The organism is Inquilinus sp. NPDC058860, assembly GCF_042743185.1.
Classification (GTDB): Bacteria; Pseudomonadota; Alphaproteobacteria; order DSM-16000; family Inquilinaceae; genus Inquilinus.
Map to the genome: position 1 here is coordinate 1 of NZ_JBHYMS010000003.1, position 218,641 is coordinate 218,641.

Sequence of the window (218,641 nt, forward strand, 5' to 3'; positions counted from 1 at the left end):
ACAAGCTCAAGCACTTCCGCCGCTTCGCCACACGATACGACCGACGCGCCGCTCACTACATGGCCTTCATCCATCTCGCCGCCGTCATCCTCTGGCTGCGCTGAATGTCGATTCGTCCTAGCCCGCCGCCTCGACATAGGCCCTGGAGATCTCGGCGATGCGGCGGTCGGCCGCCTCGGCGATCAGCACCGGGCCGCGGCTGCGGCCGACCTCCGGCATCGCATGGCTCAGCGCGCGCTTGACCATCGCCGGCGGGAAGCCCAGCGCGTAGAGATCCTTGCGCAGGGCGCTGAACCGGGCCTGGTGGGCCTCCGCCGCCGCCAGGTCGCCGCGGACGAAGGCGGCGTGGATGCCGTTGAGGGTCACCGGGCAGACATTGCCGAGGCCGGAGATGCAGCCCGCAGCACCGTGGCGCAGCCCGTGCAGCACCAGGGAATCCGGCCCGACCAGCACGTCGAAATCCGGCCGGTCGCGGGCGATCGCCAGGAAGGCGTCGAGGCTCTCCTGCGACCCGGCGCTGTCCTTGATGCCGATGATGTTGGGATGGTCGGCCAGCGCCCGCACGGTGTCCGGCTCCAGCGTGTTCCCGGTGCGCGCCGGGATGTTGTAGAGGTAGAGCGGCACCGACAGCGCATCGGCCACGCGCCGGTAATGGTCGGTCAGCTCGGCCTGCGAGCAGGCGATGAAGGACGGCGTGATCGCCGAGACCGCCTTGACCCCCAGCCGCTCGACCATCTTGCCGAGGGCGATGGTCTGGCCGGTGGCGATCTCGCCGATATGGGCCAGCACCGGCACCCGGCCGGACGCGGCCTCGACGCAGGTCTCGGCCAGCCGCACCTTCTCCTCGAAGGACAGCGCGTAGAACTCGCCGTTGGTGCCGGCGCAGAACACGCCGTTGCCGGCCGCGGCCTGGCGGTCGACCTGGCGGCGCAGCGCCGCGAGATCGATCGCCTCGTCCCGGTCGAACGGGGTGACGATGGCGACGAAAGGACCGGTGATCATGTTTCCTCCGTGTCTGGCGCGCCCGGCTCAATAGGCCGCGCGGTAGATCGCCAGGATGTCGTCGCGCGTCAGGTCGCGCGGGTTGTTGTCGAGCAGCCGGCGGATCGCATGCGCCTCCTCCGCCATGCGCGGCAGGTCGTCCTGCGGCACGCCATAGGCCGACAGCCGCATCTCGCAGCCGAGGCCGGCGCACCAGCGATGGGCGGCGTCGAACACCGCGGCGGGGTCGGTCGCGGCCCGCAGCCCCAGCGCGGCCAGCACGGCGGCGGTGCGCTGCGGCACCGCCGGGGCGTTGAAGGCCAGCACATGCGGGAAGATCAGGGCGTTGGCCGCGCCGTGCGCCACGTGATGGCGGGTTCCCAGCGGATAGGCGACGGCATGGCCGCCGGCGGTATTGACCGGGCCGAGGCAGAGGCCGCCGTAGAAGGAGGCCAGGGCCAGGCCGGCACGCGCCGCCCGGTCGCCGCCATCCGCGATCGCCCGCGGCAGCCAGCGGCCGACCAGCCTGGCGCCTTCGAGGGCGTAGAGGTCGGTCGCCGGATGCGCCTTGCGGTTGGTATAGGCCTCGACGCAATGCGCCAGGGCGTCGACGCCGGTGGCGGCGGTGACCGCGGGCGGGACGCTCAGCGTCAGGTCCGGGTCGATGACGGCGAGATCGGCCAGCATGTGCCGGCTCTGCACCGCCAGCTTGCTGCGCGTCGCCGGGTCGGTGACCAGAGCGCGGGTCCCGGCCTCGCTGCCGGTGCCGGCGGTGGTCGGCACCTGCACCAGGGCCGCGCGCTTGCCGGCCACCTTCTCGACGCCGACGACATCGGCCGGCGACTGGCCGCTGCCGGGCAGGACCGCGGCCAGCTTGGCCAGGTCCATGGCGCTGCCGCCGCCGAAGCCGATTACCGCCTGCGCCCCTGCCCGTTCGGCCACGGCCAGCAGCGCCTCCAGGTTCGGCAGGTCGGGCTCCGGCTTGATCTCGGCGAACACCGTCACCGCGGCGCCGGCGAGCCCCAGCAGGTCCACCCGGGCGGCGTTGAAGGCGTCGGCCACCACCAGCACGCGTGTGAAATTGTTCTCCCGGATCCAGCGCCCCGCGGCCGGGGCGGTGCCCGACCCGAACTCGACGCGGCGCGGGCGGGTCAGGTCGATCGGGCGGGTCAGGTCGCCAGTGGTCGTATCGTCGGGGGTCATGGCGGGGTCCGTCAGGCTGTGGCGCCGGCGGCGGCCAGCGCCTCGGCATATTCGATCGCCTCGATCAGGCTCAGCTCGTTGGCGATGCCCTTGCCGGCGATGTCGAAGGCGGTGCCGTGGTCGACCGAGGTGCGGATGATCGGCAGGCCCAGCGTGATGTTGACGCCGCTCAGCGCATCCCAGGTCCCGGTCTCCGGATTGACGTTGAAGCCCAGCAGCTTCACCGGGATGTGGCCCTGGTCGTGATACATGGCGACGACCGCGTCGTACTGGCCGGCACGCAGCTTGACGAAGACGGTGTCGCCCGGCACCGGGCCGACGACGTCCAGCCCGTCGGCCACGCAGCGGGCGATCACCGGCTCGCTGATGTCGATGTCCTGCCGGCCGAACAGCCCGCCTTCCCCGGCATGCGGGTTCAGGGCGGCGACCGCGATGCGGCGGCGCGGCAGCGCCAGCCCGGCCAGCGCCCGGTCGGTCAGGTCGATGACGGTGCGCAGCCGCTCCGGCGTCAGCCGGGCCGGCACGTCCTGCAGCGCGATATGGGTGGTGACGTGGCTGACCCGCATGTTGCCATGCGCCAGCATCATCACCGAGCCGCGGACGCCGGTCAGCGCGGCCAGCATCTCGGTGTGGCCGGCGAAGTGATAGCCGGCCTTGTTCAGCGCTTCCTTGTTCAAGGGGCCGGTGACCATGCCCTGGATGCGCCCGGCCTGGGCCAGCCGCACCGCCCGCTCCACCGCCAGATAGGCGAAGCGCCCGCCATCCGCCGACAGCACGCCCGGGCGGATCGGCTCGCCCTCCGGCCCGGCCTGCAGGCAGGCCAGCGCCGGCCAGGACGCGTCGCCCTCCTGCACCTCGGGGAACTCCAGCCCGCTGCCCAGCGCCGTCCGCGCCGCCTCCAGCGACACCCGGCTGCCGATCACCAGCAGGCGCAGGTCACCGGCCGCCAGCCTGTCCTGCAGCCGCGCGCAGGCCTTGACGATGATCTCGGGGCCGACGCCGGCCGGGTCCCCCATGGTGATGGCGAGGTGAGGTGTCATGCGTGCGCTCCTTGCAGGTCCGCCCGTTCGAGGCCGAGCAGCCGTCGCAGCAGCCCGGGGTCGCCGAACGCGCCCGATTTCGAGATGACGCGGACGCCGTCGAACCGCCCGCCGCGCAGCGTCGAATGGGGCACGCCGGGCTGCAGATGGCCATCGAGATCCAGCCGCTCCGCCTCCAGAGCCATGCACAGCGTCCGCAGGGTCTCGCCGCCCGCGACGAGCAGCGTGCCGGGCGGGTCGATCCGCCGGACCAGGGCGCCGAGTTCCTCCGCGATGCGCCGGGCGGCCTCGTCGCGCGCCAGCCCTTCCGGAAGCGCCACGGCGGCCAGGGCGACGCCTTGGTCACTCAGCTGCCGCCCCAGACGGGCGGCGGCACCGTTTCCGCCAGGGGGCAGGACGGTGACGAGCGGCGCGCAGGCGGCCAGTTGCGCCGCGGTGGCGGGATGGTCAGTGCCGAACAGCCCCAGCACCGGGCCGGCCGGTTCGACGGGAGGCGCGACGGGGCGGCGGAGCGGCCCCGCCAGGGCGCCGGCCAGCCCACCGCTGCCGCACCACAGGACCGGCGCTTCGAGCGCGCGGCCGGCCGCCGCGATGGCGGCGAGGTCGGCATCGGTCTCGGCGTCCCACAGGCTGACGCCGGGCGGCACCGGATCGCCGGGGCGGCGGCGCTGCACCGCCAGCCCTTCCCGCCGCAGCTCGGCCCCCAGATCGGCTGCGACCGGCCACCAGCCATCCGCCTTGCGCGCCAGCTGCACGCCGTGGCGGGTGACGCGGCCCTGGGCGGGAAAGGCCGGCGCGATGATGCAATGGGCCGGCGCAAGGGCCTGAAGCCAGGCGGCGACCTCCGCCCCGGCATGGCCGCGCAGCAGGCTGTCCAGCTTGGCGTAGAAGATCGCGCCCGGCGCCTTCGGCAGCCCGGCGACCAGCCTCGCGAGGATGGTCCGTGCCTCGTCCCGCCCGGCCTCTCGGGTGCCGCTGTCGAGGGCGATGCCGGCCGCCGGCGAGACGTGCGGCGCGTCCGTCCAGTAGACCGGGATCGGTCCGGCCGCGCCGGCAAACGGTGCCGCCGTGTCGAGCGCGCCGGTCAGGTCGTCTGCGATCAGCTGCAGCCGCGTCATCGCCCTCCCCCGGCATTCGCGTGAAGTCTCTCGCCCGGGCGATGCCCGTCGGATTCGGATGCCGCATTGAACCGTCGGCTGATCTTGTTGTCAACATGTTGTAAAAACAAATAGGGAGAAACAGCCCGGCCGGACACGGGATCGGGATCACAGGTTAACAACATTCGGCTGCGCCGACGCCCGTCGGACAGGGAGAACGGTTGATCTGGGCGGCCGGAAACCGCAGATAATAGGATGATCCGCGCCCGACGAGACCTGGGCAATCACGTGCGAGACGATGTCATGGCCGAACAGGGCGCCCTTGAAGACAACTCCGTCCTGGCCGCGGCCGACGCGGCGGGGCGCGGGCGCCAGACACCCCTGGTCCAGAAGGTCTACCAGCATCTGCTGACCCAGATCGGCGGCGGCCAGTTCCAGCCCGACCAGAAGCTGCCGGGGGAGCATGAGCTGGCGGCGCAGTTCCAGGTGTCGCGCCCGATCGTGCGGGAGGCGCTGGGCCGGCTGCGCGAGGACGGGCTGATCTATTCGCGGCGCGGGGCCGGCAGCTTCGTCAAGCCGCAGGCCGTGCAGGCGGAACGGCTTGCGCTGGGCTATTCACCGGTCGAGACGATCGCCGACATCCAGCGCTGCTACGAGTTCCGCCTGACGATCGAGCCCGACCACGCCCACTACGCCGCCCTGCGCTGGAACGATCCGGCGCTGGCGGCGATCGCCGCGGCCCTCGACCTGATGCGTGACGCCACGCGGGCGCACCGGCACCGCGAGGACGCCGATTTCGCCTTCCACCTCGCCGTCGCGAAGGCGGCGAACAACCACTACTACGTGTCGTCCCTGCAGGCGCTGCGCGAGCACATCGCCGTCGGCATGAAGTTCCACGGCGTGTCGCTGATGGGGCCGCGATCGGGCCTCGCCGGCGTGCTGGAGGAGCACCGGACGATCTTCGAGGCGATCCGCAGCCGGGACGCCGAGCTGGCCCGGACGGCCATGCGACGGCACCTGGAGGGATCGCGCGACCGGATCTTCGAGGGCCGCGTGCTGGACCTTGCCCTGTGATGCGCCGGGCCGGACGCGATCCATAGTTCCTTCTTACGCGACGCCAGCGGGCTGCCTTGCGCGGCTGGCCAGGAAGCGCCGCAGGCGCTCGTGCCGCGGCGCCTCCAGGACCACGCCCGGCGGGCCGCTTTCGAGCACCTCGCCGTGATCGAGGAACCAGACCGAATCCGCCACCTCGCGGGCGAAGCCGAGCTCATGCGTGACCACGATCATGGTCATGCCGCCGCGGGCCAGCGCCTTCATCACCTGCAGCACCTCGCCGACCATCTCCGGGTCGAGCGCGCTGGTCGGCTCGTCGAACAGCATGATCTCGGGATCCATCGCCAGCGCCCGGGCGATGGCGACGCGCTGGCGCTGGCCGCCCGACAGCCTTGCCGGCAGGGCGTCGGCCTTGTCGGCCAAGCCGACCTGGGCGAGCTCGGCCATCGCCCGGTCCCGCGCCTCGGCCTTCGGCATCCGGCGCAGGCGCCTGAGGCCGAGCTCGACATTGCCGCGCGCGGTCAGGTGCGGGAACAGGTTGAAGGCCTGGAACACGAAGCCGATCCGCTGGCGCAGCCGGTTGATGTCGACGGTGCGCGACGCCACGTCGATGCCGCCGACCAGGACCCGGCCCCGCTGGATCTCCTCCAGCCGCGTCACCGTCCGGATCAGCGTCGACTTGCCCGAGCCGGAGGGGCCGAGCAGCACCAGCACCTCGCCCCGGCGCGCCTCGCCGGACACGCCGTTCAGGATCTGCAGGGGTCCGAACGACTTGCGCACCTCCTCGAACCGGATCATGCCGCCGCCCCGACCGCCTGCCCGACCCGCAGTCCCGTGCGTCGCGCGGCGACGCGGCGCTCGAGCCGGCGCGCCACCGAGGTCAGGGCGAAGCAGAGCGTGAAATAGGTCAGCGCCAGCAGGCCGTAGACCTCGAACGGCCTGGTCATCAGCTGGTTGTTCACCTGGCTGGCCGCGAAGGTCACCTCATGGGCGCTGATGACATAGCCGAGCGAGGTCTCCTTGATGGTCGAGACGAACTGGCTGACCATGCTGGGCAGCATGTTGTGCAGCGCCTGCGGCAGCACCACCCGGAAGGTCGTCGGGATGTAGCCCAGGCCGAGGGACCGCGCCGCCTCGACCTGCCCCCGCGGCAACGCCTCGATGCCGGCCCGGATGATCTCGGACAGATAGCTGGCCTCGTAGATCACGAGCGTGATGACCAGCGTCTCGACCCCGCCGATCGGGCGGCCGATGACCAGCGGCGCGACGAAGTAGGTCCAGAAGATGAACATGATCAGCGGCAGGCCGCGGACGACATGCACCACCGCCTTGGCCGGCACGCGCAGCCAGCGATGGGGGCTGAGCCCGGCCAGCGCCAGGCCGACGGCGAAGGGGAAGCTCAGCAGCAGGCCGAGCGCCGCCATGAACAGCGTCATCGCCAGGCCGCCGACCGGGCCGTGGGGGTACTGGCCGATCAGGAACAGGAGCCAGTTGTCCTCGAGGATCTGGAGCATCAGCGGATCTCCAGCCTGAGCCGGCGGTCGGCATAGCTGCCCAGCGCCATGATCGCGAAGGAGATGGCGAGGTAGAGGGCGGTGGCGACGGCGAAGGCCTCGAAGGTCTTGAAGGTGTAGGTGTCGACCTCGCGGGTCCTGTAGGTCAGCTCGCCGACGCCGATCGCCATGGCCAGGCTGGTGTTCTTGAACAGCAGCAGCGTCTGGTTGATCAGCGGCGGGATCACCAGGCGGACCGCCTGGGGCAGGATCACCCAGCCCATGGCCTGCAGATAGGTGAAGCCGATCGACCGGGCGGCCTCGTATTGCGTCTTCGGGATCGAGCGGATGCCGCTGCGCAGATCCTCCGAGACATAGGCCGCGGCGGCCAGGCCCAGCGCCACCGCCGCCAGCATGAACTCGCTGCCATGGCCGTTGATCCAGACCCGTGCGGATCGCGGCAGCAGCTGCGGGATGCCGAAGTACCAGACGAAGATCTGCACCAGCAGCGGCACGTTGCGGTGGTATTCGACATAGACCGACACCAGCCATTCGCACGGCCGGAACGGGACCATGCGGATCAGCGTCAGCAGGATGCCCACTGTCATCGCCAGCAGCCAGGCGGCGGCGGTCAGCGCGATCGTGGTGGCGATGCCCCAGAGGAACCAGTCCAGGTATTCGCCGGTCAGGACCGCGGCAGGATCGAAGATCGTGCCCATGGCGTCGACCCTCGGCCGGTCAGCCCTTGATCTCTTCGATCCTGAAGTCCCGCTTCAGGCCGTAGACGGTGTCCGGCCCGAACCATCTGGTGAAGATGCGGTCGGCCTCGCCCGAGGCTTCGAGCGCCGTCAGAGCCTTGTCGACCTCGCCCTTGAACGCCGCCTCGCCCTTGCGGATGCCGAGGCCCCAGGGCTCGACGAAGACCGACTTGTCGATGATGGCCAGGGGATCCTCCGCCTGCTTGCGCAGCTTCACCAGGATCAGCTCGGAGGCGCAGAAGCCGTCGACCTTGCCCTGCACCAGGGCGAGGAAGGCAGAGGACGAGTCCTGGAACGTCACCGTCTCGGCCGAGGGGATCTCGCGCCGGACGCCCTGCTCCGAGGACGAGCCCTTCAGCGCGCTGACCTTGCGGCCGGCCAGCTGGTCCAGGCTTTCGATCCCGGAGTCCTCGGCCACCAGCATCTTCTGCTGGCTGACGAAATAGGAGTAGCTGTAGTCGATCTGCTGCGCCCGCTCCTTCGACCAGCCGAGATTGGCGGCCAGGATGTCGACCCGGCCCTGCAGCAGCTCCGGGATCCGTGCCTCGACCGCGATCGGCTTCAGCTCCAGCTTGACGCCCAGCGCCTCCGCCACCTTGCCGCACATGTCGACGTCGTAGCCGACGATCTCCCGCGTCTTCGGGTCCTGGAAGCTGAAGGGCTCGGCCGTGCCCAGCGTGCCGCAGACCAGGGTGCCGCGGGCCTTGACGTCGGCCAGCTCATCGGCCCGGGCGGCGGCGGACACCCCGGCGGCCAGGGCCACGCCCAGAAGCAGGATGCGAAGCGACGACATGACGGAAACCTCCATGCTTGGTCTTGCTTTGTTGTCAGGCCAGGGCGGCGCAGGCGCGGGCCAGCCGCGCGCAGGCCTCCTCGATCTGCGGCAGCGACGCGGCGATCGACAGGCGCAGATAGGGCGACAGGCCATAGGCCGTGCCGTCGACCACGGCAACCCCGGCGGCGTCGAGGAAATACATCACCACGTCGCCGTCGGTCTCCAGCACCCGGCCGTCCGGCGTCGCCCGGCCGATCAGGCCGGCGCAGGAGGGATAGACGTAGAAGGCGCCGTCCGGGGCGCTGCAGCTCAGCCCGCGGCACTCGTTCAGCAGCGCGACGGCGCGGTCGCGCCGGGCGCGGTAGGCCGCGCGCATCTCGGCCACGACGCCCTGGTCGCCGGTCAGCGCCGCCGCCGCCGCGGCCTGGCTGACCGAGCAGGCGGCGGAGGTCGACTGCGACTGCACCGTGTTGATGGCGGCGATCAGCGGCGCCGGGCCGGCGCCGTAGCCGATGCGGAACCCGGTCATGGCATAGGTCTTGGAGACGCCGTTCACCAGCAGCGTGCGGTCGAGGAGATCCGGCTCGACCGCCACCGGGCAGACCGCGGCGCCGCCGTCGAAGCGGATATGCTCGTAGATGTCGTCGGTCATCAGCGCCACATGCGGATGGCGCAGCAGCACATCGGCCAGGGCGCGCATCTCGCCTTCGGCATAGAAGGCGCCGGTCGGGTTGCAGGGCGAGTTCAGGATCACCCAGCGCGTCCGCGGCGTGATCGCCCGCTCCAGCGCCCCGGCCGACAGCTTGAAGCCCGAATCCTCGCCGCAGGCGACGACGACCGGCGTGGCGTCGCAGGCCAGCACCATGTCGGGGTAGGACACCCAGTAGGGCGCCGGGACGATGACCTCGTCCCCTTCGCCGATGGTGGCGGACAGGGCGTTGTAGATGACCTGCTTGGCGCCGCCGCCGACGCTGATCTGGTCGGCCCCGTAGCGGACGCCGTTCTCGCGCTCCAGCTTGGCGATGATGGCCTGCCGCAGCGCCGGCGTCCCGTTCACCGGCGTGTACCGGGTCTCTCCGGCCTCCATCGCCGCCGTCGCCGCGGCCCGGATATGGGCCGGCGTGTCGAAGTCCGGCTCGCCGGCGGTCAGGTCGATGATGTCGCGGCCCTGCGCCTGCAGCTGCCGGGCGCGGGCCCGGGCCACCATGCTGGGCGACGGCTTGATCCGCCGCACCCGGGCGGACAGGGGGATGGCGCTCATCGCCCGGCCTCCCGGGAGCTCGATGCAGCCGGCAGGCCGACATAGCCGTCGGGCCGGCCGTCGCGGATCGCCTGCAGCGCCTCGGCCTCGCGCGCCTCCTGCCGGCGCACCAGCGCCAGCAGCTCGCCGGCGACGGCGCGGTCGAAGCAGACGACCCCGTCCTCGTCGCCGAGCACGACGTCGCCCGGCATCACCACCATGCCGTCGACCGCCACCGGGACGTTGATCTCGCCGGGGCCGGTCTTGTATGGGCCGCGATGCGTCACGCCGCGGGCGAAGCAGGGGAAATCCGCGGCTGCGAAGGCGGCGACGTCGCGGATCGCGCCGTCGATCACGAAGCCGGCGACGCCGATGGCCCGGGCCCGGCTCAGCATGATCTCCCCGACCAGCGCCTGGCCGAGGTCCCCGCCGCCGTCGACCACCAGCACGTCGCCCGGCCGCAGCAGCTCATAGGCCTTGTGCAGGGTGACGTTGTCGCCGCCGCGGGTCTTGACCGTGACCGCAGTCCCGACCAGCCGCGCGCCGCGGTGATAGGGCCGGAGCATTCGGGTGCCGTGCAGGCGGTTCATGTTGTCGGACACGACGGCCACGGCGGCGTGGCGGAACCCGTCCAGGATCTCGGACGGGACGGAGGACGGGGAGGGAAGCTGGCGGTGGCCGGGGATGTCCATGGGCAAAAGCACGAAAGGGAGCGCGCCGGGGCGCCGATGCGAAAGATCATTCCGCTTGGCTGGCGCGACGAAAAGCGAATATTTTCGCTATGAACCGATCGCTTTTTCTCATCTGTCGCGAGGACCCGTGACCATCACGCTGAAGCAGGCGGAGGCCTTCCACTGGATCGCGCGGCTCGGCAGCCTGGTGGATGCGGCCGGGCGCCTGAACCTGGCCCAATCGACGATCTCGAAGCGGATCCAGGAGCTGGAGGCGATCCTCGGCAAGCCGCTGTTCGACCGCAGCAGCCGCGCGGTGCGCCTCACCCGCACCGGCGAGGCGCTCGTCCCGCTCGCCGCCGACCTGCTGCAGTCGGCCGCCCGGTTCCGCGGGGCCGCCGCCGGCCCCATGGCCTTCAGCGGGCCGTTCCGCTTCGGCGTGACCGAGCTGATCGCCGTCACCTGGCTGCCGAAGCTGATCGTGGCGATGAAGGCCGCCTATCCGCAGGTGATCCCGGAGCCGGAGGTCGATTCCAGCGTGCCCCTGTTCGAGCGGCTGGCCGAGCGGAGGATCGACATGGTGATCGGCCTCGACCCGCCGGCCAATCCGGAGTTCAAGGCGGTGCCGCTCGACAGCGTCAACCTGCAATGGATGTGCGCACCCGGCGTCGGGCCGGCCGAGGAGGTCGTGCCGCTGTCGCGGATGGCGGACTACCCGATCCTGACGCAGTCCTCCGGCTCGGGCCTGCAGCGCCTGGTGCTGGACTGGCTGGCGGCCAACGGCCTGACCGTCGACCGCATCGTCCGCTGCAACAGCCTGCATGTCCTGGCCGAGCTTGCCGCCGCCGGCCTCGGCATCGCCTTCCTCAGCGAGGTCTACAGCCGGCCCGAGGTCGCCAGGGGCCGGCTGCGGGTCGTCAGGACCGAGCCAGCCATCCCGCCGATCCAGTATTTCGCCGTGCACCGCACCGGCGACCTGGACGCGCTGGGGGCGCTGACCGCGCAGATCGCCAAGTCGTGCTGCGACTTCTCGGGGCGCCAGTTACGTTAGGCCACGCCCTCCTCCTCGTGCATGTCCGCCCGCCGGTCGCCGGAGGAGAAGGCAATGATCGCCTGCAGCGGCTCGTCGCCGACGCAGCGCGCCCAGTGCGGCACGCCGCGCGGGATGCGGATGGCGGAGCCGGGTTCCAGCGCCAGGATCTCGTCGCCCAGCCGGTGCTCGCAGCGGCCGGAGACGACGTACAGCACCTCCTCGCAATTCGGGTGGGAGTGCAGAGGGTTGCGCTCGCCCGGCTTGATCGTCACCAGGCCGAAGGTCAGCTCGGCGCCGGGCATGGCGGCGCCGGTCACCAGCCAGTCGAGCCGGCCCCAGTCGAGGATCGCGGTCTCGCGGCGGGCGGCATCGGCCACGCAGGGATGGGTGGTCATGGGGTCGTACTCCGGGATCGGGATCAGAGGCTGACGGTCACGCCCGCCGGCGTGCGCTGGAAGGCCTCGAACAGGGCCATGATCCGGGCGGCGTCCTGCAGCGTGCCCTTGGTGGGCGGCGTGCCGGCCAGGGCGCTGTCGCAGAAATGCAGGATCTCCGGCACATAGCCGAGAGTGAACAGGTTGTTGTTGTAGAGTTGGCCGAGCGAGCATTCCGGCTCCCACAGGATCGGAGCCTCGTGGTCGCCCTGGATGAAGGACGCGGCGCGGCCATAGGCGGGCAGCGCCGCCCGCCGGTAATAGGTCAGCCGGACGCCGTTCTCGACCACCGCATTGGCGCGGTTGCCGATCACCTCGACCCGCTCCAGCGGGCTGGTGCCGGACTGGCCGGCGGCGAAATGCAGGCTGCCGATGGCGCCGCTCTTGAACCGCAGCGACACCACCGCGGCGCCGTTCTCCGGCTCCCATTCGTAGCTCATCCGGTCGACCGGCCCCATCAGGTGCAAGAGGATCGCGGCCGGGTGGTAGATGTGGTCGAGGAAGCTCTGCATCGCCACCAGGTCGCCCCGGCGCTCCAGCGGCGGCAGCGCCTGCGGGTAGCGGACGGCGATCGAGGAGACGCGGCCGAACTCCGGGCTGTCGATGATCGATTTCAGCTTCTCGATGGTCGGGAAGAACATCTTCTTTAGCCCGGTCATGACGAAGCGGCCGTGCCGGCTGCTGGCCGCCTCAAGGTCGCGGATCTCGGCCAGGCTGGCGGCCGTGGGCTTCTCCATCCAGACATGGGCGCCGGCGGCCAGCACGTCCTGGGCCAGGCCGGTCGCCTGCACCCGCCCGTCCGGATGGTAGGCGGTGACGATGAACACCACCTCCGGCCGCTCGGCCGCGAGCATCTCGCGATGGTCGGTGTAGCTGCGGCCGGCACCGAACAACCGGGCGTAGTCGGCCGCCCGGCCGCCATCGACGTCGCAGATTGCGGCGAGATCGACCGGGGCGTAGCGCAGCGACGGGTAGATGTTGCGGTAGGAATGGCCGCCGGCGCCGATGAAGCAGGCCTTCAGGCGCCGCTCGTACTCGAAATTGTAGGTGATGTCGGTCATGCGGTCATCCCTTGAGGGCACCCTGGGTCAGGCCTTCGGTGAAGCGGCGCTGGGTGGCGATGTAGAGGAGTACGATCGGCAGGAAGGAGATCACCGTGCCGGCGAAGACCAGGCGGTGATCGGTCGAATAGGTGCCGGCGAAGCGGACCAGGCCGAGCGGCAGGGTCTGCACCTCGGGCGAGATCAGCACCACCAGCGGCAGGAAGAAGTCGTTCCAGGTGCCCAGCGCGCTGATCACCACCAGGGCCAGCACCGCGGGGGCCGAGATCGGCAGGAAGATCCGCAGCAGGATGCGGCCATGGCCGCAGCCGTCGACCCGCGCCGCCTCCAGCAGCTCATGCGGCACGTTGCGGAAGAAGTTGCGCATCAGGAAGACGCCGAACGGGATGCCGTTGCCGACCTGCGCCAGGGTGATGCCGGCCAGGCTGTCGAGCAGCCCGAGGCCGGAGAGCAGCTGGTACAGCGGGATGACGATCGCCTGGATCGGCACGGTCAGGCCGAGGACCAGCAGGTAGAACAGCGCCTCGCTGCCGCGGAACCGCATCTTGGCGAAGGCATAGCCGGCGGGAGCGCAGACCAGGATCATCAGCACCACGACCGCAGCGACATTGGCCAGGCTGTTCAGGATCAGCTCGCCGAACGACCCGATCCGCCAGGCGTCGACATAGTTGACCCACATCAGCCGGTCCGGCGCGGCGAAGGGATCGGCGGTGGCGATCTCGGCCTCGGTCTTCAGGCTGGAGGCGAGCAGCCACAGGAACGGCCCCAGCAGGAAGGCGAGCGGCGGCAGCAGGCCCAGCGCCCGCCAGCGGTCGGAGCGGCGGCTCATCGCACCCGCTCCCGCCAGCGGTTGAAGCCGACGGTGATGGCGATCGCCATCAGGCTCAGCACGACGCACAGCGCCGCGGCGCGGCCGTGGTCCTGCAGCTGGAAGGCCAGCTTGTAGATGTAGGTGGTCAGGAGCTCGCTGCGGTAGAACGGCCCGCCCTGGGTCATCACCCAGATCGTGGCGAAGCCCTTCAAGCCGTTGATCAGGGCCAGCGAGGCGACGAAGGTCATGACCTCGCGCAGCCCCGGGATGGTGACGTGGCGCAGCTTCTGGAAGGCGGTGGCGCCATCCACCTCCGCCGCGTCGTACAGGGTGCGGTCGACGCCCTGCAGCCCGGCGATGAACAGCAGCATGTACAGGCCGAAACCCTGCCAGCTGCTGGCGATGTTGATCGAGAACAGCACCAGGAACGGCTCCGACAGCCAGCCCCGGGCCAGGCTGTCCAGGCCGAGGGTGTAGAAGGCGCCATTGATCAGGCCGAAATAGGGGTCGTAGATCTTGCTCCAGATCACGCCGACCACCGCCAGCGACACCACATGCGGCAGGAAGAAGGCGCAGCGGTAGAAGATCCGCCCGGCCTTGAGCCCGGAGATCGCCAGCGCCAGGGCGAAGCCCGAGCCCCCGGCGAAGACCAGATGCAGCACCAGCCAGACGATGGTCTGGCGCAGCGCCTGCCAGAAGATCGGGTCGCCCGCCAGCCGGGCGTAGTTCTGCAGGCCGGCGCCCGCCGCCGCGCCGGCGCCGGTGTCCCACGCGGTGACGCTGAGGCGCAGCGTGTCGGCGATCGGCAGCAGGGTGAACAGGGCGTAGAGGCCAACCGCCGGCAGCAGGAACGGGATGGCGGCCCGCAGCCCCTCCCCGCCCGGCCGGGCGGTGCCGGCCAGAAGCCGGCCCCCGCGCCGCGCCCGCCGCGCCGCGCTGTCGGGCAGCACCGTCACTTCGCCGCCTGCCGCATCTGGCCGTCGATCTGCGCCATGCCCGCCTCGGCCCCGATCTGGCCGCCGATCAGGCCCTGGATGACCTGCATGTAGGCCTCCAGGACATTGCCCGGCATGTAGACGCTGGGGTTGAAGCCGACGCCCTTGTCGGCCGCGGCGAAGACGCCGGCCAGCACCGGCTGGGTCGGCTTCAGGCCGGCCAGGGCCCGCGGATAGACCATCCAGCTGCTGGCATGCGAGGCCCGCCGGGTCATCACCGCATCCGACAGGATGTAGTCGAGCCATTTCAGGGCGAGGTCGGGATGGCGCGAGGTCTTCGGCAGCATCCAGCTCCAGCCCACGCCGCCGGTGGCCAGGGATTCGCCGGCGATGTCCGACGGCATCGTCGCATAGCCGGCATTGGCCATGTCGAAGCCGGCCTTGCGGGCGTTGTTGGTGAACCAGGGGCCGGCCACCATCATCGCCGCGCGTTTGGTGAACCAGAGCCGGGCGGCGGCGTCGAGGTCCAGCCCGACCATCTGCGGCTGGACGTAGTCGGCGGCGACCAGGTCGACCAGGCGCTGCGCCCCCTTGACCATGGCCGGGTCGGTCCAGGGCCGCTTGCCGGACAGCACCTCGCCGACGACCTGCCGGCCCGCCGTCACCTGCAGCAGGTTGCCGAACAGGTGGCCGCCATTGGCGTTGTTGCGCGGACCGACGGTCAGCGGCTGGATGCCCGCCTGCTTGATCTCGCCGAGCAGCTTGAGGAAGCCTTCGTAGCTGTCCGGCATGGTCCAGCCATGCTCGGCGAACATGTCCTTGTGGTAGAAGACGCCGATGACGTCGAGCCCGTCCGGGATCTCGTAGATCTCGCCGCCGAACTGGCCCTTCAGCGTGTCGTACAGCCAGGGGTAGAGCTGCGCCTTCCAGCCGCGCTCGTCGTAATAGCGGGTCAGCGGCACCACCAGCCCGGCCTTGGCGACGATGCCGACCCGGCCGACGCCGGAATTGGTCAGCACCAGGTCGGGCCCGGCATCGGACTGGATCGCCGCCTGCACGGCACCGTTGGAGATGGTGCCGGTCGGCACCATGAACTCCACCGTCACGCCGGGATTGGCCGTCTCGAAATCGGCCTTCAGGCCGTTCCAGAGATCGCCGATCAGCGGATCCGTGATCTGCTCCGGCCCCCAGATCTTGAGGATTTCCGCCCTGGCCGGCGCGGGGCCCGTGGCGATGCCGGCGGCGGCGACAGCCAGCCACAGGCCGAGACGTCTCAGCATTCCCAGATCCTCCCTTGTTGATCGGGCCGCGCCTCTTGACGGGCCGGCCCGACACGGTCAGCCGGCTTCGGCCATCAGCTGCGCCATCACCGACTGGCGGACATCGGCGATGTGCTCCGCCATCAGCCGGGCGGCGAGGCCGGCGTCGCGCTGGCGGAAGGCGCCGAGGATGCGGTCGCGCTCCGCCGCCGCGCGTTCGGCGAAGTCCCGGCTGCGGTTGGCGATCACCCGGCACATCTGGATCTGCAGCGCCAGGCGCGACAGCGTGTCGACCAGGGCGTGATTATCCGACAGCTCGGCGATGAATTCGTGGAAGCGCCGGTCCTCCGCGGCATAGGCGGCCATGTCGTCCGACCGCAGCGCCTGGACGGCGCGGTCGAGCATCGCGGACAGCCGGTCGATGTCGCCGTCCGTCGCGCGCTCGACCGCCCGCCGCGCGGCCATCGCCTCCAGCGTCTCGCGCAGGTCGTACAGGTCCTCGACATCCTTGCGCGACAGCTGGCGCACGAAGAAGCCGCGATAGGGGCGGATCTCGATCAGCCCTTCCCGCTCCAGCGTGCCGATCGCCTCGCGGAACGGGGTGCGGCTGGTCGACAGCCGCTCGACCAGCTTCTTCTCGTCGATCGCCGCCCCGGCGGGCAGCTCGCCACTGACGATCATCCGGACCAGCTCGTCGCGGATCCGCTCGCGGAGGGTGAGATGTTTTTCAGCGCTCATGAGGGCAACCCTATCCGGCTTGTGAATAATACACAATATGCAATATGCTTTTGGCAATCGAAGAACAGGGAGGCAAGACATGGCCGTGCTGGTGATCGGGACCTGCGACACGAAGGCGGCGGAGCTGGCCTATGCCCGGGACTGCATCCGGGCGGCCGGCGCGGCGGCGCAGCTGGTCGATGTCGGCACCCGCGGCGGCGGGGACGAGGCCGATGTGACCGCCGCCGAGGTCGCCGGCCACCACCCGGACGGAGTGGCCGCGGTGCTCGGCGCCACCGACCGCGGCGTGGCGGTATCGGCGATGGCGGCCGCGCTGACGCGCTATCTGGCGACGCGCGACGACATCGACGCCGTGCTGGGGCTGGGCGGCACCGGCAACACCGCGCTGGTCACGGCGGCGCTGCGCGCCCTGCCGGTCGGGCTGCCGAAGCTGATGGTGTCGACCGTCGCCTCCGGCAATGTCGCGCCCTATGTCGGGGCGACGGACATCACAATGATGCATTCGGTGGTCGACATCGCCGGGCTGAACGCCATCAGCCGGCGGGTGATCGCCAACGCCGCCCATGCGGTGGCCGGCATGGCGACATGGCGGGCCGCTCCCGGCGCGGCCGACCGGCCGGCGATCGGCATGACCATGTTCGGCGTCACCACGCCCTGCGTGACCGAGGCCCGGCGCTTATTGGAGCAGGATCATGACTGCCTGGTGTTCCACGCCACCGGCACCGGCGGCCAATCGATGGAGAAGCTGGCCGATGGCGGCTTCCTGCGCGGCGTGATCGACGCCACCACCACCGAGGTCGCGGATTTCCTGGTCGGCGGCGTCTTCGCCTGCAGCGAGGACCGGTTCGGCGCGATCGCCCGCACCGGCCTGCCCTATGTCGGGTCGACCGGCGCCGCCGACATGGTGAATTTCGGCGCGATGGAGACGGTGCCGGAAAAATTCCGCGGCCGGCGCCTGCATGTCCACAACGCCCAGGTGACGCTGATGCGGACGACGCCGGAGGAGAATGCGGCGATCGGCGCCTGGATCGCCGCGCGGCTCAACCTCTGTCCCGGGCCGGTCCGCTTCCTGCTGCCGCTCGGCGGCGTCTCGGCCATCGACGCACCTGGCCAGCCCTTCCATGACCCCGCCGCCGACGAGGCCCTGTTCCAGGCCCTGCGCCGCGACCTGCGGCAGACCGCCGACCGGCGGCTGATCGAGCTGCCGCTGCACATCAACGACCCGGAGTTCGCGGCCGCGCTGGTGCGCGAGTTCCGGGCGATCGTCACCCCGTGATCCGAAGGACCGATAGGATGACCCGTTTCGCCCGCGCCGACCTCCTGGCCCGGTTCCGCCGCATGGTCGAACGGCGGGAGCCGATCGTCGGCGGCGGCGCCGGCACCGGCCTGTCCGCCAAATGCGAGGAGGCCGGCGGCATCGACCTGATCGTCATCTACAACTCCGGCCGCTACCGCATGGCCGGCCGCGGCTCGCTGGCCGGGCTGCTGGCCTATGGCAACGCCAACGAGATCGTGGTCGAGATGGCCCGCGAGGTGCTGCCGGTGGTGAAGCACACGCCAGTCATCGCCGGGGTCAACGGCACCGACCCGTTCCTGCTGACCGATCATTTCCTGGCCGGGCTCAAGGCCATGGGCTTCGCCGGGGTGCAGAACTTCCCGACCGTCGGCCTGATCGACGGCACCTTCCGCCAGAACCTGGAGGAGACCGGGATGGGCTATGGGCTGGAGGTCGAGATGATCGCCCGCGCCCACGCCCTCGATCTCCTGACCACGCCCTATGTGTTCTCGGCCGCGGAGGCGGTGGCGATGGCCGAGGCCGGGGCCGACATCATCGTGCCGCATATGGGCCTGACCACCGGCGGCGCGATCGGTGCCGAGACGGCCAAGACCTTGGACGACTGCGTCGCCCTGGTCGACGACTGGGCCGCGGCGGCGCTGGCGGTCCGCCCGGACATCATCGTGCTGTGCCATGGCGGGCCGATCGCGACGCCGGAGGACGCCGCCTACGTCCTGCAGCGCTGCCGCCATTGCCATGGCTTCTACGGCGCCAGCTCGATGGAGCGGCTGCCGACCGAGCAGGCCCTCACCGCCCAGACCCGCGCCTTCAAGCAGGTGACGTTCTGACGGGGCCGGGGCTCCGGCTCAGGCCCCGCATCCGTCGATCCAGCCGGGGGCGAGGCGCACATACTTGATCGCCCGCCGGTGCCAGGTGAAGGCCAGGTGGAGCGCCCCGTCCGGCCCCTCCAGCAGGGCCGGATAGGACAGCTCGCTGTTGCGGCCGTCGAGCGAGTTGTTGGTCAGGCAGGTTCCCGGGCCGTCCTCGACGATCCGGCGCAGGGGGAAGCTGCGGCCCTCATCCTCCGAGACGCAGAGGGCCAGCGGCGCGCGCGGCACGCCCCAGACCGGCGAGCACCCACCCTCGGCGTCGGGGCGCGAATCGCCTTCGCCGATCTCGTCGTAGAGCGACCGGCGCCGGTCCTGCGAGGTGGCGGCCGAGGACGGGTTGCACAGCAGCGCGACACGGCCGTCGGACAGGCGGATGGCGACGATCGAGGAGTTGTTGTTCGGCACGTCGGTGGGCTGAGGCACCGACCATGCGCGCCCGCCATCCAGGCTGTCCGACCGGTGCACGAAATCTGCCTGTCGGCGGCGGTAAAAGGCCACGACGCGCCCGCCCCCGAGCGGCACCAGCGTCATGTGCACCGAGCCGACCGAGCCGGATATTTCGGTGAGATCCCAGCTCTCGCCGCGGTCGCGGCTGACGGCGAGCGCGGAGGTGTCGTGGCTGCCGGTCCAGCGCCGGCCGGGCAGCCCGACGCAGCGGAACACCGGCATCACCCAGGCGCCGTCGTCGCGCACCACGATCGGCGCCCGCACGAAGCTGCCGCGCGGCAGGTCGAGCTCGCGCGCCGGCCCGGCGGAGAGCCGCCCGTCGGCGAGGTCGAGCGCCCGCCAGCGCAGCAGGCATTCGTCCTGGTTGCCCGCGGGCTGCGCGGTGTGGACCAGGGCCACGCCTCCGTCCGGATCGGTGAAGATCACCGGGTTCTGCTCGGACCGCGCGGGATCGCCGCTCGCCTGAAGCGGGGCGGTCCATTGCGCGGCGCCAGGCGCCAGGGCCGAGACGCGGATGGAGATGTCCGACGCCCCTTCGATGGTGCCGCCGAACCAGGCGCAGGCGAGCGAACCATCCGGCAGGAAAGCGAGGAAGGCGGCGTGGTTCTGCGCCACGGGCGACGGCAGGAAGGCCTCGAGCCGCCCCGCCGGACCGGGGGCGACGACACCCGTCATGCGCGCGGCAATCTCATCGGGGCTCAACGGTCCCTCCCAGATCGTGAATGGGCCGCACGATGCTGGCCGGGCAATCGGTTGTCAAGTTGTATCGCCGACTTCCCGAGACATCGGATCCAATAAATTATCTTCTATTTCAAATCGTTAAATACACTCTCCACCATGTGATGAACCTCACTGGCGCAACCAAAAAACCACAAGTTGACAACACGCAGCCGGAAACCTCATAGTCCGGGCAACAGGAAGGCGGGCATGCGGGAATCCTCGGCGGCATCGCCGCGCCCGGATGCCGGAACGACCATCGTCAGGGAGGCCAAGGGTGTTGCCCAGATTTCCGCTGATCGGCGCCGCGCTGGCGGTGCTGTCCTTCGGCCCGGCCTTCGCGCAGGCGAAGTCCGACGTCACCATCGTGCTGGGCGAGGACGTCGACCTGGTCGAGCCCTGCATGGCGACGCGCTCCAACATCGGCCGCATCATCCTGGAGAATGTCTCGGAGACGTTGACCGAGCTGGATGTGAGCGGCGGCAAGGGCCTGGCGCCGCGGCTGGCGGAGAGCTGGGAGGCGGTCAACGACAAGACCTGGCGCTTCCATCTGCGCCAGGGCGTCACCTTCTCCGACGGCACGGCCTTCGATGCCAATGACGTCAAGCACTCGCTCGAGCGCGCCCTGAGCGACAAGATCAGCTGCGAGGCGGCGCGCTATTTCGGCGGCATGACGATCTCGGCCCAGGTGGTGGACGATCACACCGTCGACATCACCACCGACCCCGCCCAGCCGATCCTGCCGCTGCTGATGTCGCTCTTGACCATCGTGCCGTCCGAGACGCCGGTCGAGTTCACGCGCAAGCCGGTCGGCACCGGCCCCTATGCGCTGTCGGAATGGACGCCCGGGCAGCGGATCGTCCTCGAACGCCGCGACGGCTACTGGGGCAAGCCGCCGGCCGTGACCAGGGCGACCTACGTGTTCCGCCCGGACTCCGCCGTCCGCGCGGCGATGGTGGAGACGGGCGAGGCCGACATCGCGCCGTCGATCTCGGAGCAGGACGCCACCAACGCCGCGACCGACTTCTCCTATCTGAACTCCGAGACCTTCTACCTGCGGCTCGACCATTCGATGCCGCCGCTGAATGACAAGCGTGTGCGCCAGGCGCTGAACATGGCGGTCGACCGCGAGGCCTTCATCGGCACGATCCTGCCGAAGGGGACGGAGCTGGCGACCGCCATCGTCCCGCCGACCACGCTGGGCTGGAACAAGGACGTCAAGGCACCGGCCTATGACCTGGACGGGGCGAAGGCCCTGCTGGCCCAGGCGAAGGCCGACGGCGTGCCGGTCGACACCAGGCTGGAGCTGGTCGGCCGCACCAACACCTTCCCGAACGTCACCGAGGTGATGGAGGCGCTGCTCGGCATGCTCCAGGAAGCCGGCTTCAACGTCGACCTGAAGATGCACGAGGTGGCGGAGTTCGAGGGCCTCTACTCCAAGCCCTACCCGGCAGGCCGCGCGCCGCAGCTGGTCGCGGCGCAGCACGACAACGCCAAGGGCGATCCGGTCTTCTCGATGTACTTCAAGTACCATTCGCAAGGCCGGCAGTCGGGCATCAGCGACCCGAAGGCCGACGAGCTGATCGCGAAGGCCAGCGCCGCCTCCGGCGACGAGCGCGCCAGGCTGTGGTCCCAGCTGTTCGCCTATCTCCACGACGACGTGGTGGCGGACGTGCTGCTGTTCCACATGGTCAGCTTCGCCCGGGTGAACGAGCGGATCGACTTCAAGCCGACCATCGCCACCAACTCGCAGCTCCAGCTCGCCGAGATCGGCTTCAAATAGGCGATCCCAGCAGAAGGCGGACCGGGAATGCTGAAACTCCTGAGGCAGCGCACGCTGGCCAGCCTGGCTTCCCTGGTCGGCCTGATCGTGCTGGTGTTCTTCCTGTCGCGGCTGACCGGCGACCCGACGTCGCTGTTCCTGCCGATCGACGCCTCCCAGGAGATGCGCGACCAGTTCCGCCGGATCCATGGCCTGGACGACCCGCTGCTGCTGCAGTTCGGCCGCTATCTCTGGGACCTGCTGCACCTCGATTTCGGCGAATCGATCCGCAAGGCGCGGCCGGCGATCGACGTGGTGCTCGAAGGCTTCGCCTGGACCCTGCAGCTGGCACTGATCACCATGGCGCTGGTGATGGCGGCGGCGGTGGCGGTCGGGTCGCTGGCCGCCTTCCGCATCGGCGGCGCCTTCGACCGCCTGGCCTCCACCGTCTCCCTGGTCGCCGCGGCCGCGCCGGATTTCTGGATCGCGATCGTCGCCATCGTCCTGTTCTCGATCAATCTCGGCTGGCTGCCCACCTCCGGCACCGGCACGCCGTGGCACTGGATCCTGCCGATCGCCGTGCTGTTCATCCGGCCCTTCGGCCTCCTGGTGCAGGTGGTGCGCGGGTCGATGCTGTCCGCGTTCGGCTCGGCCTATGTGAAGACGGCGCGCGCCAAGGGCGTCAGGAACACCTCCATCATCTTCGTCCACACGCTGCGCAACGCCGTGCTGCCGGTGATCACGGTGATGGGCGACCAGGCGGCGGCCCTGCTGAACGGCGCGGTGGTGGTCGAGACCATCTTCGGCTTCCCCGGCGTCGGCAAGCTGATGATCGACGCCATCCTGCAGCGCGACTTCAACGTCATCCTGGCCGCCATCACGGTGACCGCGGTCGCCATCTTCGTCATGAATCTGCTGATCGACCTCGCCTATGCCGTCCTCGATCCCCGCATCCGGCAGTAGTCCCGTGGCCGACGCGCCGCCCGCGACGGCTCCCGCTCCGGACGCCTGGTCGCCCGGTCGCGTCCTGCGCATGCTGTGGCGGGACAAGCTCGCCTTCGCCGCTGCGATCGTCCTGGTCGTGGTCGTGCTGTGCGCGATCCTGGGGCCGCATTTCCTGACCGAAGCCGCGTCGGCGCAGAATCTGCGCGGCCGCAACGCGCCGCCCTTCTCGCTCGGCCGCGGCTGGCTGTTCGTGCTCGGCGCCGACGCGCTGGGCCGGCCGCTGCTCGCGCGCATCGTCGTGGCGGCGCAGAACACGCTGGCGGTGGCGGCGGGCGCGGTGCTGTGCTCGGCCGTCCTGGGCGCGGCCCTGGGCCTGGTCGCCGGATATGGCGGCCGGCGCACCAGCCAGGCGATCATGCGGCTGGCCGACGTGATCATGTCCTTCCCGTCGCTGCTGCTGGCCGTGGTCGTGCTCTATGTGCTGGCGCCCTCGGTCGCCAACCTCGTGATCGTGCTCGCGATCACCCGCATCCCGGTCTATCTGCGCACCACCCGGGCCGAGGTGCTGGAGATCCGCGAGCGCATGTTCGTGCAGGCGGCGAAGGTGATGGGCGCCTCGCACCGGCGCATCGTCCTGCGCCACATCCTGCCGATCGTGCTGCCGACCCTCCTGACCATCGCCACGCTCGACTTCGCCTTCGTCATGCTGGCGGAATCCTCGCTGTCCTTCCTCGGCATCGGCATCCAGCCGCCGGAGATCACCTGGGGGCTGATGGTCAGCCAGGGGCGGGAGTACCTGCGCAACGCGTGGTGGCTCGCCTTCTGGCCGGGCTTGGCCATCATCCTGACCACCCTGTCCCTGAACCTGCTGTCGAACTGGCTGCGCGTCGCCCTCGACCCGGTGCAGCGCTGGCGGCTCGAGACGAGGGCGAAGACGAATGGCTGAGCACCTGCTCGAGATCCGCGACCTCGCCGTCCGCTTCCACACCGCGGGCGGCGTCGTCGATGCCGTCAAGGGCATCAGCTGGCATCTCGACCGCGGCGAGACCCTGGCCATCCTCGGCGAGAGCGGCTCGGGGAAATCGGTTTCGGCCTCGGCGATCCTGGACCTGATCGACCGGCCGCCGGGCGAGATCACCGGCGGCGAGATCCTGTTCGAGGGCCGGAACCTGTTCGAGCTTCCGGCCGAGGAGCGGCGCCGGATCAACGGCCGGCGCATCGCCATGATCTTCCAGGACCCGCTGAGCCATCTCAACCCGGTCTACAGCGTCGGCTGGCAGATCGTGGAGGCGATGACCGCCCATGGCGAGGCAAAGGACGCGGCATCCCGCCGGGCGCTGGCGCTGGTCCGCCGGGTCGGCATCCCCGATCCGGAGGCGGCGCTGCGCAAATACCCGCACCAGTTCTCCGGCGGCCAGCGCCAGCGGCTGATGATCGCCATGGCGCTGGCGCTGAAGCCCGACGTGCTGATCGCCGACGAGCCGACGACGGCGCTCGACGTCACTGTGCAGGCGGAGGTGCTGGCGCTGCTGGAGGAGCTGCAGCAGGAGACCGGAATGGGCCTGCTGCTGATCACCCACGACCTGGGCGTGGTGGCCGAGGTCGCCGACCGCGTCGTGGTGATGAATGCGGGCGAGATCGTCGAGACCGGCAGCGCCGCGGAGGTCTATCACCACCCGCGCCACCCCTACACCCGGCGCCTGATCGGGGCCGCGCGCGGCAAGGGCCGGATGCATGACCAGCCGGCGGCCGGCGCGCCGCTGCTGGCGGTGGACGGCGTCGCCAAGGCCTATGGCAGCTATCGGGCGCTCGACGGCGTCTCCTTCGCCCTGCATCGCGGCGAGACGCTGGCGATCGTCGGCGAGAGCGGCTCCGGCAAATCGACGCTGGCCCGGGTGCTGCTGCAGCTCGACACGCCGAGCGGCGGGCGGGCCCTGTGGCAGGGCCGCGACCTCTTCGCCATGCCGCCGAAGGAGCTGTTCGGCCTGCGGCGGCAGATGCAGATGGTGTTCCAGGACCCGACCCAGTCGCTCAACCCGCGCATGAATGTGCACGACCTGATCGCCGAGGCCTGGGCGATCCATCCCGGGATCCTGCCGAAAGCCCGGTGGCGCAACCGGGTGGCGGAGCTGCTGGCGCAGGTCGGGCTGTCTCCGGACTGCGCCCGGCGCTATCCGCACCAGTTCTCCGGCGGCCAGCGCCAGCGCATCGCCATCGCCCGCGCTTTGGCGCTGGAGCCGGAGCTGATCGTCTGCGACGAGGCGGTCTCGGCGCTCGACGTCTCGGTCCAGGCGCAGGTCATCGCGCTGCTCGACCGGCTGCGGCGGGAGCTCGGCATCGCTTTCATCTTCATCGCCCACGACCTGCCCGTGGTGCGGGACTTCGCCGACCGCGTCATCGTCATGCGCGCCGGCCGCATCGTCGAAAGCGGCACCGTGCGCGAGATCTTCGAGGCGCCGCGCGAGCCCTATACAAGGGCGCTGCTGGCGGCGGGGCTCGACCCCGACCCGCAGGTGCAGGCCGCCCGGCGCGAGGCGCGGCGCCTCGCGTCATAGAGCCGCCTGCGGCCCCTAGCCCGGCTTCGGCAGGCCGGCCAGGCTTTCCACCGGCACCACCGGCAGCACGATCCTGGACGGATGCGCGCGGTCGAGATGGATCCGGTTGGTCGCCACCCGCTTCAGCCGCCCCGTGCCCTCCGGCTCGCCGCTGTTCGGGTTGACGTCGTATTTCGGGAAGTTGCTGGAGGAGATGTCGAGCCGGATGCGGTGGCCGGCCTTGAACAGGTTGGCGGTGGCGAAGGGCTCGATGGTGATGGCGTAGACCCGCCCCGGCTCCAGCGGCGATGGGCTTTCCCAGCTGTCGCGGTAGCGGCAGCGCAGGATGCCATCGGTCAGGTTCAGGGCGAAGCCCTTCGGGTCGTCGGCGGTCGGCGGATGCACGTCGATCAGCTTGGCGGTGAAGTCCGTGTCCGGCGCGTCGGAGGAGACGAAGAGCCGGACCTCGATCGGCCCGACCACCGCCATGTCCCCGGCCAGCGGCTCGGTCTCGAACACCACCACGTCGGGGCGGGCGGACAGCGGCAGGCCGGGCCGGCGGCTGCCGAAGAAGCGCTCGCCCTCGGTCTGGTCGAAGCCGCCGCCCTCGAACACCGGCTGGCCGGAGGTCAGGGCGCCGCCGATGGTCGGCACCGGGTTCGCCGGGTCGAACTGGTAGGCGATCGACGCCTCCGCCGCCTCCGGCACCGCCGGGTCCAACCGGCCGTCGGCATGCAAATGGTAGTCGGTGAAGACGGTGCCGGGCAGCGGCCAGTCCGCCGCCGCGATCCAGCGCCCGCCATGGTCCAGCCGGCCCTCCGCCGTGCGCCGGCCGCTGCCGCCGCCCATCAGGAACAGCCGCGCCGCCGGCTCCGCCTCCGCGCCGTTGCCGACGCCCTTCAGCCAGCGGTCGAACCAGCGGCGGCGGAAGTCGAGCCAGCTGGTGGTGACGTTGCCGTCGATCGTCGCCGCCGGCCCGAACTCGGTGTCGCCCGAGAAGGTGGTGTTGCGGTTGCCGTGCAGCCACGGGCCCATGATCAGCTTGACCGGCGCCGACCGGCCGCTGAGGGCGGCAAAATTCTCCATCGTGGTGCGGACATAGGCGTCGTACCAGCTGGACATCAGCACCATGGGCACGTCCGGGAAGCGGTCGTACCAGCCCTCGGCATAGATGCCGAGCTGCTTCCAGTAGTCGCCGAACGACCCCTGGGTCCATTGCTCGAACAGATAGGCCTCGTAGTCCGGCACCGCGCGCACCGGCGAATGGGCCGGCCGCCAGGGCATGGCGGCGAACCAGGCGCGCAGATCCTCGGCCTCCAGCGCCGCCATCACCTTGGGATCGGCCAGCGCCGCCGGGCTCTCCTTGGCCTGGTTGAAGGCCCAGGTCGCCTGCTTCAGCTCGAAGGCGCCGCCCTGGCGGATGCCGCAATGGTAGGCGTTCGAGAAGCCGCCCGAATCCACCACCATGCAGGCCAGGCCCGGCGGGTTCAGGCAGGCCAGCGCGAACTGGGTGTGGGCGGCGTAGGACAGGCCCATGGTGCCGACCTTGCCGTTCGACCAGGGCTGGGCCGTGATCCATTCGACCGTGTCGTAACCGTCCGGCCCTTCGGAGGTGTACTTCGTGAACACTCCCGCGGAGCCGTGGCGGCCGCGGCAATCCTGGTAGACCACGGCATAGCCGGCGCGGACGAAATGCGCCGCCACCTGCGGCCGGGTCATCGGCCCGTCCATCCCGACCCCGATCTCGGAGCGCGACAGCTCGGCCTTGCCGTAGGGCGTGCGCTCCAGGATCGCCGGCAGCGGGGCGTCGACGCCGATGCGGTGGCCGGCCGGCAGGTACACGTCGGTCGCCAGCCGCACGCCGTCGCGCACGGTGACCATCCGGTCGCGCAGCACCTGGATCTCGCTCACTTGGCCGCCTCCGCATAGGTGGCGAGGGTCCATTCGTTCTTGTTGGCGCGGTAGGTGATGCCGTTCCGCGCCGCCCAGTGCACGGTCGGGAAGTACAGCGGCACGATGCCGACATCGCCGAAGCCGATCCGCGCCGCCTGCTCCAGCAGCTGGTTGCGCTTGGCCTCGTCGAACTCCGCCAGCGCCTGCTTCAGCACCGCGTCGAATTCCGGGTTCGAGTAGCGGGCGCGGTTGAAGGCGCCTTTGCCGGCCTCCTTGTCATAGGTCGCCAGCACATTGGTCAGGGCGTTGGCCGAGTTGCTGTTGCTGTTGCCGAAGCTGAAGATGAAGGCGCTGTATTCCTGCTTCGAGGCGGCGCCGGCATAGACGTTGTAGGGCTGGGTGACCACGCCGTTGATCTTCAGCCCGCCGCGCGCCAGCATCTGGCCGATCGCCTGGGCGATGTCGGCGTCGCCGGCGAAGCGGTCGTTCGAGGAATGCACCGTCAGCCCGAAGCCGTCGCCATAGCCGGCCTCGGCCAGCAGGTTTTTCGCGCCGGCCGCGTCATAGGCCTCGGGCTTCACATCGGCCGCATAGCCGCCCAGCCCTTCCGGCACGATCTGCCCGGCCGGCGTGCCGGAGCCGTTCAGCAGGCGCTGGATGATCAGGTCGCGGTTGATCAGCTTCGAGACGGCGAGCCGCACCCGCTTGTCCTTCAGCGGGTTGGCCGCCAGCGGCTGGCCATCCTTGCCGGTGACGAACGGGCTCTGGTCCCGCGCCGAATCCAGCGCCAGGTAGATCAGCCGGCCGGAGGTGGTGGAGTAGACCTTGGCCTTGCCGCTGCTCTCGACCGTGGCCACGTCGTTCGGCGGCACGCCGTCGATCAGGTCGACCGACCCGGACAGCAGCGCCGCCATCCGCGCCGCGTCGTTCGAGATGAACTTGATGGTGACGTTCTCGAAGGCCGGCTTGTCGCCCCAGTAATGCGGGTTCGGCGCCAGCACCAGCCGGTCGCCCGGCACCCATTGCTTGAACACGTACGGCCCGGTGCCGACCGCGGCGGCGCCGGAGTTGAAGTCGCTGGTCGCCTTCCCCTCCGATGCCTTCTTCGAGACGATGTAGACGAGGCCGACCTGCTCGATGAATTGCGGCGTCGGCGCCTTGGTCTTGAAGCGGACCGTCAGCGGGTCGACCGCGGTCATCTCCGCGATGCTGCCGACCGCGCCGGTGAAGGGGGCCGGGCTGTTCGGCACCGATTTGGCGCGGTCGAGCGAGAAGATCACGTCATCGGCCGTCAGCTCCGAGCCGTCGCTGAACTTGACGCCGGGCCGCAGCTTGACCTCCCAGGTCGTCGGGTCGACCGAGGTCCAGGACAGGGCCAGCGCCGGCTGCACCTGCAGGTTCTCGTCGGTCTGCACCAGCCGGTCGAACATGTGCTGCGAGATCGACTGGTTGTTGCCGGTGCGCGAGAATTGCGGGTCGATGGCGGAAGGCTCGGTCGCCGTGCCGATGGTCAGCTCGGCGGCCTGGGCGCTGCCGAGGCTCGCGGCGCTCAGCGCCAGGGCCAGGGCGACGCCGCCCAAGGTCTTCCGCATCATCGACATCGTGCTCTCCTCTGTTGGTATCGGGCGCGTTCCGCGCCTCAGATCAGGTGGCAGGCGGCCTGGTGGCCGGGCGCGACCGGGCGCAGCGCCGGCCGCTCCGCGCGGCAGCGGTCGGTCGCCATCGGGCAGCGCGGGTGGAAATGGCAGCCGCCGGGCGGGTGCAGCGGCGACGGGATCTCGCCCCTGATCGTCTCGAACTTCCGCTTGCGGTTGCTCAGCCGCGGCACCTCGTTCAGCAGGGCCACGGTGTAGGGATGCAGCGGCCGGTCGAACAGCTCGGCGGTCGCCGCGGTCTCGACCACCCGGCCGAGATACATGATGACCACCCGGTCGCTGATATGCTCGACCACGCCGAGGTCGTGGCTGATGAACAGGTAGGTCAGGCCGAGATCCTGCCGCAGCTCCAGGAACAGGTTCAGGATCTGCGCCTGGATCGAGACGTCGAGCGCGGCGATGGATTCGTCGCAGACCAGGAAGTCCGGCTTCACCGCCAGGGCCCGGGCGATGCCGATGCGCTGGCGCTGGCCGCCGGAGAACTGGTGCGGGAAGCGGTCGCGATAGGCGGGGTCCAGCCCGACCCGGCGCATCACCTCCTGGACGTAGCCGTCGGCCTCGCGCCGGCGCACCAGCCCGTGCACCCGCGGCGCCTCGCCGATGATGTCGCGCACCCGCTTGCGCGGGTTCAGCGAGGCGAAGGGGTCCTGGAAGATCATCTGCGCCTTCAGCCGGGCGTCATGCGCCGCCTCGCCGGCCAGCCCGTCAATGTCCCGGCCGCGCCAGCGGAGGGCGCCGTCGCTCTTCGGCAGGATGCCGGCCATCATCCGGCCCAGCGTGGACTTGCCGCAGCCGGATTCGCCGACCAGCCCGACCACCTCGCCCGGCGCCACCGCCAGGTCGACGCCGTCGACGGCATGCACCGTCCGCTCCTCGACCTTGGCGCCCAGGAAGCGCGCCGCCTTCTCGGCATAGTCCAGCCGCCTGGTGAAGCGCTTGCCCAGGCCGGCGGCCTCGATCAGGGGCGGGGTCATGCGCGCGCCTCCAGCTGCGGGTGGAAGCAGCGGAAGGCGCGGTCGCCCCGCCAACTGGTCTCCGGCGCCGCCATGCAGGCGCCCGTGGCGCGGCCGCAACGCGGCCGGAAGGCGCAGCCCTCGGGCAGCGACAGCGGCGACGGCGCCATGCCGGGGATCTGGAACAGGTTCGCGCCGCGCGGCCGGTCGCCGGGCACCGAGCCGATCAGCCCGATGGTGTAGGGATGCGCCGGCCGGTCGATCACCTCGTCGACCGTTCCGGTCTCGACCACCTTCCCGGCATACATGACGCAGATCCGGTCGGCCAGGGCGGCGACCACCGCCAGGTCGTGGCTGACCCAGATCAGCGCCGTGCCGGTCTCGCGGCACAGTGTCTGCACCTGGGCCAGGATCTGCGCCTGGATGGTGACGTCCAGCGCCGTGGTCGGCTCGTCGGCGATGATCAGGTCGGGCTTGTGCAGCAGGGCGATGGCGATCGCCACGCGCTGGCGCATGCCGCCTGAGAACTGGTGCGGATAGGCGCGCAGCCGCTCCTCCGGCGACGGGATGCCGACCCGGCCCAGCGCGTCGCGGCAGCGGGCCACGGCCTCGGCCCGCGACACCCGCTCATGCGCCTGGATGGTCTCGACCATCTGGGTCTCGACCCTGAGGACCGGGTTCAGGGTCATCATCGGGTCCTGGAAGATCATGGCGATGCGGTTGCCGCGCAGCTGCCGCAGCCGCTCCGCCGGCAGCGCCGCCAGATCCTCGCCCTTGAACAGAATCCGGCCGCCGACCACCCGGCCCGGCGGGTCGACCAGGCCGAGGATGGAGAAGCCGGTGATCGACTTGCCGGAGCCGGATTCGCCGACCAGCCCCAGCACCTCGCCGCGGTCGACCCGGAAGCTGACGCCGTCGACGGCGCGCACGACGCCCGCCTTGGTGAAGAAATGCGTCTGCAGATTCTCGACGCTGAGCGTGGGGGCGGTCATGTGCGGGCCCTCACCTCTGCAGCCGGGGATTCAGCGCCTCGCGCAGACGGTCGCCGACGATGTTGATCGAGAAGATCAAGGCCAGCAGCAGCAGGCCCGGGAACACGCTGATCCAGTACAGCCCGGCCAGCAGCACCTGGTAGCCGTTGGCGATCAAGAGGCCGAGCGACGGCTCGGTGATCGGCAGGCCGATGCCGAGGAAGCTCAAGGTCGCCTCGGCCGCGATCGCATGCGCCACCTGGATGGTGCCGATCACGATCACTGGCGGCAGGCAGTTCGGCAGCAGGTGGCTGAACAGGATGCGCGCGCGGCTCAATCCCAGGCACTGCGCCGCCTCGACATACTCCTTGCCGCGCTCGACCAGCGCCGCGGCGCGGACGGCGCGGGCGAAATAGGCCCACTGCACGACCACCAGGGCCAGGATGACCTTGCCCACCCCCTGCCCCAGCACCGCCAGCATCATCAGCGCGACCAGGATGGTGGGAAAGCCCAGCATCAGGTCGACGACGCGCATGACCAGCGTGTCGATCCTGCCGCCGACATAGGCGGCGACGAGGCCGAGCGTGGTGCCGACGGCCAGGGCGAAGACGCCGGACAGCACGCCGACGCCCAGGCTGGTGCGCAGCCCGTACAGCATCGCCGAGAGCATGTCGCGGCCCTGGGCGTCGGTGCCGAGCCAGTAGGTCCAGCCGTCCATGCTCTCGCTGCCCGGCGGCAGGCGGCCGTCCATGATGCTGAGCGAGGCCAGGTCGTAGGGATCCTGCGGCGCGATCCGGGGCGCGAACAGGGCGACCAGGATCAGCGCCAGGCAGGCGATGGCGGCGAGCGTCGCGGCCTTGCTGTCCAGGATGCCGCGCAGCGCCTGGGCCAGGATGCCGTCGCCGAGCAGCGGCTTGCGGGCGGTCACGGCGTCGCTCATGCGTCGGACAGCCGGACGCGGGGGTCGAGCACGGAGTAGAGGATGTCGACCACCAGGTTGATGACGATGAACATGGCGACGACGATCAGCAGGTAGGCGACGATCACCGGCCGGTCGAGCCGCATGATGCTGTCGATGATCAGCTTGCCGACGCCGGGCCAGGCGAAGATGGTCTCGGTCACCGTGGCGAAGGCGATCAGCGACCCGAACTCCATCCCGACCACGGTGACGATCGGGATCAGGATGGTCTTCAGCACATGCACGAAGATCACCCGCCGCTCGGTCAGCCCCTTGGCGCGGGCGAACTTCACGAAGTCCAGCGGCAGGGTCTCGCGCATGCCGCTGCGGGTCAGGCGGATGATCAGCGAGACGTTGAACAGCGACAGGTTGATCGCCGGCAGGATCAGATGGGTCAGGCCGTCCCAGGTGGCGAGGCTGGTGTGCAGGCCCAGCACCTCCCCGGTGGCGCCGCGGCCGGTGGAGGGCAGCCAGCCGAGCATGACCGAGAAGATCATGATCAGCATCATGCCCTGCCAGAAATTCGGCAGGCTGAAGCCGAGGATCGACCCGGTCATCACCGTGCGATCGAAGCGGCTGCCGGCCTTCAGCCCCGACAGCACGCCGAGCGGGATGCCGATGACCAGCGACAGCAGCAGGGCGATGAAGGCCAGCTCCAGCGTCGCCGGCAGCCGCTCGAAGATCAGGCTGATCGAGGGCTGGTTGAAGACGAAGGACCGGCCCAGGTCGCCATGCAGCGCATTGCCGAGGAAGGTCAGGTACTGCCGCCACAGCGGCTGGTCGAGGCCGAGCGACTGGACCGCCTGGGCGATCTCGGCCTGCGAGGCGTCGGCCGGCACCAGGATCTCGATCGGGTTGCCGATGGCGTAGACGCCGAGGAAGACGAGGACCGAGGTGATCAGCAGCACGAAGCCGCTCTGCACCAGCCGGCGGATGATGAAGACGGTCATGGGCTATCCGCCAGCCCCTCGCGAGTCCCGCATCTGCGTCCCTGTTCGCTTATGATGGGCCCGCCGGGCGGTCCGGCGTGGCGAGGGGGACGTTAGTCGTGGGAGAGAACAGCCCGCAACATCATGCGGAATCCGCATCGGGCTATGCGCTTTTCATGCGCACGCGCGGCCCGGTCCGGTGCTTCGTGTCGCGGATATCGGCGCGCCGGCCGTGAACGTCAAGCAGCTCGAGGCCTTCAAGGCGATCATGCGCAGCGGCTCCACCACCGCCGCGGCGGCCCGGCTGGACCTGTCGCAATCGGCGGTCAGCCGCCTCCTGACCCAGCTGGAGGCCGAGCTGGGGCTGGAGCTGTTCGCCCGCGAGAAGGGCCGGCTGATCCCGACGCCGGAGGCGATCGGCCTGCTCGATTCGGTCGAGGACGCGGTCGACGGGGTGCAGCGGGTGCAGCATGTGGCGGAGGCGCTGCGGACCGGCAATTCCGACCAGATCCTGCTGCGCATCGGCGTGCCGCACAGCATGTCGCAGACCATCTTGCCGCTGATCGTCGAGGAGTTCCTGGCCGACCACGGCAATGTCGCGCTGGAGATCCTGTCCGGCGCCTATCACGAGACCGAGCGCGCGGTGCTGACCCGCCAGGCCGATCTCGGCTTCGTCCGGCTGCCGACCGGCGAGGCCGGGATGGACACGATCGCCATCGCCCGCACCACCAGCGTCTGCGTCATGCCGGAGGGGCATCGGCTGGCGGAGAAGGCGGTGGTGTCGGTCGAGGATCTGGAGGGCGAGCCGCTGGTGCTGCTGGGCCGGCAGCGCCCGGCGCGGGCGGAGATCGACCAGATGTTCCGCCGCGTGCATTTCCGGCCGCAGGTGCGGGTGGAGACCCATTCGGTCGGGTCGGCCTGCGCCTTCGCCGCGCAGGGGCTGGGCGTGACCATCGTCAACGCGCTGATGGCCAGCCATTTCCGGCAGCTGCCGATCGCCATCCGGCCGTTCCGGCCGCGTCTGTGGAATCAGTTCGGGCTGGCTTTCGCCGCCGGCCAGCCCCGCTCCCGCGCCGCCGACCGCTTCGCCGAGCATTTCCGCCGCCGCCTGCTCGACCTGCTGCGCGGGCTGGAGAGCGAGTTCCGGCCGGAGGCGGGCCAGTAGGGCGGCGGCCCTCTCCTACTGGGCGGCGGCGGGCGCCACGCTGCGGATCGCGTAGACCTCGGGGAACAGGCGGTCCTTGAGGTGGGGACCGGCCGGGGCCGTCTCCTCCAGCAGCTTGTCCACGGTCGCGTAGTTCTTGTCATAGACCCAGGGCCGGCGCGGCAACTCGCGGTCGTTCAGCCAATAGGGGCTCCAATCCGAGGTCGTCTCGATCAGCTCGCGCGCGAAGTCGGGACCGTATTCCAGCGCCCCGTCGATCACGACATCGACATAGGATTGCAGCAGCGGATAATCGGCCGAGGGCGGCTGCAGCCCCTCGCCCGGCGTGCCGTCCTTGCCGACCGAGACATAGACCCAGATCTTCCCCTCGGTGGGCACCTGCTCCCAGGACACGCTCTCGATCGCGTCGCGCGGCACCTCCATGCGCTTGTAGCCGGCCTCGCGCTGGTCGAAGAGGCCCATGTCGTTGCCTTCGACCGGATAGAGCACGCCGTTGATTGTCATCGCCTGCTCACCGGCGCCGGGCTTGCGCAACCCGAGGGCGGTGAAGCCCGACTTGGCGCGGTCGACCCAGGCCCTGACATAGCCGAAGGAGGCGGAGACCCGCACCGGGATGGCATCGATCGGCTTGGTCGCGGTGGAGTTGCGGGACGCCGTGTTGATCAGCGACCCATAGCCGAAGATGAAGTTCTGCGGCTGGCCGGGCACCTTCTTGCCCCACCAGTCGGCGGCGCCGGCTCCAGGTACCGCCGCGGCCAGCATGAGCAGGGCAAGCCCGGAGATCATCAGGTCTCTGCGGTCCATGGTGAGCGTCCTCCACTTAAGTTGAATTCCGTCGCGATCGATCTGCGCTTGGAGATGACAAATCTTCCAAATCAAACAGAATAACCAATCCTGTTATCAAACGAAACGAACCGGCTCAAGTCGGCATTATTTAAATAAAAAAGAAAACCATTCGCCTATAAATCGACAAAATATTATATCAATCGCGATCATCATGATTTCGGCAGAATACAGCCGACCGACAGGATCACCGTCGGGTCATGAGAAGCCGGGCCAGATCGACCGCAGCGCCGGCCAGCGCCTCGGCGGCACCCGGGGCGAAGGCGGCCGGCAGGCCGTAGTAGCGGTGCGCCTCCTCCACCTCGTAGCCGCCGTGCCGGTACTCGCCGGCCGGCGGGATGTAGCCGGGGCAGCCATCGGCGAAGCCGAAGGTCAGGGTGCGGCCGGCGAGCGGATCGCCGTCCAGCGCGCCACGCAGGTCGAGCGCCGTCCGGGCGAAGATCTCGCCCGGCAGGCCGACCAGCCAGGCGCCGCCCCAGTCGAACAGGGTGACCCGCGCCGGCCATGGGGCCGGCGGCCGAGGCGCCACCCGTTCGGCCCAGTCGATCCAGCAGCGCAGCAGCTCGGCCCGGGCCGGGCTCGCCGTTGCGGCCTCCCGGCGCCAGGCCTCCGCCAGGACGCTCGGCGCCTCGGTCTCGGTCCGCGCCAGGGGCAGCATCAGCTCGGCGCAGGCGGCGCGGATATCGCTGCCGAGCGGCCGCTCCGGCGCCTGCAGCGCCGATTGCGCGATCGCGGCGCCGATGCGCTCGGCCTCGGCGAAGGTCCGGTCCGGCCGCGGAGCGGTCGAGATCGAGGCATGCGCCGGATGGCCGGTGTTGATGTCGCCGGTGCAGCCGGTCAGGAAGATCGCGACGGCGCCCGGATGCGCCGCCTCCAGGTGGCGGCGGACGGCGCCCGGATAATCGGCGGTGAACAGCGTGTTGTCGGCGCCCAGCACCACCGGGTGCAGGGCGTGGCAGGCCAGCACCGTGATCGCCGCCCCGCCCGGCTCCCGGATGCGCAGCACCGGCAGGGCCGGGTCGACCGGGCCGCCGGCATGGCGGCGGTTGCGGGCGATGCCCGGGTCCGCGCCCATGCCGAAGCCCAGCCGGGCCGGCCGTCGCGCGGCGCGGGCCTTGGCGACGGCCTGGACGCAGGCATCCTCCAGCCGCTGCGGCCAGGCCGGGTCCAGCCCCGGGCCGAGCCGCCCCGGCATGGCGACGGGCCCGCCATGGGTGTGGGTGGCGGCGACGATCAGATGGCCGTCCGCGAGCCCGGCACGGTCGCGGATCCGGCGGCAGCTGTCCTCGTGCAGGCCGATGGCGTCGGCGACCACCAGCGCCGTCTCGCCGACCGCCACGGCCCGGACGGTCAGCGGATCATGCACGCCGATGGCGGGGCTGGTGCGGGCGGCGAAGCCGGACATCGCCAGCCCGGCCGGGGGCGTCACGTCGATCGCAGCCGCGCCGGCCGGCACCAGGCCGCTCACGGCCGCTCCTCGCCCAGCACCAGGACCGTATCGATGGTGAGATCCCGGTCGCCGGGCGCCCAGCGGAAGCGGATCAGGTCGGCCGGCGCGCCCACGGCCAGAACGCCGCGCCCGCCGGCGAAGCGCCCGGGATTGGCGGTGGCGAGGCGCAGGGCGTCGGCCAGCGGGATCCCGGCCATCTCGACGGCGAGGGCGACATCCTGCTTCAGTGGCCGGGCGGCGCCGGCCAGGAGGGGCGTGCCGGCGAGGCCGAGCCGCCCGTCGGCCGTCAGCTCGACCCGCCCGCCGATCGGCTGGTCGTACAGGCCGGGCGCCAGCCCGCCCGGCGCCGCCGCGTCGGACACCAGCACGGCGCGGTCCAACCCCTTGGCCCGCAGCATCGCCCTGAGCACCTCGGCCGGCAGGTGGTGGCCGTCGGCGATGAAGCTGGCGGTCAGCCGGTCCTCGGCCAGCTGCGACCAGATCGGGTTCGGATGGCGCGGCAGCGTCGCGGCGATGCCGTTGCCGAGATGGGTCGACAGCGCTGCCCCGGCCTCGACCGCCGCCGCGATCTGCGCCGGCGAGGCGTCGGTGTGGCCGATCGCGGCATGGACGCCACGCGCCGCCAGGCCGCGGATGTAGTCCGGCGCGCCGACATGGTGCGGCGACAGCGTGACCAGGCCGACGAGGCCGCCGCACGCCGCCTGCCAGCGGTCGAGCTCGGCGAGGTCCGGCGGCCGCACCTGGTCGCGCGGATGCGCCCCGCGCGGCCCGTCCTCCGGCGAGACGTGCGGGCCTTCGACATGCACCGCCGGGATGGCATGGGCCACCAGCGGGTCGGCCGCCCGGGCCGCGGCGATGGCGGACAGCGCCGCGGTGATCGAAGCCTCGGCGGCGGTGATCAGCGTCGGCAGGAAGCTGGTGACGCCGTCCTCCCGCAGCACCGCCGCCAGCCGCGCCACCGTCTCCGGCACCAGGCCGCCGCCGTTCAGATCGTGCCCGGCGAAGCCGTTGACCTGCAGGTCGACCAGCCCGGCCGACAGCCACGCCGTCTCGCCCGCCGGACCGTCCTCGATCGCGGCCACCCGGCCATCCGCGACCGTGACTGCGAGGCTGCGGCCGGTGGCCGGGTCTCGGCCGGTGATCACAGCGACCGGACCCGGCCGCGGAACCGGCCGATGAATCGTCCATTGGCCTCGTCGCCGCCGGGGGCGTTGCCGCTGCGCCAGACCGGCGGCTCGATGCCGCGCTCGGCCAGCCTGGCGATGGTGCGGATGACCAGGCAGTTCAGCGCAAAGGCGTTGGCGAAGGTGGACACGGCCGCCACCGGCTCGCCCACCCTCGGGATCCGCACCACCGCATCGCCGACCGGCACCTTGGTGTCGATGGCGATGTCGGCCAGATCGTGCAGGTTCTGCTTGGTCGGGTGGCGGGCGGGATGGTCGGGCGCCGTCTGGTCGGCATGGCCGCGCGAGCTGACGCCGATGACGAAGGCGCCGCGGCGCTTGGCCTCGATCGCCGCATCGATCAGCGCGGCGTTGATGCCGTAGGCGTTGACCAGGATCAGCAGGTCGTCCGGCCCCAGGCCGCGGTCGGCGATCACCACCCTTCCATAGCCCGGCGTCCGCTCGATCGCCATCGACCGCAGCGCGCCGTTCGACAGCAGCGTGCCCTCGTCGAGGATGGCCGAGACATGCATCAGCCCGCCGGCGCGGAAGAAGATCTCCTGCGCCGCCAGGTTGGAATGGCCGCCGGGCCCGAAGACATGGACCAGCCGGTCGGCCGCGATCTGGTCGGCCAGCCGGTCGGCGGCGCGGTCCAGGCTGTCGCGCTCCGCCTCCAGGATCGCGCGCATCAGGTCCTGGGTGCGGTCGAGATAGGCGGCGCAGAGGGCGTCGGCGTCGATGTCAGCCATGGGGGTTCGACTCCGGGTCCAGGAACAGGGTCACGGCGGGGTGCCAGCGCAGCGCGGTCGCCGGGCAGGCGGCGCCGACCGGGTCGTGCAGGGCGCGGCGCACCGCCTCGCGCTTCGCCGCGCCCGGCACCACGCAGACCAGCCGGTCGGCGCGCAGCAGCCGCGGCACCGTCAGGGTGATCGCGTGGGTGGGCACGTCGGCGAGCCGCGGGAAGCCGCCGTCGTCGACCTGCTGCCGGCGGCAGACGGCGTCGAGCTCCACCACCTTCACGTCCAGCGGGTCGGCCAGGTCGGCCACCGGCGGGTCGTTGAAGGCGAGGTGGCCGTTCACGCCGATGCCGAGGCAGACGATGTCGATCGGGGCTGCCGACAGGAGTCGGGCATACTCCGCGGCGGCCGCGGCCGGATCGCGGCCGGGATCGATCGTATGGACGGCGCCGAAGGACAGCCGGTCGAACAGGTGGCGGCGCAGCCACAGGGCGAAGCGCGCCGGCGCGTCCGGCGCCAGGCCGATATACTCGTCCATGTGGAAGGCGGTGACGCGGCCCCAGTCGATGCCGGGCTCCGCCACCAAAGCGTCGAGCATCTCGGCCTGGCTCGGCGCCGCGGCGAAGATCATGCGGGCGGCCCCGCCGTCCTGCAGTCGGCGGCGGAGGTCGCCGGCGACCGCGGCCGCGGCGGCCCGGCCCATCGCGGCGCGGCTGGGATGGACCTGGACATCGATGCCGCCCACCGTGGCGGATGCGGGTAGGGTCATGCACAACTCCGTTGGGCCGGCAGTGCCTCCGCCAGCCTTTCGATCATCAGCAGCAGGGCCCGGGCGATATGGAACGGGTCCTTGACCGGCAGCGCCACCGTCTTGTCGAGCGGCGCCCCGGCGCGGTTGCGGATCTGCACCCATTCGGCGCCCGGGCCGGCGGGAAAGACGCGCCAGGTATAGGCCGCCAGCCGGTCGTGCCAGGCGGCGAGATCGTCCCGCCCGGTCTCGAGATGCAGCAGCGCCAGCGTGTACAGCGCCTCGGCATGCGGCCACCACAGCTTGGTGTCCCAGGTGTCGACGACCAGGTCCTCGTAGCGGTCGCCGGTGCGCCGCCCGCGCGGCGCGCCGCCGTCGCGGTCGGCGTAGCGGAACAGCCCGCCACGGTCCTCGTCCCAGCCCAGCGCCGCGGCGCGGACGGCGATATCCGCAAGGACGCAGGCGTCGAACAGCCGGGAGTCCACCGCGACGACCCGGCGCCGCAGGGACTGCCCCGCCTGCAGCAGGAACCAGCAGGCCTCCAGCACATGGCCCGGGGTGCGGTGGCGGGCCAGCAGCGTGTCGGCGTCGCCGGTCGCCGCGGGCGCCATCTCGGCGATGTCGTCGCCGGCCAGGAACACGGTTTCGATCTCGCGCACCGCGCGCAGCACCGTGTCGGCTGCGGCCTCGGAGCCGGTCGCATCCAGCACCTCCGCCCCGACGCCGACCAGGATCATCGGCAGCGAGAAGCCGCGGAAGCCGGTGCGGATCGGGTAGGGCTCGGTGCGCGCGGTGCCGGCGGCGATGCGGCCGGCGGCATTCGCCAACAGCCGCTCCGCCAGATCGCCCCATTCCCCCTCCCCGCTCTCCGCCGCCAGCGCGGCGAAGCCGAGCGCGACGAACAGGTCGGCGAAGACGCTGGTGTGCAGGTCCTGCCCCGGCGCCGGCGGCTTCGGGGTGCCGTCCTGCGCCAGCAGATAGGCGGTGCTGCCGTCCGGCAGCAGCGCGTGATCGCGCAGCAGGACGGCGGTGCGGCGGGCCCGGTCGAGGCAGGCGGCCCGGTCGATGTCGACCAGGCCGAGCCGCCCGGCGCGGGCCAGCCGCGCCATCAGCCAGACCCACCGCCCCTGCGACCAGGTGTATTTGTCGCGCGACAGCATCCGGCCGCCGTCGTTCGACCAGCAGGTGAAGACCCCGCCATGGCGGTCGTCCGGGCCGTTGGCCAGCCACCAGGCCAGGACGTCGTCGGCCAGGTGGCGGGCGGTGGCCCGGCGCAGCGCCGCCGGATCGGCGATCGAGACCGCCTCAGGCACGGCTGGCGCTCTCGCCGCGGACGGGGATGCCGGCCACCGCCGTCTCGTCGCTTTCCAGCGCATCGATCAGGGCGTCGGCCTCGGCGTTCCGCCACGGCGCCACCAGGCCGATCACGACGAACACGGCCAGCGAGCACAGCACCGGCCCGGCCACGGTGATCGAGGTGGTCCAGTCCGGGTTCAGCGCCTTGATCTGGTCGGCGAAGACGTATTTCACCAGGACGAAGACGACCAGCCCGGTGGCCCAGGACGCCAGCGCCGCGGTCGGGCCGCAGCGCCGGAAGGCCGGCAGCATGCCCAGCAGCATCGGGATCGCGATCGGCCCGACCAGCGCACCGAACCACAGGATGATCAGGCCAAGGACGCCGCCGAAGCTGTCCGCCGTCAGCGCGATGCCCATCGACAGCGCGATGAACAGGAAGGTGCTGAGCCGGCCGACGAACAGCTCGGTCCGGCCCGACATCTGCCGGGCGCCCTTCCAGATCACCGGCAGGATGTCGCGGGTGACGACGGCCGAGACGGCGTTGGCGTCGGAGGAGGTCATGGCCATGGTGTGCGCGAACATCCCGGCCAGCACCAGCCCGACCAGGCCGGTCGGCAGCAGGCTCTGGGTCAGAAGCGCATAGGATTGCTGCGGCTGGTCCAGATTCGGCAGCAGGATCGGCGCCGCCCACATCGGGAAGAACAGGATCAGCGGCCACACCAGGTACAGCGCGGCGGACAGCAGCGCCGCCTTGCGCGCATCGCCGCCGGTTGGCGCGGCGATGAAACGCTGCGCCAGGTTCCAGGTGCCGCCGTTGTAGGACAGGGTGTTGATCAGCAGATAGACCAGCACGAAGACGATGGTGTATTGGCCGTTGAAGGGCTGGGAATGGCCGGGCGGCAGCTGGTCCCAGATGCCCCACAGCGCCGAGACGCCGCCCAGCTTGGCCAGGACGGCGACGAACAGGACGATGCCGGCCAGGAGCTGGATGACGAACTGGCTGAAATCGGTCAGCGCATCCGCCCAGAGCCCGCCGATGGTGGAGTAGATCAGGGTCACGCCGCCGGTCAGCAGCACGCCCCAGACCAGCGGCACGTCGGCGAAGACCTTCAGCAGCAGGGCCGTCGCGGTCCATTTCGCGCCGACGTCGAAGATCTTCAGCGCCCCGCCGCTCCAGGCCAGGACCTGCTGGGTCGGGACGTTGTAGCGGGTCGACAGGTATTCCAGCGGCGAGATGATCGCCAGCCGCTGCCGCAGCCGCGACCAGCGCGGCGCGAACAGCACCGACCCGACCACCATGGCGAAGGCGATGCCGATCGCCCACCAGACATAGAGGGTGAAGCCCGCCGTATAGGCGATCGCGGCATAGCCGACGAAGACCGCGGCGCTGTAGCCGGACATGTGGTGCGACACGCCGGACAGCCACCAGGGCATCCGGCCGCCGGCAGTGAAGAAATCCGCCGCCGTCTTGATCTGGCTGCGGGCCCAGACGCCGATGCCGACCATCAGCAGGAAATAGGCCCACAGCACCACCCAGTCGAACGTCCCCATGAAGTCCCCCTCGCTGCCGGCCCGGTCGTTGCGGGCCTTCTGGCGCAAGGGTGTTGTGCAACCGGTTGCATGTCAAGCCGCAACCGGTTGCACCGCCGGATTTTGGAAGCGATGTACCATTTCGCTCCGCCGCGCTAAGAGTGGGGCAGCCGAACCAGCGGGCACCCATGGACCAGCCGCCGAAACCCATCCCGACGATCCAGCAGGTGGCGCGCGCCGCAGGCGTGGCGCGGTCGACCGTGTCCCGCGCCTTCAGCCGGCCGGGGATGCTGAGCCCGGCGACCGTGGCCCATATCATGGCCGTGGCGGCGCGGCTGGGCTATGCCCCGAACCAGGTGGCCCGGGCGCTGTCGACCGGCCGCTACGGCAACATCGCGCTGATCGTGCCGGACGTCGCCAATCCGTTCTTCCCGCCGCTGATCCGCGCCGCGGAGGCGCGGGCGGACGCCGCCGGCCTCTGCGTCTTCCTCGGCGATTCGGACGAGGACCCGGCGCGGGAGGAGCGGCTGACCGGCAAGATGGCGGCGCAGGTCGACGGCTTCGTCCTGGCCTCGTCGCGCCTGGCGGACGACGCCGTCCAGGCCCTGCGCGGCCGCCGGCCGGTGGTGCTGGTCAACCGCGACATCGAAGGGCTGGACCGGGTGCTGATCGACAGCGGCCCCGGCGCGGCGGCGGCGGTGCGCCACCTGCAGGCGCTCGGGCACCGGCGCATCGCCTATGTCGGCGGCCCGCCCTTCTCCTGGTCCAACCAGCAGCGGCGATCGGCGGTGCTGCGGACGGCGGAGGACCTCGGGATCGAGGCCGTCGAGGTCGCCGCCGAGCGGCCATCCTATGAGGGCGGGATGTCGGCCGCCTCGGCCGTGCTGACCGCCCGGACGACCGCGGCGATCGCCTTCGACGACCTGGTCGCGCAGGGCCTGCTGGCCGGCCTGGCCGGGCTGGGGGTCGAGGTGCCGGCCGCGTTCAGCGTGATCGGCTGCGACGACGTGCTCGGCGCCCGCACCTACCCGCCCTTGACGACGATCTCCTCCCGCTCGAACGACGCGGGCCGGGCGGCGATCGAGATGCTGCTCGCCCAGATCGAATCCGGCCCCTCCGCCGGCAGCGCGCAGCGGCTCGGCACGGAGCTGATCGTCCGGGCGACGACGGCGGAGCCCCGTCGCTGAACGGGTGCGCTAAGGCAGCGACGGCCTGCAGGCATAGCTCGCCGCCGAACGCGGATCGCCGCCGATATGGTGCGGATAGCCCGGATAGCGGCACATCGGCCGCTGGGCCTTGACCGCATATGGCGGTACCGTGTCCGTGAGCGACTGGATCAGCGGGTCGGCCGGCGGCTCGCCGCCGGTGACCCAGCGGTCCAGCGGGTCGAGCAGATCGACCATGGTCGGCACCGGCGCCCCGTCGGTGACGCTGGCGGCCGGGCCGCTGTGCGTCGAGGCCGGGGAGATGTAGAGGCGCGCCGAGCGTTCGACCGCCTCGGGGCCGAGCCTGGCGATGACGGCGTCGAAGTAGGCGATGCCGGCCAGCGGGCTCTGCGCCAGGTCGCCCATGTTCTCGCGCAGGATCAGCTTGCCGCCGCGCGCGAAGAACGCCGACAGGTCGGGGTTGGTGGAATCGATGATCTCCGAGACCTGCTGCAGCCGGGCCTGGAAGTCCTTCGGATCGAAGCGGCCCGGGTCGAAGCCCGGGTCCTTCGCCACGAAGAAGCGCACGAAGTTGGCACCGTACAGCCATTGCTGCGCGGCGGTCGACGGATCGACCGCGAGGGTCGGCGGCGCCGTCCCCGTGACCCATCGCGTCATGGTGGCGTTCTTCGGATCGGGGGTGGTCTCGTTGCCGTAGAGCCACTCCGGATAGATGGTCAGGCCGTTCGCGACAGGGAACGGCAGGCGATGGGGCGAATGCACCGCCGACACGGTCTCGATCTGCGCGTCGGAGAGGCAATGGCTGCCGGCGTCCGCGCCGCCCGGACAGCGCAGCCTCTGCAGGTCGATCCGGGCCGGGCAGGCGAGGGCGTTGCCGACCACCCCGTCGGCCAGCCCGTCGAGCGCGTCGCAGGCATCCGAGACGAATCTCGCGAGGGTCGCGACCTTGTCCGGCCCCATCCACCCGCCGCGAAGCTGCGGGCGCTGGTGCGGGATGTAGGACTGGAACAGCATCGACAGTTGGACCACCGGGACGACGCTGACCACGCCGTCATAGTCGGCGGGGAAGCGCTGCGCCATGGTCAGCCCCTCGCGTCCGCCCTCGGACCCGCCAAAATAGTAGATCCGGGACGGAGCGTGCCGGTAGAACGAGCCCATCACGGCGACGGCCACGTCCCTGACCTTCTTGTAGGACGCGTAGCCGTAGTTGATCAGCATCTCGTCGTTGAGCCCGAACCGGCCGATGCTGTCGGGCGCGAAGGCGGCGGCCTGGTGCCCCGAATCCGTGCCGAAGGTGGCATAGCCGCGGGTCAGCGGCAGCGGGTCGCCGGGAGCGGCATCGCGCAGCGGCAGCAGCCCGGTGATCAGCGTGCCGTTGTATCCGCCGCCGCCGTATTGCAGCGCCTTGCCGTTCCAGGACGCCGGCAGGTTGAGCTGGAAGTTGATCGGCTGCGCCGCCGGATCGACGGGGGCGATGGCGCCGAGCACCTTGCAGTGGTCCGCCGTGGCCGGGACCGTCACGTTCCCGGAGATCGATTGCGGCACGGCCGGAACGAAGGTCGCGGAGGCGATGGTCGCCGCGCCGCTGGGCAGCCCGATGGCCGAAGGCTCGATGGTCTGCCCGGCGAGGCGGGGGCAGGCAGCTTTCAACTCGTCGGCGCTCGGCTTGGCGGGCTGCGCCTGGGCAGCGCCTCCTGCGAGCACGATCGCCGCGACGATCCGGAGGCATGTTCGACAGGTTGCGATTCTCATCCGGCTCACCCCGCGCTGACTCGGAAGCCCCCCATTCATGCCGTCGTCTCGGACAAGGCGGCGACGCCAGCCGCGGCGGCCGGGGATCGGCCCCGCAGCCGGCCCTTAACGAACATGCCGGCGGCGGCGGCCAGCGCCGGGACCGCGGCGACGCTGAAGACGGTGGCGAGATCCCAGCCGAGGGACAGCAGCACGCCGCCGACCATCGAGCCCAGGATCGAGCCGGTGCGGCCGACACCGTTGGCCCAGCTGACGCCGGTGGCGCGGCTGGCGGTCGGGTAGGTGGCGGCGGCCAGGGCGTTGATGCCGACCTGCGACCCGGCGACGCCGAAGCCGGCGCCGAAGATGCCCAGCATCAGCAGCCAGGGCGAGGCCGCGGCACTGCCCAGCAGCAGGATGAAGGCCGCGGCGGCGAGGTAAGAGGCGGCGAGCACGCGGTGCGGCTCGAACCGGTCCATCAGCCGGCCGATGACGACGGCGCCGATGGTGCCGCCGGTCGCCAGCAGCGCCGCCATCAGCGAAGCCTGGCCGAGCGACCAGCCGGCGCTGGTGATCAGCAGCGGCAGCCAGCTGGAGAGCAGGTAGAAGACCAGCAGGCTCATGAAGAAGGTCAGCCACAGCAGCAGCGTGCCGGCGCCGCGGCCTTCGGCGAAGAGCTGGAGGATCGGCAGGCCCTTGGCCTTGGCGGCCCGGACGAACTCGACCCCGGCGAAATCCTCGGCCGGCGCGATCCGGCGCAGCACCGCCGCGATCCGGTCGGCGCGGCCTTCGCGCAGCGTCAGATAGCGGGCCGATTCCGGCAGCGCCAGCCACAGCACCGGCACCAGGGCGATCGGCAGCACGCCGCCCAGCACCAGCAACCCCTGCCAGCCATAGGCCGCGACGATCTGCGAGGCGGCCAGGCCGGCGACCGCCGAGCCGATGGTGAAGCCGCAGAACATCAGGGTGACCAGCGAGGAGCGCCGCCGTTCCGGGCAGTATTCCGCGGTCAGGGTGATGGCGCTGGGCATGGCGCCGCCGAGGCCGAGGCCGGTGACGAAGCGCCACAGCGTCAGCTCCTCGATCGATCCGGCCGTGGCCGAGGCCAGGCTGGCGGCGCCGAAGCCCAGGGTGGTCAGCACCAGCACCGATCTGCGGCCGATCCGGTCGGCCAACGGCCCGAACAGGAAGGCCCCGAGCATCAGCCCGAACAGCCCGGCGCCGAACAGCGGCGCCAGCTGCGCCGGCGTCACGCCCCAGCCGGCCTTCAGCGCCGGGGCGATGAAGCCGATCGCCGCGGTGTCGAAGCCGTCGATCGCCACCACCAGGAAGCACAGGGCGACGACCGAGACCTGGAACCGCGACAGCGGGTGCGAATTGATGACGTCCTGGACGTCGACGAGACGCGCCTGTCCCATGACGAATTTCCTCCCTTGCTGATTATGGTTGGTTTCGGCGGGCGGCCGCGGGTCAGCCGATCGCCGAAGGGTGTCGGGCGAGCGGGGTGACCTCGATGGCCATGAAGGGGAACAGCGGCAGGGTCGACAGGATCGCGTGCAGCTCGTCGTGATCCTCGACCTCGAAGATGCTGACATTGGCGTAGCGCCCGGCGACCCGCCACAGATGGCGCCACTTGCCGGCGCGCTGCAGCTCTTGCGCCCGCGCCTTCTCCTCGGCCTTCAGCCGCTCGAACCGGGCCGGGTCGAGATCGTGCGGCACTCGCACATCCATCTGCACGTGATAGAGCATGGGTCCTCCGTCAGCCGCGGGCGTAGCGGCGCAGCCTGTCGCGGTCGAGCGTGACGCCGATGCCAGGGCCGGCCGGCAGCAGCAGGTGGAAATCCTCGAAACGGAGCGGCTCGGCCACCAGGTCGTCGGTCAGGATCTGCGGCCCGAAATGCTCGCAGCCCCAGCCCAGCTCGCGCAGCGTGGCGAAGACCTGCAGATGCGCCGCCGCGCCGATCGAGCTTTCCAGCAGGCAGCCGCCATAGAGGCCGATCCCCGCCGCCTCGGCCACGGCCGCGACCTTGCGCGTGTTCAGGAGCCCGCCATGCTTGACCAGCTTGAGCGACACCACGTCGGCGGCGGCGGCCTGGGCGACGGCCAGCATGTCATGGGCCGAGAACACGCATTCATCGGCCATCAGCGGCACGTCGCTGCGGGCGCGCAGCCGGGCCATGCCGGCGACGTTCCAGGCCGGCAGCGGCTGCTCCACCAGGCGGATGCCGAGCTCGGCCATCGCCGGCAGGCAGCGCGAAGCGGTGGTCTCGTCCCACGCCTGGTTGGCGTCGACGATCAGCGCCGCCCGGTCGCCCAGCGCGCCGGCCAGGCGGCGCAGCCGGGCCAGGTCCGCCGCCGGGTCCTGGGCCCCGACCTTGACCTTGAAGGTCCGGTGCAGCCGGGCCGCGAGCTTGCCCTCCGCCTCCTCGATCTCCTGCCCCGGATCGCCCGAGGCCAGGGTCCACAGCACCGGGATGCGGTCGCGCACCACGCCGCCGAGCAGCAGGCTGGCCGGCACGCCCAGGCTGCGGCCAACGGCGTCGTAAAGGGCGGTCTCGATCGCCGCCTTGGCGGCGGTGTTGCGCTTGGCCGCCGCATCCATGCGCGTCCCCGCCGCCTCGAACCGGTCGGCGCGCTGGCCGATCAGCGCCGGGGCCAGGTAGTGGTCGATCGCGGCCTTGATGCTCTCGACGCTCTCCTCGCTCCAGCGCGGGCCGCCCAGCGTCGCCGCCTCGCCGATGCCCTCCGCGCCATTGGCCAGGCGCAGCTCGACCACGACGTAGCTCTGCGCCGTCACCGACAGCGACGACAGCTTGTGCCGCCGCCGCGTCGGCACGTCGACGATGGTGCTGCGGATCTCGGCGACGGCGAGGTCGCAGGCGAGATCGCCGGCGGGCAGCGCCAGGGTATCGGGCATGATCGGGGCCTCGATGGAACGATGGGAAGGTCAGGCCGCCTCGGCGTGGGCGCGGTGCACGACCGTGTCCGGCGCACTGTCCACCGCCCGGTGCAGGACGAAGTCGAAGGTGATCCGGGCGAAGGCCGCGTTCAGGCCGCGGGCATGGATCTCGGCCGGGTCGTCGATGCGGTGCACCGCAGGGATCAGCCCGTCGCGGGTGGCGAAGGCGAAGTCGTCGTGCAGATACGCGTCGCCGTCGATGTTGATCTGGGTGGTGAGCTTGCGATGGCCCGGCGCCGAGACGAAGAAATGGATATGGGCCGGGCGGCGACCGTGGCGGCCGAGCCGGTCGAGCAGCGCCTGGGTCGGCCCGTCCGGCGGGCAGGCATAGCCCGAGGGCAGGATCGAGCGGAAGCGGTACCGCCCCTCCCCATCCGTCTCGATGCGCCGGCGCAGGTTGTACTTCGCCTGCGACGGGTCGAAGAAGGAATAGCCGCCGAGGGTGTTGGCATGCCAGACGTCGACGATCGCACCGGGGATTGGCCTGCCGTCGGCGTCGCGCACCTGGCCGTCCATGAACAGCACCTCGCCCGTCTCGCTGCCGTCGTCGAGCCGGGCCTCGCCCTGCGACAGGGGCGCGCCGGCGACGTAGAGCGGGCCTTCGATCGTCCGCGGCGTGCCGCCCTCGATGCCGGCCTTCCGCTCCGCCTCGTCGAGACGCAGGTCCAGGAAGGTCTCGACGCCGAGGCCCGGGACCAGCAGCCCGACCTCGTTGGCCTGGCCGAGCCGGGTCAGATAGGCCATGGCCGACCAGAACTCGTCCGGCTGGACGTCGAATTCCTCGATGGTGCGGAACAGATCCGACACGACGCGGTGCACGATGCGCTTCAACCGGTCGTCGCCCGCGTCGTGGCCGAGGCCGCTGACCTTGTCGAGCAGCGACCGGACCTCCGGGGTGTTCAGCAGGCTGTCAGTCATGGCGTTCTCCTCCGTGTGGCCGCTCGCGGCGGCTTCGTGCTGTCTCGTGGCGGGCCGTCAGCCGAGATCCCCGCCGGCCACCGGCAGGGTGACGCCGGTGATGTAGGAGGCCTCGTCCGAAGCCAGGAACAGGATCGCCGCCGCCTGCTCCTCCACCGTGCCGTAGCGCTTCATCGGGCTGGAGGAGACGGTCTGGTCGACCACCTCGCGCCACCACCCGGCCTCGCGCTCGTCCGGCGGCGCCGGGTTGCGCGGGATGCGCCGCGGCGGGGCCTCGGTGCCGCCGGGGGCGACGCCGCAGACGCGGATGCCATGCCCGGCGTACTCGAAGGCGAGACAGGCGGTGATCGCGTTCACCCCGCCCTTGGCCGCGGCATAGGGCACGCGGTTGACGCCGCGGGTGGCGACCGAGGAGACGTTGACGATCACGCCCCCGCCCTGCTGCAGCATTGCCGGCAGAACGGCGCGGCAGCCCCAGAGCGTCGGGAACAGCGAGCGGCGGATCTCCGCCTCGATCTGCGCCTCCTGGTATTCGGCATAGGGCCTGGCCCAGATCGTGCCGCCGACATTGTTGACCAGGATGTCGACCCGGCCGAAGCGCGCCCGCGCCCGCTCCATGGCGGTGGTCGCGCCCCCGAAAGTCTCCAGATCGCCGATCACGGCCAGCGCCTCGGCGCCTTCGGCCTCCGCCTCCTGCCGCACCTCATCGACCAGATCGGAACGGTCGACCAGGGCGACGCGCCCGCCCTCCCGGGCCAGCCGAAGGGCGACGGCGCGGCCGATGCCCTGCGCCGCCCCGGTCACCACGGCCACCTTGTCGGCGAAACGGGTCATCTCACGCCGCCTGCCGACGGGATGCATCCGCCGGCGCGCTGGGCGAGAACTTCTCGGTGTAGAAGCCGGCGGGCGTGACGCCCTGTTCGCCCAGCCAGCCGCGGACCGCATCCACCATCGGCGGCGGGCCGCAGAGATAGATGTCGACCTCGCCGCCGTTCAGCCGGCCGGCCTCGATGTGATGGGTGACATAGCCCTTGCGCGGATGTGCGCTGCCCTCCGCCGCCACGGTCGTGGCGAAGGTGAAGCCGGGAATGCGGGCTGCGAACTCCTCCAGCCGGTCGACCGCGACCAAGTCGGCATCGCTGGTGACGCCATAGACCAGATGGGCCGGGTGCCCGCCCGCGCCCATGTCGGCCAGCCGCCCGAGCATCGACAGGAACGGCGCCAGCCCGGTGCCGCCGGCCAGGAACAGCAGCGGCCGCCTGACCTCGCGCAGGTAGAAGCTGCCTTCCGGCCCGCTGAATCCGATCGCCATGCCGGACTCGGCGCGGTCGCGCAGGAAGCCGCTCATCAGCCCGCCCGGGATGTCGCGGACCAGGAAGGACAGCCGGTCCGACCCCGGCGCCGAGCTGAAGGAATAGGCGCGCCGCTGATCGGTGCCCGGCACCTGGACGTTGACGTACTGCCCGGGCAGGAAGCCGAAGCCCTCCACCCCCTCGAGCGAGACGGCGACGGTGGTGTCGGACAGCCTGTCGACCGAGGCGAGACGGGTCTCGACCGACTGCCGCCCGGTCTTGCACAGCTGCGAGGAGGCGGCGACGGCCACCACCAGGTCGCTCTGCGGCCGCGCCTGGCAGGCCAGCGCCAGCCCCTCGGCTGCTTCGTCCTCGGTCAGCGCGTCGTCGATGTAGCTGCCGCCGTCATAAGCGCCGGCTTCGATCCGGCACTTGCAGGTGCCGCAGGCGCCGTCGCGGCAGTCCAGCGGGATGTTGATGCCGGCGCGGTACGAGGCATCGGCGACCGTCTCGCCGGGACGCGCCTCGACGAAGCGGGTCACGCCGTCCTCGAAGTTCAGCGCGATGGTGTGGCTCATGGCTCCAATCCTCCGGTCGCGCTCGGGTCAGACGTGGTAGATGTCGATGACGTGGTGGATGTAGTCGTTCTTCAGCACGACCTTCTTGCGCGTGATCCGCGGCTCCGGGCCGGTGGTGTCGAGCGTGTAGAACGAGGTGCCGAAATAGCTGTCGACCGTCTTGTAGCGGTAGCTGAGGGTGACCCAGTTGAACCGCAGCCGGCAGGCGCCGCCGCCCTGCTCCAGGATCTCGACATTGCTGATGCTGTGCCCGGTCCGCGGCTCCGGCAGGCTGGTGGCGCTAGACCGCTCGGTGCGGATGCGGAAGACCCGGTCCTCGAGCCCGTCCTTGTTGCCGTACCAGATCAGCGAGATCTCGGATTGCGGGTCGGTGACCAGCCGGTCGTCATCGTCCCAGGACGGCATCCAGAACTCGACCTCCGGCGCGTAGAGCGCCAGCCAGGCGTCCCAGTCCCGGTCGTCCAGATAACGGGCCTCGCGGTACAGGAATCGCTGCACCTCCTCCACCGACAGCCTCTCGATCACGGCGATCATCGCCCGGCCTCCGCCGCGACGGCCCGCTGCATCGTCTCCAGCCAGTGCCGGTGCTGCAGGACGAACAGCCCCTCGTCCTCGGTGCGCACGCCGCTCATCAGCGGCGTCATGCCGATGGCCTCGGCGGCGGGGTCGGCGCCGGTGATCCAGTGCGAGGCGCCGCGGCTGAGGTCGTTCCAGCGCGCCGCCCGGCCCAGATAGGACATCTGGCAGGCCCGGAACTCCTCCAGGTCGTCCGGCGTCGCCATGCCGCTGGCGTTGAAGAAATCCTCGTATTGCCGGATGCGGTGGGCGCGCGCCTTGGGGTCCTCGCCCTTCGGCGCGATGCAGTGGATCGTGACCTCCGTCTTGTCGACCGCAATCGGCCGGTAATGCCGGATCTGCGAGCTGAACTGGTCCATCAGGTAGACGTTCGGATACAGGCACAGGTTGCGCGACCGCCGCACCATCCATTCCGCCCGCGCCTCGCCGAACCGGGCCGCCAGCTCGCCGCGCCGCTCCCAGTTCGGGCGGTCCTCGGGGTTGGCCCAGTTGGTCCACAGCAGCAGGTGGCCGTTCTCGAAGGAGTAGAAGCCGCCGCCCTGCTTGGCCCAGCCGCCCGCATCCATGGCGCGGACGCAGTCGACCTTCTCGGCCTCCTTGCGCCGGCTGGTGGTGGCGGCGTAGTTCCAGTGCACCGCCGTGACGTGGTAGCCGTCGGCGCCGTTCTCGGTCTGCAGCTTCCAGTTGCCGTCATAGACATAGGTCGAGGACCCGCGCAGCACCTCCAGCCCGTCCGGCGACTGGTCGACGATCATGTCGATGATCTTCGCCGCCTCGCCCAGATGCTCGGCCAGCGGCGCGACGTCGGGGTTCAGGCTGCCGAACAGGAAGCCGCGATAGGAGTCGAAGCGCGCCACCCGCGTCAGATCGTGCGAGCCGTCGCAGTTGAAACCCTCGGGATAGCCGGCGCCGTCCGGGTCCTTCACCTTCAGGAGCTTGCCCCCATTGCTGAAGGTCCAGCCGTGGAACGGGCAGGTGAAGGTGGATCTGGTGCCGCGCTTGAACCGGCACAGCATGGCGCCGCGGTGGCTGCAGGCGTTGATGAAGGCGTTCAGCTCGCCGCCGCGGCTGCGGGTGATGACGACCGGCTGCCGGCCGATCGTGGTGGTGAGATAGTCGTTCGGATTCGGGATCTGGCTTTCATGCGCCAGATAGATCCAGTTGCCCTCGAAGATGTGCTTCATCTCGAGCTCGAACAGCTCCGGATCCGTGAAGATGTCCCGGGCGCAGCGATAGAGGCCGGCGGCCGCATCCTCGACGAGCGCGGTGTCGAGAATCTGGCGGGCGGTGTCGAGCATGCGCGTCTCTCCCCTGGTCTCCGCCCGGGTCCGCGGCGGACCGGTTCGATCGGTCCCGTGCGATACCCTGGCTGTTCGTTCTTCTGGCCCCGGAACGATCCTCCCTTCTGCGGCGCAGGGTCCAAGACTAAATTGGTCGAATCCATACCCTGGAGGTATCGACTTGGATCTGCGGCAGCTCCGCTACTTCGTCGCCGTGGCCCGCGAGCGGAACTTCACCCGGGCGGCGGAGACCCTGCACATCGCCCAGCCGCCGCTGAGCCGGCAGATCCGGCAGCTGGAGGACGAGCTGGGCGTCACCCTGATCGAGCGCGGCAGCCGGCCGGTGCGGCTGACCGAGGGCGGCCGCCTTCTCTATGAACAGGCGGTGCGGGCGCTGGACCATATGGAGGAGATCCAGGCGATCATGCGCCGGCTGCGGGAGGCGGAGATTCCGCGCTTCAGCATCGGCTTCGTGGCCTCGACCCTCTACGGCAAGCTGCCGGAGGTGATCCGCCGCTACCGGGCCGCCCGGCCGCGGGTCGAGCTGACCCTCCTGGAGCTGACGACGCTGGAACAGATCGCGGCGCTGAAGGAGGGGCGGATCGATGTCGGCTTCGGCCGCATCCCGTTCGACGACCCGCTGATCGAGCGCGTGCTGCTGCGCAACGAGAAGATCATCGTGGCGCTGCCGGAGACGCATCCGCTGCAGCACCATGCCGGCCCGCTGCACCTCGACGACCTGGCCGGCCAGCCGCTGATCATCTATCCCAAGGCGCCGCGGCCGAGCTATGCCGACCAGGTGCTGGCGCTGTTCCGCGACTGCGGCCTGAAGCCGATGGTGGTGCACGAGGTGCGCGAGCTGCAGACGGCGCTCGGCCTGGTGGCCGCGGAGACCGGGATCTGCCTGGTGTCGGCGGGGGTGGGCCGGCTGCAGCGCGAGGGCGTGATCTACCGGCCGCTGGACGAGGCGCAGGCGCTGACGCCGATCATCATGAGCCACCGCAAGGACGACCGCTCATCCGAGATCGCGCTGATGCTGAAGATCATCCGCGAGATGTACCGCAAGAGCGGCATCGCCTTCGGCGTCTAGCCGCGGCGGATTCGCGAGCGCGGCCGATCCACGCCTGCATCTTCGAGACCACGGGATGGCGGGACGAGGGCGCCGGCACAATCCCGCGCCCAAGTCTCCTCCGCCATCCCCTGTCCCGCGGCCGACCGGGCGGCTACCCCGCCGGCTTGCGCGGAGCGGCGTCCGCCGGCGCCGCCCGGCGCCGCGCGGCCCGGCGGGAGAGCATGTTCAGCCCCTCGACCAGGGCCGAGAACGCCATGGCGGCGTAGATGTAGCCCTTCGGAACATGGGCGCCGAAGCCCTCCGCGATCAGCGTCATCCCGATCATCATCAGGAAGCCGAGCGCCAGCATCACCACGGTCGGGTTGGCGTGGATGAAGCGGGACAGCGGATCGGCGGCGGCGAGCATCACCGCCACGGCGACGACCACGGCGATCACCATGATCGCCACGTGATCGGTCATGCCGACCGCCGTGATGATGCTGTCGAGCGAGAAGACGAGGTCGAGCAGGAGGATCTGCCCGATGGCCGCGCCGAAGCCCAGCGTCGCCTTGGCGGTGCCGAAGACGTCGTCGGCCGGGGCCGGGTCGACGCTGTGATGGATCTCCTTCGTCGCCTTCCACACCAGGAACAGGCCGCCGCCGATCAGGATCAGGTCGCGCCAGGAGAAGGGGTGGCCGAGGACCTCGAACACCGGCTCGGTGAGCTGGACGATGATCGAGACCGTGCCCAAGAGGGCGAGCCGCAGGAACAGCGCCAGCCCGATGCCGATCCGGCGCGCCTTGCTGCGCTGATGCTCCGGCAGCTTGTTGGTCAGGATCGAGATGAAGATCAGGTTGTCGATGCCGAGCACCACCTCCATGACGACCAGGGTCGCCAGGGCAATCAGGGCTGTCGGGTCGGAGATCCAGGAGAAGTCCACGGGCGGTCCCTCGGAGTGGTGGGGGATGGATGGTGACGAGGCTTCAGCCCCGTGTCACTCGAACAGCGGCCGCTCGGTTTCCGGCCGCGCCAGGCCGTGCCGGGCGAGCTCGAGCGTCAGGAGCCGCGTCTCGAGCAGGTTGAAGATCCGCAGCACCGCCTCGACCGCGTCGAAGGGCTTGGTCAGGAAGTCCCGGGCGCCGAGCGAGAGGGCACGGCGGCGCGCGGCCAGGGTGACGTCCGCGGTCAGCACCAGGATCGGCAGGTAGGCCCGGGCCGGGATCAGGCGGGAGAAGGCCTCCAGCAGGGCGTAGCCGTCGAGCTCGGGCATCATCAGGTCGAGCAGGACGAGATCGACCGGATGCTCCTGGAACAGCGGCAAGGCGCGGCGCGGATCGGTGGTGGTCAGCAGCCGGGTGAAGCCCTCGCGCTTCAGGAGGCGTTCCAGCAGCACGACATTGGCCGGCTCGTCGTCGACGATCAGGATCGTCGACCGGCGCATCAGGTCGGTGGATGGCATCGCCCCCTCGTCATCGGCCCCGGGCCTCATCGGCACCGTCGTCCAACTGGCCGCGCGGCCGCGGCAATTCAAGATGGAAGGCCGAACCGCCTTCCGCCAGGTTCTCGTGGAGCAGCCGGCCGCCCATCGCCTCGGCGAGCTGCCGCGACACGGCGAGGCCGAGCCCCGAGCCTTCCGCCGCGGAACGATCGGCGCCGAGCCGGTCGAAGGCCGCGAACAGCCGCGCCGCCCGGTCCGGCGGAATGCCGGGCCCGGTGTCGCGGATGGTGATGCGGACGCGTCCCGGATCGGACGGGCGGTGGTCGAGGGCGACGCGCCCGCCGTCGCGGTTGTACTTGACCGCATTCGACAGGAGGTTGAGCAGCACCTGCAGCAGCCGGCGCCGGTCGGCCAGCACCGAGAGGCCGGCGCCGCCGGGTGCCGCCACCGCCAGCGCGATGCCGCGCGGCTGCCCCAGCGGCGCGGCCAGCGTCGCCGCCTCGGCCAGGATCCCGGCGACCGCCAGCGGCTCGATCGCCAGGTCCATCCCCCCGGCCTCGATCCGGGCCAGGTCCAGCACCTCGCCGACCAGGCTCAGCAGGTGCCGCCCGGCGCGCAGGATCTGCGCCACGCTCTCGCGCGCCTCCTCGTCCTTCAGGTCCAGCTCCAGCAGTTGCGCGAAGCCGAGGATCGAGTTGAGCGGCGTGCGCAGCTCGTGGCTCATGCGCGACAGGAACTCGCTCTTGGCCCGGCTGGCCTGCAGCGCCTCCTCCCGCGCGGCGACCAGGTTGCGCTCGCTCTCGCGCAGCTCGGCCTCGCGCCGGCGGAGCAGGATGCTGGCCTGGTGCAGCGCCTGTTCGAGATGCCCGATCTCGTCCCCCGCGGGATTCGGCGCCGCGACGTCCTCGCCGCGTGCCAGGCGGTGCGCCGTGCCTTCCAGGGCGTGGACGCGGCGGACGATGCCGGTTGAGAACAGGATGACGGCGGCGAGCGCGCCGCCGAGGCCGAGCACCCCGGCGGCGACCAGCCGGGCGCGGGACCGCCAGCGGGCGTCCTCCGCCACCGCGGTGCGGGCGGCCAGCAGCTCCGCCTCGCGCCGCGTCATCGCGTCGATCTCCGTCCGGAGGATGTCGAGATCCGCCTTGCTCTCGGTCAGCGCCACGGTCAGCGCCTGCCGGTCCGCGGGGCCGGAGGCCGCAGCCTGGCGCAGCGCCGCGAGGCTGGACAGCTTGGCCGCCACCATCGCCCGGATGCGCTGCAGCCGCTCCTGCTGCTCGGGGTCGACGAGGCGGCGGCCCATCCGCTCGATCACCACCGGCAGCCCGGCCTCCGCCCGATCATAGGGGGCCAGGAACGAGTCCTGCCCGGTCAGCAGATAGCCTCGCACGCCGGTCGCCGCCTCGGCGATCTGGGCATGGATCTCCTGGATGTCGGACTGGATCGCCAGGGTCAGGCGGATCCGGTCCTCGGCGGCGGTGCTCCGCCGCTCGGCCAGGAAGGCGAAGACCAGGGCGCCGAGCAGCAGGGCCAGCGGCACGGCGACGACGATGAGGCCCTTCGTCTTCAGCGGCAGGTCGGCGAAGCGCCCGAACCGGCGGCGGGTCTGGGTCATGGCGGCGCGGCCATCCCCGGCAGCAGCCCGCCGCGCGCGGCCAGGACCGCCGCCTGGGTCCGGTCGCCGACGCCGAGCTTGGCGATGATCCGCTCGACATGGATCTTCACCGTGCCGGGGGCGATGGCCAGGCCGCGCGCGATCTCCTTGTTGGTCAAGCCTTCCGCGACCTTGGCCAGCACCTCGCGCTCGCGCCCGGTCAGGCTGTCGAGCACGCTCGCCGGCGGCGCCGGGCGGATGGCGACGCGGCGCAGCAGCCGGGCCACCAGATCGGCATTGAAGAAGGCCTCGCCCTCCAGCACCCGCCGCATCGTCGCCAGGATGTCGGTGCGGCTGGCGTCCTTCAGCAGATAGCCCGATGCGCCGGCCTCGATCGCGGCCTCGAGATAGTCGAGGCTGTCGTGCATGGTCAGGATCAGCACACGGGTCTGCGGCGCCACGCGCCGGATCTCCCGGGTCGCGGCCAGTCCGTCGAGCTCCGGCATGCGGATGTCGAGGATGGCGAGGTCGGGCGGCCGGTCCCGGCAGGCGGCGACGGCCTCGGCTCCGGTCCGCGCCTCGGCGACGATGCGGAACCCCTCCTCGCGGCCGATCATGGCGGCGAGGCCGGCCCGGGCCAGGTCGTGATCGTCGGCGATCAGCACCGATGCGGTCATGAGCGCCCCGTCTCGGCCGGCAAAGGCACGGCGGCGCGCATGGTCGTGCCCCGCCCCGCCGCGCCGTCCAGGTCGAGGCGGCCGCCGATCAGCGCCAGCCGCTCGCGCATCCCCACGATGCCGAGCCGCTCGCCGCCGGCACCGGGCATTCCGGCGGCGGCCAGGCCCCGGCCGTCATCGGCGATGTGGAGATGGGCCTGCCGCTCCTCCTCGAACAGCCGTACGGAGACGCGCCCGGCTTCGGCGTGCCTGACCACATTGGCCAGCGCCTCCTGGGCGACGCGGTAGAGCACGAGGCCGACCGCCGCCGGCCAGCGGTCCGCCGCCGCGGACAGCTCGGCCGACACGGCGAGGCCGCCGAGCGTGTCCAGCCGCGCCCGCAGCGCCGCGGCGAGGCCCAGGCCGTCGAGCTCCGGCGGGCGCAGATCGGCGATGGCGGCGCGGATCTCGGCCACCGACCGGCGCGCCAGATCGGCGATCTCCTCCAGCTCCCGCCGCAGGGGCGCGTCGTCCGGCAGTCCGGCGGTCACGGTCTGCAGCCGGTAGCCGAGCGCCGCCAGGGTCTGGGCCGAGCCGTCGTGCAGGTCATGCGCCACCCGGCGCCGCTCCTGCTCCTGCGCCTCGATCAGGCGGGCGACCAGCGCCGCCAGCTCGGCCCGCCTGCCGGCGATGTCGTCGAGCAGCCGCTGCCGCTCCGCCGCCTGGCGCTGCAGGCCCACGGCAGCGGCGATGCCGCGGAGGGCGACGTCCAGCGCGTCCCGATCCTCCGCCGCCGGGCCGCGCCGCCCCGGCAGCAGGCGCAGCGCCAGCCGGACCGACACCCCGCTGTCGTCCGAAGCGAGATCGACGGCTTCGCTGGCATCGTCGGCCCGCCCGACGCCGACCCGCCAGGCGGGCTGCCCGTGCGAGGCCTCGATCTCCAGCACGGCCGATCCGGCCCCGGCGAAGGCCGAGACCTGCGCCATCACCGTCCCGGCCACATCCTCGAGCCGGCCGCGCTCCAGCCCGGCATGGATCTCGACGATGAAGCGAAGCCGCGCCGCGCGCGCCTCGGCATCCCGGTACAGCCGGCGCAGTTCGTCGACGGTGGAGGCTTCGGCGGCCTCCGACGGCAGGGGCATGATCCGACTTTCGCTCCGTTCCGGGCGGGTGGCGCCGCGCAGCATACCGCAGCGCCCGGCCCGGCGCCCTATGCCGTTCGGCAGATCCGTCCGGCAGACGCGCGGCCCTGCTTGCCGGACCAGATATCCGGCCATCGGGAGCCGGACATCCCCGGCGCCCATCGACACAGGAGCCCATGATGCGTTTCGCCCTGGCCGGTGCCCTGGCCCTTTCCCTCCTCTCGCTGCAGTCCGCTTTCGCCGCCCAGCCGGCGGCCGCCGCGCAGTCCGCTGCCGAGGCGACCCGTTGCGAGCCGATCACCGAGGCGGAGGTGGCCGGCCTGTTCGATCGCTGGAATGCCTCCCTCGCCACGCTCAAGGCCGAGGCGGTGGCGGCCAACTACGCCGAGGACGCGATCCTGCTGCCGACGCTGTCGAACACGCCGCGCCTGACCCGGGAGCAGCGGATCGAGTACTTCAAGCACTTCCTGGAGCAGCGGCCGCAGGGCGTGGTCGACAGCCGGGTGATCAGGATCGGCTGCAACAAGGTGACCGACGCCGGCACCTACACCTTCACGCTGGCCGACGGCAGCAAGGTCCCGGCGCGCTACACCTACACCTATGAGTTCGCCGACGGTGCCTGGCTGATCGCCTCGCACCATTCCTCGATCATGCCGGAAAAGTGACCGGCCGAGCGCGGGCGGGCCGATCTCACCGGCGCGCCCGCGACGATACGGCGTCCTGCCGCGGGACGCCTATCTCCGATCCGGTTCGACCCGGCCGATCCGGACCCCGTGAGTCCGGGCCGGGTCGAGATCGCCCGTCGCACTGCCGGGGGCGACGCGCAGCGTCAGCGAGAGCGGCCCCTCCCCGCGCGCCGCCAGCGCCGCCCCGGCGCGGTCCGGGCCGAGCAGGCGGACGGACTGGCCGTCGCCGAGCGCGACCGGCGCGCCGGGATCGACGGCGGTGCCGAGCAGGGCGCCGTAGCGCCGGGCGCTAACCCCGGCGTCCGCCACCGCGATCTCGATGCCGGCGACGCCGATCGCGCCGTTGGCGTGGCGGCGGATGTCGCCCTCCGGCACCCGCAGATGCCGCGGCGTGACGTCGCCGCACAGGAAGGGCAGGTCCGAGGTCGCGGCCCGCGCCGTGCGCCATTCCAGCCGCTGCCCGTCGGGCCGCAGCCGGCCGCCGTCGGTCGGCCCCTCGATCTCGAGGCCGCGCGCCTTCGCCGCCGCCACATCGGCCGCGATGTCGCCGGGCAGCAGGGCGAAGTCGACCAGCCCGTCGCCGGCCTCGCTCAGCACCCGCCACCAGCGGAACTCCGGGTTCGGCCGCCGGAAGGCGATCAGCTCGATATAGGCGCCGTCGGCGAAGACGATCAGCGCGTTGTGGCTGGCGCCGTGGGTGTGCTCCCCGCCCGGCACCACGGTGAAGCCGAGCGCCTGGTAATCCGCGATGGTCCGCTCCAGGTCGCGGACGGCGATCACCACGTGATCCAGCGACAGGCTCATGGTCGTCTCCCGTTCCGATGGGGCTGCGGTCAGGCCTGGACCTGCGGCTCGCCGAGCGACAGCATCAGGCGGTTGGCCCAGTTGAAGAAGGCGGCGCCCTGGATCAAATCGGCGACCGCCGCGTCGTCCAGCCCGGCCGCGCGCAGCCGCCGGACGTGCTCCGTGCCGAACGACCCCGGCGTCTCCGTCAGCGCCACTGCGGCGGCGACGATGGCGTTCCAGCGCTCGCCGAGATCGGCGCCGACGCCCTCGTCCAGCAGGCGCTGCACGTCGTCGCCGCGCTTGGAATGGACGGTGGCGAAGCGGGAATGGACCGAGGCGCAGTAGATGCAGCCGTTCAGGCGCGAGGTCGCGGTGGCGGCCAGCTCGCGCTCCGCCCGCGGCAGGCCGCCCTCGGGGTTGTAGAAGATGTCCTTGTCGGTCCTGGTCCGGGCCTGCAGCACGTCCGGGTCGCGCACCAGCAGCCGGAAATAGTCGGATTTGGCGCGCGCCGCGTCGACCAGCCCGGCCAGGTGCCGTTCCGTAAGCTGGTCGGCGGGATACGGCTCCAGCCAGGGCAGCCAGCCGAGCTCGTCCTGGGTGAAGACGGTCGGCTCGTGGTTGTCGGGATGAGTGAGAACGGTCTCGGTCATGGCGGGCCTCAGGCGGCGGCCAGGGCACGCAGCCCGGCGACGACACGGATCTGGAAGGACAGGAAGGCGACCAGCTGCGACAGGGTGACGATGCCGGTGGTCGACCAGCCGGCATCGAGCAGCGCCTGCAGCGCCGCGGCGCTGGCGTCGCGCGGACGGAACACCAGCAGATGCGTGTGCGCCAGAGCCGCCGCGATGCGGGGGCCGAGCACCGCACGGCCCTCGCCCGAGACGTGGTAGATCGGGCCGCGCCTGTCCTCGGCGCTGAGCGGCCCGGCCGGGTAATGGCCATAGGGCCCTTCCGCCGCGGCCCGCTCCGCCTCCACGGCCACGGCGGCGGCGAGGCCGGAATCCCTCCCGGCCAGGGCCTCGGCATAGAAGCGGGCGGTCGCCGGCTCGCGATGCAGCGCCGCGACAAAGGCGGCGACCGCATAGCGCTCCAGCGCCGACACGGTGCCGGGCTCCTCCGGCTCGAACAGCACCAGCCAGCTTTTCTGCGCATTCTCCCGGGCGGCGGGGCGCTGCGCCCGGATCCGGTCGAGGGCAGAGCCGCGCTCGACCCCGGCCAGGAGGTCGATCACATCGGCCGTCGGTTCGCTCATCGTCTGGTCCTTCTCACGAATGTCTGGGCGGCGTCAGCAGGACGCGGCGGCGAGGCGGATGTCATCGCCCCGTTCCTGGCGGGCCCAGCCGAAGGCCGGCGCCACCTCCCGCGCCACCAGCTCGATCGAGCGCAGGATGAAGGGGTGCGGCGGGTCGACCGAATGCACCTGGACCACCAGGTCGGTGGCGCGGCGCAGCGTGCCGTCGGCGCGCAGCGAGGCGATCACCTCCTCCGGCGTGCCGAGATGCACGTCGAAGGCGGCGATCAGCTGGTCCAGCGTGTCGTCCGGGGCGCCGCGGCCGGCGGCGGCGAAGCGGTCGGCCTGGCGGCGCAGGCCGGGCTCGGCGAAGCGCCGCGCCGTCTCGCGGTCGTCGGCGACGAAGACGCTGCGCGACGCCAGGATGCGCGGTTCCTTCCCCGCCGGCAGCGCCGCCAGATAGGCGTCGATGATCGGGTCCTGGATCTCGGCCAGCGTGGCGTCGGGCGCGTCGGCCGGGCGCGGCTGGGTGCGCGACAGCATCAGCCCGTCGCCGGCCGCCCCGGCCCGGGCGCCGCCGGCGACCGAGAAGGTGGCCTGCCAGATCCGGTCCAAAAGCTGCGGCGCCGCCGGGTACAGCCGGGTGTCGGCGCCGTCGAGCGGCCGGCCGCCCCAGGCGTCGAGCAGCACCTGCAGGTGCCGGGCGAAGATCGCCGACCGCTCGGCGCTGTCGAGGCCGAAGGCGGCGAAGGCCGAGGGCGTGCCGCCGGTGCCGAGCCCGAGCTCGAGCCGCCCGTCGGACAGGAGGTCCAGCACCGCCGCATCCTCCGCCACCCGCACCGGGTTCTCCAGCGGCAGGGTGATGATGCCGGTGCCGAGGCGGATGCGCGAGGTGCGCGCCGCGACCTGGGCCAGGAACACCAGCGGCGCCGGCAGCCCGCCCTCCGGCTCGTGGAAATGGTGCTGGGCGACCCAGGCGCTGTCGAAGCCGTGCCGCTCCGCCGTCGTGATCTGCTCCGTCGCCAGGCGGTAGCGCTCCTGCGCGCTCGCCTCGTCGAGAAGCCGGGTGAAGAAGCCGAGCCGCTGGATGGTCACGGGAGAACGCCTTTCATGCGGAGACGGCGAGCCGGCGCCCGGGGATGGCGTCGATCAGCTCGCGCGTGTAGTCGCTGCGCGGATTGCGGAACACCGCCTCCACCGGCCCGGCATCGACCTGCCGGCCGTTGTGCAGCACCGAGACGGTGTCGGCGATCTGCCGGACCACGGCAAGGTCGTGCGACACGAACAGGTAGGTCAGGCCGAGGTCGCGCTGCAGCGTGTCGAGCAGGCCCAGGATCTGGGCCTGGACGGTGACGTCGAGCGCCGACACCGCCTCGTCCAGCACCAGCACCTGCGGGTCCAGCACCAGGGCCCGGGCGATGGCGACGCGCTGCCGCTGGCCGCCCGAGAGCGCCCGCGGCCGCCGGTCCAACACCGCCTGCGGCAGGCCGACCCGGTCGAGCATGTCGCGCACCTTGTGGGCGCGGTCGGGCTTCGGCAGGCGCTCGAAGTTCAGCAGCGGCTCCTCGATGATCTCGAAGATGCTCTGCCGCGGATCGAGCGATCCGAACGGGTTCTGGTAGACCAGCTGGATGGTGCGGCGGAACTGCCGCAGCGCCTCACCCTTCAGCGCCGCCGGGTCGGCGCCGCCGATCCGGATGCGGCCGGCGGTCGGCTTCTGGAACCCAACCACGATGCGCACAGTTGTGGTCTTGCCGGAGCCGGATTCGCCGACCAGGGCATGGGTGGTGCCGCGTCGCACGGCGAAGGACAGGCCGTCGACCGCGCGGAAGGTGCCGCCCCGGCCGGGCAGGTCGAAATCCTGCACCAGCCCGTCGACCAGGATGGCGTCGTCGCCCTCGCCCACCGGGCGCGGGGAACGGCGCTCCGCCTTCGCCAGCGACGGCGCGTCGGACAGCAACTGCCGGGTATAAGCGCTCCTGGGTGCGGCGAGGATCTCCGCCGCCGCCCCCTGCTCCTGGATCCGGCCGCCCTGCAGCACGATCAGCCGGTCGGCCCGGTCGGCGGCGACGCCGAGGTCGTGGGTCACCAGCAGCACCGCGGTGCCGAATTCCCGGCGCAGCTCGTCGATCAGGTCGAGAATCCGGCGCTGCACGGTGACATCGAGCGCGCTGGTCGGCTCGTCGGCGATGATCAGGGCGGGCTGCAGCGCGATGGCGATGGCGATCAGCACGCGCTGCTTCATGCCGCCCGACAGCTCATGCGGGTATTGCCGCGCCCGCAGCTCCGGCCGCGACAGGCCGACCCGGGCCAGCAGCTCGACCACCCGGGCGCGGTTCGCTGCCTTGCCGCCGCGGCGGTGGATGCTCAGGATCTCCTCGACCTGGGCGCCGATGGTCTTGACCGGGTTCAGCGAGCTGCCGGGATCCTGCGGGATCAGGCTGATGCGGGCGCCGCGGATGGCGTCGAGCCGCTTCTGCGACCAGCCGGAGATGTCGGTGCCGGCGAGGCGGATGGCGCCGCCGTCGACCCGGCCGTTCTCGGCCAGGAGGCCGATCACCGCCTGGGCCGTGGTGGTCTTGCCGGAGCCGGATTCGCCGACCAGCGCCACCACCTCGCCCGGCCGGACACGGAAGGAGACGCCGTCGACGACGCGCTGCGCCCCGCCGCGGTCGCCCACATAAGAGACACTGAGGCTCTCGACCTCCAGCACCGGCACGGTCATATCGTCCTCCGCCCGATCGACCGGCCGATGCGGTTGGCGGCCAGCACCACCAGCACCACGACCAGGCCGGGCACGGTGGTCAGCCACCAGGATGTGGCGATGTAGTTGCGGCCCTCGGCGATCAGCAGTCCCCATTCCGGCGTCGGCGGCGGTGCGCCGTAGCCGAGGAAGCCGAGGGTCGAGATCTGCAGGATCGCGGTGCCGAACTGCACCGCGGCCAGGGCGATCACCGAGGTCACGGAGTTCGGCAGGATGTGCCGCCACAGCACGGCGCCGAAGCGGCCGCCGCTGCCGAAGGCGGCTTCGACATAGTCGGAGCGGCGGACCAGGATCACTTCGGACCGGGACAGCCGGGCGAAGCGGCCGATCGAGGTGACGCCGACGGCGATCGCGGCATTCACCGTGCCGAAGCCGAGCAGGATGATGATGGCCAGCGACAGCAGCAGCGACGGCACCGACAGCAGCACGTCGACGATCCGCATCAGCACGGCGTCGGTCCGCCGGCCGGTCGATCCGGCGAGGAGGCCGATGGCGGTGCCGACCAAGAGGCCGACGGCGACCGCGACGAAGGCGCCGGACAGCGAGTTCACCGCGCCGTGGACGATGCGGGCGAACAGGTCGCGGCCCAGCGCGTCGGTGCCGAGGAGGTGCTCGGCGTCGGGCGCCCGCAGCTTCTCCCGCGGCACGCCGGCGACCGGGTTGTGGCCGGTGAACAGGCCGGGGGCGACGGCCCAGGCGGTGACGATGGCGATCACCGCCCAGGACAAGAGCAGGCTGGGCTGCGCCCGGCCGAACGAAGAGAAGACGGGGCGGCGGGGCGGCCGGGCCGGCACGGTCCGATCGGTGGTCTGCAGCGAGGTCATGCGGCGGCTCCCCGGAGTCTCAGGCGCGGATCGAGCACCGGGGCCAGCAGGTCCACGGCCAGGTTGACCAGGACGAAGCCGGCGGCGGACAGTACGACGACGGCCTGGATCACGGCCGTGTCCTGGTTGCGCACCGCCCGCTCGGTCAGCGTGCCCAGGCCGTTCAGCCCGAACACGGTCTCGGTGATGACGGCGCCGGCCAGGATCTCGCCGAACAGCACGCCGGCGATGGTCAGGGTCGGCAGCAGGGCGTTGCGCGCCACGTGCCGCCACAGCACCCCGGCGCGCGAGGCGCCCTTGGCCCGGGCCACGGCGACGAAGGGATGGGTCGAGATCTCGTCGATGCTGCGCACCAGGATCTGGGCCAGCGGCGCCGAGATCGGCACCGCCAGGGTCAGCACCGGCAGGACCAGCCCTTCCCAGGGCCCGGGATTGATCACCGGGATCAGCTTCAGCCGGAAGGAAAAGACCTGGATCAGCATGATGCCGAGCCAGAAGGTCGGCACCGAGACGAAGAGCGACGGCAGGGACTGGATCGCCGAGCGCAGCCAGGAAAAGGCAGCGAGGCTGGACAGGGCGGCGATCGCCACCGCCAGCAGCACCGCCAGGGCGAAGCCGAGGCCGGCCAGCCACAGGGTCGGCGGCAGGTTGGCCAAGAGCGACTGCCCGACCGGCACGCCGGCCTGGACCGAAGTGCCGAAATCGCCGGTCAGGAAGTCGCCCAGCGTGTGCAGGTACTGCGACCAGAGCGGACTGTCGGCGCCGTAGGACTGGCGGATCTCGGCGATCTGGTCGGGGCTCAGCCCCAGCTCCGGGTTCTGGAACTTGATCAGGATCGCATCGCCCGGCAGGGCCTGCAGCAGGATGAAGGCAGCCGTGAAGGCGGCCCACAGCACCAGCACCGCCTGCCCGACCCGGCCGAGGAGATATCTGGACATCAACCGTCCTTGTCCTCTGCGGAAGCCCCGGCCTCAGCGCTCGTCCAGCCAGGTGTCGTAGAAGTACGGCCGGCCGACCGCCTCGAAGGCGATGCCCTTGACATAGGGGGCGCCGGCATAGGCCTGCGGCTCCTCGAAGATCGGGATGGCATAGGCCTGGTCCAGCACATAGGCCTGGACCTCGCCCGCGATCTGCAGCCGCTTGGCCGCGTCCGGCTCGGAGGACAGCGCCACCAGCAGGCCGTTGAGCTTGTCGTCGACGAAGCTCTTCACCTTGCTGCTGGCGCCGCCCTTCTGGCGCAGCACGTCGCGGTTCGACGGATAGAACTGGCTCTTGATCACATCCGGATCGGCGCGGCCGACCATGGCCGGCGACACCGGGGTCTTCTCCGGGTCGAGATTGTCGACCGTGGCGCTGCCGGAATCGCCGGCCAGCACGTTCAGCCTGACGCCGACCCGGGCCCATTGCTGGGCGACCAGCTGCAGCGTCTCCTTGTTCTGCGGCTGCGGCAGGGATTCGTAGGCGGTCAGCTGCAGCGTCTTCCCGTCCTTGTGGCGCAGCCCGTCGGCGCCGAGGGTCCAGCCGGCCTCGTCGAGCAGCCGCTTCGCCAGCGCCTCGTCATGAGTCAGCTTGGCCGACAGGTCGACATAGCCCAGCGCGGTCGAGGCGATGACCGAGGTCGCCTTCGGGTAGTTCTCGGAGAACAGCGTGCCGACGATCTCGTCGCTGTCGGTCGCGTGCAGCAGCGCCTGCCGCACCCGGAGATCGGCCACCAGCGGGTTGTCCGGGCGGAACACCACGCTGTTGTTCACGCCGCGGGTCGGCGCGGCGTAGACGGTGTAGCCCTGGTCCTTCACCTGCGGCTCGTCATAGGCCTGGACCTGGCGGATGAAATCGGCCTGGCTGGCCAGGAGCGCGCCGATGCGGACGCTGTCCTCCGGCGTCACGATGTAGCGGATGCCGTCGAGCCAGGCGCGGCCCTGATGCGCCAGCGGCGCCGGGCCCCAGGCATAGTCTGCGCGCGCCTTCAGCACCAGCTCCTTGCCCAGCGTCTCGCTCTCGACCACGAAGGGGCCGGAGCCGATGATCCTGGTGGCGTCGCCCAGCTCGTCGAACGGCCGCGCCAGGGTGGCGGGCGAGACCAGGCCGGAGCCGATCACCGAGGTGCCCTGCAGGAACCCGGGCGACGGCTTCTTGAAGAAGAAGCGCACCGTCTGCGGGTCGACCACCTCGCTGCGGTCGTAGTTGTTGATGACCTCGGAGACCGGCAGCTTCAGCGCCGGGTTGCCCTTGCCATAGGTATCGTAATTCTTCGCCACCGCATCGGCGTCCAGCGGCGTGCCGTCGGAGAAGGTGACGCCGCGGCGCAGCTTGAAGGTGTATTCCGTGGCGTCGGCGTTGACGGTCCAGGACTCGGCGATCCAGGGCTTGATCTCGAGCGTCTTGGGGTCCTGCCAGGTCAGCTTGTCGGTGATCTGGTTCAGGATGCCGCCATTCGGGTAGAAGCCGCCCGCCGGGGGATACAGGTTGGTATGCGCCTGCTGCTCCAGATAGATCAGCGTGCCGCCGGTGACCGGCGCCCCGTCGGCTGCGAAGGATGGCGCCGCCAGGAAGGGGCTTGCGGCCAGCGCCGCGACCGCCAGGGCCAGCAATCGTCCCAGATGAGTGTTGATCGACACGATTATCCCTTCCACGGATGCAAGAACGACAGATTTTCTGATTTCTGACGTACTTCGCGCACGCACAAGCGCCGCACAGCCACGCCTTCCGGCGCCTCGCTTGTCCGGCATAATTTACCGTACGCTTTGTCTTTTTTACGTAAAATTACAAATTTTATATGATAAATTGAATCCGCGACCGCCTCCGCGCGCCTCAAGATCGAAAGATTCATGTTGTATGAATCATAATTACCAAATCATACTGATCTTGTAGATAATTTTACACATGAATTCAGCGCATATCTCGGAAGACGCTCCGGGACGCTGATGCCCGCCCTGACGCCGCCGAGAGGGCCCCTGCCGTGAGGACCAGAGGATGACCACGCTCAACGAGTATCTCGGCCAGAAGCGCGAGGCGATCGACGCCCGCAAGGCCCGTGTCGCCGCCGGCGAATCAGGCCCCAAGACGCTGACGGCGCGGGTGCGGGCCGAAGGACGCAGCGGCGTCCGCCGCATCCGCATCCGCGACTTCCAGGTGATCAGCGACAGCGAGGCGGATTTCGCCGGCTACGACCTGGGCCCCAGCTCGCCCGAGCTGCAGCTGGGCGTGCTCGGCAGCTGCCTGACCCACACCTTCCTGATCCAGGCCGCGGCGCTGGGCGTGCCGCTCGATTCCCTGGATCTCGAGGTCACCGGCACGATCGACCCGCGCGCCGGCTCCCCCGGCTTCGAGGCGGTGCCGATCTATCCGCACGGCATCCGCTACGCGGTGTCGATCGCCTCTCCCGCCGCGCCGTCCGAGATCGAGGCGCTGCGGCAGGCGGTGGAGCGCAACTGCCCGATCCTGAACCTGCTGCGCCAGCCGCAGGCGATCGCCGGCGAGATCCGGCTGACCCAGGCCCCGACCGCCGTGGCGGCGGAATGACGGCGCGAACAGGAGGACATCCCATGGCACGAACAGATCTGTCCCGGCGCGACCTGCTGCGCGCCGCCGGCCTGGCCGGGGCCGCGGCGCCGGTGGCGGCGCTCGGCACCCGGGTGTGGGCGCAGGGCGCCTCGGCCCAGCCGGTGCCGGTCAAGCTGGCCTGGAACGCCACTGCGATCTGCCTGTCGCCGATCCCGGTGGCGGTGACCCAGGGCATCTTCCAGAAGCACAACCTGGACGTGGAGCTGATCAACTTCGCCGGCTCGACCGACCAGCTGCTGGAGGCGATCGCCACCGGCAAGGCCGATGCCGGCATCGGCATGGTGCATCGCTGGCTGAAGGCGCTGGAGCAGGGCTTCGACGTCAAGCTGACCGCCAGCTCGCATGGCGGCTGCTCGCGCCTCGTCGGCTCCCACGCGGCTGGGGTGACGACGCTGGAGAGCCTGCGCGGCAAGACCGTCGGGGTCAGCGACCTGGCCAGCCCGGGCAAGAACTTCTTCGCCATCTACCTGACCAAGCACGGCATCGACCCGGAGCGCGAGATCACCTGGCGCCAGTACCCCGCCAACCTGCTGGGGCTGGCGGTGCAGAAGGGCGAGATCCAGGCGATCGCCGACGGCGACCCGAACCTCTACCTGCTGCAGAAGACCCAGCCCGACCTGGTCGAGATCGCCACCAACCTGTCCGGCGAGTATCGCGAGAAGGTGTGCTGCGTGCTGGGCATCCGCGGCAGCCTGATCCAGGACGACAAGCCGACCGCGGCGGCGCTGAGCCGCGCCATCCTCGAGGCGTCGGACTGGGTGGTGCAGCACCCGGAGGCGACGGCCGAGATCTGCACCTCGATGTCGACCGCGAGCGCGGCCGATCTGACCGCGGTGCTGCGCACCCTGACCCACGGCCATCACCCGGCCGGGCTGGAACTGAGGAACGAGATCAAGGCCTATGCCGAGGATCTCAAGCTGGTGAACGTGCTGCGCTCCAGCACCGACCCCGCGCTGTTCGCCGAGACCGTCACCGAGGACGTGCTGTCATGACCGATCACCGGACACCCTCGACCGCGCCTGCCGTCCCGGTGGCCGGCTGCGGCACCGTCTCCCGCCGGAAGCTGCTGCGCGCGGCCGCCGCGGCCGGCATCGTCGCCCCCTTCGCGCTGCCGGGCGGCCGGACCCTGGCCCAGAGTGCCGCGCCACGCAAGCTGAAGCTGGCCTGGAGCCAGACCGCGGTCTGCCAGTCGCCGATCTCGGTGGCGCTGAAGCGCGACTTCTTCGGCAGATACGGGCTGGAGGTCGAGCACATCCAGTACAGCGGCCCGACCGACCAGCTGCTGGAAGCGATCGCCACCGGCCATGCCGATGGCGGCATCGGCATGGCGCTGCGCTGGCTGAAGCCGCTGGAGCAGGGCTTCGACGTGCGCCTGGCCGTCGGCACCCATGGCGGCTGCATGCGCCTCCTGGCCCCCGCCTCCTCCGGCATCACCAAGGTCGCCGACCTGCGCGGCAAGGCCGTCGCCGTCACCGACCAGGCCAGCCCGGTGAAGAACTTCTTCGCCATCCGCCTGGCCAAGGAGGGGATCGACCCGGACCAGGTCGACTGGCGGCAGTATCCGGGCGACCTGTTCGCCGAGGTGGTGAAGAAGGGCGAGGTCCAGGCCGTCGCCATCGAGGACCCGCACGCCTGGTTCCTGCGCGAGCGGGACGGGCTGGCCGAGATCGCCACCAACCTGGACGGCGACTACGCCAGCAAGACCTGCTGCGTGCTGGGCATCCGCGGCAGCCTGCTGCGCGACGAGCCCGAGGTCGCGGCGTCGCTGGCCCGCGCCTTCATCGACGCCCAGCACTGGACCGCGGCCAACCCGGCCGAGACGGCACAGATCTTCGCCCCCTTCGTCCCCGGCAACGTCAAGCCGGAGGATGTCGAGGCGATCCTGCGCAGCCACACCCACCAGCACGCCTCGACCGGCGCCCATCTGCGCGGCGAGCTGGCCGCCTTCACCGAGGATCTGAAGCTGATCCGCGTGATCCGGCCCGGCACCGACGCCACCGAATTCGCCAAGGTGATCGCCCCCGATGTCCTCGCTTGATCAAAGCCTGGCCGGCGCACCGCCGGCCACCGCCGCCGAACGCCCGGCGCAACCCGCCCGTCTCTGGACCACCGGGCTCGTCGCTGCCCTGGCCTGGCTGGTGCTGGCGGCGCTGACCTGGCAGTGGCCGAACCGCAAGGTCGGCTTCGCCGACTGGGCCTACACCACCGAGTTCGCGATCGGCGTCGCCGTGCTCGCCGCTTTCCTGGCCCTCGTCGCGGTGCTGAGACGGCGGTCGGTCTTCGCCTGGCTGCGGCCCGCCGGGCCCTGGCTGGTGGCGTTGCCGGTGCTGTTCGCCGTGTGGGAGGTGGTGACGGCCAAGCTGGCCCTCCTCCCCGTCCCGTTCTTCGCCCCGCCGCAGGCGCTGATCGAGGTCTATGCCGACGACTGGCCACGGCTCGGCGACAGCCTGGTCAACTCGCTCTGGCTGCTCGCCAACGGCTATGTCCTCGGCGCCGTCTCCGGCTTCCTGACCGGCGTCGCGGTCGGCTGGTCGCGGGCGTTGGGCTACTGGGTGCATCCGGTGCTGCGGCTGCTCGGGCCGATCCCGTCGACGGCGCTGCTGCCGCTGGCCTTCTTCTTCTTTCCGTCGAGCTGGGCGGCGGCGGTGTTCCTGATCGCGCTGGCCACCTGGTTCCCGGTCACCGTCCTGACCTGGTCCGGCGTCGCCAGCGTCGACCGCGCCTATTACGACGTCGCCCGCACCCTCGGCGCCGGCGAGCGCTTCCTGGTGCTGCGCGTCGCCATCCCGGCCGCCCTGCCGCATGTCTTCGTCGGCCTGTTCATGGGCCTGGGCGCCTCGTTCTCCGTGCTGGTGGCGGCCGAGATGATGGGCGTGAAGTCCGGCCTGGGCTGGTACCTGCAATGGGCCCAGGGCTGGGCCTCCTACTCCAACATGTATGCGGCGCTGATCGTGATGGCGCTGGTGTTCTCCGGCCTGATCACGCTGCTGTTCCGGCTGCGCGACCGGCTGCTGGCCTGGCAGAAGGGGGTGGTGCGATGGTAGCGCTGATGCACGAGGCGGCGGCAGAACCCCGGGCCGCGGGCGCGGGGATCGAGATCCGCGACGTCAGCCACCAGTTCGAGCTGGAGGGCGCGGCCCTGCCGGTGCTGGACCGGATCAGCCTGACCATCGAGCCGGGCGAGTTCGTCGCCCTGCTCGGCCCTTCCGGCTGCGGCAAGTCCACCCTGCTGCGGCTGGTGGCGGGGCTGGAGCCGCCGACGGCCGGCGCAATCTTCGCCGACGGCGCCGAGATCCGCTCGACCTCGCCGTCGCGCGTCGTGGTGTTCCAGGATCCGACGCTGTTCCCGTGGCGCACGGTCTGGGACAATGTCGCGCTGGGCCCCCAGGCCCAGGGTCTGCTGCGCAGCCGGCGCGGCCGGGTGGACGAGGCGCTGCGGCTGGTCGGCCTCTCCGGCTTCGACCGCGCCTGGCCACGCCAGCTGTCCGGCGGCATGGCCCAGCGCGTCGCCCTGGCCCGCGCCCTGGTCAACGACCCCAGCCTGCTGATCCTGGACGAACCGCTGGGCAAGCTCGATTCCCTCACCCGCCTGACCATGCAGGGCGAGCTGGTCGATCTCTGGCAGCGCCGGGGCTTCAGCGCCCTCCTGGTCACGCATGACGTCGAGGAGGCGCTGATCCTGGCCAGCCGGGTGATCGTGCTGAGCGACCGCCCGGCCCGGATCCTGGCCGAGATCGTCAACGACCGCCCCTACCCGCGCCACCGCGGCGACCCGCATCTGGCGGCGCTGCGGCACGAGGCGCTGCGGCTGCTCGGCCTCGACGCCGGCTGGTGAGGCCGGCGGGACAGGCCTACTTGCCTTGCGCGCCCCAGCTCTCGGACACGTGCTGGGGCGCCGGCCGGCGCTCCGCCGCCGGTTCCCAGCCGAGCTGCGGCAGGATGTGGCCCACCGCGTCGCCCAGGATCTGCTCGTATTCGAAGGGCCGGAACTCGTAGGGCAGCTCCAGCCGCAGCTCCGACACCTCCGCCAGAACCGGGTCCCGGTCCAGGGCCTCGAGGATCTGATCGGAGGTCCCGACAAGGTCCGGCGCGAACAGCGTCCGTCGTTCGCCCTGCGGCGCCAGCGTGCGTTCGCGGCGGCCGGCGGCATATTCGGCGTAGCGGGCCCGGGTCCAGTCGTCGGCACTGTCGAAGGGCACGATCACCCGGCCCAGGGCCACGCGGGCCGGACGAGATCCGCGATAGGCCGCGCGATAGGCATCCAGCTGCCGAAGCTGGGCGGTGAAGAAGTCGTCGGTGCCCTCGCCCGAGGTGACGTTGCCGATCAGCAGGTTCAGCCCGGCGCGCCCGGCCCATTCGGCCGAGCGCAGCGACCCGCCGCCGTACCAGATGCGGTCGGCCAGCCCTTCGGCCACGGGCTGCAGCCGGGGCCGGTGGCGGCCGGCGGCGTTGACCACGACCCGGTCCGGGTCGCCGAGATAGTGGCCGCGGAGATTGTCCAGCAGCCGCTCCACCCGGCCGTAGGACAGGTCGTAGCCGGTCCAGTCGCCGTCGAAGACAAGCGGCCCCAGCAGGTCGGCATGCGGCGGCACGCCGGCGCTGAGCCCGACATTCAGCCGGCCGCCCGACAGCACGTCGGCGGTGGAGAGATCCTCGGCCAGGCGGTACGGGCTTTCATAGCCGATCTGGATCACGGCGCTGCCGAGCTGGATGCGGCGGGTGCGCTGGCTGGCCGCGGCCAGGAACACCGCGGCGGAGGAGACGCCGGGCTCGAGATGACGCTGCCGGATCCAGGCGCTGTCGAAGCCCAGCCGCTCGCCGACGGCGAAGAGGCGCAGCGCCTTCTCCAGCCCGTCTTGCGGATCGGCCTCCGGGAAGCTGCCCGGGGTCAGGAACCCCGCATGGTCGATCGATGCCATGATCCGGTCCTCGTCAGAATTCGGGCAGGCCGGGCGGGTTGGTGCGCGATCGGTCGATCGCCTCGGCCGACAGGCTCCAGCGCGCCAGCAGGCCGCCATATTTGCCGTCCGAGATCAGTTCGTTGATCGCGGCGGTGAAGGCGTCGGCCAAGCCGCTGCCGCGGCGGGTGGTGATGCCGGTCTCGGCATCCAGCGGCCAGCCGGAGCTGATCGTGCCAACGGGTTTGAGGCTGCCGTCGCGAGCCTGATAGGCCAGGGCAGCGTTGACGCTGAACAGGGCGTCGGCCCGCCCGGACCGGATCGCCAGCCCCCAGGCCGCCTGGTCGTCATAATATTGCAGCTCGGCCGGGGCCAGGCCCTGGGCCGCGTTCAGCCGGTTCCACTCCAGCAGGATCCGCTCCTGGTTGGTGCCCGACGCGGTGATGATCCGCAGGCCGGCGATGTCCTTCGGCTCGCGGATCGCCGTAATCGGGCTGTCTGATTTCACATAGAAGCCGTGCAGGCCCTTGCGGTAGCTCAAGAAGTCGAAGCGCTGCTTGCGCTCCTCGGTCACGCCGACATTGGAGATGACGGCATCGTACTTGCCCGAGGCCAGGCCTAGCGGCCAGTCGGCCCAGGCCACGGCCACCAGCTTCAGCCTCAGGCCCAGCAGGTCGGCGACCAGCTGGGCCAGGTCCGGGTCGGCGCCGACGACGGTCCGCGCGTCGGTCGCATAGGTGGCGATCGGCGGCTGGCTCGGCGCCACCGCCACGGTCAGCACGCCATCCTCGGCGAATCGGAAATCCTTCGGCAGCACGGCGGCGATCGCCTCGTCCTTCTGCGCCCGCAGGCGGCCCGGCTGCTCCGGGCTGAGGTCGAGGGACTGGGCCGGTGCCGGCCCCGCGCCGGCCGCCAGGGCCAGGACCAAGGCGGCGGCCGCCCGTCTGGAGACCAATCCGAACATTCCTTCCCTCCTGAGGCCACGGCCTGTGGCCGATCGCGCCGATCGATATACAGACTCAGTTGACAGTAAGAAATCATATATGCGCAATAGATATGTTCAAACTGCAAATTATGCAGATCTTGAAAGTAATTTATGATCGGCGGACCGGCGAGCGGCCCGGCGGCACCACGCAGCGACAGCCGATTGCGAGACCGCATGACCAGTCCAGACATCGACCTGCAGGACCGCCCCCGCCTTCTGCCCCGCCTGTCGGAGGACGCGGTTGTCCGCCGCCGCGACCTGACAGAGGCGCGCGATTATTCCCGCCACCGGGTCGTGGGCGCCCGTCATCCCGGCCGCACCGCCGGCACCCTGGCCGCGGCAGTCGTCATCGTCGCGGTGCTGCACTCGATCCTGACCAACCCGCGCTGGGAATGGGGTGTCTTCGCCGAATGGTTCTTCGCCGAGCCGGTGATGGACGGGCTGGGCCGCACCATCCTGCTGACCGCCGCCGGCTCCGCCCTCGGCTTCCTGCTGGGCACCGGGCTGGCCCTGGCGCGGGTGTCGAAGTCGCCGCTGCTGTCCGGCCTGGCCTGGGGCTACATCTGGCTGCTGCGGTCGATCCCGCTGATCGTGCTGCTGCTGATCCTGTTCAACCTGGGCTACCTGTACGAGTCGGTCCGGCTGGGCATTCCCTTCACCGATATCGTCTTCGAATACCCGACGGTCTCGCTGCTCGGCCCCTACGCCGCGGCGATCCTGGGTTTGAGTCTGAATCAGGCCGCCTTCTCGGCCGAGATCATCCGCGGCGGCATCCTGTCGGTCGACCAGGGCCAGCTGGAGGCCGCGGCGGCGCTGGGCCTGCCGCGCCGCCGCCAGGCCTTCCGCATCGTCCTGCCGCAGGCGATGCGGGCGATCCTGCCGACGGCCTTCAACGAGCTGATCGGTCTGGCCAAGGGCACGTCCATGGTCTACGTGCTGGCGCTGCCGGAGCTGTTCTACACAGTGCAGGTGATCTACCGCCGCAACCTGGCGGTGATCCCGCTGCTGATGGTCGCGACCGTCTGGTACCTGATCATCATGATCGTGCTGTCGGTCATCCAGTTCTACATCGAGCGGCACTTCGCCCGCGGCGCGCTGCGCACCCTGCCGCCGACGCCGATCCAGCGGCTGAAGGCGTGGCGCGCCGGGCGTGGGGCCGAGCCGGTCGCGGCCGAGCCCCCGCCGGTCGCGGCGAGGCCGGTCCCGCCACAATCTGGCTGGCAACCGCTGTCCAACGCCAGGGGCGAGGTCAGGATCCAGGGCGTGTCGAAGAGCTTCGGGTCGCTGAAGGTGCTGGACGAGGTCGGCCTGACCATCCCGTCCGGCGACGTCACCGTGATCCTCGGCCCCTCCGGCTCCGGCAAGTCGACGCTGCTGCGCAGCATCAACCATCTGGAGAAGGTCGATGCCGGCTTCATCACCGTCGACGGCGCGCTGCTGGGCTACCGCGAGCGCGGCGACATCCTGTACGAGCTGAAGGAAGCCGAGATCCTGAAGCGCCGGGTCGATGTCGGCATGGTGTTCCAGACCTTCAACCTGTTCCCGCATCTGACGGTGCTGGAGAACGTGATCGAGGCGCCGGTCGCGCTGCGCCGGAAGTCGAAGGCGGAGGCGACGGAGGAAGCCCTCGCCCTGCTGGCCCGGGTGGGGCTGAGCGACAAGGCCGAGGCCTATCCGCGCCAGCTGTCCGGCGGCCAGCAGCAGCGCGTCGCCATCGCCCGCGCCCTGGCGCTGAAGCCCAAGGTGCTGCTGTTCGACGAGCCGACCTCGGCCCTCGACCCCGAGCTGGTCGGCGAGGTGCTGGACGTGATCCGCGCTCTCGCCCGGTCCGGCACCACGCTGGTGATCGTCACCCACGAGATCGGCTTCGCCCGCGAGGTCGCCGACAGCGTCGTGTTCATGGATGGCGGCCGGATCCTGGAGCAGGGCCCGCCATCCCAGGTCTTCGCAGCGCCGAGGCACCCCAGGACCGCCGAGTTCCTGGCCAAGGTGCTGTAACCCCTTCCCGGCCCGTGGCCGGGTTCCCCACGCCGCCGCTGCCCGCCGGCCGTCCCATGGCCGGTCCCACCAGACCAGAGATCAGGAGCCCACCCATGTCCATCCGCCGGAACGCGGCCGCCGCGGCCATCGGCATCGCCGCCCTCCTCACCGCCCCCCTCCTCACCACAACGGGCGCCGCCGCGCAGACCAAGGCCTTCGACCTCACCCCGGACCAGGCCGGCCGGGTGCATGCGGAGACCGTCGATGCGGCAGTCGCCGCCGTCTCGCCCGACTTCAACTTCGTCAAGGACGGGGTGTTCACCGTCGGCGTCAGCGTCGGCGACCCGCCGCTGAACACCTATGCCTCGGACGCCAAGACCGTGGTCGGCACCGATGCCGACCTGGCCTCCCTGGTCGCCGAAGCCCTGGGGCGGAAGGTCGAGTTCGTGCCGGTGGCCTGGGCCGACTGGCCGCTGGGCCTGGTCTCGGGCCGGTTCGACGCCGTGATCAGCAACGTCACGGTGACGGAGGAGCGGAAGGAGCGCTTCGACTTCTCCTCCTACCGCCAGGACGTGCTCGGCGCCTATGTCGCGCTGAACAGCCCGATCCAGTCGATCAAGGAACCGAAGGACATCGCCGGGCTCAAGGTCATCGTCGGCGCCGGCACCAACCAGGAGAAGATCGTGGTCGAGTGGGACCGCCAGAACGTGGCGGCGGGCCTGAAGCCGGCGGAGTTCCTCTACTTCGATGACAATGGCGCGTCCCAGCTGGCACTGACCTCTGGCCGCGCCGATGTCGAGATCAACCCGAACTCCCGCCTGGCCTACGCCGCGGCGGTCGGCGGCAAGACCCGCCCGGTCGGCATCATCAACGGCGGCTGGCCGCTGACGGCGGAGATCGCGATCACCACGCGCAAGGGCAGCGGCCTGGCCGACGCCCTGACCCTGGCGATCAACGCGCTGATCGCGAACGGCAAGTACCGCGCGGCGCTGGAACGCTGGAACCTGGGTGCCGAGGCGATCGAGCAGTCGCGCACCAACCCTCCCGGCCTGCCGAAGGTCTGAGAGACCGTCCGTAAATGCTACTGGCGTGGCCGTCTGATGGCGGTTTCTGCGCTTCCGGTGCTCACGGACCCAAACGTCCGCTGCGCGCCGGTTCTCGAAACCACCGCCAGCCGACTCACACCAGCGCATTTCCAAACGGTCTCTAAGCCATGACATGGCCGCGCCCATCGGGGTCGCGGCCGCCCTTCCCCGCCCCGAACAGGCAACACCGCGATGACCGACAGCTTCCTCTACACCACGCCGCTGGATCCGCTGGCGCAGCCGCTGATCCAGGCCCTGACCTGGGAATACGAGACGCGCTACGGCGACTATTGGGGCGCGGGGGATGGCGTCAAGGAAATGAACCGCTATCCGGCCGAGCTGTTCGCCCCGCCGGACGGCGCCTTCCTGCTACTGCTGCGCGACGGCGCCGCCATCGCCGGCGGGGCCTTCAAGCGCCTGGACGAGCATACCGCCGAGATGAAGCGGGTCTGGACCCATGCCGACCTGCGCCGGCAGGGCCTGGCGCGCCGGGTGCTGCAGGAGTTGGAGGCGCAGGCGGCGCGGCAGGGCTACAGCCGGATCTACCTGACCACCGGCTTCCGCCAGCCGGAGGCCGCGAACCTCTATCTCCGCTCCGGCTACACCGCCCTGTTCGACACCGCGGTCGACCCCGAGATCCACGGCAAGCTGCCGTTCGAGAAGGACATCAACGCCTTGGCGCCGGTGGTACGCCGGAGGGCGTGATCCCCGCCTTGCCAATCATTTGATGTAAGGTTCACGAATTCCGCAAAAGATCTCGCAAGCTGGAGAGGCAATGCGAGAGGGCAGCCCGCATCTTCTCAGCGACCGACCACGGTCTCCAGCACCTGCCCGCCGCGCTGGACGGCGATGCGCCAGGGGCCGCGCGAGCCGCGCAGCGCCGAATCCAGCGCCTCGGTGCTCTCGACCGCCTCGCCGTCGAGCCGCAGCAGCACGTCGCCCGGCTGCAGCCCCAGCCGCGCCGCCGGGCTGCGGGCGGCGATCGCGGTCACCACCACGCCCTTGCCCGCATTGCCGAGCCGCATCTCCTCCACCACGGCGGGCGAGACATTGATCACGGTGGCGCCGGCCAGGGGCGAGCGGCCGCCGAGCACCCGCTCGTCGCGCGGCGGGTCCTCCGGCGGCGCCTCGACCGGCAGCGCCAGCTCGGCCGTGTCCTTGCCGCGCCGCACTGTCAGCGTCGCCGTGGCGCCGAGGTCGAGCGTGGCCAGCCGGAAGCGCAGCGATTCCGGATCGTCGACCGCATGGCCGTCGACCGCCGCGACCACGTCGCCGACCTTGAGGCCGGCCCGCGCCGCCGGGCCGCCCGCGGCGATGCCGTTGACCAGCACGCCGGCCGGCCGGTCCAGGCCATAGGCCTCGGCCAGGCTGCGGTCGATCGCCTGGCCGTCGGCGCCGAGCCAGGGCCGCACCATCTTCTGCCCGGTCTCCGCCGCCCGCATCATGCTGCGCAGCATGTTGGCCGGGATGGCGAAGCCGATGCCGAGCGACCCGCCGGTGCGGCTGTAGATCGCCGTGTTGATGCCGACCAGCCGGCCCTTCATGTCGATCAGCGCGCCGCCGGAATTGCCGGGGTTCACCGCCGCGTCGGTCTGGATGAAGAAGTCGTAGTCGGAGATGCCCACGGCCGTGCGGGCGATGGCGGAGACGATGCCCATGGTCACGGTCTGGCCGACGCCGAAGGGATTGCCGATCGCCAGCACCAAGTCGCCAACCTCGAGCGCGTCGCTGTCGCCGAGCGGCAGCGACGGCAGCGACCGGCCGCCGAGGTCCTTGAGCCTGAGGAAGGCGAGGTCGGTGCGTTCGTCCGACAGCACCAGCTCGGCCTCGTATTCGGTGCGGTCGGCCAGCACCACGGTGATCTGGTCCGCGTCCTTGATCACATGGTGGTTGGTCACGACCAGCCCGTCCGCCGCCACCAGCACGCCGGAGCCGAGCGAGTTCTCGACCCGCTGCCGCGGCCGGCCGCCCGGCAGGTCGTTGCCGAAGAAGCGGCGGAAGAACGGATCGTCGAACAGCGGGTTCTGGCGCTCGACCACCATATGGCGGGCATAGATGTTGACCACGGCCGGCGCCGCGCTGCGCACCAGCGGCGCGAAGCTGAGGTCGATCTCGGCCCGGCTGGTCGGCACCACCGGCTCCGCCACGGCCGGCCCGGCCAGCAGGAGCAGCACCGCCGCCGCGGCGCCTGCGAAACGGAACATCCTTCCTCCATCCGCGGTCACGGGCGTGGGTCTAGCCGAGGCCCCCGCCGCCGTCCATGGGCCGGCATGCCGCGGAGGCAAGCGGGCTCGAACGGCGGCCCGTCACGGAGATGGGCCGATGGCGGCCTGGAACGGCGCCCGTCCTGATCTCGTTGCCATGGCATTCCCGCCCCAGCCAGGGAGATTGGTCATGAGGACCGCCCTTGCGCTGTCCCTCGTGGCGATCGCCGGTTCGATTCTGCTCGGGGCCTGCAGCAACGGCGAGAGCGAGCCCGCGGCGATGCCGGCATCGCCGGCCGCGGCGCCGCGGATCGATCCGGCCGACTATGTCCGGAGCACAGGCATGAGCGGCCTGTTCGAAGTCGAGTCCAGCCGGGTCGCGACCTCGCGGGCCCGCAGCGCGGATGTCGGGCGCTTCGCCCGGATGATGGTCCGGGACCACATCGTGGCCAATGCCAGGATCCGCCGCGCCGCGGCGGCGTCGGACCCGGCTTTGCAGCCGCCGACCGCGCTCGACCCGGAGCGCCGGGAGGAGCTGGCCGCGCTGAGATCGGCCGCGCGCCCGGACTTCGATCGCCTCTACATGCATGGCCAGATCGACGGGCATCAGAAGGCCCTGGAACTGCAGCAGAGCTACCGCGTGTCCGGCAGCGATCCCGGGCTGAAGGCGTTGGCGTCCGAGCTGAGCCCGATGGTCCAGCGCCATCTCGAAGAAGCGCTGACCATCCTGGTCGACCTCCGCTGAGCGGCCGTTCCGGAACGCCATAGGCCGATCCATGTCGCCCGGACTACGGTTCCGTGACCTCCCGCAGCAGGGCCAGCGCCTGCAGCAGGGCCGGCGACCGGTCGCCGCGGCGCCAGGCGGCGGCGATCCGGGCCTGGGGGGCGCGGCCGGCGAGGGGCAGGTAGCGCACGCCGTACGGCCGCAGCCGGCGCAGCGACGCCGGCACCAGCGACACGCCGAAGCCGGCCGCGACCAGCGACACGATCGCATGCATCTGGTGCGCCGATTGGGCGATCCGCGGCACGAAGCCGGCGGCGGCACAGGCCTCGAGGATCGCGGCGTGGAAGCCCGGCCCCTCGCCCTGCGGGAACATGACGAAGGGCTCGGCGGCGAGGTCGGAGAGGTCGATCCGGCCGACACCCGCCAGCCGATGGTCGGCCGGCACCACCGCGACCATCGGCTCGGCCCAGGCCGGGCGCTGGTCCAGCCCCTCGCCGTCCGGCAGCGGCGGGATGACGAAGCCGAGGTCGCCGCGGCCGCCGCGCAGCTCGTCGAGCTGCCGCATCGTCGTCGCCTCGCGCAGGTCCAGCGCCAGACCGGGATGACGCTCCCGCAGCGCCTTCAGCACCGGCGGCAGGCGCTCGAACATGGCGCTGCCGACGAAGGTGATGCGGAGCAGGCCGGTCAGCCCCTGCCCCGCCTGGCGCGCCACCGCCACCGCATGCTCGGCCTGGGCCAGGGTGCGGCGCGCCTCCTCCAGCAGCGCCGTGCCGGCCGGGGTCAGCGCCACCCGGCGGCGGCTGCGGTCGAACAGCGCCGCGCCGATCACATCCTCGAGCCGCCGCATCGCGGTGCTGAGCGGCGGCTGGGCCATGCCCAGGCGTTCGGCGGCACGGCGGACATGGCGCTCCTCGGCCACGGCGATGAACTGGCGCAGGAGGCAAAGCTCGATCATCGGCTGATACTCTTCAGATATCAGATGCTCATGATCTCATATTTGAAGTATGCGAAACACCGTCCCACCTTCCGTTCGTCGCAACGGGAGAACGGATCGATGGCACGAGTGGTGGTGGTCAGCGGCGGCGGCACGGGCATCGGCCTGGCGGTCGCCGGGCACTTCGCCGGGCAGGGCGAACAGGTGGTGATCCTGGGCCGCCGCGCCAGCGTGCTGGCGGCGGCGGTGGAGGCGATCGGGCGGCAGCATCCAAAGGCGCCGCCGGTGCTGCCGCTGGCGGGCGACCTGTCGCAGCCAGACCGGGTCGAGGCGCTGTGCCGGGAGATCGGCGAGCGCTTTCCCGCGGTCGACGTGCTGGTCCATGCCGCCGGCGGCAACGCCGTCCTGCAGGCGCCGCCGGGCCATTACGACGACGGTCTGGCCGGGGTGGCGCGGCGCTGGACCGACAACTTCGCCGGCAACGTGCTGTCCGCCGTGCTGCTGACCGAGGGGCTGCGCGACCGGCTGCGGGCGCCGGGCGGCCGGGTGGTGCTGATCGGCTCGATCGCCGCCTATCGCGGCTCCGGCGCCGGCTGCTACGGCGCCGCCAAGGCCGCGCTGCATCCCTATGGCTACGACCTGGCCGCAGCTCTCGGCCCGCGCGGCATCACCGTCAACATCGTCGCGCCCGGCTACATCCGCGACACCGGGTTCTTCGCCGACCGGCTGTCACCGGAACGGCAGGCGGCGCTGATCGCCGAGACCTCGACCCGCCGCGCCGGGGTGCCGGCCGACATCGCCGACGCCGTGGCCTGGCTGGCCTCGCCCGGCGCGGCCCACGTCACCGCCCAGGTGATCCAGGTCAATGGCGGCGCCGAACGCGGCCATTGATCCGGCACGTCCCAAGAAAAAGGCCCGGCTGAAGCCGGGCCTTGATCCATTCGTCGGTGCTTCGGCCGATCAGCCCTCGGCGCCCTCGGCCTCGGCCACGGCGGCCTTCAGCTCGGCGTCGCGCGCCTTGTCGGCCGCGCCCTTGGCGTCGCGGTCGCGGTCGACCAGCTCGATCACCGCCATCGGGGCGGCGTCGCCGTAGCGGAAGCCGGCCTTGAGCACGCGGGAGTAGCCGCCGCTGCGGGTCTTGTAGCGCTCGGCGATCACCGAGAACAGCTTGGTCACCACGTCGTCGTCGCGCAGCTGGGCATAGGCCAGGCGGCGATTGGCGAGGCCGCCCTTCTTGCCGAGGGTGATCAGCTTCTCGACGATCGGGCGCAGATCCTTCGCCTTCGGCAGGGTGGTCTTGATCTGCTCATGAGTGATCAACGCCGCCGCCATGTTGGCGAACATCGCCTTGCGATGGCTGCTGGTGCGGCTGAACTTACGTCCGGAAACGCCGTGACGCATGGCGATATCTCCTCATGGCTTGGCCCCCGCGGGGGTCCGATGGCGGAACCCGCCGCCTCTCCTTGCGGGAGAGAACGGCGGGGGTATCTCTCGATCAACCGTAGATCGGGCAGCCGATCAGAACGGCTCTTCGAGCTTCTTGGCGAGATCCTCGATGTTCTCCGGCGGCCAGTTCGGGATCTCCATGCCGAGATGGAGGCCCATGGTCGAGAGAACTTCCTTGATCTCGTTCAGCGACTTGCGGCCGAAGTTCGGGGTGCGGAGCATCTCCGCCTCGGTCTTCTGCACCAGGTCGCCGATATAGACGATGTTGTCGTTCTTCAGGCAGTTGGCCGAGCGCACCGACAGCTCGAGCTCGTCCACCTTCCGCAGCAGGTTGCGGTTGAACGGCATGTCCTCCGAGGTCTCCTCGCGGTGGTCGCGCGACGGCTCCTCGAAGTTGATGAACAGCTGCAGCTGGTCCTGCAGGATGCGGGCGGCGAGCGCCACCGAATCCTCCGGCGTCACCGCGCCGTTGGTCTCGATCGTCAGCGACAGCTTGTCGTAGTCGGTGACCTGGCCGACGCGGGTGTTCTCGACCTTGTACGAGACCTTGCGGATCGGGCTGTACAGGGCGTCGACCGGGATCAGGCCGATCGGCGCGTCCTCCGGCCGGTTCATGCTGGCCGGGACGTAGCCCTTGCCGGAATTGACCGTGAACTCCATCGCCAGCTTGGCGCCGTCGTCGAGGGTGCACAGCACCAGCTCGGGGTCCATGATCTCGATGTCCGGCCCGGTGACGATGTCGCCGGCCTTGACCACCTTCGGGCCCTCGGCGTTCAGCCGCATCTTCTTCGGGCCCTCGGCGTGCATGCGCAGCGACAGCGCCTTGACGTTGAGGACGATGTCGGTGACGTCCTCGCGGACGCCCGGGATCGACGAGAATTCGTGCAGCACGCCGTCGATGTGGATCGCGGTGACCGCGGCCCCCTGCAGCGAGGACAGCAGCACGCGGCGGACGGCGTTGCCGAGGGTCAGGCCGAAGCCGCGCTCGAGCGGGTCGGCGACCAGCGTCGCCTTGCGCTGCGGATCGTCGCCCGGCTGGACGTCGAGAGCGTTGGGCTTGATCAGTTCCTGCCAGTTGCGCTGAAGCACTGTGGTCTCAATCCTGTTCTGCCACGGAAGGCCGGATACGGCCGAAACGCCGGCGGGGTGAGCCCCCTTCCGATCCCATGCTTGGACCCTGTGGCACCTGGTCCTGTCCCGGATCGGCCGGCGGTACTGCGAAAAAGGCGGCGGCCCGCGCCGCCTCCATCCCGGCAAGGGGACGGGGCGGCGCGGGCCGGGCCGGCCTCAGACGCGACGCTTCTTGCGCGGACGGACGCCGTTGTGCGGGATCGGCGTGACGTCGCGGATCGAGGTGATCTGGAAGCCGACCGACTGCAGGGCGCGCAGGGCGCTCTCGCGGCCGGAACCGGGCCCCTTCACGTTGATCTCGAGCACGCGCATGCCGTGCTCCTGCGCCTTGCGGCCGGCATCCTCGGCGGCCATCTGGGCGGCATAGGGAGTCGACTTGCGGCTGCCCTTGAAGCCCATGCCACCGGCCGACGACCAGGCAATGGCGTTGCCCTGGGCGTCGGTGATGGTGATCACCGTGTTGTTGAAGGACGAGTTCACGTGGGCGACGCCCGAGGTGATGTTCTTGCGCTCGCGACGACGCAGACGGGCGTTCGCGGCGGCAGCTGCTGGCTTGGCCATGGTTCGCTCGCCTTCCGATTACTTCTTCTTGCCCGCGATGGGCTTCGCCGGACCCTTGCGGGTGCGGGCGTTGGTGTGGGTGCGCTGGCCGCGGACCGGCAGGCCCTTGCGGTGACGCAGGCCGCGATAGCAGCCGAGATCCATCAGGCGCTTGATGTTCATCGCGATCTCGCGACGCAGGTCGCCCTCGACCGTGAAGTCGGCGTCGATGGTCTCGCGGATGCGCAGGATCTCATCTTCGGTCAGCTCGTTGACGCGCCGGTCGGCCGGGATGCCGAGCTTGTCGATGATCGACTGGGCGGTGTGACGGCCGATCCCATGGATGTAGGTGAGCGCGATCAGGACGCGCTTCTGGGTCGGGATATTGACGCCGGCAATACGTGCCACGTCGCTCTCCTTGCGGTTGCCACCTTCGGCGCCGCCGCTGCCCTGCCCCACCGGGGCCTGGCCTGCAACGCCGGGTCTGCTGGTTCATGTCTGCCCGCGGGCCGGAGCGGCCACGCGAACGCCTTGTGCTTCGGGGCCCTCGGGCTCCGAAGCGCGCGGAGTATAGTGATGATTGGAGCAGAGTCAACCGCCGGGATTCGCGATCGGAATCCGCGCGGTCAGGGTCGACAGCGACCGAACCATAGCCGGGACCGGTCCGGCTTGTCACCTGCGCAATTGTGATCATTTTCTTGAGCATGGCCGATGCGCCGGCCGATCGCCTGAGGGAGACGGACGATGCAGAACATGCCGGTCCTTCGCGCCCTTGCCGCCAACTGGGGCGCCATCGCGCTGCGCGGCATCCTGGCCATCCTGTTCGGGGTCCTGGCCTGGCTGTGGCCGGGCATCACCCTGGCCGTGCTGATCATCCTCTACGCCGCCTATGCGCTGGTCGACGGGGTGATGGGCATCGTCGTCGGCATCCGCGGCCGGAACTGGGGCTACGCCCTGCTCGGGGTCGCCGGCGTCGCCGCCGGGATCATCGCCGCGGTCTGGCCGCTGCTGACCGCGATCGTGCTGGTCATCATCATCGCCGTCTGGGCGATCGTGATCGGGGTGATGGAGATCGTCACCGCCATCCGCCTGCGCAACGAGATCGAGGGCGAGTGGCTGCTGGCGCTGACCGGCGCGCTGTGGGTGCTGTTCGGCGCCTACGCCCTGTTCTTCCCGGGTGCCGGGGCGCTGTCGCTGGTCTGGCTGATCGGCACCTGGGCCATCGTCATCGGGGTGCTGGAACTGACCCTGGCCTTCCGCCTGCGCCGCCTGGCCCGGCACCACGGCGGCACCGCCGCGCCGGCGTGACGTCCCGACCGCGTGACGCCGCCCGGGCCCCGTGCCACCCTGCCCGCATCGGAATCGCGAGGAGCGTCGCCATGGCATCGGGGCTGATCGAATACGAGGAAGCGTCGCCGGAGGTCCGCGCCGTCTATGACGACATCATGACCGTCCGCCGGATCGACAGGGTCAACAACTTCTGGAAGGCGCTGGCGATGCATCCGCCGACGCTGAAGCGGACCTGGGAGAGCCTGAAGGAGGTGATGGCGCCCGGCGCGCTCGACCCGCTGGTGAAGGAGATGGTGTATCTCGCGGTCAGCGCCACCAATGGCTGCGGCTACTGCATCGCCTCGCACAGCGCGGCGGCGCGCAAGGCCGGGATGACCGACGAGATGCTGGGCGAGCTCCTCGCCGTGGTCGGCATGGCGAACGAGACCAACCGCCTGGCGAACGGCCTGCAGGTGCCGATCGACGAGGCGTTCCGGCGAGCGGAGTGATGGCACGGCCGGACGGCCTGCCTTGCCTGGACGGGCAGCCATGCAGGATGGAAATTTTATTCCGATAATTCGGAAGATAATTTTCCTCTGCCGAAATATTATAATGACTCGAGATAATCCTGGAAGCGGAGTTCTTTCATAAAGATTTATATATTCTGGCTTACAAAAAAGTAAATATTTCGGCTTGCCCGGCCGGATATATGGTTTTTCGAACCAATATTTCTCACCAGATCTGTTTTAGAGGGCACCGCCATGAAGTTATGGCTTCCTTTGGCCTGCGCCGCTTTCGCCTCGACTGCGGCGCAGGCGAATTCCAACCTGTTTGAACTCTGCAACGAATCGTTCCGCGAGCTCTCGCCGGCAGAGCAGCAACTGGTCGTCAGCAAAGGCTGCGCTCTCGAGCCGGCCGGCCAGGCCATCAATGTCGCGTCCTTGCCCGACGGCAGCGGGACTGGGACTGGGACTGGGACTGGGACGGGAACCGGCAGCGGCACCGGTTCCACCGGTGGATCGAGCGCGGCCGGCGGCAGCAACGGCGGCGGTTCGTCGGGTGGCGGCAGCGGCGGCTCGCAGGGCGGAGGGGGCGGCGGCGGCTCGGGTAGCGGCGGGTCCGGAGGTGGCGGGTCCGGTGGAGGCTCCGGAGGCGGAGGTGGGTCCGGCGGCGGGTCCGGCGGTGGCGGGTCCGGCGGTGGCTCCGGCAGCGGCAATGGTGGCGGCATCAATGTCGGGGTCGGCGGCGGCGCCACCGGCAACGGCGGCGGCATCAATGTCGGCGTCGGCAGCGGATCCGGCAGCAACAACAGCGGCGGCGTCAATGTCGGCGCAGGCGGCGGCGCCTCGCACAACTCCGGGGGCGTCAATGTCGGCGTCGGCAGCGGCGCCGCCTCGACCAACAGCGGCGGCATCAATGCCGGTGTCGGGACCGGCGCCGCGTCGAGCAACAGCGGCGGGGTGAATGTCGGCCTCGGCGGCAAGGCCGCGTCCGGCAATTCCTCCGGCATCAACGCCGGTGTCGGCAGCACCGCCGCTTCCGGCAACACCGGCGGCGTCAATGTCGGCCTCGGCGGCAAGACGGCGTCCGGCAATTCCTCCGGCGTCAATGCCGGCCTCGGAACCGGTGCCGCCTCGACCAACGCCGGCAGCGTGAATGTCGGCGTCGGCGGCAAGGCGTCCTCCGGCAACACCGGCGGCATCAATGCCGGGCTCGGCACCAGCGCGGCCTCGACCAACAGCGGCGGCCTGAATGTCGGCCTCGGCGGCAAGGCGGCCTCGGGCAACACGGGCGGCATCAATGTCGGCATCGGCGACGACGGCACCGGTGCCGCCAGCACCAACAAGGGCGGCATCAGTATCGGCCTGGGCGGCAGGAACGGCATCGGCGTGAGCCTGGGCGGGCACGAGAGCGGCATCAGCATCGGCGGCGCCAGGCTCGGCGGCGCCCGCCACTGATATCGAGACTCCGGAGAAGGCGGGGCCGGCGTCGAGACGCCGGCCCTTCGCCGTCGGCCGGTGCGGCTTGACAGCTCGCCCCTCGCCGCGAACCATCCGGGCCCGCCTCCGGAGTGAACCATGCCCCCCTATGCCGGCATCGCCACCTTCCTCAACGCCCCGCATCGCCGCCGGCCCGAGGGCGGCCGTCCCGCCGCCGCGGTGCTGGGCCTGCCCTTCGATTTCGGCACCACCAACCGGCCCGGGTCGCGCTTCGGCCCGAACGCGATCCGCGCCGCGAGCCGGACGCTGACCGGCGACGACCACCCCGACCTGGAGCTGAGCCCGGAGGAGCGGCTGGACCTTTACGACGCCGGCGACGCCGCGCCGATCACCGCCGACATCGCCGGCAGCCTGGAGGCGATCCGGACCGCGGCGGCGGAGCAGATCGGCGCCGGCGCCCGCCTCCTGGCCCTCGGCGGCGACCATACCGTCACCCTCCCGCTCCTAGAGGCGACGGCGGCGAAGCACGGCCCGCTGGCGCTGATGCAGTTCGACGCGCATGTCGACACCTGGGCCGGCACGCCCTCAGCCCGGATCTATCACGGCTCGTGGCTGCGCCATGCGATCGAGCGCGGCCTGGTCGACCCGCGGGCCACGGTTCAGGTCGGGCTGCACAGCCCGGTCGACCGCGCCACCGCCGCCTGGACCCGGGACCAGGGCGTCACCGGCCTGTCCGCCGAGAGCGTCCATCTCGACGGCATCGACCGGACCGTGGAGCGGATCCGCGCCGTGCTCGGCGACCGGCCGGCCTATCTGACCTTCGACATCGACGGCATCGACCCCGGCCTGGCGCCCGGCGTCGCCTGCCCGGAGGCCGGCGGCCTGTTCCCGTGGCAGGCGCTGGCGCTGCTGCGCCGCCTGGGCGATATCGGCTGGGTCGGGGCGGACGTGGTCGAGACCTGCCCGCCCTACGACCAGGGCGACGTCACCGCCGTGCTGGCCGCCACCATCGGCTGGACCTGGCTGTGCCTGCTGGCGGCGCGGACGCCGCTCGCCTAAGCCCGAACGCCTCGGAGACCGTTTGGAAATGCGCTGGCGTGAGTCGGCTGGCGGTGATTTCGAGAACCGGCGCGCAGCGGACGTTTGAGTCCGTGAGCACCGGAAGCGCTCGAGTCCGCCGTCAGACGGCCGCGCCAGTGCGTTTCCAAACGGTCTCTCAGTCCAGCACGGCGTAGCCGCGGCGAATCATGCAGTTCCGCACCACGTCGCGGGTGCTGGTGGCGGCGGAGGCGCCGCCGCCGACCGCGCCGCTGAGGCCGCCGACCCCGGCGCCGATCGCCGCGCCGCGTCCGACATTGCCGGTGAAGGCGCCGATGATCGCACCGCCCGCCGCGCCGACCGCACCGCCGACCAGCGCCCCGCCGACGGTGCGGCCGCCGGCATCGACCTGCTTGGCGAGCTGCTGGCACTGGCCCAGGTCGTATTCGTAGTTGCGTCCGCCGGCGACCGAGGTCGCGGGGTCGATGATCGGCCGCACCTGGTCGGCGCAGCCGGCGAGGCCCAGAGCCACGACGGCGAAAACGGCTGCCCTGTTCAAGCCCATATCACTCTCTCCCTCGATCGAAACGGCGCTTCGACAATATCATAACCAAATGGGACCATAGTCGGGCCGGGACCACATGCCCCGGCACCGTCCGCAAAGCATAACATAACCGTAACATCCGGCTTGTAGGGTCGGCGGCATCGCACCCATCGCAGCCGGCGAGGCCCGCATGACCAGTTCCGTGCTCGACACCAGGCCGTCAGGAGGGCTCAGCCGGCTGACGCCGCTGGCCGTCGTCGCCCTGCTCGTCATCGGCGTCATCTATGCCGGCTGGAGCCTGGTCAACGACCTGGGCGAGGTGCATTCGCCGAGCCTGCTGCCCTTCATCCTGCTCGGCATCGCCCTGCTGATCGCGCTCGGCTTCGAGTTCGTCAACGGCTTCCACGACACCGCCAATGCGGTGGCGACGGTGATCTACACCAACTCGCTGCCGCCGACGGTGGCGGTGATCTGGTCCGGCTTCTTCAACTTCCTGGGCGTGCTGACCTCCACCGGCATCGTCGCCTTCGGCATCATCTCGCTGCTGCCGGTGGAGCTGATCCTTCAGGTCGGCAGCAACGCCGGCTTCGCCATGGTGTTCGCCCTGCTGATCGCCGCGATCATCTGGAATGTCGGCACCTGGTATTTCGGCCTGCCCTCCTCCTCCTCGCACACGCTGATCGGCTCGATCATCGGCGTCGGGGTGATGAACCAGCTGATGGCCATCCCCGGCACCGGCACCAGCGGCGTGGACTGGTCGCAGGCGACGACCATCGGCAAGTCCCTGCTGCTGTCGCCGCTGGTCGGCTTCGCCGCCGCGGCGCTGCTGCTGCTGGCCGCCAAGGCGCTGATCAAGCGGCCGGAGCTGTACCGCGCGCCGGAGGGCAGCAAGCCGCCGCCGCTGTGGATCCGCGGTCTCCTGGTCCTGACCTGCACCGGCGTCAGCTTCGCCCATGGCTCGAATGACGGGCAGAAGGGCATGGGGCTGATCATGCTGATCCTGATCGGCACCGTACCCACCGCCTACGCCCTGAACCGGGCGATGCCGGAGGCGCAGATCGCCGCCTTCGCCCAGGTGTCGGACCAGGCGGCCGGGGTGCTGGCCCGCTATGCCGGCGACGCGGCTGCGCCGGCCGATGCGCGGGCCGCGGTGACCGCCTATGTCCGCGACCGGGCCCTGGCGCCCGAGACCGTGCCGGCGCTGGTCGCCCTGACGCAGGAGATCGACCGCAGCGTCGCCGGCCGCAGCTCGCTGGCCGCGGTGCCGAACGAGCAGGTCGGCAATATCCGCAACGACATGTACCTGGCCTCGGAGGCGCTGAAGCTGATGGCGAAGGCCGGCGCCCCCGCCTTCGCCGCCGAGGACGGCAAGGTGCTGACCCAGTATCGCGGCTATCTCGACCAGGCCACGAAGTTCATTCCGGACTGGGTCAAGGTCGCGGTGGCCATCGCTTTGGGCCTCGGCACCATGGTCGGCTGGAAGCGCATCGTCGTCACCGTCGGCGAGAAGATCGGCAAGGAGCACCTGACCTACGCCCAGGGCGGCTCGGCCGAGCTGGTGGCGATGGCGACGATCGGCGCCGCCGACATGTACGGTCTGCCGGTCAGCACCACCCATGTGCTGTCCTCCGGCGTCGCCGGCACCATGGCGGCGAACCGCTCCGGCCTGCAATGGGGCACCATCCGCAACCTGATCATGGCCTGGGTGATGACCCTGCCGGCCTCGATCGCCCTGGCCGCCGCCCTCTACTGGCTGCTGCGGCACCTGTTCTGATCCGGGACCGGGAGGACCGGGATTTGCACGGGACGCGTCCGCCCGTCACCTTCCGGTTCGGCGACGCCATCGCCGCCGCTTACCGCTTCGACCCCGAGTCGGGCGCCTGCCGCCAGACCGGGGTCGATCCGCTGCCGGAGGCGGGCGAGGGCTGGGTCTGGCTGCATCTGAAGCTGACCGACGCCCGCGCCCGGCATTGGCTGGCCCGCCACGGCGCCCTGCCCCCGGCCGTGGCGCAATGGCTGCTGGAGGGGCCCGACCGGGTGCAGATGCAGCAGCTGGACGGCTGGCTGGTCGGCGCCGCCAACGGGCTGCACCACGACTTCGCCTTCGAGCCGGACCAGATCAGCCGCCTTCGCTTCTGCGTCGGGCCGACCCTTCTGGTCACCGGCCGGCGCCATCCGCTGCGGGTCGTCGACGAGATCCGGCGCAGCCTGGATGCCGGCAGCGCGCCGGAGACGGCGCTCGGCATGCTGGCCCTGATCGCCGGGCAACTGGCGGCGGAGGCCGAGACGACGGTCGAGAAGCTGATGGACGAGGTCGACGGCATCGAGGACCGGGTGCTGGACGACCGGTCGACCAGCCATACGATCGAGGATCGCCAGGCCCTGGGCCGCATCCGCCGCCGCGCCGCGACCCTGCGCCGCCATCTGCTGCCCGAGGGCACCGTGGTCGCCGCAGGCCTGGACGACCTGCCGGGCTGGGCCGATCCGGCCGGCCGCGCCGGGCTGGCCGCCGCCGCCGAACGCTTCCGCCGCGTCGCCCGCAGCATCGACGAGGTGATCGACCGCACCCGGCTGATGCAGGAGGAGCTCGCGGCGCAGCGGGCGGAGGCGATGAACCGCAGCCTGCTGGTCATGGCGGTGCTGACCGCGATCTTCCTGCCCATGACTCTGATCACCGGCATCTTCGGCATGAACGTCGCCGGCCTGCCGGGCCTCGAGGATGCCTCGGCTTTCCTGTGGGTGATGCTGCTGATCCTGGCCGCCGGCGTGGCGACGTTGGCGCTGATGTTCTGGCGAAGGATGTTTTAGGACCGCGCCTTATTCCGCCGCGGTGCGGTTTCCGATCGCCGGCAGGTTGCGCAGCAGCAGGCGCACCAGCTCCGACTGCCGGTTGGTGCGGGTCTTGATGAAGATCTTCTTGAGATGGTTGCGGATGGTCTCGTAGCTGACGTCGAGGCGGGTCGCGATCTCCTTCAGCGACAGGCCGGCCGCCAGCTCTCCGGCGATCCGCGCCTCGGTCGCGGTCAGGCCGTACAGCCGCCTAAGCTCCGGCTGCGACAGCTGGTTGGCCGGCGTCGGCGCGGCGATGAAGATCGCCGCCTTGGGCGCGGTCAGGCTGAGCAGCGGCCGGTTGCGGCTGACCGGCGAGACCAGCACCGCAAGCTGGTCGCCGCCCGCAGAGTCCGACAGGGTCAGCCCGCCGCCCGGTTCGAGCCGCGGGTCGTCGAGGATGATCGAGGCCGAGGCGATCAGCTGGCGCAGCTTCGCGGTCTCGCCGGGCTGGGTGGCGCAGATCAGGCCGCGCTGGTCGATCCGCAGCGCGGTGCCGGCCCGCAGCAGCACCTCGGCCGCCCGGTTTGAGAAGGAGACCCGGCCGGTGGGGTCGGTCAGGATCACGCCGATCGAGAGGCGGTCGAGGCCGGTCTCGAGCGCGTCGCGCTGGGTGACCACGTCGCCGAGCCGCTGGTGGATCTGGGCGGCGCGGGCGAAATGCGGCAGCAGCCGCCGCATCACCCCCGCCAGACGCTCCGTCTCCTCGGCCGCCATCGGCTCGGCATGCAGCACGCTGATATGGGCCGAGACCCCGCCGCGGCGCAGGAAGGTGCCGCCGACGCCTGACAGCAGTTGCTGCGGCCGCAGCCAGTCGGAATAGAATTCGGTCCGCTCCAGCGTGCCGCGCGGCACCAGCATGTCGCTGACCGTGACCTCGCCGACGGCACGGTTCAGGACCCGCTCGCTCCAGGGGTTCAGACGCCAGAAATGCTGGGCATAGCTGTCGAGGAAGGCCGCATCCCAGTGGCTGGTCGCGGCCAGCGCCTCGAAGGCCGCGGTCTCGGCGTCGTCGGATTCGTGCAGCAGGTACAGGCTGGCATGGCCGTCGGCGAACATGCCGGCGAGATCGTTGAGAACCGAGTCCCACAGGCCGTGGTCGAGCGCCGCGTCGTAGATTCTCGCGATGAGGTCCGGGAGATCATCCGCCATTTCGGGAACGATCCTCGACTGGACACCGAACGAACCGGCCTTGCGCCGCGGCATCTGGCCGGTTTCACCGGCCCGTCGAGGAACATAGTCCATTTGGGTCAGGTTGCCACCCTCAATTTGCAGATAGGACTGGAATGGGTTTTCAGTCATCCTGTGGGTGTTTCAAGAGCATAGAGATTACAGACACCCACGAAGATTGATACAATTTTTATTCAATCCGAGGAATTTCGTTCAGAAATCAGAAGGCCGAGCGGCTCGTCCGGGGAGGTTCAACCGAGGGCGACGTGCAGACCGACGGCATTCAGGGACAGGCCACACCCGTTCGGTGTGGCCTGTCTCGCGTCCGGGCCCCGCCTCCTATTCCGGCACCGTCACCGAGAACCTGATGCCGGCGTACCAGGCGGCGAGATCGGCGATGTCCTGGTCGCTCAGCGGCTTGGCGATGACCGACATCTGCGGATCGGTGCGCTCGCCGCTGCGGAAGGCCCTCAACTGCTTTTCGAGATAGATCGGGCTCTCGCCGGCGATGTTCGGCACGTTCGGCATCTTCGCCAGGCCATTGAGCCCGTGGCAGGCCGTGCATTGCCGCGCCTTGGCCCGGCCGGCGGCGCTGTCGCCGGCCGCCCAGGCCGCGTCAGGCGCCGCCGTCCCGGCAACCGCCAGCAGGGCCAGCCCCGCCTGCATTCCCTTGAGCATGACCCTGCCTCCCGTCGGCCTCGTCTCAGCCTTCATGCCAGATGCGGTAGATCGCGCCGGCGAAGTCGTCGGAGACCAGCAGCGAACCGTCCGGCAGCTGGGCGACGTCGACCGGCCGGCCGAAATACTCGCCGGTGTCGGCCAGCCAGCCCTCGGCGAACACCTCGGTCGCGCCGGCGCTGCCGTCCGGCTTCACCGGGGTGAACATGATCCGCGCCCCGACCGGCGTCGTGCGGTTCCAGGAGCCGTGCTGGGCCGAGAACACGCCGCCGCGATACTGCTCCGGGAATGTCTTGCCGGTGTAGAACACCATGCCGAGATCGGCCGCATGCGCGTCCGTCTCGACCACCGGCGGCACCGCATCGGCCGGCGGATCGCTGTCCTTGTACTCGGTGGTGCGGACGGTGCCGCCGCCATACCAGGGGAAGCCGAAATGCTGGCCGGCGGCGGTGATGCGGTTCAGCTCGCCCGGCGGGGTGTCGTCGCCCATGCCGTCGACCTGGTTGTCCGTGAACCACAGCTCGCCATTGGCCGGGTTGAAGTCCATGCCGACCGAGTTGCGGATGCCGCGCGCGAACACCTCGCGCCCGGTGCCGTCCCGCGCCATTCGGATGATGCCGCCGATGCCAGCCTCGCCGTACAGCGCGGCCTTTTCCGGCGGCGGCACGTTGAAGGGCTGGCCGAGCGTAACGTACAGCTTGTTGTCCGGGCCCACCCGGCAGGCCCGCGCGCCGTGGTTGAAGGACTCCTCGGCGGCCGGGATCAGCGTCTCCGCCACCACGCCGATCGCCGTGTCCGGCCCCTCGTAGAAGAACTCGGCCGCCGGGAAGACCAGCAGGCGGTTGTGCTCGACGACGTGCAGGAAGCCGTCCTTGGAGAAGCAGACCCCGTTCGGCACCTTGAGGTCGACCGAGGGCGCGAACACCTTCACCTCGTCCGCCACCCGGTCCTTGTTGCGGTCGGTCACGGCCCAGACCTGGGTCTTGCGGGTGCCGACGAAGACCATGCCGGTGCTGGGGCCGACCGCCATGTGCCGTGCGTCCGGCACCACGGCGTACAGCCCGATCCTGAAGCCCGGCGGCAGCTTCACCTGCTGCAGGTTGGTCCGGATCTGGTCGGCGTAGTCGCCGCCCTGCGGCACCGTCTCCAGCTGCAGCGAGGTGCCGGTGACCTTGAAGTCCTGCAGCTTCTTGATGTTGTCGGCTTGGCCGAAGGCGCCGCCCGAGACCGCGACCATGACGCTTGCCAGCAGAACCGCACGAATCCCTTTCATGGCGTCTCCCCCTTCTTTGATGCCGGGCGATGCTGCCGAAATGGAATTTCTGTTTATGACGGTCATTCGCCCGACGATTGCGCAGCCTCAGGGTAGATCGGCTCGCCGTTCCGGAGAAGGCCCGACACATCAGACCGCGAAGAAAGCGAAGCCGGCCGCGCCGGCTGCCAGCATCGCGACCGTCGCCGGCAGGATGCGCAGCGCCATCGCCCGGCCGCCGAGGACGACGGCGAGCCCGGCCTTGACCAGGGTGTTCACCCCGGCCGCGATCAGCACCACCGTGGCGCCGGCGGCGATATCGAGCCCGCCCTGGGTCAGCCGCGCCGCCGACAGGGTGATCGCGTCGACATCGGCCAGGCCGGAGACGGCGGCGAGCAGGTAGAGGCCGGCGACGCCGAGGGTGTCGTCCAGGACCTTCGACAGCAGCAGCACCGCCGTGATCAGCGCCACGATCTTCAAGGCCGACCAGAGGTCCAGCGGGTTGCCGAGCGGCGGCGCCTCGCTGGTCCGGTCGGAAGCGGCGCGCCACAGCCACAGGCCGCAGCCGATCGCCACCGCCGCGGCGCCGGCCAAGGACGCCGCCAGGGCCAGGGCCAGCGGCGGGTGCAGGACCAGGACCAGCACGCCGATGCGGATGACCATCACCGCCCAGGCGGCGACGATCCCGGCCGCCAGCGCCGGCGCCGCCTGCGGCGCGGTCTGCGCCTGGCGGGCGAAGACCAGGGTCAGCGCGGTGGAAGACACCAGCCCGCCGAGCAGCCCGGTCAGCAGGGTCCCGACCCGGGCGCCGGCGATCCGCACCGCGGCGTAGCCGGCGAAGGACAGGCCGGCGACCAGCACCACCAGCCACCAGATCCTCGCCGGGTTGATCGCCTCCCACGGGTCGAGCGTCCGGTCCGGCAGGAACGGCGGCACCACCACGGCGATCAGCAGGAACTGCAACGCCGCCGCCGTCTCGGCAGGGGTGAAGCGCTCCAGCCAGCCGTGCAGCCGGGCCTTCTCGCGCAGCAGCAGGGCCACGACCACGGCACCGCCGACGCCGGCCAGGTCGTGCCCGATCCCGGCGGCGGCGCCGAGCAGGGCCGTGACCAGCAGCGCGACCTCGGTGGTCAAGCCCAGGCTGCCCTGCTCGCGCCAATAGGCCGCCAGCATGTAGGCCCCGATCCCCGCCAGGAACAGCAGCAGCGGGCCGGGCCCGAGATCGGTCGCCAGGAAGGCGGCCAAGCCGCCGCCGAAGCCGGTGATGGCGAAGGTGCGCAGGCCGGCGGCGCGGCGGCCCTCGGGCCGGTCCCGGTCGGTCCAGCCGCGCTCCAGCCCGATGATCAGGCCGACGGCGAGGGCGGCGCCGAGGCGAAGGGCGACGCCGAGATCGTCCATCGCCGCCCTCCCCCGGTCAGCCGTTCAGCTTGGCTTTCAGGAGCTCGTTCAGCAGCGCCGGGTTGGCCTTGCCGCCGGAGGCCTTCATCACCTGGCCGACGAAGAAGCCGAACAGCTTGTCCTTGCCCGAGCGGTACTCGGCCACCTTGTCGGCCTGCGCCGCCATCACCTGGTCGATCACCGCCTCGATCGCGCCGGTGTCGGTGACCTGCTTCAGCCCCTTGGCCTCGACGATGGCGTCGGCGTCCTGCCCGGTCTCCATCATCTCGGCGAAGACGTCCTTGGCGATGCGGCCGGAGATGGTGTTGTCGGCGATCAGGTCGACCAGCCCGCCCAGCTGCTCGGCCGAGACCGGGCTGTCCTCGATCTCGCGGCCGGCCTTGGCCAGGCCGCCGAACAGCTCGTTGATCACCCAGTTGGCCGCCAGCTTCGGGTCGCGCCCCTTGGCCGCCCGCTCGTAGAAGAAGGCCTTGGCCTGCTCCGCCACCAGCACCCCGGCATCATAGGCCGACAGGCCGTATTCGCTGATGAAGCGGGCCTTCTTCTCGTCCGGCAGCTCCGGCAGGGTCGCGGCGATGCGCTCGACGAAGCCGTCCTCCAGCACCAGCGGCAGCAGGTCCGGGTCCGGGAAGTAGCGGTAGTCGTGCGCCTCCTCCTTGCTGCGCAGCGACCGCGTCTCGCCCTTGTTCGGGTCCCACAGCCGGGTCTCCTGGTCGATCGACCCGCCGCCCTCCAGGATCTCGACCTGGCGCCGCGCCTCGTGCTCGATCGCCGCCATGACGTGGCGGATCGAGTTGACGTTCTTGACCTCGCAGCGCGTGCCGAAGGCGGTGTCGCCGACCTTGCGCACCGACACGTTGACGTCACAGCGCATGGAGCCTTCCTCCATGTTGCCATCGCAGGTGCCGAGATAGCGCAGGATCGAGCGCATCTTGCGCAGATACGCCGCGGCGTCGTCCGGGCTGCGCAGGTCCGGCTCGGACACGATCTCCATCAGCGCGACGCCGGAGCGGTTGAGGTCGACGAAGGTCTCGCGCGGCGACTGGTCGTGCAGGCTCTTGCCCGCATCCTGCTCGAGATGCAGCCGGGTGATGCCGACGGTGCGCGCCGACCCGTCCGGCAGGTCGAGCACGATCTCGCCGGTGCCGACGATCGGGTCCTTGTACTGGCTGATCTGATAGCCCTGCGGCAGGTCGGCGTAGAAGTAGTTCTTGCGGTCGAACACCGAGCGGCGGTTGATCTGCGCCTTCAGGCCGAGGCCGGTCTTGACCGCCTGCTCGACGCAATAGCCGTTGATCACCGGCAGCATGCCGGGCATGGCGGCGTCGACCAGGCTGACCTGGCTGTTCGGGGCTGCGCCGAAATCGGCCGCGGCGCCGGAGAACAGCTTGGCCTTGGAGATGACCTGGGCATGGACCTCGAGCCCGATCACCGTCTCCCAGGTGCCCGTCTCGCCCTCGATCGTGTACATGGAACCGCTCGCACTCATACCGTCCGGAAGCGAGACAGGGAGCGCGGAAGGGGTCCGTCTGTCAACCTTATGTTGAACAGCCACCCTAGGGTTGAATGGCGACCTCCGCCTCGATCTCGACCGCCAGGCCGAAGGGCAGCCCGGCCATGCCGACGGCGGAGCGGGAATGCGCGCCACGCTCGGGGCCGAACACCTCGAGGATCAGGTCGGTGAAGCCGTTGATCACGAGGGGATAGCGGTCGAAGCCGGGCGCCGCATTGACCATGCCGAAGGCGCGCAGCCAGGCGGTGATGCGGTCGAGATCGCCGAGCGCATCCTTCAGGCTGGCCAGGATGGCGAGGCCGGTCAGCCGCGCGGCCTGGGCGCCCTGCTCCTGCGTCAGCTCCTGCCCGACCTTGCCGAGCAGCGGCGCCAGCGACCCGTCCGGCGCCAGGGCGCCGTGACCGGAGACATAGGCCCGGTCGCCATGGACCCGGACCCACGGAAAGCTCAAGCTCACACCGGGCGGCAGCTTGATCGGCGCCGGCAGCTGCAGCCCCAGCGCCTCAAGCCTGGCTTCGATCTCGGCCATCGGTGAGTCCTCCGCATCGGTTCCGGCCCGATGCTACAGGGCAGCCGCCTGTCAGACCACGTTGAGCTCGACGATCGGCCGGTTCTCCAGGATCCGGGTGAAGGCGAAGGGCGACAGGTCGAGGCTGCGGAAGCCGCCATGGGTGATCAGCTCGGCCACGCCGCGGCCGGCGGCCGGCGACTGCTGCAGCCCGTGGCCGGAGAAGCCGTTGGCGAAGATCAGGTTCGGCAGGTCGGGATGCGGGCCGATGACGGCGTTGTGGTCGACCGTGTTCATCTCGTAGTGGCCGGCCCAGGAATTGACCACCTTCAGGCTCTCGAAGGCCGGCACCCGCTCGGCCAGGGCCGGCCACATCGTCTCGTCGAACAGGCCGTGATCGACCGTCAGGTCCTCGGTGTCCGGGTCCTCGCCCACCGGCGGGGCGCCGCAGATGAACAGGTTGCCCTCGGGCCGGAACCAGACGCCCGAGGGGTCGATCACCAGCGGGCAGCCCTCCAGCGTCCGGCGGCAGTCGAACACGAAGACGCAGCGCTTGCGCCCCTCGACCGGCAGGTCGATCCCGGCCAGCGCCGCGACCTTGCCGGCCTGCGGCCCGGCGGCGTTGACCAGCGTGCCGCAGCCGATGCGGCCGCCCTGCGCCAGGGTCACGCCAGAGACCCGGCCGCCGGCCCGGTCGATGCCGGTGACCGTGTCGGTGAGATAGGTGGCGCCGAGCGACCGGGCCTTGCGCTTGAACGCCTGCAGCAGGCTGTAGCCGTCGAACCAGCCCTCGCCGGCAAGACCGAGCGAGCCGGCCGACAGCCCGTCGATGTTCAGCCAGGGAAAGCGGTCGGCCAGCCGGTCCGGCGCCATCAGGTCGACGGCGACGCCCTCCCCCACCTGCATCTCGTGGTTGGCCTGCAGCACCGGCAGCCCGGCCGGGGTGGCGAGGAACAGGTAGCCCTTCTCGTGGAAGCCGAAATCCGGCACCTCGCCCTCGACCTCGAGCCAGCGCTCGGGGTGCTTCAGCACCTCCAGCCCGAAGCGCGAGACCGCGACGTTGAACGGGGTGGAGAATTGCTGCCGGATCGAGGAGGCGGAGAGCGCCGAGGAGGCGGTGCGGTAGGTCGGGTCGCGCTCGACCACCGCCACCGTGCCGTCGAAGCCCGGCTCCAGCATCAGGAAGCAGGCGATGGCGCTGCCGATGGCGCCGCCGCCGATGATGACCACGTCGAAGCTGTCCGCCATGCCCGCACCCATCCGGAGTTTCCCGACTCCTACGCCGCCGCCCACGGCTCCGCAATCTCGATTTTTCCGATCGGAAACAGATGCGGGGCGCGGCGGCGCATGCTTAGCTGCGGCGCATGGACAATGACGCGCCCCAGAGCCTCGGCCCGCGGCTGAAGGCGCTGCGCCGGACCCGCGGCTGGACGCTGGAGGCGGCGTCCGAGCGCACTGGCCTGGCCAAGTCGACCCTGTCGAAGATCGAGAACGGCCGGATGTCGCCGACGGTCGAGGTGCTGCTGAAGCTGTCGCAGGGCTTCGGCGTCGACCTGGCGGGGCTGTTCGGCGAGGCCCGGCCGGACCCGGCGGCGCGCAGCCTGACCCGGGCCGGCACCGGGCCGCGGCACGAGACCCGCAGCTACAGCCATGAGCTCTTGGGCGCCGACCTGGCGGACAAGCGCATCACCCCTGTGCGCGCCCGCGTCAAGGCCCGGACCCTGCTGGATTACGGGCCGCTCGACCAACATGAGGGCCAGCAGTTCCTCCTGGTCCTGACCGGCGCGGTGACGATGCATTTCGCCGGCGAGGCGCCGCTCCGCCTGGCCGCCGGCGACAGCCTCTATTTCGACACCCGCACGCCGCACGCCGTCCTTTCCGACGGGCCGGAGGAGGCGGAGATCCTGTGGGTCCATGCGGGGTAACGGACGCCGCTGGCGTAGGTTGGGTTCGCCTTTGCGAACCCAACACGGGGCCGACGCAATGCTGTTGGGTTCGCGTCCGCGAACCCAACCTACGATCGCAGCGGCTTCAGCGCCTCGGCCCAGCGGGCCAGCTCGTCCAGCATCGCTGTCGCGGCCTTGGCCTGGGTCTCCGGCACGGTGAGCTTGCCGTCAGCCACCGCGTTCCAGGCCATCGGGATCGCCACCGCCTCGGTCAGCGGCACCACCTTCAGCGTGGTCAGGGTCAGCTTCTCGACCTGGACCGAGCGCATGCCGCCCGAGGCGCCGCCATAGCTGACGAAGCCGGCCGGCTTGTAGTTCCACTCCAGGTACAGGTAGTTCAGCGCGTTCAGCAGCGACGGCGGCGGGCCGAAATTGTATTCCGGCGTGACGAAGACGAAGGCGTCGGCGGCACTGACGCTGGCGGCCCAGCGCTTGGTGTGCTCGTGCACATAGTGCTGCAGCCGCGGATGCTCCGGCTCGTCGAACACCGGCAGGTCGAAATCCTTGAGGTCGACCAGCGTGGCGTCGAATTGGCCGTGGCCGGCGGCGATCTCCTGGAACCAGGAGGCGACCACCGGGCCGATCCGGGTCGGCCGGGTGCTGCAGATCACGGTGTGGAGCTTCAGGGGCACGGCACTCTCCGGTTGCGGCGCGGTTGAAAGGTGAGCCGCGATCTTTGCGGTGGCCGCGCGACGGCGCAAGCCTGCCAGCGCTATTCGGCCTCGCCCGGCCGGCGGGCGATCAGGGCCGAGGAGGTGACGACCTCGGTCACCAAGCCGTCGCTCTCATACTCCGCCATCAGCCCCTCGATCTCGGCGATCAGCGCCGTGACCCGGTCGCCGATCCGCTCCGGCGCGGTGCCGGACATCGACAGAGCACGGTCGATCAGGGTCTCGGTCGGGATCCGCCGCCGCTCGATCACCGACGCCTCCTCAAGCCGGCCGAAGGGCGAGTCGAGCAGCACCGCGGTGTGGTTCAGCCAGTCCGGCGACCGCAGCATCGCCCGGGCGCTGTCGCCTCCGGCATAGCCCTCGATCAGATCGCGGAACGGCTTCACCCAGCGATTGTCTGGCACCTTCGGGTGGTCGTCATGGACCAGCACCACGGCGCCGCCGGGATCGATCATGGCGTCGAGCCGGCGCAGCGTCTCGGCCCGGTCCATCCAGTGGAAGGAGCGGCCCATCGTCACCAGCCGGAAGCGGCCGAGTTGCGGCCCGAGATCGTAGGAGCTGCCCTGATGCCAAGTGACCCGGACGCCGGCCCGCTCCGCCGTCTCCGCCGCCACCGCGAGCATCTCCGGCTCCGGGTCGATGCCGATCACCTCGCCAGCCAGGGGCGCCAGGGCGATGGCGATCTGCCCCGGCCCGCAGCCGAGATCCATCACCCGATGGTCGGGACCGAGGCCGCAGATCCGGGCGATACGCGGGAACAGGCCGGCGGCATAGGCCGCCCGGCCCTGCAGGTAATGGGCGGCCGCGGTGCGGAACCGCCGCGGCGTGAAGGGAATCGTGGTCATGGACCGGCCTCCTGGGCTGTGCCGACGCCCCCTTCCCCGCGCCTCGCCTCGGCATAGCAGGATTCGATGACGGTCCGAAGACGACCCGGGGACGCAGCTCAGAGGAAGCGGATGCGCAACTCGTCGTCATAGGCGCGGTCGCCGATGCGCAGCGCGCCCGGCTCGACGCCATAGGCCTTGAAACCGTGCCGCTCATAGAGGCGGCGGGCCGGCTCGGCCTCGGTGATCACCGCCAGCAGCACCGCATCCAGGCCCTCCGCCCGGGCGTGGTCCAGCACCGCCTCGACCAGCGCGTCCGCGGCGCCGGTGCCGTGCGCCTCGGGCCGGACATACATCCGCACCAGCGTCCCCCGGTGGCGGCGCTTGACCGTCTTCTCCAAGGCCAGCCCGGCGAGGCCGAGCAGCCGGCCGTCCCGCTCCGCCGCGAAGGTCGGCACCTCGGCGACGCGCCGGGCGAAGTCCTCCAGCGACAGCGCGGCTTCGGTCTCGTAGGTCGAGCCGAACGCCTCGGGATGGCGCTCCAGCCCCTCCAGCCGGATCTCGCGATAGGCCGCGGCATCCGCAGCCTCGAGCCGGCGGATGACGAAGCCGGTCACGATTACGAGATGGTCTGCGGCAGGGCGGTGAAGCCGGCCGCCTGTTCCATCACCTCGGCGACGCGCAGCAGCGTCTCCTCGTCGAACGGCCGGCCGAGCAGCTGCAGCCCGAGCGGCAGCCCGTCATCACCGAGGCCGGCCGGCACCGACAGGCCGGGCAGCCCGGCCAGCGATGCCGGCACGGTGAACACGTCGTTGAGATACATCGCGATCGGGTCGTCCTGCTTCTCGCCGATGGCGAAGGCGGTGCTTGGCGCCGTCGGCGTCAGGATCACGTCGCAGCGCTTGTACGCCTCGGTGAAGTCGCGGGCGATCAGCGTCCGCAGCTTCTGCGCCTTGGTGTAGTAGGCGTCGTAATAGCCGGCCGACAGCACATAGGTGCCGATCATCACCCGGCGCTTGACCTCGCGGCCGAAGCCGGCGGCGCGGGTGTTCTCGTACAGCTCGTTCAGGCTGCCGCCGGTCTCGCGCAGGCCGTAGCGCACGCCGTCATAGCGCGCCAGGTTGGACGAGGCCTCGGCCGGGGCGACGATATAGTATGTCGGCAGCGCGTATTTGGTGTGCGGCAGCGAGACCTCGACGATCTCCGCCCCCGCCGCGCGCAGCCACTCGGCGCCCTGATGCCAGACGCGCTCGATCTCCGCCGGCATGCCGTCGACCCGGTACTCCTTCGGAATGCCGACCTTCAGGCCGCGGATGTCGCCGGTCAGCGCCGCCTCGAAATCCGGCACGCCCAAGTCGACGCTGGTCGAATCCTTCGGGTCGAAGCCGGCCATCGAGCGCAGCATGATCGCCGCGTCCCGCACATTCCGCGCCATCGGCCCGGCCTGGTCGAGCGACGAGGCGAAGGCGACCACGCCCCAGCGCGAGCAGCGGCCATAGGTCGGCTTGATGCCGACGATGCCGGTGAAGGCGGCCGGCTGGCGGATCGACCCGCCGGTGTCGGTGCCGGTCGCCGCCAGCGTCATGCGCGCCGCGACCGAGGCCGCCGAGCCGCCGGAGGACCCGCCCGGCACCAGCTTGGCGTTGCTGCCGTCCTGCCGCCGCCACGGGTTCTCGACGTTGCCGTAAGCGGAGGTGATGTTGGCCGAGCCCATGGCGAACTCGTCCATGTTCAGCTTGCCCAGCATCACCGCGCCGTCGCGCCACAGATGGCTGGTGACGGTCGATTCATAGGGCGGCACGAAGTTGCCGAGGATGGCGCTGCCGGCCGTGGTGCGCACGCCCTCGGTGCAGAACAGGTCTTTAATCGCGATCGGCAGGCCCTCCAGCGGGCCGCCCTCGCCGCGAGCGAGCTTGGCGTCGGAGGCCTTGGCCATCTCGATCGCCTTGTCCGGCGTCTCGGTGACGAAGGCGTTGAGCCCGCGCAGGCTCTCCACCGCGGCCACATGCGCCGTGGTCAGCTCGACCGAGGAGATCTCGCGCTTCTTCAGCGCGTCGCGCGCGTCGGCGAGGGTCAGATGCGTCGGCTTCGACATCACTCGACCACCTTCGGCACGGTGAAGAACCCGGCCTTGGCCGAGGGCGCGTTGGCCAGCACCTTCTCGGGATAGCCGCCGTCGGTCACCTCGTCCGGCCGGCGCCGCAGCCCCTGCTGCGCCACGCTGGTCATCGGCTCGACCCCGTCGGTGTTCACCTCGGCCAGTTGCTCCACGAAATCCAGGATGCCGGACAATTCGCCGGTCATGGAATCGAGCTCCGCCTCGTCGAGGCGGATACGGGCCAGATGCGCGATCTTCGCGACGGTGGCTCTGTCGAGCGACATGTCGTAGTCATCTCCGGGGATCGGAGGCCGACCGGGGCCGGCATGGGGCCGGAACCGCGGGGGACGGCCGACGGGAAAACGGCGCGGAAGGTATCACCCGATATGGCGGTCTGCAATCTTCGCGACCTGAAGCCGCGGCTGGCCCCCGGCGGGCGGCTGATCGGCCTGGATCTCGGGGAAAAGACCATCGGCATGGCGGTGTCCGACCCCGGCCTGTCGCTGGCCTCGCCGATCGGCACCATCCGCCGCACCAAGTTCACGCCGGATGCGCAGGAGCTGCTGCGCATCGTCGACGACCGCGGCGTCGCCGGGCTGGTGATCGGCCTGCCGGTCAACATGGACGGCAGCGAGGGGCCGCGCTGCCAATCGGTGCGCGCCTTCGCCAAGGACCTCTTGAAGCTGCGCGACCTGCCGATCGCCTTCTGGGACGAGCGGCTGTCGACCATGGCTGTGCAGCGCCAGATGATCGAGTTCGACGTCACCCGGAAGAAGCGGGCCAAGGCGGTGGACACCGCCGCCGCCGCCTGGATCCTGCAGGGCGCGCTGGACGCGCTGCGGTTCGAGGCGGGGTAACGGTCAATCGCCCTTGCGCAACTGGCCGTTCAGCAGCATCAGCATGCAAATGGCCCGCTTGAAGTCCCGATCAGCTTGGCCAGTCGCCATACGCCATTCAGCAATGGCCTGGCTGACGCGCCGACGCAAGGTTCTGGCATCGTCGCGGCCAAGAGGCATGTTCAGGTCATAATCCGCGGCTTCCCGCTTCGCCTGGGCCAGGAGAAATGTCCGGGCCATCTCTCGGGCGAAGTGCGGCGCCTGATCATCGACACCGACAGCATCCCCTCGCAGAAAGTCGACGATGGACTTGTCGATCGCTTTGCCCTCGATTTTGATGAAGGCGAGTCTGATCCCCTTGTGACCGAAAGCGCGGGCAAAGATCCGCCGGCGACGAAGCGAGGCGCCGCCGCTTCCGAAGACAAGCTTCCCCGCCTCCTCGGTCAGGAAGTGAAAAAGGGCGTAGTATGAGGTCGAAATGCTTCTGGCAGCTCGCGCCCTCGGCAATTTTCCCGGTCGCCCCCCGCGGCTTTCGAGCCGAAGGGCAGCCGCCAGAATCTGCCCGTCATAGGCGCGCTCATCACGCTGCATCGGCAAAATAAACGATCGGAAAACGATTATCCTTTTCGGCCACGGCATCCTCAATCTGCCGGATCAGGTCAACTAGATCGTCATCGGACACGTCATCCAGCGGACCGGCATCGATCGAGACACGCAGCAGCCCCTCACCGTCATCCCCGGCATCCTGCTCGACATGAACGTCATGCAAAGAGCGGCCGAGGATCGTCCGCTTCGTGACGTCGGTGACGATCTGCTCAATTTCCGTGAGGTCGGCCTGCATCGGCAAACGTCCTTCAAAACCGGAGAGAACAATATCGCGCTTGGGTCTTGAGCGCGAGGTCGGATCAATCCACCGCGATCTGGTCCGGCTCGGTCCGCGCCAGCCGGGCCAGCGTCTCCAGCGCCTCGCGCAGCACCGCCGGCGCCGGCGACGCCAGGGCCAGCCGCACCGCGGCCGGCGCGTGGCCCGGGCCGGTGGCGTAGGCCGGACCGGGGGTCAGGGCGATGCCCTTGCGCGCGGCCGCGGCGGCGAAAGCCTCCGCCCGCCAGCCCTCCGGCAGCTCGAGCCAGAGATGGTAGGCGCGCGGATCGCCCCGGATCTCCAGCCCCTCCAGCGCCGCCCGGGCGATCGCCTGGCGGGCGCGGGCGTCCTGCCGCTTCTCCGCCACCAGCGCCGCCACCGTGCCGTCGGCCATCCAGCGCGATGCCGCCTCGAGCGCCAGGCCGCCCGGGCTCCAGGGGCCGGAGCGGATCGCCGCCACCATGCGCTCGACCAGGGCGCTCGGCGCCACCGCAAAGCCCAGGGTCAGCCCGGGCGCGAGGCGCTTGGACAGGCTGTCGATCACGATCGCATGGTCCGGCGCCAGCGCCGCCAGCGGCACCTCGTCGGCCAGGAAGCTGAACACCCGGTCCTCGACCGCGATCAGGTCGAGCCGCTGCAGCAGCGCCGCCAGATCCGCCCGCCGGCCGGGCGGCATCGACAGGCCGAGCGGGTTGTGCAGCACCGGCTGCAGATAGACCCCACGCAGCGGCGCGGCGTGATGTGCCGCCTCCAGCGCGTCCGGCCGCAGCCCTTCGGCGTCCATCGCGATCGGCACCAGCGCGATGCCGAGCCGCGCGGCAATGCCCTTGATCACCGGATAGGTCAGCGCCTCGACCCCGACCCGGCCGCCGACCGGCGCCAGGGCCGACAGCGCCGCCGCGATCGCCTGCCGGCCGTTGCCGGCGAACAGCACCCGCGCCGGCTCCGGCGACCAGCCGGGCTGCGCCAGGAACGACGCCGCCACCGCCCGCGCCGCCTGGGTGCCGGCCGCCGGCACCGCCCGCAGCGCCAGGCCCAGCGCATCCGGCCGCATCAGTGCCTGCAGCCCCTGGGCCAGGGCGGCCGGCTGGCCGGGCAGGATCGGGAAGCTGGATTCGAGGTTGATCGGCGCCTGCCAGGGCTCGGCCAGCACCGAGGCCGGCACTGTCGCCGCGGCGCGGACGAAGGTGCCGCGCCCGACCTCGCCCAACACCAGCCCGCGCCGCGTCAGCTCGGCATAGACCCGGGCGGCGGTGGAGGCGGCGATGCCGCGGCGATAGGCGAAGTCGCGCTGCGGCGGCAGCCGGTCGCCGGGGCGCAATTGCCCCGAGGCGATCTCGCCGGCGACGGCGTCGGCAATGCTGCGGAAATCGTCCAGCATCCTAAATTGCTCCGAGAGCAATACTGTGATTGCACCGACATGATGCTCGGATCAATCTCGGAATGCAATCCCGCAATTGCGGCCCGGGCGTCGTGCCCCGCCGGCTGCGGGCCAACAGGAGACCTTCCATGTCGACGCGCGTTGTCGAGCGCCGCGTTCCCCGCTCTGCCCTGCCCGGCCCCGTGACCTTCGCCGGATGGCGGCAGGTTTTCGGGCTCTGGCTGCGGCGCGCGCGAACCCGACGCCAGCTCGACTCGCTGAGCGACCACGAGCTGCGGGACCTCGGCCTCGACCGCGGCGACGCCATGCGTGAGGCGGCGAAGCCGTTCTGGCGAGGCTGAGCCTCGCCAGATGCCGGTCCGGCAGGGTATGGTGGGCGACGAGCCCCTGCCCTGCCGGAGGCGGCGCCCCGCCGCGGCCCGATGAGCGACATTTCGGCCGAAACCCTGCTGCGGACGGAGATCGTCGCCATCCGCGACGTCGTCTGCGGCGGCGCATGCCGGCATCGCAGCGCCGAGGAATGCGCGGCGGCCACCCATCTGGTGTTCCCCTATCGCGGCGTCTTCGTCCGCCATCTCGGCACCGACGACGCCGTGGCCGAAGCCAACCAGGTTCTGTTCTTCAACCCGGGAGAGGGCTACCGGGTCAGCCACCCGATCGCGGGCGGCGATTCCTGCCTGGACCTCGTCATCGACGACGCGCTGCTGCGCGAGCTGGCGCCGACCGAGCTGCTGCACGACGGCGCGGCGGCGGCCTTCCGCCCGCAGCGGCTGCGCATCGACGCGCGCAGCCAGGCCCTGGTGGCGCTGCTGCGGCACAGCCTGAGACGCCAGGCGGCCGAGACGCTGGAGGCGGAGACCCTGGCGCTGACGCTGGTGCGGCGCGCCATCGGCGAGCGCACCTCGCACCAGGCCGGCGCCAGCCGCGGCCTGCAGAAGCTGGTCGACCGGGCCAAGCTGGCGCTGTCCGCGGACCTGGCGCGGCGCTGGACGCTGGCCGAGATCGCGGCCGAGGTCGGTGTCTCGCCGGTCTACCTGACCCAGGTGTTCCGGCAGGTCGAGGGCATGCCGCTGTACCGCTACCAGTTGCGCCTGCGGCTGGCGCGGGCGCTGGACCTGCTGGGCGGGTACGACGACCTGACCGCGCTCGGCCTCGATCTCGGCTTCTCCAGCCACAGCCATTTCAGCGCCGCCTTCCGCCAGGCCTATGGCCGCACCCCGGCGGAGTTCCAGCGCTCGGTCCGCCTGCGCTGACCGGCGGCTGGGCCGCAAGTCCCTAAAGAATCCGACAGCGGGCTTCCCCTCCGGAATGCTCCTCTGTCCTTGCCCGGATGTCGGGCGGAGAAGGAGAGCCCAGATGAGCGAGAGAACCTGCGCGGCCTGCGACTGCGAGCTCGACGCCGAGGCGATCAAGGTGACGATCGGCGGCCAGACGGTGGAGGTGTGCTGCGAGGATTGCGCCCGGGCGTTGCGCGAGGCCGACGCCTCGACCGCGGGCGGGGAGTGAGCGATGCACGCCCTGCCGACGACCATCGCGAGGCCGCATGGGAGCCACGGCTTCGTCCGCCCGCTCCTGAGTCTGGTGGCGCTGTGGCTGCGCCGGGCCCGCACCCGCCCCCGGCTGTGGACGCTGAGCGACCACGAGCTGCGCGATCTCGGTCTGGAGCGCAGCGCCGCCGACCGCGAAGCGCTGCGGCCGTTCTGGAGAGGCTGACGCAGGCCCGGCGTAGGTTGGGTTCGCCTCGGCGAACCCAACATCGTGCCGCACGAACAAAAGGTTGGGTTCGCATTCGCGAACCCAACCTACAAAACCAAGACCTACCGTTCGACCGTCAGCCAGCGGCTGAGATGGTTGTCCAGGACGTTGTCCTGCCAGCCCTTAACCTTGGTCGAGAGCATCCGCTTGCTGGTGTAGTAGTAGATCGGGATGATCGCCTGCTCGGCCATGAACAGCTGCTCGGCCTGGGCCAGGATCTGGCCGCGCTTGGCCAGGTCGGCCTCGGCCACCGCCGCATCCATCAGCCTGTCGTAGTCCGGGCTGGCATAGCCCGGATAGTTCTGCTCGCCGCTGGTGCTGCGGAACAGGTCGAGGAAGTTGCTGGGGTCGTCGAAATCGCCGATCCAGGAGGTGCGGGCGACGTCCTTGTACTCCTTCTTGCGCAGCGCGCTCTGCATCGTGCCCCATTCGAGATTGGTCAAGGTGGTGTCGACGCCGAGCTTCTGCTTCCACATGGCACCGATGGCGACGGCGATCCTCTTGTGGTTCTCGGAGGTGTTGTAGGAGATCTCCACCTGCAGCGGCTTGTCCGGGCCGTAGCCGGCCTTGGCGAACAGCTCCTTGGCCTCGGCGTCGCGCTGGGCCTGCGTCTCGCCGGCCTCCTTCGGCGTCCAGGCCGCGTAGTTGCTCATCCCCGGCGGCACGAAGGCATAGGCCGGCAGCTCGCCGCCCTGGATGATCTTGCCGACCATCACGTCGCGGTCGATCGCCAGCGACAGGGCGTGGCGCAGCTCCGGATGGCTCTTCCACGGCTCGTGGGTCAGGTTGACCGTGTAGTAGTAGGTGCCGATATAGGGGACGATCCGCACCTCGTCCGCCATGGTCTGCTTCAGCTCGGGGATCTGCTGGTTCGGCAGGGTGTAGGTGTAGTCGAGCTCGCCGGCCTTGAAGCGCGCCAGCTCGGCGTCGACATCCTCGGTCACGAAGTAGTTGACGGTGTCGATCTTGACGTCGGCGGAGGCGTGGAACTCGGGGTTCTTGATCAGCTTCACATGGGATTGCGGCACCGCCTCGGCCAGCTTGTAGGCGCCGTTCGACACCAGGCTGCCCGGCTTGATGTAGTCGTCGCCGAACTTCTCGATATTGGCGCGGCTGAGCGGGAAGGTCGCGTGATGGGTCAGGGTCGACAGGAAGTACGGCGTCGGCCCCACCAGCGTGACCTCGAAGGTGCGGTCGTCGACCGCCTTGACCCCGAGCGTGTCGGCCGGCTTGTTGCCGAGGCGGATGTCCTTGGCGTTGACCACCTGGTCGATGAAATAGCCGTAGGGGCTGGCCGTCTTCTGGTCCAGCAGGCGCTTCCAGGCGAAGACGAAGTCGCCGGCCGTCACCGGCGTGCCGTCCGACCATTTGCCGTCGGCGCGCAGCTTGAAGGTGTAGGTCTTGCCGTCGTCGGAGACGGTCCAGCTCTCGGCCGCGCCGGGGATCGGCTGCGCCTTGGCGTCCTGGGTCAGCAGGCCCTCGAACAGGTCGTTCTGGATGTTCGCCTCGCTGATGCCCGAGGATTTGTGGATGTCGAGCGATTCCGGCTCCTGGCTGTTGCCGGCGTTCAGCACCATCTCGGCTACGGCGATCTGCGACATCCCGCCCAGCAGCGCCGCCGCCAGCAGGCCGCGGACGAGAACCCTGGAGAAGCCTTGCATCGTTTTACCCCCTGTTGGGCTGGCCTTTTCTTCGAGGCCCAAGGCTATGGCCTATACCACCGGCGCGCCCGTGCCAAAAAGGAGGAAGGTCTTAACCTGGGGTCATGATCCGCCCGGACCTGCGCCGATTGCGGCCCCGCCCCGCCTGGGCTAACCAGGACGTCCCCAGGAGGAAGGTTCAAGAGAATGATCGACAGCCCCGCCGGCGCCCTGGCCGGCCTCAAGGTGCTCGACCTGACCCGCGTGCTGGCCGGCCCCAGCGCAACCCAGATCCTGGGCGACCTCGGCGCCGACGTGGTCAAGGTCGAGCGGCCGGGCGTCGGCGACGACACGCGGAAATGGGGCCCGCCCTTCCTGCAGGATGCCGACGGCGCCGACACGACCGAGAGCGCCTACTACCTCAGCGCCAACCGCAACAAGCGGTCGATCGCCATCGACTTCACCAAGGACGAGGGCCGCGCCCTGCTGCGCCGGCTGGTGGCCAGGGCCGACGTGCTGGTCGAGAACTACAAGCTCGGCGACCTCGCCCGCTACGGCCTCGGCTATGACGACCTGAAGGACGAGTTCCCGGCGCTGATCTACTGCTCGATCACCGGCTTCGGCCAGACCGGCCCCTATGCCGCGCGCGCCGGCTACGACTACCTGATCCAGGCCATGGGCGGGATCATGAGCCTGACCGGACCTGTCGACGGCGAGCCGATGAAGGTCGGCGTCGCCATCGCCGACCTGATGACCGGCACCTATGCCACGATCGGCATCCTCGCCGCGCTCGACCACCGCCGCCGCACCGGGCGCGGCCAGCTGGTCGACATGGCGCTCCTGGACACCCAGGTGGCCTGGCTGTCCAACGCCGGCCAGTACTACCTGACCTCCGGCGTGCCGACGCCGCGCACCGGCAACGGCCATCCGACCATCGTGCCCTACCAGGCGTTCCGGGCGGCGGACGAGTACCTGATCCTGGCGATCGGCAACGATTCGCAATTCGCCAAGTTCTGCGCCGTCGCCGGCCGGCCGGATCTGGCGGCCGACCCACGCTTCGCCACCAACCAGGCGCGGGTGCGCAACCGCGAGGTGCTGGTGCCGATCGTCGCCGGGCTGATCGCGGAGAAGCCGCGCGGCCATTGGCTCGAGGCGCTGGAGGCCCGGCAGGTGCCCTGCGGGCCGATCAACACCATCGACCAGGTCTTCGCCGACCCGCAGGTCGCGGCCCGGGGAATGCGGATCGAGATGGCGCATCCGCTGGCGCCGGAACCGGTCGCCCTGATCGGCAGCCCGATCAGGCTGTCCGAGACGCCGGTCAGCTATCGCCACGCCCCGCCGGTGTGCGGCGCGGACGGCGAAGAGGTGCTGCAGGACTGGCTCGGCGAACCGAAAGCCGCTTCCGGGCGTTATTAAGGGGAACTGAGGCTGGCGTCATGCGCCGGCGAGGCGCGCGCACCCGTGACGGGCGCGCCACAGCTTGGTTGTGCCTGGCGCCGAGAAGGAGAGCAGAGACATGGCCAAGACCGTGCATGCGGCGTCCGCCGCCGCCCTGGCCGCGTTGCTGGTTGCAGCGCCGGCCATGGCCCAGACCGTCGTCGTGCCGCAGCCGACCCCGACGGTGATCACCCCCGCGCCGGCGCCGACGGTCGTCGCACCGGCGCCGGCCCCGACCATCGTGCAACCGGCCCCGACGGCGATCGTGCGGCCCGCGCCCGCGGTCGTCGCCCCGCCGCCGCCACCCGTGATGGCCGAGCCGGTGACGACCTATCCGACCGACCCCAACCTCCGGATCCAGCAGCCCTATCTGGTGCATGGCGGCATGCAGCCGCGGCACCCGCCGGTCACGGCGATGCCGAGCGGGCCGGCGCCAGCCGATCCGCGCGAATACGCCACCGACATGCCGATCACCGTGACCGGCCATGTCGACGGCGTCACCCATCTGGGCGGCGTCACCTCGTTCCGCCTGCAGACCCCGACCGAGGCCTGGACCGTCGTGGTCCCGGGCGACGCCGGCCGTATCGGGCGCTCCGCCACCGTGACCGGCTATCCGCATGTCGAGGTGCGCAACCAGCTGCTGGCCCAGAGCGTCCGCTGAGGCGGGCCTGTCATCGGCTGAACAAAAAAGAACCCCGGCGCCGAGGCCCGACGCCGGGGTTTCGTGAATGATCGCTGGAAGGGGGAGAGAAGCGATCAGTCCACTGGATTGGACGACAGCGTCGCCGTCGTCGATCTCGCCTTGTCTGAAAAGAACCCCGGCGCCGAGGCCCGACGCCGGGGTTTCATGAACGATCGCTGGAAGGGGGAGAGAAGCGATCAGTTCACGGGGGTGGACGACGGCGCCGCCGTCGTCGAGCTGGTCTTCTTGTGGGTCCGGGCATGCTTCCTGGCATGCTTGGTGGTGTGCGCACGGCGATGCGCCGTGTGATGGGTCGTCTTGTGGGCGGTCGCCGCCGGCGCGGCGGTCGTGTCCGTCGCGCCCGAAGTCTGGGCGAAGGCGGCGACCGGCAGAGCCAACGTCATGATGCCGGCGAGGATAAGTTTCCGCATAGTCTAGCGCTCCCGGGAGCCGTGTCGAAACGGCACATCCGACAGTGCCGCGCAGCAAGAGAACGCCATGAGTCGCCCCTCCAAAGCATGTTAACTCTTAGTAAGGCGCCTAAACTCTTCGTAAACTTGCAGCCCCGGCTGACTCGGGGCCCGTTCCTCAGGCGACGGGCCCGCCATATCGGCTGCGGCGATGCAGCGGTCGACAGGCGCCTCGGCGCTTCCCTATCGTTCGCAAACGGGCCGCAGCGCATTTCCGGCTGCCGCCGTCGACCACGAAGGGGCCTTCCATGACCAGCTTCGCTTCCGACATTTCGAGCCTCCGTCATTCCGCCGACCTGACCCGCCGGGGCTTCGCCATGACCTCGCTGATCGCGGGCTTCGCGCTCGCCACCCGGCCGGTCTCGGCGGCCGCCATCACCACCGACACCGAGGGGCTGGACGCCGGCGAGGTGCAGGTGCCGGTCCAGGACGGCAAGATCCCGGCCTATCGGGCCAAGCCCAAGGCCGGCGGCCCGGCGCCGGTGATCCTGGTGGTGCAGGAGATCTTCGGCGTGCACGAGCACATCAAGGACATCTGCCGCCGCCTGGCCAAGATCGGCTACTACGCGATCGCGACCGAGCTCTATGCCCGGCAGGGCGACGCCGGCAAGATCAGCGACATCCAGCAGCTGATCTCGACCATCGTGGCCAAGGTGCCGGACGAACAGGTGCTGTCCGACCTCGACGCCACCGCCGCCTTCGCCGCCACCGACGGGGGCGACGCCGCCCGGCTGGGCATCACCGGCTTCTGCTGGGGCGGCCGGATCGTCTGGCTCTATGCCGAGCACAACCCGAAGCTCACGGCCGGAGTCGCCTGGTACGGCAAGCTGGTCGGCGATCCCACCCCGCTGCAGCCGAAGAACCCGATCGACCTGGTGGCCGATCTGCACGCCCCGGTGCTGGGCCTCTATGGCGGCGCCGACACCGGCATCCCGGTCGACACCGTGCGGCAGATGGAGGCCGCGGCGAAAAAGGCCGGCAAGACCGTCGAGCTCGTGGTCTATCCGGACACGCCGCACGCCTTCAACGCCGACTACCGGCCGAGCTATCGCCAGGGCCCGGCCGAGGATGGCTGGAAGCGGCTGCAGGCCTGGTTCCGGGCGCACGGGCTCTGACCCGGCCGGGCGACCGGCCCCATCCCGGCGGCGGGAGTGTTATGATGCAGGCACCGACGCCGTTCCATTCCCGGAAGCAGACGAAGGACGAGAGATGATGACCCGCGCTCACCACCGACAGTCCCGCTGGCTGGTCCTGGCCGCCGCGGCCGTCGCCCTGGCCGGCTGCGGCGTCGTCGCCGCGCCGTTCCGCGTCACCGGCGCCGTGGTCAAGGCCGTGCCGGTGGTCGGCCATCCCGTCGCCGCCCCGCTGGACGCCACCGGCGACGCCATCGACTGATCGCGGGCCGGCGGGCCCGGGCGGATCGCCGGGCAGCCATCCCGGCGATCCGGGTTCCGCCGATCACCGCGCTTCGCTATGGTCGGCGCCCCTGTCCGCCGGGCCGCCGATGACCGCCGATCCCTCCGCCGCCGATTCCGGAAGCGTCTTCCGCCATCGCGGCTTCGCCTACTACTGGACCGCCAAGCTGATCGCGACCTTCGCGGTGCAGTTCGTCAGCGTCGCGGTCGGCTGGCAGGTCTACGACCTGACCCGCGACCCGTTCGACCTCGGCCTGGTCGGGCTGGTGCAGTTCCTGCCGTCGCTGCTGCTGGTGCTGATCACCGGCGCCGCCGCCGACCGCTACAACCGGCGGATGATCATGGCGGTCTGCATCGCAGGAGAGATCCTGTGCGCCCTGGCGCTGCTGGCCATCACCATCGGCGGCGACCATCGGGTCTGGCCGATCTTCGTGATCCTCGCGGCCCTCGGCATCGCCCGCGCCTTCCTCAACCCGGCGGCGCAGTCGCTGCTGCCCAACCTGGTGCCGACGGCGGACCTGTCGACCGCGATCGCCTGGAACTCCTCCTCCTGGCAGATCGGCACCATCACCGGCCCGGTGATCGGCGGCCTGCTCTACGGCCTGGCGCCGGAGGTGCCCTACGCCAGCGCCGCGGCGCTGATGGCGGTCTCGGTCGTCCTGGTGGCGCTGGTCCCGAAGCCGGCGCAGAAGACCGTGCCGGAGCCGGCGAGCTGGCACAGCCTGGGCGCCGGCTTCCGCTACATCTGGGGCGAGAAGGTGGTGCTGGGCGCGATATCGCTCGACCTCTTCGCCGTGCTCTTGGGCGGCGCGACGGCGCTGCTGCCGGTCTATGCCCGCGACATTCTCGACGTCGGCCCCTGGGGGCTCGGCCTGCTGCGGGCCGGCCCCGGCATCGGCGCGCTGGTCACCGCGATCTGGCTGGCCCGCCGGCCGATCGAGGACCGCGCCGGGCTGATCATGTTCATCTGCGTCGCCGGCTTCGGCGCCTTCACCTGCGTCTTCGGCGCCTCCACCCTGCCCTGGCTGTCGATCGTGGCGCTGATCCTGATGGGCGCCTTCGACATGGTCAGCGTCTATGTCCGCGAGATCCTGATCCAGCTGTGGACGCCGGATCCGCTGCGCGGCCGGGTCAATGCCGTGAACGTGGTGTTCGTCGGCGCCTCGAACGAGGTCGGCGAGTTCCGCGCCGGCCTCTCGGCGGCGCTGATCGGCGTGGTGCCGGCGGTGGTGATCGGCGGCCTCGGCACCATGGCCGTGGCCACGCTGTGGTCGGCCTGGTTCCCGCAGCTGCGCCGGATCCGCCACCTGAACCACGCCGCCTGACGCAGAGATCGCCGTTCCCACGGCCGGGAAAATCGCCATGATGGTCGCGGCGCAGGAACGGATTCGCTCATGTCCTCATTCGACCCGACCTCGATCTGGGCGCTCGCCGCCGCGGCGGTGCTCGGCTACCTGCTCGGCTCGATCCCGTTCGGCCTGGTGCTGACCCGCGCGGCGGGGCTGGGCGACATCCGCGCCATCGGCTCCGGCAACATCGGCGCCACCAACGTGCTGCGCACCGGCCACAAGGGCCTGGCCCTGGCGACGCTGCTGCTGGACGGCGGCAAGGGCGCCGTCGCCGTGCTGGTCGCCGGCCTGTTCGACCCGCTGCTGGCGGTGCTGGCCGGCGGCGGCGCCATGCTGGGCCACAACTACCCGGTCTGGCTCGGTTTCAAGGGCGGCAAGGGCGTGGCCACGGCGCTGGGCACGCTGCTGGCGATCGCCTGGCCGGTCGGCGTGCTGTGCTGCCTGATCTGGCTCGTGACGGCCGTCCTGTTCCGCTACTCCTCGCTGGCATCGCTGACCGCGGTCGCCGCGGCGCCGGTGCTGGCCTTGGCCCTGTCCGGCGTGACCATCTTCGGTGCGGTCTGGACCGACCTGCCCCGCGCGGCCCTGGCCCTGTTCATCGCCGTGCTGGTGTTCATCCGTCATGACGGCAACATCCGCCGGCTGCTGCGGGGCGAGGAGCCGAAGATCGGCCAGAAGAAAACACCGGCAACGGGTTGAGCTTCAGCGTTACACGCCATCCAGTCCGATGAATTTAAGCATCATTCATCGACAATCCGATATTTCTATTTCATTACGATCTGCATGATTGATTAATTCCTGCTTTTTGCCTTGTATGGCCTTGCGCAAGATTGGCGACATCAAGGACGGACCATGCGGCGCATTCCGGAGCCTTTCCGAATCAAGATGGTCGAGCCGATCCGGGCGATCACGGCCGACGCGCGGCAGGCCGCCCTCGAAGCGGCGGGCAACAACCCCTTCCTGCTGAAGGGCGAGGACGTCTACATCGACCTCCTGACCGATTCCGGGACCGGGGCGATGAGCGACCGGCAATGGGCCGGGCTGGTCACCGGCGACGAATCGTATGCCGGCAGCCGCAGCTTCTATCTCCTGCAGGAGACCGTCCGGGACCTGTTCGGCTATCCGCTCTTCGTGCCGACCCATCAGGGCCGGGGCGCCGAGCACATCCTGTTCCCTTGCCTGGTGCAGCGGATGCGGGGTGGGGACCGGCAGCCCGTCTTCATCTCGAACTACCACTTCGACACAACGGCCGCGCATGTCGAGCTGAGTGGCGCGCGGGCCGTCAACGTCGTCACGGAAAAGGCCTTCGACACCGCCTCCGACTACGGCTGGAAGGGTGACTTCGACCTAGACCGGCTCGAAACCGCCATCGCCGAGCACGGCCCGGCCAACATCGCCGCCATCATCGTCACGGTCACCTGCAACAGCACCGGCGGCCAGCCCGTCTCGATGGCGAACATGCGCGCCGTCCATGCGATCGCCCGGCGCCACGGCATCCCGGTGGTGATCGATGCGGCCCGCTTCGCCGAGAACGCCTGGTTCATCCAGCAGCGCGAACCGGGCTATGCCGAGACGGGCATCGCCGACATCGTCCGCGAGATGTTCCGGTACGGCGACGCGATGACGATGTCCGCCAAGAAGGACGGGCTGGTGAACATCGGCGGCCTCTGCTGCATCCGGGACGACGAAGCGCTGTTCGACGCCGTGCGCATCCGCTGCGTGCCGTTCGAGGGCTTCGTCACCTATGGCGGCCTCGCCGGGCGCGACATGGAGGCGCTGGCGATCGGGCTGCGCGAGGGCATCGACGAGACCTTCCTGTCCTACCGTATGGCCCAGGTCGCCTATCTCGGCGAGCGCCTCCGGCGCGGCGGCATCCCGATCCAGACACCGGTCGGCGGCCACGCCGTCTTCATCGACGCGAAGAAGCTGGCACCGCACATCCCGCCGTCGCAGTTTCCGGCGCAGGCGGTGACGAATGCGCTGTATCTCGAAGGGGGAATCCGCGCCGTCGAGATCGGCTCGCTGCTGCTCGGCCGGGATCCCGCGACGGGGCACCAGAAGCCGTCGCCGCTGGAGCTGGTCCGGCTGGCCATTCCGCGCCGCGTCTATACCAACGACCATATGGACTATATCGCCGATTGCCTGATCGCCGTGGCGGGCCGCGTCCGTCAGCTCCGCGGGCTGGAATTCGCCTACGAACCGCCCATGCTGCGGCATTTCCTGGCGCGGCTGCGGGTGGCGGCCGATCCTGAGGTGGCGGCCGCCTGACGCTGAGCTTCCGCGAGATCCCGATTGACCCGACCGCCACCCTGCCGCGAAGCTGACCGGATGACGACGCCCCGGCGCCCCTTGAGCGAAGCCGAACGGTTGGACTGGCTTCGCCTGGCCCGGGCCGACGCCGTCGGGCCCATCACCTTCCATCACCTGATCGCCCGCTACGGTTCCGCCGGCGCCGCGATCGAGGCGCTGCCGGAACTGTCGCGGCGCGGCGGCCGGCGGATCGAGCTGAAGCCGCCCTCCCCCGCCGAGGCCCGGCGCGAGCTGGAGTCGCTGGCGCGGATCGGCGGCCGCATCGTCGCCGCCTGCGAGCCGGACTACCCCGAAGCCCTGGCGGCGATCGAGGACGCACCGCCGGTGCTGTCGCTGCTGGGCCGCGGCGACCTGCCGGCGCGGCCGATGGTCGGCATGGTCGGGGCCCGCAACGCCTCGCTGAACGGCCGCCGTTTCGCCCACGACATGGCGCGGCAGCTGGGCGAGGCCGGCTTCACCGTGGTCTCCGGCTTCGCCCGCGGCATCGACACCGCGGCGCATCAGGGCGCCCTCGCCACCGGCACGCTGGCGGTGCTGGCCGGCGGGCTGGACATCGTCTACCCGCCGGAGAATGCCGGGCTGTACGATCGCCTCGCCGAATCCGGGCTCGTGGTGGCGGAATGCGCCCTCGGCACCCAGCCGACAGCGCGCCATTTCCCGCGCCGCAACCGGCTGATCTCCGGCCTCTCGCTCGGCGTGGTGGTGATCGAGGCGGCGCTGCGCTCCGGCTCGCTGATCACCGCGCGCATGGCCGCCGAGCAGGGGCGGCAGGTGCTGGCGGTGCCGGGATCGCCGCTCGACCCCCGCGCCCAAGGCTGCAACCGGCTGATCCGCGGCGGCGCCACCCTGGTCGAATCGGCCGAGCATGTGCTGGAGGCGCTGGCGCCGCAGATCTCCGCCCCGCTGCTGCGGGAGGTGTCGCCCCCGGCGTCCCGCCCCCACCCCGCAACCCTCCCGGAGGGCGGCGACGGGGCCGAGACCGACCGGACCCGGGCGACGGCCCAGGTGCTGGAACGGCTGTCGCCGACGCCGACGGCGGTTGACGAACTGTTGCGCGATTGCCAATTGTCTCCGCCGGTGGTGCTGACCGTGCTGCTGGAGCTCGAACTCGCCGGCCGGATCGAGCGCCAGCCCGGCAACCGGATCAGCCTGCTCTGACTCGCCGCCGTTGGTGAGCCTCTATTCCTGGTGCCGCCCCCTGGCGACGCCGCTGTTTTGATTGAGTGTGGCGCTTTGGCAGACCAGACCCTCGTCATCGTCGAGTCGCCCGCGAAGGCCAAGACGATCAACAAATATCTCGGCCGCGACTATACGGTGCTGGCCAGCTTCGGCCATGTCCGCGACCTGCCGGCCAAGGACGGCTCGGTCCGGCCGGAGGAAGACTTCGCCATGGACTGGGAGCTGGCCGACCGCGGCAAGTCCCGCATGGACGAGATCGCCCGCGCCGCCAAGGACGTCACCCGCGTGCTGCTGGCCACCGACCCGGATCGCGAGGGCGAGGCCATCTCCTGGCATGTGCAGCAGTTGCTGCGCGATCGCCGCGGGCTGAAGGACCTGGACATCCGCCGGGTGACCTTCAACGAGATCACCAAATCCGCCATCCTCGAGGCCGTCGCCCATCCGCGCGACCTGGACCGCGAGCTGATCGAAGCCTATCTGGCCCGCCGCGCGCTGGATTATCTGGTCGGCTTCACCCTGTCGCCGGTGCTGTGGCGCAAGCTGCCGGGGTCGCGCTCCGCCGGCCGCGTCCAGTCGGTGGCGCTGCGGCTGATCTGCGAGCGCGAGCTGGAGATCGAGCGGTTCCGGGCGCGCGAGTTCTGGAGCGTCGAGGCGGTGTTCCGGACGCCGAAGGGCGACGAGTTCACCGCCCGGCTGACCCATCTGAACGGCCGCAAGCTCGACAAGTTCGACCTGCCCGACGAGGCCTCGGCCCGGGCCGCGGTGGCGGCGATCGACCCGCTCGCCTTCGCCGTGGTCTCGGTCGAGACCAAGCAGGTGCGGCGCCACCCGGCCCCGCCCTTCACCACCTCGACCCTGCAGCAGGAGGCGTCGCGCAAGCTGGGCATGAGCGCGACCCAGACCATGCGCACCGCCCAACGCCTGTACGAGGGCGTCGACATCGGCGGCGAGACGGTCGGCCTGATCACCTATATGCGGACCGACGGCCTGACCCTGGCCGGCGAGGCCATCGCCCAGGCCCGCCAGGCGATCGGCAGCCTGTACGGCCCGACCTACGTCCCGCCCCAGCCGCGGGTCTACAAATCGACCGCCAAGAACGCCCAGGAGGCGCATGAGGCGATCCGCCCGACCGACCTGCGCCGCCGGCCGGAGGACGTATCCCGCTATCTGTCGCGCGAGGAGCTGCGGCTGTATGAGCTGGTCTGGAAGCGCACCATGGCCTGCCAGATGGAATCGGCGGTGCTGGACCAGGCCATCGTCGACGTCGCCGACGCCCGCCAGACCGCGGCGTTCCGGGCCGTCGGCACGGTTGTCCGCTTTGACGGCTTCCTCAAGGTCTACCAGGAGGACCGCGACGACCCGGTGGCCCCGGGCGAGGATGCGGATGAGAGCCAGCGCCGCCTGCCGGCCATGGCCAAGGGCGATGCGGTCGACCGCCGCAAGACCATCCCCGAGCAGCACTTCACCCAGCCGCCGCCGCGCTTCACCGAGGCCAGCCTGGTCAAGCGGATGGAGGAGCTGGGCATCGGCCGGCCCTCCACCTACGCCTCGATCCTGCAGGTGCTGCAGGACCGCGAATATGTCCGGCTGGAGAAGAAGCGCTTCTTCCCGGAGGATCGCGGTCGCATCGTCACCGCCTTCCTCGAGAACTTCTTCCGCCGCTACGTCGAGTACGACTTCACCGCCAAGCTGGAGGAGCAGCTCGACGACATCTCCGGCGGCAAGCTCGACTGGAAGCAGGTGCTGCGCGACTTCTGGGCCGCGTTCCATGCCGCGGTCGAGGAGACCAAGGATCTCAAGATCGGCGACGTGATCTCGGCCCTGGACGTGGCGCTTTCGGACCATCTGTTCCCGCCGAAGGGCGACGGCACCGACCCGCGGCTGTGCCCGTCCTGCGCCAAGGGCCGGCTGGGGCTGAAGCTGGGCCGCACCGGTGCCTTCGTCGGCTGCTCGAACTATCCGGACTGCCGCTACACCCGGCCGCTCGGCGCCCCGGGCGAGGAGAATGGCGGCGAGGAATCGGCCTTCCCGCGCCTCCTCGGCAACGACCCCGAGACCGGCCTGCCGGTATCGATCCGCAAGGGCCCCTACGGCATCTACGCCCAGCTCGGCCCCAAGGACGAGGCCGAGAAAGGCGAAAAGCCGAAGCGCGCCTCGCTGACCAAGGCCCAGGACCCGATGGCGATGACGCTGGACGAGGCGCTCGCCCTGCTGTCGCTGCCGCGCGAGATCGGCCGGCATCCCGAGTCAGGCGAGCCGATCCTGGCTGGCATCGGCCGCTACGGGCCCTATCTGAAACATGGCGACAGGTACAAGAACCTGCCGCCGGAAGAGGACGTGCTGAAGATCGGCATGAACCGGGCCGTCGACCTGCTGGCCGCCGACAACGCCAAGGCGCGGCCCAGCGCCGAGCCGCTGCGCGAGGTCGGCGCGCATCCCGACGGCGGTGAGCCGATCAAGGTGTTCGCCGGCCGCTACGGTCCCTATGTCCGCCACGGCAAGGTCATGGCCTCGCTGCCCCGCGGCGTGGAGCCGGAGGCGGTGACGGTGGAGAAGGCGGTCGAATGGCTGGCCGCCAAGGCGGCGAAGGGCCCGGCCAAGGGCGGCCGCGGCCGCTCGGCGCCGAAATCGTCGGCCGCGAAGAAGGCGCCGGCCAAGAAGACTGCGCGCAGGAGCAAGGCCGCCGAGTGAACGAACCGCCCAACCGCAAGCCCCCGGTCCGGAGGCCGATCAAGCGGAAGAAGGTCGTCAAGACCGTCGTTCCGGCCAAGACGCCGCTCGGCAAGGGCAAGAAGGCGGCCAAGCCGTTCCCGACGCGCGAGCAGATCGCCGAGTTCCTGAAGTCGCGCGACGACACGGTCGGCAAGCGCGAGATCGCCCGGGCCTTCCACATCACCGGCGACGACCGGGTGCGGCTGAAGCAGCTGCTGCAGGAGATGGCCGAGGACGGCCAGCTGGAGAAGCGCCGCGGCCGCCGCATGCGGGCGCCGGGCGCGGTTCTGCCGAACGTCGCCGTGCTGCGTATCGTCGCCATCGATGCCGACGGCGAGGCCCTGGCCCAGCCGGTGCGCTGGGAGGAAGAGGAGCCGCCCCCGCGCATCGTTATGGCCGCCGAGGGCCGCGGCCAGGGCGCGCTGGCGGTCGGCGACCGGGTGCTGGCGCGGCTGCAGCAGGACGAGGACGGCGGCTGGACCGGCCGCACCATGCGCCGGCTGGAGACCCAGGCCGACGTGCGCGTCGTCGGCGTGTTCCGCCGCGGCCGCGACGGCCAGGCCCGCATCGTGCCGGCCGACAAGCGCGCCCGCGACACCTGGCCGGTGCGCGAGGGCGACACCGGCGGCGCCAGGGACGGCGACCTGGTGGAGGCGCTGGTCGAGGCGTCCGACCGCCTGGGGCCGCGCCGCACCGTGGTCACCGCCCGCTACGGCGACGCCGAGGATCCGCGGTCGATCAGCCTGATCGCCATTCATACCGCCGGCATCCCGACCGAGTTCCGGCCCAAGGCCCTGGCCCAGGCGGAGGCCGCCGAACCGGCCGCGCTGGGCAGCCGGGTCGACCTGCGCCAGGTGCCGCTGGTCACCATCGACGGCGCCGACGCGCGCGACTTCGACGACGCGGTCTGGGCCGAGCCCGACCCCGACCACCCGGGCGGCTGGCACCTGATCGTCGCCATCGCCGACGTCGCCCATTACGTGCCGCCGGGGTCGCCGCTCGACCGCGACGCCTTCGAGCGCGGCAATTCCTGCTACTTCCCCGACCGCGTCGTGCCGATGCTGCCGGAGACGCTGTCGAACGGGCTGTGCTCGCTGCGGCCGGACGAGGACCGCGCCTGCCTGGCCGCCGACCTGTGGATCGATGCGCAGGGCCGCCTCAAGCGCCACCGCTTCCGCCGCGGGCTGATGCGCTCATCCGCCCGGCTGACCTATGAGCAGGTCCAGGCCGCCCGCAACGGCCAGCCGGACGAGACCACCGGCCCGCTCTTGGAGCCGGTGATCGCCCCGCTGTACGGCGCCTACGAAGCCCTGCTGGCGGCGCGGGAGAAGCGCGGCACGCTGGAGCTGGACCTGCCGGAGCGCAAGGTCCAGCTGGGCGAGGACGGCCGCGTCGCCTCGATCGGCGTCCGGCCGCGGCTCGACAGCCACAAGCTGATCGAGGAGTTCATGATCGCCGCCAATGTCGCGGCGGCCGAGACGCTGAGCGACAGGAGCCTGCCGGCGCTGTACCGGGTGCACGACCAGCCCGACCGCGCCCGGGTCGAGTCGCTGAAGGAGTTCCTGGCCCCGCTCGGCTACACCCTGTCGCTCGGCCAGGTGATGCGGCCGCGGGTGTTCGGCCAGATCCTGGAGCGGGCCCAGGGCCGGCCGGAAGAGCCGATGGTCAACGAGATGGTGCTGCGGGCCCAGGCCCAGGCGGTGTACAGCCCGGACAATCTCGGCCATTTCGGCCTGGCCCTGCCGCGCTACGCCCATTTCACCTCGCCGATCCGGCGCTACGCCGACCTGACCGTGCATCGCGGGCTGATCCGGCTGCTCGGCCTCGGCAAGGACGGCGCCACCGAGGAGGAGCTGTCGCGGCTGGAGGAGATCGGCACCCACATCTCGGTCACCGAGCGCCGCGCCGCCCAGGCCGAGCGGGACGCGGTCGACCGCTACCTGGCCAGCTGGCTGTCCGACCGGATCGGCGCCATCCTGCCCGGCCGGATCGGCGGCGTCGCCAAGTTCGGCCTGTTCGTGAAGCTGGACGAATCGGGCGCCGACGGGCTGGTGCCGATCTCGACCCTGCCCGACGACTATTACGACCATGACGAGGCGGCGCACGCCCTGGTCGGCCGGCGCTGGAACCGCGTGTTCCGGCTGGGCGCCCGGGTGCGGGTGCGGGTCACCGAGGCCGATCCGCTGACCGGCAGCACCGTCTTCGCCCTGGTCGATGCCGGCCACGGCGCCGATGTCGAGGGCCTGCCCCCCCTCGCCGAACCGGGCCGCCGCGGCCGCCCCCGGCCCGGCTCCAGGCCAGGGTTCGGGCCGCGTCGCGGCCCCCGGCGCTGAACGCAGCCCTGCTGCGCTGCAATAACGCCTTTTTCCTGTCAAGTACCTGGCCTAGAGTGCAGCGTGAAAAAGTTGGGGCGGAGTTCCATTAAGTGTTTCGTCAGAAGCGGTTGGCGGCGGTTGTTGCGGCGCTGCTGGTGCTTTCGGGCTGTCTCTCCTCCGCCCCGGATTCCCCGGCGCCCCAGGCCGAAGCGCAGGCCCGCGAGGGCGGGCATTTCGCCGATCCGTCGGTGTTCACCGTCGGCTTCGACCGCATCCAGGAAGTCTATCTGGTCAAGGAAGACTTCGGAAAGCTGGCCCTGGACGGGCTGAACGGCCTGTCCAAGCTCGACGACGGGCTCAGCGCCCGCCGCGACGGCGGCCGGGTGCAGTTGATCCGCGCCGGCCACGTGGTCGGCGATTTCGACTCGCCGGCGCCCGACGCCTCCTACGACTGGGGCACGCTGGTGGCCTCGACGCTCGATGCCGCCTCGCTGGCCTCGCCGAAGATCGCCACCGCCGGCAGCGAGGCCGCCTACCAGGCGGTCTATGAGGCGCTGCTGTCCGACCTCGACCCCTATTCCCGCTACGTCAACCCGGACCGCGCCCGCGACGACCGCGCCCAGCGCGACGGCTACACCGGCGTCGGCATCGCGCTGAGCCAGGACGACAAGGGCCGGCCGGTGATCGGCGACGTGTTCCCGGACACGCCGGCCGCCCGCGCCAACCTGCTGAAGGGCTCGCTGATCGTCGCGGTCGACGGCGTGTCGGTGGAGGACGCCAAGGTCGACGAGATCGCCGACCTGATGCGCGGCCCGGTCGACACCAAGGTCGGCCTGACCGTGCGCGAGCCCAAGGGCACCAGCCGCACCGTCACCATGACCCGCGAGAAGGTGATCGAGAACATGGTGCGCAGCGAGGTGCGCAACAACGTCGTCATCGTCAAGCTGCTCCGATACAACACCACCGCCGCCTCCGCCGTGCGCAATTCCGTGACCGGCCTGCTGCGCGGCCTGAACGGCCGGGCCCGCGGCATCGTCCTCGACCTGCGCGGCAACCCGGGCGGCCTGCTCGACCAGTCGGTGGCGCTGGCCGACATGTTCATGGACCACGGCCAGATCGTCTCGACCCGCGGCCGCAACCCGGACAGCGACCAGAGCTTCTCCGCACGCAACGGCGATATTTCGAGCCATCTGCCGCTCGCCGTCCTGGTGGACGGCCACTCCGCCTCGGCGGCCGAGGTCACCGCCGCGGCGCTGCAGGATGCCGACCGGGCGATCCTGATCGGCTCGACCTCCTTCGGCAAGGGCAGCGTCCAGACCGTGACCCGGCTGCCGAATGACGGCGAGCTGTTCCTGACCTGGAGCCGGATCTACGCGCCGTCGGGATACACCTGGCACCGCCAGGGCATCCTGCCGACCGTCTGCACCAGCGGCAACGGGACCGACGCCAGGGCGATGATCCAGGCCTTCCGCGCCGGCCAGATGCCGAGCCTGGCCGATGCGGCGGCGGAGCGCTTCCGGGCACCGGACGACGACGCGGCGCTGCGCCGCGTGCGCGCCGCCTGCCCCTGGCAGGTGCACGACGCCGATCTCGACGTCGAGGTGGCGATCGGCGTGCTGAGCGACCCGGCCCTGTATGCCCAGGCCCTGGGCTCGCAGGACCGCGGCACCGTCGCCGTCCACGCGCAGTAGCGGCCGGCCATCGCCGCACTTGACTCGCGCGCCGCGGACGCTATGGTGCGCGCTTCCCGGCCCGTGATGCGGCGCCGAGCAGAGTCATATTGGGACCAGCATCATGGCCAAGCCGAGCACCATCAAGATCCGCCTGAACAGCACCGCGGACACCGGTTTCTTCTACGTCACCAAGAAGAACCCGAAGACCAAGACCGAGAAGCTGACGCTGCGCAAGTACGACCCGGTCGCGCGCAAGCACGTCGAGTTCAAGGAAGGCAAGATCAAGTAAGCGGCGCCGCCCGGTCGACCGACCGGGCGAAGCTTCCCTGCTTGCCAGACCAGGCCCCGCCGGCGGCGGGGCTTTTTGCTTGCCTGCGTGTCAGTCCAAGTGCCGGCGCACCGTGGCGATGAAGCCGGCGACGCTGATCGGCTTCGAGATGTAGTCGTCGCAGCCGCCGGCGCGCACCATCGCCTCGTCGCCCTTCATCGCCAGCGCCGTCACCGCGATCACCGGGATCGCCGCCAGCTCCTGGTCGGCCTTGAGCCACTTCGTCACCTCCAACCCCGAGATCTCGGGCAGCTGGATGTCGAGCAGGATCAGGTCCGGCCGGTGCGCCCGGGCCAGCGCCATCACCTCCGAGGCGCTGTCGGTGCCGACCGTGGCGTAGCCATTGGCCTCGAGCACGTCGACGAACAGCTTCCGGTTGAGGTCGTTGTCCTCGACGATCAGCACGGTCTTCGGCATGCCCGGGTTCCCAGCGCACGGACCAAAGCGCCCGGCCAGCCAAGATCGATCCGGCCTTCCGCGTTGTAAAGCGGCGATCTGAACCGGATGCGGATCGGGTACAAAACGGGTACGATCCCGCCATGTCCGATCCTCGGAGCCCCGCGCCCCAGAAACCCGACCGGGCCGGCCTGCTGCCCGGCCTGTGCCGGGACTGCGGTGCGCATCCGCCGCCGGGCGCGCGGCGTTGCGCCCGCTGCGGGTCGCCGCGCCTGGTCCGGCATGCCGAGCTGCACGCGCTGAGCATCGCCCATCTCGACTGCGACGCCTTCTACGCCACGGTGGAGAAGCGCGACCGGCCGGAGCTGGCGGACCGGCCGGTGATCGTCGGTGGCGGGGTGCGCGGCGTGGTTTCCGCCGCCTGCTATGTCGCGCGGCTGTACGGCGTCCGCTCGGCCATGCCGATGTTCAAGGCGCTGGAGGCCTGCCCGGATGCCGTGGTGCTGCGCCCGGACATGGCGAAATACGCCGCGGTCAGCCGGCAGATCCGCGCCCTGTTCCTGGCCGCGACGCCGAAGGTCGAGCCGCTGTCGCTGGACGAGGCCTTCCTCGACCTCTCCGGCACCCAGGCGCTGCACGGCCGCAGCCCGGCCGAGACCTGTGCCGCCATCGCCCGCCAGGTCGAGCGCGAGATCGGCGTCACACTGTCGATCGGCCTGGCGCCGAACAAGATGCTGGCCAAGATCGCGTCCGATCTCGACAAGCCGCGCGGCTTCGCCGTGATCGGCCGGGCCGACGCCATGGCCTTCCTGGCCGACAAGCCGGCCGGCATCATCCCCGGCGTCGGCAAGGTGATGCGCGAGAAGCTGTTCAGCGACGGCATCCGCACCGTCGGCGACCTGCGCCGGCTGGACGAGGGCGCCCTGGTCCGCCGCTTCGGCGTGTTCGGCCGGCGCCTCTACCGCTATGCCCGCGGCGAGGACCAGCGGCCGGTCGACCCCGACGGCGAGACCAAGAGCGTCTCGGCCGAGACCACTTTCAACACCGACATCCAGCATCCGCAGGCGCTGCTGCGCGAGCTGTGGCCCTTGTGCGAGACCGTGGCCGCCCGGCTGAAGAAGCACGACCTGGCCGGCGGCACGGTGGTGCTGAAGCTGAAGACCGCGCGCTTCCGGCAGCTGACCCGCAGCCATCGCCTGGCCGACCCGACCCAGCTGGCCGAGACCATCTGGCGCGTCGCCGTGCCGATGGTCGAGCAGGCGGCGAATGGCGAGGCCTTCCGGCTGATCGGCGTCGGCTGCACCGACCTGGTCGAGGGCCGCCTGGCCGACCCGCCGGACCTGCTGGACCCCGCCCCGGCCCGGCGCCGCGCGGTCGAGGAGGCGATGGACGAGATGCGCCGCAAGCTGGGCCCGGACGCCATCGCCAAGGGCCGATCCGGCCTGCCGCGCCGCCCCGGATAGACGGCCGTAGCGTCCTTCGGTCGCGGCAGATACCCCTGGGCGCCGGCCCCTGGTCAGGACGAGACTCCGCCCCACCTGCTTTCCCAATTGCTTTCGGCACGATCCGCCGGCGCGGCCGGCGCCCAACCGAGGAAGCCCGCGATGAACCGACGTGAAGCCCTGACGCTCGGCGGCGCCGCCGCCCTCGCCGCCACCGCCGTCCGGATCGGCGGCCCGCGCCCGGCCATGGCCCAGGCCACGGCGGCAGCGCCGTCCGGCCCGTTCAAGCAGCCGCCGCTGCCGTTCAAGGAGGACGCGCTGGCTCCGGCCATCAGCGCCGAGACGGTGGGTCTCCACTACGGCAAGCATCACAAGGCCTATTTCGACGCGCTGAACAAGCTCGCCGCCGGCACGCCCTACGAATCGATGACCCTGGCCGAAGTGGTGGCGAAGTCTGCCGCGGCCAAGGATGTCCCGGTGTTCAACCAGGCCGGCCAGGCCTGGAACCACAATTTGTACTGGGAGCAGTTCACCCCCGGCGGCCCGAAGGCGCCGCAGGGCCGGCTGGCCGACGCGATCGGCGAGGCCTTCGGCGACCAGGCCGGCCTGGTCAAGGCCACCACCGAGGCCGCGGGCAAGGTGTTCGGCAGCGGCTGGGTCTGGCTGGTGGCCGATGCCGGCAGGCTGACCCTGGTCGGCACCTCGAACGCCGACTCGCCCTTCGCCCATGGCGGCCAGCCGCTGTTCGGCATCGACGTCTGGGAGCACGCCTACTATCTGGACTACCAGAACCGCCGCGCGGACCACGTCCAGGCGGTGATGGAAAGCCTGGTCAACTGGTCGGTGGTCTCGGACCGGCTGGGGGCGTGAGCACCCAGTAGGTTGGGTTCGCGTCGCGAACCCAACATCCAACCGCCCGCGCGTTGGGTTCGCCAGGGCGAACCCAACCTACATCCTAAGGCCCCTCAGTCGCAGCGCGGCGCGGCGATCGGCTCCAGCGTGTCCAGCTTCGCCGCCATGGCGAAGTCGCCGTAGTCGATGACGATGCGGTCGGCGATGCCGTTCTCGAACAGGCGCTGGCGCAGCTCGTATTCGGGCAGCTCCGCGCCCGCTTCCTTGTCCTTCTCGGCCTTGCCGACGGTGAAGAAGGCCATGACGATCGAATGCGACGGCCCCTGCCGCAGGGCGTCGGCCGAAGGGTCCCCCGGCTGCGCCCGGCCGACCGCGACGCTGACATATTGCGGCCCGTCGGTGGAGCTGCCGTCGAAGAAGCCGGCGGTGAACATCGGCCGGCCCTGCCGCATCGCCTCGACCAGCTGCTGCATATGCGTGGTCGGGAACAGGCTGCCGGCCGGCAGCGCCTGCTTCAGATCGGCCGGCGACTTGAACACCGCGTCGCCCCCCGCGGCGCCGTCCAGCCGCGCCGTGCCGCGGATGTCCTCCTTGTCCTCGCCGTTGGTCGAGGAGCTGAGATTGTAGGTCAGCTCGTGCCCGTCGGCGGATTCCCAGCCGGCGTAGCGGGTCTTGCGGGTCAGCGTGTCGCCCGAGGCGTAGACCATCGCCACCTGGTAGTTCTGCTCGAAGCTGGAGCCGTCGCAGGCCGCGGCCCAGCGATACTCCATCTGCCCTTCGATCGAGATCACGCTGCGCTGCCCGCGCGTCATGTCGAGGGTCAGGGAATAGACCGCCCGATGCGGCTGCAGCGCCGCCGCCGGGGCGGCCTGGGCCGCGCCGGACAGGAGCAGGAGGGCGAGGGCGGCGGATGGTGCGATGCGGGACATGCGCCATCTGAGCCCGAAGCCGCGGGTCGACGCAAGCGCGACGGCGCCGCGCCTCGCAGCGGGCCGCCTCAGCCGGCCGGCGCGATCTTCACGCCTTGCAGGCGGATGAGGCTGTCCGGATAGGCGACGAAGCCCTCGACCGCCCGGCGCATCCCCCAGATCGAGCGGTAGTGGTACAGCACGATCTGCGGCAGGTCCGTGAGGTAGATGCCCGCGGCCTGGCGGTACAGCTCGGCGCGCTTGGCGTCGTCGGTGCTGCCGCGGGCCTGGGTCAGGATGGCGTCGAACTCCGGGTTGCAGTAGCGCCCCCAGTTCAGGAAGCCCTCGCAGGAGGCCCAGGTGCCGATATTGGCGTCGGGGTCGAGCCGGCCGCTCCAGATCGCGATCGAGGCCTGGTAGTTGCCGTCGTTGGAGCTGGCGGCGAGGGTCGCCGCCTCCAGCGCCTGCAGCTTGATGTCGAAGCCGGCCTCGCCCGCCATCGCCTGGATCATCTGCCCGACCTGCTGGGTGACGGGATTGTTGGTCACCAGGAGGGTGAAGGACGGGTTCGGCACCCCCGCCTCCGCCAGCAGGGCCTTCGCCTTCGCAAGGTCGCGCGCGGGCATCGGGCGACCGGGATCCTCGAACCTGGTGCCCGGCACCTCCGGCTGGTTGCCCGGGATGAACAGCCCGTCATAGGCGGCGGCGTTGATGGCGTCGCGATCGAGCGACAGCTCCAGCGCCTGGCGCACCTTGGCGCTCCGGCCGATCGGGCTGTTCGCCTGGTCGCCATGGCCGATGTTGAACGAGATCAGGTCGTAGGCCAGCGACGGCGCCTCGACCAGGGTCACGGCCGGATCGTCGCGCAGCCCGGGGACCTCGACCGTCGGCACATGCTCGATCAGGTCGAGGTCGCCGGAGCGCAGGTTGAGCAGCCGCACGGTCTCGTCCGGCATCGGCCGGTAGTCGATCGAGTCGAGGAAGATGGCGTCCTTGTTCCAGTACCGGTCGAAGCGCTTCAGCCGGATATGGTCGCCCTGGACCCGCTCGACGAACTCGAACGGCCCGGCGCAGACCGGGTGCAGGCCGATGGCATCGCCCGCCTGCGCCAGCGCCTTCGGCGACAGCATCATCCCGGCCCGGTCGGACAGCACCGCGACCAGCGGCGCATAGGGCTGCGACAGGGTGAGCCGCACGGTCAGCCGGTCGACCGCCGTGACCTCCGCCACCGGCTTCAGCTCCGCCTTGCGGCGCGAGATCGGGGCGGTGCGGAAGCGGTCGAGATTGACCTTCACCGCCGCCGCGTCGAACGGCTCGCCGTCCTGGAACACCACGCCGTCGCGTAGCGTCAGGGTCAGGGCCTCGTTGTCCTCGGACCAGCTCCAGGCGGTGGCGAGCTCCGGCTGGAAGCCGCCGCCGGGGGCGACGCCGATCAGCTTGTCGCACAGCGCGGCGAAGATCTGGCGCCCCGAGACCGACCCGCCCTGGGCGGGATCCAGCACGTCCGGGTCGGCGTCGATGCCGATCCGGATGCCGGCGGCCAGGGCCGGCGACGAGGCGACATGAAGCACCAGCGCCGCGCCGAGCGCGGCCATCCTTCCAGGCCATCCCAACATCGGTTGCGTCCCTGCAGGTTGGATCCGTCGGGCCTTGAGGCGGCGCGACGTCGCCAGACAGGGTAGCGCGGCGACGCGGCCGCGACGACGCCGAAATGTCCGATCAATGAGGGTCCGCCCGCGACCGAAGCCGCGGGCGGGGGATCAACCAGCCTTCTTGGGCAGGTCCAGCTTGATCGACAGCTCCTTCAGCCGGGCCGGGTCGACCTCGGCCGGGGCGCCCATCAAGAGGTCCTCGGCGCGCTGGTTCATCGGGAAGGCGATGACCTCGCGGATGTTCGGCTCGTCCGCCAGCAGCATCACGATGCGGTCGATGCCGGGGGCCGAGCCGCCATGCGGCGGGGCGCCGAAGCGGAAGGCCGACAGCATGCCGCCGAACTTCGCCTCCAGCACGTCCTGGCTGTAGCCGGCGATGGCGAACGCCTTGATCATGATCTCCGGCTTGTGGTTCCGGATCGCGCCCGAGGACAGCTCGACGCCGTTGCAGACGATGTCGTACTGGAACGCCTTGATGGTCAGCGGGTCCTGCGTCTCCAGCGCCTCCAGCCCGCCCTGCGGCATCGAGAACGGGTTGTGGCTGAAGTCGACCTGCCCGGTCTCCTCGTTCAGCTCGTACATCGGGAAGTCGACGATCCAGCACAGCTCGTAGCGGTCCGGGTCGATCAGCTCCAGCTCCTGCCCGATCTTCGTGCGGGCGAAGCCGGCCAGTTTGGCGGCCGCGGCCTCCAGGTCGGCGACGAAGAACACCGCGTCGCCGTCCTCGGCGCCGGTGGCGGCGCGCAGGGCGTCCTGGGCGCCCGCCTCCAGGAACTTGGCGATCGGGCCCTTGCCCGCACCGGCCTCGAACACGACGTAGCCGAGGCCAGGGGCCCCCTGCTCCTGCGCCCAGCCGTTCAGCTTGTCGAAGAAGCTGCGCGGCCGGTCCGCCACCTTCGGCGCGCGGATGGCGCGGACCACGCCGCCCTTCTCGATCACGCCCTTGAAGGCGCGGAAGGTCACGTCCTCGCGGGCGAAGACCTCGGTGACGTCGCAGATCACCAGCGGGTTGCGCAGGTCCGGCTTGTCGTTGCCGTATTTCAGCATCGACTCGGCATAGGGGATGCGCGGGAAGGCGCCGGCGGTGACCGCCCGCTTGGTGCCGGTGAAGTCCGAGAACTCCTCGAACACGCCGCGCAGCACCGGCTCGATCGCCTGGAACACGTCCTCCTGGGTGACGTAGCTCATCTCGAAGTCGAGCTGGTAGAACTCGCCCGGGCTGCGGTCGGCGCGGCTGTCCTCGTCGCGGAAGCAGGGCGCGATCTGGAAGTAGCGGTCGAAGCCGGCCACCATCAGCAGCTGCTTGAACTGCTGCGGCGCCTGCGGCAGGGCGTAGAACTTGCCGGGGTGCTGGCGCGCCGGCACCAGGAAGTCGCGCGCGCCCTCCGGGCTCGACGCCGTCAGGATCGGCGTCTGGAACTCGCGGAAGCCCTGGTCGATCATGCGGCGGCGGATCGAGGAGATGACCTCGCTGCGCAGCACGATGTTGCGCTGCATCTTCTGCCGGCGCAGGTCCAGGAAGCGGTTGCGCAGGCGGATGTCCTCGCCGGCGTCCTCGTCCGACGCCACCTGCAGCGGGATCACCTGGGCGGCCGACTGCAGCACGAAGTCGTCGATCCGCACCTCGATGCCGCCGGTCGGCAGCTTGTCGTTGGCGGTCTCGGCGCTGCGCCGGACCACGGTGCCGGTGATGGTGACGACGCTCTCGACGCGCACCGCCTCCGCCGCCTTGAAATGCGGGCTGTCGGTGTCGACCACGCATTGCGTCAGGCCGTAATGGTCGCGCAGGTCGAGGAACAGCAGATTGCCATGGTCGCGCTTGCGATGGACCCAGCCCGACAGGCGGACGGTCTCGCCGGCCTGTTCGGGACGGAGCTGGCCGCAGGTGTGGGTGCGGTAGGCGTGCATGCGATCGCTCTCGGACCTTGGCGTGGAAAACGCGGGCGTGAAACGCCGGTCAGTGACACTGCGCGCGCCGGCCTGTCAAGCCGCGGCTCGACGCCCCTGCCCTGTCTCCGGCAGAATGGCTGCCGCTCCGCCTCGTTTCAGGCCCCGATAGCATGCGCTGGATTTTCGCTCTCATCCTTTTTCTCGCCGCGGGCACCGCCCTCGCGGAAGATCCGAAACCTCCCGTCTTCATCCCCGACGACTGTCCCTCGGGCATGGTCCTGCCGGCGGGGATCGCCGCCGAATGCGGAGCGGTCTCGGTGCGGGAGGACCGCAGCCGGCCGAACGGCCCGCGCATCCTGCTGCGGGTGGCGACGCTGTGGCGAACCGACCGCGAGCTGCGCCCGGATCCGCTGCTGTTCATCCAGGGCGGGCCGGGAGGCCCGGCAGGGCTCGACGCCGCGGGGCTGTCGAACTGGGCAAACGCAGTCCGCATCTCGGACTGGCTCGGAGCACGACGCCTGGTGGTGTTCGATCAGAGAGGGGTGGGGGAATCGAGGTTGCTGCCGACCGGCTGCGGAGCCCTCGATCAATATACGCGGCAGAGGATCCTGGACCACACGCAGCCTCTGCAGGAGATCTGGGAGGCGGCTGTCAGGAAAGGCGCGAAGAATTGCTGGGCGAAGTTCCGGCGGGCCGGGCACGACCCCGGCCTGATCACCACGGCCGCCAGCGCCGCCGACGTCTCGGATCTGCGCCGGGCGCTCGGTCACGCCACATGGAACCTGTGGGGAATGTCCTACGGATCCCGGATCGCGATGATCGTCATGCGCGACCATCCGCAGGGCGTGCGCTCCGTCATTCTCGAGGGCGTCGTGCCGCCCGAAACGAATGTCTACGACGATGCCGCAAAGAACGGAGAGGCCTTCGACGCCCTGGTCCGGGCCTGCCGGGCCAGCACCGCCTGCAATGAAAACTATCCCGATCTCGAGCGGCGTTTTCTGGCCCTGGCCGAACGGCTCGACGCGGAACCGCTGATCGTTCCCGTCTCCGCTGGTTCGGAAGCCCGGATCGACGGCTGGATGTTTCGCGACTTCACGATCCAGATGCTGCGATCTCCCGCCGATGCCATGTTCGTGCCGTTTCTCGTCGACGAGCTGGAATCGAAACAGACCCGCGTGATCACGGCGGGGAAACGGCAGGAGATGCAGCGCTACGAGACGATGGGCACCGTCGTCGAGCAGTCCGTCTATGCTTCGATCTCCTGTGCCGATCTGGTGCCGTCCGATCCTGGCTGGCTCGAGAAGGCCCGCGCCCGCGACCCTCGCTTCGCGCCACAGATGCAGGACGCGACGACCGACGGGGATTGCCCGATCTGGCCGGTGCCGCGCAGCCCGGCGAGCGACGCCGCGCCGGTGACCAGCGACATTCCGGCGCTGCTGATCTCGGGAGCGTTCGACCCCCAGACCCCGCCATCCTGGGCCGGGGCCGCGGCGAAGCGGCTCGCCAACAGCTACAGCTATGTCTTTCCCGCCCATGGTCATGGGGTGCTGTACTATGGCGAATCCTGCGCCAGCCGGATCGCCGGCGGGTTCCTCGACGACCCGTCGCAGCGGCCCGATGACAGCTGCCTGGCCAAAGTCCCGCAGCTGATCTTCGCGCCGCCCCCGCCATGACAACCCGCCTCGTTCCAGGTCCCTGACGCATGCGCTGGATCCTCGTCCTCCTGCTCTCCCTCGCCGCCGGTGTCGCCGCCGGGGAGGAGCCGCAGCCGCCCTACCTCACCCCGGATGATTGCCCCGCCGGGACCGTTCTCCCGGAGGGGATCGCCGCCGAATGCGGCACCGTCACGGTTCTGGAAGATCGTGCCAGGCCGGACGGCCCGCGCATCCGCCTGCGGGTGGTGACGCTGTGGCGGACCGACCGCGAGCTGCGGCCGGACCCGGTGCTGTACATCAACGGCGGTCCGGGATTGTGGACCGGCCTGGATGCGGAAGGGCTCGCGAGCTGGGCGCGCGCGGTCAAAGAGCAGGACTGGCCTGGTAACCGTCGCCTCGTGCTGTTCGACCAGCGCGGAGTCGGCGCGTCTCAGATTCTGCCGACATCCTGCGGACGGCTGAACCAGTTCCTGATGCTGGAAATCCTGGACCATACCTCGCGGTCCGAAGAGAGGTGGCGAGCTTCTTTTCGGGAGAGAGCCGAGACCTGCTGGTCCCGTTTCCGGCAGGCCGGATACGATCCCGGCCGGATCACGACGAAGGACATCGCGGCGGATGTTGCTGATCTCCGCAAGGCATTTGGCTATGCCGCCTGGGATCTATGGGGCGTTTCGTTCGGATCGCGCGTCGCGCTGACCGTGATGCGCGATCATCCGCAGGGCATCCGCGCGGCCATCCTCGAGGGCGTGTGGCCCCCGGACGCGAATTTCTACGACTATGCCAGGAACACCGGCGAGGCCTTCGATGCCCTGATGGAGGCGTGTCGAACCGACACCATCTGCAACGCGGACTATCCCGACCTCGAACAGCGTTTCCTGTCGCTCGCCGAGCGGCTCGATACCCAACCTTTGACCGTCACGATCTTCGGCGATGCGACGGCCCGGATCGACGGCTGGATGTTGCTGGACATGGCCGATCAGATGCTCCAATCCGGCGACAAGGCGCTGTCCCTGCCGAGGCTGATCGCGGAGTTGGAGGCCGGGGAGACCCGTCAGATCGTCGACGGCAAGCTGATCGAGGTCACCGACTTCGTCCGCAACGAAGACCGCTACGATCAGGCGGCCTATGCCTCGGTTGCCTGTGCCGACACCCTTCCTGCCGACGTCGATTGGGTGGCCAAGGCCAGGTCTGCCGATCTCCGCTTCGGCGATCTGGTCTGGGATCCGGCCGCCGATGGATACTGTACGGCTTGGCCGGTCCCTCGAAGCCCTGCAGCCGATGCCGCGCCGGTGGCCAGCGACATTCCGGCGCTGCTGATCTCGGGGGTCTTCGATCCGCGCACCCCGCCGTCCTGGGCCGAGGCGGCGGTCAGGCGGCTGGCCCATGGCTACAGCTTCGTCTTCCCAGGCCAGGGGCATGGCGTCCTCGATCGCGGCCAGCCCTGCGCTCAGTGGATTGCCGGCCGGTTTCTCGATGACCCGTCCCGTCGGCCGGACCACGGCTGCTTCGCTCGCCTGGAGCCGCCGGTGTTCGAACCGCTCCCTCCTGGTTAACCCTCCGCGACGCGTCATCGAGCCGACGCCTGCCCATGCTATCCTGGCGGCATGCGAGTCGAGACTTCGGATCCACAATGGCCGGCGTGACGGCCAAGGCGCAAAGGTCGCCGAATTCACCCCAGAACCGGGCCGCCCTGGACCGGGTGACGGTCGACCTGTCGGCCGTGGTCGTGGCGGTGGCCGGGGAGACGCCGCGGGTGCTGGCGCTGCGCGGGCCGGACGAGGTCGACGCCCTGCCCGCCGGCCCGCTGGAGCCGCAGCACCGCACGCTGGAGCTAGGGCTGCGCGCCTGGGTCGAGGCCCAGACCGGGCAGCCGCTCGGTTATGTCGAGCAGCTCTACACCTTCGGCGACCGCGACCGGCACCTGGCCGGGCCGGGCCGGGTGCTGTCGGTCGGCTATCTGGCGCTGCTGCGCGAGGCGGCGCCGGCCGGCGACTCCTCATGGAGCGACTGGTACCGCCACTTCCCCTGGGAGGACCGCCGCGGCGGCCGGCCGGAGCTCTTGGACCGAATCGAGCCGGCGCTGGCCGGCTGGGTCGAGGCGGCATCGGCCGAGCCGGAGCGGCGGCGGCGCGAGGCCCGGCTGCGCCTCGCCTTCGGCCTCGGCGGCCTGCCCTGGGGCGAGGAGCGGGTGCTGGAGCGCTACGAGCTGATGTACGAGGCCGGGCTGGCCGCCGAGGCGCATCAGGACGGCACTCGTCCCGCCTGCCCGGCCCTGGCCGAGGGCGCGCCGATGGCGGCCGACCACCGCCGCATCCTGGCCACCGCGATCGGCCGGCTGCGCGGCAAGATCAAGTACCGGCCGGTGGTGTTCGAGCTGATGCCGCCGACCTTCACCCTGTCGCAGCTGCAGCGCACGGTCGAGGCGCTGGCGGGCTTGCGCCTGCACGCCCCGAACTTTCGCCGCCTGGTCGACAGCCAAGGGTTGGTGGAGGAGACCGGCGAGGTCGCCGGCGGCACCGGCGGCCGCCCGGCCCGGCTGGTCCGCTTCCGCCGCGAGGTGCTGCAGGAGCAGCCCGAGCCGGGGGTCAGGCTGCCCCTGTCGCGCCGGCCGTGACCGGCGCGGGGCAGTCCGGAACACGATCGCAGTAGCATTATCGGCAATTCTTGTTCATGGTATGTTCCATGAAAATCGCGCCGACCGACCCCGACATGCATCGGACGCGGTGGGCGCTGGACTCGCGGCGCGAGCTGGTCCAGTCCGACCTGCGCACCAAGCGGATCAGGCGCATGTCAGTCCCGGACGCCAACCCCTGCCCCCTCCCGCAAGGGCTACGGCATTCACACATCGCCTCTTTTGAGTCCCCCTCCCCTCGCGGGAGGGGGAGAGTCCGTAGGTTGGGTTCGCGCCAGCGAACCCAACACCCGTTCAGGTTGCGCGATGTTGGGTTCGCTTGCCGCGAACCCAACCTACACTGATCGGACGGCCTACCGCCCCGCCTCGTCCAGGAGCCGGATCTCGTCCGCCGCCAGGATCAGCCGGGTGGCCGCGATCTGGTCCTCCAGCTGCTCCGGGCTGGTGGCGCTGGCGATCGGGGCGGTGATGCCGGGGCGGGCGATCAGCCAGGCCAGCGCCACCGTGGCCGGACGGACCCCATGCGCCTCGGCCACCCGGTCGAGCGCATCGAGGATGCGCAGGCCGCGCGGGTTCAGCCGGTCCTTCATGCCGCCGCCGCGGGCGCTCTTCGACAGGTCGGCCTCGCTGCGGTACTTGCCGGTCAGGAAGCCGCTGGCGAGCGAGAAATAGGTGATCACGCCGATGCCCTCGCGCCGGCACAGATCCTCCAGCGGCCCCTCGTAATGCGACCTCTCATAGAGGTTGAAATGCGGCTGCATCGTCTCGTAGCGCGGCAGGCCCTTCTCGGCGCTGAGCTTCAGGGCGGAGGCCAACCGCTCGGCGGAAAAGTTCGAGGCGCCGATCGCTCGCACCTTGCCGGCGCGGATCAGCTCGGCATGCGCCGCCAGCGTCTCCTCCTGCGGCGTCTCCAGGTCGTCGTGATGCGACTGGTACAGGTCGATGGCGTCGACCTGCAGCCGGCGCAGCGAGTTCTCGACCTCCTCGCGGATCCAGGCCGCCGACAGGTCCTTGCGCTGCGGCCGGCCCGGCATCTCCCAGCCGACCTTGGTGGCGACCACCACCCGGTCGCGCTTGCCGCCGCGCTTCAGCCATTTGCCGATGATGGTCTCCGACTCGCCGCCCTGGTTGCCTGGCGCCCAGGAGGAATAGCAGTCGGCGGTGTCGATCAGGTTCAGCCCGGCATCGACGAAGGCGTCGAGCACCCGGAAGGAGGCGGATTCGTCCGCGGTCCAGCCGAAGACGTTGCCGCCGAGGGCCAGCGGCCCGACCCGGATGCCGGACCGGCCGAGATTGCGCAGTTCCACGATGATCTCTCCTTCGATCGGATCCGGCCGGGCGCCCGCGGCCCGGCCCGACATCTGCGGCCATTGTCCGGCGTGCCGCGGCGCCCCTCGCCCCCGTCCCAATGTAGGCGCGAGGACCGCCCTGCCAACAGCGTCGAGGCAAGCGACTTGATTTTCTTATTCTGAGAATTAGAGTAACTGAAGCGACACCGATTCGGGCCGCCCCTGTCCTCGTAATTCTCGAAGTGAGCAGAACCCGATGTCAGCCCATGCCGAGTACACCCCTGCCGTGGCCGCGCGCATGGCGCCGCTGTACGGCCGCCTGTCCTGCGTCATCCCGGCCTTCGACTGGCCCGGCTTCGCCCCCGACATCGACGCCATCCTGCGGCTGAAGCGGGAGCGCGACGCGGTGATCCTGGCGCACAACTACCAGACGCCGGAGATCTTCCACGGCATCGCCGACATCACCGGCGACAGCCTGGCCCTGGCGCGCGAGGCCGCGCGGGTCGAGGCTTCGGTGATCGTGCTGTGCGGCGTGCATTTCATGGCCGAGACGGCGAAGCTGCTGAACCCGGCCAAGACCGTGCTGATCCCCGATGCCGCGGCCGGCTGCTCGCTGGCCGAATCGATCACGCCGGAGGATGTGCGCCTGCTGCGCCGCCGCTATCCGGGGGTGCCGGTCGTGACCTATGTCAACACCTCGGCCGCGGTGAAGGCGGAAAGCGACATCTGCTGCACCTCCGGCAACGCCGTGCGCGTGGTGGAGAGCCTGGGCGTGCCGCGCGTCATCTTCATCCCGGACGGCTACCTGGCGGCCAATGTCGCGGCCGAGACCAGGGTCGAGATCATCGCCTGGCAGGGCGCCTGCGAGGTGCATGAGCGCTTCGGCCCGGGCGATATCCGACAGCTGCGCGAGGCCCATCCCGGCGTGGTCGTGCTGACCCATCCGGAATGCCCGCCGGAGGTGGTGGCCGAGGCCGACTTCGCCGGCTCGACCGCGGCGATGAGCGACTATGTGGCGCAGCAGCGGCCCGGCCGGGTGGTGCTGGTGACCGAATGCTCGATGAGCGACAACGTCGCCGTGCGGTTCCCGGAGATCGACTTCATCCGGCCCTGCAACCTGTGCCCGCACATGAAGCGGATCACCCTGCCCAAGATCCGGCGCGCGCTGGAGACGATGACCGAGGCGGTGGAGCTGGATCCCGCCGTCGCCGGCCGCGCCCGCACCGCGGTCGAACGCATGCTGGAGGTCCGGTGATGGACGCGATCTCCCCCCGCCCTCAGGACCGGGTCGTGGTGATCGGCGCCGGCATCGCCGGCCTGGCCACCGCGCTGCGGCTGGCACCGCTGCCCGTCCTGCTGCTGTCCGCCGCGCCGGTCGGAACCGAGGCCGCCACCGGCTGGGCCCAGGGCGGCATCGCCGCCGCGCTCGGCCCCGACGACGATCCCGCCCTGCACGCCGCCGATACGCTGGCGGCCGCGGCCGGCCTCGGCGACCCGGAGGTCGCCCGGCGCGTCACCGAGGCGGCGCCCGGCTGCATCGTCTGGCTGGCCGAGCTCGGCGCGCCCTTCGATCGCTCGGAGGCCGACGGCTTCGCCCTGGGCCTGGAGGCCGCGCATGGCCGCCGCCGCATCGTCCATGCCGGCGGCGACGGCACCGGCGCCGCGGTGCTGCGGACGCTGGCTCGGGCCGCCGAGTCCGATCCGCGCATCACCATCCGCCACGCCCGCGCCACCGCCCTGCTGCGCGACGAAGCCGGCATCTGCGGCGTGCTGGCCCGGGAGGACGGCGCCCCGGTCGCGATCCCGGCCCGGGCCGTGGTGCTGGCGACCGGCGGCGTCGGCGGCCTCTATGCCCACACCACCAATCCGCTCGGCGCGGCCGGCACCGGCCTGGCCCTGGCGGCGCGGGCCGGGGCGGTGCTGCGCGACCTGGAGTTCGTGCAGTTCCACCCGACCGCCATGGCCGTCGGCCGGGACCCGATGCCGCTGGCCACCGAGGCGCTGCGCGGCGAAGGCGCGGCACTGGTCACGGCGGCGGGCGAGCGGGTGATGGCGGAACATCCGCAGGGCGACCTGGCTCCGCGCGACGTCATCGCCCGCGCCGTCTTCCGCAAGGTCATGGCCGGCGAGCCGGTGTTCCTCGACGCGCGCCCGCTGGGCGGCAGGCTGGACCGCTTCGCCAGGGTCACCGCGCTGTGCCGCGAGGCCGGGCTGGACCCGGCCCGGCAGCCGATTCCGGTCCGCCCGGCGGCGCATTACCACATGGGCGGCGTGGCGGTGGACGCCCGCGGCCGCAGCTCCGTGCCCGGGCTGTGGGCCGCGGGCGAGGTGGCGGCGACCGGCCTGCACGGCGCCAACCGGCTGGCCAGCAACTCGCTGCTCGAGGCCCTGGCCTTTGCCGGCTGGATCGCCGAGGACATCCGCGGCGGCGAGGCCCGGCCGCCACTGCGCCCGCTGCCGCTCGGCGCCGCCCGCCGCCCCGCCCCCGACGCCGGCATCGTCGCCACACTGCGCGGGCTGATGGAGCGCCATGTCGGCGTGGTCCGCGACGGCGCCGGGCTGATGGCCGCGATCACGGCGCTGCGTCCGCTGGCCGATGCCGCCCCCTCGGCCTTGTCCGACCGCGCCCTCGCCGGGCTGCTGATCGCCACTGCCGCCTTGCGCCGGCGCGAGAGCCGCGGCGCCCAATGCCGCAGCGACCGGCCCGAGGCCGACCCGGCCTCCGCCCCCTCCTTCCTCACCCTCGCCGATGTGCTGGAGGGCGATGCGCCCCGCACCGGCACCGCCCGCCTGTGAGGCCGATCATGGATCTCCCCTCCCTCCCCGCCCTGCTGGTCGAGCCGATCGTCCGCGCCGCCCTGGCCGAGGATCTCGGCCGCGCCGGCGACATCACCAGCGCCGCGGTGATCCCGGCCGAAGCCCGGATGCGCGGCGCCATCACTGCGCGCCAGCCCGGCACCGTGGCCGGCACCGACGCCGCCGCCGTGGCCTTCCGCCTGCTCGACCCCGCCATCGCCGTCACCGTGCTGCGCCCGGACGGCAGCCGGGTGGAACCGGGCGATGCGGTGATCCGGATCGACGGCCCGGCCCGGCCGATCCTGGCGGCGGAGCGGGTGGCGCTGAACCTGCTGTGCCGCCTGTCCGGCGTCGCCACCGCCACGGCATCGCTGGTCGCGGCCGCCCGGCCGCACAAGGCGCGCATCGCCTGCACCCGCAAGACCACGCCGGGGCTGCGGGCGCTGGAGAAGCACGCGGTCCGCGCCGGCGGCGGCGTCAACCACCGTTTCGGCCTCGACGACGCGGTGCTGATCAAGGACAACCACATCGCCGTGGCCGGCGGGGTGCGGCCGGCGATCGCCCGAGCCCGCGCCGCGGTCGGGCATCTGGTCAGGATCGAGGTCGAGGTCGACACGCTCCACCAGCTCGACGAGGCCCTGGCAGAAGGCATCGACGCCGTGCTGCTGGACAACATGACGCAGGACCAGCTGCGCGAGGCGGTGCGCCGGGTCGACGGCCGGGCGGTCACCGAGGCCTCCGGCCGGGTGACGGCGGAGACGGTGCCGGCGATCGCCGCGTCGGGCGTCGACCTGATCTCCACCGGCTGGATCACCCATTCGGCGCCGATCCTCGACCTCGGCCTGGATTGGGAGGGGTGACGGCGGATCCGGCCGTCAGCGGCTGCACGGCCCGATGATCCGGTCGACCGCCAGCACCGGCACCGCCGCGGCGCCGCGGCGTTCGAAGCGGCCGTGGACCAGCAGGCAGCCGCCAGCGGCCCAGGCGCGCCAGATCTCGTTGCGGGCCTGGTCCAGCAGCTCCGGCTGGGCTGCGATCGCCGGCGGCGCGTCGCCGGCATAGGCCGGCGGGACCGTTCCGGCCGCGACGCTCTCGTCGTCGACCGGCACCACGCCGCGCCAGGGGCAGGGCTGCTTCAGGCAGCGCACGCCGGTGTCGCCGACCCGGAACAGGCCGGGCGGCGTTGCCTGCGCGGCCGCTCCGGCGAAGGGCGCCGTCGCCGCCAGGATCACGGCGACCGCCGTGGATGCCAGGGATCGTCTCATGCGGCCCTCCTTGCCGTCGCCTGCCACGCTCCCGGAACGCCATGGCGAAAGCATGGCCTCGTTCCCGCTCCGGCCCCACCCCGGTTCGCGGTCGAGACTAGCCGGATTCGCCGCCGTCGGCATTCCGTTCGGCGGATCGGCGTAAAGCTCTCGGCAATTGGGGGTTCCATCCGCTACAACGCTGGGGATGACTCTGATCACCTCCACCGCCGAGCTCGCCGCCTTCTGCGACCGCATGGCAGCGGCCGACTACATCGCCATCGACACCGAGTTCATGCGCGAGCACACCTTCTGGCCGAAGCTGTGCCTGGTGCAGATCGCCGGGCTGGACGAGGCCGCGGCGATCGACCCGCTGGCGCCCGGCATCGACCTGGCGCCGCTGTTCGCGCTGGTCCACGACCCGAAGGTGCTGAAGGTCTTCCACTCCGCCCGCCAGGATGTGGAGATCTTCGACCATCTGACCGGGCGGGTGCCGACGCCGCTGTTCGATACCCAGGTCGCGGCCATGGTCTGCGGCTTCGGCGAATCGGTCAGCTACGAGAACCTGGTCGGCAAGCTGGCCAACGCCCGGATCGACAAGTCCTCGCGCTTCACCGACTGGTCGCACCGGCCGCTGACCGAGCGCCAGATCGACTATGCCCTGGCCGACGTCATCCATCTGCGCCCGGCCTATGAGGCGCTGCGCCAGCAGCTGACCAGGTCCGGCCGCGAATCCTGGCTGGCCGAGGAGATGGCGATCCTGTGCGACCCGGCCACCTACCGCACCGAGCCCGACCAGGCCTGGCTGCGGCTGAAGCCGCGCAACGCCTCGGCCAAGTTCCTGTCGATCCTGCGCGAGGTGGCGGCCTGGCGCGAGCGCGAGGCGCAGAAGCGCGACATCCCGCGCGGCCGCATCATGAAGGACGAGGCGCTGCTGGAGATCGCGGCCCACACCCCGCGCGACATCGATGCCATGGCCCGGATCCGCGGCATGAGCCGCAACATGGCCGAGGGCTGGCAGGGCCAGGGGCTGATCGCGGCAGTGGAGCGCGGCCTGTCGACCCCGCCCGACCAGGCGCCGAAGCTGGCGCAGCGCCCGCCGACCCCGCCCGGCATCGCGCCGCTGGTCGAGCTGATGCGCGTGCTGCTGAAGATGAAATGCGAGGATGAGGGCGTGGCCCAGAAGCTGGTCGCCGGCAGCGACGACCTGGAGGCCATCGCCATGGACGACGACGCCCAGGTGCCGGCGCTGCACGGCTGGCGCCGCGAGATGTTCGGCGAGGATGCGCTGGCGCTGAAGCGCGGCGGCATCGCGCTTGCCGTGCAGGGCCGGCGGATCCGGGTGGTGACGCTGTAGACGGAGAAGGCGGATGATGCGGAGCGCCCTGATCGGACTCGTCCTTCTCGTCGCGCCCGCCGCCGCGTCGGCGCAGGAGACCGAGCCGCGCTTCGCCTGGCCGGTCGCCTGCACCCTGGGCCAGGACTGCTTCATCCAGAACTATGTCGACGCGGCCCCCGGGCCGCGCTTCGCCAATTTCCGCTGCGACCGCCTGGGCTACAACGGCGACAACGGCACCGACATCCGCCTGCCCGACCTCGCCGCCATGCGCAAGGGCGTCGACATCCTGGCGGCGGCCGACGGTACGGTGGTCGGCGTCCGCGACGGCGAGCCGGACATGTCGGTCGATCAGCGCGGCGCCGACGCGGTCAAGGGCAAGGAGGCCGGCAACGGCGTCACCATCGACCATGGCGGCGGCTGGCACACCCGCTACGCCCATATGAAGCAGGGCAGCGTCCGGGTGCGGCCGGGGGACACGGTCAAGGCGGGGCAGCCGCTGGGCCAGGTCGGCCTGTCCGGCAACACCGTGTTCCCGCATGTCGAGTTCAGCGTGTTCAAGGGGGAGACCTTCATCGACCCCTTCACCGCCCTGCCGATCGGCTCGGGCTGCCAGCAGGCCGGCCATCCGCTGTGGGCCACGGACGTACCCTATATCCCGACCGGCCTGCTGATCGCCGGCTTTGCCGCCGGCCCGGCGGACTGGGAGGCAGCCCGGCGCGGCGACTATGCCGACATCAAGGGCGGCCGGAACGCCCCGCTGGTGCTGTGGGCGGAGAGCTTCGGCGTGCGGGGCGGCGACACCCAGACCATCACCATCATCGGCCCCGACGGCAAGCCGGTGCATCGGGACCAGACCGTGCTGGCGGAATCGAAGAACCTCTGGTCGGCCTTCAGCGGCCGCCGCGCGCCGCCCGACGGCTGGAAGCCCGGCACCTACATCGGACGCTATCGGCTGCAGCGCTCCGACGCCGTGCTGATCGACGCCGAACGGAAGGTGGAGATCCCGTGACCAGGCCGGTCCTCTACGGCGCCCGCTACAGCGTCTATGTCCGCACCGCGCTGCTGGCGCTGCAGGAGAAGGGCGTGGACTTCGACCTGGTCGAGGTCGACATCTTCGCGCCGGAGGGGCCGCCGCCGGGCCATCTCGAGCGCCACCCCTTCGGCCGCATCCCCGCCTTCGAGCATGACGGCTTCACGCTCTACGAGACCGCGGCGATCACCCGCTATGTCGACGAGGCCTTTCCCGGGCCGGCGCTGCAGCCCGCCGACGCCCGCGGCCGGGCCCGGACGACCCAGATCATCGGCGTGCTGGACAGCTACGCCTACCGCCCGCTGGTCTGGGACATCTATGTCGAGCGGGTGTCGAAGCCGCGTGCGGGCCGGCCGAGCGACGAGGCCCTGATCGCCGCGGCCCTGCCGCGGGCCGGGCTGTGCCTCGATGTGCTCGACGGCTTCCTCGGCGGCGGCCCCTGGCTGCTGGGCGACGGGCTCAGCCTCGCCGACCTGCACGCGGCGCCGGTCCTCGACTATTTCCGGATGGCGCCGGAAGGGCGCGACCTGCTGGCGCGGCACGAGCGGCTGGCCGCCTGGTGGGACCGCATCGCCGCCCGGCCGTCCGCCGAAGTGCTGGGGCGGAGTTAGCCCCAGACCGGCGAGCGGCCGCAGCTCAGCAGGACCGATCGGAGATGGGCGACGATCCGCGCCTCGTTCTCGGCCGAGCGGCCGGCCCGCATCGGCCTGCGTGAGGTGTCGTCGTCCGTGTCCTGCCGCAGTGCGGTCGAGCCGTCGTGATCCATGGTCGTCCCCCGGTGATGTCGATCACCATCAGTACAACCCTGGAAGATGGCGGCATCGGGCCGATCCGGAGTCGCGGCCTGCCACAATCGCGGCGTCAGGCGCGGATGACCCCGGCGCCAACCGGTGCCGGGTCGGCGAAGACGAAGGGCCGGACCAGCAGCCGGCGCTTCCAGTGCAGCAGGCCGAGCCCGCCCTGCTCCAGCGCGCCGTAGAGGACGAAGCGCACGCCCCGCACCCGCGGGTCCTCGCGGCACAGCAGCCAGCGCACGATCTCGACGAACAGCAGCTTCATCGCGCCGGAGGACAGGTGGCCGGCATGGCCGAGGAAGCTGACGATGCGGATGATGTTGCCGATCCGGCGCAGCACGATGGTGCCGACCAGCCGGTCGCGCCCGCCGTCGTCGATGAACACGCCCCAGTCGACCGCCCAATGCTCCGGGCATTCGGCGTCGAGCCAGGGGTCGCCCTTCACGGCGCTGCCGCGGCCGAAGCGCTGGGCGAAGGCCTGCGGCACCGGCCCGCCGGAGCGGAACAGCTTCGACGCCTCGATGTCGCGCATGTCGTCGCCCTGGGCGAAACGGTCGAAGATCCGGCAGTGATAGCCGGCCTTCGCGGCCTTGCGCGTCTCGCGCAGGATGTAGCCGAAGGAGTGCTTCCGGATCTCCTTCTCGTAGGCCCCGGCATCGGCGAAGGGGGCCAGGTCGAGGAGGCAGGGCGTGCCTCGCCACAGCCGGGCGATGCCGTCCGGCCCGCGCCGCGTGTACTTCGCCAGATAGTCGCGATGCGCCGCCACCATGTGGTGGCAGAGATGGCCGCCGGTGCAGTCCTCGGTCTGCAGCCGCAGCGCCGCCTCCGGCAGATCGGCGGTGCGCAGCCCCCAGATCCGCAGGCGCTGCTCCTTGCGCAGCCGGAACAGCACCGGCTCGACCCCGCCGAGATAGGCCCGCATCGCGATACCGGAAACAGAGATCGCCACGAAACCTCTCATCGAATCCTTCGTACTCGGCACGAGTATGGGGACAATCTCTGTCTTCGATCAATGAATTCGGATCCAAACCCCAGAATCATCGAGTGCATTTTTACGAAAATCCAATGCTCGGGAACACGATCCTACCGCCGCGCACCGTCCTGCTCGGCGGTTTCCCGGCCGTCCGATCTCTGGCACCCTGCCCATGGCCGGCACCGCCGGCGGAGACCTGGACATGACGCTCGACGACTATCTTCTCTTCCTGCCCGCCTGCTTCGCGCTGAACATGGCGTTCGGGCCGAACAACCTGCTGTCGCTGTCGAACGGCGCCCGCGACGGCACGCTGCGCGCCGTGGCCGCCGCCTCCGGCCGGCTGGCCGCTTTCGCCATCATGATCGCCATCGCCGGGCTCGGCCTCGGCACCCTGCTCACCGCCTCGGAGCTCGCCTTCGCGGTGGTGAAGTGGCTGGGTGCCGCCTATCTGATCTGGCTCGGCATCAAGCTGCTGCGCGCCGACGCCCTGGCCCCGGATCGGGAAGCGGCCGGACGGTCCCAGCCGCTCGGCACCCTGATCCGGCAGGAATTCTGGGTCGCGGCCGGCAATCCGAAGGCGATCCTGATCTTCACCGCCTTCTTCCCGCAATTCGTGGTGCCGCAGGACTACGCCGCCAGCTTCACCCTGCTCGGCGCCAGCTTCCTGGTGCTGGAGGGGGTGGCGATCACGATCTACGCCCTGATCGGCGCCCGCCTCGGCCGGTATGTCCGCAGCGCCCGGCCGTTCCGCTGGCTCAACCGGATCTCCGGCGGCCTGATGATCGGCTTCGGCCTGCTGCTCGCCACCGCCCGCCGGCCGGCGGGTTAGGGCGACGAGCACGGGTTAAGGAGGCGAGCACGGGAAGGACGATGACCGACCACCGCCAACATGCCCCCGCCGCGGCGCGCAACCGGGATCCGATCCTCGCCGTGCTGCGCGGCGTGCTGCCCCGGACCGGCACGGTGCTGGAGATCGCCAGCGGCACGGGCGAGCACATCATGCATTTCGCCGCAGCGATGCCCGGCCTGGTGTTTCAGCCGTCCGACGCGGATCCGGAGGCGCGGCGGAGCATCGCGGCCTGGGCGGCGGACAGCGGCCTGAGCAATCTGCGCCCGCCCCTGGCGCTCGACGCGGCTTCATCCATCTGGGAGGTGACGGCGGCGGACGCGGCGCTGTGCATCAACATGATCCACATCTCGCCCTGGGCCTCAACCGAAGGGCTGATGCGCGGCGCCGCGGCGATCCTGCCGCCGGGTGCGCCTCTGTACCTCTACGGCCCCTACCGGCGCGCGGGCTTTGCGACGGCGCCGAGCAACGAGGCCTTCGACCGCGACCTGCGCGGGCGCAACCCGGCCTGGGGCCTGCGGGAGCTGGAGGCCGTCGCCGCCCTCGCCGTTGCAGCAGGCTTCTCGGGCCCTGCCGTCACCGAGATGCCGGCCAACAACCTGAGCGTCGTGTTCCGCCGGCGCTGACCGCCGGCCTCAGAGACCGTTTGGAAACGCGCTGGCGTGAGTCGGCTGGCGGTGGTTTCGAGACCCGGCGCGCAGCGGACGTTTGAGTCCGTGAGCACCGGAAGCGCAGAAACCGCCGTCAGACGGCCGCGCCAGTAGCGTTTACAAGCGGTCTCAGGCCTCGACCCGCCAGCCCGGCACGGTCTTGCCGCGGAACACATGGACGTCGTCGCCGCCCGGCACCACCAGCCGCTCCGGCAGATCCTCGGCGCCGCGGACCAGGGTGACGCTCTCCTCGTTCACCGGCAGGCCGTAGAAGGCCGGCCCGTTCAGCGAGGCGAAGGCCTCGAACCGGTCCAGCGCCCCCTCCTCCTCGAACACCTGGGCATAGCAGGCGACCGCAACCCGGGCGTTGAACACGCCGGCGCAGCCGCAGGCCGTCTCCTTGGCATGCACCGGATGCGGCGCGGAATCGGTGCCGAGGAAGAAGCGCGGATCGCCCGAGGTCGCCGCGCGGCGCAGCGCCAGGCGGTGCCGCTCGCGCTTCACCACCGGCAGGCAGTAATAGTGCGGCCGCACCCCGCCGACGAGCAGGTCGTTGCGGTTCAGCACCAGATGCTGCGGCGTGATCGTGGCGCCGACCCGGCCGTCATCCTGCGCCAGCACGAAATCGACCCCGTCCTGGGTGGTGACGTGCTCCATGACGATCCGCAGCTCCGGGAAATCGGCGCGGATCGGCTGCAGGTGGCGCTCGATGAACACCGCCTCGCGGTCGAAGATGTCGATCTCCGGATCCACCACCTCGCCATGCACCAGGAGCGGCAGGCCGATCGCCTGCATCCGCTCCAGCACGGGGCGGACCTTGGCCAGGTCGCGCACCCCGCCATGCGAGTTGGTCGTGGCCCCGGCCGGGTACAGCTTGACCGCCGTCAGCACGCCCTCCGCCTGGCCGCGGGCGAGGTCGTCGGGGTCGGTGCCCTCGGTCAGATAGGCGGTCATCAGCGGGGTGAAGCGCGTCCCCTCCGGCAACGCCGCCAGGATGCGGTCGCGATAGGCCCGGGCGTCGGCGGTGGTCACCACCGGCGGCGTCAGGTTCGGCATGATGATGGCGCGGGCGAAATGCGCCGTGGTGTGCGGCAGCACCGCGCGCAGCATGGCGCCGTCGCGCAGATGCAGGTGCCAGTCGTCGGGGCGGCGGAGGATGAGGCGATCAGTCATGGCGAGTGTCCTGCAGCAGCGGCCGGATCATGGCCATGCGTCCTCTGGGACGCAAGCGCGCTTGCCGGATGACAGCCCCGGTCCTAAGACAGCCCAAATCCGCCGGAGCCCGCCATGATCCTCTCGACCAGCTTTCCCGACCGCAAGACCATCGCCCGCCTGACCGCCCAGGCCTATCTCGAGGCCGGCGCGGTCAGCTTCAACGCCGAGACGCCCTACAAGTTCACCTCGGGCTGGGCCAGCCCGGTCTACACCGACACGCGGCGGCTGATCTCCTTCCCCCGCATCCGCGGCGTGCTGATGGACTTCGCCACCTCGGTGATCCTGAGCGAGATCGGCTTCGAGAAGATCGACGCGGTGGCGGGCGGCGAGACCGCCGGCATCTCCTACGCCGCCTGGATCGCCGACCGCCTCGCCCTGCCGATGCAGTATGTCCGCAAGAAGCCGAAGGGCTTCGGCCGCAACGCCCAGATCGAAGGCGTGCTGACCGAGGGCCAGCGGGTGCTGCTGGTCGAGGACCTGAACACCGACGGCCGCAGCAAGGCCAAGTTCTGCCAAGCGCTGCGCGACGCCGGCGCGGTGGTGGAGCACGTCTTCGTCGTCTTCAACTACGGCATCTTCAAGGACACGCCGAAGTTCTTCGAATCGATCGGGGTCGAGCTGCACGGGCTGGCCACCTGGTGGGACGTGCTCGAGGTCTGCAAGGCCGGCAATCATTTCGACCCGAAGACGCTGGCCGAGGTGGAAGCGTTCCTGCACGACCCGGTCTCCTGGTCCGCCGCGCATGGCGGCATCGACAAGATGCCGACCGACTGAGGGGCTGTTCCAACACATGAGCCATGCCCGATCGGCGCGAGACGCGGGCGCCGAGGCGGGAGGAAGCTGACGCCGGGCGACGGGGCGAAGGGAAGGGGCGCTGCCCGCCGCAGCCACGGCTCAGAGGCCCGACATGCAGGGATGGACTCCCCAGCAGCGGAGCGTCGTTGTTGCCAGTTTCCTCGGCTGGACCCTCGACGCCTTCGACTTCTTCCTTCTCGTCTTCATCCTGACCGACATCGCCCGGGAGTTCGGCACCGGGGCCGAGACCACCTCCTGGCTGGTGACGCTGACCCTGGCGATGCGGCCCGTCGGTGCCTTCCTGTTCGGCCGCGCCGCCGACCGCTTCGGCCGCCGGCCGACGCTGATGGTCGACGTGCTGGCCTATTCGCTGCTGGAATTCGCCTCGGGCTTCGCGCCGACCTTCACCGTGCTCCTGATCCTGCGCATGCTGTACGGCATCGCCATGGGCGGCGAATGGGGCGTCGGCGCGTCGCTGACCATGGAGACCGTGCCAGTCCGCTCGCGCGGCTTCGTCTCCGGCCTGCTGCAGGCGGGCTATCCGACCGGCTACCTGCTGGCCTCGATCGTGTACGGCCTGCTCTACGATTCGATCGGCTGGCGCGGCATGTTCATGATCGGCGTCGTGCCCGCCCTGCTGGTGCTGTACATCCGCCGCAGCGTGCCGGAATCCCCGGCCTGGGCGGAGACGCGGGTCGAGCGCGACCGGATCTCGCTCGGCGACACGATACGGCGGCACTGGCGGCTCGGCCTCTATGCCATCCTCCTGATGACCGCCTTCAACTTCTTCAGCCACGGCACCCAGGACATCTATCCGACCTTTCTCAAGGTCCAGCACGGCATGGGCCCGCACGAGGTCAGCCTGATCGCGATCGTCTACAACATCGGCGCCATCCTCGGCGGCCTGGCCTGCGGTGTGCTGTCGGAGCGCTTCGGCCGGCGCCGGGTGATCGTGGTCGCGGCGCTGCTGGCCCTGCCGGCGCTGCCGCTCTGGGCCTTCTCCTCCGGCCCGGTGCTGCTGGCGGCCGGCGCGTTCCTGATGCAGGTCGCGGTGCAGGGTGCCTGGGGCGTGGTCCCGGCCCATCTGAACGAGCTGTCGCCGGAGGAGGCGCGCGGCACCTTCCCCGGCTTCGTCTATCAGACCGGAAACCTGCTGGCCGCGATCAACCTGACCCTGCAGACCCATATCGCCGTCACCAACGGCAACGACTACGCCCTGGCCATGGCCTGGGTGACAGGGGTGGTGGCGGTGGCGATCGCGCTGCTGATCGCCTTCGGCCCCGAGAAGCGCGGCGTCGCCTTCGGCGCGGCGCGGCTGCGGTCGGAGCTCGCCTCCACCTCCGCCGCCGGGGAATAGCGGCCGCGCCGGGACGGCAGGGGCCGGGGGCCGGCGGCTGTGCTATATAAGCCGCCCGGCCTTCTGGCCGAAGCCCGCCCATCGCGATGCCCGCCATGCCGGACGAGCAGCAGTTCCTGGACCTGATCGGCCAGATCTACGACGCCGCGACCGGCGACGAGGACTGGACCCGGATCCTGGACGGCCTGTCGCGGATGCTGGGCGGCCATGCGGCCGTGCTGCAGCGGCCCCATGCCCCCGGACAGGCGGTGCAGACGCTGGTCAGCGGCATCGACCTCGCTTATGTCGGGCTGTACGGCGCCCATTATCACACCGTCCTGCCGATCCGGTCCTGGCTGCCGCGGATGCCCGGCGGATCGGTCTTCGCCGACCGCATGCTGGTGGCGGACCGGGACTATGTCCGGACCGAGTTCTACACCGACTTCCTGACGCCGCAGGACCAGCACGCCAGCCTGACCTGGCTGGCCCGCGACCGGCAGGGCGCCGGGGCCACGCCGGCCCTGGTCTCGGTCTGGCGCTCGCGGCGGCAGCCGGAGTGGGGGCCGGGGCAGCTCCGCCTCCTCCATCGCCTCGGCCCGCATCTCGAACAGGCGCTGGAGATCGAACGCCGCCTCGGCGCCAGCGCGGTCCAACGGGTGGCGGCCGACCTGGTCCGCAGCGCCGCCGAGCTGACCTGGCGCGAGCGCGACTGCCTGGCCCGGATCGCCCGCGGTGCCTCCAGCAAGGAGATCGCGCGCCAGCTCGAGCTGTCGCTCCACACGGTCAACGAGTATGTCGAATCCGCGATGCGGAAGCTGGAAGCGACCAGCCGCACCCAGGCCGTGGCCAAGGCGCTGGTCCTCGACCTGCTCGACGAATGATCCCCTAATCCTCGGGGATTGAGGCGGACCGCCCGATCCGGGACTCTTGCCGTGGAGTGTCACGCGGTGCGCCCGCCGCGATTCCGGCTTTTTTGCGCCGAGACGGAAACAATTCGACGCAAATTCTGTTTTGATTGTGGAGCGGTCGCCGGGCGCGATGCGGGATCGCTTTTGGGGGGAGGTGCAGATGAATCCGGTTCTGATGACGGCCTTCGGGCTGATCGCGGTGCTGCTGTGGCGCGCCGGGCCGGGCTTCGCCGCGGTCACCGGCGGCGCGGCCCTGTCGGCGGCGGCGCTGCTCCTGACCCTGCACTGACCGCGCTGTCGGGCGGCGGCGTGCCGGACGGCATCGACCGGCACGCCGCGAGGCATGCCGCTTCGGCGAGAGCCGTCAAAGGATCACAAACCTGCTATAGTCCCGATCAACCGCCGGCGTCGTGCCGGCGGTTTGCTGCGTCCCTGCCCTGCTTCGCCATGCCGGATGACCGCGCCATCGCCGAGCTGGTCGGCCAGACCTACGACGCCGCCCTCGGCGACGAGGACTGGGCGGTCGTGCTGCGCCGCGCCTTGGCGTTGCTCGGCGGCGAGGCCGCGGCGCTGCACCCGACCGGCAGCCCGATGCCGACCGACGTTGCCGTCCGCGTCGGCTGCGACCCCGCCTATATTCCGCTCTACAACGCCCACTACCATGGAACCTGGCCGATCCTGCCGATGATGCGGCGGCTGCAGGCCCAGCCGGTCTTCGTCGACCGCATGCTGGTGCCGCAGGACGACTTCATCCGCACCGAATTCTACAATGACTATGCCCGGCCGCAGGGCGGCCACAGCGGCCTGTACTGGACCGATTTCGGCCGGCACGGCCTGGGGGCGCATCTGTCGCTCTGGCGGTCGCGGCGGCGGCCCGACTGGAGCGACGAAGAGGTTCGGCTGCTGCAGCACATCGGGCCGCATATCGGCCGGGCGCTGAAGATCCAGGGACGGCTCGGCGCCGCCGGCACGCGCAACGGCGACGCGGCGTCGCTGCTGGCGCCGCGCGAACGGGACTGCCTGGCCTGGGTCGCCCGCGGCGCCTCCAGCAAGCAGGCCGCCCAGCGCCTGGCGCTGTCGGTCTACACCGTCAACGAATACGTCGCCTCGGCGATGCGCAAGCTGCAGGCGGCCAGCCGCAGCGAAGCGGTCGCCATGGCCGTCAGCCTCGGGCTGCTCGATGCCTGAGTCTGGTGCCGCGATCGACGGGCGCGAGCTGACCGGCCTGATCGGCCAGTCCTATGACGCCGCGCTGGGGGAGGATGGCTGGGAAGCGGTGCTGGGGCACCTGGCCCGGCTGCTGGGCGCCGACTCCGCCGTGACCCTGCATCCGACCGGCACGCCGATGCCGACGGATGTCGCGGTCCGGATCCAGTCCGACCTCGGCTACGTCCCGCTCTACAACGCGCACTATCACCGGACCTGGCCGATCCTGCCGATGCTTTCGCGGCTTCCGGCCGGGTCGGTCTTCGTCGACCGGATGCTGGTGCCGCAGGACGACTTCATCCGCACCGAGTTCTACAACGACTATGCCCGGCCGCAGGGCCGGCACAGCGGCCTGTACTGGGCGGATGCCGACCGGCACGGCCTCGGACTCCACCTGTCCCTGTGGCGGTCGCGGCGCCGCCCCGACTGGGGCGAGGCGGAGATCCGGCTGCTGCGGCATATCGGACCCCATATCGGCCGGGCGCTGAAGATCCAGGGCCGGCTCGCCACGCCCCGCGCCCGCAGCGGCGGCATGCCGTCGCTGCTGGCGCCGCGCGAGCGCGACTGCCTGGCCTGGATCGCCCGCGGCGCCTCCAGCAAGCAGACGGCCCGGCGCCTGGCCCTGTCGGTCTACACCGTCAACGAATACGTCGCCTCGGCGATGCGCAAGCTGCAGGCGTCCAGCCGCAGCGAGGCCGTGGCCAACGCCCTCAGCCGCGGCCTGCTCGATCCATAGCCTCGGCCCGCAATCCCCCAATCCTTGGGGGTTGAGACGACCTTCCCATCCCGAGACAATATCCGCAGTCGATCCCTTGTCCCGGCGGCCGGCCGGCAACGGCGATGCGCGGCCGGAGCCGCGCCGCGGCCCGGGATCCGAACGGGGATCTTCCATCGACACGCGCCGGCCGCATGCGGCGACCGGCGGAGCGGCCGTGCCCGGCCGCGAGTCAGGAGCACTCGATGCCTGTCCTTCCCGGCGGCGATGCCGCCAACGACAACCAGCCGGTCCGGGCCGCCGGCCGGCCTTGCCTGCGCCTGAACCTGGTGCCCGACCCCTGGTCCGTCGACCACCCGGCGGCAGCGACGGCCGCCTGGATCGGGGAGATCTGGTGCGACCGGATCGAGAGCCGCCCCGCACCGGATCTCCGGCTGATGCCGACCATACCGGACTAGCGGTCGGCGCCGCTTCTCCACCCGATCCGCATCCGACCTTCCACGACCTGATGACGGCCTGCCTGCGCGGCAGGCGCGAGAGAAAGGATTCACCATGGCGACACGATTTGGTGCCGCGCTGATCTGTGCCGCCCTGCTGACGGGCACTATGGCCCTGGCGCAGGACGACGCGCAGACCGTCCCGGCGCTGTGCCGGACCGTCGGCGGCACCGGCAGCCTGGAGGCCGAGCTGCTGTTCGGCCGCAACATCCAAGACAAGGGCACGGTCTCCGACTCGCAATGGTCCGATTTCCTGGGCCGCGAGGTCACGCCGCGCTTTCCGGACGGGCTGACGGTGTTCGAGGCCAGCGGCCAATGGCGCGACGGCGAGAGCGGCCGGATCGTGCACGAGCCGTCCTGGATCGTGATGATCCTGGCGCCGAACACGCCGGACACGCTGGCCCGCCTGTCCGAGATCCGGACCGCCTACAAGGCCCGGTTCCAGCAGCAATCGGTCGGCCTGACGCTGTCCCAGACCTGCGTCGACTTCTGACAGGAGGGACGACATCGAGCACTGCTCGATCCGGACAGGCTTCCCACCCTCTACCGACTCAAGGAGAGATGCTTTGAAAACACGATTCACGACCACTCTGCTGGTGACCGTGGCCCTGGCGGCGCTCGCCGCCCACGCCCCGGCAATGGCCGAGGTGAAGCTGGGCGTGGCCGGACCGCTGACCGGCCCGAACGCGGCGGTGGGCGAGCAGTACCGCCGCGGTGCCGAGGCTGCGGTCAAGGCCCTGAACGCCGCCGGCGGCGTCGACGGCGAGCAGATCACGCTGGTCTATGGCGACGATGCCTCCGACCCGCGCCAGGGCGTCGCGGCCGCGAACGAGCTGGTCGGCGAAGGCGTGGCGGCGGTGATCGGCCACTACAACTCCTCGGTCTCGATCCCGGCCTCGACCGTCTATGCCGAGGAAGGCGTGCTGCAGATCACCCCCGGCTCGACCAACCCGCAGCTGACCGAGCAGGGCGTCGAGACCGTGTTCCGCACCTGCGGCCGCGACGACCAGCAGGGCGACGTCGCCGGCCGGTTCCTGGCCACCGCCTACAAGGGCCGCAAGGTCGCGGTCCTGCACGACCAGACCACCTACGGCAAAGGCCTGGCGGATGCGACCAAGGCGCGGATGAACGGCCTCGGCCTGACCGAGGTGCTATACGAAGGCATCACCGTCGGCGAGCGCGACTTCTCGGCCGTGGTGTCGAAGCTGAAGGCGGCGAATGTCGACGCCGTCTTCTTCGGCGGGCTGCACAACGAGGCCGGGCTGATCCTGCGCCAGATGCGCGACCAGGGTCTGAAGGCGCAGTTCCTCTCCGACGACGGCACCGTGTCGCAGGAGTTCTGGGCCATCACCGGCCCGGCCGGCCAGGGCGCCCTCGTCACCTTCGGGCCGGAGATGCGCGACCAGCCGCAGGCCAAGGACGCGGTCGCCCGGTTCCGGGCCGAGGGTTACGAGCCGGAGGGCTACACCCTCTACACCTACGCCGCCGTCCAGGCCTGGGCCGCGGCGGCGCAGAAGGCGGGGTCGGTCGACGGCGCCAAGGTCGCCGTGGCGCTGCATGACGGCAGCGCCTACGACACGGTGATCGGCCCGCTGACCTTCGACACCAAGGGCGACCCCGCCGGCGGCAACTACGTCCTCTATGTCTGGCAGAACGGCAAGATGGTGCAACTGACGGACGCGCAGGTGGCAAAGCTCGGCCAGTGAGGCCGGCGCCGGAGGCGTCCCGCCTCCGGCGCTCCTACGCCGCGAAATCCTCGATCCGGTCGGCCGCGGCGCGGTCATAGCCGCGGCTGGCCTCGAGCAGCTGGCGCGTATAGGGCTGGGTCACGGTGCCGTCATGCAGCTGGGCCGCGGTCAGCGTCTCGACGATGCGGCCCCGGTTCATCACCGCCAGCCGGTCGCACATCACCGACACCACGGCGAGGTTGTGGGTGACCAGCAGATAGGTCAGCCCGCGCTCGGCCCGCAGGCGCTTCAGCAGGTTCAGGATCTCCGCCTGCACCGAGACGTCGAGCGCCGAGGTCGGCTCGTCCAGCAGCAGCACCCGCGGTTCCAGCACCAGCGCCCGGGCGATGGCGACGCGCTGGCGCTGCCCGCCCGACAGCTGGTGCGGATAGCGGAAGCGGAAGCTGGGGCCGAGCCCGACCTCCTGTAGCACACGCTCCACCCGTGTATCGCGCTTGTCGAAGCCGTGGATCGCCAACGGCTCCATCAGCGTCGCATCCACGGTCTGGCGCGGATGCAGCGAACCATAGGGGTCCTGGAACACCATCTGGCACAGCTTGAAGAAGCCCTTGTCGCGGCGCCGCCCCTGCTCCCGCCCGTCGACCGCGATCCGGCCGGTCCAATCCCAGTTCAGGCCGGACAGCGCGCGCAGGATGGTCGATTTGCCCGAACCGCTTTCGCCGACCAGGCCGAAGCTCTCGCCCCGCGCCACGGTCAGCGAGGCGTCGCGCACCGCATGGATGTCGTCGAACATGACGTCCAGCCCGGTGATCGCGATCATCGCATCCATGCTCACGCCTCCAGCCAGGCCGGGTCGCGCTGCAGCACCGGCAGGAATGGCCGGGTGTCGCCGATCTGCGGCAGCGATTCGAGCAGGCCCCGGGTGTAGGGATGCTTCGCCTGGTGCAGCTCGGCCGCCCTGCAGCTCTCCACCACCCGCCCGGCATACATGATCAGGATGCGGTCGCAGAAGCTGGCCACCAGGTTGAGGTCGTGGCTGATGAAGATCAGCCCCATGCCGCGCTGGGTCACCAGGTCGTCGATGATCGCCAGCACCTGCATCTGCACGGTGACGTCGAGCGCCGAGGTCGGCTCATCGGCGATCAGCAGGTCCGGATCGGGGATCAGCATCATCGCGATCATGATGCGCTGGCCCATGCCGCCCGAGACCTCGTGCGGGTACAGGCCCCACACCCGCTCCGGGTCGCGGATGCGCACCGCCTCGAACATCTCCAGCACCCGGCGCCTGGCCTCGCGGGCGGAGGCGCGCTTGTGGATGCGGTAGGCCTCGGCCACCTGCTCGCCCACCGTGACCACGGGGTTGAGCGAGAATTTTGGGTCCTGCATCACCATCGAGATGCGGCGGCCGCGGATGGCGCGCATCTGCCGCTCGCTCTGGCGCTGCAGGTCGATGCCGTCGAACACCAGCCGGTCGGCCCGGGCCCGGCCGGGCGAGCCGACCAGCCGCAGGATCGCACGGCCGGTCATCGATTTGCCGGAGCCACTTTCGCCGACGATGCCCAGCTTCTCGCGCCCCAGGGTGAAGCCCATGCCGCGCACGGCGCGCACCGGGCCCTTGGCGGTGTCGAAGGTGACCGAGAGGTTCTCGACCTCCAGCAGCGGGCGGCTCAAGATTGCCCCCCCTGCTTCGGGTCGAGGATGTCGCGCAGCCCGTCGCCGAGCAGGTTGAAGCCCAGGCTGACCACGAAGATGGCGATGCCGGGCATGGTCGCGACCCACCACTGGTCGAGGATGAAGCTGCGGCCCTTGGAGATCATCGCCCCCCATTCCGGCAGCGGCGGCTGGGCGCCGAGGCCGAGGAAGCCGAGGCCCGCCGCGGTCAGGATGATGCCGGCCATGTCGAGCGTGACCCGGACGATCACCGAGGACAGGCACAGCGGCACCACATGCCGGGCGACGATGCGGGCGCTGGAAGCGCCCTGCAGCCGCACCGCGCTGATGAAATCGGCGTTGCGGATGGTCAGCGTCTCGGCCCGGGCGATGCGGGCATAGGGCGGCCAGGAGGTGATGGCGATGGCGATGATCGCGTTCTCGATGCCGGGGCCGAGCGCGGCGACGAAGGCCAGAGCCAGGATCAGCTTCGGGAAGGCCAGGAAGATGTCGGTGATGCGCATCAGCACCGCATCGACCCAGCCGCCGAGATAGCCGGAGACCGTGCCGATCAGGAGGCCGACCGGCGCCGCGGTGATCGCCACCAGCACGACGATCAGCAGCGTCAGTCGGGTGCCGTAGATGATGCGGGACCAGATGTCCCGGCCGAGTTCGTCGGTGCCGAGCCAGTGCGCGGCGCTGAAGGGTTGCAGCCGGTCGGCGAGGTCCTGCTCGATCGGCGACTGGTGGGCCAGCAGCGGCGCGATCGCGGCGGCGACCAGCAGGGCCAGCACGATCACGAGCCCGACCATCGCCAGCGGATTGCGGGCGAGGCCGAGCCACAGCAGGTACAGCCGCCCGAGCCGGGCCTGGCCGCGCGAATGCGGCGTGTCGGACAGCAGCCAGCCGCGCCAGGTTTCGGGCCTCGGCAGGGTTTCGGAGGAGTGGGTCATCGCTCGCCCCTGCCCTGCATCCCGAGTCCGTAGGTTGGGTTCGCGAATGCGAACCCAACATCCCGCCGAAGCCCCTGTTGGGTTCGCTTGCAGCGAACCCAACCTACGCGGGGAGAGAGGGGACAAGAAAAGTGCGATCCCATGAATTCCAAGCGCCCCGTCATCGCGCCCTCGGGTCCAGCACGCGGTACAAGAGGTCGGACAGCATGTTCAGCCCGATATAGACGGCGCCGACCACGATGGTGCCGCCGAGCACCGCGTTCATATCGGCGTTGAGCAGCGAGTTGGTGATGTACTGGCCGAGGCCCGGCCAGGCGAAGACCGTCTCGGTCAGCACCGCCCCCTCCAGCAGCCCGGCATAGGACAGCGCCACCACGGTCAGCAGCGGCACGCGGATGTTGCGGAAGGCGTGGCGCCAGATCACCGCCCGCTCCGACACGCCCTTGACCCGCGCCGTGGTGACGTATTCCTGGCGCAGCTGGTCGAGCATGAAGGACCGCGTCATCCGGCTGATATAGGCGAGGCTGTAATAGCCCAGCAGTGCCGCCGGCAGCAGCAGGTGGTCGATCGCGTTCCAGAACACGTCCCATTCGCCGGCCAGCGCGGCATCGAGCGTGATCACGCCGGTGACGGGATCGACGAGGCCGTCATAGAACACGTCGAGCCGCCCAGGCCCGGCCACCCAGCTGAGCTTGGCGTAGAACAGCAGCAGGCCGACCAGGCCGAGCCAGAAGATCGGCACGGAATAGCCGATCAGCCCGACCACCCGGACGAGATGGTCGGGCCATCGGTCGCGATGGACCGCCGCCATCACCCCCGCCGGGATGCCGAAGACGATGCCGAACAGGACGCCCAGCGTCGCCAGCTCCAAGGTCGCCGGGAACACCCGGGCGATATCCTCGAGCACCGGGCGCGAGGTCAGCACAGAGGTGCCGAGATCGCCCGACAGCACGTCGCCGGCATAGCGGGCGAACTGGTCCCAGAGCGGCTTGTCCAGGCCGAGCTCCAGCCGTGCCTTCTCATAGACGTCGCGCGGCGCCCGGTCGCCGACCACGGCGAGCACCGGGTCGATCGGCACCACCCGGCCGATGAAGAAGGTGACGAGAAGCAGGCCGAAGAAGGTGGTCGCCAGCGAAGCGACCACACCGGCGATGCGGAGGGCGAGCCCACGCCGGCGACGGCGGCGGGCGCCGGGCCGGGCGGGGGCCGGCACCGGCTGGAGGTTGGTGGCGGTCACGAGGTCACGACTTCCTGCCGGTCCAATACTGGTTCCTGTCATAGGTCGCCGACCAGGTGAGGCCGGTGACCGGTTTGCGGCTGGCGATCACTTCGGACAGCTGGAACATGAAGGCGAAGGGCGACGCCTGCTGGTGGCGGCGCTGGATGTCGGCATAGATCTGCGCCCGCTTGGCGCCGTCGGTCTCGAGCACGGCGCCCTGGGCGGCCGCGGTCAGGGCCGCATCCTGCCAGCCATTGGCCCAGGCCTGGGTCTTCGAGGCCGTGGCGTCGCTGTTGTCGCTGTTGACGGCGAAGGTCCCGGCATTGGAATCCGGGTCCTCGTAGTCGGGGCCCCAGCGGCCGATATAGATCTCGTGCTTGCGGGCGCGCTGCTTGGACAGCACCTGCCGGGCGTCGCCCGGGATCAGTTCCACGGCCACGCCGGCCCGGGCGAAGCTGGCCTGGATGGCCTGGGCGATGTCGATATAGGGCGACTGGTTGATCACATCCATCGTGGCCTTGAACCCGTCCGGCAGGCCGGCCTGGGCCAGCAGCGCCTTGGCCTGGTCGACGTCGAGGGTGAAGGGCGCGTCGTCGATCGCCCCCAGCATGCCGGCCGGCACCAGGCTCTGATGGACCGTGGCGAGGCCATGCATGATGGTCGCGACGATGCCGTCATAGTCGATCAGGTATTTCAGCGCCTGCCGCACCTCCGGCTTGTCGAAGGGCGGGTGCAGCACGTTGAAGCTGACATAGAAGATCGACATCTTCTGCACCGGCTCGAGCGTGATGTCGGCATTGCCTTGCAGCGACTTCAGCTGGTCCGGGGTCAGGTTGCGGGCGACGTCGACATCGCCCTTCTGCAGCAGGAGCAGCCGGCTCGAGGAGTCCGGCACATGCCGGATGAAGACCCGGCGGAACCCCGGCCGGCCCTGCCAGTAGCCGTCGTTCCGGTCGAGCGCCAGCAGCTCGTTCGGCTTCCAGGAGGCCAGCTTGAACGGGCCGGAGCCGGCGGAATGGGTCTTCAGCCACTCATGGCCGAAATCGCCATTCGCCTCATGCTCCTGCACCAGCTTGCTGTCGACCACGGCGGTGACGGTGGCGGTCAGGCAGTTCAGCACGAAGGTCGGCGCATAGGCCTTGTCGGTCCTGAACACCAGCGTCCGGTCGTCCGGCGCCGTGACCATCCGGTCGACATTGTCCGCGGTCAGCCCGAACTGGCTGACGATATAGGCCGGCGCCAGGTTCAGCTTGATCGCGCGCTGCAGCGACCAGGCCGCATCCCGGGCGGTCAGCGGATTGCCGGAGTGGAACGTCACCCCGTCACGGATCCTGAAGGTATAGGTCCGGGCGTCGTCCGACACCGTCCAGCTTTCGGCCAGCAGCGGCACGAGCTTGCTGGAGTCGGTGCGGTCGTAGCCGATCAGCCGGTCATAGACCTGGGCCAGGTACTCGGTCGACGATGCCTCGAAGATCTCGGCCGGGTCGAGCGAGACCAGGTCGTCGATCACCCAGGCCTCGACCAGCGTGTCGGGCGGCGTGCCTGCCCTGGCCGCGACGCCAGAGCAGGCGATCGTCGCCGCGAGGATGCCGCAGGCGAGCAGCTTCAGCACGGTTCCGGATCCTCGCTGCGGCTCAGGACTTCTTGCCGGTCCAGTAGAAGTTGCTGTCGAAAGCCGGGCCCCAGGTGATGCCCTCGACGTTCTTGCGCATTGCCGGCACCTCGGTCTGCTGGAACATCACCGCGAAGGGCGAGATCTCCATGTGCTTGCGCTGCAGATCCTCGTAGATCTTCGCCCGCTTGGCGCCGTCGCGCTCGGTCACCGCGCTCTGCGCCAGCCTGGTCAGATCCGCATCCTGCCAGCCATTGCGCCAGGACAGCGTCTTCGACTTGGCGTCGGCGCCGTTGTCGACGTTGATGGCGAAGGTCTCGGCGTTCGAGTTCGGGTCCTGATAGTCGGTGCCCCAGCGGCCGATATAGATGTCGTGGTTGCGGGCCCGGTACTTGGTCAAGGTCTGCTTGTTGTCGCCGGGGATGATCTCGACCTGCACGCCGGCCTGGGCGAAGGTGCCCTGGATCGATTGCGCCATGTCCATCGACGGCGAGGCGTTCCAGACGTCGAAGGTGGTCTTGAAGCCGTCCGGCAGCCCGGCCTTGGCCAGGAGCTCCTTGGCCTTGGCGACGTCCAGCTTGAACGGCTGGTCGGCGATCTCGCCCAGCATGCCCTGGGGGATGAAGCCCTGATGCTTGACGGCGATGCCGCGCATGAAGCTGTTGGCCATGCCGTCATAGTCGATCAGGTATTTCAGCGCCTGCCGCACCTCCGGCTTGTCGAAGGGCGGGTGCAGCACGTTGAAGCTGATGTACCAGACCGAGCCCTTCGGCGCGTTCTCGAGCTTGATGTCGGGGTTGCCGTCCAGCGACTTCAGCTGCTCGGCGCTGAGGTTGCGGGCGACGTCGACATCGCCCTTCTGCAGCAGCAGCATCTGGGTCGCCGCTTCCGCCACATGGCGGATGAAGACGCGGCGGAAGGCCGGCTTGCCCTGCCAATAGTCGTCGTTGCGGTCGAACACCAGCGACTCGTTCGGCTTCCAGGACTGCAGCTTGAAGGGACCGGAGCCGGCGGAATGCGTCTTCAGCCACTCATGGCCGAAATCGCCGTTCGCCTCATGCGCTTTCACCTCCTTGCTGTCGACCACCGAGGCGACGCCCGAGGTCAGGCAATTCAGCACGAAGGTCGGGGCGTAGGCCTTGTCGGTCTTGAACACCAGCGTCCGGTCGTCCGGCGCCGTCACCATCTGGTCGACATTCTCGGCCGTCAGCCCGAACTGGCCGAGGATGAAGGCCGGCGACAGGTTCAGCTTGACCGCGCGCTGCAGCGACCAGGCCGCATCCTGGGCGGTCAGCGCATTGCCGGAGTGGAACTTCACTCCGCTGCGGATCTTGAAGGTGTAGGTCAGGCCGTCGTCGGAGACGGTCCAGCTCTCGGCCACGCCGGGCAGGATCTTGCTGACGTCCTTGACGTCGTAGCCGATCAGCCGCTCATAGACCTGGGCCTGGTACTCGGCCGCCGAGAACTCGAAGATCTCGGCCGGGTCGAGCGAGATGATGTCATCGATCTGCCAGGCCTCGACCAGAGTGTCCTTCGGTGTCTCGGCCATCGCTGGAAGGCTGGCGCAGGCCAGGATCGTCGCTGCGAGTATGTTGCGGGTGAAACGCTTGATCACGTTTTCCCCTCCCTGTTCGTTATGAAGACCACGGAACGGTACCGGGCGGCCCATCTTCCGGGCCGCGTCGAACCGGAGTCAAGCCGCAGTCCCGGGCGCCCGGGTAACGTTCCCTGCGGCGGCATCCTGCCATCAAAAAAATTTTGATGGCAGCTAAATTCCGACTAGGCTCGCTGACAACAATGGGGGGCTCATGGCGGGGGACGCGGCAGCAGAGACAGCCGAGGCACGGGCGGCCGTGCCGCATCTCGGCCGGGCGATCCGGGCCCGGCGCCGCGCGCTCGACCTCACCCTCAAGGATCTTGGCCTCCGCAGCGGCCTGTCGGTCGGCTTCCTGTCGCAGCTGGAGCGCGACCTGGCGACGCCGTCGCTGAGCGCCCTGTCGGGCATCGCCGGCGCCCTCGGGGTGCCGCTCGACGCCTTCCTGGCCGCGCCGCGCCCGGCGAGCGGCCTGACCCGCCGCGGCGAGCGGCCGGTCTTCGCCATCGGCGACGCGCCGCCCGACCGGATCCGCTACGAGCGGCTGAGCGCCGCCTTCCCCGGCCAGGCGCTGAACGCCGTGCTGGTGCATGTGCCGCCCGGCTACGCCTCGGAGGCGGTGCAGCATGAGGGCGAGGAGATCGCCTTCGTGCTGGAGGGATCGCTGCTGGTCGGCATCGGCGAGGAGAGCATCCGCCTGGATGCCGGCGACAGCCTGCACTACCCGGCCGGTCGGGCGCATCGCTGGAGCAACGCCCATGACGGCTGGACCCGCGTGCTGTGGACCGGAACGGCCCCGATCTTCGACCGACTGCGAGACGAGTCATGACGACACTGACCGACCCGAAGGTTGCCCAAGCCGTGGCGGCATTGGCCGCGGCCCAGGCGGAGCCGGGCCAGCCCCAGGCGCTGTACCAAACCGCCGACGCCGCCTATCGGTCGCTGCTCGGTCACCGGCTGTTCACCATCATGGCGCTGCGCGCCGACACGGCGGAGGCCGAGCGGGTCTACACCAACGACGACGCCGCCTATCCGGTCACCGGCCGCAAGCCGATGCAGGAGAATCGCTGGTCGGCCCAGGTGATCGGCCGGCGCGAGGTGTTCCTGGCCCGCACCCTGGCCGAGATCGCCGAGGTGTTCCCGGACCACGAGCTGATCGGCTCGCTGGGCTGCGGCGCGGTGCTGAACTTCCCGGTGGTCTATGACGGGAAGGTGCTGGGCACGGTCAACGTGCTGGATGCCGAGGGCCGCTACGACGAGGCCGCCGCCGAGCGCGGCCGCTGGCTGGCCCCGCTGCTGGTTCCGGCCCTGCTGGCCGGCTGACGGAATCGCGAACAACGAACAGGGAGACAGAAACAATGCGCAGCCTACCGTCCTTCCTCCTCGCCGCCGCCCTGCTGGCGCCGCTGCCCGCCGCCGCGGCGACGCCGGCCGATGCGCTGGTGGTGGCCAAGAACATCGACGACATCGTCAGCCTGGACCCCGCCCAGGCCTACGAATTCACCTCCGGCGAGATCGTCACCAACACCTATGACCGGCTGGTGCAGTACGAGGCCGAGGACATGCAGACGCTGGTCGGCGGGCTGGCCGAGAGCTGGAGGGTGTCCGACGACGGCAAGACCCTGGCCTTCAAGCTGCGGCCGGGCGTGACCTTCCAGAGCGGCAACCCGGTGCGGCCGGAGGATGTGGCGTTCTCGCTCGCCCGCGTGGTCAGGCTGAACAAGGCGCCGGCCTTCCTGCTGACCCAGCTGGGCTGGACGCCGGAGAATGTCGAGCAGATGGTGCGCAAGACCGGCGATGCCGAGGTCACCGTCACCACCACCGGCAGCTTCGCCCCCAGCTTCATCCTCAACGTCCTGGCGTCCCGCCCCGGCTCGATCGTCGACGAGAAGACGGTGACGGAGCACGCCAAGGACGGCGATCTGGGCAATGCCTGGCTGGGCCAGAACTCGGCCGGCACCGGGCCGTTCGCGCTGCGCGCCTACAAGCCGACCGAGTCGATCATGCTGCGCGCCAACCCGGCCTATTTCCGCGGCGCCCCGGCGATGAAGTCGGTGATCTACCGCCATGTCGCCGAGCCGGCGACCCAGCGCCTGCTGCTGGAGGCCGGCGACGCCGACCTGGCGCGCGACCTGACGCCGGACCAGGTGGCGGCGCTGGAGGGCAAGGACGGCATCGCCATCGGCACCTACCCGCAGGCCGCGGTGCATTTCTTCAGCCTGAACCAGAAGGTCGAGGCGCTGCAGAACCCGAAGGTCTGGGAGGCGGTGCGCTATCTGGTCGATTATGACGGCATGACCAAGAGCTTTCTGCGCGGCCAGATGAAGATCCACCAGGCCTTCTGGCCCGAGGGCTTCCCCGGCGCGCTGAACGACACGCCGTTCAAGCTCGACGTCGCCAAGGCCAAGGCCCTCCTGGCCGAGGCCGGCGTCAAGGACGGGCTGACGATCAGGATGGACGTGATCTCCAGCCCGCCCTTCACCGAGATCGCGCAGTCGCTGCAGGCGACCTTCGCCCAGGCCGGCATCACGCTGGAGCTGGTGCCCGGCACCGGCAGCCAGGTCATCACCAAGTACCGCGCCCGCAACCACGAGGCGGTGCTGCTGTACTGGGGCCCGGACTTCATGGACCCGCATTCCAACGCCGGCGCCTTCGCCTACAATGTCGACAATGCCGACGGGTCGCCGCAGAGCACCACCACCTGGCGCAACAGCTGGCTGGTGCCGGAGCTGAGCGCCGAGACCGAGGCGGCGCTGAAGGAGCGCGACGCCACCAGGCGCGACGCGATGTATGTCGACCTGCAGCGCAAGGTCCAGGCCTCGTCGCCGATCGTGATCATGTTCCAGGCGGTCAGCCAGGTGGCGATGGCGAAGTCCGTGCAGGGCTACGTCAACGGCGCCACCAGCGACCAGATCTACTACCGGCTGGTGACCAAGAAGTGAGCAGCACCATCGAGACCGAACGCCTGGTCCTCCGCCCGCACCGGGCGGAGGATTTCGACGACCTCGCGGCGATGTGGGCGGATCCGGGGGTGACCCGCTTCATCGGCGGACGCCCCTCGACTCCCGAGGAAAGCTGGGCCCGTCTGCTGCGCTATGGCGGGCTTTGGTCGCTGCTCGGCTTCGGCTATTGGGCGGTGCGCGACCGCGCCACCGGCCGCTTCGTCGGCGAGGTCGGCTTCGCCGATTTCCGCCGCGGCCTGGGGCCGGATTTCGACGGCGCGCCGGAAGGCGGCTGGATCCTGGCGCCCTGGGCCCAGGGCCGCGGCCTGGCCGGCGAGGCGGTCCGCGCCGCCCTGGCCTGGGCCGACGCCCGCGGCTGGGCCCGCAGCGTCTGCATCATCGACCCGGACAACGCCCCGTCGCTGCGCCTGGCCGGCGCCTGCGGCTATCGCGAGATCGGCCGCATCACCTACAAGGACCATCCGGTCGTCCTGCTGGAGCGGCCTATGCCGGGCCAACGGATGAGTTAGACTTGGGACCCTGGCTGGAGGCCAAAATGCCATCGAGCTTCACCGTCAAGCACGCGGCCGGCTACGAGCAGCTCATGGGGCGCTGGAGCCGGAAGCTCGCGCCCCTTCTCATCGAATTCGCCGGTCTGGAGGATGGCGAGCGGGTTCTCGACGTCGGCTGCGGGACGGGCAGCCTGACCTTTGCGCTTCCGCGGGTGGCGGCGGTGCAGGAGGTCATCGGGATCGACTACTCGCCCGTCTTCGTCGAGGAGGCGGCACGGCGCAACAAGGATCCACGCATCAGCATCCGGCAGGCGGACGCCTGTGCGCTTCCTTTCCCGGACGGCAGCTTCGACCGTGCGTTGTCGCTTCTGGTTCTGCACTTCGTGCCCGACGCGGCGAAGGCGGTCTCGGAAATGCGCCGCGTGGTCCGCCCGGGCGGTGTCGTGGCCGCAGCGGTCTGGGACCATCTCGGAGGGTTGCAGTCGATGCGGATGACATGGGACACGCTCGCCGCGCGGAGCAGTGCCGCCCGCGAGGCACGCAGCCGATATTTCTTCCAGCCGATGATGCGGCCCGGTGAAATGAGGCAATGCTTCATCGGGCAGGGCCTGCTGGACGTGCAGGAGACGTCGCTGACGATCCGCATGGATTATCGGTCGTTCGACGACTACTGGGAGCCGATCGCCGCGGGCGAAGGCCCCCTGGGCAAGTTTGTCTCTGCGCTGAGCCAGGCCGACCGCGCCGAGGCCGATGCCGCCGTCAGGGCCGCCTATGAGGGCGGCCAGCCCGACGGCCCCCGGTCCTTCGCCGCGGTCGCGTGGGCCTGCCGCGGCGTCTGCCCGACCTCCTGAGAGGCGATCGGCTGCGACCGCCCCCTCGCCGATCAGAACCGGTAGGTCAGGTTCAGCCGCACGCTGCGGCCCGGCTCGGTGTAATAGCGCAGCGGCTGGGTCGGGTCGTCCGGCACGTTCAGCGCGTCGTAGTATTTCCGGTCGAACAGGTTGAACACGCCGGCCTGGATGCGCACGCCGTTCAGCCGCTCCGGCTCCCACCAGCCGGTCACGTCGACGATGGCGTAGCCCGGCGCCTTGAACTGCGTGTCCTCCTCGACCTTGTCGCGCTTGGTCGCCATGGTCACCGAGGCGTCGGCGCCCCAGCTGGCCGCGTCGTAGCCGAGGCCGAGGATGGCGCGCAGCGGCGGCACCGAGTTCAGATAGACGTCCGCCCCCTCGTCACGGCCGACGGCCCAGGCCAGCGACGCCCAGCTGCGCCAGCCGTCGCCGAAGCGCCAATGCGCCGCGGCCTCGATGCCGTAGATCCGCACCCGGGCCCGGTTCTCATAGGCGCTGACGCCGAGCGGATAGGTGCCGGACGGCACCCCGACGCTTTCGGGGTCGACGTCGACCGCGTCGATGAAGTTGCGGTACCAGTTGTCGAACCAGGTGATCGAGCCGCCGAGGTCGTCGTCGCCGAGCCGCGCCCCGATCTCGTAGCCGCTGCTGGTTTCCGGCTTCAGGTCCGGGTTGCCGAGCCGCAGATAGGTGCCCGCGCCGCCATAGTTCAGGTACAGCTGGTCGGCGGTCGGCGCCTTGAAGCCCTTCGCCCACTGGGCATAGAAGGTCACCTCCTCCAGCGCCTGCCAGGACACCATCACCTTCGGCGACAGCGCGCTGTCGGACGACGATGACGGCAGGTCGCCGGCGTTCGGCCCGACATTCGCATTGTCGCGATAGGCCGCGGTCTCCTGCGGGTTCAGCTCGTACCAGTCGAAGCGCAAGCCCGGGGTGATCTTGACCCGGCCGCCGAACAGCGCGATCTCGTCCTCGGCGTAGAGGCCGACGGTGTTGCCCTGCACCTCCGGCATGTCGGCCTGGTTGCTGTGCAGGAAGTCGCACAGCCGCGGGCCGAAGATCGGCGGCCGCGTCGTCGGCGTCGTCGGGCAGTTGTCGACGCCGCCGGAATGCTGCTCGACCCCGATGTGGTAGTACTCGCCGCCGAGGGTCAGCCGGTTGGACAGGCCGGCCAGATCGATCGATTTCTCGGCCTCGCCGTTCAGGCCCCACAGCGTCTGCTCGATCCGGTTCCGGCGCTCGTAGCGGCCGCTGGGATAGCCGTACTGGAACGGGTCGCCCGGGATGATGCCGGCGCGGGAATCGACGCTGCGCAGCCCGTCATTGCCGTCGAGCCGCTCGGTCTGCAGCCAGTACAGCGTCAGATGCGCCCGGTCGAGCAGCCCGCCCGATTTCGGCGCCGTGTAGTCGTAGTCGATCGAGGCGCGCTTGCGCTCGGTGCGCTCGATGCCGTCGTCATGGCCGATCAGGTAGCTCTCGCCCGGCCCCTGATCGGTCCTGATGTCGAGATTGTCCTGGCGGCGGAAATACTCGCCGGTGAAGCTGAGCCTGTGGCCGCCTTCGAAATGATGCGCCAGCTTCACCAGGACGTTCTGCTGGTCGTAGTCGTCCGGGTTCGGCTTGGTGCGGTCGGCGCCGTATCCGCCGACATCGCCGCGATTGTCGAATTCGTGGCCGATGCGGAAGCCGCCCTGCAGCATGAGATAGGTCTCGCCGCCGATACGGCCGGCGACGGCGGCGCTGCCGCCGACGCTGTCGTCGTCGCCCTGGTACCCGAACTTGGCGATGCCGCCATAGTCGCGGCCGTCGACCAGCAGGTCCTCCGGATCGAAGGTGCGGAGCGCCAGCACGCCGCCGAGAGCGCCCGAGCCGTAGCGGCTGGAATCGGCGCCGCGGATGACCTCGACCTTGGACAGGGAGTCGAAGTCGAAGCTGCGCAGCCCGCCGCGGACGTCGCGGGCGCCGTCGTTCAGATAGGGCAGCCGGATGCCGTCGATCGTGGTCAGCACCCGGTCGCCGTCCAGGCCGCGGATGTTGATGCTGTCATTGGCGCGGTTGAAGTTGATCCCGGCGTCGACGCGGCGGCCGAGGTCGGTCCAGCTGCGCACGAAGCGCTGGTCCAGCTCCTGCCGGTCGGTGGTGTCGGTCCAGGCCGGCTGGTCCTCGGCCGCGGCGCCGGTGACCGGGATCGGCTCCAGCTGCAGTGTCGCCCCGGCCGGCGCCGGCTGGACCGTCCCGGCCGCCGGCTCGGTGTCCGGCCCCGACTGCGCGATGGCGGCCCCGCCGCCCAGACTGAATGCCCCCAGCGCCACACCCAGGCGCAGTGCGCCGCGAACCCTTCCGACCATGCCGATTTCCCCCAACTCCGCGAAAACGAGTCCGGCGGCTGGGGGGCGATCCGACCTGGCGAAACCGGGGTGGCGGCACGGCATCCGGCTGTGCCGATCCCGCGCGACCGGCTGTGAGTTATCCGCGGCGGCGCCGAAACGTCAACAATATTCTGCAAATCATTCTCAATCTCACTTTATTCAGCAGAAATCAGATTCGAAAAGCATCAACGGAACCTTTCAACGCCTTCGGCAAGAGAAATCGTCCACAACATTCTTAAGAAAACCCAGCGAAGCGACATCTCTCTGCAACAAACCTTGGCTACGGTCCGCCGACATTTGAACCAGCGCCATTGCCAACGCCGCAACCCCGGGGGATTCGCGGCGCAGGGTGGCGCTGTCCCTTGTGCATGTCCGGCGATCACTGCCTTGGCGCGACCGGAGCGCCGGGATTCTCTTCGGGGGGCCGAAATGACGTCCGAGAACAGGCGCGATTTCCTGAAGATGGCCGGCGCCTCGGCCGGCGGCGCCGCCATGCTGGCGATGTTCCCGCCGGTGATCCGCCAGGCCCTGGCGATCCCGGCGAACAACGCCACCCGCTCGATCCGGGACGTCGAGCATGTGGTGATCCTGATGCAGGAGAACCGGTCCTTCGACCATTACTTCGGCACCTTCACCGGCGTCCGCGGCTTCGGCGACCGCTTCACCATCCCGCTGCCCGGCGGCCGCTCGGTGTTCCAGCAGTCCAACGGCACCCGGGTGGTGATGCCCTATCACCTGGACCAGCGCCGCGGCAACGCGCAGCGTGTGACCGGCACGCCGCACACATGGGACGACGCGCACGAGGCCTGGGCCGACGGCCGGCTGTCCGAATGGCCGCGCTACAAGCAGAACCAGTCGATGGGCTACTACAAGGAGACCGAGCTGGAGTTCCAGTTCGCGCTCGCCAACGCCTTCACGCTCTGCGACGCCTATCACTGCTCGCTGCACGGCGGCACCAACCCGAACCGGCTGTTCCACTGGACCGGCACCAACGGCCCGACCGGCGCCGGCGTCGCCGCCGTGGTCAATGAATGGACCGATCTCGGCCCGTCCGGCCAGGGCTACGGCTGGACCACCTATCCCGAGCGGCTGCAGGCGGCCGGCGTGTCCTGGAAGGTCTACCAGAACCTGCCGGACAATTTCGGCGACAACCCGCTGGCCGGGTTCAAGCAGTACCGCCGGGCCAACGAGGCGGTCGGCAACCTGCCCAACGGGCTGCCCTTCCTGCCGTGGCGGCCGGCGCAGGACCAGGCCCAGCCCCTCTACAAGGGCGTCGCCAACACCATGCCGCTCAGCGGGCTGCACACGCCGCTGAGCAACCGGCTGGCCGAGTTCCGGGCCGACATCCAGGCCAACCGGCTGCCGCAGGTGTCCTGGGTGGTGGCGCCGGCGACCTATTCCGAGCATCCGGCCCCGTCCAGCCCGGTGCAGGGCGGCTGGTATGTCCAGGAGGCCCTGGCCGCGCTGGTCGCCAACCCGGATCTGTGGAGCCGCACCATCCTGATCGTCAATTTCGACGAGAATGACGGCTTCTTCGACCACGCACCGCCGCCGGCCGCCCCGTCGCGCAACCCGGACGGCAGCTTCGCCGGTGCCTCCACCCTGGCGGATGCGGCGCTGGCGCCGGAATACTTCACCCATCCGAAGCCGCCGGGCAGCACCGACCAGCCGCAGCCCGACGGCCGGGTCTACGGCCCCGGGCCGCGCGTGCCCTGCTACGTCGTCTCGCCCTGGAGCCGCGGCGGCTGGGTCTGCTCCGAGACCTTCGACCACACCTCCGTGCTGCGCTTGCTGGAGGCGCGCTTCGGGGTGCACGAGCCGAACATCGGCGCCCATCGCCGCGCCATCTGCGGCGACCTGACCTCGGCCTTCGACTTCGTCAATCCGAACACCGACCGGCCGCCGGAGCTGCCGAACCGGACCAAGGTCGCCGCCGACCTGATCCGCCTCGGCCAGGCGCTGCTGCCGCAGGTGGCGGTGCCGGGCGAGGCGGCGCAGCAGCCGCCGCAGCAATCGCCCGGCCTGCGCCCCTCCCGCGCCCTGCCCTACGAGCTGGGCGTGGCCGCCGAGGCCGGCAGCGGCCGGGTCCGGCTGCGATTCGCCAACACCGGCACGGCCGGCGCCGTGTTCCATGTCTATGACCGGCTGCATCTCGACCGCGTGCCCCGGCGCTACACGGTCGAGGCCGGCAAGTCGCTGGCCGGCGACTGGGCGACCGATGCCGATTTCGGCCGTTACGACCTGTGGTTGCTGGGCCCGAACGGCTTCCACCGGCACTTCACCGGCAACGTCGCCGCGCTGGGCGCCGGCAAGGCGGCGCCGGAGGTGGCGGTCGCCTACGACAAGGCGGCCGGCGGGCTGGCGGTGCGGCTGACCAACCGCGGCGGCCGGGCCTGCGTCTTCACCGTCGCCGCCAACGCCTATCGCGAGATCGAAGGATCGCCGCGCCATCCGGTCCCGGCCGGCGGCCAGGCGACGCTGCGCCTGCCGCTGCTGGCGCAGGGGCGGTGGTACGACGTCACCGTCCGGATGGAGGGCGACGCCCTGTTCGCCCGCCGCTTCGCCGGACGCATGGAGGACGGCACCCCCAGCGTCTCCGACCCGGCCTTCGGCCAGCCAGGCACAGCCTGACGCGGCCGGCCCCCACGGCCGGTGCGGGAGAGGCCTGCCCGGTCATAAGAATAAAATCTTAAAGCCAGGAGAGTCCTGAGATGACATCCGAAAGCAGGCGCGACTTTCTGAAGATGGCCGGTGCCGCGGCCGGCGGCGCCGCGGCGCTGTCGATGTTCCCGCCGGTGATCCGCGACGCGCTGGCCATCCCGGCGCACAACGCCACCCGCTCGATCAAGGATGTCGAGCATGTGGTGATCCTGATGCAGGAGAACCGGTCCTTCGACAATTACTTCGGGACCTTCCCCGGCGTCCGCGGCTTCGGCGACCGCTTCACCATCCCGCTGCCGAACGGGCGCACCGTGTTCCAGCAGTGGAACGGCAACCGGGTGGTGATGCCGTATCACCTGGATGCGAAGAAGGGCAACGCCCAGCGCGTCAGCGGCACCCCGCACAGCTGGAACGACACGCAGTCGGCCTGGGCGAACGGCCAGATGAACCAGTGGCCGCTGTTCAAGCAGAACCAGTCGATGGGCTACTACATGGAAGCGGAGGTTCCCTTCCAGTTCGCCCTCGCCAACGCCTTCACTCTCTGCGACGCCTATCACTGCTCGCTGAACGGCGGCACCAACCCGAACCGGCTGTATCACTGGACCGGCACCAACGGCGCGACCGGCGCCGGCGTCGCCGCGGTGGTGAACGAGTGGGACGATTTCGGCCCGTCCAGCCTGGGCTACACCTGGACCACCTATCCGGAGCGGCTGCAGAAGGCGGGCGTGACCTGGAAGGTCTACCAGAACATCCCGGAGAATTTCGGCGACAATCCGCTGGTCGGCTTCAAGCAGTATCGCCGCGCCAGCGAGGCGGTCGGCAATGGCCCGACCGGCGCACCCTACGTTTCCTGGACGCCGGCCCAGGACCAGGCGCAGCCGCTGTACAAGGGCGTCGGCAACACCATGCCGAAGAGCGCCCTGACCACCCCGGCCAGCAACCGGCTGGAGGAGTTCCGGGCCGACATCCAGGCGGGCCGCCTGCCGCAGGTGTCCTGGGTGGTGGCGCCGGCGACCTATTCGGAGCATCCCGGCCCGTCCAGCCCGGTGCAGGGCGCCTGGTACATCCAGGAGGTGCTGTCGGCGCTGATCGCCGACCCGGACCTGTGGAGCCGCACCGTCCTGATCGTCAATTTCGACGAGAATGACGGCTTCTTCGACCATGTGCCGTCGCCGGCCGCGCATTCGCTGAACCCCGACGGCAGCCCGGCCGGCGCCTCGACCCTGTCGGACGACAAGCTCGCCTTCGAGCGCTTCAACTACCCGGTGCCGCCCGGCACCACCGGCCAGCCGAAGCCGGACGGCCGCGTCTTCGGCCCCGGACCGCGCGTGCCCTGCACCATCGTCTCGCCCTGGAGCCGCGGCGGCTGGGTCTGCTCCGAGACCTTCGACCACACCTCGGTGCTGCGCTTCCTGGAGCGGCGCTTCGAGGTTCAGGAACCGAACATCCCGCCCTATCGCCGCGCCGTCCTGGGCGACCTGACATCGGCCTTCAACTTCTACAACCCGAACGGCGAGCGGCCGCCGCGCCTGCCGAGCCGGACCAAGGCCGCGGCCGACGCCGTCCGGGCGCAGCAGGAGACGCTGCCGCAGGTGCCGGTGCCGTCGGAGACCACCCAGGCTGCGCCGCGCCAGGCGCGCGGCATCCGCCCGTCCCGCGCCCTGCCTTATGAGCTGGCCGTCGACGCCGAGGCCAACGACAATCGGGTGCGGCTGAGCTTCGCCAACACCGGCGCGGCCGGCGCCGTGTTCCACGTCTATGACCGGCTGCATCTCGACCGGGTGCCGCGGCGCTATTCGGTCGAACCCGGCAAGTCGCTGGACGGCGAATGGACGACCTCCCCCGACTACGGCAAGTACGACCTGTGGGTGCTGGGGCCGAACGGCTTCCACCGTCACTTCACCGGCACCGTCGTCGCCGGCGGCCGCAAGGCCGTGCCGGAGATCGCGGTCAGCTACGACAAGCGCGCCTGCGGCCTGATCGTGCGGCTGGCCAACCGCGGCAGCACCCCCTGCGTGTTCACGCTGAAGGCCAACGCCTACAGCCTGTTCGATCTGCCCTGGCGCCAGCTGGTGCTGCCGCACGGCCAGTCGACCGCCTATCTGCCGCTGCTGCTGTCGGGCCGGTGGTACGACTTCACCGCGCGGGTCGAGGGCGACGCCCTGTTCACCCGCCGCTTCGCCGGGCGCATGGAGGATGGCAACCCGAGCGTGTCCGATCCCGCCATGGGCGAGGCGAACCTGGCCTGATGGATCGTCCCGCGCCGGTCTTCGGGCCGGCGCGGGGGCTTCCCCGTCCGCCGTGTCGTGCTCGGCGGAGCGAACCGACAGGTGAGGCTGGCTGCGCCGACACGGCGTCAGGGAGCAGACCTCTGATCCCTTGAGATTTCTAATGTCGTCCGGAGTGTCGCTCTGCCATGTAGCGACCTGGCGGCGTCCCGAGCGCCTTCCGAAACATGGTCACGAAGCTCGGCACACTTTCGTAGCCCAGGCCGGCAGCGACCTGTTGGATCGAAGCACCGCCCGCCAGCCACTTCACGGCAAGCATGACGCCGAGTTGCTGGCGCCAGCGGCCGAAACTCATGCCTGTTTCCCGGCTGATCATTCGCGCCAAGGTCCGCTCGCTCAGACCCGCCCGCTTCGCCCAGATGTCCAGCGTTCCCCGATCCGCCGGCGATGCCATCATCAGATCGACGATCCTGCGGAGACGGGTGTCGGTCGGCATCGGCAGATGAAGGTCCTCGACCTGCGCCGCCGCGATCTCGTCGAGAAGCACCGCCACCAGACGCGAGTTCGCGCCGCCTTCGTCATAGAGGCCGGGCAGATGCGCGGAGCGAATCAGAAGTTCGCGCAACAGCGGTGTCACCGACACGGCGCAGCAGACCTCCGGCAGACCCCGGCTGACAGCGGGGTCGATGAAGGCGGCGAAGCCTTCGAGCGCACCAGTCACCTTGATGGCGTGGAGCGCCCCGCCGGGTATCCACACGGCGCTGCGGGGCGGCACGATCCACAGCCCACCCTCGACCTCGCAGCTGAGTGCGCCGCGCTGCACGAACAGGACCTGTCCCTTCGCATGCCGATGGGGGGCCAATTCGATTCTGCCAACCTCGGCCATCGCTGCGCCGAAGGTCACGACCGGACGGGGCACCTCGTCGGGATCAATCCAGTCGGGAGTGCCGCTCAGGATGGGCATGGTCCGCCTTCCGGCAGGAGGCCGACATTGGCTGGATTGAATAACACTTTGTCCAGGCTTCGGAATGACGCCAAGGCTTGCTTCCTTTATCCGATCGATACGGACCAGTCGAGACCCCTGCGGCTTCCACGATCGGGAAAGGAATCCTCGTGAATTCGCTGAGCAGCGGGCATCTCGCCCAGATTTTGGGCAAGCTTCACCAGGACGCCGAAGCGGCGGATCGGGACCACATGACCGAAGTCATGGCGGACATCGAGGCCTCCGGCATGACGCTGGAGCGGGTGATCGCGGACCATCTCGCCGAGGAACGGGTGGACTATCGGGCGGTCTATCGCGGCCGCGCCGACAATTTCCTCGCCATCTCGCCGGCATGTGGCCGATTCCTTTACGTGATCGCGCGCGCCTGCAAGGCGACCCGGATCGTCGAGTTCGGCACATCGATGGGGATTCTCGACGATCTATCTCGCCGCCGCGCTCCGGGACAATGGCGGCGGCCGACTCATCGGCACGGAACTCGAGCCCAACAAGGTGGCGCGGGCACGCGCCAACCTCGATACGGCGGGCCTTGCCGATCTGGTGGATATCCGCGAAGGCGACGCGCTCGAGACGCTCCGGGATGTCGGCGGCGACGTGGATCTGCTGCTGATCGACGGCGCATTCACCCTTTACCTTCCGGTGCTCAGGCTGGTCGAACCCCGGTTGAAGCCCGGAGCGGTGATCCTCGGGGAAAATGCTTTCGAGCCGGGCTATCTGGACTATGTCCGCAATCCCGCGAACGGTTACGTTTCGCAACCGCTTCCGATCGACGAAGGTCGTGGCAACGAATTCACCTTGAGGGTCGCATGACCCTCGGGATGGGATCGCCCGAACGCCCGACGAGCAGGGCTCCTGGCCGGCTGAGCAGAGCCTTGGTGCGCATGTTCATGAGACATGTGACCGTCGCCGCATGTGAGACGATTGCCGACCGCTTCAGGCTGATCACGCTGGACGGCCCGGCGCTCGCGGGCGTCGCATGGAAGCCCGGACAGAAAATCCAGATAGCGATGGGCTCGGCGTTCGTGGCGCGAACCTACACGCCGATCGAATGGGACGCGGTTGCCGGCCGCACCCGCATCCTCGGCTACGCGCATGGCGACGGACCGGGAAGCACGTGGGTTCGCGACCTCGAACCGGGCGATGAATGCGACATCTTCGGGCCGCGCCACTCGCTGGATCTGAGCGCCGCGGCAGGTTCGCTCGCGATCCTCGGTGATGAAACCTCGATCGGGCTCGCGCACGCGCTCCTGCACCGAGATCGGGCGGGAGCGGTTGTGTGCCGCTTCGAGGTCGATGATGCCGAGGCCAGTCGCCGTGCCATGGTGCATCTGGGACTCGATGATGCCGTGCTGTTCGGCAGGACGGAGGGCGACGCGCACCTTGAGGATATGGAAGCGACGCTCCCTGCGCTTGTCGCCGCCGGCGCCACCTTCGTGCTGACCGGGAAAGCCTCCACCATTCAGCAGCTCCGGCAGGGGCTGAAACACCAGGCTGTTCCCGCCACGCGCATCGTCGCCAAGGCCTATTGGGCACCCGGCAAAGCCGGCCTCGATTGAGCGTGGAACAGGCGAGGCCGCGCGAGGCGCCTGCCCGTCACCACTCGAACACGTCGGTGCTCACCCGCTTGCCGACCAGCATGGCGTCGGCGACCAGGCGCAAGGGCGCGCCGTCGACGTCGCTGCGGCGGGCGTCGAGCAGCGTTGCAAAGTGCTCGTAGATCCGCTCGTACTCCTCGCTCGGCGCCTCGGTCACGACCGTGCCGCCGACCGACAGCGCGCCGCCGCCCCTGAACAGCCGGGCCGGGCGGCCATCCGCCGTCTCGATCGTCATGTGCCACTTCTCGTCGCCCTGCTCGCGCCAGTCGAAATCGGCGGTGAGGGTGGGCGCCGCCGGGTCGGTGCTGCCGAAGACGAGCTGGGCCGCGATCGGCGTCTGCCGGTTGGCCGGATAGGTGAGATCCGCGCTGCGGACGAAGGGGGTGAACGGCAGGATGCGGGTGAAGATCGACAGCGCGTTGATGCCGGGGTCGAACACGCCGAAGCCGCCGGGCGCCCATACCCAGTCCTGGCCCGGATGCCATTTCCGGACATCCTCGCGCCATTCGATCCGGACCGAGCGCACGCCGCCCTCGGCCAGCAGGTCCCGCGCCGCCTCCACCGCCGGGTTGAAGCGCGAATGCCAGGTGGCGAACAGCACCCGGCCCCGGGCTTCGGCCGTGGCCTCGAGGTCGGCCAGCTCGGTCAGCGTCGCCGCCGGCGGCTTCTCCAGCAGCACGTCCTTGCCGGCCAGCAGCGCCTCGCGGGCGAGGCCGTGGCGCACCTCCGGCGGGGTGTTGACCGCGACGATGCCGATGTCGGGCCGGGCGGCGTAGAGCTCGGCCGGGGTGCGGTAGCTGGGCACGCCGCCATGGCTGAGGCCGCGCGTGCTGACCACGGCCGCGAGCTCGAAGGCGCCGCTCTTGTCGATCACCGGCAGGTGCTGGTCCTGGGTGATCTTGCCGAGGCCGATGACGGCGATCTTGTGCGTGGCCAAAAGTTCTCTCCTCGTCTCAGCGCGTCTTCTCGCCGCCCGCCGCGACGATCACGGCGATGATGATCAGGCCGGTCAGCACCAGCCGCAACCCGGTTCCGGTGCCGAGCGCGTTCAGCATCGTCACCAGCAGGAACAGGAACAGCGAAGCCCCCCACAGCCCGGGCAGGTTGGCCCGGCCGCCGGCGACGCTGGTGCCGCCGATCACCACCACGGCGATCGAGTTCAAGAGGTAGTCCTTGCCCATGTCGAGCGAGGCGCCGCCGAAATACCCGGCCATCAGCGCCCCGGCCAGGCCGGCGAAGCCGCCGGACAGGGCGTAGGTCAGGAAACGGGTGCGCTCGACCTTCACCCCGGCCAGATGGGCGGCGCGCGGATTCTGCCCGACCGCCAGCACCGACCGGCCGTAGATCGTGCGCTGCAGTACCACCGCCATGACCGCGGCCAGGGCGAAGCCGGCCACCGCCATCACCGGCACGCCGGCCACCTGCCAGGTGGTGAAGGCGGCGAAGCCCTCGGGCGGGGAGATGCGCAGGCCGCGGCCATAGGCGATGGCGACCGACTGGAACACCAGGCTGGAGGACAGGGTGGCGATGATCGGCGGCATGGCGAAGCCGCGGATCAGGGCCCAGTTGGCGATGCCGACCGCCAGGCCGGCAGCCAGCGCCGCGGCCAGGCCCGGCAGGATCATGCCGTCCTGCCCGGCCATCACGATCATGGCGACCGAGCCGGACAGGGCGATGTTGGACGGGATCGACAGGTCGATGTTGCCCGGCCCCATCGCGATCACGAACATCTGGCCGATGGCGACGACGACGAAGAACACGCCGAAGCTGAGCGCGGCGGTCAGCACCTGCCCCGCGCCCTCGCCCGCGGCGATGGCGACCACCGCCAGCCACAGCAGCGCGGCGCCGACCCAGGACCACAGCCAGGGCCGGTCGGACGTCCAGGCCGAAACTCGGGTCATCGCGGCCGCCTCCGGCTGGTCAGGGCCCTGAGGGCCAGGACGATGATCAGGATCGCGCCCTGGGCGCCGATCTGCCAGTCGGGCGAGATCCGCATGAAGGTCAGCAGCGATCCGGCGAGGGTCAGCACCAGCGCGCCGACCACCGCCCCGACCGGCGACACCCGGCCGCCCACGAAGTCGCAGCCGCCGAGGATGGCGCCGGCGATCGACAGCAGGGTGTAGCGCTGGGCGATGTTGCTGTCGCCCGAGGTGGAGAGGCCGAGCAGCGACAGCCCGGCCAGCAGGCCGAACACCCCGGCCAGGGCGTAGAGCCCGACCCGGATCCACAGCAGCGACCAGCCGGCCCGGGTGATCGCCTTGGGGTTGCCGCCGGCGCCGCGCAGCACCGCGCCGAGGGCCGAGCGCATCAGGAACAGGTGCACCAGCGCGGCCAGCGCGATCGCGACCAGGATCGGCAGTGGCACGAAGGGCGGCTTCCAGCTCATCGCCGCGCGCAGCCAGGCCGGGCTGGCGCCGCCGGGCGAGGGCAGCACCAGGATGGCGAGGCCGAGCCAGACGAAGCTCATGCCCAGCGTCACCACCAGCGACGGCACGTTGCGCCAATGGATCAGCGCGCCGGCCGCGGCATAGGCCAGGACGCCGCCGGCGAGCACGGCGATGCCGAGCAAAGGCTCATTGACAAGCCAGGTGGCGGCGACGCAGGTGACGAAGCCGACATAGGCGCCGATGCCGAGGTCGAGGTCGTTGACCGTCAGCATGCACATCTGCGCCAGGGTGGCGAACATGATCGGGATGGCCAGGCCGAGCATCAGGTTCAGCCCGAGATAGCTCATCGTCCTCGGGTTGATCAGGAAGATCGGCACCAGGATCGCGACCAGCGACAGGAACGGCAGCAGCGCCCGCCAGGTCGAGGCGCGCGTCAGCGGCGCGGACCAGCGGGCACGCGGGCGGGGCAAGGCGAGATCGGTCATGAGGCGCGGCGCTCTTCTTCCGCGAAGGAGGCCTGGAGGACGGCGGATTCGGTCAGCTGCGACCGGCTGAGATCGGCGACGATGCGGTTGTTGCGGAACACATAGACATGGTCGCAGTGCTCCAGCTCCTCCATCTCCGTCGTGTACCAGAGGAAACAGCGGCCCTGCTGCGCCTGGGCCCGCACGAGCCCGTAGACCTCGTGCTTGGTGCCGACATCGACGCCGCGCATCGGATCGTCCATCAGCACGGTGTCGGCGTCGCAGCCCAGCGCACGGGCGAACAGCGCCTTCTGCTGGTTGCCGCCGGAGAGGGTGAGGATGCCGCCGGACAAATCGGAGGCGCGGATGCCGATCCGCTCCTTCCACTCCCGGCCCAGCGCGGCCTCGGCGGCGGGCGAGATCAGGCCGAAGCGGCGCAGCGCCGTCAGCGAGCGGATGGTGATGTTGCGCTCGATCGACCACAGCGGGAACACGCCCTCGGTCTGGCGGTCGCCGGCGACGAAGGCGACGCGGCCGCGCACCTCCATGCCGCGACGCAGGCCGAAGCGGGACCCGGTGGCGGCGTCGTAGACCCGCTGCAGCAGGCGGCTCTGGCCGTGCCCGGCCAAGCCGGCGAGGCCGATGATCTCGCCCTCGCGCGCCACCAGCTCCAGCCCTGTTCCCGGCGCTGCCGGCACGCGCACCCGGACCGGCGCCGACCGGTCCGCTTCCGCCCGCGCCTCGGCGGCGGCGGAGGCGGCATGGCCCATGGCGGCGACCAGGCCGGGCTTGTCGATCTCACCCGCCGCCCAGGTGCCGACCACCCGGCCGTCGCGCATCACCACGATGCGGCCGGCGGTGGACAGGATCTCGCCCAGGATGTGGGTGATCAGGATCACCGACAGGCCTTCGGCCACCCGCCGGCGCACATAGTCCAGCAGTTGCCCGGCGGCGACGGCATCGAGCGAGGAGGTCGGCTCGTCCAGGATGACGAGGTGCAGCGGCGCATCCGTCACGCTGAAGGCGCGGGCGATCTCGACCATCTGGCGCCGGCCGATCGACAGGTCCGCCACCTCGGCCTCCGGCGCGATGCCGTGGCCGGGAAAGATGCGGTCGAGCGTGCCGATGATCAGATCGCCGGCGCGGCGGCGCCACCCCGGGCCGGTCAGGCCGGGATGGGTGATCCGGGCGTTCTCCGCCACCGTCAGGTTGGGGCAGAGCGACAGCTCCTGGAACACGCAGCGGATACCGAGCGCCTGGGCCGGGCCGATGGCGTAGCGGCCGGTGCGGTCCTCGCCCAGCACGGTCAGCCGCCCCTCGTCCGGCGCCAGGGTGCCGGCCAGGACGTTCATCAGCGTCGACTTGCCGGCGCCGTTGTGCCCGGCCAGGCCGAGGCACTCGCCAGGCGCGACCGCGAGGTCGACCCCGCCCAGCGCCCGGACCGCCCCGAAGCTCTTGGCCACCCCGGCGAAGTTGACGATCGGTACAGAATTCATGTCCGGATGCTCAGGATCAGGATTCCCGTATCGACCGACTTCGGGTCGTAGGTTGGGTTCGCGAAAGCGAACCCAACATCCCGTCCGAGCCGTCGCCAGGGGCCTTGTTGGGTTCGCTTGCAGCGAACCCAACCTACGAGGTTCTCGAGAAGAGAGGCCATATGCTCTGACCTGCGCTTACCCCTCGGTCGGGGTCGCCGGCAGGTCCTTGCCGCCGACGATGGCGTCGATCAGCTTGACCGTCCAGTCCTGCGGGTAGGTGGCGTTGGTGACGCCGCCCTCGGGCGTGTGGGCCAGCCAGTAGTCGAGCTTCGCCTGCTCCACCACCACGGTCGGCAGCCGCAGGTCCTTCGGCACGTCCTTGCCGGCCAGGATCTGCTGCGCCACCCAGAAGGCGACCTGGGCCGAACCGGGGGCGATCGACAGGCTCATCGTCTCATAGCCGCTCGCCGTCTGCTCCTTCCACCACTTCAGCTCCTCGTAGCGGTTGCCCATGATGATCAGGGGCACCTTGCGCCCGGCGGCCTGGAAGGCCTGGGCAGCGCCGTAGCCGTCGCCGCCCTGGGTCACGACCGCGTCGATCTGCGGCAGGGTCGGCAGGATGCCGGCGACCTCGCGCTGGGCCACGGTCTGGGTCCAGTCGCCATGCACCGAGCCGGCGATCGAGAAGCCGGAATGGGCCTTCACACCGGCCTCGATGCCCTTGTGGATCTCGTCGTCGACGAAGACCCCGGCCAGGCCGCGGATCTCCAAGAGCTTGCCGCCCTGCATCCGGCCGGAGAGATAGTCCATCTGCGCCTTGCCCATGCCCTCGAAATCGATGGCGATGCGCCAGGCGCAGGGCTCGGTGACGATGCCGTCGAAGGAGACGACGACGATGCCGGCGTCGCAGGCTTCCTTCACCGCGCCGTTGACCGCGGTCGGCGAGGCCGCGTCGATCACGATCGCGTCGTAGCCCTGCAGGATCATGTTCTGGATCTGCGCCGCCTGGTCGGTCGGCGAGTTGTCGGCGGTGGTGAAGGCCGGGGCCTCGGCCACCAGCTTCTTGTCGACCGCGGCTTTGGCGACCTCGTCCCAGCTCTTCAGCATCGCCTGGCGCCAGGAATTGCCGGCGTAGTTGTTGCTGAGTGCGATCTTCTTGCCCGAGGTGTCGCCGGTGGCGACGCCGTCCGCCGCATGAGCCGGCACCGCGGCGACGCCGCACAGGAGCGCCGCCAGCGCCCAGTTTCTCACACCACGCATGGACCAGATCCTCCCGAAATATTCTGTCCGGACTCGCGTCCGGCGGCGGCACTATGGGATTGATCAGACAAATTGACAAGCACTCGACCAATAGAACAAATGTGCAACCTGGGATGCCGACACCGCCCGCTCTATCGGAACAAGATTCCCATCCACATGAAATTTTCATACTCCAAAAAAAATAATTCGGAACCTGTTCCTTCGTGACGCATTTCCGGCGCGGCAGGGTGCGGATCTCGTTCCCACGGCGATTTGGGCCCTCGCCTTGCATTGCAATGGGGGAGACGATCGAGTGAGAATTCTGTCCATCGCGGCGCTCGCCGCTTTCGGCATCGCGGCCTCGGCGACAGCCTGGGCCCATGGCACGCTGGAGATGCCGATCAGCCGGGTCTATGCCTGCTACCAGGAAGGGCCGGAGAGCCCGAAATCCGAGGCCTGCAAAGCCGCGAAGACGGTGGCCGGCCCGCAGGCCTTCTACGACTGGAACGGGGTGCGTCAGGGTGACGCCGGCGGCAACCACCAGCAGGTGGTGCCGGACGGCCAGCTCTGCTCCGGCGGCGGCGCGGAGTTCCGCGGCCTCGACCTGGCCCGTCCGGACTGGACCAAGTCGTCGATCGTCCCGACCGGGGCCGGCGACTACACCTTCGTCTGGAAGGCGACGGCGGCGCATGCGACCAGCTATTTCAAGTACTTCGTCACCAGGAACGGCTGGAACCCGAACGCACCGCTGAAGTGGAGCGACCTGGAGGAGTTCGCCTCCGTCCCGGGCTCCGCCGCGCAGAAGGTCGGCGACCAGTACCGGATGACGGTGAAGCTGCCGCAGGGCCGGAAGGGCGACCATGTCATCTACGGCGTCTGGCAGCGCGCCGACAGCCGCGAGGCGTTCTACGCCTGCTCCGACGTCAAGTTCCCGGGCGACGGCACGCCGGTGCCGACCACGGGCTGGGAGGACCAGGGGCCGCTGATCGCCAACAGCGACCTGTCGGCCGGCAGCACGGTGACGCTGCGCGTCTTCGACCCGTCCGGCCGCGATGCCGGCAAGCATTCGGTGACGCTGACCGCCGCGACCGGCAAGGCGGCGATGTGGCCCTACACCCTGGCGCAGAAGGTGAATGCGGAATCGCAGATCTTCCGGATCGGCGTACTGCAGTCGGGCTCCGGCACCGCCAGCATCGTGCCGGCGCAGTCGGCCACGGCCAACCGCCTGTATCTGAGCAAGGCCTATCCCGGCTACAGCACCGAGATCGACAAGCAGGCGCCCAGCGGGGGCGGCGGCACCGGCAGCTGGGTGGAAGGTGGGACCTATACGGTCGGCCAGACCGTGACCTATCAGGGCCGCAGCTACCGCTGCCTCCAGGCGCACACCGCCTGGGTCGGCGCCGGCTGGACCCCGGCCACCAGCCCGACGCTGTGGCAGGCCGTGTAGCCGGATTCTAGGCCGGCGGCGTCGCGGGCGGGTGCGTCCGCGACGCCTGCAGGTCCTGGATCAGCATCTGCGCCGCGCGGGAGACGGTGACGCCCTTGCGGGTGACGATCTCGAACGGCGCGTCGTATTGCAGGATCTCCGGCAGCAGCGCCCGCAGCCGCCCTTCCGCCACCCAGCCCGCGGCGTAATGCACCGGCAGGAAGCCGAGATAGCCGCCGGACAGCACCAGGATCGCCTGCGCCTCCATGGCGTCGACCGTGGCCGCCGCGGAGGCTTCGGACAGGCCGAGCCGGGTCAGGTCGCTGAGGTTCCAGTAGCCGCGGGTGATCAGCCGCTCGCGCCGGATCTCGGCCAGGAGGTCGAGCGTGTCGGGCGCGTCGAACAGCCGGTGCCCGGCGCCGCAGTAGAAGCGGTGCCGCTCCGGGTACAGCGGCGTGTAGGTCAGGCCCGGGACGCGGCGCGGAAAGCTGCCCACGGCCAGGTCCAGCCGGCCGTCGAGCAGCAGCTTCTCCAGCATCGGCGGGGTGTCGACGGTCAGGTGCAGATGCACCCGGTGGTCGCGGCCGCCGAAGCGGCGCAGCGCCGGGATCACCGGCGCCCCCGGATCGCCGGCGGTGGCGTCGAGGAACCCGACCCGCAGGTCGCCGGCCAGGCGGGCATCGAGGGTCGACGCCTCGCCGCGGAACGCCTCGACCGCGTCGAGCAGGCGGCGCGCCGCGTCATAGACCGTCCGCCCCTTCTCGGTCAGCCAGAAGCCGGAGCGGCCGCGCTCGCACAGCCGGGCGCCGAGCCGCCGCTCGAGCTGCGCCATCTGCGTCGACACCGTGGAGGCGCCGAGGTTCAGCGCCGCCTGCGCCGCGGCGAAGCCGCCGGCGTCGGCCACGGTGACGAAGATCCGCAGCAGCCGCAGCTCAACATCGGAAACGTTCTTCATGCCGACGAGATTACATCGAGAAATTGCGAAGTGAACGTCGTGACGGCGCTATTTTTCAGCGCCATGACATTTGCCATCCTTCCGGCAACGAAACGGTGCTGACGGCGAGGCTTGGCGTGACCTGGACCCTGGATTCCGAGACCGGCGTGCTGCGCGACGTGCTGCTGGCGACGCCGGAGCACTATGCCTGGCAGCCGACCAACAGCATCGCCCGGGCCACGCTGGAGGCCGGATCGGCCTATGACCACCAGCGGGTGCAGGGCCAATACCGGCAGATGGTCGACGCCCTGGAGACCGCCGGCGTCACCTGCCACTACCTCGAGCTCGAGCCGCACCTGCCCTATCAGGTCTACACCAGGGATTCGAGCCAGGTGACACCCTGGGGCCCGGTGGTGACCCAGCTGTTCCGGCCGCAGCGCCGCGGCGAATACGCCTCGGTGATCGAGTTCTACCAGCGGCATGGCGGCATCTGGCGGTATGCCACCGACGGCACGCTGGAGGGGGGCGACATCCACATCATCCGCCCCGGCCTGGTGCTGATCGGCAGCTCCGGCGAGCGCACCAACGAGGCCGGCGCCCGCCAGTTCGCCCGCTGGTTCGAGGCCGAGGGCTGGGAGGCGCGGGTCGAGCCCTTCCCCGAGCATTTCCTGCATCTCGACGTGATCTTCTGCATGGCCGCAGACGGGCTGGCCGTGGCCTGCACCGAGGTGCTGGACGACGGCCTGCTGGACTGGCTGCGCGGCCACCGCATCCGGCTGGTCGACGTCAGCTACAAGGAGGTGATGCGGATGGGCTGCAACCTGCTGGCGCTGGGCCGCGACCGGGTGCTGTCGCCGAAGCACAGCGCCCGGGTGAACGCCGTGCTGCGGGCCGAGGGGCTGACGGTGCTGGAGCCGGAGCTGGACCTGCTGGCGGCCGGCGGCGGCAGCATCCATTGCATGACCATGCCGCTGAAGCGCGATCCGGTATAGTGAGGCGATAGAAAATAGATGCCCAGAATAAGCGCAGCCCCTTTATTGTCATTGCCGGGCTTGACCCGGCAATCCAGAAGATGTCGACAGCCTCTGGATGCCCGGGTCAAGCCCGGGCATGACAATTTTGGTTCAGCGATTGTCCGAAAAGACCTAAATCAGAGCCGATGACGACGCTCAATCCCCTCCTCGCCGCGGTCGCGGCGCCGCCGATCGCCGAGGCCCAGCGCTGGGTCGAAGGCCGCGTCTTCCCGGCCGACCGGCCGCTGATCGACCTGGCCCAGGCCGTGCCGGGCTACGCCCCGCCGGACGCGCTGACGGCGCATCTGGCCGAGCGGCTGCGCGACCCCGCCATGCACCGCTACACCGCGATCCTCGGCCTGCCGGCCCTGCGCGCGGCGCTGGCGGCGCGCTTCGCCCGCTATTACGGCGGCGCCATCGGCCCGGCCAATGTGGCGATCACCGCTGGCTGCAACCAGGCCTTCTGCCTGGCCATGGCGGCGCTGGCCCGCCCCGGCGACCAGGTGGTGCTGCCCCTGCCCTACTACTTCAACCACCGCATGTGGCTGGACGCGACCGGCATCGAGGCGCTGCACCCGGCCTTCCGGCCCGATGCCGGCGGCGTGCCGGATGTCGAGGAGGTGGCGCGCCTGATCACCGACCGCACCCGCGCCATCGTGCTGGTGACGCCGAACAACCCGACCGGCGCCATCTACCCCGCCGAGACGCTGCGCGCCTTCTACGACCTGGCCAAGCGCCGCGGCATCGCCCTGGTGCTGGACGAGACCTATATCGACTTCCTGCCGACCGACGACCGGCCGCACGACCTGTTCGAGGACCCGGACTGGGGCTCGACGGTGGTGCATCTCTACAGCTTCTCCAAGGTCTTCGCGATCACCGGCCACCGCGTCGGCGCCCTGACCGCCGGGCCGGCGCTGATGGCGCAGGTCGAGAAGGCGATGGACTGCGTCGCCATCTGCGCCCCACGCATCGGGCAGGAGGCGGCGCTGTTCGGCTTGGAACAGCTCGGCGGCTGGGTCCAGGGCAACACCGCGCCGATGCGCGAGCGGGCGACCGTGTTTCGCGCCGCCCTGTCGCAGCTGGAGGGCTGGCGCCTGGTCAGCCTGGGCGCCTTCTTCGCCTATCTCGAGCATCCTTTTCCCGAGCGCGACGCGGTCACGGTGGCCCGCGGCCTGGCGCTGGAGCACAATCTGCTGACCCTGCCGGGCAGCATGTTCGGGCCGGGGCAGGACCGGTTCCTGCGCGTCGCCTTCGCCAATGTCGGCAGCGACGCGGCCCCGATCGTCGCCGACCGGCTGACCGCCGCGCTCGCGTCGCCCCGCGACGCCGCTTAGGACATGTCGTCATAAGAAAGCACGAGGAGGTTTCATGACCCGCGAGATCTATCGCTTTTCCCCGAGCCGGCGGACGCTCCTGAAGCTGTCCGCCGCCGGCGCCGCCCTGGCCACGATCGGCCGGGCGCCCTTCGTGCATGCGCAGGAGCGCAGCATCAAGATCGGCACCTATGGCGGCTATTTCGAGGAGAGCTTCGGCAAGCACGTCTTCCCGGAGTTCACCAAGGCCAGCGGCATCAAGGTCGAGGGCGTCGGCGAGCCGACCGGCGAGGCCTGGCTGGTGCAGCTGCAGACCGCGGCCAATGCCGGCGAGGCCCCGGCCGACGTGTCGATGATGGCCCAGGTGGCCATGCTGCGCGGCATCAAGTCCGGCCTGTGGCAGGCGCTGGACCCGGCGAAGATCCCGGGCGCCGAGAAGGTGTTCCCGGAGTTCATCAACAAATACGACGACGGCCGCATCGCCGGCGTCGCGGCTGTGGCCTGGTTCATCACGCTGGTGACCAACACCGAGACCTATGCCGAGGCGCCGACCAGCTGGGCGGCGCTGTGGGACAAGGCGAACGAGGGCAAGCTGGGCCTGATGGCGCTGGCCAGCAACTCCTTCCTGCTGGAGATCACCGCCCACACCCATTTCGGCGGCAACACCGACATCCTGGCGACCAATGAGGGCGTCGAGAAGGTACTGGCCAAGCTGGCCGAGCTGAAGCCGAACGTGTCGCTGTGGTACCGCGACGAGGGCCAGTTCCAGAATGCGCTGCAGTCGGGCGAGATTCCGATGGGCGAGTACTATCACGACGTCACCGGCCTCGCGGTCAAGGATGGCTTCCCGGTGCGATCGACCTTCCCGAAGGAGGGCGGCGTGTCCGATCGCGGCTCCTGGGCCGTCAGCAAGGCGTCGAAGAAGCTGGAGGAGGCGCAGGTCTTCATCGACTTCATGTGCCAGCCGGCGCAGCAGGAGCTGCTGTCGCGCAAGGTCGGCACGGCGCCGATCGTGCCGCGCGAGATGCTGACCCTGTCGGCGGAGGAGTTCGCCGCCGTCTCCAGCGACATCAAGCCGATCATCCCGGACTACGAGCTGTACACCGAGCGCGGCGACTGGGTCGCGGAGAAGTGGACGGCGATGATCACCGGCTGATAGAGAGCGCGCCCCGGCTGCGGAGCCCGTGGCCGGGGCCTTACCTCCGAGACAGGACCCGCGCCGCATGCACGAGCTCCGCCTCCAGGGCATCGCCAAGGATTACGGCCGGGTCACCGCCGTCACCGATGTCGACCTGGCCGTCCCGGCCGGCAGGCTGGTCTGCTTCCTCGGCCCGTCGGGCTGCGGCAAGACCACGCTGCTGCGCATCATCGCCGGCCTCGAATCCCCGACCAAGGGACAGCTGCTGCTGGACGGCCGCGACGTCACCCCGGTGCCGACGCACCAGCGCAACTTCGGCATGGTGTTCCAGTCGCTGGCGCTGTTCGACCACCTGACGGTCGGTGAGAACATCGCCTACGCCCTGCGCATCCGCGGCGCCGACAAGGCGGCGCAGCGCCGGCGGGCGGAGGAGCTGCTGGCCCTGGTGCAACTGCCGGGCGTGGCCGACCGCCACGTCTCGCAGCTGTCCGGCGGCCAGCGCCAGCGCGTCGCCATCGCCCGGGCCCTGGCGATCGACCCCAGCCTGTTCCTTCTGGACGAGCCGCTGTCGGCGCTGGACGCCAAGCTGCGCGAGGCGATGCAGATCGAGCTGCGGCAGCTGCAGCAGCGCCTGGGCGTCACCACCATCCTGGTCACCCACGACCAGCGCGAGGCCATGACCATGGCCGATGTGATCGTGGTGATGGGCCAGGGCCGGATCCAGCAGGCCGGCGCGCCGCTGGAGATCTACCGCCGCCCGGCCAATGCCTTCGTCGCCGACTTCATCGGCACCGGCAACCTGCTGCCGGTCCGGGTCGACGGCGGGGCCCTGCGCCTCGGCGACGCCGTGCTGACCGCGAGCGAGGGGCTGGACGGGCTCAAGCCCGGCGCCGGCGCCACCCTCTTGGTGCGGCCGGAGGAGGTGCAGCTGCGCCCGGCCGGCGAGGCCGGGCCGAACCGGGTGGCGGGCACGGTCGATTTCGTGCGCGATGTCGGCAACTCGGTCGAGGTCTATGTCGACTGCGCCGGCACCCGCCTCGTCGCCGCCGCGGCGCGCAAGGACCTGCCGCCGATCGCCGCCGGCCAGACCGTGACGGTCGAGCTGCCGCCCGAATCCTGCGTGGTGCTGGCGGCATGACCGCGCCGGCCATGGTTGCGGCACCGGCCGAGCCCGCGACGACCCGGAACGCGCCCCGCGGCCTGGTCGCCCGGCTGCCGGCGCTGTGGCCGGCGGCGATGCTGTGCGTGTTCTTCCTGATCCCCTTCGTGATCATGGTGGCGTTCAGCTTCTACCACCGGGTCGAGGGCGGGCTGTACGAGCCGGCCTTCGAGCTGGACAACTACGCCCGGTTCTGGACGCCGCTGTTCACCCGGGTTCTGGGCTTCTCGCTGATGATCTGCGGGCTGGCCGCCGTGGTCTGCGTCACCGCGGCGGTGCCCTTCACCTGGTGCCTCAGCCGCACGCGCCGGCGGGCGCAGGTGGCGTGGCTGGTTGGCATCCTGTCGATCCTGTCGCTGTCCGAGGTGATCATGGGCTTCGCCTGGTCGATCCTGCTGTCGCGGTCGGCCGGCCTGTCCAACCTGCTGGTCACGCTCGGCATCCTCTCGACGCCCGAGGCCTGGACGCCGGGCTTCGGCGCCCTGCTGATGGGGCTGTGCTTCATCGGCTTCCCCTATTCGGTGCTGATGCTGTACCCGGCGGTGAACCGCCTCGACCCCGAGATCACCGAGGCCGCCCGCACGCTCGGCGCCTCGCCGCTGCGCGGTTTCTTCACCGTGGTGATCCCGTCGCTGCGCCAGGCGATCGTGGCGACGGCCATCCTGGTCTTCGTCTTCACCCTCGGCTGCTACGTGCTGCCGCAGGTGCTGGGCAAGCCGGAGCACTGGACCCTGTCGGTGCTGATCACCGACCAGGCGATCTACCAATCGAACGTGCCCTTCGCCGCGGCGCTGGCGGTGTTCCTGGTGCTGGTCAGCCTGGCCTTGATCGGCCTGACCCTGCTGCTCGGCCAGAGCAAGACGAAAGGGGCGCGCTGACCATGGGACGCGTGCTCTCCCGCCTCTACATGGGCCTGATCGGGGCCGTGCTGCTGGCGCCGATCATCGTCATCCTCGGCGTGTCGCTGAACGAGAAGAAGCGCCTGCTGTTCCCGCCGCAGGGCCTGTCCGTCGCCTGGTACGGCGAGATGCTGCAGGACCCGGAATGGGTGGGCGCGCTGAGCAACAGCGTGATCATCGCCGTGCTGGCGGCCGCCCTGTCGGTGTCGATCGCGCTGCCGATGGCCTGGTACCTGTGGCGCTGGAACCCGCGATGGGGCCGCGCCCTCTACACCCTCGGCATCGCCCCCTTCATCCTGCCGCCGGTGGTCTCGGCGCTGGGCTTCCTGATCTTCTGGCAGATCGTCGGGCTGTACGGGCACATCGCCGCCACCATCGTCTCGCACGGCATCTTCTTCGTCACCCTGCCGCTGGTGAACATCGCCCTCGGCCTGGCTTCGATCGACCGGGCGGCGGTGGAGGCGGCGCGCACGCTGGGGGCGGACGAGCGCACGGTGTTCCGCACCATCGTGCTGCCCTCGGTCAGGCCCTACATCATCTCCGGCTACGCCTTCGCCTTCGTGCTGAGCCTGAACGAGTACATCGTCGCCTACATGGTGGCGGGGTCGACGGTGGAGACGCTGCCGATCAAGATCTTCAACGCCCTGCGCTACGGCTACACCCCGGTGATGGCGGCGGTGACCGCGCTGTTCGTGCTGGTGGCGGCGCTGGTGTTCTCGCTGGTCGCCTGGCGCGGCGACCTGCCGCGTCTTCTCGGGGCCACCCGGCCGCCGCGTTGACCTATCCTGCCGCTTCGTTTCCCGATTCGGCGGCCCGACTGATCCATGCTTGCAGCCTTCCTGCGGTGGCACCTGCCAGCCCTTGTCCTCCTGCTGGCCGCCACCCCGGCCCCCGCCGATCCGCTCATGGACGGGTTCGAGGGCGGGCGCATCCCGCCGCAGGTCTGGTCGCCCTGCCGGCGGCCGGAGGGACGCTTCTTCATCGACGACATGCTGGCACGCTCCGGCAAGTACTCGGCCGGCATGGCGCTGCTGCCGACGCCGGACCTGCCGCCCGAGGTGGAGGCGATCAACACCGGGCACCGGCGCAGCGGCTGCATCGATTCCGACACGGACATGGAGTTCATGGCCGGCAGCGACCAGCGGGCCGAGCTGTGGCTGCGCGAGACCGAGGAGAAGGGCACCGACCTCTGGTACGGCTTCAGCTTCCGGATCGACGCGCCGCCGGCGCCCGAGGCCGACGGCCGGCGCCTGCTGGTCGGGCAATGGAAGCAGGCCGGCCAGTACAGCCCGTTCCTCGGCCAGCGCTTCCGCAACCGCAAGTTCTACCTGACGGTGGAGCAGGACGGGCCGGCCCGGCTGCAGCAGTGCCGGGTGCTGGTGGCCTGGGAGGACGGCTACGACTTCTCCGACTTCCCGCCGCATCGGAGCTTCCTGCATGACGGCTTCGACGAGACCGGCGCCAGGCTGCCGCCCGACTACACCGCCGATTGCGGCAGCGATCTCAGCATCGACCGCACGGCGTCGCTGCCCTCGCCCTACGGCGCCTGGGTCGACATGGTGGTCCACATCAAGGTCGACGCGCAGCCGGACGACCTGATCGACGTCTGGGCCAACGGCCGGAAGATCGTCACGGTGCGCGGCCGGCTGGGCTACCGCGACAGCGGCCGGCAGTATTTCAAGATCGGGCCGTATCGCGACCCCGCCGACACTCCGGTCGTGGCCCATCTCGACAATTTCGGCCTGGGCCGAAGCTTCGAGGAGGTCGATCCCCGGCGGTTCGACCAATAAGGCCGAGCGGTCGATTCGATCGCCCTGCTGCTGAGGCCGGCCGCCGCTTGGCCGCGCCCGGCCGCGCGCCTATCCTGCCCGCGGCCCGACACCCCGGGACGATCATGCTCGCAGCCCTGTCGCGGCGGCTTCTGCTGCCGGCCGTCCTGATCCTCGCCGCGGCGCCGGCCGCCGCTGCGCCCCCTGGCGCCGACATCAACGATGGATTCGAATCGGGTCGCATCGATCCGGACATCTGGGCCCCCTGCCCGCGGGCGGAGAACCGCTTCTTCATCGAGGAGTCGTTGGTGCGGTCCGGCCGCTACGCCGCCGGCATGGCCCTGCTGCCGGACGCCACGATGCCGCCGGCCATTCCCTCGGTCGAGGTGCAGCGTCGGCGCAGCGGCTGCCTCGACACCGTGCCGGGCGCGGTGTTCGAGCCGGAGGACGACCAGCGCGCCGAGCTGTGGCTGCAATCGACCGAGCCCCCCGGCGCCGAGAGCTGGTTCGGCTTCAGCTTCCGCATCGACGGGCCGGCCGCGACGGCCGACGGCAACCGGCTCGTGATCGGCCAGTGGAAGCAGAGCGGCAGCCGCAGCCCGTTCCTGGCCCAGCGCTTCAAGAACGGCGCGTTCCACCTGACCATCGAGCAGGCGGGGCCGTCGCCGGGCCAGCAATGCCGGGCGCTGGTGGCCTGGCAGGACGGCTACGACTTCTCCGACTTCCCCGGCGGCACCCGCAGCTTCCTGCATGGCGGCGCCGACGAGCTGGGGGCGGAGCTGCCGGCCGACCGCAGCGCCGAATGCAGCCGCGGCCTCGCCATCGACCGCAAGGCATCTCTGCCTTCGCCCTTCGGCGCCTGGGTCGACATGGTGGTGCATCTGCGCGTCGCCGGCCGGTCGGACGATCTGGTGGAGGTCTGGGCGAACGGCCGGCTGATCGCCGCCGTGCACGGCCCGGTCGGCTTCCCCGGCGGCGGCAACCAGTACTTCAAGTTCGGGCCCTATCGCGACCCGTCGCCGGCGCCGCTGGTGGTGCGGTTCGACAACTTCACCCGCGGCGACGACTTCGCCGCGGTCGATCCCCGGCGCTTCGATCGCTAACGTCGGATCGGGTGGCAGCCTCGGGCCGCCGCCCCATGTCTGTACCGTCGTCCCCTGGCCGCATCGCCGGTGCGGCCCAACCCAGGAGCGTGCAATGAGCAAGCCTGAGAAGATCATCTATAAGGCCACCGCCACCTCGACCGGCGGCCGCGACGGACGGTCCAAATCCTCCGACGGCATCATCGACCTGGCCTTGGCGGTACCGACGGAGATGGGCGGCAAGGGCGGTGCCACCAATCCGGAGCAGCTGTTCGCCTCCGGCTATTCCGCCTGCTTCCTGGGCGCCCTGAAGTTTGTCGCCGGCAAGGAGAAGGTGCAGATCTCGCCCGACGCCTCGGTCAAGGCCGAGGTCGGCATCGGCGAGATCCCGGGCGGCTTCGGCATCGATGTCGACCTGACGGTCTCGCTGCCCGGGCTGGACAAGGCCAAGGCGCAGGAGCTGGTGGAGAAGGCGCACCACGTCTGCCCGTACTCCAACGCCACCCGCAACAATGTCGACGTCCGGCTGCACATCGCCTGACGCCCAAGGGGCCTGACCCGCACCGGCGGCCGGGACCCGATCCCGGCCGCCACGGCCCTCTCTATCCGAAGGCCGCCAGCAGGCGGGCGGCCGCCTGCAGATCCGCGGTCTCCGCACCTTCGGTGAAGCGGTCGAACACCGGCCGCAGCAGCGCCGCGGCCTCGCCGCGCCGGCCCTCGCCGGCCAGCAGCGAAGCGAGATCGGTCGCGGTTCGCAGCTCCCAGGCCGAGGCACCCTGGCTCCGGCTCCAGTCCAGCGACTGCCGGAAGCAGGCCTCCGCGGCTTGCGGCGTCGCCTGCAAGAGCCGTCCCTTTACCCGCAGCAGCTCCGGCCCGTAGACGAGGTCGCCGCGGGCCTCGACCCGGCAAATCGTCTCGTCCACCAGGGCCAGGCCCTCGGCCGCCCGGCCGGTCGCCGCAAGCCCTTCGGCCAGCGCGATCTCGAGTATCGTGGTCAGCACCTCGTAGCGCGCGCCGCGCAGCGTCGCCAGGCCAGCCTGCAGTTCCCCGACACCCGCCTCGGCATCGCCACGGCGGAGCGCCAGCGCCCCGGCGAAGGCCTGCCCGACGGCGAGATAGGGTCCGAGCGAATGGGACCCGGCGCGGGCGGTGAACCAGGCCACATGCTGCTCCGCGCTGCGGAGGTCGCCGGTCCAGAGATAGACGGTGATCGCCCAGATCATGGCGACGGACAGCGTGACCGGATGGTCCATCCGCTCGGCCTCGTGCACGGCGCGGCGTGCCTGCTCCACGGCCTGGGCCGGGTGGCCCTGCAGCCACAGGGTGCGGGCCAGGATGGCGCCCGACGGGTTCTGGCCCTCGAAGCCGAGATGGATCGTGCTGGCCCGCGGCCCGCCCGGCTGGTGCCGCAGCGCCGCCTCCAGCGCCACGCGCGCCCCGCCGAGTTCGCCGGCCAGGTGCAGCGAGATACCGAGCAGGAAATGCGCCAGCGCCGCGGCCGCTGGGTCCTCGACCGAGCCGGCCAGGGCGGAGCCCCGCTTCCCCAGCTCCAGGGCGATGTCGAACGCCCCGGTCCGCAGATGGAACATGTGCAGCGGGCCCAGCACCACCAGCTGGCCGGCGCCGTCCCCGCGGGCCTCGGCGATCGCCAGGGCCCGCTCCAGCGCCGCGCGGGCCGCGTCGCTGCCGCCCTGCAGGAACATCAGCGCCATTCCCAGCGCCGCCTGCAGATGCATCTTCTCGGCGGCGCCGCCAGTGGCGTCGTCGAGGGCGCGGATCGCCCGCTCCGACCAGCGCCGGCATTCGGTCAGCAGCGACATCGCCAGGAAGACCGGCGCCGCCGCCGCGGCCAGCGCGACGCCGAGGCCGGCATCGCCGCCGGGGCCGAAGCACCATTCCAGGGCGGCGCGCACATTGTTCATGGCGGACAGGTACGGCCCCCGCTCCGCCGCGTTCGACAGGGCCGGCCATTCGCCGCCGAGCTGCTCCAGCCAGCGCCGGTAATAGCCGGCGTGGCGCGCGGCCAGATCGGCGCGCTCGGCGTCGCCGGCGATCTGCAGGGCATAGGCGCGCGTGGTGTCCAGCAGGCGGTAGCGCATCATCGCGCCGGCCGGGCGGGTCGCGACCATCGACTTCGCGACCAGGCTGTCGATGGCGGCGAAGAGAACGGCGTCGTCCACGGCCCCGCCGGTCGTCACGCCCAGCGCCGCCTCGATCGTGAACGGGCCGACGAATGCGGCGAGCCGGCGCAGCACCAGGCGTTCCGGCTCCGACAGCAGGCCGTAGCTCCAGTCCAGCGTGGCCTGCAGCGTCCGCTGCCGCGGCGGCGCGTCGCGCTGCCCGGGCCAGGACAGGGGCAGGCGCTGGTCCAGCAGGGCCGCGGTCTGCCGCAGGCCATAGGCCTGGACCCGCCCGGCCGCCAGCTCGATCGCCAGGGCCACCCCGTCGAGCCTGCGGCAGATCTCCGCCACCAGCGCGGCGTCCGCGTCCCCGAGCTCGAGCGGGGCGCCGGCCGCCGCGGCGCGCTCCAGGAACAGCCGGGCGGCGGGGAATTCCCTCGCCGCCGCGGCGGTCAGGCCGGGATCGTCCGGCGGGCTGGCCAGCGGCGCCAGGGGGTGGACCTGCTCGCCCTCGACCCGCAGCGCCTCCCGGCTGGTGGCCAGGATGTGGACCCCGGGCGCGGCCCGGAAGAGGTCGGCGGCGAGGCCGGCCGCGCCGTCGATGACATGCTCGCAGCTGTCGAGCACCAGCAGGAAGCGCCGATTGCGCAGATAGCCGATCAGGCCGGGCGCAGGATCTTCCGACTGGATCGGCAGCCCCAGCATCGACGCCACCGCCACCGGGACCATGCCCGGATCGGTCTGCAGCCCGAGATCGACGAACAGGGCGGCCCCGGCGAAGGACTCCAGCAGCTCATGCGCGACCGCGGCCGCCACGGTGGTCTTGCCGACCCCGCCGGGGCCGGTGATGGTGACGAAGCGCGCCGCGGCGAGCTGGGCCGACAGCGCCCGCACGCTCTCCTCCCGCCCCACCATCCGCGCCAGCCGCGCCGGCAGGAAGGTGGCGCCGGTGGCGGCGGCGCCGGCCGTCGCTGGCCGGTCCGACGCGCCGGAGGACCGCAGCACCGGCGCGACGAAGCAGTATCCGCGGCCCGGCAGGGTGGCGATGTACCGCGCGCCGTCCTGCCCATCGCCCAGCGCCTTGCGCAGCCCGACGATGTGGAAGCGCAGGCTGCCCTCCTCGACCGTCACGTCGGGCCACACCTCGGCCATCAGCTCGCGCTTGCCGACCGGCTCGTTCGGGCGGGAGACCAGGGCGACCAGGATGTCCAGCGCCCGCGCGCCGAGATCGACCGGCGCGCCGCCCCGGGTCAGCAGCCGCTCGCCCGCGGCCAGGCGGAACGGACCGAAGGAGAACACGTCCTGCGCCGGCCCGATGATCATTCGCAACTCTCCGCCACGGCCTGACTCGGCCGCATCGTAGGGGAAGGCCCGGCGCCGCACCACCGAAGGCCCGACACAGAATTCAGCAATCGGCGGCAAACCCGGCGGTCCCGTGAAAGCACAGGCACGGCCGCGGCGCTAGGGTCGCGCCCGGAACGGCCTCGTCACGGGCCGTCCGCCCCGCAGCAGAGGAACGATCATGTCCGACGCAGTGCCGCCCGCCACCCGGCGCGGCTTCCTGGCGACCTCCGCGACCGCGATCGCCGCCGCCGGTGCGCCGAGCCTCCTGCCCGCACGGCTGGCAGCAGCCGCCCAGGGCAGCGCCATCCGCCCGTTCCGCGTCGAGATGCCGGAGGTCGCTCTCGCCGACCTGCGCCGGCGCATCGCGGCGACGCGCTGGCCCGGCCGCGAGACCGTCGCCGACCAGTCGCAGGGCGTGCAGCTGGCGCGGCTGCAGGCGCTGGTGCGCTATTGGGGCACGGATTACGACTGGCGCAAGGTGGAGGCCAGGCTGAACGCCCTGCCGATGTTCGTGACCGAGATCGACGGGCTCGACATCCAGTTCATCCATGTCCGCTCGAAGCACGACAACGCCCTGCCGCTGATCATGACCCATGGCTGGCCGGGGTCGATCCTGGAGCTGGTGAAGGCGATCGGTCCGCTGACCGACCCCACGGCGCATGGCGGCAGCGCGGAGGACGCGTTCCACCTCGTGGTGCCGTCGCTGCCGGGCTTCGGCTTCTCCGGCAAGCCGACCGGGACCGGCTGGGGCTCCGACCACATCGCCCGCGCCTGGGGCGAGTTGATGGCGCGGCTGGGCTACAAGCGCTTCGTGTCCCAGGGCGGTGATTGCGGGTCGGTGATCTCGCACCGGATGGCGATGCAGACCGTACCGGGGCTGATCGGCATCCATGTCAACATGCCGGCGACGGTGCCGGCCGAGCTGCAGCCGCTGCTGTCGCAGGGCCTGCCCGCCCCGGCCGGACTGCCGGCCCCAGAGAAGGCGGCCTACGACCAGTTGAACGATTTCTATCAGAACAACACCGGCTACGCGGCCATGATGGTGACCCGGCCGCAGACCGTCGGCTACGCCCTGGCGGATTCGCCGGTCGGCCAGGCCGCCTGGATGTACGACAAGATCGCGCAATGGACCTACAGCGGCGGCGATCCGGAGAAATCCCTGACCCGGGACGAGATCCTGGACGACATCTCGCTGTACTGGCTCACCGACAGCGCCACCTCCGCGGCGCGGATCTACTGGGAGGATCATTCCAACAACTTCAACGCGGTGGACATCTCCCTGCCCGCGGCAGTGACGATCTTCCCGGGCGAGATCTACCGCGCCCCCCGCAGCTGGGTCGAGCGCGCCTATCACAAGCTCGTCTACTTCAACGAGGTCGACAAGGGCGGCCATTTCGCCGCCTGGGAGGAGCCGGAGCTGTTCGCCACCGAGGTCCGCGCCGCCTTCCGCTCGCTGCGCTGACGGCCCCTTCCCGGCGCGACACGGGCCCCGCACCGCTGCGAGGCCCGTGCTCAGCCATGCCCGACGACCGCTAACGACGGCTCACAAGCCCTAACGAGCGTCCTCCCGAGCCTGCGCGTAGATATCGGGCATCGAAGACGGCCTGGAGGACACGATGATGGAGAAGGACGGGACAAGCCTCGCGGCCTCGGCCGTCGACGCGTCCTGGGGGCCGGCCGAGACGGCCGCGGCGCTGATCGAGGACGTCCGCCGCGGCCTGGTGCGCAACCCGGAGGCCGCACGCGCCGCCGCGGTGCGGCTGGTGACGCTGCTGACGCTGTCGCGCGCGGCGGAAGGCACCCGCGGCGGGCTGGCGCCATGGCAGAAGCGCCGGGTCGACCGCTATCTGAGGCGGTCGCTTCATCGTCCGCTGCGGATCGGGGAGCTGGCGGAGCAGGCGGCGCTGAGCACCAGCCACTTCGCCCGCGCCTTCAAGGACAGCTTCGGCACCACCCCGCACGGCTACATCATCCGGCTGCGGCTGGAACGAGCCCGGCGGCTGATGCTGACCACCCGCGACCCGCTGAGCCAGATCGCGCTGGCCTGCGGCTTGGCCAGCCAGTCGCATCTGTCGAAGCTGTTCCGGCGCTGGTTCGGCGAGACGCCGAGCGCCTGGCGCCGGCGCAACCTGACCGGGGCCGTCACGCCCCCACCCACATCGGAAAGGAGCCCGTCATGACCAAGATCGAAAAGGTGCTGTACACCGGCAGGACCCACACCACCGGCGGCCGCGACGGCATGGCCCGCAGCTCGGACGGCCGGCTGGACATCAAGCTGTCGCCCCCCGGCGGCCCGGGCACCGGCACCAATCCGGAGCAGCTGTTCGCCGCCGGCTGGTCGGCCTGCTTCATCGGCGCGATGGGCCGCGCGGCAAGCGAGATGAGGGTCACCCTGCCGGCCGACCGGGCGGTCGATGCCGAGGTCGACCTGGGCACCACCGACGGCGCCTTCTTCCTGCAGGCCCGGCTGACCGTCAGCCTGCCCGGCCTGGACCGCGAGGTCGCCCAGGCCGTGGTCGAGGCCGCGCACCGGATCTGCCCCTACTCCAAGGCCACCCGCGGCAACATCGACGTCACCCTGACCCTGATCTGAGCCGCCCCTGCCGGTCCCGAAGGAAGCCCCCCATGCCCGAAGACATCGATCTCCCGCGCCGCCGCCTGTTCGGCACCGCGCTGACGGCGCTGGCCGCCGCCCCCTTCGTCTCGATCGGCCCGGCCGCCGCGCAGACCATGGCCGCCCCGGCCGGGTCCGGCGCCGGCTTCGGCCCGCTGAAGCAGATCGACGCCGGCGACCTGACCGTCGGCTATGCCGAGGCCGGCCCGGCCGACGGCCCGGTGGTGCTGCTGCTGCATGGCTGGCCCTACGACATCTACAGCTTCGTCGACGTCGCGCCCCTGCTGGCGAAGGCCGGCTATCGGGTGATCATCCCGTATCTGCGCGGCTACGGCACCACCCGGATCCGGTCGGAGGCGACGGTCCGCAACGGCGAGCCGGCGGCCCTCGCGGTCGACACCATCGCCCTGATGGATGCGCTGAAGATCCCGCAGGCGGTCATCGCCGGCTTCGACTGGGGCGCCCGCACCGCCTGCATCGTCGCGGCGCTGTGGCCGGAGCGCTGCCGGGCGCTGGTCTCGGTCAGCGGCTACCTGATCGGCAGCGTCGCCGCCGGCAAGAAGCCGCTGCCGCCAAAGGCCGAATTCCAGTGGTGGTACCAGTTCTACTTCGCCACCGAGCGCGGCCGCGAGGGCTACAGCCAGAACCGGCACGACTTCAACAGGCTGATCTGGCAGCTCGCATCGCCGCAATGGCAGTTCGACGACGCCACCTTCGACCGCAGCGCCTCGGCCTTCGAAAACCCGGACCATGTCGACATCGTGATCCACAACTACCGCTGGCGCATCGGCCTGGCCGAGGGCGAGAAGCGCTACGACGAGCTGGAGCAGAAGCTGGCCCAGGGGCCGGTGATCGCCGTGCCGACGATCACCATGGAAGGCGACGCCAACGGCGCGCCGCACCCGGAGCCCGCGGCCTATCGCGGCAAGTTCTCGGGCACGTACCAACACCGCACCGTCACCGGCGGTATCGGCCACAACCTGCCGCAGGAGGCCCCGCAGGCCTTCGCCCAGGCGGTGCTCGACGCCACCAGGCTCTGACCTCGGGAGGTTCGCGATGAGCCTGTCGTTCCTCCGCCGCTTCGCTGCCGGCGCCATGCTCGGCGCCGCAGGCGCCTTCACCGCCGCCTGCGGCGCGCTGGGCGAGCAGGTCCGCTACGCCCCGGCGCCGGTGGCCCGGCTGGGCACCCGGCCGACATCGACCGAGAGAGAAGATGGGGGGCCCCTCCCCTCGCGGAAGGGGGGCAAGAAAGGAGCGGGTGCCGGCCAATACGATATATCCACTTGAATATATCGTTGACGGCCCTCGGACCGCGGCCCATCGTGATATTCAAATGAATATATCGATGGGAGCCCCCGGCATGCCGACCCTGCCGGTTTCCGCGCCTCTGTTCCGGACGGCCTCGGTGCCGATGCCGTCGGCCGTCATCCCGCGCCCGCCGGCGGCGAACAGGCAGGACGAGCTCGCCCTCCCGGCCAAGGGCCGCGACCGGATCTGGGAGCTGTCGCCGAACCTGCATTGCTCGGTGGTCGGCACCTGCCTGTCGACCGGCGACCTGCGGCAGCTCTTCGCCAAGCTGAACGACCCGGATGCGCGGACCGCTTCCGACCATGTGCTGCACGGCCGCGCGGTGCGGGCGGCCGGGCAGAAGGAGGTCGCCGGCAAGCTGCTGAACAAGCTGCTCGACAGGCGGCACGAGACGGCGATCCGGCGCTTCGCCAAGGCGCGGAATGCGGCGGAGGTGCGGGCGCTGTGGCAGGAGGCGCTGGAGCGCGGCGACATCCCCGGCGCCTATTGGGCGGTGCTGTCCCACCCCGCCACCGATGGGCCGCTGGTGCAGGAGGTGTATGGCGAGGTGCACATGCTGTCGCATCTCGTCGGCATGTCGAACCGCGCCGACATCGCCCGGCTGCGGCATCTGGAACAGGAGCTCGGCGCCCGTGACGACCGGATCGCGCGGCAGGAGGAGCGGCTGCAGCAGCTGGGCACGGAACGCGAGACCCTGGCCCGGCGGGTGGCGGAGCTGGAGCAGGCGGCGCGGCGCCAGGCCGCAATGCCGGCGCCCGCCGCCCCGGCGGAGGACGAGGCGCTGCGCCGGCGCCTGGCCGATGAGCAGGCACGCTCCGCTTTGCTGGCCGAGCGGTTGGCGGCTCAGGACGAGGCCGTCGCCCGGATGACCGAACGGGCGGAGCAGGCGGAGGGGCAGGCCGCGGCGCTGCGGGACGAGCTCGCCGCGCTGGAGGCGGCGCTGGACGAGCCGGCGGCGGAGCCTGCCGCGGCGCCCGGGCCGGCGCCGGAGCTGCAGGGGCGGACGCTGCTCTATGTCGGCGGCCGGCCGAAGCAGGTCGAGCAGCTGCGGGCCCTGACCGCGCGGTTCGGCGGCGTGCTGCTGAGCCATGACGGCGGCGTCGAGGACAGCCCGACACTGCTGCCGGGCCTGGTCAGCCAGGCCGATGTCGCCTTCTTCCCTGTCGATTGCGTCAGCCACCACGCGGCCGGCCAGGTGAAGCGCCTGTGCCGCGAGACGCAAAAACCCTTCGTGCCCCTGCGCACCGCCAGCCTGGCCAGCTTCGCCGCCGCGGTCGAGGCGCTGCCAGGCGCGGCACCGCCGGCGTAGGCCCTACCCGCCCAGCAGCACCCGATCGCTCTCGCGCGGCACCAGCTCCAACGGCCACAGGTCCTGCACCAGGCCGCCATAGGTGTCGGCGTGGTCCGGCATGGTCGCCAGCAGCGCCTCGGCCAGCTTCACCCCGAGATCGTGCAGCGACAGGCGGAAGCAGGTCAGGGCCGGCGACAGGAAGCGGCTGAACGGGCTGTCGATCATGCCGCCGATCACCGCGATCTCGCGGCCCGGGCGCAGACCCGCTTCGTTCAGCCGGCGATAGGCCCCGACCACCATGCGTTCGTTGACCAGGAACAGCGCGGTGGGCGGCGGCCCGCGCCGCAGCAGCGCGTCGACCAGGCGGTAGCCGCCGGCCTCGGTCATCTCCTCCCCATGCACCAGCGCCTCGTCGAAGCCGATGCCGTGCTTGGCCAGGGCCTGGCGGTAGCCGTCGAGCAGCACATGGCCCTGCATCAGGTCGTGCCCGGCATTGCCGAGGGCGATGCGGCGGTGGCCGAATCCGGCCAGCCGGCCGACCGCAGTCTCCGCCGCTTGGTGGAAGTCCAGGTCGAGCCAGGGGTGGTCGCCGCCGGACAGGCTGCGGCCCAGCGCCGCGAAGGGGAAGCGGCGCTCGGCCAGAAAGTCCAGCCGCGGGTCGATTCGCCGGGTCCAGGGCAACAGGATGCCGTCGGCCAGGCGCCGCTCCACCACCCGGCGCAGCTGCGCCTCGTGGTCGCCGTCCGGCGTGTTCAGCAGCACGACCAGGTCGAGCCCGTGCCGGGCCAGCACCTCCTGCACCCCGTCGAACAGGCCGATGAAGAACGGCTCGCCATAGGGCTCCGGCCCGCTATAGGCCTGCAGCATGAAGGCGACCGCGTTGGTCGTGCCGCGGCGCAGGCTGCGGCCGGACTGGTTCGGCGAATAGCCCAGCGCCGCCGCCGCCTCCAGCACCCGCCGCCGGGTCTCCGGATTGACGTCGCCGCGGCCGTTGAGGGCGCGGGAGACGGTCCCGATCGAGATGTTCAGATGCTTCGCGAGCTCGCGGATTCCCAAGGACTTCCCTCCCCTCCGGCGTCTCCAGAGTGCAACCGAACCGACACGCCGCGCCAGAAGCGGATTGACAGGCCGATATGTCCGATATCAATATCGTAAACGTTTACGGCGACACAATCGAACAATCTGTCGAGCCGAGGGGAGCGAGATCGAAGTGCGAGCCGTGCTTGCCGGATGTGGCGCCATGAGCCGGGCCTGGCTCGAAGCCGCCCGCCAGATCGAGGGGCTGGAGGTGGTCGGCCTGGCCGATCTCGCCCCCGGGCGGGCCCGCGGCCGCGCCGAGGAGTTCGGTCTGGCCGGCGCCGAGATCGGCACCGATGTGCCGGCCCTGCTGGACCGGCTGCAGCCCGACATCCTGTTCGACGTGGTCGTGCCGCCCGCCCGCCGCGAGGTGGTGCTGGCTGCTTTCGCCCGCGGTTGCCATGTCCTCAGCGAGAAGCCGATGGCCGACAGCCTCGCGGCAGCGCGTGAGCTGGTGGCGGCGGCGAAAGAGGCCGGGCGGCTGCACGCGATCGTGCAGAACCGGCGCTACATCCCCGGCATCCGACGCCTGCGCCGGGCGGTCGAGAGCGGTCTGATCGGCGAGTTGACCGGCGTGCACTGCGACTTCTTCGTCGGACCGCATTTCGGCGGGTTCCGCGAGGAGATGCAGCATGTGCTGCTGCTGGACATGGCGATCCACACCCTGGACGCCGCCCGGCTGGTCGCCGGCCGCCGCCCCCTCGCCGTCTATTGCCACGAGAGCAACCCGGCCGGGTCCTGGTACGCCCATGGCGCCGCTGCCAACGCCATCTTCGAGCTGGAGGGCGGCGCCGTCCTGACCTATCGCGGCAGCTGGTGCGCCGAAGGGCTGCGCACCAGCTGGGAGAGCGCCTGGCGCCTGACCGGCACCAAAGGCAGCCTGAGCTGGGACGGGGCCGAGGCGTTCAGCGCCGAGGTCGCGACCGACCGGCGCGACGGCCTGTTCTTCGAGCCCGAAGCGGTCGAGGTGCCGCCGGTGGACCCGGCCGACCGGACCGGCGGCCATCTCGGCGTGATCCGCGACTTCGTCGGCGCGATCCGCGCGGGCGCCGAGCCGGAGACGGTCGGCCACCAGAACTTCCACAGCCTCGCCATGGTCTTCGCCGCGATCGAGAGCGCGCGCCAGGGCCGCCGCGTGGCCATCCAGACGATCGAGGAACCATGACCAGCGCCAAACCTGCCCGAACCGGGCACCAGGACATCCGCATCGGCACGATGGTGAAGGCCAATGGCGACGACCCGGCCGGCTATGTCCGGCAGATCATCGCCCATGGCTTCGAGAGCATCGAGCCGTTCTTCTGGCAGACGCTGGGCGGCAAGGATATCCCGCGCCTGGCCGGCCAGATCCGCGAGGCGATCGGCGACAGCGGCGTCACCGTCGGCGCGCTCGGCATGTTCGGCAACCCGCTGGAGGATCAGGCGCAGGACCGCGAGACCCTGGCCGGGTGGGAGGCGCTGATCGACAACGCCCATCTGTTCGGCACCGACATCGTCGCCGGCTTCACCGGCCGGGTGCGCGGCCGGCCGCTGGAGGAGAGCCTGCCGCGATTCCGCGAGGTGTTCGGCCGGCTGGCCAAGCGCGCCGCCGACAAGGGCGTGCGCCTGGCCTTCGAGAACTGCCCGATGGAGGGCAGCTGGAAGTCCGGCGACTGGAACATCGCCCACAACCCTGCCGCCTGGGAGCTGATGTTCGACGCCCTGCCGGACGACAATCTCGGCCTGGAATGGGAGCCGTGCCACCAGCTGTACTACCTGATCGACCCCGTGCCGCAGATCCGGCGCTGGGCGCCGAAGATCTTCCACGTCCACGGCAAGGACGCGACGGTGCGCTGGGACGTGGTCAAGGAGCACGGCGTGCACGGCCGCGTGCCCTTCGCCTTCCACCGCACCCCCGGCTTCGGCGACACCGACTGGACCCGGGTGATCACCGAGCTGCGGCTGGGCGGCTTCCGCGGCGCGATCGACATCGAGGGCTGGCACGACCCGGTCTATCGCGACGACCTGGAGATGACCGGCCAGGTCGAGGGCCTGCGCTACCTGCAGCGCTGCCGCGGCGGGGAGTTCATCGCCAATCCGCAATAGAACAACCAACACAGTGGAGGAAGCTCATGTCCAGGACCCTGCGACTTCTGTTGGGAACCGCCGCCCTTCTGGCCTCCGCCACCCTGGCCCAAGCCGAGCCGGTGACGCTGGAGGTCTGGACCCATGACGACGAGGGCGAGTTCACCTATGTGCTGGCCAGGGAGTTCGCGGCCCAGCACCCCGACATCAAAGTCAACATCAAGCACGTCAACTTCGCCGACGTGGTGAACGACTCGATGCGGGCCTACGCCGCCGGTTCGGCCCCCGACGTGATCGGCATCGACAATCCCGAGACGGCGATGTTCGCGGCCCGCGGCGTGCTCCTGGACCTGACGCCCTATGTCGAGCAGTCGCAGGTGATCAAGGCCGACGCCTTCTATCCCGGCCCGCGCAACTCCTCGACCTGGGACGGCAAGCTGTTCGCCATCCCGCGTGCCTCCAACACCCTCGCCCTCTACTATAACGCCGACATGTTCAAGGCGGCTGGCCTCGACCCCGACAAGCCGCCGCAGACCTGGGACGAGCTGTACCAGGCGGCGAAAAAGCTGACCGACCCGGCCAAGAACGTCTACGGCCTCGCCTTCTCCGCCATCGGCACGGAGGAGGGCACCTTCCAGTTCCTGCCCTTCATCCAGAGCGCCGGCGCCGATTACGACAGCGTCGGGTCGGACGGCGCGGTGCGGGCGCTGGAATTCTGGCAGAAGCTGCTCGACGAGAAGCTGGCCTCGCCCGACACGCTGATCCGCAGCCAGCACGATTCGTCCGGCACCTTCAACGCCGGCAGCGCCGCCATGGTCATCTCCGGGCCGTGGGAGCTGCCGTTCATGGCCAAGGAGGCCAAGTTCGACTGGCGCGTCGCGCTGTTCCCGGTGGAGAAGGACGGCAGCCCGCGCGCCTCGGCCCTCGGCGACTTCAACAACGTGATCTTCAAGACCTCCAAGCACCCGAAGGAGGCGTTCATGCTGCTGGAGTACATCTACTCGCAGAACCATCGGATCTGGAACGAGTTCGGCCTGCTGCCGCCGGTCCAGAACGCCAAGGCCGACTCGCCGCAATGGCCGAAGGCCTATGCCGTGTTCACCGAACAGATGCAGTACGCCCGGCCGCGCGGCCCGAACCCCGACTGGCCGAAGATCTCGAAGGCGATCCAGACCGCGATCCAGTCCACCCTGACGCACCAGACCGACGCCAAGACCGCGCTCGCGACCGCCCAGTCGACGATCGACCGCGTGCTGAAGAAGTGAGGACGACCGGACACGACCTGATCATTCAAGCTCCCCCTCCCCTCGCGGGAGGGGGCAGGGGGAGGGGGTGTCGATGACAAGTGCCCAGATCCGCCAATCGATGACCGATCGTTCGGTGAATTCCCGCTCCGCCCTCTCCCGCATCCCCCTGCTCCGCACCCTGCGGGACGGCAGCGGGTTCGACGTCACCCTGGTGCTGTGCGCGGTCGGCTACCTGCTGGTCTTCGCCGCCTTCCCGCTGGTCTACACGCTGGTGATGTCGCTGCAGCAGGTCGACATGTTCTCGCTGGCGTCCTTCGACCGGCCCTTCGCCGGGCTCGACAACTACCGCGACGTGTTCTCGCGGCCGGAGGCGCTGCAGATCCTGAAGAACACCGTGCTGTTCGTGGTGCTGTCGATCACCTTCCAGCTCGGCATCGGCTTCGGCCTGGCCCTGTTCTTCCAGCAGTCCTTCCCGGGCGCGACCTATATCCGCGGCGTGTTCCTGGCCGGCTGGATCATGCCGGCGCTGGTGGTCGGCGCGATCTGGAAATGGATCCTCGCCGGCGATTTCGGCGTGCTGAACTATGCCCTGACCAGCCTGCACCTGACCGGCGGCAAGATCTTCTGGCTGTCGGACCCGGATTTCGCTCTGTTCGCGGTGATCATCGCCAACATCTGGCTGGGCATCCCGTTCAACATGATCCTGCTGTCGGTCGGCCTCGCCGCGATCCCGCGCGACCTGTACGAGGCGGCGGAGATCGACGGCGCCCGGGCCGGTCGCCGCTTCCTGCACATCACCCTGCCGATGATGCGGTCGACGCTGGGCGCCGTCGTCTCGCTCGGCATCATCTTCACGCTGCAGCAGTTCGACCTGATCGCGGCCCTGACCAAAGGCGGCCCGGCCAATGCATCGAACGTCGCCCAGTACTGGTCCTGGCAGATGTCGTTCGAGACCTACGAAATCTCGGCCGGCAGCGTCGTCGCGGTGCTGATGATCGCGCTGGTGATCCTGGTCGCGGCGCTCTACGTCCGCTCGACCGAGCGGGAGCACGCGGCATGAAGCCGGCAAAGCCCTTCATCCTGCTGGGCTTCGCCCTGCTGTTCGCGGCGATCTACCTGTTCCCGCTGTACTGGATGTACGTCACGGCGCTGAAGTCGGGCAGCGAGATCTTCGCCTTTCCGCCGAGCTTCTGGCCGACCGACCCGCAATGGCAGTTCGGCCGGATCTTCGCCGAGCATGCGATGGACCGGTATTTGTGGAACTCGCTGCTGATCGCGGTCGGCACCACGGCGCTGGCGACACTGATCGGCACCGGCGCCGCCTATGCCCTGTCGCGCCATCGCAACGTCTGGACCGCGGTGGCGCTGTTCCTGGTGCTGATGCTGCAGGTGCTGCCGCCGTCGCTGATGGTGACGCCGATCTTCGTCGCCTTCAGCCAGATCGGCCTCCTGGAGACTCCCCGTGCCGCCGTGGTGCTGGCCCAGACCGCCAAGGTGCTGCCGCTCTATATCGTTCTGTGCCGGTCGACCTTCCTGCAGGTGCCGCGCGAGCTGGAGGATGCGGCGCGGGTGGACGGTGCCTCGCGCATCGGCGCCTTCCTGCGCATCATGATCCCGCTCGCCCGCAACGGCATCCTGGTCGTCTCGGTGCTGATCTTCCTGCAGTCCTTCGGCGAATACGTCTATTCGCGCTCGCTGATCGCGGCGGAGAATCTGCAGACCGCGACGGTCGGCCTGTCCTCCTTCATGGGCCCGAACACCAATGACTGGGGCGGGATCATGACCTATGCCGCGATCTACGTGACGCCGATCCTGATCGTCTTCGCCCTGCTGCAGCGCCGGATCGTCAGCGGGCTGACGGCTGGGGCGCTGAAATAAAAGCCCGCCGCACGCCGGCCAGGAGAACCAGCGCCCAGATCGCCACCGCGAGGACCCCGAGCGTGCCGGCGATCGGCCGCTCGAAGAAGGCCAGCAGGCTGCCGTCGGCCTTGATCATCGAGGTGAAGAAATGGTCCTCGAGCATCGGCCCGAGGATCAGGCCCAGGATCATCGGCGCCACCGGGAAGCCGTTCTCCTCCATCACGAAGCCGATCACGCCGAACACCAGGATCACCAGCACGCCGAGCAGCGAGTTCTCGATCGCGAAGGCGCCGACGATGCAGAACATCAGGATCAGCGGGCTCAAGAGGCTGCGCGGCAGCAGCAGGATCTGCCGCGCCGCCCGGATGGTGGCGAGGCCGAGCGGGATCATGACGATGTTCGCCAGGATGAAGATCAGGAAGATGGCGTACATCTGCGGCGCCTGCTCGATGAACAGGGTCGGCCCGGGATTCAGCCCCTTGAGGTACAGGACGCCGATGGCGATGGCGGTGATCGAATCCCCGGGGATCCCGAACACCAGCGCCGGCACCCAGGCCCCGGCCAGGGCCGAGTTGTTGGCCGAGCCGCTTTCGATGATGCCCTCGACATGGCCGGTGCCGAACTTCTCCGGCGTCTTCGAGAAGCGCTTGGACACGGCATAGGACATCCAGGCGGCGATATCGGCCCCGGCGCCGGGCAGGATGCCGACGATGGTGCCGAGCACGCTGCCGCGCAGGAAGCCGAGCGGATAGGTGAACAGCAGCTTCAGCTGCCCGGCCAGCACGTTGCCCGACGGCCGGCGCGCCACCTCGATCGGCTGGCGCACGGACAGGACGGCGCGCATCACCTCGGACACCGCGAACAGGCCGACCATGACGTTGATGGCGTTGATGCCGCCCATCAGGTCGACGCTGCCGAAGGTGAAGCGCGGCACGCCGGCCGGGTTCTGCAGCCCGATGCAGGAGATGAAGAGGCCGAGCAGCAGCGCCGCGATGCCCTTCGTCACCTGGGCGCCGGAGATGAAGACGGCGCAGGACAGGCCGAGCAGCACCAGCCAGAAATACTCGAAGGAGCTGAACTTCAGCGCGAAATCGGCCAGGGCCGGCGCCGCCACGATCAGCACCGCCGTGCCGAACAGCCCGCCGAGCGCGGAGAAGAACAGCCCGGCGCCGAGCGCCGTCTCCGCCTGCCCCTTGCGGGTCATGGCGTAGGCTTCGTCGGTATAGGCGGCCGAGGCCGGAGTGCCGGGCATGCGCAGCAGGCAGCCCGGGATGTCGCCGGAGAAGATCGCCATCGCGGTGGCGGTGACGATCGCCGCCACCGCCGGGATCGGCGGCATGAAGAAGGTGACCGGGATCAGGAGCGCGGTCGCCATGGTCGCGGTCAGCCCCGGGATGGCGCCGACCAGCATGCCGTAGACGGCGGAGCCGGCGATCACGGCCAGGACATAGGGATCGAAGACGAGCTCGAGGGCCTGCAGCAGATCGGTCATCGCGTCACCCCAGGAGCAGGCCGAGCCAGCCGCGGGGCAGCGGCACGCGCAGCCCCTGGGCGAAGCCGAGATAGAGGCCGACGGCCATGACCGCGGCAAACACCGTCGCCGTCGCCAGCCGGGCGCCGAGCGTCGCCGCCAGCACCAGCAGGATCGCAAAGGCCGTCGGCACGAAGCCGACATGATCGGCCGCCAGGATGTAGACGGCCGGTGCCGCCAGGGTCAGCGCCAGGTCGCGCCAGCAGCGCGGCGAGCGCGCCCAGTCGCCGAGGCTGAGCGCCGGGCTGCGCCGGCGCAGCCCGGACAGGATCAGCGGCAGGGCGGTGACCGCCAGCGCCACGCCGATGACGAGCGGGAAGGACCCCGCCCCGAAGGCCTGTCCCGGCATCGGCGGTTGCCCCGCCGCGGCCCAGGCGATGGCGATGCCGGCCAGCAGCAGGACGGCACCGAAGATCGCGTCGTTGAAGCGCACGGGACCGGCCGGCTACTGCTTGGCCAGGCCGGTGGCCTTCATCACCTCGCCGAGCGCGTCGTTCGAGGCCTTCATATAGGCCGCGAACTCGTCGCCCAGCGCCACCTTGGTGCCGAAGCCGCGCGACTTGACCATGTCCTGGTACTCGGCGCCCTGGACGATCCGGCCGATGGTCTCGGTCAGCTTCTTCGTCACGTCCTCCGGCATGCCCTTGGGTCCGCCGACGCCGCGCCAGGCGCCCATGGTCCAGCCGCTGCCGGTCACGCTCTTCAGCGTCGGCACGCTAGGATAGAGGGCGCTCGGCTCCGCATCCATGATCGCCAGGGCCTTGACCTTTCCGGCGTCGATCAGCGAGCGCGCCTCCGGCAGCGACACCGGCGTCAGGTCGACGCCGCCGGCCACCAGGTCCTGCAGCCCCGGCGCCGCGCCCTGGCTGGGCACCCAGGTCACCGCCGCGGGGTCGAGCCCGGCGTCGCGCAGCATGCCGGCCAGGGCCAGGTGCCAGATGCCGCCCTGGCCGGTGCCGGAGGCCTTGAGCTTGCCGGGATTGGCCTTGATCGCCTCCAGCAGCGCCTTGATGTCGCCATGCGGGGAATCGGCCGCCACCTCGATCGCCGCCGGATCGGCGTTGACCAGGGCCAGCGGCGTGTAGCTCTCCCAGGTCAGGTCGGTCAGCCCCTGCCAGTGCATCATGTTGATCTCGACCGTCAGCGTGCCGATGGTGTAGCCGTCGGCCGCCGCGGTCGCGATCGCGGTGTGGCCGACCACGCCGCTGCCGCCGGTGCGGTTCACGACATTGACCGGCTGCCCCAGCTCCTTCTCCAGGAAGGAAGCGAGGATGCGGGAGACGGCGTCGGTGCCGCCGCCGGCCGCCCAGGGCACGATGTAAGTGATCGGCCGCTCCGGCCATTCCGCCTGCGCGGCGGGCGCCGCCACGGCGGCCAGCAGGGTGCCGGCGAGGCCGGCGATCACGGTCTTGAGCATGGTTTCCCCCTTCTGTTTTCTGTGTGTTTCCGCACCGGTCTTGGCGCCGGTTTGTTGCCGTAGGTTGGGTTCGCGGCGCGAACCCAACACCCCATCGGCGTCGCCATGTTGGGTTCGCAAGGGCGAACCCAACCTACACGCTGCCGCTAATAGCCGCCGCCCTTGGTCCCCTTCCCCGCGCCCTCGCGGTAGGCCTTGTAGGCCGCTACGGAGTCCGACGCCGCCTGGCGCAGATAGGGCACGTCGCCGCCGCCGGTGACCATGCGGTAGCCGCGGTCGAACAGCTCGGCCCAGGTGGAGGCGGAGCTGGGCACGGTGCCGAGCGGCGTGCCGGTCGGCCGCACCGCGTCCTCGATCTGCCGGACCAGGTCCTGCACCCGCGGGTCGTGCAGTTGCTCCAGCAGGCCGATCGAGCCGCCGAGGTCATTGACGCCGATGAACACCATGTCGATGCCGTCGACCCGGGCGATCGCCGCGGCCTCGGGCACCGCGTCCTTGGACTCGATCTGGGCCAGCAGCAGCAGGTTGTCGTTGGCCTTGCGCATGTAGTCCGGCTCGAAGCCGTAGGTCGAGGCGCGCACCGCGCCGGCGGCATAGCCGCGGCGGCCGGCCGGCGGATAGCGGCAGGCGCGGACCAGCGCCTCGGCCTCGGCCGCGCTCTCGATCATCGGCACCATCAGGCTGTCGGCACCGGCGTCGAGCACGCGCTTGAGCCAGACCGGGTCGTGCGCCGGCACCCGCACCACCGCCGGGGTGTCCGACGCCTGCACCGCGCGCAGCAGGCCGATGGTGTCGTCGATGCCGCCAGGCCCGTGCTCGGTGTCCAGGATGACGAAGTCGTAGCCGGCATGGGCCATGATTTCCGCCACCGTGGGCGAGCCGCTGCCGACCCAGGCGCCGAACAGCTGGTCGCCGCGGCGCAGCCTTTCCTTCAGCCGGTTGGGGCGAAACATTCCGGGGTTCCCTCCTCGCTTTCCCAGGAGTGTACGCACCGCTCGTTATGTCCGACAACAGGCCAGCATGGCCGCCCCGATCATCTGCCGGTTTTCCGGGCGCCGGTCCGCCCCTATATTCTGCCGGCCATGAATTCACTCGGTTTCGACAAGCCCCCGGCCGCGACGCGCGTCGTGGTCGCCATGTCCGGCGGCGTGGACAGCTCCGTCGTCGCGGCCCGGCTTGCCGAGCAGGGCTACGACGTGGTCGGCATCACGCTGCAGCTGTACGATCACGGCATCGCCATCCAGAGGAAGGGCGCCTGCTGCGCCGGGGCCGACATCTACGATGCCCGCACCGTGGCCGACCGCATCGGCTTCCCGCATTACGTGCTGGATTACGAGAGCCGCTTCGGCCAGGCGGTGATGGAGGATTTCGCCGACAGCTACCTGCGCGGCGAGACGCCGATCCCCTGCATCCGCTGCAACCAGAAGGTCAAGTTCCGCGACCTGATGGAGACCGCGCGGGATCTCGGCGCCGACTGCCTCGCGACCGGGCACTATGTCCGTCGCGTCGAGGGCCCGCAGGGGCCGGAGCTGCACCGCGCCGTCGATCCCGGCAAGGACCAGAGCTACTTCCTGTTCGCCACCACGGTGGAGCAGCTGGCCTTCCTGCGCTTCCCGCTGGGCGGCAGCAGCAAGGCCGAGACCCGGGCCGAGGCCGTGCGCCTGGGCCTCGTGGTCGCCGACAAGCCGGACAGCCAGGACATCTGCTTCGTGCCCGAGGGCCGCTACGGCGAGGTGGTGGCGCGGCTGCGCCCTGGCGCCGTCGGGCCCGGCGAGATCGTGCATCTCGACGGCACCGTGCTGGGCCGGCACCAGGGCATCGTCCACTACACCATCGGCCAGCGGAAGGGCCTGGGCATCGGCGGCCGCAAGTCGAATGACGAGCCGCTCTATGTCGTCCGGCTCGACCCCGAGGCCCGCCGCGTCATCGTCGGCCCCTGGTCGGCCCTGGCGCGGCACAGCGTCGCCCTGACCGAGCTGAACTGGCTGGATTCGGCGCCGGGCGCTGAGGGCCGGATGGTCGAGGCCAAGCTGCGCTCCGCCCAGTCGCCGGTGCCGGCGACGGTGCAGCTGACCGGGCCGGATTCAGCGGTTCTGGAGCTGCATGCGCCGCAGCACGGGGTGGCGCCGGGACAGGCCGCCGTGCTTTATGACGGCGACCGCGTGCTCGGCGGCGGCTTCATCGCCCGGGCCGAGCGCGCCGCCGCCTGATCGTACCGTTTCGCGGACAGAAAGGACTTTTGCCCATGTCGCTCGACGCCCTCGCCGAAGCCGTGCGCGGCCGCGCTGCCGGCGGCGCCCCGCTCGACGCCCGCGTCAAGTTCGACCTCGGCGCCGACGGCTTCATCGTGCTGGACGGCACCGGCCCGGCGCCCGCGGTGTCGATCGGCGATGCTCCGGCCGACGTCACCCTGAGCATGAAGGCGGAGACGCTGCGGCGCATGGTCGACGGGTCTCTGAGCCCGACCATGGCCTACATGACCGGCAAGATCAAAGCCAACGGCTCCCTGACCGTCGGCATGAAGCTGGCGGCACTCCTCGACGACTGAGGGCGAGCCCCGACACTTCGACGGACACCGCAGCGTCCGCGCGCGACATGCGCCCGCGCGCGGGGCATGGTCGGGCCATCCACCGAGGAGGCCCCATGTCCGCACCCGCCGCCGAGCGCCCGCCCGTCACCGACTACCTGCTGCTGGTGCTGCTCGCCACCCTCTGGGGCGCCTCCTACAGCTTCATCAAGCTCGGCGTCGCCACCATCCCGCCGGTGACGCTGATCGCGGCGCGCACCCTGATCGCCGGCGCCATCCTGCTGCTGGTGCTGCGGTTGCGCGGCGTCCGCATGCCGACCGATGCCCGGACCTGGCGGCTCTTCGCGGTCCAGGTGCTGGTCAACAGCACCATCCCCTTCGTCCTGATCGCCTGGGCCGAGACCGAGGTCGATGCCGGGCTGGCGGCGATCCTGAACTCGACCTCGCCGATCTTCACCTTCCTGTTCACCTGGGCGGTGACCCGTCATGAGGCGGTGACCGGGCGCAAGCTGTTCGGCATCGCCGCCGGGGTCGCCGGCATCACCCTGGTGATCGGCCTCGACGCCCTGTCCGGCGCCGGCCGGCAGCTGCTGCCGCAGCTGGCGATCGTCGCGGCCACGGTGTGCTACGGCATTGCCGCCATCTTCGGCCGCAACTTCAAGGGGCTGGACCCGATGGTGCCGGCCGCCGGGTCGATGCTGTCCGGCGCCGCCATGCTGGTCCCGCTGAGCCTGGTGCTGGACCGGCCCTGGGCGCTGTCGCCCTCCGCCGCCTCGCTGGGCGCGCTGGCCGGCCTCTCCGTGGTCTCGACCGCCCTCGCCTTCGTCCTCTACTTCCGGCTGATCGCCTCGCTCGGCTCGGTCGCCACCATGGCGCAGGCCTATCTGCGGGTGCCGGTCGGGGTCGCGATCGGCGTCCTGGCGCTGGGCGAGACGCCGGCCCCGACCGCGCTGTACGGGCTGGTGCTGGTGGTGATCGGCGTCGCCGCCATGACCTTGCCCGGCCGGGCGCGGGCGAAGGTCCGACCGGCCTAGCTGGCCGGCGTTCCCGCCACCACCGCGGTCGGGTCCTTGACCTGCAGCACCCGGGCGGCCACCGCCTTCACCTGGGCCGGCGTCACCGCCTCGATCAGGCCGGGATACTTGTCGATGAAGTCGCGGCCGCGGCCGGCGAGTTGCAGCGACAGCACATAGGAGGCCAGGGCGTCGTGCGAGGCGAAGCCGAGCGGGTAGCTGCCGATCAGGTAGCTCTTCGCCTCGGCCACCTCCTGTTCGGTCGGGCCCTCCTTCGCCAGCCGCGCGATCTCGTCCCGGATCACCGACAGGCTCTCTCCCGCCTTGTCCACGCGGGTGCCGGCGGTGATCAGCAGAAGCCCGGAGTGCTTGAGCTGGATGGTGTTGCTGTCGACCGAATAGGCCAGGCCGCGCTGTTCGCGCACCGCGCGGTAGAGCCGCGAGGTGAAGGTCGAGCCGCCGAGGATGTGGTTCATCACGATCGACGGGAAATAGTCGGGATCGTCGCGCCGCGGCGCCGGGACGCCGAGCTGGATCGACGCCTGCGACACCGCCATCGGCACCGTCTCGGTGCCCTTGGCGGCGACCTCGATCTCCGGCACCGGCGTGCGGTCGCCCTTCGCCGGCAGGCCGCCGAAGACGCGGTCCAGCGCGGGCCCGAGCGTGGCGGCGTCGATGTCGCCGACCACGGCCAGGCGCAGCCCGTCGCGGGCGAACAGGCGGCGGCGCAGGTCCTGCAGGTCGTCCGTGCCGATCGCGGCGACGCTGTCCTTGGTGCCGATCGCCGGCCGGCCGTAGGGATGGCCGGGGAAGGCGGCGGCGGACCAGCGGTCGTCGGCGATGGTGCCGGGGTCGTTCTCCTGGAAGTTCAGCTCGGCCATCCGGCCGGCCTTGATCCGGTCGAGGTCGCCCTGCGCCAGCCGCGGCTCGGCCAGAGCCAGGCGCAGCAGCTCGAAGGCGGCGTCGCGCTCGGTGGTCAGCGTCTTCAGCCGGCCGCCGCTGTAATCCTGCGACGCAGAGAAGCTGAGCTGGATCGATCGGTCGGCCAGGGCGGTCTTGAAGCCGGGGGCGTCGTAGGGCCCGGCCCCCTCGGTCAGCATCTCGCTGAGCAGGGAGGCGAGGCCGGCCTTGCCGTCCGGATCCTGGGCGGCGCCGCCGTCGAAGGAGAAGGAGACGGTCACGGCCGGCACGGTGTGGTCCTCGACCAGCCAGGCCTCGATGCCGCCGGGGCTGACCACGCGGTCGATCGTGGTCGCGGCGGCCGGCAGCGTGGTCGCGGCGAGCAGCAGTCCAGCCCCGACCAGGGCGGCACGCAGCGGGGAAAGCATCGGCTTCATCGGCATGATCCTCGCGCGGTCAGGGCTGCTTGGCCTGGGTCGCATCCGCCGGGCGGGTCAGGAGCCCGGTGACGGAGCGCGGCGGCTGCAGGTATGTCTGGGCAGCCTTCTGCACGTCGGCGGCGGTGACCGCGGCGATGCGGCCCGGCCAGCCCTGCACGTCGGCGACGCTGCGGCCCAGCGCCGCCGCCTCGCCGAAGACCCGGGCCAGCGCCCCCGGATCGTCCTGGCCGTAGATCGCGCCGGCCAGCAGGCGGCGCTTGGCCCGCGCCAGCTCCTCCTCCGGCACCGCCTCGTCGCGAACGCCGGCCAGCACGGCATCCATCGCCGTTTCGAGATCCGGCAGCGCCACGTCGCCGCGCGGCACGGCGTAGACGGCGAAGGGGCTGTAGTCGAGCGCATCCGGGTCGTAGCCGGCGCCGGCCATGGCCGCCAGGCTCTGGGCCTTGCCCTGCCCGGTCACCAGGGCGCGGTAGAGACGCCCGGTCTCGCCCGACAGCACCGCCGCCAGCACCTGCAGCGCCGCGGCCTCGCCCGGCGCCGCCGTGACCACCGACGGGGCCAGGTAGTTTCGGCGCAGATAGGGCTGGCCGGCGCGGGCGTCGGTCAGATCCAGCCGGCGCGGCGCCGGCGGCTGCGGCTCCTGCGGCCGGACCCGCGGCGGCGGCTCGGCCCGGCGCTTGACCGGCCCGTAGATCTTCTCGGCCTGCGCCTTCACCGCGGCGGGGTCGACATCGCCCGCGATCACCACCGTGGCGTTGTTCGGGGTGTAGAAGCGGTCGTAGAAGGCCAGGGCCGTCTCGCGCCGCAGCGCCTCGATCTCCGACGGCCAGCCGATCACCGGCGCGCGGTAGGGATGGTTGAGGTAGAGCACGGCGTTCATCGCCTCGCCGAGGCGCGACGACGGCTCGTTCTCGATCCGCATCCGCCGCTCCTCCAGCACCACGTCGCGCTCGGCATTGACCCGCTTCTCCTCGAGCACGAGGTTCTGCATCCGGTCGGCCTCGTAGCGCATCACCAGGGCCAGGTTCTGCTTGGCCACGGACTGGTAGTAGGCGGTGTAGTCGGCGGTGGTGAAGGCGTTCTCGACCCCGCCGATGGCCGCCAGCTCCTGCGAGTAGCCCTGCGGCTTGGAGGTGGTGCCGTGGAACATCAGATGTTCCAGGAAATGGGCGATGCCGGACTGGCCCGGCGCCTCGTCGGCGGCGCCGACGCGGTACCACACCATCTGCGTCACCACCGGGGCGGTGCCGGCCGGGATGACGATGAGCTGCAGCCCGTTGCCGAGGGTGAAGCTCCGGGCCTGCGGCGCGATCCGGAGGTCGTCCGGCAGCGGCGCGGGCGCCGCCAGCGGTGGGGCGCCCGCCGGCGAAGCGGGGGGCGCGGCGTCCTGGGCGAAGGACGGCGCGGCGACGGCGGCGCTCAGCACGAAGGCGGCGGCCAACCGGCGGACGGAGAGGGGCATCGCGGTCATGCCTCTAGGTAACGGAAGCGCAGCCGCCGCCGCAAGCTGTGGTGCCGTGGTGCGACACTGTCGGGCGGCTTGACATGGGCGGCGGCGGGCGCGTATACGCTCGGCCCCGATGGCTGGGTAGCTCAGTGGTAGAGCAGGGGAATCATAATCCCTTGGTCGGGGGTTCAAATCCCTCCCCAGCTACCATCGAATTTCCTGTGCAGTTCCGCCACTTCTGGCGTTGCATCAAGGACTTGCGAGGCGGATGAGCCCTTCCGGGTTCTCCGCCTTTTTCGTTTGCGTTTGTTCCCCTTGCCCGTTTTCTGGGATTTCCACCCACACACGCACCCACATGGGTTCAGGACTCGCTCTCAGCGCGAGTCGCGGCGGATGTGGTGAGGACGTGGCTTCGGCCTGTACGATCCGCCCGCAGAGTCTCACCCGGTGTCGGGTTGGTGGGGTTCCTCGGGCTCCACGTAGTCGCCGTCGAAGTCGATGCCGAGGGAGGCGCAGAGGCGTTTGGCCGCCCGGACCGGGGGCTCGGCGTCGATCAGCGCCTCGACGTCGGGCTCCTTGAGC

At 70.6% G+C, this 218,641-nt stretch carries 210 protein-coding genes, 1 tRNA gene and 2 pseudogenes; 104 read left to right on the forward strand and 109 right to left on the reverse strand.

Annotation, left to right across the window (positions count from 1 at the left end; translation table 11 throughout):
* Window positions 1-104: pseudogene (locus tag ACFW16_RS02745) on the forward strand (IS5/IS1182 family transposase); the annotation flags it as partial.
* A 13-nt stretch (window positions 105-117) separates the two neighbouring features.
* On the opposite strand, the gene ACFW16_RS02750 reads toward ACFW16_RS02745, so the two are convergent.
* From ACFW16_RS02750 to ACFW16_RS02765, 4 genes are read right to left on the reverse strand one after another with little or no spacing between them, the layout of a single operon-like run.
* Window positions 118-1,002, reverse strand: a complete 885-nt coding sequence (locus tag ACFW16_RS02750; protein WP_380301626.1) for a dihydrodipicolinate synthase family protein — start codon at window positions 1,000-1,002, stop codon at window positions 118-120.
* A gap of 27 nt (window positions 1,003-1,029) precedes the next feature.
* Window positions 1,030-2,184 (reverse strand): iron-containing alcohol dehydrogenase, encoded by a 1,155-nt coding sequence (locus ACFW16_RS02755; RefSeq protein ID WP_380301628.1) that lies wholly within the window; start codon window positions 2,182-2,184, stop codon window positions 1,030-1,032.
* Between the two features lie 11 nt (window positions 2,185-2,195).
* Entirely contained in the window at window positions 2,196-3,224 is a 1,029-nt protein-coding gene (pdxA, locus tag ACFW16_RS02760) for a 4-hydroxythreonine-4-phosphate dehydrogenase PdxA (protein WP_380301630.1), read from the reverse strand.
* The gene (locus ACFW16_RS02765; RefSeq protein WP_380301632.1) at window positions 3,221-4,342 is read right to left on the reverse strand and encodes a four-carbon acid sugar kinase family protein; all 1,122 of its coding nucleotides are present in this window, start codon (window positions 4,340-4,342) and stop codon (window positions 3,221-3,223) included. The genes pdxA and ACFW16_RS02765 overlap by 4 nt, the downstream gene beginning before the upstream one ends.
* Window positions 4,343-4,624: 282 nt before the next feature.
* On the opposite strand from ACFW16_RS02765, the gene ACFW16_RS02770 reads away from it, so the two are divergent.
* The gene (locus tag ACFW16_RS02770; protein WP_380301637.1) at window positions 4,625-5,395 is read left to right on the forward strand and encodes a FadR/GntR family transcriptional regulator; all 771 of its coding nucleotides are present in this window, start codon (window positions 4,625-4,627) and stop codon (window positions 5,393-5,395) included.
* Between the two features lie 33 nt (window positions 5,396-5,428).
* Here the strand turns inward: ACFW16_RS02770 and ACFW16_RS02775 are convergent, their stop codons facing one another.
* Genes ACFW16_RS02775 through ACFW16_RS02800 form a run of 6 tightly spaced genes read right to left on the reverse strand, consistent with a single transcriptional unit; the run spans window position 5,429 to window position 10,332 of the window.
* Window positions 5,429-6,172: an amino acid ABC transporter ATP-binding protein gene (locus ACFW16_RS02775; protein WP_380301639.1), complete on the reverse strand. Its 744-nt coding sequence runs from the start codon at window positions 6,170-6,172 to the stop codon at window positions 5,429-5,431.
* Window positions 6,169-6,888, reverse strand: coding sequence for an amino acid ABC transporter permease (locus ACFW16_RS02780; protein WP_380301641.1), 720 nt, complete (start codon window positions 6,886-6,888; stop codon window positions 6,169-6,171). Before ACFW16_RS02780 ends, ACFW16_RS02775 begins: the two co-directional genes overlap by 4 nt.
* Window positions 6,888-7,586, reverse strand: a complete 699-nt coding sequence (locus ACFW16_RS02785; protein ID WP_380301643.1) for an amino acid ABC transporter permease — start codon at window positions 7,584-7,586, stop codon at window positions 6,888-6,890. Before ACFW16_RS02785 ends, ACFW16_RS02780 begins: the two co-directional genes overlap by 1 nt.
* Before the next feature lie 19 nt (window positions 7,587-7,605).
* Entirely contained in the window at window positions 7,606-8,418 is an 813-nt protein-coding gene (locus ACFW16_RS02790) for an ABC transporter substrate-binding protein (protein WP_380301645.1), read from the reverse strand.
* 34 nt (window positions 8,419-8,452) lie between these two features.
* Window positions 8,453-9,661, reverse strand: a complete 1,209-nt coding sequence (locus tag ACFW16_RS02795) for an aspartate transaminase (RefSeq protein WP_380301646.1) — start codon at window positions 9,659-9,661, stop codon at window positions 8,453-8,455.
* Window positions 9,658-10,332, reverse strand: coding sequence for an RraA family protein (locus tag ACFW16_RS02800; RefSeq protein ID WP_380301648.1), 675 nt, complete (start codon window positions 10,330-10,332; stop codon window positions 9,658-9,660). The genes ACFW16_RS02795 and ACFW16_RS02800 overlap by 4 nt, the downstream gene beginning before the upstream one ends.
* A 127-nt stretch (window positions 10,333-10,459) precedes the next feature.
* Between ACFW16_RS02800 and ACFW16_RS02805 the strand changes: the two genes are divergently transcribed.
* The gene (locus tag ACFW16_RS02805) at window positions 10,460-11,362 is read left to right on the forward strand and encodes a LysR family transcriptional regulator (protein ID WP_380301650.1); all 903 of its coding nucleotides are present in this window, start codon (window positions 10,460-10,462) and stop codon (window positions 11,360-11,362) included.
* Here the strand turns inward: ACFW16_RS02805 and ACFW16_RS02810 are convergent.
* Genes ACFW16_RS02810 through ACFW16_RS02835 form a run of 6 tightly spaced genes read right to left on the reverse strand, consistent with a single transcriptional unit; the run spans window position 11,359 to window position 16,582 of the window.
* Window positions 11,359-11,739: a cupin domain-containing protein gene (locus tag ACFW16_RS02810; protein ID WP_380301652.1), complete on the reverse strand. Its 381-nt coding sequence runs from the start codon at window positions 11,737-11,739 to the stop codon at window positions 11,359-11,361. The two genes, ACFW16_RS02805 and ACFW16_RS02810, sit on opposite strands and share 4 nt — an antisense overlap.
* 23 nt (window positions 11,740-11,762) lie before the next feature.
* Window positions 11,763-12,839, reverse strand: a complete 1,077-nt coding sequence (locus ACFW16_RS02815; RefSeq protein ID WP_380301654.1) for a Gfo/Idh/MocA family protein — start codon at window positions 12,837-12,839, stop codon at window positions 11,763-11,765.
* A gap of 4 nt (window positions 12,840-12,843) precedes the next feature.
* Window positions 12,844-13,668 (reverse strand): carbohydrate ABC transporter permease, encoded by an 825-nt coding sequence (locus ACFW16_RS02820; RefSeq protein ID WP_380301656.1) that lies wholly within the window; start codon window positions 13,666-13,668, stop codon window positions 12,844-12,846.
* Complete coding sequence (locus ACFW16_RS02825) at window positions 13,665-14,606, reverse strand: carbohydrate ABC transporter permease (RefSeq protein WP_380301658.1); 942 nt, start codon at window positions 14,604-14,606, stop codon at window positions 13,665-13,667. Before ACFW16_RS02825 ends, ACFW16_RS02820 begins: the two co-directional genes overlap by 4 nt.
* Window positions 14,603-15,865, reverse strand: a complete 1,263-nt coding sequence (locus ACFW16_RS02830; protein ID WP_380301660.1) for an extracellular solute-binding protein — start codon at window positions 15,863-15,865, stop codon at window positions 14,603-14,605. Before ACFW16_RS02830 ends, ACFW16_RS02825 begins: the two co-directional genes overlap by 4 nt.
* Window positions 15,866-15,922: 57 nt before the next feature.
* Window positions 15,923-16,582, reverse strand: coding sequence for a GntR family transcriptional regulator (locus ACFW16_RS02835; RefSeq protein ID WP_380301662.1), 660 nt, complete (start codon window positions 16,580-16,582; stop codon window positions 15,923-15,925).
* Between the two features lie 79 nt (window positions 16,583-16,661).
* Here ACFW16_RS02835 and ACFW16_RS02840 point away from each other — a divergent pair, with 79 nt between their 5' ends.
* Window positions 16,662-17,858 carry a Tm-1-like ATP-binding domain-containing protein gene (locus ACFW16_RS02840; RefSeq protein WP_380301664.1) on the forward strand — a complete coding sequence of 399 codons (1,197 nt, stop codon included), beginning with the start codon at window positions 16,662-16,664 and terminating at the stop codon, window positions 17,856-17,858.
* A 17-nt stretch (window positions 17,859-17,875) separates the two neighbouring features.
* Window positions 17,876-18,706 (forward strand): phosphoenolpyruvate hydrolase family protein, encoded by an 831-nt coding sequence (locus ACFW16_RS02845; RefSeq protein ID WP_380301666.1) that lies wholly within the window; start codon window positions 17,876-17,878, stop codon window positions 18,704-18,706.
* Window positions 18,707-18,724: 18 nt separating this feature from the next.
* On the opposite strand, the gene ACFW16_RS02850 is transcribed toward ACFW16_RS02845, so the two are convergent.
* The gene (locus ACFW16_RS02850) at window positions 18,725-19,870 is read right to left on the reverse strand and encodes an exo-alpha-sialidase (RefSeq protein ID WP_380301668.1); all 1,146 of its coding nucleotides are present in this window, start codon (window positions 19,868-19,870) and stop codon (window positions 18,725-18,727) included.
* 322 nt (window positions 19,871-20,192) lie between these two features.
* On the opposite strand from ACFW16_RS02850, the gene ACFW16_RS02855 reads away from it, so the two are divergent.
* The 4 genes from ACFW16_RS02855 to ACFW16_RS02870 are packed head-to-tail and all read left to right on the forward strand — an operon-like array spanning window position 20,193 to window position 25,174.
* The gene (locus ACFW16_RS02855) at window positions 20,193-21,695 is read left to right on the forward strand and encodes an ABC transporter substrate-binding protein (protein ID WP_380301670.1); all 1,503 of its coding nucleotides are present in this window, start codon (window positions 20,193-20,195) and stop codon (window positions 21,693-21,695) included.
* A gap of 27 nt (window positions 21,696-21,722) precedes the next feature.
* Window positions 21,723-22,637: an ABC transporter permease gene (locus tag ACFW16_RS02860; RefSeq protein ID WP_380301672.1), complete on the forward strand. Its 915-nt coding sequence runs from the start codon at window positions 21,723-21,725 to the stop codon at window positions 22,635-22,637.
* A 4-nt stretch (window positions 22,638-22,641) separates the two neighbouring features.
* On the forward strand, window positions 22,642-23,565 hold the full coding sequence (locus ACFW16_RS02865; protein WP_380301674.1) for an ABC transporter permease: 924 nt from the start codon (window positions 22,642-22,644) through the stop codon (window positions 23,563-23,565).
* On the forward strand, window positions 23,558-25,174 hold the full coding sequence (locus ACFW16_RS02870) for an ABC transporter ATP-binding protein (RefSeq protein ID WP_380301676.1): 1,617 nt from the start codon (window positions 23,558-23,560) through the stop codon (window positions 25,172-25,174). The genes ACFW16_RS02865 and ACFW16_RS02870 overlap by 8 nt, the downstream gene beginning before the upstream one ends.
* Window positions 25,175-25,189: 15 nt before the next feature.
* On the opposite strand, the gene ACFW16_RS02875 is transcribed toward ACFW16_RS02870, so the two are convergent.
* The 6 genes from ACFW16_RS02875 to ACFW16_RS02900 are packed head-to-tail and all read right to left on the reverse strand — an operon-like array spanning window position 25,190 to window position 32,533.
* Entirely contained in the window at window positions 25,190-27,064 is a 1,875-nt protein-coding gene (locus tag ACFW16_RS02875; RefSeq protein ID WP_380301678.1) for a CocE/NonD family hydrolase, read from the reverse strand.
* A complete protein-coding gene (locus ACFW16_RS02880) occupies window positions 27,061-28,647 on the reverse strand; it encodes an ABC transporter substrate-binding protein (protein WP_380301680.1) in 1,587 nt (528 codons plus the stop codon). Before ACFW16_RS02880 ends, ACFW16_RS02875 begins: the two co-directional genes overlap by 4 nt.
* Window positions 28,648-28,685: 38 nt before the next feature.
* Window positions 28,686-29,675, reverse strand: a complete 990-nt coding sequence (locus ACFW16_RS02885; protein ID WP_380301682.1) for an ABC transporter ATP-binding protein — start codon at window positions 29,673-29,675, stop codon at window positions 28,686-28,688.
* Window positions 29,672-30,646: an ABC transporter ATP-binding protein gene (locus ACFW16_RS02890; RefSeq protein ID WP_380301684.1), complete on the reverse strand. Its 975-nt coding sequence runs from the start codon at window positions 30,644-30,646 to the stop codon at window positions 29,672-29,674. The genes ACFW16_RS02885 and ACFW16_RS02890 overlap by 4 nt, the downstream gene beginning before the upstream one ends.
* Window positions 30,647-30,656: 10 nt before the next feature.
* Window positions 30,657-31,565 (reverse strand): ABC transporter permease, encoded by a 909-nt coding sequence (locus ACFW16_RS02895; protein WP_380301686.1) that lies wholly within the window; start codon window positions 31,563-31,565, stop codon window positions 30,657-30,659.
* Window positions 31,562-32,533 carry an ABC transporter permease gene (locus ACFW16_RS02900; protein ID WP_380301688.1) on the reverse strand — a complete coding sequence of 324 codons (972 nt, stop codon included), beginning with the start codon at window positions 32,531-32,533 and terminating at the stop codon, window positions 31,562-31,564. The genes ACFW16_RS02895 and ACFW16_RS02900 overlap by 4 nt, the downstream gene beginning before the upstream one ends.
* Window positions 32,534-32,711: 178 nt before the next feature.
* On the opposite strand from ACFW16_RS02900, the gene ACFW16_RS02905 reads away from it, so the two are divergent.
* The gene (locus tag ACFW16_RS02905) at window positions 32,712-33,677 is read left to right on the forward strand and encodes a LysR family transcriptional regulator (RefSeq protein WP_380301690.1); all 966 of its coding nucleotides are present in this window, start codon (window positions 32,712-32,714) and stop codon (window positions 33,675-33,677) included.
* A 15-nt stretch (window positions 33,678-33,692) separates the two neighbouring features.
* On the opposite strand, the gene ACFW16_RS02910 is transcribed toward ACFW16_RS02905, so the two are convergent.
* From ACFW16_RS02910 to ACFW16_RS02940, 7 genes are all read right to left on the reverse strand, one after another.
* Window positions 33,693-34,481, reverse strand: coding sequence for a gamma-glutamylcyclotransferase family protein (locus tag ACFW16_RS02910; RefSeq protein ID WP_380301692.1), 789 nt, complete (start codon window positions 34,479-34,481; stop codon window positions 33,693-33,695).
* A 226-nt stretch (window positions 34,482-34,707) separates the two neighbouring features.
* Window positions 34,708-35,988 carry a hypothetical protein gene (locus ACFW16_RS02915; RefSeq protein WP_380301694.1) on the reverse strand — a complete coding sequence of 427 codons (1,281 nt, stop codon included), beginning with the start codon at window positions 35,986-35,988 and terminating at the stop codon, window positions 34,708-34,710.
* Window positions 35,985-37,052 carry an N-acetylglucosamine-6-phosphate deacetylase gene (locus ACFW16_RS02920; RefSeq protein WP_380301696.1) on the reverse strand — a complete coding sequence of 356 codons (1,068 nt, stop codon included), beginning with the start codon at window positions 37,050-37,052 and terminating at the stop codon, window positions 35,985-35,987. Before ACFW16_RS02920 ends, ACFW16_RS02915 begins: the two co-directional genes overlap by 4 nt.
* 59 nt (window positions 37,053-37,111) lie before the next feature.
* Window positions 37,112-37,882 (reverse strand): sugar isomerase domain-containing protein, encoded by a 771-nt coding sequence (locus tag ACFW16_RS02925; protein ID WP_380301698.1) that lies wholly within the window; start codon window positions 37,880-37,882, stop codon window positions 37,112-37,114.
* Window positions 37,875-38,639, reverse strand: coding sequence for a 6-phosphogluconolactonase (locus tag ACFW16_RS02930; protein ID WP_380301700.1), 765 nt, complete (start codon window positions 38,637-38,639; stop codon window positions 37,875-37,877). Before ACFW16_RS02930 ends, ACFW16_RS02925 begins: the two co-directional genes overlap by 8 nt.
* A complete protein-coding gene (locus ACFW16_RS02935) occupies window positions 38,636-39,931 on the reverse strand; it encodes an AGE family epimerase/isomerase (protein ID WP_380301702.1) in 1,296 nt (431 codons plus the stop codon). The genes ACFW16_RS02930 and ACFW16_RS02935 overlap by 4 nt, the downstream gene beginning before the upstream one ends.
* Window positions 39,924-41,465, reverse strand: coding sequence for a sodium:solute symporter family protein (locus tag ACFW16_RS02940; RefSeq protein ID WP_380301704.1), 1,542 nt, complete (start codon window positions 41,463-41,465; stop codon window positions 39,924-39,926). The genes ACFW16_RS02935 and ACFW16_RS02940 overlap by 8 nt, the downstream gene beginning before the upstream one ends.
* A 167-nt stretch (window positions 41,466-41,632) precedes the next feature.
* Here ACFW16_RS02940 and ACFW16_RS02945 point away from each other — a divergent pair, with 167 nt between their 5' ends.
* Window positions 41,633-42,631 (forward strand): LacI family DNA-binding transcriptional regulator, encoded by a 999-nt coding sequence (locus ACFW16_RS02945; protein WP_380301706.1) that lies wholly within the window; start codon window positions 41,633-41,635, stop codon window positions 42,629-42,631.
* 9 nt (window positions 42,632-42,640) lie between these two features.
* Here ACFW16_RS02945 and ACFW16_RS02950 read toward each other — a convergent pair whose 3' ends face one another.
* The 9 genes from ACFW16_RS02950 to benA form a co-directional block, all read right to left on the reverse strand.
* Window positions 42,641-44,314 (reverse strand): tannase/feruloyl esterase family alpha/beta hydrolase, encoded by a 1,674-nt coding sequence (locus tag ACFW16_RS02950; protein WP_380301708.1) that lies wholly within the window; start codon window positions 44,312-44,314, stop codon window positions 42,641-42,643.
* An 83-nt stretch (window positions 44,315-44,397) separates the two neighbouring features.
* Complete coding sequence (locus ACFW16_RS02955; protein ID WP_380301710.1) at window positions 44,398-45,759, reverse strand: MFS transporter; 1,362 nt, start codon at window positions 45,757-45,759, stop codon at window positions 44,398-44,400.
* A 52-nt stretch (window positions 45,760-45,811) separates the two neighbouring features.
* Window positions 45,812-46,090, reverse strand: a complete 279-nt coding sequence (gene catC / locus ACFW16_RS02960) for a muconolactone Delta-isomerase (protein WP_380301712.1) — start codon at window positions 46,088-46,090, stop codon at window positions 45,812-45,814.
* Between the two features lie 10 nt (window positions 46,091-46,100).
* On the reverse strand, window positions 46,101-47,258 hold the full coding sequence (locus ACFW16_RS02965; protein WP_380301714.1) for a muconate cycloisomerase family protein: 1,158 nt from the start codon (window positions 47,256-47,258) through the stop codon (window positions 46,101-46,103).
* Window positions 47,259-47,288: 30 nt separating this feature from the next.
* Window positions 47,289-48,218 (reverse strand): catechol 1,2-dioxygenase, encoded by a 930-nt coding sequence (gene catA, locus ACFW16_RS02970; protein ID WP_380301716.1) that lies wholly within the window; start codon window positions 48,216-48,218, stop codon window positions 47,289-47,291.
* Window positions 48,219-48,275: 57 nt separating this feature from the next.
* Window positions 48,276-49,052, reverse strand: coding sequence for a 1,6-dihydroxycyclohexa-2,4-diene-1-carboxylate dehydrogenase (locus ACFW16_RS02975; RefSeq protein WP_380301718.1), 777 nt, complete (start codon window positions 49,050-49,052; stop codon window positions 48,276-48,278).
* Between the two features lies 1 nt (window position 49,053).
* Window positions 49,054-50,088 carry a benzoate 1,2-dioxygenase electron transfer component BenC gene (gene benC / locus ACFW16_RS02980; RefSeq protein ID WP_380301720.1) on the reverse strand — a complete coding sequence of 345 codons (1,035 nt, stop codon included), beginning with the start codon at window positions 50,086-50,088 and terminating at the stop codon, window positions 49,054-49,056.
* A gap of 27 nt (window positions 50,089-50,115) precedes the next feature.
* A complete protein-coding gene (benB, locus tag ACFW16_RS02985) occupies window positions 50,116-50,622 on the reverse strand; it encodes a benzoate 1,2-dioxygenase small subunit (RefSeq protein ID WP_380301722.1) in 507 nt (168 codons plus the stop codon).
* Window positions 50,619-51,962 carry a benzoate 1,2-dioxygenase large subunit gene (benA, locus tag ACFW16_RS02990; RefSeq protein ID WP_380301723.1) on the reverse strand — a complete coding sequence of 448 codons (1,344 nt, stop codon included), beginning with the start codon at window positions 51,960-51,962 and terminating at the stop codon, window positions 50,619-50,621. Before benA ends, benB begins: the two co-directional genes overlap by 4 nt.
* Window positions 51,963-52,125: 163 nt before the next feature.
* Here benA and ACFW16_RS02995 point away from each other — a divergent pair, with 163 nt between their 5' ends.
* Window positions 52,126-53,034 carry a LysR family transcriptional regulator gene (locus ACFW16_RS02995; protein ID WP_380301725.1) on the forward strand — a complete coding sequence of 303 codons (909 nt, stop codon included), beginning with the start codon at window positions 52,126-52,128 and terminating at the stop codon, window positions 53,032-53,034.
* A gap of 133 nt (window positions 53,035-53,167) precedes the next feature.
* Here ACFW16_RS02995 and ACFW16_RS03000 read toward each other — a convergent pair whose 3' ends face one another.
* The 5 genes from ACFW16_RS03000 to ACFW16_RS03020 form a co-directional block, all read right to left on the reverse strand.
* Window positions 53,168-53,875 carry a TerC family protein gene (locus ACFW16_RS03000; RefSeq protein ID WP_380302023.1) on the reverse strand — a complete coding sequence of 236 codons (708 nt, stop codon included), beginning with the start codon at window positions 53,873-53,875 and terminating at the stop codon, window positions 53,168-53,170.
* 114 nt (window positions 53,876-53,989) lie between these two features.
* Window positions 53,990-54,454 carry a response regulator gene (locus ACFW16_RS03005; RefSeq protein WP_380301727.1) on the reverse strand — a complete coding sequence of 155 codons (465 nt, stop codon included), beginning with the start codon at window positions 54,452-54,454 and terminating at the stop codon, window positions 53,990-53,992.
* A gap of 10 nt (window positions 54,455-54,464) precedes the next feature.
* Window positions 54,465-56,045, reverse strand: a complete 1,581-nt coding sequence (locus ACFW16_RS03010; protein ID WP_380301729.1) for an ATP-binding protein — start codon at window positions 56,043-56,045, stop codon at window positions 54,465-54,467.
* Window positions 56,042-56,701 (reverse strand): response regulator, encoded by a 660-nt coding sequence (locus ACFW16_RS03015; protein ID WP_380301731.1) that lies wholly within the window; start codon window positions 56,699-56,701, stop codon window positions 56,042-56,044. The genes ACFW16_RS03010 and ACFW16_RS03015 overlap by 4 nt, the downstream gene beginning before the upstream one ends.
* Window positions 56,698-57,822: a sensor histidine kinase gene (locus ACFW16_RS03020; protein WP_380301733.1), complete on the reverse strand. Its 1,125-nt coding sequence runs from the start codon at window positions 57,820-57,822 to the stop codon at window positions 56,698-56,700. The genes ACFW16_RS03015 and ACFW16_RS03020 overlap by 4 nt, the downstream gene beginning before the upstream one ends.
* A 179-nt stretch (window positions 57,823-58,001) precedes the next feature.
* On the opposite strand from ACFW16_RS03020, the gene ACFW16_RS03025 reads away from it, so the two are divergent.
* Window positions 58,002-58,487 carry an SgcJ/EcaC family oxidoreductase gene (locus ACFW16_RS03025; protein ID WP_380301735.1) on the forward strand — a complete coding sequence of 162 codons (486 nt, stop codon included), beginning with the start codon at window positions 58,002-58,004 and terminating at the stop codon, window positions 58,485-58,487.
* A 69-nt stretch (window positions 58,488-58,556) separates the two neighbouring features.
* Here the strand turns inward: ACFW16_RS03025 and ACFW16_RS03030 are convergent, their stop codons facing one another.
* Genes ACFW16_RS03030 through ACFW16_RS03065 form a run of 8 tightly spaced genes read right to left on the reverse strand, consistent with a single transcriptional unit; the run spans window position 58,557 to window position 66,731 of the window.
* Window positions 58,557-59,312, reverse strand: a complete 756-nt coding sequence (locus ACFW16_RS03030) for a VOC family protein (RefSeq protein WP_380301737.1) — start codon at window positions 59,310-59,312, stop codon at window positions 58,557-58,559.
* 29 nt (window positions 59,313-59,341) lie between these two features.
* Window positions 59,342-59,944, reverse strand: a complete 603-nt coding sequence (locus ACFW16_RS03035; RefSeq protein ID WP_380301739.1) for an alkylhydroperoxidase domain protein — start codon at window positions 59,942-59,944, stop codon at window positions 59,342-59,344.
* 8 nt (window positions 59,945-59,952) lie between these two features.
* The gene (locus ACFW16_RS03040; protein WP_380301741.1) at window positions 59,953-60,546 is read right to left on the reverse strand and encodes a CMD domain protein; all 594 of its coding nucleotides are present in this window, start codon (window positions 60,544-60,546) and stop codon (window positions 59,953-59,955) included.
* Between the two features lie 33 nt (window positions 60,547-60,579).
* Window positions 60,580-61,620, reverse strand: coding sequence for a putative FMN-dependent luciferase-like monooxygenase (locus ACFW16_RS03045; RefSeq protein ID WP_380301743.1), 1,041 nt, complete (start codon window positions 61,618-61,620; stop codon window positions 60,580-60,582).
* Between the two features lie 13 nt (window positions 61,621-61,633).
* Complete coding sequence (locus ACFW16_RS03050; protein ID WP_380301745.1) at window positions 61,634-63,250, reverse strand: dipeptide ABC transporter ATP-binding protein; 1,617 nt, start codon at window positions 63,248-63,250, stop codon at window positions 61,634-61,636.
* Window positions 63,247-64,113, reverse strand: coding sequence for an ABC transporter permease (locus ACFW16_RS03055; protein ID WP_380301747.1), 867 nt, complete (start codon window positions 64,111-64,113; stop codon window positions 63,247-63,249). The genes ACFW16_RS03050 and ACFW16_RS03055 overlap by 4 nt, the downstream gene beginning before the upstream one ends.
* A complete protein-coding gene (locus ACFW16_RS03060; protein ID WP_380301749.1) occupies window positions 64,110-65,051 on the reverse strand; it encodes an ABC transporter permease in 942 nt (313 codons plus the stop codon). Before ACFW16_RS03060 ends, ACFW16_RS03055 begins: the two co-directional genes overlap by 4 nt.
* A gap of 33 nt (window positions 65,052-65,084) precedes the next feature.
* Window positions 65,085-66,731 carry a TIGR04028 family ABC transporter substrate-binding protein gene (locus ACFW16_RS03065; RefSeq protein ID WP_380301751.1) on the reverse strand — a complete coding sequence of 549 codons (1,647 nt, stop codon included), beginning with the start codon at window positions 66,729-66,731 and terminating at the stop codon, window positions 65,085-65,087.
* A 355-nt stretch (window positions 66,732-67,086) separates the two neighbouring features.
* On the opposite strand from ACFW16_RS03065, the gene ACFW16_RS03070 reads away from it, so the two are divergent.
* From ACFW16_RS03070 to ACFW16_RS03090, 5 genes are read left to right on the forward strand one after another with little or no spacing between them, the layout of a single operon-like run.
* A complete protein-coding gene (locus tag ACFW16_RS03070) occupies window positions 67,087-67,635 on the forward strand; it encodes an OsmC family protein (RefSeq protein WP_380301753.1) in 549 nt (182 codons plus the stop codon).
* A 23-nt stretch (window positions 67,636-67,658) separates the two neighbouring features.
* A complete protein-coding gene (locus ACFW16_RS03075; protein WP_380301755.1) occupies window positions 67,659-68,669 on the forward strand; it encodes an ABC transporter substrate-binding protein in 1,011 nt (336 codons plus the stop codon).
* Entirely contained in the window at window positions 68,666-69,715 is a 1,050-nt protein-coding gene (locus ACFW16_RS03080) for an ABC transporter substrate-binding protein (RefSeq protein ID WP_380301757.1), read from the forward strand. The genes ACFW16_RS03075 and ACFW16_RS03080 overlap by 4 nt, the downstream gene beginning before the upstream one ends.
* Window positions 69,702-70,721, forward strand: a complete 1,020-nt coding sequence (locus ACFW16_RS03085) for an ABC transporter permease (RefSeq protein ID WP_380301759.1) — start codon at window positions 69,702-69,704, stop codon at window positions 70,719-70,721. The genes ACFW16_RS03080 and ACFW16_RS03085 overlap by 14 nt, the downstream gene beginning before the upstream one ends.
* Window positions 70,715-71,512: an ABC transporter ATP-binding protein gene (locus tag ACFW16_RS03090; RefSeq protein ID WP_380301761.1), complete on the forward strand. Its 798-nt coding sequence runs from the start codon at window positions 70,715-70,717 to the stop codon at window positions 71,510-71,512. Before ACFW16_RS03085 ends, ACFW16_RS03090 begins: the two co-directional genes overlap by 7 nt.
* Window positions 71,513-71,528: 16 nt before the next feature.
* On the opposite strand, the gene ACFW16_RS03095 is transcribed toward ACFW16_RS03090, so the two are convergent.
* Both ACFW16_RS03095 and ACFW16_RS03100 read right to left on the reverse strand, forming a co-directional pair.
* Window positions 71,529-72,596, reverse strand: a complete 1,068-nt coding sequence (locus tag ACFW16_RS03095; protein ID WP_380301763.1) for an LLM class flavin-dependent oxidoreductase — start codon at window positions 72,594-72,596, stop codon at window positions 71,529-71,531.
* 13 nt (window positions 72,597-72,609) lie between these two features.
* Window positions 72,610-73,539: an ABC transporter substrate-binding protein gene (locus tag ACFW16_RS03100; RefSeq protein WP_380301765.1), complete on the reverse strand. Its 930-nt coding sequence runs from the start codon at window positions 73,537-73,539 to the stop codon at window positions 72,610-72,612.
* A 453-nt stretch (window positions 73,540-73,992) separates the two neighbouring features.
* On the opposite strand from ACFW16_RS03100, the pseudogene ACFW16_RS03105 reads away from it, so the two are divergent.
* From ACFW16_RS03105 to ACFW16_RS03120, 4 genes and pseudogenes are all read left to right on the forward strand, one after another.
* Window positions 73,993-74,583 (forward strand): annotated as a pseudogene (locus tag ACFW16_RS03105) (amino acid ABC transporter permease); the annotation flags it as partial.
* 204 nt (window positions 74,584-74,787) lie between these two features.
* Entirely contained in the window at window positions 74,788-75,558 is a 771-nt protein-coding gene (locus ACFW16_RS03110; protein ID WP_380302025.1) for an amino acid ABC transporter ATP-binding protein, read from the forward strand.
* Between the two features lie 95 nt (window positions 75,559-75,653).
* Window positions 75,654-76,604: an ABC transporter substrate-binding protein gene (locus tag ACFW16_RS03115; protein ID WP_380301767.1), complete on the forward strand. Its 951-nt coding sequence runs from the start codon at window positions 75,654-75,656 to the stop codon at window positions 76,602-76,604.
* A gap of 213 nt (window positions 76,605-76,817) precedes the next feature.
* Window positions 76,818-77,330 (forward strand): GNAT family N-acetyltransferase, encoded by a 513-nt coding sequence (locus ACFW16_RS03120; RefSeq protein WP_380301769.1) that lies wholly within the window; start codon window positions 76,818-76,820, stop codon window positions 77,328-77,330.
* Window positions 77,331-77,425: 95 nt separating this feature from the next.
* Here the strand turns inward: ACFW16_RS03120 and ACFW16_RS03125 are convergent, their stop codons facing one another.
* Window positions 77,426-78,829, reverse strand: a complete 1,404-nt coding sequence (locus ACFW16_RS03125) for a Do family serine endopeptidase (RefSeq protein WP_380301771.1) — start codon at window positions 78,827-78,829, stop codon at window positions 77,426-77,428.
* Window positions 78,830-79,019: 190 nt separating this feature from the next.
* On the opposite strand from ACFW16_RS03125, the gene ACFW16_RS03130 reads away from it, so the two are divergent.
* Window positions 79,020-79,574 carry a DUF4142 domain-containing protein gene (locus ACFW16_RS03130; protein WP_380301773.1) on the forward strand — a complete coding sequence of 185 codons (555 nt, stop codon included), beginning with the start codon at window positions 79,020-79,022 and terminating at the stop codon, window positions 79,572-79,574.
* A gap of 43 nt (window positions 79,575-79,617) precedes the next feature.
* On the opposite strand, the gene ACFW16_RS03135 is transcribed toward ACFW16_RS03130, so the two are convergent.
* Window positions 79,618-80,508, reverse strand: coding sequence for a LysR family transcriptional regulator (locus tag ACFW16_RS03135; RefSeq protein WP_380301775.1), 891 nt, complete (start codon window positions 80,506-80,508; stop codon window positions 79,618-79,620).
* Window positions 80,509-80,607: 99 nt separating this feature from the next.
* Between ACFW16_RS03135 and ACFW16_RS03140 the strand changes: the two genes are divergently transcribed.
* The gene (locus ACFW16_RS03140; protein ID WP_380301777.1) at window positions 80,608-81,378 is read left to right on the forward strand and encodes an SDR family NAD(P)-dependent oxidoreductase; all 771 of its coding nucleotides are present in this window, start codon (window positions 80,608-80,610) and stop codon (window positions 81,376-81,378) included.
* A 69-nt stretch (window positions 81,379-81,447) separates the two neighbouring features.
* Here the strand turns inward: ACFW16_RS03140 and rplQ are convergent, their stop codons facing one another.
* From rplQ to rpsM, 4 genes are all read right to left on the reverse strand, one after another.
* Window positions 81,448-81,888: a 50S ribosomal protein L17 gene (rplQ, locus tag ACFW16_RS03145; protein WP_380301779.1), complete on the reverse strand. Its 441-nt coding sequence runs from the start codon at window positions 81,886-81,888 to the stop codon at window positions 81,448-81,450.
* Between the two features lie 117 nt (window positions 81,889-82,005).
* Window positions 82,006-83,022: a DNA-directed RNA polymerase subunit alpha gene (locus ACFW16_RS03150; RefSeq protein ID WP_380301781.1), complete on the reverse strand. Its 1,017-nt coding sequence runs from the start codon at window positions 83,020-83,022 to the stop codon at window positions 82,006-82,008.
* A gap of 198 nt (window positions 83,023-83,220) precedes the next feature.
* Window positions 83,221-83,625 carry a 30S ribosomal protein S11 gene (gene rpsK / locus ACFW16_RS03155; protein WP_088152866.1) on the reverse strand — a complete coding sequence of 135 codons (405 nt, stop codon included), beginning with the start codon at window positions 83,623-83,625 and terminating at the stop codon, window positions 83,221-83,223.
* Window positions 83,626-83,643: 18 nt separating this feature from the next.
* Window positions 83,644-84,012, reverse strand: coding sequence for a 30S ribosomal protein S13 (gene rpsM / locus ACFW16_RS03160; RefSeq protein WP_380302027.1), 369 nt, complete (start codon window positions 84,010-84,012; stop codon window positions 83,644-83,646).
* Between the two features lie 336 nt (window positions 84,013-84,348).
* Here rpsM and ACFW16_RS03165 point away from each other — a divergent pair, with 336 nt between their 5' ends.
* The 4 genes from ACFW16_RS03165 to ACFW16_RS03180 all read left to right on the forward strand — a co-directional run bounded on the left by ACFW16_RS03165 (window position 84,349) and on the right by ACFW16_RS03180 (window position 87,872).
* A complete protein-coding gene (locus ACFW16_RS03165; protein ID WP_380301784.1) occupies window positions 84,349-84,912 on the forward strand; it encodes an HdeD family acid-resistance protein in 564 nt (187 codons plus the stop codon).
* A 71-nt stretch (window positions 84,913-84,983) separates the two neighbouring features.
* Window positions 84,984-85,382 (forward strand): carboxymuconolactone decarboxylase family protein, encoded by a 399-nt coding sequence (locus tag ACFW16_RS03170; protein ID WP_380301786.1) that lies wholly within the window; start codon window positions 84,984-84,986, stop codon window positions 85,380-85,382.
* 252 nt (window positions 85,383-85,634) lie between these two features.
* Window positions 85,635-86,831, forward strand: a complete 1,197-nt coding sequence (locus ACFW16_RS03175) for a hypothetical protein (protein WP_380301788.1) — start codon at window positions 85,635-85,637, stop codon at window positions 86,829-86,831.
* A gap of 120 nt (window positions 86,832-86,951) precedes the next feature.
* Complete coding sequence (locus ACFW16_RS03180; RefSeq protein ID WP_380301790.1) at window positions 86,952-87,872, forward strand: arginase family protein; 921 nt, start codon at window positions 86,952-86,954, stop codon at window positions 87,870-87,872.
* 157 nt (window positions 87,873-88,029) lie between these two features.
* On the opposite strand, the gene ACFW16_RS03185 is transcribed toward ACFW16_RS03180, so the two are convergent.
* Window positions 88,030-88,416, reverse strand: coding sequence for a glycine zipper family protein (locus ACFW16_RS03185; protein WP_380301792.1), 387 nt, complete (start codon window positions 88,414-88,416; stop codon window positions 88,030-88,032).
* Between the two features lie 169 nt (window positions 88,417-88,585).
* Between ACFW16_RS03185 and ACFW16_RS03190 the strand changes: the two genes are divergently transcribed.
* Together ACFW16_RS03190 and ACFW16_RS03195 are read left to right on the forward strand one after the other, a co-directional pair.
* Window positions 88,586-90,169: an inorganic phosphate transporter gene (locus tag ACFW16_RS03190; RefSeq protein WP_380301794.1), complete on the forward strand. Its 1,584-nt coding sequence runs from the start codon at window positions 88,586-88,588 to the stop codon at window positions 90,167-90,169.
* A gap of 23 nt (window positions 90,170-90,192) precedes the next feature.
* Window positions 90,193-91,203 (forward strand): CorA family divalent cation transporter, encoded by a 1,011-nt coding sequence (locus ACFW16_RS03195; RefSeq protein ID WP_380301796.1) that lies wholly within the window; start codon window positions 90,193-90,195, stop codon window positions 91,201-91,203.
* A gap of 9 nt (window positions 91,204-91,212) precedes the next feature.
* Here the strand turns inward: ACFW16_RS03195 and ACFW16_RS03200 are convergent, their stop codons facing one another.
* From ACFW16_RS03200 to ACFW16_RS03230, 7 genes are all read right to left on the reverse strand, one after another.
* Window positions 91,213-92,376 carry a LuxR C-terminal-related transcriptional regulator gene (locus ACFW16_RS03200; RefSeq protein ID WP_380301798.1) on the reverse strand — a complete coding sequence of 388 codons (1,164 nt, stop codon included), beginning with the start codon at window positions 92,374-92,376 and terminating at the stop codon, window positions 91,213-91,215.
* Window positions 92,377-92,733: 357 nt separating this feature from the next.
* A complete protein-coding gene (locus ACFW16_RS03205; protein ID WP_380301800.1) occupies window positions 92,734-93,072 on the reverse strand; it encodes a c-type cytochrome in 339 nt (112 codons plus the stop codon).
* 25 nt (window positions 93,073-93,097) lie between these two features.
* Window positions 93,098-94,345 carry a PQQ-dependent sugar dehydrogenase gene (locus tag ACFW16_RS03210; RefSeq protein ID WP_380301802.1) on the reverse strand — a complete coding sequence of 416 codons (1,248 nt, stop codon included), beginning with the start codon at window positions 94,343-94,345 and terminating at the stop codon, window positions 93,098-93,100.
* Between the two features lie 129 nt (window positions 94,346-94,474).
* Window positions 94,475-95,722 carry an MgtC/SapB family protein gene (locus ACFW16_RS03215; protein WP_380301804.1) on the reverse strand — a complete coding sequence of 416 codons (1,248 nt, stop codon included), beginning with the start codon at window positions 95,720-95,722 and terminating at the stop codon, window positions 94,475-94,477.
* 16 nt (window positions 95,723-95,738) lie between these two features.
* Window positions 95,739-97,193 (reverse strand): Asp-tRNA(Asn)/Glu-tRNA(Gln) amidotransferase subunit GatB, encoded by a 1,455-nt coding sequence (gene gatB / locus ACFW16_RS03220; protein WP_380301806.1) that lies wholly within the window; start codon window positions 97,191-97,193, stop codon window positions 95,739-95,741.
* An 85-nt stretch (window positions 97,194-97,278) separates the two neighbouring features.
* On the reverse strand, window positions 97,279-97,764 hold the full coding sequence (locus ACFW16_RS03225; RefSeq protein ID WP_380301808.1) for a RidA family protein: 486 nt from the start codon (window positions 97,762-97,764) through the stop codon (window positions 97,279-97,281).
* Window positions 97,765-97,815: 51 nt separating this feature from the next.
* Complete coding sequence (locus ACFW16_RS03230) at window positions 97,816-98,991, reverse strand: NAD(P)/FAD-dependent oxidoreductase (protein WP_380301810.1); 1,176 nt, start codon at window positions 98,989-98,991, stop codon at window positions 97,816-97,818.
* 116 nt (window positions 98,992-99,107) lie between these two features.
* Here ACFW16_RS03230 and ACFW16_RS03235 point away from each other — a divergent pair, with 116 nt between their 5' ends.
* On the forward strand, window positions 99,108-99,668 hold the full coding sequence (locus ACFW16_RS03235) for a helix-turn-helix domain-containing protein (protein ID WP_380301812.1): 561 nt from the start codon (window positions 99,108-99,110) through the stop codon (window positions 99,666-99,668).
* An 89-nt stretch (window positions 99,669-99,757) separates the two neighbouring features.
* Here the strand turns inward: ACFW16_RS03235 and ACFW16_RS03240 are convergent, their stop codons facing one another.
* From ACFW16_RS03240 to gatC, 5 genes are all read right to left on the reverse strand, one after another.
* The gene (locus ACFW16_RS03240; RefSeq protein WP_380301814.1) at window positions 99,758-100,321 is read right to left on the reverse strand and encodes an NADPH-dependent FMN reductase; all 564 of its coding nucleotides are present in this window, start codon (window positions 100,319-100,321) and stop codon (window positions 99,758-99,760) included.
* 80 nt (window positions 100,322-100,401) lie between these two features.
* Complete coding sequence (locus ACFW16_RS03245) at window positions 100,402-101,205, reverse strand: class I SAM-dependent methyltransferase (protein WP_380301816.1); 804 nt, start codon at window positions 101,203-101,205, stop codon at window positions 100,402-100,404.
* Between the two features lie 98 nt (window positions 101,206-101,303).
* Window positions 101,304-101,801 carry a GNAT family N-acetyltransferase gene (locus tag ACFW16_RS03250; protein ID WP_380301818.1) on the reverse strand — a complete coding sequence of 166 codons (498 nt, stop codon included), beginning with the start codon at window positions 101,799-101,801 and terminating at the stop codon, window positions 101,304-101,306.
* A 2-nt stretch (window positions 101,802-101,803) separates the two neighbouring features.
* Window positions 101,804-103,279, reverse strand: coding sequence for an Asp-tRNA(Asn)/Glu-tRNA(Gln) amidotransferase subunit GatA (gatA, locus tag ACFW16_RS03255; RefSeq protein ID WP_380301820.1), 1,476 nt, complete (start codon window positions 103,277-103,279; stop codon window positions 101,804-101,806).
* The gene (gene gatC, locus ACFW16_RS03260) at window positions 103,279-103,566 is read right to left on the reverse strand and encodes an Asp-tRNA(Asn)/Glu-tRNA(Gln) amidotransferase subunit GatC (RefSeq protein ID WP_034839555.1); all 288 of its coding nucleotides are present in this window, start codon (window positions 103,564-103,566) and stop codon (window positions 103,279-103,281) included. The genes gatA and gatC overlap by 1 nt, the downstream gene beginning before the upstream one ends.
* 102 nt (window positions 103,567-103,668) lie before the next feature.
* Here gatC and ruvX point away from each other — a divergent pair, with 102 nt between their 5' ends.
* On the forward strand, window positions 103,669-104,139 hold the full coding sequence (ruvX, locus tag ACFW16_RS03265) for a Holliday junction resolvase RuvX (RefSeq protein ID WP_380301822.1): 471 nt from the start codon (window positions 103,669-103,671) through the stop codon (window positions 104,137-104,139).
* Window positions 104,140-104,142: 3 nt separating this feature from the next.
* Here ruvX and ACFW16_RS03270 read toward each other — a convergent pair whose 3' ends face one another.
* The 3 genes from ACFW16_RS03270 to ACFW16_RS03280 form a co-directional block, all read right to left on the reverse strand.
* Entirely contained in the window at window positions 104,143-104,709 is a 567-nt protein-coding gene (locus tag ACFW16_RS03270; RefSeq protein WP_380301824.1) for a hypothetical protein, read from the reverse strand.
* On the reverse strand, window positions 104,699-104,959 hold the full coding sequence (locus tag ACFW16_RS03275; RefSeq protein ID WP_380301826.1) for a hypothetical protein: 261 nt from the start codon (window positions 104,957-104,959) through the stop codon (window positions 104,699-104,701). Before ACFW16_RS03275 ends, ACFW16_RS03270 begins: the two co-directional genes overlap by 11 nt.
* Window positions 104,960-105,023: 64 nt before the next feature.
* Complete coding sequence (locus ACFW16_RS03280; protein ID WP_380301828.1) at window positions 105,024-106,361, reverse strand: PLP-dependent aminotransferase family protein; 1,338 nt, start codon at window positions 106,359-106,361, stop codon at window positions 105,024-105,026.
* Window positions 106,362-106,489: 128 nt separating this feature from the next.
* Between ACFW16_RS03280 and ACFW16_RS03285 the strand changes: the two genes are divergently transcribed.
* The 4 genes from ACFW16_RS03285 to ACFW16_RS03300 all read left to right on the forward strand — a co-directional run bounded on the left by ACFW16_RS03285 (window position 106,490) and on the right by ACFW16_RS03300 (window position 108,074).
* Window positions 106,490-106,702 (forward strand): DUF1127 domain-containing protein, encoded by a 213-nt coding sequence (locus tag ACFW16_RS03285; RefSeq protein WP_380301830.1) that lies wholly within the window; start codon window positions 106,490-106,492, stop codon window positions 106,700-106,702.
* Between the two features lie 81 nt (window positions 106,703-106,783).
* Window positions 106,784-107,614, forward strand: a complete 831-nt coding sequence (locus tag ACFW16_RS03290) for a helix-turn-helix domain-containing protein (RefSeq protein WP_380301831.1) — start codon at window positions 106,784-106,786, stop codon at window positions 107,612-107,614.
* Window positions 107,615-107,717: 103 nt separating this feature from the next.
* Window positions 107,718-107,867, forward strand: a complete 150-nt coding sequence (locus tag ACFW16_RS03295; RefSeq protein WP_380301833.1) for a hypothetical protein — start codon at window positions 107,718-107,720, stop codon at window positions 107,865-107,867.
* 3 nt (window positions 107,868-107,870) lie between these two features.
* Window positions 107,871-108,074: a DUF1127 domain-containing protein gene (locus ACFW16_RS03300; RefSeq protein ID WP_380301835.1), complete on the forward strand. Its 204-nt coding sequence runs from the start codon at window positions 107,871-107,873 to the stop codon at window positions 108,072-108,074.
* 104 nt (window positions 108,075-108,178) lie between these two features.
* Here the strand turns inward: ACFW16_RS03300 and ACFW16_RS03305 are convergent, their stop codons facing one another.
* Entirely contained in the window at window positions 108,179-109,777 is a 1,599-nt protein-coding gene (locus tag ACFW16_RS03305; protein WP_380301837.1) for a peptide ABC transporter substrate-binding protein, read from the reverse strand.
* Between the two features lie 186 nt (window positions 109,778-109,963).
* Here ACFW16_RS03305 and ACFW16_RS03310 point away from each other — a divergent pair, with 186 nt between their 5' ends.
* Both ACFW16_RS03310 and ACFW16_RS03315 read left to right on the forward strand, forming a co-directional pair.
* Complete coding sequence (locus ACFW16_RS03310) at window positions 109,964-111,172, forward strand: CaiB/BaiF CoA transferase family protein (protein WP_380301839.1); 1,209 nt, start codon at window positions 109,964-109,966, stop codon at window positions 111,170-111,172.
* 100 nt (window positions 111,173-111,272) lie between these two features.
* Entirely contained in the window at window positions 111,273-111,854 is a 582-nt protein-coding gene (locus ACFW16_RS03315; RefSeq protein ID WP_380301841.1) for a hypothetical protein, read from the forward strand.
* Between the two features lie 218 nt (window positions 111,855-112,072).
* Here ACFW16_RS03315 and ACFW16_RS03320 read toward each other — a convergent pair whose 3' ends face one another.
* Complete coding sequence (locus tag ACFW16_RS03320) at window positions 112,073-112,306, reverse strand: hypothetical protein (protein ID WP_380301843.1); 234 nt, start codon at window positions 112,304-112,306, stop codon at window positions 112,073-112,075.
* A 287-nt stretch (window positions 112,307-112,593) separates the two neighbouring features.
* Between ACFW16_RS03320 and ACFW16_RS03325 the strand changes: the two genes are divergently transcribed.
* The 10 genes from ACFW16_RS03325 to rpmG all read left to right on the forward strand — a co-directional run bounded on the left by ACFW16_RS03325 (window position 112,594) and on the right by rpmG (window position 125,587).
* The gene (locus ACFW16_RS03325; protein WP_380301845.1) at window positions 112,594-113,460 is read left to right on the forward strand and encodes a dienelactone hydrolase family protein; all 867 of its coding nucleotides are present in this window, start codon (window positions 112,594-112,596) and stop codon (window positions 113,458-113,460) included.
* 94 nt (window positions 113,461-113,554) lie between these two features.
* Window positions 113,555-113,740, forward strand: coding sequence for a DUF6726 family protein (locus tag ACFW16_RS03330; RefSeq protein ID WP_380301847.1), 186 nt, complete (start codon window positions 113,555-113,557; stop codon window positions 113,738-113,740).
* 109 nt (window positions 113,741-113,849) lie between these two features.
* The gene (locus tag ACFW16_RS03335; RefSeq protein WP_380301849.1) at window positions 113,850-115,085 is read left to right on the forward strand and encodes an MFS transporter; all 1,236 of its coding nucleotides are present in this window, start codon (window positions 113,850-113,852) and stop codon (window positions 115,083-115,085) included.
* Window positions 115,086-115,154: 69 nt separating this feature from the next.
* Window positions 115,155-115,808, forward strand: a complete 654-nt coding sequence (plsY, locus tag ACFW16_RS03340; protein WP_380301851.1) for a glycerol-3-phosphate 1-O-acyltransferase PlsY — start codon at window positions 115,155-115,157, stop codon at window positions 115,806-115,808.
* Window positions 115,809-115,961: 153 nt separating this feature from the next.
* Window positions 115,962-117,377, forward strand: a complete 1,416-nt coding sequence (locus ACFW16_RS03345; protein WP_380301853.1) for a tryptophanase — start codon at window positions 115,962-115,964, stop codon at window positions 117,375-117,377.
* 60 nt (window positions 117,378-117,437) lie between these two features.
* Window positions 117,438-118,577, forward strand: coding sequence for a DNA-processing protein DprA (dprA, locus tag ACFW16_RS03350; RefSeq protein WP_380301854.1), 1,140 nt, complete (start codon window positions 117,438-117,440; stop codon window positions 118,575-118,577).
* Between the two features lie 75 nt (window positions 118,578-118,652).
* Window positions 118,653-121,289 carry a type I DNA topoisomerase gene (gene topA / locus ACFW16_RS03355; RefSeq protein WP_380301856.1) on the forward strand — a complete coding sequence of 879 codons (2,637 nt, stop codon included), beginning with the start codon at window positions 118,653-118,655 and terminating at the stop codon, window positions 121,287-121,289.
* Window positions 121,286-123,643 carry a ribonuclease R gene (gene rnr, locus ACFW16_RS03360; RefSeq protein WP_380301858.1) on the forward strand — a complete coding sequence of 786 codons (2,358 nt, stop codon included), beginning with the start codon at window positions 121,286-121,288 and terminating at the stop codon, window positions 123,641-123,643. Before topA ends, rnr begins: the two co-directional genes overlap by 4 nt.
* 92 nt (window positions 123,644-123,735) lie before the next feature.
* Entirely contained in the window at window positions 123,736-125,316 is a 1,581-nt protein-coding gene (locus tag ACFW16_RS03365) for a S41 family peptidase (protein WP_380301860.1), read from the forward strand.
* A 103-nt stretch (window positions 125,317-125,419) separates the two neighbouring features.
* Complete coding sequence (rpmG, locus tag ACFW16_RS03370) at window positions 125,420-125,587, forward strand: 50S ribosomal protein L33 (RefSeq protein WP_026872484.1); 168 nt, start codon at window positions 125,420-125,422, stop codon at window positions 125,585-125,587.
* A 90-nt stretch (window positions 125,588-125,677) separates the two neighbouring features.
* Here the strand turns inward: rpmG and ACFW16_RS03375 are convergent, their stop codons facing one another.
* A complete protein-coding gene (locus tag ACFW16_RS03375) occupies window positions 125,678-126,043 on the reverse strand; it encodes a response regulator (protein ID WP_380301863.1) in 366 nt (121 codons plus the stop codon).
* Between the two features lie 122 nt (window positions 126,044-126,165).
* Between ACFW16_RS03375 and ACFW16_RS03380 the strand changes: the two genes are divergently transcribed.
* Together ACFW16_RS03380 and ACFW16_RS03385 are read left to right on the forward strand one after the other, a co-directional pair.
* The gene (locus ACFW16_RS03380; RefSeq protein WP_380301865.1) at window positions 126,166-127,485 is read left to right on the forward strand and encodes a DNA polymerase IV; all 1,320 of its coding nucleotides are present in this window, start codon (window positions 126,166-126,168) and stop codon (window positions 127,483-127,485) included.
* Window positions 127,486-127,626: 141 nt separating this feature from the next.
* On the forward strand, window positions 127,627-128,334 hold the full coding sequence (locus ACFW16_RS03385) for a superoxide dismutase (RefSeq protein ID WP_380301867.1): 708 nt from the start codon (window positions 127,627-127,629) through the stop codon (window positions 128,332-128,334).
* A 95-nt stretch (window positions 128,335-128,429) separates the two neighbouring features.
* On the opposite strand, the gene ACFW16_RS03390 is transcribed toward ACFW16_RS03385, so the two are convergent.
* The 3 genes from ACFW16_RS03390 to aspS all read right to left on the reverse strand — a co-directional run bounded on the left by ACFW16_RS03390 (window position 128,430) and on the right by aspS (window position 132,784).
* Window positions 128,430-129,245, reverse strand: coding sequence for an EipB family protein (locus ACFW16_RS03390; RefSeq protein WP_380301869.1), 816 nt, complete (start codon window positions 129,243-129,245; stop codon window positions 128,430-128,432).
* A gap of 68 nt (window positions 129,246-129,313) precedes the next feature.
* Complete coding sequence (locus ACFW16_RS03395; RefSeq protein ID WP_380301871.1) at window positions 129,314-130,819, reverse strand: ABC transporter substrate-binding protein; 1,506 nt, start codon at window positions 130,817-130,819, stop codon at window positions 129,314-129,316.
* A 165-nt stretch (window positions 130,820-130,984) separates the two neighbouring features.
* The gene (gene aspS / locus ACFW16_RS03400; RefSeq protein WP_380301873.1) at window positions 130,985-132,784 is read right to left on the reverse strand and encodes an aspartate--tRNA ligase; all 1,800 of its coding nucleotides are present in this window, start codon (window positions 132,782-132,784) and stop codon (window positions 130,985-130,987) included.
* A 152-nt stretch (window positions 132,785-132,936) separates the two neighbouring features.
* Between aspS and ACFW16_RS03405 the strand changes: the two genes are divergently transcribed.
* From ACFW16_RS03405 to ACFW16_RS03415, 3 genes are all read left to right on the forward strand, one after another.
* Window positions 132,937-134,439 carry an alpha/beta hydrolase gene (locus tag ACFW16_RS03405; RefSeq protein ID WP_380301875.1) on the forward strand — a complete coding sequence of 501 codons (1,503 nt, stop codon included), beginning with the start codon at window positions 132,937-132,939 and terminating at the stop codon, window positions 134,437-134,439.
* 29 nt (window positions 134,440-134,468) lie between these two features.
* On the forward strand, window positions 134,469-135,974 hold the full coding sequence (locus ACFW16_RS03410) for an alpha/beta hydrolase (protein WP_380301876.1): 1,506 nt from the start codon (window positions 134,469-134,471) through the stop codon (window positions 135,972-135,974).
* A 77-nt stretch (window positions 135,975-136,051) separates the two neighbouring features.
* Complete coding sequence (locus tag ACFW16_RS03415) at window positions 136,052-137,035, forward strand: hypothetical protein (protein ID WP_380301878.1); 984 nt, start codon at window positions 136,052-136,054, stop codon at window positions 137,033-137,035.
* Window positions 137,036-137,406: 371 nt separating this feature from the next.
* Here the strand turns inward: ACFW16_RS03415 and ACFW16_RS03420 are convergent, their stop codons facing one another.
* The gene (locus ACFW16_RS03420; protein ID WP_380301880.1) at window positions 137,407-138,360 is read right to left on the reverse strand and encodes an aldo/keto reductase; all 954 of its coding nucleotides are present in this window, start codon (window positions 138,358-138,360) and stop codon (window positions 137,407-137,409) included.
* Between the two features lie 238 nt (window positions 138,361-138,598).
* Between ACFW16_RS03420 and nadA the strand changes: the two genes are divergently transcribed.
* The 3 genes from nadA to nadC are packed head-to-tail and all read left to right on the forward strand — an operon-like array spanning window position 138,599 to window position 141,998.
* On the forward strand, window positions 138,599-139,597 hold the full coding sequence (nadA, locus tag ACFW16_RS03425; protein ID WP_380301881.1) for a quinolinate synthase NadA: 999 nt from the start codon (window positions 138,599-138,601) through the stop codon (window positions 139,595-139,597).
* Window positions 139,597-141,138, forward strand: coding sequence for an L-aspartate oxidase (locus ACFW16_RS03430; protein WP_380301883.1), 1,542 nt, complete (start codon window positions 139,597-139,599; stop codon window positions 141,136-141,138). The genes nadA and ACFW16_RS03430 overlap by 1 nt, the downstream gene beginning before the upstream one ends.
* 8 nt (window positions 141,139-141,146) lie before the next feature.
* Complete coding sequence (gene nadC, locus ACFW16_RS03435) at window positions 141,147-141,998, forward strand: carboxylating nicotinate-nucleotide diphosphorylase (protein ID WP_380301885.1); 852 nt, start codon at window positions 141,147-141,149, stop codon at window positions 141,996-141,998.
* A 15-nt stretch (window positions 141,999-142,013) separates the two neighbouring features.
* Here the strand turns inward: nadC and ACFW16_RS03440 are convergent, their stop codons facing one another.
* Window positions 142,014-142,403: a hypothetical protein gene (locus ACFW16_RS03440; protein WP_380301886.1), complete on the reverse strand. Its 390-nt coding sequence runs from the start codon at window positions 142,401-142,403 to the stop codon at window positions 142,014-142,016.
* A 187-nt stretch (window positions 142,404-142,590) separates the two neighbouring features.
* Between ACFW16_RS03440 and rnd the strand changes: the two genes are divergently transcribed.
* From rnd to ACFW16_RS03455, 3 genes are read left to right on the forward strand one after another with little or no spacing between them, the layout of a single operon-like run.
* Window positions 142,591-143,739 carry a ribonuclease D gene (rnd, locus tag ACFW16_RS03445; protein WP_380301888.1) on the forward strand — a complete coding sequence of 383 codons (1,149 nt, stop codon included), beginning with the start codon at window positions 142,591-142,593 and terminating at the stop codon, window positions 143,737-143,739.
* A gap of 13 nt (window positions 143,740-143,752) precedes the next feature.
* Window positions 143,753-144,730, forward strand: coding sequence for a M23 family metallopeptidase (locus ACFW16_RS03450; RefSeq protein WP_380301890.1), 978 nt, complete (start codon window positions 143,753-143,755; stop codon window positions 144,728-144,730).
* Window positions 144,727-145,362: a glutathione S-transferase family protein gene (locus tag ACFW16_RS03455; protein WP_380301892.1), complete on the forward strand. Its 636-nt coding sequence runs from the start codon at window positions 144,727-144,729 to the stop codon at window positions 145,360-145,362. The genes ACFW16_RS03450 and ACFW16_RS03455 overlap by 4 nt, the downstream gene beginning before the upstream one ends.
* On the opposite strand, the gene ACFW16_RS03460 is transcribed toward ACFW16_RS03455, so the two are convergent.
* Both ACFW16_RS03460 and ACFW16_RS03465 read right to left on the reverse strand, forming a co-directional pair.
* Window positions 145,359-145,517 carry a hypothetical protein gene (locus tag ACFW16_RS03460; protein ID WP_380301894.1) on the reverse strand — a complete coding sequence of 53 codons (159 nt, stop codon included), beginning with the start codon at window positions 145,515-145,517 and terminating at the stop codon, window positions 145,359-145,361. The two genes, ACFW16_RS03455 and ACFW16_RS03460, sit on opposite strands and share 4 nt — an antisense overlap.
* 95 nt (window positions 145,518-145,612) lie before the next feature.
* Entirely contained in the window at window positions 145,613-146,494 is an 882-nt protein-coding gene (locus ACFW16_RS03465) for a hypothetical protein (RefSeq protein WP_380301896.1), read from the reverse strand.
* Window positions 146,495-146,720: 226 nt separating this feature from the next.
* On the opposite strand from ACFW16_RS03465, the gene ACFW16_RS03470 reads away from it, so the two are divergent.
* Together ACFW16_RS03470 and ACFW16_RS03475 are read left to right on the forward strand one after the other, a co-directional pair.
* On the forward strand, window positions 146,721-147,347 hold the full coding sequence (locus ACFW16_RS03470; RefSeq protein ID WP_380301898.1) for a LysE family translocator: 627 nt from the start codon (window positions 146,721-146,723) through the stop codon (window positions 147,345-147,347).
* A gap of 41 nt (window positions 147,348-147,388) precedes the next feature.
* Entirely contained in the window at window positions 147,389-147,991 is a 603-nt protein-coding gene (locus ACFW16_RS03475) for a DUF938 domain-containing protein (RefSeq protein ID WP_380301900.1), read from the forward strand.
* A gap of 153 nt (window positions 147,992-148,144) precedes the next feature.
* Here the strand turns inward: ACFW16_RS03475 and pyrC are convergent, their stop codons facing one another.
* Entirely contained in the window at window positions 148,145-149,188 is a 1,044-nt protein-coding gene (gene pyrC, locus ACFW16_RS03480) for a dihydroorotase (RefSeq protein WP_380301902.1), read from the reverse strand.
* 114 nt (window positions 149,189-149,302) lie between these two features.
* Here pyrC and ACFW16_RS03485 point away from each other — a divergent pair, with 114 nt between their 5' ends.
* The 9 genes from ACFW16_RS03485 (at window position 149,303) to ACFW16_RS03525 (ending at window position 156,393) form a co-directional block, all read left to right on the forward strand.
* Complete coding sequence (locus ACFW16_RS03485) at window positions 149,303-150,004, forward strand: orotate phosphoribosyltransferase (RefSeq protein WP_380301904.1); 702 nt, start codon at window positions 149,303-149,305, stop codon at window positions 150,002-150,004.
* Window positions 150,005-150,137: 133 nt separating this feature from the next.
* A complete protein-coding gene (locus ACFW16_RS03490; RefSeq protein WP_380301906.1) occupies window positions 150,138-151,382 on the forward strand; it encodes an MFS transporter in 1,245 nt (414 codons plus the stop codon).
* Window positions 151,383-151,477: 95 nt separating this feature from the next.
* Window positions 151,478-152,242, forward strand: a complete 765-nt coding sequence (locus tag ACFW16_RS03495) for a LuxR C-terminal-related transcriptional regulator (RefSeq protein WP_380301908.1) — start codon at window positions 151,478-151,480, stop codon at window positions 152,240-152,242.
* A gap of 187 nt (window positions 152,243-152,429) precedes the next feature.
* Window positions 152,430-152,558 (forward strand): hypothetical protein, encoded by a 129-nt coding sequence (locus tag ACFW16_RS03500; protein ID WP_380301910.1) that lies wholly within the window; start codon window positions 152,430-152,432, stop codon window positions 152,556-152,558.
* 158 nt (window positions 152,559-152,716) lie between these two features.
* Window positions 152,717-153,457, forward strand: coding sequence for a response regulator transcription factor (locus tag ACFW16_RS03505; RefSeq protein WP_380301912.1), 741 nt, complete (start codon window positions 152,717-152,719; stop codon window positions 153,455-153,457).
* A complete protein-coding gene (locus ACFW16_RS03510; RefSeq protein ID WP_380301914.1) occupies window positions 153,450-154,211 on the forward strand; it encodes a LuxR C-terminal-related transcriptional regulator in 762 nt (253 codons plus the stop codon). The genes ACFW16_RS03505 and ACFW16_RS03510 overlap by 8 nt, the downstream gene beginning before the upstream one ends.
* Window positions 154,212-154,435: 224 nt before the next feature.
* Window positions 154,436-154,648, forward strand: a complete 213-nt coding sequence (locus ACFW16_RS03515) for a hypothetical protein (RefSeq protein WP_380301916.1) — start codon at window positions 154,436-154,438, stop codon at window positions 154,646-154,648.
* Between the two features lie 94 nt (window positions 154,649-154,742).
* The gene (locus tag ACFW16_RS03520) at window positions 154,743-155,180 is read left to right on the forward strand and encodes a DUF3574 domain-containing protein (protein WP_380301917.1); all 438 of its coding nucleotides are present in this window, start codon (window positions 154,743-154,745) and stop codon (window positions 155,178-155,180) included.
* A 73-nt stretch (window positions 155,181-155,253) separates the two neighbouring features.
* The gene (locus tag ACFW16_RS03525) at window positions 155,254-156,393 is read left to right on the forward strand and encodes a branched-chain amino acid ABC transporter substrate-binding protein (RefSeq protein WP_380301919.1); all 1,140 of its coding nucleotides are present in this window, start codon (window positions 155,254-155,256) and stop codon (window positions 156,391-156,393) included.
* A 34-nt stretch (window positions 156,394-156,427) separates the two neighbouring features.
* On the opposite strand, the gene ACFW16_RS03530 is transcribed toward ACFW16_RS03525, so the two are convergent.
* The 6 genes from ACFW16_RS03530 to ACFW16_RS03555 all read right to left on the reverse strand — a co-directional run bounded on the left by ACFW16_RS03530 (window position 156,428) and on the right by ACFW16_RS03555 (window position 163,424).
* Complete coding sequence (locus ACFW16_RS03530) at window positions 156,428-157,195, reverse strand: ABC transporter ATP-binding protein (protein ID WP_380302029.1); 768 nt, start codon at window positions 157,193-157,195, stop codon at window positions 156,428-156,430.
* An 11-nt stretch (window positions 157,196-157,206) separates the two neighbouring features.
* Window positions 157,207-158,046 carry an ABC transporter ATP-binding protein gene (locus ACFW16_RS03535; protein ID WP_380301921.1) on the reverse strand — a complete coding sequence of 280 codons (840 nt, stop codon included), beginning with the start codon at window positions 158,044-158,046 and terminating at the stop codon, window positions 157,207-157,209.
* Window positions 158,043-158,978 carry a nickel transporter permease gene (gene nikC, locus ACFW16_RS03540; RefSeq protein WP_380301923.1) on the reverse strand — a complete coding sequence of 312 codons (936 nt, stop codon included), beginning with the start codon at window positions 158,976-158,978 and terminating at the stop codon, window positions 158,043-158,045. The genes ACFW16_RS03535 and nikC overlap by 4 nt, the downstream gene beginning before the upstream one ends.
* Window positions 158,979-159,138: 160 nt before the next feature.
* Window positions 159,139-160,215, reverse strand: coding sequence for an ABC transporter permease (locus tag ACFW16_RS03545; protein ID WP_380301924.1), 1,077 nt, complete (start codon window positions 160,213-160,215; stop codon window positions 159,139-159,141).
* 4 nt (window positions 160,216-160,219) lie between these two features.
* Window positions 160,220-161,809 (reverse strand): ABC transporter substrate-binding protein, encoded by a 1,590-nt coding sequence (locus tag ACFW16_RS03550; RefSeq protein WP_380301926.1) that lies wholly within the window; start codon window positions 161,807-161,809, stop codon window positions 160,220-160,222.
* A 22-nt stretch (window positions 161,810-161,831) separates the two neighbouring features.
* Window positions 161,832-163,424 carry an ABC transporter substrate-binding protein gene (locus ACFW16_RS03555; protein WP_380301928.1) on the reverse strand — a complete coding sequence of 531 codons (1,593 nt, stop codon included), beginning with the start codon at window positions 163,422-163,424 and terminating at the stop codon, window positions 161,832-161,834.
* 193 nt (window positions 163,425-163,617) lie between these two features.
* Here ACFW16_RS03555 and ACFW16_RS03560 point away from each other — a divergent pair, with 193 nt between their 5' ends.
* The 5 genes from ACFW16_RS03560 to ACFW16_RS03580 are packed head-to-tail and all read left to right on the forward strand — an operon-like array spanning window position 163,618 to window position 167,708.
* Window positions 163,618-164,232, forward strand: coding sequence for a helix-turn-helix domain-containing protein (locus ACFW16_RS03560; RefSeq protein ID WP_380301931.1), 615 nt, complete (start codon window positions 163,618-163,620; stop codon window positions 164,230-164,232).
* Window positions 164,229-164,726 carry a GAF domain-containing protein gene (locus ACFW16_RS03565; protein WP_380301933.1) on the forward strand — a complete coding sequence of 166 codons (498 nt, stop codon included), beginning with the start codon at window positions 164,229-164,231 and terminating at the stop codon, window positions 164,724-164,726. Before ACFW16_RS03560 ends, ACFW16_RS03565 begins: the two co-directional genes overlap by 4 nt.
* Before the next feature lie 35 nt (window positions 164,727-164,761).
* Window positions 164,762-166,345 carry an ABC transporter substrate-binding protein gene (locus ACFW16_RS03570; RefSeq protein WP_380301935.1) on the forward strand — a complete coding sequence of 528 codons (1,584 nt, stop codon included), beginning with the start codon at window positions 164,762-164,764 and terminating at the stop codon, window positions 166,343-166,345.
* A complete protein-coding gene (locus tag ACFW16_RS03575; RefSeq protein WP_380301937.1) occupies window positions 166,342-166,875 on the forward strand; it encodes a GNAT family N-acetyltransferase in 534 nt (177 codons plus the stop codon). The genes ACFW16_RS03570 and ACFW16_RS03575 overlap by 4 nt, the downstream gene beginning before the upstream one ends.
* 26 nt (window positions 166,876-166,901) lie before the next feature.
* The gene (locus ACFW16_RS03580; protein WP_380301939.1) at window positions 166,902-167,708 is read left to right on the forward strand and encodes a class I SAM-dependent methyltransferase; all 807 of its coding nucleotides are present in this window, start codon (window positions 166,902-166,904) and stop codon (window positions 167,706-167,708) included.
* Window positions 167,709-167,740: 32 nt separating this feature from the next.
* Here ACFW16_RS03580 and ACFW16_RS03585 read toward each other — a convergent pair whose 3' ends face one another.
* On the reverse strand, window positions 167,741-170,056 hold the full coding sequence (locus ACFW16_RS03585) for a TonB-dependent hemoglobin/transferrin/lactoferrin family receptor (protein ID WP_380301941.1): 2,316 nt from the start codon (window positions 170,054-170,056) through the stop codon (window positions 167,741-167,743).
* Between the two features lie 450 nt (window positions 170,057-170,506).
* Here ACFW16_RS03585 and ACFW16_RS03590 point away from each other — a divergent pair, with 450 nt between their 5' ends.
* Both ACFW16_RS03590 and ACFW16_RS03595 read left to right on the forward strand, forming a co-directional pair.
* The gene (locus tag ACFW16_RS03590; RefSeq protein ID WP_380301943.1) at window positions 170,507-172,708 is read left to right on the forward strand and encodes a phosphocholine-specific phospholipase C; all 2,202 of its coding nucleotides are present in this window, start codon (window positions 170,507-170,509) and stop codon (window positions 172,706-172,708) included.
* A gap of 80 nt (window positions 172,709-172,788) precedes the next feature.
* Entirely contained in the window at window positions 172,789-174,987 is a 2,199-nt protein-coding gene (locus ACFW16_RS03595; protein WP_380301945.1) for a phosphocholine-specific phospholipase C, read from the forward strand.
* Window positions 174,988-175,126: 139 nt separating this feature from the next.
* On the opposite strand, the gene ACFW16_RS03600 is transcribed toward ACFW16_RS03595, so the two are convergent.
* The gene (locus ACFW16_RS03600; protein WP_380301947.1) at window positions 175,127-175,930 is read right to left on the reverse strand and encodes an AraC family transcriptional regulator; all 804 of its coding nucleotides are present in this window, start codon (window positions 175,928-175,930) and stop codon (window positions 175,127-175,129) included.
* Between the two features lie 501 nt (window positions 175,931-176,431).
* Here ACFW16_RS03600 and ACFW16_RS03605 point away from each other — a divergent pair.
* Together ACFW16_RS03605 and ACFW16_RS03610 are read left to right on the forward strand one after the other, a co-directional pair.
* Window positions 176,432-176,776: an O-methyltransferase gene (locus tag ACFW16_RS03605; RefSeq protein ID WP_380302031.1), complete on the forward strand. Its 345-nt coding sequence runs from the start codon at window positions 176,432-176,434 to the stop codon at window positions 176,774-176,776.
* 71 nt (window positions 176,777-176,847) lie between these two features.
* Window positions 176,848-177,522: a siderophore-interacting protein gene (locus tag ACFW16_RS03610; protein ID WP_380302033.1), complete on the forward strand. Its 675-nt coding sequence runs from the start codon at window positions 176,848-176,850 to the stop codon at window positions 177,520-177,522.
* Between the two features lie 37 nt (window positions 177,523-177,559).
* On the opposite strand, the gene ACFW16_RS03615 is transcribed toward ACFW16_RS03610, so the two are convergent.
* From ACFW16_RS03615 to ACFW16_RS03635, 5 genes are all read right to left on the reverse strand, one after another.
* Window positions 177,560-178,498 (reverse strand): Gfo/Idh/MocA family protein, encoded by a 939-nt coding sequence (locus ACFW16_RS03615; RefSeq protein WP_380301949.1) that lies wholly within the window; start codon window positions 178,496-178,498, stop codon window positions 177,560-177,562.
* A 16-nt stretch (window positions 178,499-178,514) separates the two neighbouring features.
* Window positions 178,515-179,462 (reverse strand): ABC transporter permease, encoded by a 948-nt coding sequence (locus ACFW16_RS03620; RefSeq protein WP_380301951.1) that lies wholly within the window; start codon window positions 179,460-179,462, stop codon window positions 178,515-178,517.
* Complete coding sequence (locus tag ACFW16_RS03625; protein ID WP_380301953.1) at window positions 179,459-180,433, reverse strand: ABC transporter permease; 975 nt, start codon at window positions 180,431-180,433, stop codon at window positions 179,459-179,461. The genes ACFW16_RS03620 and ACFW16_RS03625 overlap by 4 nt, the downstream gene beginning before the upstream one ends.
* Window positions 180,430-181,908, reverse strand: a complete 1,479-nt coding sequence (locus ACFW16_RS03630; protein WP_380301954.1) for a sugar ABC transporter ATP-binding protein — start codon at window positions 181,906-181,908, stop codon at window positions 180,430-180,432. The genes ACFW16_RS03625 and ACFW16_RS03630 overlap by 4 nt, the downstream gene beginning before the upstream one ends.
* Before the next feature lie 177 nt (window positions 181,909-182,085).
* Entirely contained in the window at window positions 182,086-183,150 is a 1,065-nt protein-coding gene (locus tag ACFW16_RS03635; protein ID WP_380301956.1) for an ABC transporter substrate-binding protein, read from the reverse strand.
* Between the two features lie 292 nt (window positions 183,151-183,442).
* On the opposite strand from ACFW16_RS03635, the gene ACFW16_RS03640 reads away from it, so the two are divergent.
* A complete protein-coding gene (locus ACFW16_RS03640) occupies window positions 183,443-184,576 on the forward strand; it encodes a lytic polysaccharide monooxygenase (protein WP_380301958.1) in 1,134 nt (377 codons plus the stop codon).
* A gap of 7 nt (window positions 184,577-184,583) precedes the next feature.
* Here ACFW16_RS03640 and ACFW16_RS03645 read toward each other — a convergent pair whose 3' ends face one another.
* Window positions 184,584-185,510: a LysR family transcriptional regulator gene (locus tag ACFW16_RS03645; protein ID WP_380301960.1), complete on the reverse strand. Its 927-nt coding sequence runs from the start codon at window positions 185,508-185,510 to the stop codon at window positions 184,584-184,586.
* A 116-nt stretch (window positions 185,511-185,626) separates the two neighbouring features.
* On the opposite strand from ACFW16_RS03645, the gene ACFW16_RS03650 reads away from it, so the two are divergent.
* The 9 genes from ACFW16_RS03650 to ACFW16_RS03690 all read left to right on the forward strand — a co-directional run bounded on the left by ACFW16_RS03650 (window position 185,627) and on the right by ACFW16_RS03690 (window position 194,403).
* Window positions 185,627-186,481: a dimethylarginine dimethylaminohydrolase family protein gene (locus tag ACFW16_RS03650; RefSeq protein WP_380301962.1), complete on the forward strand. Its 855-nt coding sequence runs from the start codon at window positions 185,627-185,629 to the stop codon at window positions 186,479-186,481.
* A gap of 167 nt (window positions 186,482-186,648) precedes the next feature.
* On the forward strand, window positions 186,649-187,836 hold the full coding sequence (locus ACFW16_RS03655; protein ID WP_380301964.1) for an aminotransferase: 1,188 nt from the start codon (window positions 186,649-186,651) through the stop codon (window positions 187,834-187,836).
* Between the two features lie 34 nt (window positions 187,837-187,870).
* Complete coding sequence (locus ACFW16_RS03660; protein ID WP_380301966.1) at window positions 187,871-188,971, forward strand: PotD/PotF family extracellular solute-binding protein; 1,101 nt, start codon at window positions 187,871-187,873, stop codon at window positions 188,969-188,971.
* Between the two features lie 67 nt (window positions 188,972-189,038).
* Complete coding sequence (locus tag ACFW16_RS03665) at window positions 189,039-190,091, forward strand: ABC transporter ATP-binding protein (protein WP_380301968.1); 1,053 nt, start codon at window positions 189,039-189,041, stop codon at window positions 190,089-190,091.
* Window positions 190,088-190,990: an ABC transporter permease gene (locus ACFW16_RS03670; RefSeq protein WP_380301970.1), complete on the forward strand. Its 903-nt coding sequence runs from the start codon at window positions 190,088-190,090 to the stop codon at window positions 190,988-190,990. Before ACFW16_RS03665 ends, ACFW16_RS03670 begins: the two co-directional genes overlap by 4 nt.
* A 2-nt stretch (window positions 190,991-190,992) precedes the next feature.
* The gene (locus tag ACFW16_RS03675) at window positions 190,993-191,790 is read left to right on the forward strand and encodes an ABC transporter permease (RefSeq protein WP_380301972.1); all 798 of its coding nucleotides are present in this window, start codon (window positions 190,993-190,995) and stop codon (window positions 191,788-191,790) included.
* A gap of 45 nt (window positions 191,791-191,835) precedes the next feature.
* Complete coding sequence (locus ACFW16_RS03680) at window positions 191,836-192,801, forward strand: heparin lyase I family protein (RefSeq protein ID WP_380301974.1); 966 nt, start codon at window positions 191,836-191,838, stop codon at window positions 192,799-192,801.
* A gap of 104 nt (window positions 192,802-192,905) precedes the next feature.
* A complete protein-coding gene (locus ACFW16_RS03685; protein ID WP_380301976.1) occupies window positions 192,906-193,883 on the forward strand; it encodes a heparin lyase I family protein in 978 nt (325 codons plus the stop codon).
* A gap of 94 nt (window positions 193,884-193,977) precedes the next feature.
* A complete protein-coding gene (locus ACFW16_RS03690) occupies window positions 193,978-194,403 on the forward strand; it encodes an organic hydroperoxide resistance protein (RefSeq protein ID WP_380301978.1) in 426 nt (141 codons plus the stop codon).
* 61 nt (window positions 194,404-194,464) lie between these two features.
* Here the strand turns inward: ACFW16_RS03690 and ACFW16_RS03695 are convergent, their stop codons facing one another.
* Window positions 194,465-197,305 carry an ATP-binding protein gene (locus tag ACFW16_RS03695; protein WP_380301980.1) on the reverse strand — a complete coding sequence of 947 codons (2,841 nt, stop codon included), beginning with the start codon at window positions 197,303-197,305 and terminating at the stop codon, window positions 194,465-194,467.
* A 199-nt stretch (window positions 197,306-197,504) separates the two neighbouring features.
* Here ACFW16_RS03695 and ACFW16_RS03700 point away from each other — a divergent pair, with 199 nt between their 5' ends.
* The 6 genes from ACFW16_RS03700 to ACFW16_RS03725 all read left to right on the forward strand — a co-directional run bounded on the left by ACFW16_RS03700 (window position 197,505) and on the right by ACFW16_RS03725 (window position 202,557).
* Window positions 197,505-198,788: an epoxide hydrolase family protein gene (locus ACFW16_RS03700; protein ID WP_380301982.1), complete on the forward strand. Its 1,284-nt coding sequence runs from the start codon at window positions 197,505-197,507 to the stop codon at window positions 198,786-198,788.
* A gap of 154 nt (window positions 198,789-198,942) precedes the next feature.
* A complete protein-coding gene (locus ACFW16_RS03705; RefSeq protein WP_380301984.1) occupies window positions 198,943-199,506 on the forward strand; it encodes a helix-turn-helix domain-containing protein in 564 nt (187 codons plus the stop codon).
* Window positions 199,503-199,919 (forward strand): organic hydroperoxide resistance protein, encoded by a 417-nt coding sequence (locus ACFW16_RS03710; protein ID WP_380301986.1) that lies wholly within the window; start codon window positions 199,503-199,505, stop codon window positions 199,917-199,919. The genes ACFW16_RS03705 and ACFW16_RS03710 overlap by 4 nt, the downstream gene beginning before the upstream one ends.
* A 32-nt stretch (window positions 199,920-199,951) precedes the next feature.
* Complete coding sequence (locus ACFW16_RS03715; protein ID WP_380301988.1) at window positions 199,952-200,980, forward strand: alpha/beta fold hydrolase; 1,029 nt, start codon at window positions 199,952-199,954, stop codon at window positions 200,978-200,980.
* Window positions 200,981-200,996: 16 nt separating this feature from the next.
* Window positions 200,997-201,227 carry a hypothetical protein gene (locus tag ACFW16_RS03720; RefSeq protein WP_380301989.1) on the forward strand — a complete coding sequence of 77 codons (231 nt, stop codon included), beginning with the start codon at window positions 200,997-200,999 and terminating at the stop codon, window positions 201,225-201,227.
* 73 nt (window positions 201,228-201,300) lie between these two features.
* Window positions 201,301-202,557 carry a DUF2325 domain-containing protein gene (locus ACFW16_RS03725; protein WP_380301991.1) on the forward strand — a complete coding sequence of 419 codons (1,257 nt, stop codon included), beginning with the start codon at window positions 201,301-201,303 and terminating at the stop codon, window positions 202,555-202,557.
* A 3-nt stretch (window positions 202,558-202,560) separates the two neighbouring features.
* On the opposite strand, the gene ACFW16_RS03730 is transcribed toward ACFW16_RS03725, so the two are convergent.
* Window positions 202,561-203,595 carry a LacI family DNA-binding transcriptional regulator gene (locus ACFW16_RS03730; protein WP_380301993.1) on the reverse strand — a complete coding sequence of 345 codons (1,035 nt, stop codon included), beginning with the start codon at window positions 203,593-203,595 and terminating at the stop codon, window positions 202,561-202,563.
* Between ACFW16_RS03730 and ACFW16_RS03735 the strand changes: the two genes are divergently transcribed.
* The 5 genes from ACFW16_RS03735 to ACFW16_RS03755 all read left to right on the forward strand — a co-directional run bounded on the left by ACFW16_RS03735 (window position 203,561) and on the right by ACFW16_RS03755 (window position 208,802).
* Window positions 203,561-204,781 carry a Gfo/Idh/MocA family protein gene (locus ACFW16_RS03735; protein ID WP_380301995.1) on the forward strand — a complete coding sequence of 407 codons (1,221 nt, stop codon included), beginning with the start codon at window positions 203,561-203,563 and terminating at the stop codon, window positions 204,779-204,781. The two genes, ACFW16_RS03730 and ACFW16_RS03735, sit on opposite strands and share 35 nt — an antisense overlap.
* Entirely contained in the window at window positions 204,778-205,698 is a 921-nt protein-coding gene (locus tag ACFW16_RS03740; protein WP_380301997.1) for a sugar phosphate isomerase/epimerase family protein, read from the forward strand. Before ACFW16_RS03735 ends, ACFW16_RS03740 begins: the two co-directional genes overlap by 4 nt.
* Before the next feature lie 26 nt (window positions 205,699-205,724).
* Window positions 205,725-206,942 carry an ABC transporter substrate-binding protein gene (locus tag ACFW16_RS03745; RefSeq protein ID WP_380301999.1) on the forward strand — a complete coding sequence of 406 codons (1,218 nt, stop codon included), beginning with the start codon at window positions 205,725-205,727 and terminating at the stop codon, window positions 206,940-206,942.
* 73 nt (window positions 206,943-207,015) lie between these two features.
* On the forward strand, window positions 207,016-207,984 hold the full coding sequence (locus ACFW16_RS03750) for a carbohydrate ABC transporter permease (RefSeq protein ID WP_380302001.1): 969 nt from the start codon (window positions 207,016-207,018) through the stop codon (window positions 207,982-207,984).
* On the forward strand, window positions 207,981-208,802 hold the full coding sequence (locus ACFW16_RS03755; RefSeq protein ID WP_380302003.1) for a carbohydrate ABC transporter permease: 822 nt from the start codon (window positions 207,981-207,983) through the stop codon (window positions 208,800-208,802). Before ACFW16_RS03750 ends, ACFW16_RS03755 begins: the two co-directional genes overlap by 4 nt.
* Here the strand turns inward: ACFW16_RS03755 and ACFW16_RS03760 are convergent.
* The 4 genes from ACFW16_RS03760 to ACFW16_RS03775 form a co-directional block, all read right to left on the reverse strand.
* The gene (locus tag ACFW16_RS03760; protein ID WP_380302005.1) at window positions 208,771-210,276 is read right to left on the reverse strand and encodes a tripartite tricarboxylate transporter permease; all 1,506 of its coding nucleotides are present in this window, start codon (window positions 210,274-210,276) and stop codon (window positions 208,771-208,773) included. The genes ACFW16_RS03755 and ACFW16_RS03760 overlap by 32 nt on opposite strands.
* 4 nt (window positions 210,277-210,280) lie before the next feature.
* On the reverse strand, window positions 210,281-210,748 hold the full coding sequence (locus ACFW16_RS03765; protein WP_380302007.1) for a tripartite tricarboxylate transporter TctB family protein: 468 nt from the start codon (window positions 210,746-210,748) through the stop codon (window positions 210,281-210,283).
* 12 nt (window positions 210,749-210,760) lie between these two features.
* Window positions 210,761-211,732: a tripartite tricarboxylate transporter substrate binding protein gene (locus tag ACFW16_RS03770; RefSeq protein WP_380302009.1), complete on the reverse strand. Its 972-nt coding sequence runs from the start codon at window positions 211,730-211,732 to the stop codon at window positions 210,761-210,763.
* Window positions 211,733-211,878: 146 nt separating this feature from the next.
* On the reverse strand, window positions 211,879-212,685 hold the full coding sequence (locus ACFW16_RS03775) for an HpcH/HpaI aldolase/citrate lyase family protein (RefSeq protein ID WP_380302011.1): 807 nt from the start codon (window positions 212,683-212,685) through the stop codon (window positions 211,879-211,881).
* A gap of 129 nt (window positions 212,686-212,814) precedes the next feature.
* On the opposite strand from ACFW16_RS03775, the gene mnmA reads away from it, so the two are divergent.
* The 3 genes from mnmA (at window position 212,815) to ACFW16_RS03790 (ending at window position 215,293) form a co-directional block, all read left to right on the forward strand.
* Window positions 212,815-213,942, forward strand: coding sequence for a tRNA 2-thiouridine(34) synthase MnmA (gene mnmA, locus ACFW16_RS03780; RefSeq protein ID WP_380302013.1), 1,128 nt, complete (start codon window positions 212,815-212,817; stop codon window positions 213,940-213,942).
* Window positions 213,943-213,977: 35 nt separating this feature from the next.
* Window positions 213,978-214,280, forward strand: a complete 303-nt coding sequence (locus ACFW16_RS03785) for an SCP2 sterol-binding domain-containing protein (RefSeq protein ID WP_380302015.1) — start codon at window positions 213,978-213,980, stop codon at window positions 214,278-214,280.
* Window positions 214,281-214,375: 95 nt separating this feature from the next.
* Window positions 214,376-215,293, forward strand: a complete 918-nt coding sequence (locus ACFW16_RS03790) for a DMT family transporter (protein WP_380302017.1) — start codon at window positions 214,376-214,378, stop codon at window positions 215,291-215,293.
* Here ACFW16_RS03790 and ACFW16_RS03795 read toward each other — a convergent pair.
* Both ACFW16_RS03795 and ACFW16_RS03800 read right to left on the reverse strand, forming a co-directional pair.
* The gene (locus ACFW16_RS03795) at window positions 215,290-216,609 is read right to left on the reverse strand and encodes a M16 family metallopeptidase (protein ID WP_380302019.1); all 1,320 of its coding nucleotides are present in this window, start codon (window positions 216,607-216,609) and stop codon (window positions 215,290-215,292) included. The genes ACFW16_RS03790 and ACFW16_RS03795 overlap by 4 nt on opposite strands.
* A 19-nt stretch (window positions 216,610-216,628) precedes the next feature.
* The gene (locus ACFW16_RS03800; RefSeq protein ID WP_380302021.1) at window positions 216,629-218,074 is read right to left on the reverse strand and encodes a M16 family metallopeptidase; all 1,446 of its coding nucleotides are present in this window, start codon (window positions 218,072-218,074) and stop codon (window positions 216,629-216,631) included.
* A gap of 120 nt (window positions 218,075-218,194) precedes the next feature.
* Between ACFW16_RS03800 and ACFW16_RS03805 the strand changes: the two genes are divergently transcribed.
* Window positions 218,195-218,269, forward strand: a tRNA-Met gene (locus ACFW16_RS03805).
* Window positions 218,270-218,641: the final 372 nt, after the last annotated feature.

What these genes read in the sequence shown, in the direction of transcription:
- ACFW16_RS03125 (WP_380301771.1), bottom strand. Translation starts at nt 78,829, where the DNA reads ATGTTCCGTTTCGCAGGCGCCGCGGCGGCGGTGCTGCTCCTGCTGGCC.
- ACFW16_RS02955 (WP_380301710.1), bottom strand. Translation starts at nt 45,759, where the DNA reads ATGGGACAGGCGCGTCTCGTCGACGTCCAGGACGTCATCAATTCGCAC.
- ACFW16_RS03290 (WP_380301831.1), top strand. Translation starts at nt 106,784, where the DNA reads ATGAGCGACATTTCGGCCGAAACCCTGCTGCGGACGGAGATCGTCGCC.
- ACFW16_RS02775 (WP_380301639.1), bottom strand. Translation starts at nt 6,172, where the DNA reads ATGATCCGGTTCGAGGAGGTGCGCAAGTCGTTCGGACCCCTGCAGATC.
- ACFW16_RS02750 (WP_380301626.1), bottom strand. Translation starts at nt 1,002, where the DNA reads ATGATCACCGGTCCTTTCGTCGCCATCGTCACCCCGTTCGACCGGGAC.
- ACFW16_RS03035 (WP_380301739.1), bottom strand. Translation starts at nt 59,944, where the DNA reads ATGACCGAGACCGTTCTCACTCATCCCGACAACCACGAGCCGACCGTC.
- ACFW16_RS03335 (WP_380301849.1), top strand. Translation starts at nt 113,850, where the DNA reads ATGACCGCCGATCCCTCCGCCGCCGATTCCGGAAGCGTCTTCCGCCAT.
- ACFW16_RS03325 (WP_380301845.1), top strand. Translation starts at nt 112,594, where the DNA reads ATGACCAGCTTCGCTTCCGACATTTCGAGCCTCCGTCATTCCGCCGAC.
- ACFW16_RS03680 (WP_380301974.1), top strand. Translation starts at nt 191,836, where the DNA reads ATGCTTGCAGCCTTCCTGCGGTGGCACCTGCCAGCCCTTGTCCTCCTG.
- ACFW16_RS03190 (WP_380301794.1), top strand. Translation starts at nt 88,586, where the DNA reads ATGACCAGTTCCGTGCTCGACACCAGGCCGTCAGGAGGGCTCAGCCGG.
- ACFW16_RS03760 (WP_380302005.1), bottom strand. Translation starts at nt 210,276, where the DNA reads ATGACCGATCTGCTGCAGGCCCTCGAGCTCGTCTTCGATCCCTATGTC.
- ACFW16_RS02815 (WP_380301654.1), bottom strand. Translation starts at nt 12,839, where the DNA reads ATGACCGACATCACCTACAATTTCGAGTACGAGCGGCGCCTGAAGGCC.
- ACFW16_RS02765 (WP_380301632.1), bottom strand. Translation starts at nt 4,342, where the DNA reads ATGACGCGGCTGCAGCTGATCGCAGACGACCTGACCGGCGCGCTCGAC.
- ACFW16_RS02880 (WP_380301680.1), bottom strand. Translation starts at nt 28,647, where the DNA reads ATGTCGATGATGCGGAAGACCTTGGGCGGCGTCGCCCTGGCCCTGGCG.
- ACFW16_RS03185 (WP_380301792.1), bottom strand. Translation starts at nt 88,416, where the DNA reads ATGGGCTTGAACAGGGCAGCCGTTTTCGCCGTCGTGGCTCTGGGCCTC.
- ACFW16_RS02845 (WP_380301666.1), top strand. Translation starts at nt 17,876, where the DNA reads ATGACCCGTTTCGCCCGCGCCGACCTCCTGGCCCGGTTCCGCCGCATG.
- ACFW16_RS02895 (WP_380301686.1), bottom strand. Translation starts at nt 31,565, where the DNA reads ATGAGCGACGCCGTGACCGCCCGCAAGCCGCTGCTCGGCGACGGCATC.
- ACFW16_RS03300 (WP_380301835.1), top strand. Translation starts at nt 107,871, where the DNA reads ATGCACGCCCTGCCGACGACCATCGCGAGGCCGCATGGGAGCCACGGC.
- ACFW16_RS03505 (WP_380301912.1), top strand. Translation starts at nt 152,717, where the DNA reads ATGCCGGATGACCGCGCCATCGCCGAGCTGGTCGGCCAGACCTACGAC.
- ACFW16_RS02870 (WP_380301676.1), top strand. Translation starts at nt 23,558, where the DNA reads ATGGCTGAGCACCTGCTCGAGATCCGCGACCTCGCCGTCCGCTTCCAC.
- ACFW16_RS03725 (WP_380301991.1), top strand. Translation starts at nt 201,301, where the DNA reads ATGCCGACCCTGCCGGTTTCCGCGCCTCTGTTCCGGACGGCCTCGGTG.
- dprA (WP_380301854.1), top strand. Translation starts at nt 117,438, where the DNA reads ATGACGACGCCCCGGCGCCCCTTGAGCGAAGCCGAACGGTTGGACTGG.
- ACFW16_RS03345 (WP_380301853.1), top strand. Translation starts at nt 115,962, where the DNA reads ATGCGGCGCATTCCGGAGCCTTTCCGAATCAAGATGGTCGAGCCGATC.
- ACFW16_RS03205 (WP_380301800.1), bottom strand. Translation starts at nt 93,072, where the DNA reads ATGCTCAAGGGAATGCAGGCGGGGCTGGCCCTGCTGGCGGTTGCCGGG.
- ACFW16_RS02770 (WP_380301637.1), top strand. Translation starts at nt 4,625, where the DNA reads ATGGCCGAACAGGGCGCCCTTGAAGACAACTCCGTCCTGGCCGCGGCC.
- aspS (WP_380301873.1), bottom strand. Translation starts at nt 132,784, where the DNA reads ATGCACGCCTACCGCACCCACACCTGCGGCCAGCTCCGTCCCGAACAG.
- benA (WP_380301723.1), bottom strand. Translation starts at nt 51,962, where the DNA reads ATGCTCGACACCGCCCGCCAGATTCTCGACACCGCGCTCGTCGAGGAT.
- ACFW16_RS03315 (WP_380301841.1), top strand. Translation starts at nt 111,273, where the DNA reads ATGGCCAAGACCGTGCATGCGGCGTCCGCCGCCGCCCTGGCCGCGTTG.
- ACFW16_RS03245 (WP_380301816.1), bottom strand. Translation starts at nt 101,205, where the DNA reads ATGACCACGATTCCCTTCACGCCGCGGCGGTTCCGCACCGCGGCCGCC.
- ACFW16_RS03710 (WP_380301986.1), top strand. Translation starts at nt 199,503, where the DNA reads ATGACCAAGATCGAAAAGGTGCTGTACACCGGCAGGACCCACACCACC.
- ACFW16_RS03430 (WP_380301883.1), top strand. Translation starts at nt 139,597, where the DNA reads ATGGACGCGATCTCCCCCCGCCCTCAGGACCGGGTCGTGGTGATCGGC.
- ACFW16_RS03270 (WP_380301824.1), bottom strand. Translation starts at nt 104,709, where the DNA reads ATGCAGCGTGATGAGCGCGCCTATGACGGGCAGATTCTGGCGGCTGCC.
- ACFW16_RS03100 (WP_380301765.1), bottom strand. Translation starts at nt 73,539, where the DNA reads ATGTTCGGATTGGTCTCCAGACGGGCGGCCGCCGCCTTGGTCCTGGCC.
- ACFW16_RS03180 (WP_380301790.1), top strand. Translation starts at nt 86,952, where the DNA reads ATGCCCCCCTATGCCGGCATCGCCACCTTCCTCAACGCCCCGCATCGC.
- ACFW16_RS03520 (WP_380301917.1), top strand. Translation starts at nt 154,743, where the DNA reads ATGGCGACACGATTTGGTGCCGCGCTGATCTGTGCCGCCCTGCTGACG.
- ACFW16_RS03750 (WP_380302001.1), top strand. Translation starts at nt 207,016, where the DNA reads ATGACAAGTGCCCAGATCCGCCAATCGATGACCGATCGTTCGGTGAAT.
- ACFW16_RS02860 (WP_380301672.1), top strand. Translation starts at nt 21,723, where the DNA reads ATGCTGAAACTCCTGAGGCAGCGCACGCTGGCCAGCCTGGCTTCCCTG.
- ACFW16_RS03670 (WP_380301970.1), top strand. Translation starts at nt 190,088, where the DNA reads ATGACCGCGCCGGCCATGGTTGCGGCACCGGCCGAGCCCGCGACGACC.
- ACFW16_RS02835 (WP_380301662.1), bottom strand. Translation starts at nt 16,582, where the DNA reads ATGAGCGCTGAAAAACATCTCACCCTCCGCGAGCGGATCCGCGACGAG.
- ACFW16_RS03410 (WP_380301876.1), top strand. Translation starts at nt 134,469, where the DNA reads ATGCGCTGGATCCTCGTCCTCCTGCTCTCCCTCGCCGCCGGTGTCGCC.
- ACFW16_RS03235 (WP_380301812.1), top strand. Translation starts at nt 99,108, where the DNA reads ATGGACAATGACGCGCCCCAGAGCCTCGGCCCGCGGCTGAAGGCGCTG.
- ACFW16_RS03225 (WP_380301808.1), bottom strand. Translation starts at nt 97,764, where the DNA reads ATGGCCGAGATCGAAGCCAGGCTTGAGGCGCTGGGGCTGCAGCTGCCG.
- ACFW16_RS03585 (WP_380301941.1), bottom strand. Translation starts at nt 170,056, where the DNA reads ATGGTCGGAAGGGTTCGCGGCGCACTGCGCCTGGGTGTGGCGCTGGGG.
- gatA (WP_380301820.1), bottom strand. Translation starts at nt 103,279, where the DNA reads ATGTCGAAGCCGACGCATCTGACCCTCGCCGACGCGCGCGACGCGCTG.
- ACFW16_RS03470 (WP_380301898.1), top strand. Translation starts at nt 146,721, where the DNA reads ATGACGCTCGACGACTATCTTCTCTTCCTGCCCGCCTGCTTCGCGCTG.
- ACFW16_RS03745 (WP_380301999.1), top strand. Translation starts at nt 205,725, where the DNA reads ATGTCCAGGACCCTGCGACTTCTGTTGGGAACCGCCGCCCTTCTGGCC.
- catA (WP_380301716.1), bottom strand. Translation starts at nt 48,218, where the DNA reads ATGACTGACAGCCTGCTGAACACCCCGGAGGTCCGGTCGCTGCTCGAC.
- ACFW16_RS03020 (WP_380301733.1), bottom strand. Translation starts at nt 57,822, where the DNA reads ATGCCCCTGCCGTCGGAGGCCGCCGAAGCCTCCACCGTCGACGAACTG.
- ACFW16_RS02940 (WP_380301704.1), bottom strand. Translation starts at nt 41,465, where the DNA reads ATGGGGACGTTCGACTGGGTGGTGCTGTGGGCCTATTTCCTGCTGATG.
- ACFW16_RS02800 (WP_380301648.1), bottom strand. Translation starts at nt 10,332, where the DNA reads ATGGACATCCCCGGCCACCGCCAGCTTCCCTCCCCGTCCTCCGTCCCG.
- rpsK (WP_088152866.1), bottom strand. Translation starts at nt 83,625, where the DNA reads ATGGCCAAGCCAGCAGCTGCCGCCGCGAACGCCCGTCTGCGTCGTCGC.
- ACFW16_RS03720 (WP_380301989.1), top strand. Translation starts at nt 200,997, where the DNA reads ATGAGCCTGTCGTTCCTCCGCCGCTTCGCTGCCGGCGCCATGCTCGGC.
- ACFW16_RS03635 (WP_380301956.1), bottom strand. Translation starts at nt 183,150, where the DNA reads ATGCGTGGTGTGAGAAACTGGGCGCTGGCGGCGCTCCTGTGCGGCGTC.
- ACFW16_RS03305 (WP_380301837.1), bottom strand. Translation starts at nt 109,777, where the DNA reads ATGCAAGGCTTCTCCAGGGTTCTCGTCCGCGGCCTGCTGGCGGCGGCG.
- ACFW16_RS02975 (WP_380301718.1), bottom strand. Translation starts at nt 49,052, where the DNA reads ATGACCCGTTTCGCCGACAAGGTGGCCGTGGTGACCGGGGCGGCGCAG.
- ACFW16_RS03785 (WP_380302015.1), top strand. Translation starts at nt 213,978, where the DNA reads ATGTCGCTCGACGCCCTCGCCGAAGCCGTGCGCGGCCGCGCTGCCGGC.
- nikC (WP_380301923.1), bottom strand. Translation starts at nt 158,978, where the DNA reads ATGACCCACTCCTCCGAAACCCTGCCGAGGCCCGAAACCTGGCGCGGC.
- ACFW16_RS02885 (WP_380301682.1), bottom strand. Translation starts at nt 29,675, where the DNA reads ATGACCCCGCCCCTGATCGAGGCCGCCGGCCTGGGCAAGCGCTTCACC.
- ACFW16_RS03515 (WP_380301916.1), top strand. Translation starts at nt 154,436, where the DNA reads ATGCCTGTCCTTCCCGGCGGCGATGCCGCCAACGACAACCAGCCGGTC.
- ACFW16_RS03495 (WP_380301908.1), top strand. Translation starts at nt 151,478, where the DNA reads ATGCCGGACGAGCAGCAGTTCCTGGACCTGATCGGCCAGATCTACGAC.
- gatB (WP_380301806.1), bottom strand. Translation starts at nt 97,193, where the DNA reads ATGTACACGATCGAGGGCGAGACGGGCACCTGGGAGACGGTGATCGGG.
- ACFW16_RS03700 (WP_380301982.1), top strand. Translation starts at nt 197,505, where the DNA reads ATGTCCGACGCAGTGCCGCCCGCCACCCGGCGCGGCTTCCTGGCGACC.
- ACFW16_RS02755 (WP_380301628.1), bottom strand. Translation starts at nt 2,184, where the DNA reads ATGACCCCCGACGATACGACCACTGGCGACCTGACCCGCCCGATCGAC.
- ACFW16_RS03395 (WP_380301871.1), bottom strand. Translation starts at nt 130,819, where the DNA reads ATGGCCGCGCTCGGCGCGGCGCTGGTGCTTCATGTCGCCTCGTCGCCG.
- nadC (WP_380301885.1), top strand. Translation starts at nt 141,147, where the DNA reads ATGGATCTCCCCTCCCTCCCCGCCCTGCTGGTCGAGCCGATCGTCCGC.
- pdxA (WP_380301630.1), bottom strand. Translation starts at nt 3,224, where the DNA reads ATGACACCTCACCTCGCCATCACCATGGGGGACCCGGCCGGCGTCGGC.
- ACFW16_RS03570 (WP_380301935.1), top strand. Translation starts at nt 164,762, where the DNA reads ATGCGCAGCCTACCGTCCTTCCTCCTCGCCGCCGCCCTGCTGGCGCCG.
- ACFW16_RS03075 (WP_380301755.1), top strand. Translation starts at nt 67,659, where the DNA reads ATGGCACGAACAGATCTGTCCCGGCGCGACCTGCTGCGCGCCGCCGGC.
- ACFW16_RS02790 (WP_380301645.1), bottom strand. Translation starts at nt 8,418, where the DNA reads ATGTCGTCGCTTCGCATCCTGCTTCTGGGCGTGGCCCTGGCCGCCGGG.
- pyrC (WP_380301902.1), bottom strand. Translation starts at nt 149,188, where the DNA reads ATGACTGATCGCCTCATCCTCCGCCGCCCCGACGACTGGCACCTGCAT.
- ACFW16_RS03175 (WP_380301788.1), top strand. Translation starts at nt 85,635, where the DNA reads ATGAAGTTATGGCTTCCTTTGGCCTGCGCCGCTTTCGCCTCGACTGCG.
- ACFW16_RS03385 (WP_380301867.1), top strand. Translation starts at nt 127,627, where the DNA reads ATGAACCGACGTGAAGCCCTGACGCTCGGCGGCGCCGCCGCCCTCGCC.
- ACFW16_RS03170 (WP_380301786.1), top strand. Translation starts at nt 84,984, where the DNA reads ATGGCATCGGGGCTGATCGAATACGAGGAAGCGTCGCCGGAGGTCCGC.
- ACFW16_RS03595 (WP_380301945.1), top strand. Translation starts at nt 172,789, where the DNA reads ATGACATCCGAAAGCAGGCGCGACTTTCTGAAGATGGCCGGTGCCGCG.
- ACFW16_RS02785 (WP_380301643.1), bottom strand. Translation starts at nt 7,586, where the DNA reads ATGGGCACGATCTTCGATCCTGCCGCGGTCCTGACCGGCGAATACCTG.
- ACFW16_RS03215 (WP_380301804.1), bottom strand. Translation starts at nt 95,722, where the DNA reads ATGGACGATCTCGGCGTCGCCCTTCGCCTCGGCGCCGCCCTCGCCGTC.
- ACFW16_RS03440 (WP_380301886.1), bottom strand. Translation starts at nt 142,403, where the DNA reads ATGAGACGATCCCTGGCATCCACGGCGGTCGCCGTGATCCTGGCGGCG.
- ACFW16_RS03060 (WP_380301749.1), bottom strand. Translation starts at nt 65,051, where the DNA reads ATGTCCAGATATCTCCTCGGCCGGGTCGGGCAGGCGGTGCTGGTGCTG.
- ACFW16_RS03460 (WP_380301894.1), bottom strand. Translation starts at nt 145,517, where the DNA reads ATGGATCACGACGGCTCGACCGCACTGCGGCAGGACACGGACGACGAC.
- ACFW16_RS03130 (WP_380301773.1), top strand. Translation starts at nt 79,020, where the DNA reads ATGAGGACCGCCCTTGCGCTGTCCCTCGTGGCGATCGCCGGTTCGATT.
- ACFW16_RS03755 (WP_380302003.1), top strand. Translation starts at nt 207,981, where the DNA reads ATGAAGCCGGCAAAGCCCTTCATCCTGCTGGGCTTCGCCCTGCTGTTC.
- ACFW16_RS03610 (WP_380302033.1), top strand. Translation starts at nt 176,848, where the DNA reads ATGTTCATGAGACATGTGACCGTCGCCGCATGTGAGACGATTGCCGAC.
- ACFW16_RS03090 (WP_380301761.1), top strand. Translation starts at nt 70,715, where the DNA reads ATGGTAGCGCTGATGCACGAGGCGGCGGCAGAACCCCGGGCCGCGGGC.
- ACFW16_RS02795 (WP_380301646.1), bottom strand. Translation starts at nt 9,661, where the DNA reads ATGAGCGCCATCCCCCTGTCCGCCCGGGTGCGGCGGATCAAGCCGTCG.
- ACFW16_RS03795 (WP_380302019.1), bottom strand. Translation starts at nt 216,609, where the DNA reads ATGAAGCCGATGCTTTCCCCGCTGCGTGCCGCCCTGGTCGGGGCTGGA.
- ACFW16_RS02820 (WP_380301656.1), bottom strand. Translation starts at nt 13,668, where the DNA reads ATGAGCCGCCGCTCCGACCGCTGGCGGGCGCTGGGCCTGCTGCCGCCG.
- ACFW16_RS02945 (WP_380301706.1), top strand. Translation starts at nt 41,633, where the DNA reads ATGGACCAGCCGCCGAAACCCATCCCGACGATCCAGCAGGTGGCGCGC.
- ACFW16_RS03085 (WP_380301759.1), top strand. Translation starts at nt 69,702, where the DNA reads ATGTCCTCGCTTGATCAAAGCCTGGCCGGCGCACCGCCGGCCACCGCC.
- ACFW16_RS02890 (WP_380301684.1), bottom strand. Translation starts at nt 30,646, where the DNA reads ATGACCGCCCCCACGCTCAGCGTCGAGAATCTGCAGACGCATTTCTTC.
- ACFW16_RS03530 (WP_380302029.1), bottom strand. Translation starts at nt 157,195, where the DNA reads ATGATCGCGATCACCGGGCTGGACGTCATGTTCGACGACATCCATGCG.
- benB (WP_380301722.1), bottom strand. Translation starts at nt 50,622, where the DNA reads ATGATCGCCGTGATCGAGAGGCTGTCGGTGGAGGAGGTGCAGCGATTC.
- rnd (WP_380301888.1), top strand. Translation starts at nt 142,591, where the DNA reads ATGACTCTGATCACCTCCACCGCCGAGCTCGCCGCCTTCTGCGACCGC.
- ACFW16_RS03580 (WP_380301939.1), top strand. Translation starts at nt 166,902, where the DNA reads ATGCCATCGAGCTTCACCGTCAAGCACGCGGCCGGCTACGAGCAGCTC.
- ACFW16_RS03030 (WP_380301737.1), bottom strand. Translation starts at nt 59,312, where the DNA reads ATGAGCCTGTCGCTGGATCACGTGGTGATCGCCGTCCGCGACCTGGAG.
- plsY (WP_380301851.1), top strand. Translation starts at nt 115,155, where the DNA reads ATGTCCTCATTCGACCCGACCTCGATCTGGGCGCTCGCCGCCGCGGCG.
- ACFW16_RS03200 (WP_380301798.1), bottom strand. Translation starts at nt 92,376, where the DNA reads ATGGCGGATGATCTCCCGGACCTCATCGCGAGAATCTACGACGCGGCG.
- ACFW16_RS03330 (WP_380301847.1), top strand. Translation starts at nt 113,555, where the DNA reads ATGATGACCCGCGCTCACCACCGACAGTCCCGCTGGCTGGTCCTGGCC.
- ACFW16_RS03165 (WP_380301784.1), top strand. Translation starts at nt 84,349, where the DNA reads ATGCAGAACATGCCGGTCCTTCGCGCCCTTGCCGCCAACTGGGGCGCC.
- ACFW16_RS03500 (WP_380301910.1), top strand. Translation starts at nt 152,430, where the DNA reads ATGAATCCGGTTCTGATGACGGCCTTCGGGCTGATCGCGGTGCTGCTG.
- ACFW16_RS03740 (WP_380301997.1), top strand. Translation starts at nt 204,778, where the DNA reads ATGACCAGCGCCAAACCTGCCCGAACCGGGCACCAGGACATCCGCATC.
- ACFW16_RS03390 (WP_380301869.1), bottom strand. Translation starts at nt 129,245, where the DNA reads ATGTCCCGCATCGCACCATCCGCCGCCCTCGCCCTCCTGCTCCTGTCC.
- ACFW16_RS03095 (WP_380301763.1), bottom strand. Translation starts at nt 72,596, where the DNA reads ATGGCATCGATCGACCATGCGGGGTTCCTGACCCCGGGCAGCTTCCCG.
- ACFW16_RS03285 (WP_380301830.1), top strand. Translation starts at nt 106,490, where the DNA reads ATGTCGACGCGCGTTGTCGAGCGCCGCGTTCCCCGCTCTGCCCTGCCC.
- ACFW16_RS03230 (WP_380301810.1), bottom strand. Translation starts at nt 98,991, where the DNA reads ATGGCGGACAGCTTCGACGTGGTCATCATCGGCGGCGGCGCCATCGGC.
- ACFW16_RS03675 (WP_380301972.1), top strand. Translation starts at nt 190,993, where the DNA reads ATGGGACGCGTGCTCTCCCGCCTCTACATGGGCCTGATCGGGGCCGTG.
- ACFW16_RS03630 (WP_380301954.1), bottom strand. Translation starts at nt 181,908, where the DNA reads ATGAATTCTGTACCGATCGTCAACTTCGCCGGGGTGGCCAAGAGCTTC.
- ACFW16_RS03010 (WP_380301729.1), bottom strand. Translation starts at nt 56,045, where the DNA reads ATGACCCAGACCCGCCGCCGGTTCGGGCGCTTCGCCGACCTGCCGCTG.
- ACFW16_RS03375 (WP_380301863.1), bottom strand. Translation starts at nt 126,043, where the DNA reads ATGCCGAAGACCGTGCTGATCGTCGAGGACAACGACCTCAACCGGAAG.
- ACFW16_RS03475 (WP_380301900.1), top strand. Translation starts at nt 147,389, where the DNA reads ATGACCGACCACCGCCAACATGCCCCCGCCGCGGCGCGCAACCGGGAT.
- ACFW16_RS03115 (WP_380301767.1), top strand. Translation starts at nt 75,654, where the DNA reads ATGTCCATCCGCCGGAACGCGGCCGCCGCGGCCATCGGCATCGCCGCC.
- ACFW16_RS03040 (WP_380301741.1), bottom strand. Translation starts at nt 60,546, where the DNA reads ATGAGCGAACCGACGGCCGATGTGATCGACCTCCTGGCCGGGGTCGAG.
- catC (WP_380301712.1), bottom strand. Translation starts at nt 46,090, where the DNA reads ATGCTCTATCACGTGCAGATGGATGTGCGAGTGCCGCACGATCTCGAC.
- ACFW16_RS02830 (WP_380301660.1), bottom strand. Translation starts at nt 15,865, where the DNA reads ATGCTGAGACGTCTCGGCCTGTGGCTGGCTGTCGCCGCCGCCGGCATC.
- ACFW16_RS03705 (WP_380301984.1), top strand. Translation starts at nt 198,943, where the DNA reads ATGATGGAGAAGGACGGGACAAGCCTCGCGGCCTCGGCCGTCGACGCG.
- ACFW16_RS03055 (WP_380301747.1), bottom strand. Translation starts at nt 64,113, where the DNA reads ATGACCTCGCTGCAGACCACCGATCGGACCGTGCCGGCCCGGCCGCCC.
- ACFW16_RS03320 (WP_380301843.1), bottom strand. Translation starts at nt 112,306, where the DNA reads ATGCGGAAACTTATCCTCGCCGGCATCATGACGTTGGCTCTGCCGGTC.
- ACFW16_RS03025 (WP_380301735.1), top strand. Translation starts at nt 58,002, where the DNA reads ATGCGTTTCGCCCTGGCCGGTGCCCTGGCCCTTTCCCTCCTCTCGCTG.
- benC (WP_380301720.1), bottom strand. Translation starts at nt 50,088, where the DNA reads ATGAGCCACACCATCGCGCTGAACTTCGAGGACGGCGTGACCCGCTTC.
- ACFW16_RS03210 (WP_380301802.1), bottom strand. Translation starts at nt 94,345, where the DNA reads ATGAAAGGGATTCGTGCGGTTCTGCTGGCAAGCGTCATGGTCGCGGTC.
- ACFW16_RS03790 (WP_380302017.1), top strand. Translation starts at nt 214,376, where the DNA reads ATGTCCGCACCCGCCGCCGAGCGCCCGCCCGTCACCGACTACCTGCTG.
- ACFW16_RS02930 (WP_380301700.1), bottom strand. Translation starts at nt 38,639, where the DNA reads ATGACCCTACCCGCATCCGCCACGGTGGGCGGCATCGATGTCCAGGTC.
- ACFW16_RS03560 (WP_380301931.1), top strand. Translation starts at nt 163,618, where the DNA reads ATGGCGGGGGACGCGGCAGCAGAGACAGCCGAGGCACGGGCGGCCGTG.
- ACFW16_RS03485 (WP_380301904.1), top strand. Translation starts at nt 149,303, where the DNA reads ATGATCCTCTCGACCAGCTTTCCCGACCGCAAGACCATCGCCCGCCTG.
- ACFW16_RS03690 (WP_380301978.1), top strand. Translation starts at nt 193,978, where the DNA reads ATGAGCAAGCCTGAGAAGATCATCTATAAGGCCACCGCCACCTCGACC.
- ACFW16_RS03135 (WP_380301775.1), bottom strand. Translation starts at nt 80,508, where the DNA reads ATGATCGAGCTTTGCCTCCTGCGCCAGTTCATCGCCGTGGCCGAGGAG.
- ACFW16_RS02965 (WP_380301714.1), bottom strand. Translation starts at nt 47,258, where the DNA reads ATGCCCGATACCCTGGCGCTGCCCGCCGGCGATCTCGCCTGCGACCTC.
- ACFW16_RS03120 (WP_380301769.1), top strand. Translation starts at nt 76,818, where the DNA reads ATGACCGACAGCTTCCTCTACACCACGCCGCTGGATCCGCTGGCGCAG.
- ACFW16_RS03005 (WP_380301727.1), bottom strand. Translation starts at nt 54,454, where the DNA reads ATGCCATCCACCGACCTGATGCGCCGGTCGACGATCCTGATCGTCGAC.
- ACFW16_RS03735 (WP_380301995.1), top strand. Translation starts at nt 203,561, where the DNA reads ATGTTCAGATGCTTCGCGAGCTCGCGGATTCCCAAGGACTTCCCTCCC.
- ACFW16_RS03295 (WP_380301833.1), top strand. Translation starts at nt 107,718, where the DNA reads ATGAGCGAGAGAACCTGCGCGGCCTGCGACTGCGAGCTCGACGCCGAG.
- ACFW16_RS03080 (WP_380301757.1), top strand. Translation starts at nt 68,666, where the DNA reads ATGACCGATCACCGGACACCCTCGACCGCGCCTGCCGTCCCGGTGGCC.
- ruvX (WP_380301822.1), top strand. Translation starts at nt 103,669, where the DNA reads ATGGCGGTCTGCAATCTTCGCGACCTGAAGCCGCGGCTGGCCCCCGGC.
- ACFW16_RS03625 (WP_380301953.1), bottom strand. Translation starts at nt 180,433, where the DNA reads ATGACCGATCTCGCCTTGCCCCGCCCGCGTGCCCGCTGGTCCGCGCCG.
- ACFW16_RS03070 (WP_380301753.1), top strand. Translation starts at nt 67,087, where the DNA reads ATGACCACGCTCAACGAGTATCTCGGCCAGAAGCGCGAGGCGATCGAC.
- ACFW16_RS03000 (WP_380302023.1), bottom strand. Translation starts at nt 53,875, where the DNA reads ATGGAGGTGGTGCTCGGCATCGACAACCTGATCTTCATCTCGATCCTG.
- ACFW16_RS03450 (WP_380301890.1), top strand. Translation starts at nt 143,753, where the DNA reads ATGATGCGGAGCGCCCTGATCGGACTCGTCCTTCTCGTCGCGCCCGCC.
- ACFW16_RS03015 (WP_380301731.1), bottom strand. Translation starts at nt 56,701, where the DNA reads ATGACCGCATCGGTGCTGATCGCCGACGATCACGACCTGGCCCGGGCC.
- mnmA (WP_380302013.1), top strand. Translation starts at nt 212,815, where the DNA reads ATGAATTCACTCGGTTTCGACAAGCCCCCGGCCGCGACGCGCGTCGTG.
- ACFW16_RS03405 (WP_380301875.1), top strand. Translation starts at nt 132,937, where the DNA reads ATGCGCTGGATTTTCGCTCTCATCCTTTTTCTCGCCGCGGGCACCGCC.
- ACFW16_RS03380 (WP_380301865.1), top strand. Translation starts at nt 126,166, where the DNA reads ATGTCCGATCCTCGGAGCCCCGCGCCCCAGAAACCCGACCGGGCCGGC.
- ACFW16_RS03140 (WP_380301777.1), top strand. Translation starts at nt 80,608, where the DNA reads ATGGCACGAGTGGTGGTGGTCAGCGGCGGCGGCACGGGCATCGGCCTG.
- ACFW16_RS02810 (WP_380301652.1), bottom strand. Translation starts at nt 11,739, where the DNA reads ATGACCACCCATCCCTGCGTGGCCGATGCCGCCCGCCGCGAGACCGCG.
- ACFW16_RS03415 (WP_380301878.1), top strand. Translation starts at nt 136,052, where the DNA reads ATGGCCGGCGTGACGGCCAAGGCGCAAAGGTCGCCGAATTCACCCCAG.
- ACFW16_RS03590 (WP_380301943.1), top strand. Translation starts at nt 170,507, where the DNA reads ATGACGTCCGAGAACAGGCGCGATTTCCTGAAGATGGCCGGCGCCTCG.
- ACFW16_RS02910 (WP_380301692.1), bottom strand. Translation starts at nt 34,481, where the DNA reads ATGGACCGCAGAGACCTGATGATCTCCGGGCTTGCCCTGCTCATGCTG.
- ACFW16_RS03660 (WP_380301966.1), top strand. Translation starts at nt 187,871, where the DNA reads ATGACCCGCGAGATCTATCGCTTTTCCCCGAGCCGGCGGACGCTCCTG.
- ACFW16_RS02780 (WP_380301641.1), bottom strand. Translation starts at nt 6,888, where the DNA reads ATGCTCCAGATCCTCGAGGACAACTGGCTCCTGTTCCTGATCGGCCAG.
- ACFW16_RS03050 (WP_380301745.1), bottom strand. Translation starts at nt 63,250, where the DNA reads ATGACCGTGCCGGTGCTGGAGGTCGAGAGCCTCAGTGTCTCTTATGTG.
- ACFW16_RS03275 (WP_380301826.1), bottom strand. Translation starts at nt 104,959, where the DNA reads ATGCAGGCCGACCTCACGGAAATTGAGCAGATCGTCACCGACGTCACG.
- ACFW16_RS03510 (WP_380301914.1), top strand. Translation starts at nt 153,450, where the DNA reads ATGCCTGAGTCTGGTGCCGCGATCGACGGGCGCGAGCTGACCGGCCTG.
- rplQ (WP_380301779.1), bottom strand. Translation starts at nt 81,888, where the DNA reads ATGCGTCACGGCGTTTCCGGACGTAAGTTCAGCCGCACCAGCAGCCAT.
- ACFW16_RS03310 (WP_380301839.1), top strand. Translation starts at nt 109,964, where the DNA reads ATGATCGACAGCCCCGCCGGCGCCCTGGCCGGCCTCAAGGTGCTCGAC.
- ACFW16_RS03645 (WP_380301960.1), bottom strand. Translation starts at nt 185,510, where the DNA reads ATGAAGAACGTTTCCGATGTTGAGCTGCGGCTGCTGCGGATCTTCGTC.
- ACFW16_RS03280 (WP_380301828.1), bottom strand. Translation starts at nt 106,361, where the DNA reads ATGCTGGACGATTTCCGCAGCATTGCCGACGCCGTCGCCGGCGAGATC.
- ACFW16_RS03665 (WP_380301968.1), top strand. Translation starts at nt 189,039, where the DNA reads ATGCACGAGCTCCGCCTCCAGGGCATCGCCAAGGATTACGGCCGGGTC.
- ACFW16_RS02840 (WP_380301664.1), top strand. Translation starts at nt 16,662, where the DNA reads ATGGCCGTGCTGGTGATCGGGACCTGCGACACGAAGGCGGCGGAGCTG.
- ACFW16_RS03620 (WP_380301951.1), bottom strand. Translation starts at nt 179,462, where the DNA reads ATGACCCGAGTTTCGGCCTGGACGTCCGACCGGCCCTGGCTGTGGTCC.
- ACFW16_RS02925 (WP_380301698.1), bottom strand. Translation starts at nt 37,882, where the DNA reads ATGGCTGACATCGACGCCGACGCCCTCTGCGCCGCCTATCTCGACCGC.
- ACFW16_RS03490 (WP_380301906.1), top strand. Translation starts at nt 150,138, where the DNA reads ATGCAGGGATGGACTCCCCAGCAGCGGAGCGTCGTTGTTGCCAGTTTC.
- ACFW16_RS03565 (WP_380301933.1), top strand. Translation starts at nt 164,229, where the DNA reads ATGACGACACTGACCGACCCGAAGGTTGCCCAAGCCGTGGCGGCATTG.
- ACFW16_RS02850 (WP_380301668.1), bottom strand. Translation starts at nt 19,870, where the DNA reads ATGACGGGTGTCGTCGCCCCCGGTCCGGCGGGGCGGCTCGAGGCCTTC.
- ACFW16_RS03800 (WP_380302021.1), bottom strand. Translation starts at nt 218,074, where the DNA reads ATGCCCCTCTCCGTCCGCCGGTTGGCCGCCGCCTTCGTGCTGAGCGCC.
- ACFW16_RS03685 (WP_380301976.1), top strand. Translation starts at nt 192,906, where the DNA reads ATGCTCGCAGCCCTGTCGCGGCGGCTTCTGCTGCCGGCCGTCCTGATC.
- ACFW16_RS03770 (WP_380302009.1), bottom strand. Translation starts at nt 211,732, where the DNA reads ATGCTCAAGACCGTGATCGCCGGCCTCGCCGGCACCCTGCTGGCCGCC.
- ACFW16_RS03600 (WP_380301947.1), bottom strand. Translation starts at nt 175,930, where the DNA reads ATGCCCATCCTGAGCGGCACTCCCGACTGGATTGATCCCGACGAGGTG.
- ACFW16_RS03695 (WP_380301980.1), bottom strand. Translation starts at nt 197,305, where the DNA reads ATGATCATCGGGCCGGCGCAGGACGTGTTCTCCTTCGGTCCGTTCCGC.
- rpmG (WP_026872484.1), top strand. Translation starts at nt 125,420, where the DNA reads ATGGCCAAGCCGAGCACCATCAAGATCCGCCTGAACAGCACCGCGGAC.
- ACFW16_RS03715 (WP_380301988.1), top strand. Translation starts at nt 199,952, where the DNA reads ATGCCCGAAGACATCGATCTCCCGCGCCGCCGCCTGTTCGGCACCGCG.
- ACFW16_RS02900 (WP_380301688.1), bottom strand. Translation starts at nt 32,533, where the DNA reads ATGACCGTCTTCATCATCCGCCGGCTGGTGCAGAGCGGCTTCGTGCTG.
- nadA (WP_380301881.1), top strand. Translation starts at nt 138,599, where the DNA reads ATGTCAGCCCATGCCGAGTACACCCCTGCCGTGGCCGCGCGCATGGCG.
- ACFW16_RS03655 (WP_380301964.1), top strand. Translation starts at nt 186,649, where the DNA reads ATGACGACGCTCAATCCCCTCCTCGCCGCGGTCGCGGCGCCGCCGATC.
- ACFW16_RS03775 (WP_380302011.1), bottom strand. Translation starts at nt 212,685, where the DNA reads ATGTTTCGCCCCAACCGGCTGAAGGAAAGGCTGCGCCGCGGCGACCAG.
- gatC (WP_034839555.1), bottom strand. Translation starts at nt 103,566, where the DNA reads ATGTCGCTCGACAGAGCCACCGTCGCGAAGATCGCGCATCTGGCCCGT.